The sequence below is a fragment of the Ensifer sp. B1-9 genome, assembly GCF_050474445.1.
GTDB lineage: Bacteria > Pseudomonadota > Alphaproteobacteria > Rhizobiales > Rhizobiaceae > Ensifer.
Window position 1 is genome coordinate 1 of sequence record NZ_JBCHVG010000009.1, and the last position, 223,703, is coordinate 223,703.

The window sequence follows — 223,703 nt, forward strand, 5'->3', positions numbered from 1 at the left end:
ATGACCGTGAAAGCACCAACTATACCCGCAATGCGCTGGAATCGCTGTTCCAATATCTGGCTGCGGATAAGCAGGTGAAAGACGTCTCAATCCTTGCGCATTCCATGGGGAACTGGCTGACATTGGAGGCGCTTCGCCAAATGGCCATCCGTAATGGACGCCTACCGGCAAAGTTCAAAAACGTGATGCTCGCGGCGCCTGACGTCGACGTCGATGTGTTCCGCTCACAGATCGAAGACATGGGCAATCAGCACCCGCGGTTCACCCTCTTCGTATCGCAGGACGACCGGGCGCTCGCTTTCTCGCGCAGGGTTTGGGGGGACATCCCCCGGCTGGGATCGATCGATCCGGAGCAGGCCCCTTATAAGCAAGAGTTGGCGGACCATGACATCACCGTCATTGATCTGACCAAGGTGAAGGCCGGGGATAGCATGCACCATGGCAAGTTCGCAGAATCGCCGCAGGTGGTCCAGCTAATCGGCGCCCGGATATCAGAGGGCCAGACGTTGACCGACAGCAAGATGGGTCTTGGGGATCATCTTATCGCTGGAACGACCGGGGTGGCGGCAGCAGCGGGCAGCGCTGCGGGCCTGATCCTCGCTGCACCGGTTGCCGCTGTCGATCAAGCGACACGCGAAAACTACGCTCACCATGTGAACGAGTTAGCCGGCCCGTCGGGCAGCAAGCCAGCGAACGCCGCCAAGGAGTGTGTTTCAAATCAGAGCTTGGAGCGCGCTCCCACATGTCGCTCGCACGAAAAATGAGGATCAGCCTATGAACTGCTATATCAATCTCGGCCTGGCGGCAGCAATCGTGACAATGGTTGGCGGGAACGCGCTTGCCGCCGACGTTTCCCCTCTTCTCACGAAAGGTCAGCAAACGGTCGAAGGCCCGAGCGGATGGTCGTTTTCCGTTGCACCGTATTTTTGGATGGCAGGGCTGTCCGGTGAAACGAAGCAGTTCGGGCTGCCGACGGTGGAAATGGATGCAGACTTCGGGGACATTCTCAGCAATCTCGATTTCGCCTTTATGGCTGCAGGCGAGGCTCGCAACGGTCCCTTTAGCGTTATCGGCGACATTATGTACACGAAGCTTGGAGCCGACGGCGACACGCCCGACGGGATCCTGGCAACCGGCGTCGATGTGACTTCGCAGACATTCTCCGGCCTATTGGGCGTTGGATACGCAGTCATCGATGCGCCGCAGGGGCATTTGGACCTCGTTGGCGGGGTTCGGATCTGGTCGGTTGAAACCACGATCCGCTTCAACGGTGGCATTCTGGGCGGCATTGAACGGAACGATGATGCCACCTGGCTTGATGGCATAGTCGGATTGCGCGGCAAATATTCCCTGACCCCGCAAGTATATCTGACGGGATGGGGACTGGTGGGTGGAGGCGGCGCCGACATCGATTGGGATGTCGCGCTGGGCATCGGCTATGAGTTCAACGATCGAATATCGGCGATCGCCGGCTATCGTGCACTGGGTGTCGACTACGATGACGATGGCTTCCTGTTTGATACGGTCCAGCAGGGCCCAATCCTCGGGCTCACCGTAAAATTCTAGGCTTATCGCTTTTAATCTTATATCCGACCGCCTCGGCATCGACACGGGATCAGGTTGCCATTGGCATTCCGCATAGCATCTAGCGGCAGTGGCGTCGGTGTCGGCGGCCCTGCATGTCCGTGCAATCCTTAGGCCGATAAATGTGGAGCGTCGGAGGATTAGCGCGGAAATTGCTTATGGAATGAGAATGAAGCGGGACGCGCTATGTTCCGTATCCCGCTTCATCGGCATGGGACGCTTAGCGAACGTAGATCGTCAGTCCGCCGTCGGTGGCCTGTTCGGCGCCGCCGATATTTTCTATCTCGACATTTTGCGCCTTCAACTGTTCCGCAAGCGGCTTGTTGGCTTCGATCGCCGTGACCAGGGCTTTACGTTGTTCCGGCGTCGCGTTTTCCACCCACAAGCGGGTCTGATTCTGTTCTGCCAGCGTGCTGATCTGAACGACGTTGACTTTATCGCCCTTGAATTCACTCACCGACTTTTCGATATTGGCCGGCCAGTTCATTTCGGCCTGAGCATAAGCTATTCCGCCAAAGCTCAAGGCGGACAGGGCGGCGATCACGGAAAACATTGCAATGCGTTTCATTGTCATGCTCCTCTCTTGGGTTGCGCTCGTGGCCCAAGCGGCAACGAAACGCGGGGTTACCGGCCTGTCCCGTCACGACCGCACGGGCCGGAACGGCGCCGGATGGCTATATTTTGTTGAGGCGGTGCAAATACGGCCCCGGGGTGGTGGTCGAAAGATGACCGCCCTCGCGAACCATGCCTTTGCGTCGGAAGTCGCGTGTGCCCCTATGCCGGAAGGCTGCTCATGCGCGCCTCTCGTGTCCTCTCATGGATCGAGCCTCGCAGCCTTTCTTCGTCGCAGGTTCTAATACCGGCGCGTCAGGCAAGAATGGCCCTGCCAAGGCATGCAAAGGCGCGGATCTCGCGAAGCCATTCCCTTGTATACGATTGGTGTTGGCTCATGCCGCAACGCGCGCTCCTAGTAGCAGGGCGGCTGGGGATAGTAGCCACAGGCCGCAGGAGCGTAGTAGCGACGCTCGGCAGCCGCCGCGCCGATCGCAGCCCCGGCCACTACGCCTGCACCGTAATAGGCTCCCGGGTGCGCATACCACCCCCCGCGCCAGACCGGGGCACGACCACCAACCGCTACCCCGCCATACGGGCCTCGAGCAGCAAACCAGTCGATAAACAGCGATGCCGGGCCGTCCGCCCCAGCCAGATCACCTTCCAGGATGGCAACGTCGAAAGTCAGATTGTCGCCCTCGAGCTTGGGCGTCTTCAAGACGACCACGGCATCGGCGACCGAATCGCCTTTGCTACTCAGGACTGAAATTGTTGCATTAGGAGGGTCCTTGGCGAAGCTGTCCGTTCCCTCACCCCATTGCTTGATGAACTCGGAGGTCAGGACGTGACCTGCAGATCGCACCGGCCGATCGGCGAAGACGATCGAATTGGCGGTGACGCCGGACATAGTGAGCTTGCCGTTTTCGAGTTTTGCTCCCGCAGAATTGAGAACGGCAAGAGACGGTACCATTTGCGATTTTGTCGCGCCGATCGTCTTCTGCGCCGGCGCTGACATGGCGTCCTGTGCGAACGTTGGCGCCGTGGATAGCAGGCCCGCCGCCAGAGCGACGAGGCATATTCCGGATAATTTGTTCATCTGTATCACTCCCGTCTTGTCCCGGTTGGCCCTATTGCAGGAGCCCCAGATTGATTATCAGTGCGCACCTATTGTCAGCTGACACGAAATGGCCGGAATCGGTCGACCACTCTGCGCGTTCATCATCCAACTGCCTCCTGTCGCGTGATCTGAAAGATGGTTTCTCGGATTAGTATGGCTTTGCGAAAGGCCCCTTGCCGAACCTTTCCAGTTCCCGCTCGATGTCGATAAGGATGCTGTCTATGAGTTCCTGATACTCGGCGATCCGCTGTTGCCGACCGGAAGATGTGGAGCGCCGCCATCGTTCCTTCTCCTCGTTGGCTAAGGCGAAATCGTCACAGAGGTCGCGGAAGGCCTCACATTGGGCGGCGAGTTCCTCAATCGCCTGGGCGCTCGTGTTGAAGTAGCTCGTTACGAATTCAACACCCTTTCCCATTTGGTCTATCCGTTTGTGAGAGGCCTGATCCTCAGGGAAGGACGCCGCCAAATCCCGCTGCTTTTCCATCATCGTGAGCGCTGGCAGAGAAGGCGCAAGGTACGTAACTGTAACCTACGGGAGCACGACACGTTTTACTCGCGCAAGGTGTGGTTTGTGATTGGTGCGGCAATCGGGCAATGCAGGCTCGAGTCCTGTCCGGGCCCACCAAACAGAACTGTTCGATGTTGATTGACCGACGGGTTAGCCAGCAACTTCGCGTCGGACATGCAAGGGTTCAATCCCAGACGATTTTCTGCTGGCGGGAGCCGTATAAACTCTCGCTGTCGGTGTTCGGGCAAAATCTTGCTTGTGCGCGTTACCTTCACGAGGTGGGCTTCGAAGAGTGACGGCAGCTTACGACCATCATTCAGCACCTTGATGCAGCTGAAACGCGGCTGTGCAGAACGTAACTGTTACGTACTTCAGTAACTCCGTATATCCGGCATTATGCCGACGAGGAGCAGCTTTGGGGAAATCCTGCGGCAGTTAAGCTGCTCATGAAATGGGCCAATCGAGTACTTGAATTTAACGAGAGGAGTCGGACATGAGCAAAATGACCCCCCTGTTTAGCCCCTTGTTGGTTGGAATGTTCCCGTCAAGTCTGCCTAATATCTCGTGGGCGACGGACCAGGCACAACAACGTCGTGCCGGACGTGACGTCAAGCAAGAGACGCGACAGGGTGCGCGCGAGACAAAGCAGGATTGTCGCGCGGCGAATGAAACGAGCAACGCAGCGTGCCGCCAGGATAAGCGACAGACCAAACAAACCGGCCGACAGACAGCGCGGGACATCAAGTATTGAGCGGTCCTGGGGCAAACACGCAAAAGAGTGGCTGGAGCCGCTGGTCCCTGGCCGTTCTAACCCTTCCACCGGCAATTCTACTCGTCTTGGCCGCTGCATGGGCTTCGCTTGCATTGTGGTACCGCCTTCCCGTTTCGGAGGTCACAAGAGGCTTTGTCGCCGGGCTATTTGCGCTTGTCGGGCTTTTGACGGTCGCCGCGCTGTTTGGCCGCTGGCGTTTCAAAGCCCTCCTGGCATTCGCAGTTGCGTTCGCGGTTGTCTTGATGTGGTGGCGGACGATCAAACCCGCCGAAAACGCATCCTGGGCACCCGATGTCGCACGACAGGTCACAGGCAAATTTGACGGCGACCTGCTGACACTGACCAATGTTCGGAACTTCGAATGGCACAGCAGCACGGAATTCGTCGAGCAGTGGACCACGCGGACCTACGACACGAGGAAGCTCAAAACGGTCGATCTGTTCATGTCCTACTGGGCGGGGCCAGAGATCGCCCACGTCATCTTCAGTTTCGGATTTGAGGACGGCGAGCAACTCCCGTGGTCGATCGAAGTCCGTCGGCGGGCCGGCGGCGCGTTCTCGCCGCTTGCAGATTTGTTCAAGAGCAATCCTCTGGTCATCATCGCAGCTGACGAACGGGACGTGGTGGGCGTCCGTTCAAACTTCCGCGGCGAGGATGTTCAAATCTATCGCCTGAAAGCGTCGCCTGACCAAGCACGTGCGCTTCTGCGCGAGTATGTTGCAGACGCCAATGCGCTTGCTAGAACGCCCCAATTCTACAACTCTCTTACGACCAACTGCACGACCACGGTCGTCAAGATGATGCGCGTTGTAGGAGACACGGTCCCGTTCGACTGGCGTCTCATCGTCAACGGGTATCTTCCCAACTACGCTTATGATCGGGGGGCGGTGGATACGTCAGTGTCACTCGCAGAACTCAGAAATGCCAGTCATATCGACCAGCGTGCGCGGGAGGACGGATTGTCGCCGAACTTCTCGAAGGCGATACGACTTGGCGTGCCTTCGCCAGTGCCGCAGGACTCGCCCTGAAGAGGGCGGACGAACGATCAAGCCGCATCAACTATCCGTGGAAAGGGCCGATTCCGGGAGTTAACGGCTGTTGGAGCAGCGCCTTCGCACGGCATGGCACGGTCTGCCCTGAACGAAGGGCGTGGACGCTTGCAGCCGCTTCAATCCGGCAGCAGTGCCAGTTCGAGCCGTGCGACGCTCTCCGGATCTGCGATCGCCCAAATCCCAGTGATCCTTTCATTGTTGCACGAGAGACGGAGGACGATGCGCTGGCGTTCGTTGGGAGCTATGACGAGGCCAAAACCCCCATCCACAAACACCGGCAATGCACTACGCGCGCGACCTTTAAAAGCCTCTGCCACCGCCACTGCGCCGCGGATCTCAGGAACTGAACCTTGGCGCATAGCTTCATTGTCAGCCCGGAAAGCGACGTCCGGATCAAGCACCGCAACAAGTGCATCGAAGTCGCCGTTTTGCGCAGCGGCGAGAAAGGCTTCGACAAGACGCCGTTGCTTGGCGCGATTGGCGTTGGACGCTATGGGTGAACCCCGTACGCAACGACGGGCCCGGCTTGCGAGCTGGCGAGTTGCTTCCGTGGAACGGCCGACAATGGGAGCAATCTCACCGTACGGTACGGCAAATACATCGTGCAGCACAAACGCGACCCGCTCAGCCGGGGCGAGCTTCTCGAGAACCACAAACAGAGCTAGGCCAACAGAATCCGCTGCGGATATCTGATCCTCCGGACTTCTGCCAGCTTCGCGTGTGCCGATAGGATCAGCATCGATTTTGTCGAGTGGTTCCTCACGCCGCGCCTTGCGTGATCGCAGAATATCGAGGCAGATTCGAGCTGTGACCGTGGTTAGCCAACCGCCCGGGTTCGAGATGTCCCCTGCCTCCGTCTGGGATAGGCGCAGCCACGTTTCTTGCACCGCGTCCTCTGCCTCGTTCAACGAACCGAGCATGCGGCAGGCAACCGCGCGCAGTCGGGGGCGATTGGTCTCGAACTGTTCGAGCGAGATCTTTTTTGCTTCCATCGGTCACATTTCCTTCGTTGGCTCCGTCATGAGCATGACGAACGAAACCTGGCGGATGTGACAGCGGTCGTTTCCGGCGGTGGCGTCGTCTCATTCAAACGCCGGTGCTCGCACGGAGCAGAGAGGTATGACTATGTTCAGCAAAATCATGTTCGCCGCCTTGTTTGTAACAGATCAAGAAAAGTCGCTCGACTTCTACACGAGCAACTTCGGGTTCGAGAAGGTGGCGGATAACCCCGGGCCGGAGGGCCGTTTCCTGGTGATAAGCTATAGAGGTCAGGGATGGCCGATCCTGCTTTGGCCCGGCACGGGAGGCCGCGCAGCTTCCGAGGAGGACAAAATGGGCACGATCTTTGTTGAAACAGACGACCTTCGGAAAGACTTCGCCGAGCTCAAGGCGCGCGGCATCAGGTTCGTCGAGCCTGAGCCCGAGGACTACGCCTATGGCGTGCGGGTGACGGCCCTGGATCCTGATGACAACCGGATTGCTCTGCGGCAACAGAGAAGCCCACGATCGCTCGGGAAATAGCGAGCCGAACGAGCCGGCGCGGCATCGGCAAGGAAACTCTTGTCAGCCGCGCCTGCGACTATGCGATAGAGCTTGGCGAATCGCTCCTATTGATGGGTGTTAAGCAGCACCGAAAGTGCTCAATTGAAGAGACGCAAATCAAGCCGCTCCGCTTGGGTGAGGGGTGCCAACAGTCGCGATCAGACACCCTCCTCCCCTCACCTGCCCGGCCGTGCCAGCGACCGGGCAATGTCGATGATGTCGTCGCGAGACGCTGTCGGATCTTCCTTGCTCCGGGCAACACCCAGCCCGATCTTGAGATCGACGCCACGGACGGGCCTGAGCTCGAAACCACGGTTCGGCAGATCCTTCGTCCATTCCGGCGCAAAGCCAATGCCGAGGCCGGCCGAGACCAGCGACACCAGCGAGAAGGTGTCGTCACAACTGTAGGCGTGAAAAAGAGAGCCGCCGAAAGCATTGATCAGTCTCGAAGGCACTTGAAATTTCTCAGATTTTTTAACTACATCGATGATGCCTGATATCGCCTCGATCTCGTTGCTAGGACGTCGCGGGGACGGGCCTTTTCGCCCGGAATTCACGCGGCCCCCAGCCCGTGGCCTTTCGAAAGGCGCGGGTGAACCCCGCCGGGGAGGAATAACCCAGATCCTCGGAAATGCTGGTAATCGACAGACGGCTGTATTCAAGAAGTTCGATTGCGCGCTGGGCCCTCACTGCGTTTGTCAGGCTCCGAAAATCGGTATTGGTTGCATTGAGCTCTCGTTGAAGCGTTCTCACGCTCGTGGCCATAGACCGGGCGATCTCGTCGATCATGATGTTGCCGGCGAGAAGATGGGCACGGATTTGCTCGAACGTGACATCGAGTATGCTTTGCGGGGCGCCGCCCGCCCGATCACGTGCGACATCCGCTATCGTTACGATGGAAGAAAATGTGCGCTTCGTTGCAGTCATTAGACGATGACGTTCGGCGACCACAGTCACCGTTGGAGCATTGAAAATCACCGGGCATTGAAAGACATCTTCAAAAACAGAGGTTCCCGAAGGCTTCGGAATGTCGAGCTCCACTCGAACCGGTCGCCAATTCGACGGCAGAAATGCCTTAAAAACGCTCAATAATTCCCCGGCTGCAGCGGCGGCGACGGCCGCATAGCTTGGAGCACCTGCCAAAGCAAAGCCATAGCTATATCGAACCTCGTCGCCGCACGTGGAAACGAAAAGGCGATCCTGGGTGCTATGATAGTGGAGAGCGGCAATGCTGCGTTTGATGGCCTTGTCCAGAGTTTCCGCCTCAAAAATGTAGCGCCCGAAACTGCCGTATGTGGCGACACTCATCGTAGGAGCAAGCAGAAGACCAAGATTGGGTTCGCCCGCCGCCTTTACGATCGCATCGACAAAACTCACCACCGCGTGGTGCGGAATGAAAAAATTTCGCCCCTCGATCAACTCGGCGTCGAAACCAGCCGCTCGATTGGCGCGGGCCAGGGCTTTCTCGCCGATCTCGTCGCGTACGAAGGCGGGCAGGCCATGGAGGACATGGCTAGAAATGACAGGAACCGCGACTATGTGCTCCCCCAAGCATTTAGCGTCGTGAGTACCCGTAATACATGTTCATCTAGCGCGACACAACCAGCACCAACGCATGGGCGGATAATTTCATATAATTGATAAAAACTGTGGCAATCCGATTGTTCGCGTAGACATTTAGTATGCTTCACATTGATCGATGCGGTTTCATCTTTCGGGAGATCGTCACTTCATTTCGGGAAGAGAAGCGTGAGGCCCGCTCTGACCCCCCAGCCTTCAGGGCCGCCCTCGGGGCTCTGCGCCCAATAGCGTACGCCTGCCGTAAGACTGACCGGAGCCTTATCGATTTTGACGATTTTTGAAACGGTGAAGTTGATCGGAACCGACCATTCGTCGGCTTCCCAGTTAAAGCTACTTTCGGTGTTCAGAGTAAACGTCCAGGCGTCGTGCGTAGTGTAGGACACAAAAGGCTGCATGAAGGTCGAGCTTACATCCGCTCTGTCGCTCTCGCCGGCGAACGACCAAATGTGGTTTGCGAGCATGCCCACGGTCCACCCGTCGAACTGCTTGAGGGCGACGCCGGTTGGACCGGCGCCCCACTTGCCCGTACCGAGCATCGGATCGGTCGCCGTCGGGATAAGGAAAGCCGGTCCGACACCCCAAACGATGCCACCGGCCCCGGGTTCCTTGGGGGAGAAGAACAGGCTTTGCGTAATATCGCCCAGGCCGAACTGGTCACCGGTCGGACCTGTGATATCCGTCTGCGACGCAACCGGTAGGATGGTGCGCGATATCAGGTTCCAATCCTCGTTAAGGGAAAAGGGGATGACCGGCTGAATATTGACGTAGGCCTTATGACCATCCGAAGGACCATATCCGGAGTCATAGTTGAATTGAAACGGAACGCTGATCAATGAAGCGATCGGGTTCGACAGTTTCTTTGCAAGATCCTGTGCATCGTCATCGCCGCGAACGTTCGAGACGCAGATTACGCTCGAGACGATTGAGAGAGAAGCGATGCGGATTGCGGATTTCATTTCGTCTACCCTCTATGTCATAAGCTGTGGTTCGCCGCCGCCTGAAACGAGGTGCCGGTAAACAAGCACTTCTAAAAAATCTACCCGAAAGCTGTCGGTTCGGCGTCCGGTTCGAGGCACAGGTCCGGAACCGCCATTCAGCCCCACGCGCGTAAACGGCGACACTTGCTTACTGAGGCAGGCGGCCAATCCTGAAGCGCAACGGCATTTTTCCGGCCCGAAGCTCACGATCGGCGTAATCCTGCAACAGCGCCACCCAAGCGTCTTACCCTTTTGCGCCAATGCACCGTTGTTATGCCCCCGAAAACCTCGACCTCGAAGTTCTCCTGCTGGGGCGCTCCGTGGCGTTGGAGATTTCCGGCGCTTTAAGCGGATTTGGCGCCAAAGGGTAAGTTTCGGCGCGTGCGTCGCAATATTGATTTGGCTCAACTGCCAGCGTGTGATTGGACTCACCTGCAGTGAGGATGAGGTTGCTCGCGATCCCGTCGGAATATGATTGTGCGAACGTGCGCATACCGCGTCCTCGTTCGATTGATAGCGGATCGTGTCGCTTTGATCTTCGAGAGCTGGGTTTCCCCTGAGCGCGTGGACAATCGGTTTGATGACAACTCTTCGGACGGAAGGACCGGCATCCATGCGATTGATGTGCGCTCGGTTTTTGATGGCAGCCCTCGGAGGCTTCTATGGTTCCGTCGGTGCGGGACAAGCTCAGGATGCTATTTCCGCCCCCGGCGCGAAGCAGATCGGCGTCGCAAAGACCCAGATGGAGCCCTCCCTGATTGTGCTGAATTCGCACGGCGCCACGCTCGTCGGCGGACGGCTCGTTCTTTCCGGTGTTTCTCCGAATTCCATCGTTTTCGCCGATCGGCCGGTCCGGGCTGCCGGGCATGTGCTCACGGCGCATCTCTTGGCGGAATGGGCAACCGGCACAGATAGCTTTGCAAAGGATTCCCCGAACGCGACGGTCTCGGTCCTTGGCAAGGACGGCACATCCGTCGTTGATGCCGTGGTTACGCTGAAAACTCCGAAGCTCGACGGCGAGAAGCTGACATTCGACGTCGATGTCCTCGAGGGAAGTCTTGACGGTGGCGATGGCTCCGCTTCGGTCTTCATCGACATCATCGGAATGCCTTTCACTCCTCTGTCCTATGCAGGCGTTGCCCGACGTACGGCCTATCGCGGGGCTTGGTATGCAAGTGCGGCAGCCGGAGCGGCTGCGGCCTACGATCGCGCGCGCTGCGGTTTCTACCCCTATCCGCCTTGTTACTGATCGAAACCGCGCAGGCGCGAAACGGAGCATTCAATGAAAGCATTCTTAAGGCCATCTGCATTGCTGCGGCCCTCTTCTCCAGCCAGGCAATGGCAGCTGACTTGTCCGGACCGTCATCGCATGTCGGGGCTGCAGTCGAGGACGGGTGGTCCTACAGGGTCACGCCTTATTTCTGGGCCGCAGCTCTCTCCGGCAAGACGGCCCAGTTCGGTCTTCCAACGGTCGATATCGACGCGAGCTTCAGCGACATTTTCGATAATCTCGATTTCGACGGAATGCTGATGGGTGAAGCTCGCAATGGGTCAATTCTTCGGTTCGCTTGACACGAGCCGCTTCGCATACAGCGATAGGCCCGATCCCATCATGCCAAAGGGCCTTTATCAGTCGGCCGCTGCGACCGCGAAAGACGAAGACGTCACCCTTAAACGGATCGCGGCCGAGGCCCTCCTGCACCAGCAGTGCCAGACCCTGCATGCCCTTGCGCATGTCGCAGTGACCGCTCGCGATCCACACCCGCACCCCGGAACTGATCGGGATCATTTGAGTGCTCGCATGACCGCGGCTGCCAGCTCGCATGGCGCTGCTGCGCCAATCCTCACCTTCACGCCACTCGGGAAGTCCACGCACACGGCCGGCTCACCCGCGTCACCATTGTTCGGAACGTCAACGAGCTTGGCCGGGACGAACGCCGGACCGGCTTTCTGCGCCAAAGCTTGCCATCGCCAAGTATAGATCAGCCCAGTCGCAACATCGAAGCGGCGTGCGACTTCGCAAACCACCGCACTCGGCGCGAAAGCCTCGGCCAGTATCTGGGCGCGATCTTCCAACGACCATCGCCGACGCCGCTCCGGCCCCGTCAGCAAAACTGCATGTCCCATGCTCAATGCACTCTTAAGTCCACTCTTAAGAGCGCAGACTCACAGGAGGCGCTGAACTTCGCAAGGCGGTTCACACCGGAGGGATACCGAGTCCCCACAGATCGTCCAGTTGATCGGCACGCGCCTATCGACCGGCCTGACGCTGACCGACAGCCGGTCGGACTGAGCGACACGATCCGGCGATGGGCGTTAGCGACGCCTTGCAAAGAGTGCCGGCAATCTTCGGCAAGCGCCCGACGCCTAGTCAGAGCATTGTTCGATGCCGTGGCGCTCGACGGCACGGCCGTGATGCGCATCCTGGCATTCCGAACTGCGAGCCGCAGTCATGCGAACCTGGAAGCATACCGCCCGCCTTCAGGCCGCCTGAAGGCAATGATGGTGACCCAAAGCGTCAGGTTTACAGTGTCCTCTGGCGTGCCAGCCGTGGGCGTTTCAAACCTCGGCGTGGCCTAATACCGCGCCATAAACATTGGTCATGGCTGCGAGTCCTGCTGTTCAACTCGCTCCCGTCGTGCCCTGGACAAATCGAATTTGCTGAAATCCGTCATAATGCTGACCAGAACGCTCCCGGTCCAACCGAAGGTGAACAAACCAGACATCGCAATAATCGGCCCAACCAGACGCCACCGATCCGGGAGAGAAACGAAAGCGTGACAACCGCGGGATAGCTGGTGCCCGGGCCGGCGCGCATGTTTACCCCGGTGACCGTGACGGCCGATGTAGCCGCGGCCGCGCCGGTGGCGCTCATCGCCGCGAGCAAGATTGCCAGGCTGGCAACGATGGCCGCCGCTAGTGGTTTGATGCATTTCATGAGATTTATCCTGATTGGGAGTGCGGTGTATTAGACCAGTCATCTTGTCATCGCCGAAGACGCTGGCCCATTCGTTGAAGCGCAGGTTCGTGGTGATGATGACAGGGGTCCGCTCGCAGAGCCTGCTAAGCAGATGGAAGAGGCGTCCCCCGGCGGATATGATGGCAGCGCTGTGCGGACAGCCCCAAAACTGCAAGGCGTCAGGCGGGAGCGCTGTCGATGCACTGTCGCCTGACGGCATCCCAGTCAGACCCGTCAACCTGGCGTTTGTTCGGCGAGGCACTTGCGGCCCGCTGCCATTGCCTTGTAGGTCCCCCTCAGATCGACGACAAAGGCACCCGCGGTTTGCGGAAACACTGTCATCGTATATTTTTTCGCCACGTCGCGCTTAAAGTCCGGGTTGTCTGTCAAAATGTAACCGCCGGAATATCCACCTTTTAGTTGGCCATTCGTGGTGGTTACGACGCCGTTGTAGAGATGGCCGTCGATATCGACGAAGATTTCCTTAAGTCCATTCTGGACACCGATATCTACCTGTGTGAACACGCCGAGATACCCGACCGACTGGTCTGCGGCTACGCCCATTTGCACCGAACCCGGGCCGAATGAGCTTACAATCAAGCAGTCTCCCCGTGTCTTGTTTGCGTAGACGGTCCAGCCCTCGATGTCGTCCCCATATCTGATAAGCGTGTCGCTAGCCAGCGGAAGCGGACTTTGTTGCGCGCAAACTGCTGTCGCGAACGAAACCGCCACTGCGGTTGCTGCGATAAGCGTCATAAAATTCCGCATTTATATGCCTCCGGATTGTAGGTTGAGTTGTGCAGTAGATGCTGTGGTGTGGTGACGGGGACGGACCCATCACCGTGCGCTGCCGCCAGCCATCAGGGCTTGGCGGGTCTAGGTGCTGGCAACATCCCGAATCTCAGATATCGCAGAAGCACCTCTTCAATGGCTGCGAAGGATCAGCTGCCCGACTTCGCCAAGATATCGATGGCCTTTGCAGTCGGATTGTCGAGGCAGGAATCGATGAAACCATCGGTCCGCTTGAGGAGCGTTTCGATGTTGAACGTCACCGAGTTCGACTTGCCGAGAAGATAGCCATGCATGAAAGCGATCGTCGCTTCACGCATCGCCGCCGGCTCGGCCATGACCTGCTTGCAGGTAAATTGATCGACTGAGCGATCGAGCGTCGCGTCGGCGAAAGCCGCGCCCGGGGCGAGCAGTGCGAGGACCGACGTAACTGCCAGGCAGGAGCGGGTCGTGCTGAGATTCATGTTGTGAACTCCGTTTGTGGATCGTTTTAAATGTGATTTCAGTGCTGCTGGCCAGACATGCAGTCCGTGTACGCGGCGTTGTAGATTTCTTGCTCGCGCTTCTGCCTGACGGCGCCGCCGCCAATGAGCCCGGCCGCAGCGCCGATGGCGGCCCCCGCGCCGGTAGCGGCAAAGACGGCGCCGATACCAAGCCCAACCAGGGATCCGGCGGCCGCGCCGCCGAGCAACTGGCCTTGGCGGCTGGCATGCTGTGCATAGTTATTCGCGTAGTTGTCGCACGCGATCGCGGAAACCTGAGCGGCAGAGGCTCCACTCGTGGTGATGAGCACAAGGCTCAGGGCTATTGGCAGTGCGGATCGGAGCACGTGCTCCCCTTTAGATCGCTTCGTCATCTTCGACTTCAGCTCCCAAGCATTGATGTTGGCTCTGGATCGCCAGCTGCCCGCGCCGAAGACCCCCCCGGAAAGCGGCTCGCCAAGGCGCTCCGAAGATGTCCGGACCAGCCGAACGAGCCCCCGCGCGTTTCGAGCCGAATCGACGGAAGCCATTGATCGATGTCACGAAGAGGCGCCAGCTTCTTCTCATTTCGCGCCAACAGCGTTTGCCGCACCGGCCGTTGATGACGGCGCGAGGAGGAGGAGCCTAGCTGCGCAATGATGAGCGGGGTTCAGGTATCAATAAAATCAGGCCGTTGCGATATCCTGTGGCTGGCCGGAAATACGCTGCTTCGTGGCTTTCTGGAGCCGCGCGGGCGGCGCTTGCAGCGCGCCTCCGCCAAACAGCAATAAAGGCGAAGTCCGTAATTCTCCTTGCCGTAGACGAAGCGGCAGACCGTCATTTTGCAGATCCGAACAAGGCTGAGACCATCCGCCAGCAGACAGCCGGCGATCTGCTCTCGCGACCAGTAGGCCTGCAGTTTCTCAATGACCATACGACGCAGATGCGGATGGCGCCTGAGTTTCCTCAAGCGTCGTCGCCGTTCCTTGGCGATGTCGTCGGACGGCGGAGGACATCGAACCGAAGTTTCACGCGCTCACCCACTTTCCCGACTGGCGAGCAAGGTCAGAGCTTGCCGACTTGGCCGAGCGGCTGAATCAGTTCAACGCCTATGTCGTGGAGCTTTGGAACAAGGCTTGCGAGCCGATTCCGGGGGCTGAAATCGAAGCCTTCGCGCGGCGGCATGTCGATTTGACGCGCCGCTATTGGGCGGCGGAAGGCCGTTGCATGAACTGGTTTATCACCGGCCCTGCCCTGCGTGCCGGCGTCTGCGCAGTGGCAGTACGAGGGGAATGAAGGCGCGTTCCGCGAGCAGACGCCGCATATGGCCAGCGCTATTTCGGGCAATAGAGCCTGGGCATTGTGGTGCCGAGGCGAAAACATCGAGACGATGTACTTGATCGTCAATGAATTCTACAAAGCAGAGAGGGCCGAGGCCATCAATACAGCGAAGCCGAAGATGCGCATTCGTGTGGACGAAGGGCCGGACATCGAGATCGGCGTGACCCTGAAGATGAATGCCGATTGGATAACGGTGTCAGCCGGTATCGAAATGAGCGTACTCGACGTGGTCCGTAATGCCAAGAACCGGGTTTAGCTCGGTGATTACGTCTTCCGCGGCCAGCGCTACGGAAAGCAAGTGCGTATCGTGGTGTGGCAAAGAGGAAAGCAGCAGGCCGACCGGCATACCCGCCTCTCCGGTGCCACACGGCAGCGACACACCGCACCAATCCAGGAAATTGCCGATCGACGTGTTGCGCAGCGTCCTGGCATTCGTCTCCACGAACAGCGCGTCATCCGCTTCGAGTGGTCCGGTCACGGGCGCCACGTGGGCGACCGTCGGATAGGCGACGATCTCGTTCGGGCCGATCGACGCGGAGACCTCGGCGATCAGTCGGTCGCGGGCCTCCAAGATCGCGATATAGTCGGAGAGCGCGATCTTCTCCCCAAGCCGCGCACGTGCAACGACACGCCTGTCCATCGACGTAGCGTCCGTGCCTTCGAGCCTGGAGCGATGCAGGGCGAATGCCTCGGCCGTCACCAGGGGACCGCGAGCAGCCATGAGCTCGAAGATGCGCATGAAAGCCGGGAAGGCCTGGCGGCGGATCCGGGCGCCTGCTCGTTCGAGCCGTTTAAGCGCGTCTTCGAAGGCCGACACTACACCGTCTTCCGCGCCATCGAACACGACACTGGTCGGCACGACGATCGACAGCCCCTCAAGACTGCCCCTGCGCACTTCCGATGCGGAAAGTCCGCGCATCGCGGCGTCGGTCCAGACGGCATCCTGCACCGTACGGCAGAGCGGCCCAAGGGAATCGAGGCTCTTGGCCAAGGGAAAGACGCCTTGCATCGAATAGCGGCCGCGCGTCGCCTTGTAACCGACGATGCCATTCAGCGCCGCAGGGATGCGGATCGAGCCACCCGTGTCGGTGCCGATCGAAACCGACACCAGGCCCGCGGCAACCGCCACGCCGGAGCCGGAAGACGAGCCGCCAGGTACGCGCGCGACGTCCTGCGAACGCGGGTTGCGCGGTGTGCCGTAGTGCGGATTAAGGCCGAGGCCAGAGAAGGCGAATTCGCTCATGTTGACGCGCCCGACACTGACCATGCCGGCCCTGGCAAGAGCAGCGACGACGGCCGCGTCCTCGGTCGCGGTCGGGTCGTTCTTCAGCACCGTCGAGCCGGCGGTGGTCGGCAGTCCCTTGATCGCAAAAAGATCCTTCCAGGCGACGGGGATCCCGTCGAGAAGGCCAAGCGAACGGCCAGAGGCAAGTCGTATGTGCGATGCCTCGGCCTCGCGCATGGCCCGCTCCGGCGTGACGGTCGTGAAGATCGCCTGATCCGCTTGATCCCGGATCCGTCCGAGCGTCCACTCGGCGAGATCGCGCGGGTCGAGCGTGCCGGATTGCAACAACACCGAGAACTGCGCGATCGAGCGCCCGCCAAGATCCTGCATCATCGAGACTTCCTTTAGCGTTCCACGAGCTGCATCCAGCGGCGGACCAGATAATTGTGCTCGTCCATTGTGGTGTTCCAGACGGCGATGCAGTTGGCGCGCTGCCAATAGGAGCCGCCGCTGCGCACCGAGCCCGCCTTGATGCGGATCGTACCGTCGGGCCCCGGCAAATCTTCCGCTGCCGGCAGCCCCCCATACCAATAGTCCCACTCCGCCGCAGACATGAATGCGCGGGACCGTTCGGGGGTCGAAATGTAATAGCCCTGCCGGGCAACAACCGCGCCCGGCCATCCGGAGATCCACCAGTTGAGATATTCATAGGCGACGTCGAGCATGCGACCGGAGAGATGACGCGCGAGGCACAGTCCCCCATGCCAGGCGCGGTAGCCTTCGGCCGGCACGGCCTGCTCGACGGGCACACCCTGGCCGTTGAGAATGTTGATGCCCGTCGACCACATGCTCTGTATGTCCGTCTCGCCTCTGAGCATAAGGCGAGCTGCATCTTCGGCCGTTCGCCAGAAGGCGCGGAAATAGCCGTCCTTCTTGCGCTCCTCCAGGAGGCCGATCAGGCGATCGATCTCATCGACGCTCATGCTGCCGATATTTTCGAAGCTCATGAGGCCAGCCGCCTGGGCGGCGAGCGCCGCGTCGAAGATGCCGATCGCCGGCTCATCGACCAGCGCGGCGCGACCGGCCCAACGTTCGTCCAGCAACGCCGCCCAACTGTTCATCGCGACAGAGTTCGGCGCCACATCGGTCCGGTAAGCGAAACTGTCGAAATTGTGGGTCGTCGGCAGCATGGAGATCAACGTAGACGGGGTATCGCCAAGTTCGAGATTTGGCTGGACGAAGAGCTTCTTGACCGGCGCATCCCCCTGCCCCAGCCGGGCATTAGGCCCTATATGCCCGGTCTTCGTCAGATCGTTGATTTCGTCCCAAAGCGCGATGCGGCCGATACTGATTGGCTGGATCGCCCGCCAGTACCAGACGATGTCGAGATTATGAAAGCACTGGTCGTAGATGTCGTAGCTGTCCGGCTCCTGCGCCGCCTTGTGCTGGGTCGTCAGGAAGTCGTTATTGTCGAACACCACCTCGATTCCGAGGTCCTCTTCGGCACGCAGCCGCAATTCCTCGAGCAAGGAAATCGCCGTGCCGAGCACCCTGAGCTTCGGCCGTCCGACCAGATGCAGGGCGGGGTTGGCAACTGTCGTTTGATCAGGCTTGTGCTTGCTCATGGGGACGAAAGGCGTTCCTGTAAAACGGGTTCTTCGGCAACACCCGAAGCGAATGCGGGCGTCCGATCGAGCGCGAATGCCTCGAACGACCGTTTGAGCAGTCCGACATCGAGATCGTCAACGATAAAGACGATGCGGGAGCGGCGATCGTCGTCCGGCCAGCGCTCCATGTGGACAGGCGTATGCACCAGATGCTGAACGCCGTGGATGGCGACAGGGCGCTCCTCCCCGGCGATATTGAGGATGCCCTTGACCCGGAGAACCCGTTCGCCGTGGCGATTGAGGAGCATCGTCAGCCAGAGGCCGAAAGCGGTCCAATCCACCGCCCTTTCGACCGTCATCACGAATGAGGTCACGGCGGAGGTATGCGCGGTACCGTCAGCCGTCGTCAGAACCGTCGGCGCATCGCAATAAAAACCGCTCGCCGACTGCAGGCCGTTCGCGCGCAACGTCGGCCGTTCGTCGATGAGAGCGGCAAGGTCGATGTCCGGTTCGCCAGCCAGCACCAGTGGCGCATCCGGATTGATGATCCGCAGTTTGTCCGACAGTGCCGCGACGGTGCCGGCATCGGTCAGATCCGACTTGGTGACGACCAGGCGATCGGCGACCGCAGCTTGGCGGTTGGATTCGACGTAGGTTTCGAGCTGCGTCAGGCCGTTGACGGCGTCGACCGTGGTAATGACGTTTCCCGGCCGGAAGTGATGGCGCAATACCGGATCCGCCTTGATCGTCGACAGCACCGGAAATGGATCGGCGAGCCCGGTGCTTTCGACGACCACGCGCCGGAACGGCGGCACGAGCCCGCGCTCACGCTTGGAATGCAGGTCCTTGATGGCGTCGGCGAGTTCACCGCGGACGGTGCAGCAGAGGCACCCGGACTGCAGCAGCGCCATGGTGTCGTCGATACGCTCGACCAGATGGTGGTCGAGACCGACTTCGCCGAACTCGTTGATGAGCACCGCGGCGTCGCTGAGCGCCGGGTCGGCAAGCAGCCGCGACAGCAGCGTCGTCTTGCCCGATCCGAGGAAGCCGGTCAAAAGGTTGATGGGCGTGAGCAGCGGTATCTCCTCGGCCATCACATTTCCTCCGCCACGGCAATGAAGGCAGGATCGAGCGGATCGCAGATCCGGCCGCAGAGCCGTTCGGCCGCCGGCCACAAATGGCCGAGATCCTCGATGATCTCGCTCTTGCCCGTCCTCGTCGACAGCACGAAGGATGCGCCTTGCCAATCGGCAAGTGTCAGGCCGAAGCGGGCAAGCATCGTGTTGGCGATGCGCACACGGTTCGCCCGTTCACGCCGGCGATCGATCCGCTCGACATTGCGGGTGAAGACACCGGGTCGCGCCACGGCGTCCGCCCAATGTTCGTTGCCGCCGAGGATGCCGCAAAGGGAACACATGATGCTGTCCGTTCAAAAAGGTCTAAAGGGGCGGCAAACCGCCCCCTTGGGCTGGCTATTTCTTGCGCGGGAAGCGCTTGGCGAAATCGTCGGCGATCTCGTTCATCGTCACGAACTTCACGCCCGGATGCTTGATCATGTGGGCATAGAGCCGCTCGAGCATCATCAGAACCTGCGGGCGTCCGGCGACGTCCGGGTGAATGGTAATCGGAAACACCGCATAGTCCATCTCGCGATAGACCCAGTCGAACTGGTCGCGCCACATCTGCTCGATGTCGTGCGGATTGACGAAGCCATGGCTGTTCGGCGACTTCTTGATGAACATCATCGGCGGCAGATCATCGAGATACCAGGAGGCCGGGATTTCGATCAGATCGGTTTCCTTGCCGCGCGTGAGCGGCACCATCCAGTCCGATGGCTTCTTCGAATAGTCGATCTTGGTCCACTTGTCGCCGACACGCACATAATAGGGCGTGAAGTCGTTGTGCATTAGCGAGTGGTCGTACTTGATGCCGCGTTCGAGAAGCAGCTCGTTGGTGACGTTGGAGAATTCCCACCAGGGGGCGACATAGCCGGTCGGCCGCTTGCCCGACAGTTTGGAGACGAGCTCGATGCACTTGTCGAGCACTTCGATTTCCTGCTCGCGGGTCATGGCGATCGGGTTTTCGTGGGTGTAGCCGTGAATACCGATCTCGTGTCCGGCATCGGCGACCGCCTGCATCTGTTCCGGGAAGGTCTCGATCGAGTGCCCGGGGATGAACCAGGTGGTCTTGATGCCGAAACGTTCGAACAGCTTCAGCAACCGCGGACTGCCGACCTCGCCGGCAAAAAGACCGCGCGAGATATCATCCGGCGAATCCTCGCCCCCGTAGGATCCGAGCCAGCCGGCAACCGCATCGACGTCGATGCCGAAGCTGCAGAGGATTTCCTTGGCCATGGTATGTCTCCTTCGTGTTTTTCGTTCAAAAAGTCAGGCTGGGATGACGGTTGCTTCACCCGGCTGCCAGCTCAGAAGAATGTCGGCACCGACGGGGAAGGCGTCGGGCTGGTACTTGTCGACATGGGCCTCCAGCGAGACGGTGCGTCCGTCCGGAAGTGCCGCCGTCAGATGCGAAACATGACCGACGACGTCGAAGCGCCGCACGTTGGCGCCGACGACGTTGCCGCCGTAGTTCGCGGCAATACGGTCGCGGTCGACACGTGCGGCTGCGTGAACCTCGATCGCCTCCGCAGGAATGACGATGTTGACGCATGACCGGCCGGCGAAGGCGCCATTGACGCGTCCGGACAATTGGCCGACGGCAGTCGACACCAGAGCCCGGTCGCCGGAGGCACCATCGACCTCACCGTGGAAGATGGTGTTGTTGCCGATGAACTGGGCGACGAAGGCCGTATTCGGCCGTGTATAGAGCTGATGCGGCGGGCTGATCTGCTCGACCCGCCCCTGGTTCATGACGACGATACGATCCGACAGGGCAAGCGCTTCGGATTGGGCGTGCGTGACAAAGATGAAGGTCACGCCGAGCGTCTTCTGCAGCAGCTTGAGCTCGTTCTGGATCGCCTTGCGCAAATTGGCGTCGAGCGCGCCGAGCGGTTCGTCGAGCAGCAGAATATCGGGCTCGACCACCAGGCCGCGCGCCAGAGCGATGCGTTGCCGCTGGCCGCCGGAGAGCCGGTCGGGCTTCTTATCGGCAATGTCTTCCAAGCCAAGTGTCGCCAGGATGCGGTCGACCTTCGCGTCACGTTCCGCCTTGGCCATGCCTTTCACCTCCAGACCGTAGCCGACGTTGCGGCGCACCGTCATGTGCGGAAAGAGCGCGTAGCTCTGGAAGATCATCGAGGTCGGCCGATGCTCAGGCCGCACGTCGTTCATCCGCTTGCCCTTGATCAGCATGTCGCCGGAGGAGATCGCCTCGAAACCGGCGATCATCCTGAGCGTCGTCGTCTTGCCGCAGCCGGAAGGGCCGAGGAACGCGATGAACTCGCCCTTGGCGACGGACAGGTTGAAGTCGATCACGGCAGGCGTGCCGTTGTCATAGACCTTGCCGACATTGTTGAGTTCGAGGTCGAAGATCATCGTGGCTCTCCCGAGCTTGTCTGAAATCGCAGCTATCCGGCACATGGCCCCGACCGCTCGGCGGTTCGTATGTGAGACGACCGGATGGTCGCTCGGGGCCATGCGCCATATTTCAAAAGCCAGGCGGCGCACCGCCCGGCGTGTTCGATCAGGCGTTCAGGAACTCGTCCCACTTCTGGATCAGGTGGTCGTATTCATCCGGCCACTGGTGCCAGTAGGCGACGTTCTTGGCGCGCTCTTCGAGCGAGCCGCCGTCACGCAGGTCGCCTTCCTTGATGCCGCGCTCCGCAGCACCGACCCAGGGCTTGCCTTCGTACCAGAAGGCATATTTTTCCGGCGCCATGACGTTCTTGATGTTGGTCGAGGGCGAGTAGTAGCCCTGCTCCGAAACGGTGATGCCCGGTTCGCCCGAGAGCCAGTAGTCGGCATAGGCGATGACGGCTTCCTTGTTCGTCGTGCCGGCGATCATCGCAGGTCCGATCGCCCAGCCGCGATACCCTTCCTTCGGCACGGCATAGCGGCACGGCTTGCCCTGCGCCTTGACCGCCATGACGGCCGGCTGCCAGGCGTCGCAGACCACCATTTCGCCCGATGCCATGAGGTTGACGAGCTCGCCGAAATCACCCCAGAGAGCGCGGAACTGACCTTCCTTCTTCTTGGAAATCAGGAAGGCGGCGGCCTCGTCGATCTCGGCCGCGGTCGGGTTGCCGGGATTCTTGACGTCGGAAAGGCCGAGCGAGTTCATCGCCATGATCGCCTGACCGATCGCGATCAGCGGATCGGTGTTGATGCCCGACTTGCCCCTCCACTTCGGATCGAAGATCGCCGCCCAGCTATTGGCCTCCTCGGCCGAAAGGACGTCGGGATTATAGCCGATGGAGTCATAGTTGTAGACGGCCGGCACCATGTTGAGCGAGGCCTGGCTGTCGTCGGTCCAGATCTGCCCGACGATCTGCGCGCCGCGATCCCACTTGTCGCTGGCTGTGGTGAAGGTATCGCGGATGTTCGCCCAGTTCTTCAGCGCCGAAGCCGGGATCGGCTCGACATTGTTGGTCATGACGATCGAAGGCAGACGTTCAGCGATGATTTCCCAGCAATCATAGTCCTTGGAGCCGGAGAGGATCTTCGTCTGCGCATCCGGGAAAGTGGCGGCCGTTCCCGAGGTGCCGCCGACACCGGCAGCTGCCTTGAACTGCTCGAGGATGCGTTCCTGCACGGTGACCGAGAGGCCGATGGTGCGCAGCTGCTGACTGGCGAGATCGCTCGCCTGCGCGAAGGCTGCACGCGAGGAGAGGAACGGCGTTCCGCCTCCGATCGCGAGCGCCATCATCCCGGCGGAGCGTTTGAGGAGCGAGCGGCGATTGAGTTCCATACTAGGCATTGTCTCTTCTCCAGTTTTCGTTGTTCCCCGAAGGCCGTTTAGCGGCCTCCTTTCATCATTCGCCGCCATCGCGGCACTCAGTCCGGCGGCATGGAGCTCAGTCGCTCCCTACGCGGCCGCCGCACGATCTCAGAAACGTCAGTAGCGCCCGACCAGCAGGCCGCCGTCGACGACCAGGACCTGCCCGGTCATGTAGCGGGCGGCGTCGGACGCCAGGAACGCGATTACGTCGGCAATGTCCTCCGGCGTCCCGAGCCGCTTCATCGGAATGAAGGCGGCGGCCGCTTCAGCGCCGACCGGACCTAGCGAATTTTCTTCAGACAGCAGCTGCGCCGTGCGGATGTAGCCGGGCGCAACGCCATTAACGCGCACACCATCAGCCGCAAGCTCGACCGCCAGTCCGCGCACGAGGCCAACGACGCCGGACTTGGCGGCGGAATAATGGACGTGTTCGTCCCAGCCATAGGCGACGCCCATGATCGACGAGAGCGCGACGATGCTTCCCTTGCCGCGGCGGCGCATGCCGGGGGCTGCCGCCCGCGCAAGCCGGAAGATGCCCTTCAAGTCGATGTCGAAGGTCAGGTCCCACTTGTCGTCGGTCAGTTGGCCAAGCGGCGTGCGGTGGGCAATGCCGGCATTGGCGACGATAACGTCAATATGGCCGTGGCGGCTTTCGATATCGGCTACCAGCGCATCCGTCGCCGACGTCGAGCGCACGTCGTAATAGGCAAACTCGGCCGAGCCGCCGGCTGCACGGATCGCCTCGACGGTGGCCGCGCCCTCGCGTTCGAGAATATCGGTCACAATCACATGGTCGCCGACGGCTGCGAAGGCCTTGGCGGTTGCCTGGCCGATACCGATGCCGGCGCCGGTTACGATGACAATGCGGGAGGTCTTGGGAGGATTTGTCATTGCATCTTTCCTGTCAAAGCATCACGTCGCCGGAGTTCGGCCCTAGCGTCTGGCCGACGAAGAGGCTTGCTGCCGGCGATGCCAGAAAGGACACCGTGGCTGCGACTTCTTCCGGCTCACCGAAGCGGCCGAGCGGCAATTGCTGTTTCTTGGCTGCGCGCCAGTCGTCCGAGAGTTCCATGACGAGCGGCGTATTGATCGGCCCGGGCGCAACGGCATTGACGCGAACGCCGCGGCTCGACACCTCGCGGGCCAGTGCCTTGGTCATGCCGATGATCGCAGCCTTAGCCCCGGAATAGTGGACGAGTTCGACGCCACCGATCTGACCGAGCTGCGAGGCGATATTGACGACCACGCCCACGCCGCGCTCAAGCATCGGGCGCAGCACCGCCCGGGTCATCAGAAACGTTCCGCGCACGTGAACCGCGAACATGCGGTCGAAGTCGCCGACCTCGAGGTTCTCGAACAGCGCCTGATGGGCGATGCCGGCATTGTTGACGAGCAGCGTTGTCGTGCCATGGGCCCGCTGGCCAACCTCCACGATCCCGCGAACATCGGCCTCGCTGGAAACATCGCCGGCCGCCGCGGTCGCCCGGCCGCCTGCCGCGATGATCTCGGCGGCGACGGCCTGGCTGCGCTCGGCAGAGAGATCGTTGACCAGCACGGCATATCCGTCAGTGGCGAGCCTCAAGGCGATGGCACGACCTATGCCGGAGCCGGCGCCGGTGACGATCGCGGCCGGAGAAGAAGCCTCTGCCATTACGCCTCCTCCTGGATCGCAACGCGCTTGGCGCGGCGCACCGACAGCGTCATCAAGGCGGCATAGGTACCGAGCAGCGCGAAAGAGAAGAGCGTCGTCAGCACGCCGAAGGCGAAGACGTTCGGATGCACTTCGACCGAGAAGGTGCCGTAGATCGCGAGCGGCAGCGTCAGATCACGGCCCGAGGCAAAGAGCGTCCGCGAGAACTCGTCATAGGAGAGCGTGAAGGCAAAGAGCATCGCCGAGAGCACGCCGGGGAAGATCAGCGGGAACGTCACCTTGCGGAAGGTGCGCGTCGGGGTGACCCCAAGCGACCAGGATGCCTCTTCCATGCTGGGGTCGAAGCGGTTGAAGATCGCAAGCATCACTAGGAAGGCGAAGGGGAACGTATAGACCACATGCAGCACGAAGGCGGTGCCCCACCAGTGGCGATCGATGCCGAGCGTATTGGCAACGAGCGCCATGCCGAGACCGACGAGCACGCCGGGCACCATCATGCCGAGCACGATGAGATAGAAGACCACGCCCGAACCGCGGAACTTGCGGCGGAAGGCCTGCGCTGCGGTGACGCCCAGAACGGTCGAGACAATCATGGTCATCAAGGCAAGACCGAGCGAGCGCACCAGCGCCTGTTCGATCGGCAACGGCGCAATGCGCGACGGCGGCGTCAGGCCGAAGAGATGCTGATACCAATAGGTCGACCACTCGATGATCGGGAACTGCGGTCCGCCTTCCGGTCCGGTCTGGAACGAGAGGATCGCGAGCACCGCAAGCGGTCCGTAGAGGAAGACCAGGAAGAGCGCGGTGTAGGCGCCGAGGCCGAGTTTCATGCCGCGGGCGTTCATGATCAGAGTTCCTTCCTGAGGTCGACGACCCTGAGGAGCGCGGCGATGACCGCGCCTATCAGGATGGTGAGGACGACGCCGGCAACCGCGGCAAATGCCCATTTCAACGAGCCGACCTGGGTGACGATGATGTTGCCGAGCAGGTTGACCTTGCGGCCGGAGAGCGCGGCGGAGGTGGCGAATTCGCCAAGTACCATGACGGAGACGAAGATCGCGCCGACGACCACGCCCGGCATGGAAAGAGGCAGGATGATCGCGCGGAAGATCCGCCAGAAGCCGGCGCCCAGATCCTGCGCCGCCTCGATGACGGAATGATCGATACGGCCGAGCATGAAGGCGATCGGCCCGACCATGAAGACGCAATAGATCTGCGTCATGCCGATGATCACCGAGAGCTCGGAAAACAAGAGGACCTCGATCGGCGCATCGGTGATGCCAAGATTCATGAGGATCATGTTGATCGCCCCCTCCTTGCCGAGCATGGGGCGCCATGCGAGAACGCGGATGAGGAACGAGGTCCAGAAGGGAATGACGCAAAGGACGAGCAGAACCGTCTGCAGCGCCTTGTTCTTGACGAAGAGCCCGACGTAGAGCGCGGCCGGATAACCGACGAGAACGGTCGCGACGAGTACGATCAGCCAGATGCGCACCGTCGTCCACAGCGCGCCGAGATAGGTATCGCTGGTGAAAAAGGTGACCCAGCTTTTCAGCGTCAGCGTCGGCTCGATCTTGAAGGTGGTCTGCGTCCAGAAGGAGACATAGACCATCATCAGCATCGGCAGGACGAGGAACAGGACCATCCAGAGGATGCCAGGGGCGAGCAGCCATAGCGCCTTTCCTGTTGGCTTCCTCTCAGTGACCGTTTCCGCTTCCGTCTGTTCCGCAACGGCCATCATGCTCATCTCTCAATCTCCGGGGACCAGCGCAGCACCGAAGCACCGGCTTTGGCAGTTTCAGTTTCGGGCGCTTCAGACATTGTTGTTTCAAGCGTAGACAAGGGCGTCCTCCCGCTTCCAGACGAGCGCGTAGCGGCCTTGATCCTCATAGGTTTCGGGGGCGGCATGGCTGAGATGGGTCTCGACTTCGAAGACCCGCCCGTCATCCAGGGTGAAGAAGGAATTGACCGCAGCGCCGGAATACTCGCTGGCGACGAAATTGCCTTCGACGCGGACCTCATCATCCCCGATCGCCGCTTCGCGCGGGCGTACGGCAACGCGGTCGTAACGGATCGCATAGGCCGGTTGCGTCGCGCGGGTTGCCGGGCGGTTGCCCAGCGAAAAGCGCCCGGCGCTGCCGACGAAGGCGCCGCCCTCGAGGCGTCCGGGAAAGAGGTTGTAGCAATTGAGGAAGCGGGCGACCGCCGGTGACGCCGGGCGGTTGTAGATCGTGTCGGCATCGGCCGACTGCGCGATGCGGCCGCCATCGAGCACCAGCACCGTGTCGCCCATTGCCAAGGCTTCGGTCTCACTTCCGGTCACGTGCAGGAAGGTCACGCCACAGCGTTCCCGGATCGCGCGAAGTTCGGTGCGCATGCGGGCGCGCAGATTGGCATCGAGTGCACCGAGCGGCTCGTCGAGCAGGACCATGCGCGGCTCGGTGACGAGCGTTCGCGCCAGCGCGACACGCTGCCGTTGACCGCCTGAGATCTGCGTGACGGCGCGGCCTTCCAGTCCGCTTAGGCCAACCAGAGCGATGATGTCCTTAATCCGGCCCTCGATCACGCGACGGTCCGTCACTGCATCAACCTCGCGGTTTTCCAGACCGAAGGCGATGTTCTGGGCGACAGAGAGATGCGGGAACAGCGCGAAGTTCTGGAACACGAAGCCGATGCCACGCTGATGCGGTGCTACCGTGTCGATGCGTTTGCCGTTAAAGAGAATGCTGCCGCCGTCCGGGTCCTCGAAACCGGCGATCACGCGCAACAAGGTCGTCTTGCCGGAGCCGCTCGGTCCGAGAAGCGAGATATAGGCGTCGCCCGGCAATGCGAGATCGATGCCAACGAGCGCACGCATCTCGCCAAAGGCCTTGGTGACGTTCTTGAGCTGTAGGACTGTCGACATCGCTTTCCTGCCCGTTGTCGCCGACCGCCCACGAGCCAATGCTTCGCCCTCGCCGGCACCGATCAGGCGTCCGAACGCACATGCGATAGCGATCACGCATGGGTCACATGCGCGGCTGAGATGACGGTCCTCTGCGATTCAAAAATAAGTTCCACTTGCGCGCTTCTTCTGAGCGCTTGCATGTCACGAACCATGACATGAATGATTTTTGTATGCAATAGACTTTTATCGGTTTTTGCCGGGTGTGAATGAATGACATTCTGACGGCGCGGATACGACATCACACCGCCCGCCCTGCACCCGAGCCGCCGGCGCTCCACAGATGAAGAAACCGCGCAATTGCGGTGCTTCTCAGGGCGAAACCGCAGGAGATCTCCAATCAGACTACAGCTTCACCATCGCCGCCGCCCGGTAGATCATTCTCGCGCACCCCACCTTTCGGCGACAATGCAATGGACAAGCGCAGAGAAAAATTGCACATTTGTATGCAATATGCATTTATTTTGCACTGTCACGGTCGCCGGCAAGTGGCGTAAAGAAAGGGGACGACATTGCCAGCCAAACGGAAGATGCCAGACCGCATGAGCGAGCCACGCCTCGGCCAGAATCCGCAACGCCGATACGAGATTGCCGAGGATGTGCTGCGCACGAACATTGCCGAAGGCACCCTGCCGCCCGGTCTTGTTCTGCTCGAAGGGCCGATCGCCGATATCTTGCAAATCTCCCGCGCGCCGGTGCAGCGCGCCCTGCTGCAGCTCGAAAGCGACGGGCTCGTACACCGTTTCAAGGGACGCGGCTATCTTGTCGGCCCTCCCGGTCGGGCGATCGAGCCAAACCGCACCGACATCAAGACGCTCGGCCTCATCGTGCCGCAACACGCCGACGAGGCACTGCAAAGCCGTTCGTCCTGGGAGCGCATCTACGACGAGATCGAGAACGACGTCGCCGGCTGCGTGATCTTCGGCCAATACCGCATCATCGAAAACGAGCTCGCCAACCACTTCAACGTCAGCCGGACGGTCGTGCGCGATGTGCTGACCCGATTGCGCGAGCGTGGACTCGTGCGCAAGAACCAGAGCTCGCATTGGGTCGCAGGTCCGCTCACGGCCCAGACGGTAAAGGATCACTTCATGTTGCGCCGGCTGCTGGAGCCGCAGGCGCTGGCCCTTGGCGCGCCGCATATCGACCGCGACCGGCTTGCGGCACTTTTCAACCGTCTCGTCGAGTTCGGCCAGACACAAGACGGTGACGGCTGGCTGGGCCTTGAAGATATCCTCGTGGAGTTCACCGAGGCTTGCGTCCTTGCCATGCCGAATGAACGCCTGCGTGAACTGATCCGCAACAATCTCCTGCCGGTCACCGCCACCGAAAGGCTGCTTCGGCAACTGGGGCTGCCGGGCGATCCGGCTGTCATCGCCGAACTGAAACTCATCGTCGAGCTTATGGCGCGCGGCGCCAATTCGGCCGCCGCGTCGATGCTCGAAAATCATATCGACGCTTCGCTGAACCGCACGATCGCGCAGATGAAGATCGTGGCGATCATCCCCGGTCCCAGCGTCACCGCCGCTTATCTGACGCGTGTTGTCGAGTAGGGAGTTCGCTGGCTCGAAACGGGCGCGGCAAAGCCGTGCGGACGCAGCCGCCGGTCGCAAAATCAGGTCCGCCCTCCTCACCGTTTTTCCTCCTGTCTTCACAACGCCTATTCGGTTGCAGTGATCGTGCTACTTGCGGCCGAGGGCCACCGGATGCTCTCGCGTCCGATCGCCAGCTGCGTCACACGCTTGTAGCGATGGCGGTCCGCAGCGCTTCGAGCCGCTTGCTTTCTACGGCGCGGGCCGCCAGCGCTTCCTCCATCGTCACCTCGACAAAGCGCGTCGGCGTGTGCGGCTGCAATTGGCCGATCAGGTCCATATCCGCCGAGATCACTGTTCCGACCATGAAGTAGCCGCCGCCCGATACGGCATCGCGATGCAGGATGATCGGCTCCGTACCTCCCGGCACCTGGATCGAGCCGTAGGGATAGCAACTATCGACGATGTTGGAGGGATCGGAGCCCGCGCCGAAAGGCTGGTCGCGATCGACGAAGCTCAGCTTGCGGCCGCCGCGGAAGCGATAGCCCATGCGGTCGGCTTCCGGTGCGACCTTCCACTCGTCGGCGAAGAAGCTCTGCTTCGCTTCGTCCGTCAGGCGATCCCAGTAGAGACCGGGCAGCACCCGCAGGGCTGCAGGTGCCGCCGGCTTGCGGCGCAAGCTTTCGTCAACCGTTAGTCCCTCTCGGGCGGCGCGAGCCTGCCCTACCGGCAGCACGTCGCCGGCGGCAAGTGCGCGGCCCTTGTATCCACCAAGCGCGCCGATCGGATAGGTCGAGCGACTGCCGAGTGCTTCCGGCACGTCGATGCCGCCGGAGACGGCGATATAGATGCGCGCGCCGGACTTGAGGAAGTCGAAACTTAAGGTCTGGCCGGCCTTGACCTTAAAAGCCGTCCATCCTGGCTGGAGGACGTCGTCGACCTTGACCGGCATGTCGGCGCCAGTGACGGCGACGACCGCATCTTCGGTGAATTCGAGCTTCGGCCCGAGGAAGACAGCCTCCAACCCGGCGGCCCCCTCTTCGTTGCCGACGAGCAGATTGGCGGCCCGCATTGCATAGCGATCCATTGCCCCGCCGAGTGGAATTCCGAGATGGAAGTAACCGGGGCGGCCGAGGTCCTGGATGGTGGTCGCCAGACCATGATGCAGCACGTTAATGGCCATTGAGCACGCCCTCAAGCTTGGTGTTATAGCCGGCAATGTCCTTCTGGAACTCGCGCAGATCGAAACTGACGTCGCGGATCGGCGGTGCGAAGCGTCCCTTGTCGACGTCCTCCACCGCCTGATCGTAGGCATCGCGGTCGATCGGCTTGAACTTGACGATGTCGCCGGGGCGGAAGAAGACCATGAAATCGCGCAAATAGCTGGTCGTCTGCGTCGGATCGAAGATCGGCATCGGCGTGATGCCGAACATCTGGTAGCCGCCGGCGCCTCGCACCGAGTAGATGCAGCCGAAGCAACCGCCATGGCCAACCGTCAGCTTCGGGGTATCGGTCCGCGGCCGCAGATATTTCGGCACCTCGATCTGCCGTTGGCGCTCGACCATCTGGTACATGAAAGGTAGGCCCGCGACGAAGCCGACCATCGAGACGAACCAGGGCGATCCGGAATGGGCCGCCACGAAATCGCCAACCGCATCGTAGCCGTTGATGCGTGCCGCATAGTCGAGGTCGGTACCGCCCGGGTCCTGATGCCGCTCGCGGAAGCGCATCAGCGTCTCGTGCGTCCACGGATCGTTATAGAAGACCGGGATCTCGACGATGCGGGTGCGGATGACCGGTTCGGCCCGCTCCGCAGCGCCTTCGATCGCCCGAACTTCGTTCAGCACATCGTCCGGCTTGATCACGTCAGGATTAAACTTGATCTGGAAGGAAGCGTTCGCCGGGCAGATCTCCGTGACACCGCGGATGCGGCTTTCCCGCACGCCTCTTGCCATGGACAGGCTCTTGAAGAACGCTTCGAGCGACATCTCGTCACTGCATTCGACGAACAGATGCTCGTCACCCCCGAATGTATAACGTGTCGGCATCACGCGACCTCCGCGGTGTGGCCGCCTGGCGCGGCGAACTCAGTTTCCAGCCATGTCTCGAGAAAGCGGGTGTGGAAGGCACCGGCAGCAACGTCCGCATCAGCGGCCAGTGCCTGATGCAGCGCAATCGTTGTCGGCACGCCTTCGATCTTCAGATCTGCAAGCGCCCGAGACAGTCCGGCGAGGCACGCCGGCCTGTCCTCACCCCAGACGATCAGTTTGCCGAGCAGAGAGTCATAGAAGGGCGGTATGGTGTAGCCCTCATAAAGCATCGTGTCGAAACGAACGCCCTCGCTTTCAGGCACGGCCAAGCGCGTGATCCTGCCCGGCGCCGGCATGAATCCGCGCGCCGGGTCTTCGGCATTGATCCGGCACTCTATCGCGTGGCCGTGAACCGAAATATCCGATTGGCGCACTGAAAGCGGCGCGCCGCCAGCCACGCGAAACATCTCCTGGACGAGATCGATGCCGGTGATCATTTCGGTAACGGGGTGCTCGACCTGGATGCGGGTGTTGACCTCGATAAAATAGAAGTCTCGCGTTTCGTCGTCATAGAGGTATTCGACCGTGCCGGCGCCGCGATAGCCGACGGTCCGGGCGAGCGCCACCGCGCTGTCGCACAGCTTCCGCCGCACATCGGCGGGCAGGAGAAAGGAAGGCGCCTCCTCCCAGACCTTCTGGCGGCGGCGCTGCAGCGAGCACTCCCGCTCGAAGCAATGCACGAAGTTCTCGCCGTCACCGAGGATCTGCACTTCGACATGGCGTGCGCGGGTGATGACCTTCTCGAGGTAGAGGCCGCCGTCGCCGAAAGAGGCGAGCGCCTCGGCCGACGCCTGGGGGAATTGCGTGTCGAGTTCCGTCGGATCGTTGACGATGCGGATGCCACGCCCGCCGCCGCCCGCGGCTGCCTTGATCATGACCGGGAACCCGGTCTTCGCCGTTACCGCATGCGCCTCTTCCACGCTCGAAATCCGGCCGTTGCTGCCGGGCACTGTCGGCACGCCCGCCTTCTCGGCGACGGCGCGCGCCTGCACCTTGTCGCCAAGCAGCCGGATAGCATCGCCGAAGGGGCCGACGAAGATCATGCCGGCAGCCACCACCGCATCGGCGAAATCGCCGTTCTCCGACAGGAAGCCGTAGCCCGGATGCACGGCGTCGACGCCGGCGCGTCTTGCAGCGGCGATAACGGCGGCAATGTCGAGATAGGATTTCTTCGGCGCCGGCGGGCCGATTTCGATGGCTTCGTCCGCGAGCTTCACCGCCAGTGTATCCGCATCCGCAGCGCTGTAGACCTGGACCGTGCGGATGCCGAGCGCCTTTGCTGCGCGAATGATACGCACCGCGATCTCGCCGCGATTGGCAATCAGGACCGAGCGGATCGTCATTGTTCCACCTCGGCGATCACCTGACCGGCCATGACTGGCTCCTCATTGTCGACGAGGAAGCGGATGCTGCCTCCGGCAACTCCGGCCTGGATTTCCTGGAAGGTCTTCATCACTTCGATCAGCCCGATCGCCTCGTTCGAGGCCACGGCATCGCCGTCCGATTTGAAGGGCGGGACATCCGGAGCAGACGACCGATAGAAGGTTCCTGGAAGGGGCGATCGGATTTCGTGCTTGCTCATGGTTGCCTCCGCTTTGTCATTTGGTCTTGAGCTGTGAAACAGGAGCGATGCGGATACCCTCCGCCGCAAGCGCTTCCCGCATGAGGCGCACGATATCGAGTGCGCCGAGCGTGTCGGAATGGAAACAGATGGATTCGAAAGCGATGTCGACGTCGCTACCGGTTACTGTGCGCACGCGACCTTCCTTGCAGGCGCGCACCACCTTTCGTCCGATCGCTGCTGCATCGGGACGACCGGCGTCGCGGGTGAAGACGATCGAGCCGCTATCGTCGTAGTCGCGATCTGCATAGAATTCGCGAATGACCGGCTGCCCGACTTCGCGCGCAGCGATTTCCGTCTCCGAGCCCGCCATACAGAAAACGAACGCCGTCGGAGCGACCGTGCGCATATACTGCAGGAAGATCTGTGAAAGCTCGCGGTTGACGGCCATCTCCATGTAGAGGGCGCCGTGCGGCTTGACATGCTGCAGGCTGGCGCCATGGCGTCTCGCGAACTCCCGGATAGCGCCGACCTGGTAGACGATATCGTTGACCAGCTCGCGTGCCGTGCCGCCGATCTTGCGGCGACCGAAGCCCTGCAGATCACGATAGCCCGGATGCGCCCCGATGCCGACGCCATGCTCGGCAGCGAGCCGTACGGTTTCGTCCATCAGATTGGGGTCTCCGGCGTGGAAGCCGGCGGCAATATTGGCGGAGCTGATCAGCGTCATCAGGGTCGCATCGTCCGTGTCGCCGATGTGCCAGCGACCGAAGGCCTCTCCCATGTCACAGTTGATGTCGACGACCTCGAGCAAAATCATTCCCTTCGATCAAGGCCACCTCGAAAGGCGACCGAACTTTCAATGAAGGGAACGCTAGGCGCACTTCGTGCATTTGAAAAATTCTATTTTTATATGCCGCATATCTGATTTTCAGAATTCGCAGTTGCAACATCGCCTGTGAGAAAATACTGTTGGAATCTGCACTTAAGCCAGTCTGCCTGTGTTTCGATCAATTGTCTGCATAAGAAGACAGCAGACTTTCTGATTCACTGGCACGCATTATCGAAAAATCAGAAGAGAAATCGATGTCGATCAGCCTTCGCCAGCTTCGCTATTTCGTCGCGACCGCCGAACTCGGGCAGATCTCGCAGGCCGCTATCGATCTCTCCATTTCGCAATCGGCCATTACCACCGCGATCAAGGAGTTGGAACGCATCGTCGGGGCCAGTCTGTTCCTGCGGACGCCGAGCGGCATGGACCTGACCATGGCAGGCCGTCAGTTTCTTTCGCATGCCTATGAAATTCTGAAGAAGGTCGACGAGGCGACACATCTCAATGTCGTCAGCAGCTCAGTCGAGGGCACCCTTGCCATCGCCGCTACCTACACGGTGATCGGCTACTTTCTGCCGCAACACATCGAGCGGCTGCGGCGGCTGTTCCCGAAACTCGACGTTCAGCTCTTCGAGCTCAATCGCGAATCGATCGAGGAGGGCCTGCTGACCAATCGCTACGACATGGCCGTGCTGTTGACCTCCAACATCCTCAATCCGGCGCTCACGACCGAGAAGCTCATGAGCTCGACGCGACGGCTCTGGGTTCCGGCCCAGCATCCGCTGCTCGCGCGCGACACTGTCGGCTTTCGCGAGATCGCCCAGGAACCCTATATCATGCTAACGGTCGACGAGGCCGCGCACACCTCGCTCAAATATTGGAGCGCATCGACCTATCAGCCGCGGGTCATCCTTCGGACGTCGTCGGTCGAGGCGGTTCGTTCTCTGGTCGCCAACGGCCAGGGCGTGGCGATCCTCTCCGACATGGTCCACCGACCCTGGTCGCTGGAAGGGCGCCGTATCGAAACGATCGACGTGCGCGACGCGGTTCCGGCGATGGATGTCGGCCTCGCCTGGCGCAGAGGCACCGAGTTCACGCCGGCAATGACGGCGCTTCGCTCCTATTTCCAGCAGGCTTTCCATAGTCCGGGCAGTAGGGCAGGCTCCTACGGAGCGGATTGAGACCGGGAGACCGGGTCCCCGCACGGTAGTGCCTCGTGACGAAGTCACATGTCATTTTGCATTTAATTGGGTTCATCCTCAATTTCTGTGATTCAGCGGTAGGTCATGCGCCCCACGATCAGGGCATTCCCCATTGTCAGATCCCTGAAAACGCCGGAGATGTGCCATGGAATATCGTTGCCTCTGCCGATAGCACGGCCCGCATCCATAGCTGCGATCAGAACGATAGGTTTCATGGCCGCCCTCTGCTGACTGTTTGGTGAGACTATTCGGCTGATCCCGCAATCGCAATCTCCGCGAGTGGCGTGATGCAAGTCGGAAAAAAACGCGCAATTGGGGCAGTGGGGTTGAGCCCACGGTGTCATTTCGCCAGCAGGGTTCTACCCTCAGACATCAACGAGACACTGAGATAGAGAAGCAGAATATAACGGTTTCGGACTGGAAGCTGATCCGTCTGACGGTCGACGAGCTGGGCCCGTTCCGTAACGGTAAGCGCGAACTTGATTTCTTCGGGATTGAGTCCGGATCACAGGATCCCTATGCCGCAGGCCCGGCGAACATCTACATGGTGCTGGCGAAGAACGCCTATGGCAAGACGACAGTGCTGGAGGCCATCTTCGGTCTGTTGGGACTGCTAAACGAGACGCCGTCCGGCAGGTTCGCGCAATTCCCCGCCAACGAGCAGGCGCAGGTTGATATCCGCTCCACCTGGACGATCGACGGCGTGTCACAGGACGTACTGCTGTCGCTCTGGACCGGATCGGACGGCCCCGTAAGGAGCTGGGACCACGAAGAGCTGGACAGACACGGAACTGGGCGCGGCTCGGTGTATCAATGACCCCTCAAGGCTTGAGCCTGACATCGCAGACTAACGAGCTGGGCGAGCTGTTTTTCTCCGCAACGCGGATGTGCCTCGGTCAGGCGCCCACGGAGCTCTTCGGACTGTCCCAGGACCTGCCGACCGTATTGTATTTCCCCGCGGACCGACGCGTCGTCGCGCCGGCTGTATTTCTTCTATACGCCGCACCTCACAGACAAAAGTATTCACTGATCCACAACTGCAAAAGGCGATGTTATACTTTTCATACCTAATTTATGCTTCCAAAAAGCGCCCCAGTTACCACAGGATCCGTGCCGAAGCTCTGAAACGCGAACATCCCCGGTGATTAGACGGGGGATGGCGATGGATTTAAGCTGAAATTGGTTGCGGGGCCGTCGTCAGCCCTCGCGGCCGGATGCAAAGGCGGCATGATGCTTAGCGAGCAGCTCAGCCACCTCGTCGATGAAAGACGGATCGACATCCGCCGCAAATTCGATTCGGGCGTTCTTGCCATCGCGCTTGAGCTTGGCGAAGGCCCGTCCGCCGGCGTCGACCAGCGTCTCCGGTTTCACCGTCTCCGACTTCGGCTTGCGCGACAGCCGGGTGAAGAGAATCTGGAAGCGATGATCGCTTTCGGCTTCAAGGAAGCGGCGTGAACGGCTTTCCTCCTGCGCGACCTGCACCGCAGCATCGTCTTCGAGCAGCGCGCCAAACGCCATCCAGCGCTCGCGGCCGATCTTGGGCGCCGGGCCGATGGCGCGCGCGATCACCGGAGGCACGCCTTCGGCCACCTGGATCAGACGCGACAGCTCGCTCTTCTGTACGGCAAGCGCCTCACCGATCACCTTGCGGTCGAAGCCGCGGTCGGCAAGCGCGGAAGCAAACATCGCCCGCTCGATAAAGGAGAGGTTGCGACGCTCGGCGTTCTCCTTGCCCTGGGCGAGCACCAGTTCGTCGTCGGTCAGCGGCCGAACAATCGCCTTGACCTTGATGCCAAGGCTACGGACGGCGTTGAGGCGCCGGTGGCCATAGGCCGTCTGGTAGCGGCCCTGCTTCTCCGGATGCGGCCGCACCAGGATCGGCGATTGCTGGCCGCTGTCGCGAATGCTGTCGGCGAGCGCCAGGAAGTCCGGGTCATCAGTCTCGCCGTCGGTCAGCCGGTCCTCGATGAAGGAGGCATCGATCAGGTCCGGATCGAGTTCGACCACGCGCTCGCCCTGGTGCAAGGCTTCGCGCAGCACGCGCGCCTCTTCCGCTTCGCGGGTGATGGTGCCGAGCGAAAGGCCCATGGCCTTGATCGCGCCAGAGGCTGCCCGCGGCACTTCGGCGAGCGGCGCCTTGGCCGCCAATGGCTTGGCGGGTTGTGCGTTCGTTACGGCGGCAGGCTGCGTTTGGTCAGCCGGCGCGGCCGGGGCCGATGCCGGCACGTTGCCGGAGAAAAGAGCGCGCAGTTCGTTCTTGCGGTTACCAGCCATGTCGATCAGCGCCCCCATGCCGCATGAATGAGTGCTTCTATTTCGCCGTTGACGGCGTTCAGCGATTCGACCGCGCGGTCATAGGTGGCGCGCGTGAAATTCTCGCGCCCGACCTCGTAGAGTGTCTGCTTCGTCAGGCCGGCATCCGAAACCGCCGTCGATTTCACCATGGCCGATGTCAAGACACGATCGCCGAAGAGGGAGCGCATGAAGCCGACGATCTGCGCCTGCGGTCCGTCATTCGGTTCGAAGCGGGTGACGAGGTAGCGCAGGAAATCGAAATTCAGCTCGCCGCCGGCCTCGCGCACGACGCTGAGGAGATCCGACGTCATATAGAGGAACTGGTTCATCGAGGCGACGTCGAGCATCTGCGGGTGCACCGTGACGATGACGGATGTCGAAGCGCAGAGCGCCGAGAGCGTCAGGTAGCCGAGCTGCGGCGGGCAGTCAATGATGACGACATCATAGTCGTCCGCGACGCTGGCGAGTGCGGTCTGCACGCGGGCGAAAAACAGTGGGCCGGCATCGCTGCCATTGTGGCGGGCGCTGAGTGCCTGCGGCGTCGTGTGTTCGAATTCCTGAAGTTCGAGATTACCGGGCACGAGATCGAGACCGTCGAAATAGGTCTTGCGGATGATGTCCTTGAGCGGGCGGGCTTCGGCGTCGTAACGGATCGCGCCGTAGAGCGTGTCGTTGCCGGTGAGGTCGAGTTCCGGCTGATAGCCGAAGAGCGCCGAGAGCGAAGCCTGCGGGTCGAGGTCGACGGCCAGCACCCGGTGGCCGGTCATGGCAAGATACTGGGCGATGTGTACCGACGAGGTGGTCTTGCCGGAGCCGCCCTTGAAGTTGGTGACCGAGATGACCTGAAGATGCTCGCCCGCCTCTGCGTCGCGCCATTTCAGATAGCTGCGAGCCTTGGCGGCATTGCCCTTGGCCAGCGCCTGTTCGGCTAGATGACGGCGCAGCGCGTTGATGTCGGTGAGCGTATAGGAACGGCGACCTCCGAGCCCGGTGTCCGGCTGCGGCCCTTCTCCGGCAAGCGAGAGCTGGCGCAGATAGCCGTCGGAGACGCCGATCAGTTTGGCCGCCTCGCCGGAGGTGAAGCTTCGTAGCGTCTTCATCGCGGTCGGCGGGAACAGCCGCTCACGCATCGCCTTCAATTGTTCGGAAAGAGCGCGCGCATCCGCGGCGATCGCTTCGTCGGCCGGACGGCGAGCCTGGGAGTGATCCGCGTCCTGCCTTGCCTGGGTTGCCGTCATATTCATTCCGCCATACTCCTTGCATGCACCTGACCACCCGACGCGGCCGGAGAGCATTAACAGAGATTCCATTCAAATACGGCCAATCAGCACTTATTCGAAAAAGTCCGTAACAGAGATGCCTGAGCTTATGATTCGCGTCAAGACTTGGACCACGATCGGAGGCCATAGCGAACGGCGGGCTGAAGGTGCCATCTCGCAAAGAAAAACGCCCGCGAATGGCGGCGCGGACGTTCGATAGAGCCGTCAAATCGGCGATCAGAGCTTGGGGCCGATGTGAGGCGGGATCGGGCACTGATAGGGTTTATCCTCCGTTTTTTCGCGCCACTCCGCCTTTGCACGCGCCAGCAGATTGGTATCGAGGATCAGATCGAGACCCGTTGCCGCCAATGATTTCGCCGCATGGGCGAAGGCCTTGTGCGCGGCCGCGCTCTTGCCCTGTGCGACGACCTGCCAGGTATGCGGCGCGGTGCCGATCGCCCAGGCGGGCGCCCAGCACTGTGCGGTCGGGGTGATCCAGCTCACATCGCCGACATCGGTCGAGCCGGCGCGGAAATGCGACTGCCCCTCGAAATCCCGGAGACCGACATGCAAGCCCGTCGAACCGTCGAGACGACTGTTGGCGAAGACGTCACCCTTGATCTGGTAAAGCCGGATGCTGCTTGAGATCGCCTCCGGCGTCAGCGTCTTCTGGATTTCCTTGGCAAAGGCGATGTCGGCCTCGTCGAAGGGAACCGGGCCGAGCGCCACCATGTTCTGGTGGATCGCCGTTTCCAAGGCAAGGTTGGGCAGGAGATTCGTCGCCGCCCGGTCGAAGACGATCTCGACCTCGGTCTCGGTCATCATGGCGGCGCCCTTGGCAATTTTGTCGATGCGAGCGGCAAGCGCCAGCGCTTCCGGCATCTGCGGCGCGCGAACGAGATAGAGCGCCTCGGCACGCGCCTGGACGACGTTTGCCGCCTTGCCGCCGGCATCGGTGATCGCATAGTGGACGCGGCAATCCTGCGGCATGTGCTCGCGCAGGAAATTGACGCCGACATTCATCAGTTCCAGCGCGTCGAGCGCGCTGCGGCCGAGATGCGCGCCGTTCGACGCGTGCGCCGAGACGCCCTTGAAGCGGTAATAGATTTCGAGAACGGCGAGATTGTTGGTCGAACGGACACCGTTGAAGGGCGCCGGGTGCCAAGTCAGCGCCGTATCGACATCGGCAAAGACGCCGGCGCGCGCCATGAAGGTCTTGCCGGAACCACCCTCCTCGCCGGGGCAGCCGTAATAGCGTATCGTGCCCGGAAGCCTGTTCTCTTTGAGGTAGCGGGCAAGCGCGACGGCGGCGAGCATCGAGCCGGTGCCGAGCAGATTGTGGCCGCAGCCATGGCCCGTACCACCCTCGACCGCCGCCTGCGGTTCGGCGACGCCGGCCACCTGGCTCAAGCCGGCCAGCGCATCGAACTCGCCAAGGAAGGCGATCACCGGGCTACCCTCGCCGATCTCGCCGACAAAGGCGGTGGCTATCTCAGCGAGCCCGCGCGTCACGCGGAACCCGTACTTTTCCAGCATGGCGATCTGGGCGGCAGCCGACTTCTCTTCGTGAAAGCTCAGTTCCGCATGGCCCCAGATCGCATCGCTCATCGCGGCGAATTCGGGCTTCAACGCTTCGACGGTTTCGGCAAGGGCGGTCAGTACGGCTGGCTTTGGCATAAATCTTCCTCTTGCGACGACACGGGCTGCGGTCGCATCGGTATGTCTGTCGATGGGTCAAAGATGGCGGCAGGGCCGCCGCCATCCCTATGGTCAGATCAGGCTACGGCCGATCAGTCGTCGAGGGTCACTTCCCAGAGGCGGGTGTTGGACTGCCAGACCGGCTGGCCATGCAGCTTCTTCGTAGCGCCCCAGATGTCGACCATGTCGTACATGAAGATGCCCGGGACCTCGTCGAGCATCAGCTTGTGGAATTCGTCGAAGATCGCCTGGCGCTTGGCCTGGTCGGCCTCGACATACGCCGCCTTCATCAGTTCGACCGCCTTCGGGTTGTCCCACATCAGCGAGGCGTTCTTGTCCTTGTTGCCGACATAGAAACTGTACATCAGTGCCGGATCGAGGCGCGGCGCGACCGATTGCGAGATGACCTGGTAGTTGCCGGAGCGGCGGCGATCGACCTGGGTGGCGTAGTCGAGCACTTCGATCTGCACGTTGAGACCGACCTGTTGCATCATGGCCTGGGCGATGACGGCCGCGGGGAAGCTCGGCACGTTGCCGCGCTTGTTGGCGATGATGGTGATCTGTTCACCCTTGTAGCCGGCATCAGCCAGGTTCTTCTTCGCCTTTTCGAGATCCATCGGGATCTTCGTCTTCTGGACGTCGGAGTAGAAGATCGAGTCCGCCGAGACCATCGACGCGTTGGCTTCGCCGGTGCCGTTGGAGACGGCGGCGACGAGCTGGTCGAGATCCAACGCCTCGGCCATGGCGCGGCGGACGGCCACGTTGCTCAGCACCTTGTCGCGGGTCTGGAAGTAGAGCAGGTTCTTGCCGTTGTTGCGCTGAACGATGAGCTGCATCGTGTCGCTGTCCTTGAATTCGGCGATGAGATCGGCCGAGACCTCGGCGGTATCGAGCGCACCGGAGAGCAGGCCCGTCTTCACCGTCGAGGCGTCCGGGATCACCATGAACTTGATGCCGTCGACGAGCGGTCGCTTCGAGCCGACCATACCATCCGGCTTGCCGTCATTGGCGGGCGAGACGTAGTCGGCGTACTTTTCGAGCCGGACATATTCGCCCTTCTTCCACTCGGCCCATTTGAACGGGCCTGTGCCGATGGGGGCAACGTATGCGCCGTCGGCGCCAACGGAGTCCTTCGAGACGATGCCGGTGTAACCGCATTCCGGCCGTGCCATCAGGCCGAGGAAGACGGCGGACGGCTTCTCGATACTCATGGTGACGGTGGAGGCATCTGCGGCAGCAACGTTCGTCACCTTGATCGACTTGCTGCCATCGAAGTCGGCCGCACAGGTCCACTTGGTCTCCGGCTTCATGTAGCGGTTCCAGTTCCAGACCACGTCTTCGGCTGTCAGTGCCTTGCCATTGTGGAACTTGACGTCGTCGCGCAGCTTGAACGTATAGGTCAGGCCATCGGCAGAAACCTCGAAGCTCTTGGCGAGCAGCGGCTTCACTTCGCCGTTCTCCGCATAGCCTACGAGACCTTCGACGATGTGGAAGATCACCGAGTCCGTATTGCCGTCACGGTTGACGCCGGGCTCGTTGCTGCGGATGTCGGAGCTTTGGGCGACTGTGAGGTCGCGTGCATGGCCGAGCGCGAAGGCGCTCATCAGCATGGTCCCAGCAAGAAGTATGGTCTTCATGGTTCCTCTCTCTTTTCTGCTTGTTGGTTGTCGGTTCAAAAGGCGCGCCAGCAGGCCTGTGACAGCTTGCCGATCGTTTCGAGGGCGATGGTGTAGCCGGGCGTGCCGCCCGACATCAGGGTGGGCACACCATCGGTGAAGGCGGCGATGGCATAGAGCGGCTTGCCGTCTCGATAGACGACGCCGGTATCCATACGGCCGCGTTTTCCTCGACCGCCCTTGCTCGCCACCACCGTGTCGAACGGCAGCCTCGAGCGGATGCCGTAGCGCAGCACCTGGTTCTTGAGTGTCTGCACGGCAAAGCCGGCCAGTTCGACAGTGATGCCGAGCCTGGCCGCGGCCCCAGCGTCCTGCTCAGCCGCCAGGATCAGTTCCAGGAGCATCACCTGGTCGGCTGCGGTCGTCGTGGTAACGTCAGCGAGCGAGTGGTCGGGTTGCAGCGCCAGCGGCGGGATAAGGAAGCGGTGGTGCGTGCCCAGCATGCCGAGCGCCTTGCAGTAGCGATCGACCTCTTCGAGCGTCAGGCGTTCAAACACCATCTTGGTGCAGACATTGTCGCTCAATACCATCATGCCGACGATCGCGTCACGGAGCGAAATGACGATGCCGGGCGTCAGGTAGCGGAACATACCGCTCGCCACGTCCTGGGCGAGGCGCGCCTCGTAGGTGATGCGCTCGTCGAGATGAAGCCGCCCCTCGGCCACCGCCTTCAGCGCCGCCATCATGATCGAGGTCTTGCGGGTGCTGGCGGACGGCGTCTCTTCGCGCTCGCCGCGGCCGATGGTTACGCCGGTCAGAAGATTGCGTACCAGGAAGCGCGTAACGAAGGGCTCGGCGTCAGCGATCGCGTTGAGTTCGACGGCGATCGCGCTCGCCTTGAGTTCGGTATTCATCTCAGGCCTCCAGACGCCATTTGAGGGTGACGCCGCCGGTCTGGTTGAGATCGAGCGCCGGGATCGCCGACAACAGCTTGCGGGTATAGGCTTCCTTAGGCGCATCGAAGATCCGATCGCGATCGCCTTCTTCGATGATGCGTCCGTCCTGCATGACGATGACGCGGTCGGCCACCTGTTCAACGACGCCGAGATCGTGGCTGATGAACAGACACGAGAAGCCGTAGCGTTTCTGTAGGCTGGAGAAGAGCTCCAGCACCTGTGCGCGGACTGTGACGTCGAGCGCGGAGACCGGCTCGTCGGCGATCAGGAACTTCGGTCGCCGGGCGATCGCCCGGGCGATTGCGACGCGCTGGCGCTGCCCGCCGGAAAGTTCGTGCGGATAGCGGTTGGCGAAATCGGCGCTGAGCCCGACTTCCTCAAGCGTTTCAAGCGCACGGCGGCGCTTGGCTGGCGTGTCAAGATCCGGCACAAGCCGCAGCGCCTCCTCGACAAGTCCCTGGATGGTCATGCGCGGATCGAGCGAGGAATAGGGATCCTGAAACACCATCTGGCAGTTCAGACGGTAGTCGCGCCAGTCGGCGCTGCGCTCCCGCCCCTGGAATAGGATCTCGCCTTCCGTCTGCTGGACCAGACCGGCAATGGTCCGGCCGAGCGTCGTCTTGCCGGAGCCGGAGCCACCGACAAGCGCCACAACCTCGCCGACATGGATATCGACGCTGACGCCATGCAGAGCGCGCTTTGACTCGTGCTTGCGGAACAGCCCCTTGCGGCCCGGATATTCCACCACGATGTTGCGCGCCGAAACCATCGGCGTGCGGGTCGTGTCGAGTTCACGCACCGCGCCGCGGTAGGGCAGCGATGAGAGCAGCTTGCGGGTGTAGGGATGCTGCGGCGCCTGCAGGATCTCGTCGGTCAGGCCCTGCTCGACGACGACGCCCTTTTCCATCACGACGAAACGGTTCGTGTAGCGGGCGACCATCGGCAGGTCATGGCTGATCAAGAGCACTGCCGTGCCTTCGGCCTGGGTAAGCTCGACCATCAACTCCATGACGTCGCGCTGGACGACGGCGTCGAGCGCCGTCGTGGGCTCGTCGGCAATCAAGAGGGCCGGCTTCAACAGCATCACCGAGGCGAGCATGATGCGTTGGCGCATGCCGCCGGAGAACTCGTGCGGATAGGCGGTCAATGCCCGTTCGGGTTCGCGGATGCCGACCCGGTTCAGCATCGAGAGGATCGCGGTGCGGCGCTCCTCCACCGACTTTCTGGTGTGCAGGATCAGTCCTTCTTCGAGCTGGCGGCCGATGGTCATCGACGGGTTCAGAGACGTCATCGGTTCCTGGAAGACGACGCCGACCTCGCCGCCGCGAAGCTGGCGGAGATCCCGGTCCTTCATGCCGAGTACGTCGCTGCCCCGGTAGCGGATCGTGCCGCCGACATGACGGACGGCCGGCGGGATGAGACCGATGATCGCCCTTGTGGCGAGCGTCTTGCCCGAGCCGCTTTCGCCAACAATGCCGACGATCTCGCCGGGAGCGACGTCGAAGCTGACGTTCCTGACCACTTGGTTGCCGGAGTGGGCGACGGCAAGCGAGAGGCCCTGAACACTCAGAAGAGGGACGCTGAGAGAAGTCTTGCCGATCATTTCAGGCCTCGCATGCGGGGGTCGAGCTTGTCGCGCAGTGCATCGCCCAGGAGGTTGATGCCGAGCAGGGTGAGAGCGATGCAGAGACCGGGGAAGAAACCGAGCCAGACGGCCTGTTCGATGAACGGGCGGCCGGCGGCGAGCATGTTGCCCCAGGTCGGCGCCGGTGGCGGTACACCGAGACCGAGGAAGGAGAGCGCGCTTTCCGAGAGGATCGCCCAGCCGAACATCGAGGTCGCCAGCACCGTGATCGGCGCCACGCAGTTCGGCAGGATATGGCGCAGCATCGTATAGATCTCGCCATTGCCCATGACGCGCGACGCTTCGATGAATTCGCGTTCGCGCAGCGACAGAACCGCGCCGCGCACCACGCGCGCCATCGACGGCGTGTAGGCGATGCCGAGTGCGAAGATGATGCCGTACTGGTTGGCGCCGAAGACCGCGAGCAGGCCGAGCGCCAAGAGGATGCCGGGGAAGGCCAAAAGCGCATTGTTGATGGCCATGATCACGCCATCGACCCAGCCGCGAGCATAGCCGCTGACGAGGCCGATGAAGGTGCCGCAGACGACGGCAAAGGCGACGGTTAGGCAACCGATCCAGACGCTGGCGCGGGCGCCGACCATCAGCCGGCTTGCGACGTCGCGACCGAACTCGTCGGTGCCGAGCCAATGGGCCGCACCGGGTGCGGCAAGCCGCGAAGTGAAGCCGAGCGCCATCGGATCGTAAGGCGTCCAGATCAGGCCGACGAGCGCGGTGAAAACCAGCAGCCCAATCAGGCCACCACCGATGACGCCGTTGAAAGTGAGCTTTCTCATTCTGCCACCACCCGCGGATCGAAGAGAGGATAGAGAAGGTCGACCACGAGGTTGACGACGACATAGGAGAAGGCGACGAGCAGCAGGCAGCCCTGGATGACCGGGTAGTCGCGCTGGAAAATGCCGTCGACCATCAGGCGCCCGAGCCCCGGAATGGTGAAGACCGTCTCGATCACGGCGATGCCGCCAAGCAGGTTGCCGAGGATCAGGCCGATCATCGTCCAGGTCGGACCGAAGGCATTCTTGAAGGCGTGGCGCCAGAGGACGGCGCTTTCGGAGAGGCCCTTGGCGCGGGCATGGGTGATGTAGTCGAGCCTGAGCACTTCGAGCGTCGATGCACGCGCCATGCGGATAATCACGCCCATCTCGTGAATGACGAGGGTCATGACCGGCAGCACCAGATAGAGCAGGCCGGCCTTCCAGTTCTCCGAAATCGGCACGTAGCCCAGCACCGGCAGCCAGCCGAGCTTGAGGCCGAAGGCGAGCAGCAACAGAAGGCCGAGCCAGAAGGTCGGGATCGACAGAAGCACTGTTGCCGTGCCGACAAGCGCGAGGTCGGTCAGGCTGTTCTGTCGCCAGGCGGCAATGACGCCGGCTGGCACCGCGATCAAGCTCGCCAGGAACACGGCGATGACGACGATTTCGGCGCTCACCAGGAAGCGGCTGACGACGAGATGCAGCACCGGCTCGCTGGTTACGATCGAAGTACCGAAGTCACCGGAAAGAATGTTGCCAGCCCAGATGACGAATTGCTCCGGGATACTGCGGTCGAGGCCGAGCTCCATGCGCATCGCGGCAATCTGCTGCGGCTCGGCCATGTCGCCGAGCATCAGCGCCGCCGGATCACCGGGGATGAGACGGATGAGCGTGAAGACGGCCACCGAGACGATAACGATCGTCGGTATCGCCATCACGAGGCGATTGAGAATGAACTTGATCATGGGTTCCCCGTACTGAGGCTGGCCACCCGCGTTACCGCGATTCTCCAGCCCGCCCGGCTTTTGTTACGGAAACTATGATCGAATGAAAAAAATGGCGCAATATTATGAGTAAACGTCATACATCTATGACAACGGCATGGCACGCCGCCGTGTAGAAATTCGCGTGAAATGTCGAAAGTAAAAAAAGCCCCGAATGCCAAATAGGCATTTATTCCTATTTATTCAAACATGAGCCGCCGAGAAAACGCCTCCTCGCAGGACTGGCGCATCGACGGAGAACATGTCTTCTCCGTGCCGTGCAGCCACGATGAGTTCTACGGGGACGCGGCGGCAATCGAGTTTCCAGATATCCCACGCCCTGTTTCCTATGTTGAATTCGAAGGCGCCCTTGCGCTGTCGCTGGCGTCTACCGGCGCCCGGATCGAGGGATGCTACATGCGTGAGATCGTGTGCGGGGGAAGTTTGCCGTGGAACTCACTTTCGTCTGCGACGAGCGGATGGAAAACGATGGGTAGTTGCACCTACTCAGACGCCATGGCGGTCGGCGCGCGCACTTGCTTCGGTATCGTTCCCTTGGGCGAAGAGACCACTGTCGCGTCGATCATCCAGGCGTTCGAAGGCGATCCGGAATTGACCCGCTCCCCCGCCTTCCAACATGCGATGACCGCCGTGGCTGCTTTCTCTGCGTCAGCGAGCTGGAGAAGCAGACCACGAGCTGTCAAAGAGGCACAAGCTGGCCCGCGCTAAACGATCCCATTATGCAAGTGCCTCCGCTCGCCAGGTGAAGCGGCCACCCTGAGCGCGATGGTCCCTCGGCCGAGACGGCGACAGGATGGCTTGACCTACTCCTGCCAGGCGCCTTCGCTCGCGTTGTTGAAGAATGCAGTGCGAGCCAACCGGGCCGAAGGTTCCTGGTTTCAGCGTCACCTCGGGCAGGCCTTTCATGCGCGGAAGCTGAGCTTCACGAAAACGCTCATCGCCATCTGGTTCTTGGCGAACCCGACGAACGGCAAGGCAGCGCTCCAGTTCTCTCGCGAGATCGGCGGCATTCGATCCCGCGAAACATGTGAATCTCGGCCAACAATGTTTTATGGAATATATGCAGATCTATTAATCGGCCTGACGTCGCCGGCCTGCAGCCTGCCGGGCACGACTTAAACGCGCGCGTCGGGCTCGACTATTGCTGATCCAACCGTCTCGAGGCCGCATAGCGGTGCAGTTCTCCGCATCTCCCAGCGGGATAGATCAGGTGTTTTTGGGCGGTCACTTATGTACCGGCTTGCAGTCTCCCGCGCAGATAAGCAAGATCAGCCACACTCCCCGCGTGCACACTTTTGAGTCAAATTTCGCATGTCGAAACACCCCGAAGTACCCGGCGTCGACCTCACGATAATCCGCGAGATCTTTGCAAAGCATGAGCAAACCAAGAACCGGTATCTGCTCGCAACAACGCTCGAGGTTTTACCTCGCCCCCCTGAGGAGGCCGACGCGCTGTTGCGACAGTTGGCGGGCGCTGGATATATCGAGTGGGCTGGAACGAGCAGCAAGGACTGGGACCTTACCGCGTACGGTCTCCGGCTCGTTGCCGACGACCTGACACCCAGACTGACGCGTCAAGCTGTCGACGACGTTGTTACCACTGTCCTTAGGAGGGCTCGCGCGATCAACCGGGACGAAAGACGCATCGTGCGCATAACCGAGATGCGTCTGTTTGGAAGCGCACTGGACGAGGCCCGTGAAAGTTATGGAGACGTCGACCTAGAGGTCCGGATCAACGCGCGCAAGTACCCTGAGGCGGAAGTAGCCCGCGCCCACGATCAGATTGCTGCCAAAATCCCACAGTCCTGGCGCAACAGTTTCTTTCGGAATTTGAACGCCGAAGAAAACTACGATCGGCGGGAGGTAACCAAGGAGCTTGCGCGGGGCCTAAAGGGCTTGTCACTTTCGAGCAGGGCGACGGAATCCCTCGGCTGCGAGTACCGATGCATTTACAGGTTTGACATCGACACGTCTGAGGAATTAGCTCCTGCCGCGGAAATCGTCGCCCGCACGACGCCAGCACTGAAGCCCGCAGACGAGATATCACCCGAGCCGCTTCCTGCCCGCACAATCATCGAACCGTTGGGGCTTGCCAAGCCGGAAGAGACGGTACCGTCCCGCTGTCTTTCGATCCGGATGGAGGACCTGGCATTCGATGAAGCCGTGACGTGGCTGGGGCAATCAGGACCCGATGGTGCTTACACCGCAGTCGACACCGCCTCAAACGCGGCACGCAGGTTTGCCGGAGCGCGCTTCCTCTTCGACGAGTGGCGCGACCCCCGGCTTAATGGACTTGAACTCTTCCAGCGCACTCTGGATTGGGCATCACTCTATGATCTGCCGATTTCGAAGGTGGACCGGGCGTTCACCCTTCGCACGTTTCGCAAGACCCGAATTGCAAATTTCCACGCGCTTATGGTGGAGCGTGTAGCTGACCGGATAGAGGCAGACCTAGTCCTCCGGCCGTTGGACCACGATCCGTCACGTCCGCAACGCCCTGGAACGTCCTTTCATATTTCTCCACGGATGGTCGCTGCACATCACTCGCTTGCCGTCGCTCTTGCTAGGATGCTTGATGAGACACGGTTGACCGGACAGGTCGATTTTCGTGCTGAATTCGACCTCACGGAACAACGACGAAATACATACGCGGCGTTGCCGGATCTATCTGATATGTCGCGTGTCATGCGGCGATTGCTCCCAAGGGTCAACTTTCCCGATGAGGTGCTGTCAGAGGCGAGGAAGCGGAAGGAGGAGTACGAGACGTTTCTCCCGATCAACCGGGAGTTCGCAATCCGAGCATATCGATACGGTGAAAACCAACAAGCCACGGCACTGGCAACAGCGAGCTTCGGTGCGGAATGGTGGGAAGAGCCAGTAGGAACTGACGACGAAGGCAACGAAATGCTCGGTTTTTTGCAAGGGGAAGAGCAGCTCTGGGAGGCTTGTGGTCCATTTGAAGACCGCCTGCGGGAGGCTTTGGCGGACCTCCCTGGCTGCAACCTTCTCTCGATCAGTCACCGAGCTCCAATCCTCGCCAAGTAGGAAAGATCTCTTCCTAGTCAGCCCTGTCACATCGAGGTGCCAGTCACCCTCGGCCAATCGCCCAAGCGCCGGCGAGCGGCACTTCCACGTTGGCTTCAGAGACGTATAGACGCTGCGACCGCGGCAAAAGTGACGTATTTCGGGTGCTTGGAAGCCGAAAGTTTATCCTAGAGGCAGGCCCGATCTACCACCAAGGCAATCTTGGATTAAAGGACGGAAGGCGCCTGTTATCCGGCAGGATAAAGTAAAAGCCGTCCTGTCGAGTGTCTTTCTGACGAAAGCGGAAGTGTAACCGCTCACAGCTCGTGAACGGTGGCGACCTGTCGCTTGAGGCAGTCGATGAGCGCCTGAGCCGCGAGCGACAAGGGAACACCGGACGCAGTCGCAACGCCGAAATCCTGGGTCAGGTGCGGCGAGAATGGCCGGATCTCGATCGGCAGATGGCGATGCAGGTTGGCGAAGAAGCTGCTGATGATGGCAACGCCGAGGCCATAGGCCGCATAGGCGCATGCCGAACTGTTGCTGTGGGTCTCGATCTTGACCTTCTGCGGCACGCCCGCCTTGCGGAAGATCTCGTCGAGCATGACCCGTGTCGGCCGGCGGCGGCCGATCAGGATCAATGGCACGCCGCGCAGTTCCTTGGGCGTGAGGGTATCGAGTGCCGATAGGGCATGTCCCTTTTCCATCACGCAGACGCTGACCCCGGTTGCGACCGGCTGCATCTCGATGCCGGCGCTCAGTTGCCCCTCATAGCGCAGGAAGCCGAAGTCGATGATGCGCTGTTCAACCAGACGGGTGATGGCCACGGTCGTATCGAAGAAGGTCTCGATCCGTACGCCGGGAAAATCCTTGGCGTAGTCGGCAAGCATGGCCGGAGCAAAGGTCTCGGACATGCTGTTCGGCAGACCGATGCGCACGACTTCGGGACCGACTGCACCGCTGCGCAGATCTTGCGCCAGGTTGGTGAAGCGGTCGATACCCAAGAGGATGTGCTCGGCATCCTCGGCGAGTTTCATCGCCTCGGGTGTCGGTATCAACCGGCCCTTGTCGCGAGCAAACAGCGTCAGAGACAGGTCTTCCTCGAGCTGCTGCAGGAGGCGGCTGACGCCGGATTGGCTGAGCCCCATGGTCTTGGCGGCCGCGATCGTCGATCCGGTCGCCAGGAGCGTGCGCAACACTTCCAACTGTCGAAAATTCACGCCGCTTCGCCCCTCGAGCTACAACCTTCTCCCGTGTTTACGGGAAGGCGCTCCGTCAAGGAAGAGGTTGGGTTGAATGCGGTAAGATCGAATGGACGCTTCAACGTGAGGAGCGCGCGAACGCGCTCCTCGAAAAGCGGTTTCGTCAGGCGTTGGCACGCACCGGATGATTGAAGCGCTCGGCAAAGACCTCGATCGATCCGCTGCCGAAGTTGCGCAACTGGCGCCTGGTCAAGACAGACATGACCCTCGCCGCAGTCGACACCGTCATTTCATCGAGCGGACCTTCACCGCTCCAGGGTTTGTTCAGCCGATCCGTGACAATGCCGATGAGGTTCGCCGGCATGATGTCGGTGCAAGGTTTCATCCATTCGAAGACCTCGCTGATCGGAAGCAGCTTACCTTCGAACGCAACGAGCGGCTCGGGCATACCTGCGCCCCAGTCGTCATAGGCCTCCAGAGCATCGCGAAACAGGTTCTGCAGCGTGATGGGGGCGTGCCCTTCGTGTAGAGCAGGCAGGAAATTCGTCATTTGTGTCTCCTTCAGTGTTCAAGGCCGGGAAACGCGAATGGCCAATTCTGTCAGCATGTATTTGTGTTCGTGTCGGGTGGCCGATACTCTGTGGCCACGCGACTGGTCAAACTGCGGGCGATGAGGCAATGCGCAAATCGGGCGATGGTTCCCTGTGCCGCAGACATTTTTGGCGGAAAGCCGGCACGCATGAACGCCGCGTGCCTCGACCTAGGTATCGTCTCATGGTCTCCCCCCGCCTCGATATTAACGATCCAGCCCCGAAGGTAAACACCGGTCGCCATCGCGGCAGAAACGAAAATCTCAAATCGATAATTTCTATAGAATATACTATCTTACTCGGTCTTGCCAGATAATTCACTGATATGCACCTCAATCGATAGGGAGCAGTCACATGGGAACGATCTCGCGGCTTTCAGAGAAAACACGAGCCCCGGCGCACCGGATCGAGAGCGAGGAGGAAGCTCTGTCGGTCGCCCGGGACTTGGCTGCGGAATTCGCCAAGAGCGCCAATGAGCGGGATACGGATCGCATCCTGCCCTTCGACGAACTCGATGCGCTGGCTCAATCCGGCCTGCTGGCGATCACCGTGCCGCCGGAATATGACGGCATCGACGTTTCCAATGCGGTTCTGGCGGAGATCACCGCGATCCTCTCGGAAGCCGATTCCTCGATCGGTCAGATCCCGCAGAACCATTTCTACATTCTGGAAGCGCTGCGCAACGACGGCACGGAGGAGCAAAAGGCGTTCTTCTTCGGCCGGGCGCTTGCCGGCGACCGCTTCGGCAACGCCCTTTCCGAGCGCGGCACGAAAACCGTCGGCGACTATGCGACGCGGCTGACGCCCGATGGTCTCGGTTTCCGTCTGAACGGCCGCAAGTATTATTCAACCGGCGTGCTGTTTGCCGAATGGATCGTCGTCTTCGCACTCGATCCGAATGAAAAGCTGACCATGGCCTTCGTGCCGCGCGGGGCGGAAGGCTTGCAGATCATCGACGACTGGGATGGCTTCGGACAACGCACGACCGGCAGCGGCACGACCGTGCTACAAAATGTCCATGTCACCGCCGATGCGGTGGTGCGCCACCACCGCGGCTTCGAGCGACCGACGACGATCGGCTCCGTCGGCCAGATCATCCACGCCGGCATCGACCTTGGCATCGCGCGGGCAGCCTTTGCCGAAACGCTCGAGTTCGTACGCAATCATGCACGCCCCTGGATGGACAGCGGCGTCGAGCGCGCAGCCGATGATCCCCTCACGATCGCCCGCATCGGCCAACTCGCCATCCGCCTGGAGGCGGCGACAGCCACCGTCGAACGGGCGGGCAAGAAGGTCGATGTCGCGCAGATCAACGGCACCGAGGAAAGCGTCGTCGAGGCAACGCTTGCCGTTGCCGCAGCGAAGGTTCTGACCACCGAGATCGCTTTGGAAGCGAGCAACACGCTCTTCGAACTGTCGGGAACCGCCTCGACGAAGATCGGGCTCAACCTCGACCGGCATTGGCGCAACGCCCGCACCCACACGCTGCACGACCCGGTGCGCTGGAAGCATCACGTCGTCGGCAACTACCACCTGAACGGCGTCAAGCCGCCGAAGAACGGCGCGCTTTGATCCCACCCGTAGCACATAGGCGGCCGGAGGCGTGATCGGCGCTTCGGGTAATGCCCAACCTTGCCCGAAGGAGGGCTCCATGAGTCGCGAAATCCGGCTGAATGCCTTTGACATGAACTGCGTCGGCCATCAGTCGCCGGGGTTGTGGACCCATCCGCAAGACCAGTCCTGGCGCTACAAGGATCTCGACTATTGGGTCCATCTGGCGAAGACACTCGAGCGCGGCAAATTCGACGGGCTGTTCATCGCCGACGTGCTCGGCGTCTATGATGTGCTGAACGATAATGCCGAGGCGGCGCTTCGGCATTCGGCTCAGATCCCGGTCAACGACCCCTTACAGCTCGTACCGACGATGGCCTATGAAACGGAACATCTCGGCTTCGGCCTGACGGCGTCGCTTTCCTTCGAACACCCCTACACCTTCGCCCGCCGCATCTCGACGCTCGACCATCTGACCAAAGGGCGCATCGGCTGGAACATCGTCACCTCCTACCTGAACAGCGGCGCACTCAACATTGGCCAGGCGCAGCAGACGCGCCATGACGACCGGTATGATCTGGCCGAGGAATATCTTGAAGTCTGCTACAAGCTCTGGGAGGGGAGCTGGGAAGACGGAGCGGTGGTGCGCGACCGCGCGACCGGCATCTTCACCCATCCAGACAAGGTGCATCCGATCAACCATCGCGGCCGCCATTTCACGGTTCCAGGCATCCATTTGAGCGAGCCATCGCCGCAGCGCACGCCGGTGCTCTACCAGGCGGGCTCTTCAAGCAGAGGCAAGGACTTCGCCGGGGCGCACGCCGAATGCATCTTCGTCGCGGCACCGTCGAAGGCGGTGCTGAAACGCTATGTCGCCAATGTTCGGGAGGCGGCATTGCGGGCCGGCCGAAACCCGCGCGAAATCCTTGCCTTCAATCTGCAGACGGTGATCCTCGGCGAAACCGATGCCGAGGCGAAGAAGAAGTTCGACGAGTACCGCAAGCACGTTTCCTACGAAGGTGCTTTGGCGCTGATCTCCGGCTGGACGGGCATCGATTTCGGCCAGTTCGCGCCGGACGAACCCTTGCGCCATCGCTACACCAATGCGGTGCAATCCGCCGTCGAGACCTTCACGACCATCGATCCGGACCGGGTCTGGACCGTTCGTGAAATGGCCGATTGGGTGGGCATCGGCGGCTTCGGGCCCGTCTTCGTCGGCTCACCCTCGACTGTCGCCGACCTCTTGCAGGAATGGGTCGAGGACACCGATGTCGACGGCTTCAACCTTGCCTATGCGGTGACGCCGGAAACCTTCGAAGACGCCGTCGATTTGCTGGTACCGGAACTGCAGAAGCGTGGCGTCTACAAGACCGATTATCGCCAGGGCACATTCAGGGAAAAGCTCTTCGGCGCCGGGCCAAGGCTGGCGGCACCCCATCCGGGCGCCGGCTATCGGGATCTTGGGGCAACGAGAACAGCGATCGCAGCTTCCGCGTGAGTCGGCCTATCAAAGAAACGCCGCCTGGACCTGGTCCGGGCGGCTTTTTTCTTGCAGGGAGAACCAATCATGCGCGTGGGTAGGTTCAGCTATAGAGACTGACCGGCGGTATCCGCCCGTTCAGGACGAAGTCGCCAACCTCGCGGGCCTTGTAGGCGACCGGGTCATGCAGCGTGTGGGTGCGGACATTGCGCCAGTAGCGATCGAAGCGATAATGCCCCGCCGTTGCCCGCGCGCCCATCAACTCGAAGACCTTCGTCGTCACGTCGAGCGCAACGTGGGTCGAGTGAACCTTGGCCGCGTAGGCCTCGATCGCAGCCTGGCCACGCGCCTCGGCCGTCACGGACCGGCCCTGCGACAGGGCCGCCTCGACGGTCGCGGCTGCCGCATCGGCCAAGGCGACCGACGCCTTCAGGCTCGCCTGGAGCTCGCCGATCCGTTCGAGGATATAGGGATCATCGCTGGCGCGTTCGACGCCAGATGTGATCCAGGGGCGCGTCGTGCTACGCACATAGTTAAGGGCTGCGGCAAGCGCGCCTTCGGCCGTGCCGAGGTAGAAATTCACGAAGACGAGCTGGATCAGCGGCGTGTTGAAAGTCGCCTGCACCGGGGGCGGATCGGAGGGATCGGCCAGCGGCAAGATGAAATCGCGCTCGTAGACGGGAAAATCGCGGAACTCGACACTGCCGCTGTCCGACAGGCGTTGGCCGATGTTGTCCCAGTCGTCGTTGACGACATAGCCGGGACGATCGGTGGGCACGACGAAATTGGCGATCTTGCCGTCGATCGCAGCGTTGACGTTGATGCGGTCGGAGACATGGGCGCCGGTCGAAAAGGTCTTGCGGCCGTTCAGCACATAATGGCCACCACGCCGCTCCAATGTCAGGCCAGGATCGCGCGGGTTGACCGCGGCTCCCCAATAAAGCTGGCGCTCGACGGTCTCCGCTCCAAGCACCCAGGCCTGTTTGGGATCGGCAGCGGCCCAGTAGACGTACTGGCTGTTGACGTAGTGATAGCCAAGCAATTGGCCGATCGAGCTTTCGCCACGGGCGATGATGCGCACCAGCCGGAGCCCGTCTACCCAGCTCAAGCCCGCACCGCCAACCTCCGGCGAATGCAGCGCGGTCAAAAGGCCGGCCTGGCGGAGTGCCTCGATCTCTTCCCGCGGCGGTGCGCCGACGCGATCGAGCTCGGCGCCTCTGCGGGTGAGGTCCTGTGATAGTGCCTCGGCGCGGACAAACAGCTCCCGCCGCGTTTCATCTTGTTCGGCGCTGCTGCTGGCCGGTGTTTGTTCCCTGAGGAAATGTACGTTGCTCATCCGCCTCTCCTTGGTTGAGGCAAAATAATGCACTTATTCTATAGATAATAACAGCAACGTGTTTCCACATGGAGGCGGCCCTTGGAAATGTCCTACCGGCCGTTGACCGCCTCAACCGGCCTCCGCATCGCGCAGCGCCACGATCTCAGAAGCATTGTCGTTGGCTGCAAACTGCTCCAGCGTCATGTTGTCGAGGATCGAGGCGATCGCGTCGCGGACATCGCTCATCGACTTGCGCACATGACAGTTCACCGGATCGGCGCAATCGTCGCAGGCCTCGAAGGCGGTGCGGCTGGCGCAGCGGATCGGCGCCAGCGGCCCATCCAGCGTGCGGATCACCTGGCCGATGCGAATGTCGGAGGCAGGCCGGGAGAGCGAGTACCCCCCGCCTGGGCCCTTCTTCGAACGAAGGATGCCGGCATTGCGCAACTCGAGCAGGATCGCGTCCAAAAACTTCTTCGGAATATTGTTCCGCGTTGCGATCTCGGTGATGAAGGCGGTCTCTCCGGGCTCCAGTTGAGCCAGGTCGACTAGGGCCTTGAGCCCGTATTTTCCTTTTTTGGTCAACATGTCACTTCGCTTTCGTGAACAAGAAGGCCGCCACAAGTCCGCTCCTCGGGCATCCGCCAGAAGCAACGGGTTGTGACGGCCGCACTCTTTCGCTTAGGATGTCCTACACCCAAACCGCACCATTCTCAAGAAATTACGTAAGTTACTGCATAGATTTAGTGCGCTTTGTTGGCGCTTTCATGGCAAAATGAGAATTTCACCGAGAAGATCGCTGGCGGCAGCTTGTTCCGAGGCAAACAATCCCCAGAAGGCGAAATCAGCAGCCTCTGTCGGAGCGAAAAGGGGAACGGGTGGCGCCGCACTTGAACCACACGGCGTCGAGCCGCCGTCACCGGTGCCCGCGAAAGTGATTACACGGTGAGATGACGCCGCGCCTCTGCCGTATCCAACGTCTCGGGCGGCCCCTCGTGAACCACGGCGCCGCGGTCCATGATATAGACGTGGTCGGCAAGTTCCCGGCAAAAATCGAGATATTGTTCGACAAGCAGGATTGCCATGCCGGTCGAATCCCGGAGGTAGCGGATTGCCCGGCCGATATCCTTGATGATCGAAGGCTGGATGCCCTCGGTCGGCTCATCGAGCACCAATATCTTCGGGCGCGTCACCAGCGCCCGGCCGATCGCCAGTTGTTGTTGCTGGCCACCGGAGAGATCCCCGCCGCGACGCCCGAGCATCGAGCGAAGAACTGGGAAGAGATTGAAGACATCCTCCGGTATGGAGCGATCTGCGCGCTTCAACGGCGCGAAACCTGTTTCGAGGTTTTCCTTGACCGTCAGCAGTGGAAAGATCTCACGGCCCTGCGGCACGTAGCCGATGCCTTCCTTGGCGCGACGGTAAGGTGCCATGCCCGCGAGTGCCACGCCGTTGAAGCCGATCGCACCGGCGCTGACCGGATGCTGGCCGGTGACGGCCCGAAGCAGGCTCGACTTGCCGACGCCGTTGCGCCCGAGCACACAGGTGATCCTGCCCATCTCGGCGGTGATCGACACATTGCGCAGCGCCTGCGCGGCACCGTAGTGAAGATTGATGTTTTCGACACTCAGCATGACGCGCCCTCCTCAAACAATTCCGGCATCGAAATCAGCGCCCGAGATAGTTCTCGATCACCTTCGGATCGCTGCTGACGAAGTCGATCGAGCCTTCCGCCAACACCATACCTTCGGCAAGGCAGGTAACCTTGACCCCCAATTCGCGGATAAAACCCATGTCATGCTCGACGACGACGACGGATCGGGTCTTGGCGATCTCCTTGAGCAGAACGGCCGTCTCGGCCGTTTCCGCGTCCGTCATGCCAGCGACCGGTTCGTCGACCAGTAGCAGTTCCGGTTCCTGAGCGAGCAGCATGCCGATCTCCAGCCATTGCTTCTGGCCGTGCGAAAGGTTGGCGGCGAGATCGTCGCGGCGAGCCGTGAGCCGGATGGTCGCAAGGATATCCTCAATGCGGATCTTGTCCTCGGCCGTCAGACGATAGAAGAGCGTTGGAAACACCCCCCGTTTCCGGTTGAGAGCAAGTTCGAGATTGTCCCACACCGTATGGCTTTCGAAGACGGTCGGCTTCTGGAACTTGCGGCCGATGCCGAGCGATGCAATCTCCGCCTCGTCCTTCTTCGTCAGGTCGATCTCGCCCTTGAAGAAGACCTGCCCCTCATCAGGCCGGGTCTTGCCGGTGATGATGTCCATCATCGTCGTCTTGCCGGCACCGTTCGGGCCAATGATCGCCCGGAGTTCGCCGGGCTCGATGACGAAGGAGAGCGCGTTCAGCGCCTTGAAGCCGTCGAAGGAGACGGAAACGCCGTCAAGATAGAGAATGCTCGTGGGCTTGCTCTGGCCGATGGTCTGGTTCATGTCGCTTACTCCGCCGCCATGGGTTCAACCGCCAGATTGTCCGGCGCTTCGTTCGCGCGCGCCTTTCGTTCAGCGCGACGGCGGGTGAAATAGGTGCCGGCCGTTCCGACGATGCCCTTCGGCAGGAACAAGGTGACGAGCACGAAGAGACCGCCGAGCGCAAAGAGCCAGAATTCTGGAAACGCCGCCGTGAAGATGCTTTTTCCACCATTGACGAAAATGGCGCCGACAATCGGCCCGATCAGCGTGCCGCGGCCGCCAACCGCCGTCCAGATTACCACCTCGATCGAATTGCCGGGTTCGAACTCGCCGGGATTGATAATGCCGACCTGCGGCACATAAAGCGCACCGGCGATGCCCGCCATCATCGCCGAGACGGTGAAGGCGAAGAGCTTGATGTGTTCCACCCGATAGCCGAGGAAGCGGGTTCGGCTCTCGGCGTCGCGCACCGCCACGAGCACCTTGCCGTATTTGGAGCGCACGATCGCAGCAGTGAGAACAAGGCAGCTCGCCAGCATCAGTGCAGAGGCGGCAAAGAGTACGGCGCGCGTGCCATCCGCCTGGATGTTGAAGCCGAGAATCTCCTTGAAGTCGGTCAGCCCGTTGTTGCCGCCGAAGCCCATGTCGTTGCGGAAGAAGGCGAGCAGCAGCGCATAGGTCATCGCTTGAGTGATGATCGAGAGATAGACGCCGTTGACGCGCGAGCGGAAGGCGAACCAGCCGAAGACGAAAGCAAGCACACCCGGCACCAGTACGACCATCAATGCGGCGAACCAGAACATGTCGAAGCCGTACCAGAACCAGGGCAGTTCCTTCCAGTTGAGGAACACCATGAAATCCGGCAGCAGCGGATTGCCGTAGGAGCCGCGCGCACCGATCTGGCGCATGAGATACATACCCATGGCATAGCCGCCGAGCGCGAAGAAGGCAGCATGGCCCAGCGAAAGGATACCGCAGAAACCCCAGACGAGATCGAGCGCCAGCGCCAGCAACGCATAGGTGAGATACTTGCCGAACAGCGACACCAGGTAGGTCGGCACATGCAACGGATGGTTGGGCGCGGTCAAAAGGTTGAGCGCTGGAACGAGGAGCGCGAGGCCAACGAGGATCGCCACGACAATGAGGATGCTGCGATCGAGCGATTTCATCAGAAACGAGGTGATCATGCTTCAACCGCCCTTCCCTTGAGCGCGAAGAGGCCGCGCGGTTTCTTCTGGATGAAGAGGATGATCAGGACCAGGACGAGGATCTTCCCAAGCACGGCGCCGGCATAGGGTTCCAGGAACTTGTTGAGGATGCCGAGCGAGAAGGCGCCGACGAGCGTGCCCCAGAGATTGCCGACACCGCCGAAGACGACGACCATGAAGCTGTCGATGATGTAGCCCTGACCGAGATTGGGCGAGACATTGTCGATCTGCGAAAGCGCCACTCCCGCCATGCCGGCGATGCCGGAACCAAGCGCGAAGGTGAGTGCATCGACGAAGGGCGTGCGGATGCCCATGGAGGACGCCATGCGTCGGTTCTGTGTGACGGCCCGCATACGCAGGCCCATCGGCGTTTTCTTGAGCAGGAACAGAAGTGCCGCGAAAACCGTCAGCGCGAAGACGATGATCCACAGCCGGTTCCAGGTGATCGTCAACCCGCCGAGCTCGAAGGCACCAGCCATCCAGGAGGGGTTGCCGACCTCGCGGTTCGTCGGCCCGAAGATCGATCGCACCGCCTGCTGCAGGATCAGCGAAATGCCCCAGGTGGCAAGCAGCGTCTCCAGCGGGCGCCCATAAAGGAAGCGGATGACGCCGCGTTCGATCGCAAGGCCGACGGCGCCGGTCACCAGAAAGGCGAGCGGCAGCGCGATCGCCAGCGACCAGTCGAAAAGGCCGGGATAAGAGTTGCGTATGACCTCCTGCACGAGGAAGGTCGTATAGGCGCCAAGCATCACCATCTCGCCATGGGCCATGTTGATGATGCCCATGACGCCAAAAGTGATGGCAAGCCCAATCGCCGCCAGCAAAAGGACCGAGCCGAGCGACAGGCCGTACCAGACGTTCTGGCCGGCGCTCCAGAGCGCCTGGGTCTGTTCGATGCGGGCAATCGCCGCTTCGATATCGGGTTTGAGCGCAGCATCGGCATTTGCGAGTGCGGATGTCAGAACGGCAAGCCCGGTGCGCCCATTGCCCTCGGCGAGGAGTGTCATCGCCTGGCGCTTTTCCTCGTCGCTTCGCTCTGACAGGAGGAGCGTCACGGCGCGTGCCTCGTCGAGAACCTTACGAACAGTTGCATCCTTTTCGGTCGCAATCGCGGCCTCGATCGCCTCGAGCGCATCGGCGTTCGGCGCCTGCAGCATGGATTGCGCCGCCTTCAGCCGCGCGCTCGCGTCATCGCTGAAAAGGGTCAGGCCGCCGAGCGCGCTGCGCACGGCGCGACGCACGGCATTGTTGACCTTGACCTTCTGCATGGCCGCCTTCGGCGCTTGCCCAGCTTCCATTCCCGTCACGGGATCAATCAGCAGCAGGTCCGCGCCTTGCGCTTTGACCAGGAAGACCTTGCCGTCGGACTTGCGCTGGTAGAGTTCGCCTTCGCCCAGAGCCTCAAGCACGGGAATGGCCTTGGCATCACCGGTCTTGGCGAGCGCCGAGATGCGCTCGTCCATATCAGAGAGTTTCGCGACGCCGAGTTGATCGACCAACGCGCCAAGGTCGTCCGCCGCACGGGATCCGACCACATGGGTCGAAATCAACAGGCAGAGCGCAACAAACAGGATCTGCAGAATTCGGTACATTGCCCTCTCGCTCGGGTCTTGCGCATCGCGCTGGCGACCGGCGCTTCGGTCGAGGTTTTGGCGTTAAGATCCCTCCGCCCGGCCGCATCACCGGACGGAGGGATGCTCGCCCCCGGATTTCGTCATGCAAGGATTGCCCGGGCGGACTGCCCGCCCGGTCTATGACTACGTGATGAAATCAGGAGCCTTTGCCGCCGCATTTGCCGGTGGCGACGTTGAAATTGCCGCAGGACATCGGCGCGCGCCAATCGGAGATCAGGTCCTTCGAGTCGGGCAGATAGTCGGACCATTCGTCGCCGACGACGAGGCCGGGGGTTTCCCAGACGGTCTCGAACTGGCCATCGCCCTGGATCTCGCCGATCAGCACCGGCTTGGTGATGTGGTGGTTCGGCATCATCGTCGAATAGCCACCGGAAAGGTTCGGCACCGAGATGCCGATCATCGCGTCGAGAACGGCATCCGTATCGGTCGTGCCGGCCTTCTCGACGGCCTTCAGCCACATATTGAAGCCGATATAGTGCGCTTCCATCGGGTCGTTGGTCACGCGCTTGTCGTTCTTGGTATAGGCCTTCCAGGTCTTGATGAACTCGGCATTGGCCGGTGTGTCGACCGACTGGAAGTAGTTCCACGCCGCGAGATGCCCGACAAGTGGGCCTGTATCGAGGCCGGCGAGTTCCTCTTCGCCGACCGAGAAGGCGACGACGGGGATATCCTCGGCCTTGACGCCCTGGTTCGCTAGTTCCTTGTAGAAGGGCACGTTGGCGTCGCCGTTGATGGTCGAGACGACCGCCGTCTTCTTGCCGGCCGAGCCGAACTTCTTGATGTCGGAAACGATCGTCTGCCAGTCGGAATGGCCGAAAGGCGTGTAGTTGATCATGATGTCTTCAGGCTTCACGCCCTTGGAAATCAGATAGGCCTCGAGGATCTTGTTGGTCGTGCGCGGATAAACGTAGTCGGTACCGGCGAGCACCCAGCGCTCGACGCTTTCGTTCTCCATCAGGTAGTCGACGGCCGGGATTGCCTGCTGGTTCGGCGCGGCCCCCGTGTAGAAAACGTTTCGCTGGCTTTCCTCGCCTTCGTACTGGACGGGATAGAAGAGGATCGAGTTGAGCTCCTCGAAGACCGGCAGAACCGACTTGCGCGACACCGAGGTCCAGCAACCGAAGACTGCCGAAACCTTGTCGACCGAGATCAGTTCGCGCGCCTTTTCGGCAAAGAGCGGCCAGTCGGACGCCGGGTCGACGACGACGGCTTCGAGCTTCTTGCCGAGCAGGCCGCCTTTCTTGTTCTGCTCGTCGATCAGCATCAGCATGGCATCTTTCAGAGTCGTCTCGGAGATCGCCATGGTACCGGAGAGCGAATGCAGGATGCCGACCTTGATCGTGTCATCGGCGGCAAAGGCGCCGTTGAATGCCGTCGTCGACAGGACGGCTGCGAGGAATGCGCCGGTGACGCTTGCCCTGATAGTCATCTGATGGAACCCCTCTCGTTCTAAGCAGCGCGGCTTTCGAGTTTTTTAGCCGTTGCTTGAGGGATCATCGGACAGTCACGCTGCACTGCACATACGTCATTCTACGTAGATGCGGGGGGCAAAGAGGAAGTACCTGGCGATGCGCGCCGCAGACGAGGCCACCCGTTCGTTTCCTTCGATCGCCAACGCTTGACCTTGCCATCGTTGGAAGCCCTACAACAGACCGACCCACCCTCAGTGGACCGTTTGGCCTCGCCACATATTCGACGCGAATCGAACAGTAGCAAAGCTGATAGTTGGCAACTTTTTGGTGACAACTTTTAGCCCGTGGTCGTCCGCAGGCATGGGCAAGACATTCAAATCTCAGGGCCGACAAACATGACGTCCTCACTACACCCCCAATGGGATTTTGCCCGCGAGATACGCTCGATCCTTCTTCGCTTCGTCGCCTTTGCTATCCTTTTGGCAAACCTCCTGCTTGGTGGCAACGAGGGTGCCGAACGAATGCACTCGATCGTGGTCGTCAGCTATCTGGTCATCAGCGTCGCTTCCGTGGCAATGGCGCGCTACCTGTCCGGGCGCGCGTGGCTGAAGACGGCCTTTGTCGTCCTTGACGCCCTGTTGGTCGCGCTGCTCCTTTACGCACACATCCTCGCCGGGCCGGTCAACGAAAACCACAACCTGACGACGACGAGCTTGGTCGTGGCGTTCATCCTGCTCGTCCATGTCGGCCTCAAGCTGGAAAGACGACTCGTCCTTATTTTCTCCGGCATCGTGCTCACGTCCTGGGTGACGATGCTGGCAATTACGGCCGCAAGACATCCCACCGCGGGGGTGCTCTCGCTGCTCGGCTCGTTCTTCAATCAGGATCTCGGCCTGACCGTCAGTTTCGGTTTCACCGCCTTCGCCATCTATCTTCTCGCGCGCGATCACGACCGGACGCGCAAGGAGGCCCTCAAGGCTGACCAGCGGCGCCTCAACCTCTCCCGGTTTTTCTCGCCGCTGGTGGTCTCGGAACTTGAGGAGCGTGGAGGGGCTCTTGGTCTGGATCGCCGGAATGCGGCAATCATGTTCGTTGATCTGCGCGATTTCACTCGTTTCGCCGAGACCGCACCTGCTCCGGAACTCGCCTTCGTGCTGGCTGAGTATCGCCAGCTCGTCTCGCAGACGATTTTCGAACATGGCGGCACCGTCGACAAATTCATTGGTGACGGCGTGATGGCGGTCTTCGGTCAACCGAGGCCCATGGACGACGATGCGGATCGGGCGATGGCCTGCGCCCTCGATCTCGTCGACGCCCTGAACGACTGGAAGAACCACAACGCCCTCAACGGCCACCCCGCCCTCGATGCCGGCATCGGCCTGCACTACGGCAAGGTGGTAGGCGGCGTGCTGGACAGCGGTTGCCATAGCGAATTCACCGTCATAGGCGACGCGGTCAATGTCGCCCAGCGCCTGGAAAGCCTGACCAAATCGCTTGATGCGCCGCTGGCGGTATCGGCTGCGCTGATGGCGCGCCTCATGACGCCCGTCCCGCCCGCCAACTGGATGGCGCAGAAGGACGTCACGCTTCCCGGACGCAGACTGCCTGTCGATGTCTGGTATCTGCCCCGCCACGCCGGCGGCATGACCGCCGTGACTTCGCCTTACGAGACCGGCACCATACAAACAGCCCTCCAGAGATCGGCTTTCCAATCAACCGGCGCCGACGCCAGCACCGGATAGTCGACGCCCCGGACGGAAACTTTCGCCGGATCGCTGCACTTCACCAGCGCACGGTGCTTTCCGGGATCATTGTACACGCTCCCATCGACAACCCGTCGGGAGGAGATCGAGATCAGCACATCGTAGCGTAGTCGGGCAGCAGTGCCGCGCGATTGCCGGCAAGTGCAAGGCTGACGACCGTGTCGTCGCTGAAATGTTCCGCATGGAAGACCGCCGGCTCTCCCGCGATCGCGCTTGTGATGGATAGCCCTCCGGCGACGAGGGAGATGACAGGGCGACACATTCCGACCTCCCATGGTTCGGACGCCGCGCCATCCTATCATCGATGGCACAGCCCCCGCACTCGGAATGCGCGCAATCTCGAACCTTGCGCTCAATAGCCGTCGACGAAACTGAGCTTGAAGCGTGTGGTGAAATCGCCGCCCCACCACATGGGGAAGTTGGTGCCCCACTTGTTGTTGTGGATGTTGAAGCGGACGCCGGCGGAGTAGTCGGGCAGGTCCTTGCAAAAGGCCATGAACGGCCATGCCTGAGGCGCGACCAACGGCGTGTCGAGGTTCTCGACCATCAACTCTGCGCCCGATTCCGGCCGCCCCCGCACGGCCGTGACCGCCTGCAACTGGGCGCCGCCGGCACGGGCGAAATTGTCGGTGTCGTGCCAGAGGCCCATTTTGCGCACGGTCCAGGCAGAGCGCCCCTCGGGTGTGAAAGACAGGAAGCTCGCCTCCGGCATTCGGTTGGCTTTCTTGCCGTAAAGTGTCAGCCGGACGTCGAGGCCGGTTGAGGTCGCGGAAAATTCCAGCGCAATATCAGCCGGGGCACCGCATTGCTCCACCGCCTCGGCCGGCATCGCTGCGACGATCGATGTGGCGGTCGTGCCTCGAAGCTCCGGTCGATAGGCTTGCGAGCGGGCCTCGGCGACGTGAGCAAGTCCGGGCTTGTCATGATCGAGCACGGCCCAGTCCATCCAATGAGTCAGATAGCTATCCATGTGTCGGCGGACATCGCCGGCATCATAACTTTCATAGCGGTAGGCCATCAGCGATCCATTGGCGCCGCGAATCTTTCGGCCGTCGGGTGCAGTCAGCGCGGCGACGTCGCCCGTCCCCGGATCGAGATCGATGCTCCATCCGCCGACTTCAAGCCGCGTTGCGGCACCGGCGGGCACGGGTCGCGGCGCAACCGTAAGATCGGCAAGAGCTGCCTCGGCGCGGGCCGCATCCTCGACTTCCAGTTCCGCCACCGCCTGGTCGAGATAGGCGCGCTGCTCCCGCCACGAAGCCTCCGTGTACTGAAAGCGCGGATCGGTCCCTCGTGCCGCCTCGAAGGCAGGGCGCGCCCAGGCCTTTTCGTCGCGCAGGAAGGATTTGATATCGACGCCGCAGGTGTGTTCGGCGACCAACGTCAGCTTGCGCCCGAAAGCCTGACGGCTCGCCGTCATCTGCTCTTCCGTGAAGCGACCATAGAGCCGCTGCAACGCGAGATAACGGGCGATCTTTTCCGGGTCCGTGCCGCTGCCATGGATCCAGCTATCGCCGAGTTCTTTCTCCACGACCGGAAAACGCGCGCGCGCATCCCACATAAGCGCACCGTAATCCTCAAGCGTCGCGGCACGCACGGTGGCGCCCGGCTCGTGCTTCAGAATATCGCGGTACGCCTCGGCCGTCTGCGACACGCTCTGCGGGCCGATATTGTCGCTCGTATGGGCAAAGCTCAGGCCATCGGAAAGGCCTTGCGGGAAATAGGTCTCGCCATAGGAGCGCTGGTACATGACAACGATTTCCTCGCCGCCCGGCGCCCGCCAGCGGAAGACATCGGGAATTTCCGGTGGCGGCGAAGCCGAGTTCACGCCGATATGCAGGAAGCGCACGCCCGCTTCCGCAAGCAGCGGCACCATGCCGAGCGTATGGCCGGGCACGTCGGTCATCTTGGCGGCGGTCGTCGTCAAACCGAAGCGACGGTCGAGCTCCTGGGCATGGGAGAGCCCGGCGCGGAAAAGCTCCGGCGACATCAGCTCCGTATGGGTCGTGAAGGGCAGCGCATGCCAGCGGATCAGGCCGCGCTCGATCGCCTGTTCCAGTCGCGCGACCTCGTTCTTCGAACGCGAATGCAGGTGGTCCCAGATCAGCCAGGCGCCGGTCGTCCAGATGAATTGCGGTTCGTGTGGATTCTCGTTGTAGAAATGCGCCCCGGTTTCGATCGCCTGCGGAATGAAGCGCTCGTGATACTGCTGACGAATCTTTTCGGCGTGATCGGTAAAGCCGATGTCGAGATGAGTCTTGAAGACGACGTGGATGCGCTTTTCGGTCATGTTCATTACCTTCAGCCGACGGTGCCCCGCACGATCAGGCGGGTGTTGAGTGTCTCGGTGAGCGGCTCGGCATCGGGTGCCCGAAGTCGCATGAGGATCAGGCGAACGAGCGCGCGCACCCGCTCTTCGAGGTCGATGCGCACGGTGGTGAGGTTGTAGCTCTTCCAGTGCGACTGCGGGATGTCGTCGAAGCCGACGACCTTGACGTCATCGGGCACGGAAAGGCCAAGTTCGTGGCGGAGCGCATCGATGGCACCGAAGGCGCCGACGTCGTTGGCCGCGAAGATCGCGTCGGCCCCCTCACCGATCCGAAAGAGGTCGAGCGTCGCCTGATAGGCGGTTTCGTAGGTATAGTCGCCGGGAAGCACGATCGGCGCATCCATGCCGCGCTCGGCAAGCGTCTCCTTCAGCGTGCGCTCGCGCTCGGCATTGGCGAGCGATTGCGCTTTGCCGCCGAGATAGGCGATGCGGCGCGCGCCATAGCCCTGAAGCAGGGCCACGGCCTGCTCGATGCCGTTCTTCTGCCGGACAAGCAGCCGGTCGTAGAGGGTGCCGGATGCCGCCCCCGCAAACTGCGCGACGTCGTCGTAGATCACATAGATCGGCACGGCGCGATCGAGAAAACCGCAGAGCACGTCCGGCAGGATGTTCTCGGTGAAGGCGATTACCGAATCCGGATTGAAGCCGCGCATATAGGTAAGCAAGCGCGGGTCCATGCTGAAATCGGCCTTCACCTTGAAGAGAAGGGTTGCGAAACCCTCCGCCTGCAATGCCGTCGTCAGCGCGTCGATCTCCTGGCTTTCCCAAGGGCTGCAGACGTCGGGCACGATCATGCCGACAAGGTGCGAACGGCCGGTGACGAGCGAACGCGCCGCCATGTCGGGCGTGTAGTTCAGTTCGCGCGCCACCTTGAGGATACGGTCGCGCTTCTCCGGCTTCAGCGAGGCGTTCGGGTTGAAGGCCCGGGATACGGCAACGCGGGAAACATTGGCTTCGCGCGCCACCTGGTCAGCGGTGGCTCGGGCGGCTTTCTTGTCGGCGCGATCGGTCATCTATCCGTCACAAAATGAAAACGTGTTCACCAACAAAAGAGAACAACCTATCGATTTCGTCAAGCGGAATAACAATTCCCGTCGTAATCGTAGAAAGAACAGATGGTCTATGTTGACAAAAATGAAAGCGTGTTCATTCTTGATCGTCGTCGGGACAGCGGACCTGGAGGAGGGCCGGACTGTCACAGCCAGACATTTTGGTCCGGAGTGGACCGCCGGGAGGAGAAAACATGCGTACCAGGTTTCATTCCCTATTGCTCAGCGCCGCCGCAGCCATTGCCTTTGCGGCGCCGGCGAGCGCCACCGAACTCAACATCACCTGCCGCTGCGTCGTCGGTGGCGTCAACAGCGGCATGGCCGAGTGGATCGAACAAAAGGTCATTCCAGCCTTCACCGAGAAGATGAAGGCCGAAGGCAAGGACGTCACCGTCAAGCTGACGCAGTTCGGTGGCGAAGACGAGCAGCTGACGCAGCAGCTCGCACTCGACTTCTCCACCGGCGCCGGCCCCGACGTCTCGGGCTTCGACGGCTTTCTCATCCCGAGCTTCGTTCAGGGCAACCTTCTCAAATCACTCGAGGAAGTGGCCGGTCCCGACGTTGCGAAATGGGACGGCTGGCAGCACATTTCCGACGGCACCAAAGCTCTGATGAGCTACCAGGGCAGGCCCTACGGCATCGCGCTTGGTACCGACGCGCGCATGATCTTCGTACGCAAGGACCTCTTCAAGTCCGCCGGGCTCGACGCCGACAACTGGCAGCCGAAATCCTGGGAGGAGTTGCTCGACGCCGCCCGCAAGATCAAGGCGGCGGCACCCGAGAGCTTCCCGCTGCAGCTCAATGCGGGCGTCTCGATGGGCGAGGCAACGACGATGCAGGGCTATTGGATGGCACTGCTCGGTACCGGCGAGCAAGTCACCGACGAGAGCGGAAAATACATCGTTTCGAGCCAGGGCATTCTCGACACGCTGAAGCTCTACAAGACGATCTATGTCGATGAGAAGCTCGGTGATCAACGCGCGCAGTTGCTTGCTGACGGCCGCAACCGCACCTTCGCCAATTTCCGTGACGGCAAGACCGCGATGCTCGTCGAAGGCGACTGGTTCTACCGCTCCGTCACGGCACCCGGCGCCGAGTTTGCGGTGGCCGATCGCGACAATGTCATGACCTGGAAGAAGATGCCGGCCACAGCACCCGGCAAGGGGCTTCGCGGCCAGGATTTCGTCACCGTCTCGGGCGGCACCGGCTTCGTCATCAATCCGCATACCGATGCGCCCCAGGAATCCTGGGCGCTGCTTTCCTTCATGAACAGCAAGGAGCAACTCACGGCCTTCCAGGAGATCCAGCCGGCGATCCGCATCCGCGACGACGTGGCAATCCCCAATTCGCCGTTCCTGACGGAAACGGCGACGACACTGCTGCCAATCACTACGGCCCGGCCGAACGACGCCAACTACAACAAAGTCTCGACCGAGATCCAACGCATGACCGAAAGCGTCGTTTCCGGCGAGCTGTCGCCCGAGGATGCGATGGCCCAATACAAGGCGGCGGTCATTGCCATCGTCGGCGAAGAAAACACCGTCAGCACGCTCTAAAAGCCGCGAGGGGTGAAAACGGGAACCCATACGGCCCCCTCACCCCCAATCCAGTGACCAGCGCGCCCGGCCCTCCAGTGGCCGGGCGACCGATCCGGAAAAAAAGGGCATGAAGAAATTCTCACTGCTTTCGACGCGCGCCGGCGCACTCTTCCTTGCGCCCGCGACGGCTCTCGTCGGGGTCTTCGTCATCATTCCTTTTTTCTGGGTGATCTTCGTCTCCTTCACCAATCGCACGCTGCTCGGGCGCACGGCGGTCGACCCTGATTTCGTCGGGCTGCAGAATTATTTCGCCCTCTTCAACCCCGCGACCTTCTTCACCCGCGGCCAGTTCGGCTTCTCACTGATCCTGACGATCCAGTTCGTGCTGCTCTCGGCGCTGATCGGCCAGGCGCTTCTCGGTCTGCTGCTCGCCTGGCTTAGCCAGTCGGTCACACCGACGCTCAAATCCTTCCTGCAGACGGCCGTCATCGCCGCCTGGATCCTGCCGGAAGTGGTGATCGGCTTCGCCTGGTTCGCCTTTCTCGACTACGACAACGGCACCCTCAACATGATCCTGCGCGGCCTAGGCCTGCCGCCCGGCGACTGGCTGCTGCAGCAGCCCTTCTGGGTCATCGTCTTCTTCAACACCTGGCGGGGTGCCGCCTTCTCGATGATGCTGTTCAACTCGGCCTTCCAGTCGATCCCGCCGAGCTACTTTCAAGCTGCCGACGTTGCCGGCGCCACCTCCTGGCAGAAGCTGCGCGACATCGCGCTGCCGCTGATCCGCGGTCATGTCGTGACGGACCTGATCCTCATCACCATGTGGACCTTCAACGTCTTCACGCCGTTCCTGCTCACCCATGGCGGGCCGTCCTATCGCACCGAGATCCTCTCGATCTACACCTATCGCATCGCTTTCAAGGATTTCGAATTCGGCAAGGGCGCTGCCGTCGGCGTCGTCATCATGCTGATCAACCTAGCCTTCGCGCTCATCTATCTTCGCATAGCCCATAAGAAGCCGGTGGAGGCGGAATGATGCAGAAGAGGACGCAGAACATCTTCGTAAGGCGTACGGTCTTTGCGGCTGCCGCCACCGTCCTCGGCACGGTCTTCGCACTGCCGCTCGTCTGGTTCATCTTCGCGCCGTTCAATGCCCGCGCCGAACTCGGGCTTGCCATCCCCTCGCCCTTCACGCTGTCGAATTTCGTGACCGTCTTTGAGAACACCTTCGCCATGCAGGCGCTCTTGAACAGTCTCATCCAAGCGGCAGGCGGCGTAGTGCTGGTCGGCGCGGCGGCGACGCTTGCGGCCTATGCGCTCTCGCGCTCGCCGATCCCGGGCAAAGGCGCCGTCACCTATATCCTGCTGCTCTTTTCGTCCGTGGTTTCAGGCTCGGCGGCGATGGTGCCGATTTTCCTGATCATCTCGGCGGCCGGGCTGATCGACACCCATCTCGCCGTCATCCTCGTCTTCGCCGGCGGGCTGTTGCCGACGGCGATGTTCATCCTTCGCGACTTCATCGACGCAATCCCCCGCTCCTATGAGGAAAGCGCGATGGTCGCCGGCGCCTCGCCGCTGCAGGCTTTCCTCGATGTCGCGCTGCCGGTCATCCGGCCCGGCATCGTCGTGGTCGTCGTCTGGGCCTTCGTCAACATCTGGGGCAGCTTCCTCATCCCCTTCATCCTGCTGCGCAGCGACAAACTGATGCCGGCGTCCGTTGCGATCTATTCCTTCTATTCGGAAGCCGGCACGCCGATCGTCACGCTGCTTGCCGCCTATTCGCTGATCTATTCGCTGCCGGTCATCGCCCTCTACCTCTTCGTGAACTGGAAATTCGGTTTCCGGTTCTTCGGTGGCATCAAGTCTTAATCGGAAATCCGCCATGGCCTCTGTCGAATTCCAAAACGTCTCCAAGAGCTTCGGCGCCTTCGTCGCCGTTCCCGACATCAGCTTCCAAATCGCCGATGGTGAGTTCATCTGCCTGCTCGGCCCTTCCGGCTGCGGCAAGACGACGAGCCTTCGCATGATCGCCGGCCTCGAAACGCCAACGTCGGGCCGGGTGATGATCGGCGGCCGCGACGTCACCTATCTGCATCCGAAGGACCGCGGCATTTCCATGGTCTTCCAGGATTATGCGCTCTATCCGCACATGAACATCGCCGACAACATCGCCTATCCCTTGAAGGTGCGCGGCGAGCAGGAAACCAAGCGCCACGCCCGGGCCAAGGAGGTGGCCGACGTGCTGAAGATCGGTGATCTCCTGAAGCGCCTGCCGAGCCAGATTTCCGGCGGCCAGCAGCAGCGCACCTCGCTCGCCCGCGCGCTCGTCTATCCGAGCGAGGTCTACCTTTTCGACGAGCCGCTCTCGAACCTCGACGCGAAATTGCGCCTCGAAGCCCGCGGTTTCTTGAACCATCTGCAGCGCGACATGGGCATGACAGCGGTCTATGTCACCCACGACCAGGCCGAGGCCATGGCGCTCGCCACCCGCATCGCGGTCATGGACAAGGGCCGGATCGTGCAGTTTGCGCCGCCGATCGAGATCTATCGCCGGCCGGCGACCACCTTCGTCGCCAATTTCGTCGGCAACCCGCCAATGAACCTTGTTGCCGTCGAAGCATCCATCGGCGAAGGAGCGCTGCATCTCAACGCTGACGGTCTTCAGGTCGCGCCGATCGTACTTAACGACGCCATCGCCAACGCGGCAAAGGCCGGAAAGATGACGCTCGGCGTCCGACCGGAGCATTTGCGCGTCGCCGGCCCCACCGACCACAACATTCTTTCCGGCGCACTCTTCGCCAATGAGAACATGGGGCCGGAAAGCCTCGTCACCCTCGAGCGCGGCGACAATGGCCGCGTCACCGCGCGCATCTTTACCGACGACGAGATCAAAGTCGGTACCTCGGTGCACCTCGCCTTCGATACCAGGCACGTCACCCTCTTCGACGACAACGGCGCACGCATTCCCGCGGCCGGCGAGCGCTGAGGCGGCCATGCAGCAATTCGCCGTGCGGATCACCCGCAAGCACCAGGCCGCCGATCCCTATTTCTATGTGCCCTTCGATGTGCCGGACGGCGTGACACGGATCGACGTGACGCTCAGCTATCCGAAGTCCGAAGAATGCATCATCGATCTCGGTGCGCTCGATCCGCGCGCGACCGATTATCGGACCAGCCAAGGTTTTCGCGGCTGGAGCGGCGGGGCGCGCGACCGCTTCTTCATCGCCACCGACGACGCCACGCCCGGCTATGTCCATGGCGCGATACCACCCGGACGATGGAAGGTCATGCTGGGTCTCTACAAGATCCCTGACGACGGCGTCGAGGCACTGGTGACCATCGACTATGATGGCAGTCCGCGCGCGATCGCACCGCATCCGGTGCGACAGTTCCCGATACGCAAGAGACCCGGCTGGTATCGCGGCGACCTGCACTGCCACACCTTCCATTCGGATGCGGCAGGCTCGCCGGAACTGTTGCACACCGCAGCGCGCCAGGCAGGGCTCGACTTCCTCGCGGTTGCCGACCACAACACGATCACCCAGCGACGTTATTTTCATCCGCACTCTTCTCCAAACCTCGTCTTCGTGCGTGCCATGGAAGTCACCACTGCGGTCGGCCACGCCAATGTCTTTGGCGTCGACGACTGGATTGATTTCCGCATGACGAGACCCGAGCACGCCCACACGCTCGCGCGCCTGGTGCATGAGCGCGGCGGACTGCTTTCGATCAACCACGACAAGCCGACGATCCCCTGGGACTACGAGTTGCCGAAGATCGATTGCATGGAGGTCTGGCAATCCCACTGGCTTGCCTGGAACTGGGTGTCCTTGGAGCGCTACCAGCAGCGCCTCGCCTCAGGCATGAAGATCTCCGCCATCGGCGGGAGCGACTTTCACCAGCCGGCCCGCCTGATGCCGGAAGGCCCCCTGGTCCTCGCCCGTCCGACGACCGTGCTTCATCTCGAGGAACTATCCGAAGAGGCCGTGCTCGGCGCCATGAAATGCGGCCGCGGCTATGTCACGGAGAGCCCAACGGGACCGCATCTGGAACTCACTGCCAATGGTGAGCCGATGGGATCGACCGTTGCCGGCCCCGTGGCAGCGGATGCGCAGGTTCGCGGCGCCAAAGGCGACAAGCTGATGTGGCTCGATGCCTCGGGCGTCATCGGTGAACAGGTGATCGAAGCCGACGACTGGACCGGCCAGTATGTCGGCGCGCCCGATCGCTTCCTGCGCACCGAGATCGTTTCAACCGCAAGCCGCGGCGGGATCGTCGAGGCATTCCGGGAGGCCCTTCGCGGCAAGGGCTTGCCCTGGCAGCTTTCCGAGGACGATCTTGCGAACCGTACGATCCGCCGCGCCATCAGCAACCCGATCTATTGCCGGCCCAGCTAACGGCGTACTGCATTCAAGAACTTCCGGGCCGTTCTGGGCAGCCATCCGGTTCGGCACTTACAGCCCGAAACCGGAGGGTCCGGTTTTTTCCGTGTGGACCATCACATTTTCCCCGTTGCAGCAATTTTAAGCAGAAATATTCCGTGCTAAGAAAAAGTGCAGAAACTCCCTCGACGGCACGTTAGGACCCCCATGGCGGCACGCCAGCGCATCATTCCCATAAGGCGGGAATACAATCGTTGGGTCGCCAACCAGACGCTTGAAGACTATGCGCTGCGCTTCACCGCCAAGAGCGCGCGGCGCTTCTCCTCGGAGCGCATCTCGCAGACCGCCATCGGTGCCATCTCCTTCCTGGCACTGGAAGCCATCGGCGGCGCGATCACCATGTCCTACGGCACCACCAATGCGATCGTCGCGATCCTGGTCGCAAGCCTGATGATCCTGACCGTAGGACTGCCGATCAGCCGCTATGCCATCCGCCACGGGGTCGACATCGATCTGCTCACCCGCGGCGCCAGCTTCGGCTATATCGGCTCGACGCTGACCTCGCTGATCTATGCGAGCTTCACCTTCATCCTCTTCGCGATCGAGGCCTCGATCATGTCGGGGGCGCTCGAACTGGCGCTCGGCATCCCCTTGTGGGTCGGCTACATCGTCAGCGCTGCCGTCGTCATCCCGCTCGTCACCCACGGTGTGCGGCTGATCAGCAAGTTCCAGCTTTTGACCCAGCCCTTCTGGATCGTGCTCAACATCCTGCCCTTCGTCTTCATCGCGTTCGCCGATTGGGAGAAGGTCGGCGCCTGGCTTGCCTATTCCGGCATTCATCACGCCTCGGGCCCTCCCGGCACGCTTGCGCCCTTCGGTCTCGTCGAATTCGGTGCAGCGTCGGCCGTGATCTTCGCGCTGATGGCGCAGATCGGCGAGCAGGTCGACTTCCTGCGCTTCCTGCCGCCGGACGGGCAGCGCAAGCTGCATCATCGCATCGCCGTCTTCCTCGCCGGCTCCGGCTGGGTAATCGTCGGCGCGCCGAAGCTGCTTGCCGGGTCCTTTCTCGTCGTGCTGGCGCTATCGAGCGGCGTGCCCTCGACCAGGGCCGCTGATCCGGCGCAGATGTACTACACCGCCTTCGGCTACATGATTCCGTCCGAAACGGCTGCGCTGCTCTTGATGGTCGCCTTCGTCGTCGTGTCGCAGCTGAAAATCAACGTCATGAACGCCTATGCCGGCTCGCTTGCCTGGTCGAACTTCTTCTCGCGCCTGACCCACAGTCACCCGGGCCGCGTCGTCTGGCTGGTCTTCAATGTCGCCATCGCGCTTCTCCTGATGGAACTCGGTATTTATCGGCTGCTCGAAGAAACGCTCGGCGTCTTCTCGATCATCGCCATGGCTTGGCTCTGCACGATTTCGGCCGACCTCTTCGTCAACAAGCCGCTCGGCCTTTCTCCGCCGGGCATCGAGTTCAAGCGCGCCCATCTCTACGATATCAACCCGGTGGGACTCGGCGCCATGGCGATCTCGGCGACGGTCGCCCTGACGGCGCATTTCGGCGCCTTCGGCGAGATCGCCGCTTCGCTTGCGCCCTATATCGCGCTCGTCGCCGCCTTCATCGCCTCTCCGCTGATTGCCTGGTTGACAGACGGCAAATTCTACCTCGCCCGCAAACCACGCAGAAGCTGGGCAAACCAGAGCGAAATCGCCTGCTCGATCTGCGAGCATCCGTTCGAGCCGGAGGACATGGCCTGGTGCCCGGCCTATGCCGCACCGATCTGTTCGCTTTGCTGTTCGCTCGACAGCCGTTGCCATGACATGTGCAAGCCGAAGGCGCGCTTCAACGCTCAGGTCGCAGCCGTCGCCAACATCCTGCTTCCGCGCACCGTCACGGAAAAGCTGGCAACACGCCTCGGCCGCTACGCGATCTGCGCGATCCTCTCGATTGCCGGCATCGGCTTGATCCTGGCGATGATCGCGCACCAGACCGCCGGCGCTACTCCGGAGACCGCCGCCGTCGTCGAACGCACCATCGCCGTCGTCTTCTTCGTCTTCGCCGTGCTCGCGGGCATTGTCTCCTGGTTCTATGTGCTCGCCCATGACAGCCGCGTCGTTGCGGAAGAAGAATCCTCGCGCCAGAACACCCTCCTTCTGAAAGAAATCGCCGCTCACAAGAAGACGGACGCGGCGCTGCAGCAGGCGAAGGAAACGGCGGAGGCGGCCAATCGTGCCAAGAGCCGCTATGTCGTCGGTCTCAGCCACGAACTCAGGACGCCGCTCAACGCCGTACTCGGCTATGCCCAGGTGCTGGAGCGCGACGAGACCATTCCGCCGGCCCGACAGGGCGCGATCAAGGTGATCAAGCGCAGTGCCGATCATCTCTCCGGCCTGATCGACGGGTTGCTGGATATTTCCAAGATCGAGGCCGGCAAGCTGCAGATCTATTCCAACGAGATCAACATTCACGACTTCCTCGACCAGATCGTCGAGATGTTCCGACCGCAGGCGCAGGCCAAGGGCATCACCTTCGAACACGAGCGCGCCGCGAGCCTACCGCGCTATGTGAAGACCGACGAGAAGCGTCTGCGCCAAATCCTCGTCAACCTTCTCTCCAACGCGCTGAAGTTCACCGAGCGCGGCGGCATCCGCCTGGACGTCGCCTATCGAAGCCAGGTTGCGACCTTCACGATTGCCGACAGCGGCCGCGGCATTGCGGACAAGGACCTGCCGCGCATTTTCGACCCCTTCCAGCGCGGCGAGGCCGAGCATCAAGGCAACATGCCGGGCCTCGGCCTGGGGCTGACGATTACCCGACTTCTGACGCAGACGCTCGGCGGCGAAATCGCCGTGACCAGTAAGCTCGGCGAAGGCACCAGCTTCCGCGTCCGGCTGATGCTTTCGGCAATCGACCGTCCGGCGCTTGCAGCGCCCGTCCGGCGCATCACCTCCTATCTCGGCCCGCGGCGCACGATCGTTGTCGTCGACGACAATGCCGATCATCGCGCCCTGATGCGTGAAATCCTCCTGCCCATGGATTTCACGGTCTTCGCCGTTCCATCCGGAGGCGACTGCCTCTCTCTCCTTGAAGACGTCAGCCCGGACCTCTTCTTGATCGACATTTCGATGCCGGGCATGAACGGCTGGGAACTCGCCGGACGACTGCGCGAAATCGGACAAATGGCGCCGATCATCATGCTGTCGGCCAACATCGGCGACGGATCGACCATCGGCTCTTTCACCGGCCACGACGACACGCTCGCCAAGCCCTTCGTCGTCGGGCAACTCGTCGACAAGCTTGCGGTCCATCTCGGTCTGACCTGGATCCACGAAGGCGAAGAAAAACTGCATACCGCCCCAATTGCCCGGCCGATGACGCGCCCGCATCTCCACCATGTCCAGGAACTGATCCGCCTCGGCGAGATCGGCTACATCCGGGGCATCGAGGCCAAACTGACGGAGATCGCGATGAAGCCCGAACATCAATCCTTTGTCGAAGAAGCCCGTTCCTATGTGCAGGCCTTCGATCTCTCGGGCTACGACGCCTTCCTCAAAAATGGCACCCAAGAAGGAGGCGACGCTCGTGGCTGAGACCTACGACCGCCGGGACATCGTTCTGCTCGTCGACGATTCACCGGAAGCCCTCGGTTTCCTCACCGAGGCCCTGGAGCAATCGGGCTTTTCCGCGCTGATCGCCACGTCGGGCAATGCCGCGCTGTCGATTGCGGAGCGCATAACCCCCGACGTCATTCTGCTGGACGCCGTCATGCCTGGCATGGACGGCTTCGAGACGTGCCGGCGCCTCAAGGCCAATGCCGCCGTCGGCCAGACACCGGTACTGTTCATGACCGGATTGACGGAGACCGAGCATGTTGTTCGCGCCCTTGAGGCTGGCGGCGTCGACTATTTGACCAAGCCGATCAACATCGACGAACTGAGGGCGCGCATCCGCGTTCATTTGTCCAATGCGCGCTCGGCCCAGAGCGCGCGGGTCGCGCTCGATGCCGCCGGGCGCCACCTGCTGGCGGTTCGCGCCGATGGCGGTATCTGCTGGTCGACGCCTCAGGCGACCCGCCTCGTCAATGCCGCAACCGGCCGCGACGATGGATTGGGTACGGTTACGAAACGCATCGCGCGCTGGATGGAAAGCCGCACCCGAGGAGCGTCATCGCACGAGGAGAGCTTCACGCTCGACCAGCCGGGCCAATCGGGCCTGCAGATATCCTACCTCGGTGGTATCGGCCCGAACGAGTATCTCTTTCGCCTGACGGCCGAGAACCGGCTGACGGACGATGAAATGCTGCGCCAGCATTTCGCGCTGACGCAGCGGGAATCCGAAGTGCTGCTCTGGATCGCCAAGGGCAAGGCGAACCGCGACATCGGCGAGATCCTGGGCCTGAGCGCGCGTACCGTAACCAAGCATCTAGAACAGATCTATGTGAAGCTCGGCGTCGAGAACCGGGCGTCGGCCGCCGTCAAGGCCACGCAGGTTCTGCACGGGATCTGAGGCGAAGAACGGAACATCCGCCACACTGACGCGTTCGGCTGGTGATCACGACGCCCACTGATGTACTATCGACGCCGCTGAACGGAGGGTTGCATCCATGCCCCGTTGGTTGTTGCTTGTCGTCATGACCGCGCTCGCCCCTGGCGTTGGGCGCGCGGATGAGGGTGCATTCCTCAAGTCATTGGGTGGTAGCTGGGCGGGCGTTGGCGTCGTTCGTATCCGGACCAACATGTCTCCAATCACCGTTTCCTGCAGCTTCAACTCCGAGGCAACCGGCCTCGCGCTGTCGATGGCCGGCGTCTGCCGGGGGATGCTGCTGATCTCGCGCGCCATCGACGCGAAGCTGCGCTACACAGGTTCGACCTACAGCGGCTCTTATCTCGGCCCCCGTGGCGGGCGCGCCGGGCTCAACGGCAGTCGCCGTGGCGACGCGATCAATCTCACCATCCGCTGGGCCAAGGACGTCAACGGCGATCGTCGCGCCGATCTGACCGTACGCAAGATCGGCGCGAATGGAATGCAGTTGACGACGATTGATGTCGATCCCGCTTCGGGCAAGCAAGTGGTAACGAGCGAGATAAACCTCAAACGAAAATAGCGGAGGAATGCTGCCCTCTGCGCGAGCGGCCACTCAGTGCAGTCAGGCCGCGGCCGCGGCGCGAGTATCGTAGTCGGCGGTCCATTGCAGCGACGGACGCGCGCCACAACGCTCGACCCATGTCTTGACGGCATTGCTGTCCGGTGTCGCTGCAGGATACCAGGCAAAAGGTGAATGCAGCAGCAGGTCTACAGCCGTGTAGTGGTCGCCCATCAGATAGGGGCTATCCTTCAGCGCGCTTTCAAGGCGCTCGGCCATCTGCTTCGGACCGCGGAAGGTGAAATCCAGGTAGGGATGGGAAAGCCCCGCCGCCTGCATGATCAGCACGGGCTCGACCACGCCCGCATACCAGGCGAGCCAGCTCAGATACCGGCCGCGCTCCCGGTCGCCGGCAAGCGGCGCCAGCTTCTTTTCCGGGAAAAGGTCGGTCAGATACTGAATGATCGCAATGCTTTCCCATAGCACCACGCCATCATGCACAAGCAGCGGTACCTTGCCCTCCGGATGCGGGTTCTTCGGGTCCCTCCGACCACTGCCATCGCCGCGGGTGATGTCGACGATCTCGATCTCTACCTTGTCGATGGCGTCAAGTTCGCGAAGCAGCGTGATGATGCGCGACGAGCGCGAACGCGGGGCGTGAAACAGCGTCAGCATGATAAGGTTCCTCGGTTGCCTTTGCGGATGCGGGTCTTATACAGTCGCCCAACTGCCAGTTTTCGTCAGTAGGCTTCGTCCATCTTCCAAAGCCATGGCCCGTAGTGATCGTCTGTTCCGCCTGCTCCAGGCGCTTCGCACATTGCCCTCTCCGGTGACAGCCGCGCGCCTTGCCGAGGAAACCGGTGTGTCGTTGCGCTCGCTCTATCGTGACATCGACAGCCTGCGTGCTGCCGGCGCCGTTATCGACGGCGAACGCGGCTTTGGCTACCGGCTGACGGAGGACATCGCCTTGCCGCCGCAAACCTTCACGCGACTGGAGATCGAGGCGCTCGTGCTCGGCCTCGCAGAAGTGCAGCACATGGGCGAACCGGACCTCGCGGCGGCAGCAGGCGCGGTGCTTTCCAAGATAACGGCGACGTTGCCCGACCGGCTGCAGCGCCAGGCACTGCATGCCGCCTCGCAGGTCTATCGCTTCGAGCGCAGGGATCCGCCGGTGGCTGATGTCAGCCTTTTGCGCGAGGCCTGCTGGCAGGAGCGCGCCGTCGTCATCGGTTATGTGGACGCCGGGCAGAAACGGACTGACAGAAAGGTATTACCGCTCGCGATCGTCTATCTGGAGCAGATGCTGGTGCTGCTCGCATGGTGTTGCCTGCGCCAGGATTTCCGCAAGTTCCGCGTCGACCGCATCGCCGACATCAGGATGACGGACGAGAGTTTCCGTCCGCGCCGGGTGCCTATGCTCCGGGATTTCATCGCCTATCTCAACGCCGGCGCGCCTGAGAAGTCGAAGATGACGTTGAGCGATCAATAGGTCCAAGCGACGACGCGGCCCGTGTCGCCACGAGCCGCGTCTGGACTGCGCTTAGGCAGTCATGCCTTGGGAGGCAAGCTTATTCGGCTGGCTGCAGCGCCGGCTGCGGAACGGCGACAGGCGCGCGACCGCCGAGCGTCGCGGCCATCTGCGCTTCGTCCAACTCACCTTCCCACTTCGCGACGACGATCGTGGCGACCGCATTGCCGACGAAATTGGTGAGTGCGCGGCATTCCGACATGAAGCGGTCTATGCCGAGGATCAGCGCCATGCCGGCGACCGGCACGGCCGGTACGACCGAGAGCGTTGCGGCCAACGTGATGAAGCCGGCGCCGGTGATGCCGGCGGCACCCTTGGAGCTCAGCATGGCGACGAGCAGCAGCAGTACCTGGTCGCCGAGCGACAGCGGGATATCCATCGCCTGGGCGATGAAGAGAGCCGCCAGCGTCATGTAGATGTTAGTGCCGTCGAGGTTGAAGGAGTAGCCGGTCGGGATGACGAGACCGACGACCGAGCGCTTGCAACCGGCCTTTTCCATCTTGCTCATCAGCCCCGGCAGTGCAGCTTCCGACGAGGAGGTGCCGAGCACCAGCAGCAATTCTTCCTTGATGTAGCGGATGAGCGCGATGATCGAGAAGCCGTTGTAGCGGGCGACGGCGCCGAGAACCAGGAATACGAAGAGGAAGGACGTGAGATAGAACGTGCCGATCAGCATCGCCAGGTTGGCGATCGAGCCGACGCCGTATTTGCCGATGGTAAACGCCATGGCGCCGAAGGCACCGATCGGGGCGGCCTTCATCAGGATGCCGACGAGCTTGAAGACCGGCAGCGTCAGCGCGTGCAGGAAGTCGACGACCGGCTCGGCCTTCTTGCCGACCATCGCCAGCGCGAGACCAAAGAGAACGGAGACGAATAGCACCTGCAGGATGTCGCCTTCGGCAAAAGCACCGACCAGCGTCGTCGGGATGATGTTCGTCAGGAAGCCGGTGATCGTCTGCTCATGCGCCTTCTCGGCATAGGTCGTCACGGCCTTGACGTCGAGCGAGGCGGGATCGATGTGCATGCCGGAGCCGGGCTGGACGACATTGGCGACGATCAGGCCGATAACCAGCGCCAGCGTCGAGAAGGTCAGGAAGTAGATCATTGCCTTGCCGGCGACGCGGCCGACCTTGGCGAGATCGGTCATGCCGGCAATGCCAGTCGCAACCGTCAGGAAGATGACCGGCGCGATGATCATCTTGACGAGGCGGATGAAGGCGTCGCCGAGTGGCTTCAGCTCAGTGCCGAGCGACGGGTAGAAATGGCCGAGCAGAATGCCGGCCGCGATCGCCGCCAGGACCTGGACGTAGAGATGCCGATAGAAAGGTGTCTTGCCGCGCGGTTCCGCGGATTGGTCGATAATCATGAGATCCTCCACTGGACCCAGTCCGGCGTCATGCCGGGCCTCCCGGGTCAATTTCCGATGCGCGACAGCTCGGGCTGTCATGAGGATGCCATTTGCAACAGGCGTGCCAGTTCTCTGCGGTCAGAGCCAAACCATTGAATCGATGAGGACCTTTTGTGCATGCGGGTCGACGCGCACGAAGAGTTGAGCGGATTTCCGCACAAGTCATCTGGAAGTCTGAGCGGAAAAATGCACAATCAGGCGATGTTCAATGCCCCGTCCGCCCCCCTGAACCTGGCAGATCTCGACCGGTCCATGCGCCGCATCTGGCTGGTGTTTGCCGGCCTCGCTTTGGCGCTGCTCGTCGCCGGGCTTCTGTTCGCCGGCGAATATGGTCGCAGCCAGGCACTCGAGACGGTCGATGCCCAAAGCCGGATCGACGCCAATCTGAAGGCTTCGCTGCTGCGCGCCGTGCTCGAGCGCCAACGCTCGACGCCGCTGGTGCTGGCGGACGACGTCGAGGTGAAGGCGGCACTTTCGACACGTGATGGCCAGGCGCTGCAGCGGCTGAACGAAAAGCTGCAAGCGCTCGCCGCCAATACGGACGCGGCCGTCATCTATGTGATCGGCACTGACGGCGTTGCGGTTGCCGCCAGCAACTGGGACGAACCGACGAGCTTCGTCGGCAACGACTACGCCTTCCGCGAATATTTCCGCGTGGCGATGCGCGACGGCAAGGCTGAGCACTTCGCCATGGGCACCGTCAGCAAGCGGCCGGGCCTTTACATCTCGCGTCGGGTCCAGGGCACTGACGGCCCGATCGGCGTCGTCGTCGCCAAGCTCGAGTTCGATGACGTCGAGGCGGAGTGGCTTGCGTCCGGCAAACCCGTCTATGTCACCGACCGGCGCGGCATCGTGCTGATCACCAGTTTTCCATCCTGGCGCTTCATGGCGACCAGAACCATTCCCCGCGATCGCCTCGCCGCTATCCGTGACAGCCTGCAATTTGGTGACGCTTCCCTGTTGCCGCTGCCGTTTCGCGATATCGAGCCCACCAGTAACGGTTCCAGCGAGTTGCGCGCGCTGCTGCCGGGCGATAGGGAGCGACGGTTCCTGCGGGTCGAAACCATGGTCCCGACCACCAACTGGCGTCTCGAACAGCTCGCCCCGCTGGACGGCGCCCTGGCCGCAGCAACCCGGGAGGCCCGGCTGATCGCGCTGGCCGTGATCGTGCCGCTGCTGGCGCTGGTCGCCTTCCTCCTGCGTCGCCGCCAGGCGCTGACGCTGGCGGCGGCGAGGGAACGTGCCGCCCGTGACGAACTGGAGCGCCGCGTGGCGGAGCGTACCCGTGACTTGAGCCTTGCCCGCGATCATCTGGAAACGGAGATCGCCGACCACAGGCGCACCGGCGAGAAACTCCAGGCGGTTCAGCAAGAGCTGGTCCAGGCGAACCGGCTGGCGATCCTCGGCCAGGTGGCCGCCGGCGTCGCCCACGAGATCAACCAACCGGTCGCCACCATCCGCGCCTATGCCGACAATGCCCGCACCTTCCTCGAACGCGGCCAGCAGGAAACGGCAGTGGAGAACCTCGCCAGCATCGCAGACCTTACCGAACGGGTCGGCACCATCACCGATGAACTCCGGAGCTTTGCCCGCAAGGGCCGCTTCGTCGCCGAGCCGACACCGATGCGCGATGTGGTCGAAGGCGCGCTGATGCTCCTTCGCAGCCGCTTTGCCGGCCGCATGGATGCGATCGTCGTCGACCTGCCGGAAAACGGCCTCAGCGTGTTCGGCAACCGTATCCGTCTTGAACAGGTCCTGATCAATCTCCTGCAGAACGCGCTCGAAGCACTCGGCAATCGGACCGACGCCGAAATCCGCGTGCGTTGCGAGGACGGCCCCTCCGGCACCGTTTCGCTTGTCGTTGCCGACAATGGCCCGGGTATCCCGCAGCATATCCGCGACGATCTGTTCACGCCATTCAACACCTCCAAGGACGAAGGACTCGGCCTCGGTCTTGCCATCTCCAAGGAGATCGTCGCCGACTATGGCGGCGAGATATCAGTCGAAACCAGCGACAGGGGCACCGTCTTCACGGTCCGCCTGAAAAGGGCCTGAGCGATGCAGCCGTCCGTTTACCTCATCGACGACGACAACGATCTGCGCAGGGCGATGAAGCAGACGCTGGAGCTTGCCGGCCTTGCCGTCACCTCGCTTGCAAGTGCCGCTGAAGCGCTGGAGACGCTCGATGCCGATTTCGACGGCATCGTCGTCAGCGATATCCGCATGCCGGGCATCGATGGCCTGGCGTTCCATCGCCGCATCGCCGCCTTCGATGCCGACCTGCCGGTGATCCTGGTGACCGGCCACGGCGATATCCCGATGGCGGTGCAGGCGTTGCAGGATGGCGTCTATGACTTCATTCCCAAGCCCTTTGCCGCCGATCGGCTGGTGCAGAGCGTGCGGCGCGCGCTCGAAAAGCGCCGGCTGGTCATGGAGAACCGCGCGTTGAAACAGGCGGCGGAGACGGCCGGCGACAGCCTGCCGCTGATCGGCCAAACACCGGTCATGGAGCGGCTGCGGCAGACGATCCGGCACATCGCCGACACGGATGTCGACGTCCTCGTCGCCGGCGAAACCGGCAGCGGCAAGGAGGTGGTCGCCACCCTGCTCCACAATTGGAGCCGGCGCCGCAACGGCAACTTCGTCGCGCTGAACTGCGGCGCGTTGCCGGAAACGGTGATCGAAAGCGAACTCTTCGGCCACGAGCCGGGCGCCTTCACCGGCGCCTTGAAGAAGCGGGTCGGTCGCATCGAACACGCCAGCGGCGGCACGCTGTTCCTCGACGAGATCGAGGCGATGCCGCCGGCAACCCAGGTCAAGATGCTGCGTGTTCTTGAAGCCCGCGAGATTACGCCACTCGGCACCAATCAGGTCCGTCCCGTCGATATCCGCGTCATCGCCGCCGCAAAAATCGATCTCGGCGACCCGGCGCAGCGCGGTGACTTTCGCGAAGATCTCTACTTTCGATTGAACGTCGTGACGTTGTCGATCCCGCCGCTGCGCGAACGCCGTGACGACATCCCGCTGCTCTTCTCGCATTTCCTGACCCGGGCAGTCGAGCGCTTCAAGCGTGACGTGCCCGTCATCTCACCGACCGTGCAGCAGCACCTGATGACGCACAACTGGCCTGGCAATGTGCGCGAACTTTCGCATTTTGCCGAACGCGTCGCGCTCGGCGTCGAAGGCCCGTTGGCGCAGCCCGTTGCCTCGACCGAACAGTCCGGTTTCGCGCTGCCGGAGCGGCTCGAACGCTACGAGGCGGAGATCCTGAAGGAGGCGCTCCGAGCCCAGCGCGGCGACGTCAAGGCGACCATCGAAGCGCTCGGCATTCCGCGCAAGACCTTTTACGACAAGCTCCAGCGCCACGGCATCAACCGCGCCGACTATGCGGAGCGCGGCGTTCCGGAAAAACCTGGCCACTAGTGTCGAGTCCATATCCGGGAATACACGTTTAACCTGCATATTGAGCAACGGGCGAATTCGCGCTTGACGACCCGTGCCGTTCGATGGCTATCTTCTAGGCATTCACCAGGGGGGTCCCGCGAGGGGCTGAGATTCTGCTGGATGGCCGGCTCGCCGGCTGTGGCGCAGTGACCCGTTGAACCTGATCCAGTTCATACTGGCGTAGGGACGGTGCAGATATCGAAGCCAGGATTCTGTGCGTTCAGCACCTGGCGGCGCGTCTTTCATCCTTCCGGCATCAGAACTGGGTCTCCAATCGCAAACTTGGAGCCTCGTCATGAATATTGCCACAAAGCCCACCCCCCTCTCGGTCACCCAAGGTCCGCTTCCGGCATCCCGAAAAGTCCACAAGGCCGGCATCCTGCATCCGGATATCCGCGTGCCGATGCGTGAGATCGCACTGCACCCGACCTCGGGCGAACCGCCGGTCACGGTCTATGATTCCTCGGGCGCCTATACCGCCGACGATGCCGAAATCCGCATCGAGGAGGGGTTGCCGCGGCTCCGCCGCAACTGGATCGTCGCCCGCGGCGATGTGGAAACCTACGAGGGGCGCACCGTCCGGCCGGAGGACAACGGCTTTGCCAGCGGCGACCGGCTGACGCCGACCTTCCCGTTCCAGCATGCGCCGCTGAAGGCAGTGGCCGGCAAGGCGGTAACCCAGCTTGCCTATGCCCGCGCCGGCATCATCACGCCGGAAATGGAGTTCGTGGCGATCCGCGAAAACCTCGGCCGCGATGCGCGCGCGAAAGTTCGCGATGGCGAGAGCTTCGGCGCCCATATCCCCGATCATGTCACCCCGGAATTCGTGCGCCAGGAAATCGCCAGCGGCCGAGCGATCCTGCCCGCCAACATCAACCATCCGGAATCCGAGCCGATGATCATTGGTCGGAATTTTCTGGTGAAGATCAACGCCAATATCGGCAACTCCGCCGTCACCTCGTCGATGGCCGAAGAGGTCGAAAAGATGGTCTGGGCGACCCGCTGGGGCGCCGACACGGTCATGGACCTTTCGACCGGCCGCAACATCCACAACATCCGCGAATGGATCATCCGCAACTCGCCGGTTCCGATCGGCACCGTGCCACTCTACCAGGCGCTGGAAAAGGTCAACGGCATTGCCGAGGACCTCACATGGGAAGTCTATCGCGACACGCTGATCGAGCAGGCCGAACAGGGCGTCGACTATTTCACCATCCATGCCGGGGTGCGGCTGCATTACATCCCGCTCACCGTCGACCGTGTCACCGGGATCGTCTCGCGCGGCGGCTCGATCATGGCCAAGTGGTGTCTGCATCATCACAAGGAAAGCTTCCTCTACGAGCATTTCGAGGAGATCTGCGATATCTGCCGCGCCTATGACGTCTCCTTCTCGCTCGGTGATGGCTTGCGCCCCGGCTCGATCGCTGATGCCAACGACGCGGCGCAATTCGCCGAACTGGAGACGCTCGGCGAGCTCACGAAGATCGCCTGGGCCAAGGATTGTCAGGTGATGATCGAAGGCCCCGGTCACGTGCCGATGCACAAGATCAAGGAAAACATGGACAAGCAGCTCGCCGTCTGCGGCGAGGCGCCGTTCTACACGCTCGGACCGCTGACGACGGATATCGCTCCCGGCTACGACCACATCACCTCCGGCATCGGCGCCGCGATGATCGGCTGGTTCGGCACTGCGATGCTCTGCTACGTCACGCCGAAGGAGCATCTGGGCCTGCCGGACCGCAATGACGTCAAGGTGGGCGTCATCACCTACAAGATCGCCGCCCACGCCGCCGATCTCGCCAAGGGCCATCCCGCCGCGCAGGTGCGCGACGACGCGCTGTCACGCGCCCGCTTCGAGTTCCGCTGGGAGGATCAGTTCAACCTGTCGCTCGACCCGGAGACAGCCCGCAACTTCCACGACGAGACGCTGCCGAAGGAAGCGCACAAGGTGGCGCATTTCTGCTCCATGTGCGGCCCGAAGTTCTGCTCGATGCGGATCTCGCACGACATCCGCGCCGAAGCGCAGAAGGAAGGGCTGGAGGCGATGGCCGCGAAGTACCGCGAAGGCGGCGACCTCTATATGCCGGTCGGCGAAATCGAAGCCGAGGGGTAAAACGAAACGCGTCGGGAGGGAGCGCCGTTGCATTCCCTTCCGACGGCAAGGCAAATGCTTTGTCTATTTCGAGCCGGCGAGCGCCTCCCTTCTATCTCGGCGCCCAGCCGTCGCCCGGCGCCGATCGAGGTCAAATAGGTATCGCCCGGTCTCCAGTGACGCCGGACTGGCCGGGCTGCGCCAGTTCGTTTTCGCGGCAGAGCTGGCCGGAGCCGAGTTCGAGAGCCAAAATCAGCGAAGCGTCCCCAGATCTTCGCCGACCGCGATTTCCTCTCGCGAAGCGGCTTGGTCGAGGATGGCGAACAAGCGCGGATCGACAGGGCCGGCGACCTGCATCGCATCAGTGTCCGCCAGCCCATCGCCACCGGCTGCGCCGACCAAGACCAGCAGCAAGAAAGTCTGGTCCGTCAATGGGCGTTCCTTCCGGCGTTCCACCGCGCCGCTCGTGGAATAGCTTGTCCCCTCATCGGTTGAACGATATGTAGGGCTCGCGCAAAAGTCGCCGCCGGCGAACCTTCATTCGCGCTCAGCCGCCGTCCTCTGCCGCACAGAAGGTCTTGCAAGACGACGCCGGTTACACAAGGAGAAAGACTTGAGGACAAGCCTGCTGAGACTGACGGCCCTGTCGATAGGCGGCTTTCTGGCACTCGCTGGAGATTTGCCGCGCTTCGACGACAGCGGGAGTTTTGCCGCGGGCTTTTCCTGGATTCCCGCCGCCCATGCGGACGACGCCGATGACGGCGGCGGCAACGGTGAAAATGGCGCGGGCGGCAGCGACCAAGGTGGCGAAAACGGCGAGAGCGGTGCAAGCATCTCTGGCGATCGACGTCTCGCAGGCAGCGGTGGACGCGGAAGCGCCACATTCAGGGGCCCTGGTGGCGGAAGCGTCCAAAGCAACGGCGCAGAGGGCGGCGGCGATGCGGGCACCGGCGACGGTAGCGGCACAAACGGCGAGCCCGGCGGGACCGGCGCAGGCGGCGGAGGCGGCGCCGTCGGTTTGGATAGCGAGCGTCCCTCATTGTCGCGCGACTCACGAGATTACGGACCGACCGGCAGCGTCTGGCACGGCGGCAGCAGTTTCCTCAACCTTTTCCGCCGGACACCGGAAGAGCCTGCCGAGGGGAGCGGGCCAGAGTCCTCCACCCGGCAGAAGAGCGATGCAGGATCCCGCAGAAGCGCCGTTCACACGAAAACATTGCCTTGAAGAGGCGTCTGCTTCGTCGCGCCGAAGGGTGACCTGCGCTGGTCATCGCGGACAAAGGAGCGCCTGTGTCTGGATGTTCGAGCCAAGCCCGAGCATGACGGAGCGGAGGGAGGCGCGATATCGATCCTGTTTAATCAACGGACGCGCAATGCCCCTACCCCTCTAGCGACTACCCACCATCCGCTCGACCACGTCGAGCAGCACATCGGCGCCAGCGATAAGGTCATCCGGGTCGGTGTGTTCGCGCGGATTGTGGCTGATGCCGTCGCGGCTCGGAACGAAGATCATCGCCGTCGGCGCGATGCGGGCGATCATCTGGGCATCGTGACCGGCGCCGGAGGTCATCCGCCGGCTCTTCAGCCCGCGCGCATGCGCCGAGGCCTCGATGGCCGCGACGATGCCCTGATCGAACGCGACCGGCTGGAAGCGTGCCAGGCGCTCGACCGAGATCTCGACACCCTCTTCCTCGCCGATGCGGACAAGGAAATCTGCAAGCACCGTCTCCAGCGCCTGCAGCCGATCCTCGTCCGGATCGCGCAGATCGACGGTGAAGACCGCACGCGACGGGATGACGTTGATCGCGTCAGGCTCGAAGCACATGGTGCCGATTGTGGCCACGCTCAGCGCGTTCGAGCGGGCGATGTGCTCGCGCAGGAACAGACCAACGCGGGCGGCCGCAAGCCCGGCGTCGCAGCGCATCGCCATCGGCGTCGTGCCGGCATGGTTGGCGACGCCATCGATGGTGACGCGTTGCCAGGAGATGCCCTGCAAGTTTTCAACCGCACCTATCGCCGTCCCTTCACGCTCCAGCACCGGTCCCTGCTCGATATGGAGCTCGATATAGGCATGGGGCTTGAGAAACCCCGGCTCGACAGTGCCGGCATAGCCGATCCGCGCGAGTTCCTCGCCCAGCACCGCGCCATCCGTGCCGACGGTCGCGAGCGCGGTCTCGACAGATAGGCCCCCGGCGTAGACGAGTGAGCCGAGCATATCGGGTGCAAAACGCACGCCCTCCTCATTCGTGAAGGCGGCTACGACGATCGGCCGGGCCGGCGTCACGCCACGCTCCTTCAACGTCTCGATCACTTCCAGCGCGGCAATCACGCCGTAGCATCCGTCATAGATGCCGGCATTGATGACCGTGTCGATATGCGAGCCAAGCATGATCGGCGCTTCGCCGCTATTGCCCGTGTCGCGCCAGATGCCGAAGACATTGCCGATCCGATCGACCGCGACGTCGAGCCCGGCCATCTTTATCCAGGCGACGAGACGGTCGCGCCCCGCTCTGTCGTTGTCGGACCCGGCCAGTCGCGTCAATTGCCCCTGAGGATCGCGGCCGATTTCGCCAAGCTCGCGGATGCGCCCGGTCAGGCGCGCGGCGTCGATGGAATGCAATGGCATCTTTGTCCTGCTTTCATGCGGTTTCTGATCAGGGCCGGGTGTTGGCCGGCGCCAGTCGCTGCCGGACGATCTCGGCGTGGTAGCGCGCGCCGAAGATCAGGGCATCGTCGTTGAAGTCGTAGCGCGGATTGTGCAGCGGCGCAGACGCCTCACCGTTACCGATGAAGACGAAGCAGCCTGGCACATGCTCGAGAAAGCGCGCGAAATCTTCCGAACCGGTCATCGGCTCGGCGGCCGTTGCGACGTTCTCGGGGCCGAACACGGATTCCGCCGCGGCAAAGGCATGGCCGGTCAGCACCGGATCGTTGATGAGCGGCACGAACTCGCGTGTGTAGTTGACCTCGACTTCGCAGCCATAGGCGTCCGCCGTGCCCTTGGCGATCACGCGCATCTCCTCCTCGATCTTCGCGCTGACCTCCGGCCGGAAGCTGCGGGCATCGCCGAGGATGCGGGCAAGTCCCGGCAAGGCATTACGCGTGCCGTCGGTCAAAAGCTCGGTCACCGAAACGACGCCGATATCCGTCGGCGACAGGCGGCGCGAGACAATCGTCTGCAGGTTGACGACGGTGGCACAGGCGGCCACTAGCGTCTCGTTGCCCCAATGCGGCCGCGCCGCATGCCCGCCGACGCCTCTGAGCACGATCTCGAAATTGTCCTCTGCCGACATGATCGCGCCCACGCGGGTTTCGAAGCGGCCGACCGGCAGCCCCGGCATGTTGTGCAGGCCGTAGATCTCGTCGAAGGGGAAGCGCTCCATCAGGCCGTCGTTCAGCATGGCGAGCGCGCCTTTGCCCCACTCCTCCGCCGGCTGGAAGACGAAGCACACGCTTCCGTCGAAGCCGCCGTCTTCGGCGAGCATCTTGGCAGCGCCCAGCAGCATCGCCGTGTGGCCATCATGGCCGCAGGCGTGCATGGTGCCCGGCCGGGTCGAGCGATAGGATCGCTCTCCCTGCTCCGCAATGCGGAGCGCATCCATGTCGGCGCGAAGCGCGATTGCGCGATTGCCGCTGCCGCGTTTCAGCCGGCCCACGACACCGGTACCGCCGACACCCTCCACCACTTCGTCGATCCCGAATTCCCTCAACTTCGCCGCGACGAAGGACGAGGTGCGCTGCTCCTCGAAGCCGAATTCCGGGTGCGCGTGCAGATAGCGCCGCCAGGCCGTCATTTCCTCGACAAGCTGATCAAAATCCAGTTCCGCCATGGGTCACCCTCTTTCGTTCGAGCTGTTTGCAACCGCCTCGGGCGGCAATCCGACCAGGGCGGCATAACGCTCAGGGTCCGTCGCCCCCTCGGTATTGATGACGAAGACACGCGACTGGGCCGTCAATCCGAGCGCTTCGCGCAGTGCCGGATCCCGGGCTACCGCCAGCAGCCCGGCCAGACCGACGCCACCGCTTTCACCAGAGACGATCGCCGGGTCGGCGCCGGCGGGACGCGCCAGCCTGTTCATGACCGAAACGGCATCCTCTTCGGCGACGGTCATGAAGGCATCGGCCGCGCGCGACAGGATACGCCAGGCAACGAGCGACGGCTCGTAACATTCGAGCATCGCCATGATCGTCGGTTCGCCATGCGCCACCTTCACCGGATGTCCGGCCTTGGCGCTTTCGTAAAGGCAAGCAGCCCGCGCCGGATCGACGACGACGAAACGCGGACGCTTCGCGCCATAGCGCAGCGCCAGATGTCCCGCGGTGGCGGCGGCAATACCACCGACGCCCGCCTGTACGAAGACGTGGGTCGGCGGCCGATCCATTTGCCGAAGTGCTTCGCTGAGGAGCGCCGTGTAACCCTGCATCACCAGACCAGGGATATATTCGTAGCCCGGCCAGGACGTGTCGGAGACCACGGTCCAGCTGTGCGCCTCGCAAACCCGCGCGGCCTCCTCGACGGAATCGTCGTAGGTCCCCGCCACCCGAACGATCTCGGCGCCATAGTGAGCGATCGCGTCTATGCGCTTCTCGCTGACACCGGAATGCACGAAGATCACCGACTTCGCCCCGACGAGCCTGGCGCCCATGGCGACGGAGCGGCCGTGATTGCCGTCCGTGGCGCAGCCGAAGGTCATGCCGGCGGCAATCGCCTGGACCTCAGGCTGTTCGAGATCGTCGAGATCGAGGCTACGCCCGAGGCGCCGTTCCGCCTCCTCGATCACCAGGCCGATCACCGCGTAGGAGCCGCCAAGCGCCTTGAAGCTTCCAAGACCCAGGCGATGGCCCTCATCCTTGACGAAGACACCGGCGACGCCGAGCTCACTCGCCAAGGCGGGCAAAGCATGAAGCGGTGTTGGCCGATGATCCGCGCGCCGGGCAAGCTGCTGCTCGACCTTTTCGGCGGCCGAGAGCGACAGCATATCGGCATCTTCAGGCGCAAGATGATGGCCAAAATCGGCATGGGTATTGGCAAGGAACATGGTGCAATCTCCGTAGACCTTGCGAAAATCTATTTCGTTTTGGACGAGAAATGCGCTCTAAATGGCCAAAGCAAATGCAAGTTTGTAAATTTGGACCGGCCAAAGGGACCGATGTCCCGCTCACGGCTCACTCCGAACTCAGCAACCGACAGGCACCAGATGGCCCCCTCGAAAAAGCCCCAGATCGAACTCGACCGCTTCGATCTTGCGATCCTCGCCATCCTGCAGAAGGACAATTCGACACCCCAGCGCCAGATCGGCGAGGCGGTCAATCTGTCCGCTCCAGCCGTCCAGCGGCGGATCAAGCGCATGGAGGAAACCGGCGTCATCCGCGCCAATGTCGCGCTGGTCGATCCCGCGAGCGTCAACCAGGCGCTGACGATCCTGGTGGAGGTGGAGGTCGAGAGTGAGCAGATCGCCCTGCTCGACGCGGCAAAGGCGGCGTTCACCGGCGCGCCCGAGGTGCAGCAATGCTACTATGTCACCGGCGACGTCGATTTCATGCTCGTCGTGATCGTGCCGACAATGGCCGATTATGAAGCCTTCACGCGGCGGATGTTTTTCGGCAATCCGAACATCAAGCGCTTTCGCACTTTCGTGACGATGGACCCGGTCAAGGTCAGCCTGTCCGTGCCGATCGAAACGTCACGCTGAGCCACGCGGCTACTTCTCCCCGAGCGCCTTTTTCGTCGCTGCCGCCTCGAGCGGTTGACCGGCGCCGACCGATGTCGGGAAGGCGTCGACGGTTCCGAGCGACGAGGCGGGTACGTATCCGTCTCCGCCTTCGGGCTGGCGGAGACCAATCGTGTCTGCCGTCAGAGATTTTCGGGTCTTCCTCGGACACGCTCCGGAAAACGGCGACGCCCCTGAGGCGGATCGAACTTGAGCGAGATCAATGCCTCGATGCCCGATCGGCGGAGACTGACAGTTTGACGATCTCTTTCAAAAAGGAGAGCCTCATGTTGATCAGAGAAATGACGCGGCAGGAATGTCTCGACCTTGTCGCTCAGAACCACATCGCCCGCCTGGGCTGTGCCCGAAATAGCCAGCCCTATGTCGTTCCCATCCAGTATGCCTTGGCCGCCAACCGGCTCTACAGCTTTTCCATGCCGGGGCAGAAGATCGACTGGATGCGCGCCAATCCGCGTGTCTGCGTACTGATCGACACGGCAACGGACCAGCAGGATTGGCGAAGCGTCGTCATCCACGGGCGCTATCAGGAACTGCCGGACACGAAGCAATGGCATCACGAGCGCATGAACGCCTGGTCGTTGCTCGAACAGCGCGTCAACTGGTGGGAACCGGGCGGACTGAAGCTCGGGAAACAGCCCATTGCCGGCACATCCCCGCATCTCTTCTTCGAAATCGAGATCGACGACGTAAGCGGACGAGCGGCCTCTGCCGGCTGATCGCCGTAGGCGCGCAGGCAAATGGCTGCGCGCCCGGCCCTGCCAGTTGACGCCAGAGGCATGAAGATCAATGCGCCATGAGTACGGGGATCACGGCGTTTTCGAGCATCGAGCGGGTGACCCCGCCAAAGACCCGCTCGCGCATTCTGGAATGTCCGTAGGCACCCATGACGATCAGATCGGCCGCCACATCCGACGCAAACCGGTTGATCACGTCGTCAACCGGATGTCCGCCGCTCGGCAGTCTCTCGACGGAGACCGAAACGCCGTGCCGAGCAAGGTAGCCGGCGATATCGGCGCCGGGTTCCTCGCCGTTCTTGCCATAGGCGGCACGAGGATCGACCATCGTGACGTAAACGGTCTCGGCTCCGGTCAGCATGTCGAGCGCTTCACGTGCTGCGCGGGCAGCTTCCAGTCTGGAATTCCAGGCGAGTACCACGGTCTTCGGATCAAGCCGTGCGGGCTTGCCCCTGGGCATGATGAGGACCGGGCGAGCGGAGCTGAACAACGTCCCGTCGATGGTGCGTGAACGCAACTCCGGATCCAGCGTCAGACCATCACCGACCAGCGTCAGGTCGGCGTAGCGGGCGCGCTCGCCGATCTCATCGTCGGCCCAGGCGGCCTCGGTGTATTTCGTCTCGACGCTGAACGAGATGCTCTCCTTGGTCAGAACATCGGTCGCTCTTGCCGCGCAGGACTCGAGCTTGTCGACATCGCGCTGTCGCTCGTTCAGCCAATCGACGGAGATGGCGGCGGCATAATCCCCGATCGGTGGAGATGCGGCGAGCTTGACGATCAACAGGGAGAGGTGGGCGTTTGCGGATGCACAGACTTGTGCTGCCGCACGCAGATGCTCTGCGGAATGATCGACGCCGACGACGGCGAGAATGGTCTTGTATGTCATCGCGTTTTCTCCTCGTGACCAGATCTTGGGTCTGGATCAGCGTAGTAGAACGCCGAGCGACGGCATTGATCCCCGTCAACAGAAATCGCGGACATGGGCGTACAATCCTGGGAGAGGCTCCATGTTGCAGCTTGCTTTGCGCCACCACTCTCTGACCGCGAACGGGCGTGGGCGACGGAGTCCGCGACGGCCTCTGCCGCGAGAATACGTGACATCGAAGAATTGGACCTCGCCGTTTGATAGCGCATGAGGCCGGAAATGCAGCCATCAGAGCCTTCGGCGCGCGACGACCGGCACGTAATGTTCGAGTTCCGGCGCCGGGAAGTTGAGCGTCGCGTTGATCTCCGCCGAGCGGTAGAGGCCCATGAGCATCTCGACGACGGCTAGTCCGTCCTCGAAGGTTTCGAGCGGCTTCTCGCCCTTGCGAAAGCACTCGACCATGTGGCGGTTCTCATCCGTATAGCCGTAGACGCCGGCTTCGTCCTCAAGCACCGGCATCAGCCCCTGTTCGGCATTCTGCTTCTCGACGAGATCCTCGCCTTCGGAACCCTTGACCTCGCGCGACATGAAGATCTTGAGGCCAGTGCTCAGCGAGTTGTATTCCAGCGCATATTCCGGCCCGAGCAGTTCCAGTTGGATGCGCAGCCCGGCGCCGACATAGGCCCAGGAGGTGGTGGCCTCGATCATCAGCTCGTTGCCATCCTGGTCTTCGAGCGTCACCGTGGCACGGGCGAAATCCTCCGACGGCCGGTTGCGGTAGTCGACCTCGCTGCCGAAGCGCTTACGCAGTTGCTCGGCGTAGTTCGGGCGCGTCCATTTCAGGTTGGCGACCGTGCCGTTCACCGCCTTGATCTTCAGCGAATTGCGCGGCGCTCCGGGCGCCGTCAGCAGGTAGCGCGCCACTTCGACGCTGTGGCACATCATGTCCGAGAGCACGCCACCGCCCTGCTTGTCGCCCTGCCAGAACCAGGGCTCGTGCGGACCGGAATGTTCCTCAGCCGCCCGCGCCAGATAGGGCCGACCGGTGGTGGAAGCGGCACGCCGCCAGATGATCTCCTTGCCGCGCAGCACCGGCGTGCAAAAGACCTGGTTTTCGAGATAGCCATGGTTGAGGCCGGCATCCTCGGCAAGCGACAGCATCTCGCGCGCTTCGGCAACGGTGCGGGCCAGCGGCTTTTCGCAGGCAACGGCGAAGACCTTGCTGCGGCCCTCCTTGATTGCCTTGTGCAAAGAACGCATCACATCGAGGCGGGTATAGTTGGGCGAAAGGATCCAGATCGCGTCGACGTCATCCGTCAGAAGCGCCTCCAGGCTTTCATGGGTGCGGCAGGTGCCGAGACCGAGCGCGGCGACCTCCTTCGCAAACTTCTCCCGGTTTTCCGGCTTGCGGCTGAAGACGCCGGTCACCTCGACGTTGCGCACGCCGATCATCGATTTCAGATGGAAATGGGCGATGAAACCCGATCCGACGAAACCCACGCGCAGCGTCTGCTTCGGTAGCTGTGTCATTCTCTTCTCCCGGGCTGTTTCAACGCAATTCCAGGAAAAGTGTGAACGGGCTCCCTCCGGAATTGCGTCATTTCAAAGAGTCAGATCATTTCCGCGGCGGCGCAGTGCTGCCACGAACATTGAGAGCGGTCGGCAGGACGATTGCCGGCGCGGCGACATCGTCGCCGGACATAATGTTGAGAAGCAGCGACATGGCGGTGCGGCCGATATCCGCGCGCGGCTGGCTGACCGTCGTCAGCGGCGGATAAAAGGCCTTGCTCAAGTAGAGGTCGTCGAAGCCGACGACGGACACATCGCCGGGCACGTCGCAGCCGAGACGTCGCAGCGCATGAATGGCGCCATAGGCCATCTCGTCGTTGGCGACAAAGATCGCCGTCGGCGGTTCCGGCAGATTGAGGAGCTCGGCCGCGCGCGCCTCGCCACTCTCCAGCAGGTAATCGCCACGGACCTCATAGCCAACAGGGATCGGCAGACCGGCCGCCTGCATCGCCGCCCGGTAGCCATCGCGACGATGGGTCGCCATCACCTCCGGCAATGGCCCTGCAATGTGGGCGATGCGGCGGTGACCGAGCCCGATCAAATGCTCCACGGCGCTACGCGCCGCCGCGGCGTTGTCGATCTGCACATGCGGAAAACCTGAGGTTTCGATCAGTTCCAGTGCGACCACGACTGGCAGATGTGAAAGACCGGCACTTTCGCCCGGTCGCGGCGCCGGCAGCTTGCCGGTCATCAAGATCATGCCGTCGGCATGGCCGTCGCGCAGCATGTTGAAATATTCAACCTCGCGATCCGGGTCGTTCTCGGTGTTGCCCATGAGAACAGCGTAGCCCGCCTCGCGCGCCGTCGCCTCAACGCCCTTGAGGATCTCGAGATAGAAAGGGTTGCCGACGTCGCGGACGACGAGCAGCACCGACATCGACCGGCGGGTTCGCAAATTGCGGGCACTGACATTCGGCCGATAGTTGAGCTCGCGGGCAAGTTCGTGGATGCGTTTGCGCGTCTCGTCGGTCACCAGCGAAGAGCCGCTGAGCGCGCGCGAAACGGTGGCGACCGAGACGCCGGCGCGCTCTGCGATATCCTTGATCTTCGGTCGCTCGCTCATGCCCGCATCGCCCGCCCGCGGCCGTAGAACAGCATGAGAAGCAACAGCGTCGCACCGAACACCATCTGGCGGCCGGATTCGTCGATGTTGACCGTGGTCAGGATGCCCTGGAGGATGACGAGCAGCAACGCGCCCGCCATGGTGCCGGTGTAACCACCCTTGCCGCCGGCAAGCGAGGTGCCGCCGAAGACCACCGCTATGATCGAGGAAAGCATATATTGCTCGCCAACATTGGCGAAAGACGAGCCGGAATAACCGAGCAAGCAGAGCCCGGCGATCGCGGCAAACATGCCCGAGATCATGAAGAGGCCGATGCGCATGAGGCGGACCGGAACGCCGGCCATGTAGGCGGCATGTTCATTCGAGCCGATCGCATAGATGCGGTGGCCGAATACGGTCCGGTTCAGCATGAGGGCCATGAACAGGCCGATCGCGATCCAGAGCCAGATGATGCCGGGAGTGCCAAGCATAAGCGGCTGGGTGACGAAGGCGGAGAGGCCGGGTGCCGCCCGACCCGAAGGAATGCCCTGGCGGATGACGACGAGCAGGCCCTGTAAAACGCCGAGCATGCCGAGCGTCATCACCAGCGGCGGGATGCGCAGAAGCGTGACGCCGAGGCCATTCAGCAAGCCGAAAAAAGCACCCGCCGCAAGGCAGGCAAGCACTGCCGGCAGGATCCCGCCGTCGGCGCCATTCATGACGTTGCCGGCGATGATGGCGGAGAGCGAGACGACACCGCCTACGGAGAGATCGATGCCCTCGCGGCCGCCGAGAATGACGACGTTCTGGCCGGCCGCGACGATGCCGAGCAGCGCGGCGACGATCAGCAGGCGCAGGATCTGATCGGCCGAAGCGAAACCGGGAGACAGGCTTTCGCCGAGGACAAGCAGCATGACGATGAGGATGAGCGCCACGACCAACGGCTGTTTGAAAAAGGTGGTGATCGCTGTCATGCGCGTGCCCTCCGTCCGGCGAGCACGCCCGCCATCAGCACCAGGAGGATGGCGAGGCCCTGGACGAAGTTCTGCCATTCCGACGGCGTGCCCATGAAGAAGACCAGCGAATTAACGAGGCCGATCGTCAGCGCACCCAGGATCGAGCCGACCACCGTTGTCCAGCCGCCGGCAAGCGCGCTGCCGCCAAGCACCACGGCGGCGACGCTATAGAGCGTGATCTTGCCGCCGACGAGCGGATCGCCGCTTGCGGTGTCGCCGGTCAGGCAGAAGGCTGCGAGCGCCGAGAACAGCCCGCAGAGCAGGTAACCCTTGATACGTACGGCAACGACGGGAAGTCCCGTCTGATAGGCCGCCTGCTGGTCGTCGCCGACCGCCAGGAGTTCGGTGACGATGCGCGTGCGCGATATCAGAAAGAGCAGAACGGCGAGTGCCGTGAGCGCGTAGAACACGAAGGGGACGCCGAGAAGCCGCCCGCCATAGGTGCGCCAGAAGAGCGCCGGCGCCGGCGTGCCGGCGACCGGCATCATATAGAGCGCCAGGCCGGTGAAGAAGATGCTGGTCGCAAAGGTAGCGACGATCGCCTGCAGCCGCAGCGCGGCAACGACGATCCCGTTGACCAGGCCACAGGCAAGCCCGATCAGGACACCGAGCGCCAGCGCGAGCAGCACGGCGCCGGCGCCACCACCCCAGCGCTCCATCAGCACGACGATGGCGACGTTGACCAGCGACAGCGTCGCGCCCGCGGAAAGATCGATGTCGCCGGCGGAGACGACATAGGTCTGCGCAATCGCCAGCATGACCAGCGCCAGATAGGTGCTGAGAAGACCCGTCAGCGAGCGGAAGCTCAGGCTGTTCGGCGAAAAGAAACCGTTGAGCGCCAGCAAGGCGACAATGATGACAAGCGCCGGAAGGAAGGGGTAGCGCTCCAGCCAGGAACGGAGGCCGCCTGCCCCGAAAGATCGAATGTCTGTCACGGTCGATGTCATCACGCGGCCTCGTATGCAGCCTGGTAGAGATTGTAACGGGTGCGATCGTCGCCGGTCAGTTCGCGCGTCACCGAGCCGCCATTGAAGACAAGGATACGGTTGGCATTGCCGAGCAGTTCGGCATCCTCGGACGAATAGAGCAGAATACTGAGCCCCTCGGCCGCGAGTTGCCGGATCAGAGCGAAGAGATCGGCCTTGGCCGAAAGGTCAATGCCCTTGGTCGGATCGTCGAGCAGGAGCAGGTCGGGTCGGTCGATCAGCCAGCGGGCGATGATCACCTTCTGTTGGTTGCCGCCGGAAAGCGAATTGATCGGATGGAAGAGGCTCGCAAGTTTCGTGTGCATCGCCTCCAGCGCCGGCATTGCCTTGTTCCTGAGGCGAGAAGGCCGCGCGATCATCAGCCGGTCGCGCAGATAATGGATCGGCGTGACATTCTCGATGATCGGACGGCCGCTGATCACTCCGTCACGTCCGCGGTCACCCGAGACATAGGCGCAGCCGCGCCGGATGGCATCGCGCGGGCTTTTGGCGTCATAGCGCTCGCCGCCGATCGTCACCGCGCCCGACGTCACGGGGTTGGCGCCGAAAATCGCCCGCAGCAGCGCCGATTGACCCTGACCGTGCAGGCCGCCGAGGCCGAGGATCTCGCCGCGCGCGACCTCGAAGCTGACATCGCGAAAACCCTTACCTGAGAGGTTCCGCACAGAAATTGCCGCCTTCGCCTCAGTTTCCACCACCGCAGGCGCGGAGGAGCGCGCCGCTGGCATATCGCTGGCGCCGCCGACCATCAGTCGGATGACCGTTGCCGGGTTGGTCTCGGAAAGCTTCAGTGTCTCGATGGTCTCGCCGTCGCGGATGATCGTCACGCGATCGCCGATCGCGGTGATTTCGTCCATGCGGTGCGAGATGAAAACGATGCCACGTCCTTGCGACTTCAGGCCACGCAGGATTTCGAAGAAGCGATCGACCTGGGCGCGGTCGAGCGCCGAGGTCGGTTCGTCGAAGATCAGAATCGGCGCTTCGCTCGCGAGCGCCTTCATGATTTCGACCAGTTGCCGCTGGTCGGCCCGAAGATTGCCGACGAGCGTCTGCGCATGGAAACCTTCGCCGGCCACCTCCGAAAACAGAGCGATGTAGCGCGCCGCCCGCGCCTTCAACGCCTGGCGGTCGATGAAGAGGCCGGCCTTCACCGGCAGCGCGGAAAGGCAGATGTTCTCCTCGACCGAACGATGGCTGGCCAGACTGAGCTCCTGATAGAAGATGCCGATGCCGGCAACGCGCGCGGCTTGCGGCCCGGAAATCGCCACCGGCTTGTCATTGATCAGAATCTGGCCGGCGTCAGGGCGAACGCTGCCCGCGATGATCTTGCAGAGCGTGCTCTTGCCGGAGCCGTTGGAGCCCATCAGCACATGCACTTCGCCGGCGGCGATCTCGAGGTCGCCGCGGCGTAGCGCCAGCGTTGCGCCGTAAGCCTTGCTCACGCCGTTCAATCTCAGTTTCGACATCGGCTGTCGTCCGTCGTTTGGTTGCTTGCCGCATCACCTTTCAAGCCGGCCTCGGCCCGGGCTTAGCTGCAACTGATTTCATGCCCGTCACGGCTCCGCCCTAGGCAGTCGTCGGCGACGGTCGCCGGACAACTCCAATGACGTTGCCCGGCGGAACCAAGGCTTACTTGAACAACGCCGTCGCGTCGTCGATCGAAAGCGCACTGGTGTAGGAGTAGTAACCGGGCTTGCCGTCGAGCTGCTTGGCGGCCTCCGCAAGGTTCTTGGAATCGATGAACGGGATCGGCAGATACATGGCGTTCTTGTATTGCCCCGCCGTTGCCGGTTCCTTCAACTCCTTGCCCTGCAGCATGAGCACCGCGACGTTCAGCGCGCTTGCCATGACACCCGGCGGGTTGACGGTCGCGCCGGAGTTCAGCTTGTCCTTCACCCAGAGATCGATGAAGTCCTTGCGGATTTCGCCGGTCGCGGCGATCTGGCTGGTCTTGCCGGCATCCATGATCGACTTCCATGCACCGGCCGCCATGCCGTCCTGCACGACGACGCCGTTGATGTCAGGATAGGTCGCAAGAATGTTCTGCATGGCCTGCTGGCCCTGCGCCTGATCCCAGTTCGCATTGACCTCGTTGACGATCTGGATATCCGGATAGTCCTTGAAGACGCTCTTGTAGCCGGCGACGCGCATCTCGTTTGCCGGATGGCCGGCGACGCCGTTGATCGCAACCACCTTGCCCTTGCCGCCGAGCGTTTCGGCGAGCCACTTGGCACCGGCCGCACCCCAGGCCGTCTGGTCGATGCCGACATAAGTCGCATCCGGCGAGGAAACTTCGGCGTCCGTTGCGATCACCAGAATGCCGGCTTCCTTCGCCTGGGCGAAGATCGGATCGAAGGCCGTCGGGCTGTTGGGGTTGATGATGATGGCGTTAACGCCCTCGGCGATGAAGTTGCGCACATGCGCAATCTGCCCGGGCACGTCGACATTGGCGCTCTGGACGGAGACTTCGACGTCGACGCCCTTTTCCTTCCATTTCGCCGCGGCCTCCTTGGCCTCGTCGATCATCTGCGTGCGCCATTCGCTGCCCACCCAACCGTTGGACAGGCCGATCTTGAAGGTCTCGGCGTTGGCGAAAGAAGCGGAAATAGCAATGGTTGCGACAGCGCCAAGCGCTGCGGCGATAAATTTCTTCATAAGATCCTCCCAAATCTTGCGAAATCCATGAAGCCAGAAAATGTAATCGATTTCAATGGGAGCTTTCAGCGATTTTGTGAGGTTTCCTTCCCGTCACAAGCCGTGCCCAGCATTTCAGCACGCGCCGGCGACAATCAATGGAATGCCATCGGAACAACGGCGGTGGGAGATGCAATGCTCCTTGGCTCCCCCTCTTCCCCGACAAGGTAAAGCCCGACGCGCCGATCGCTTGCAAGGAGGTCTTCGACCATTCCTCGCCGTCGTCTTCGGCTATTCACCGGAAGCCTGATCGATATCGACCTGCTGAAAACGATAACGGGCCGGCAAGGGCCGGCCCGTTCGCATTCTTACCCCGACCCTCGATCAGGCAGCACGGCTCCAGCTCTCGCGGCCCGTCTGCGCGTCGAGCTTGAACTTCGCCAGCATGGCGCGAAGCTGCCGGCTTTCCTCGGCCAGCGTACCACTGGCCGCCGTGGTTTCCTCGACCATCGCCGCATTCTGCTGGGTCATCTGATCCATGTGATTGACCGAGGTGTTGATCTCCTGGAGCGCGGTCGCCTGTTCGCGGGCGGCGGTAGCGATCGTATTGACGTGGCCGCTGACATTGTTGACCAGCGTCTCGATTTCAAGCAGCGCCTCGCCGGTGGAACGCACCAGCGCCACGCCGTTCTCGACCTCCGATGCCGAGCTGTGGATCAGCGTCTTGATCTCCTTGGCGGCGTTGGCCGAGCGCTGGGCCAGTTCCCGGACCTCCTGGGCGACGACCGCAAAGCCACGACCCGCCTCGCCGGCGCGCGCCGCCTCGACGCCGGCGTTCAGCGCCAGAAGGTTGGTCTGGAAGGCGATCTCGTCGATCACCGAGATGATCTGGTTGATGCGGTTGGAGGAATCCTCGATCCGGCCCATGGCATCGACTGCGCTGCGCACGATCGCTCCGGAACGGCCCGCACTTTCCTTGGTAGCACGCACCATCTCGTGCGCCTCGTTCGCCCGCTCGGACGCGGTCCGCACGGTCGAGGTGATCTCGTCGAGCGCCGCGGCGGTCTCTTCGAGAGCTGCCGCCTGCTGTTCCGTCCGCTTCGAGAGATCGTTGGCGGCGGAGCTTAGCTCGGCGGAATTATCGTTGATGGTGCTTGCGGCCGTGCGCACGTTCTGCATGGTCGAGCGCAAGGTCACCATGGTCTGGTTGACGTTCTTCTGCAGTTCGGCAAAGGCGCCGTGAAACTCGCCGCGCATGTTCTGCGTCAGGTCGGCGTCAGCGAGTGCGGCGATGACGCGACGGACTTCATTGACCGTCTGGTCGACGCTTGAGACCAGCTCGTTGACGCTCGCCGCAAAGCGGTTGAGGTCGTCGTTTTCATAATCCTTGGTGATGCGGCCGGTGAAATCGCCGGCAACGGCCGAGGCGACGACAACGCTGATGTTCGATTGCAGGTCGCTGCTGCGGGCATGGAGTGCGGCTTCCTGCGCCTTCATCGCGCGCATGGCGATACCGTTCTTGCGGAAGACTTCGACGGCGCGGGCCATTTCGCCGATCTCGTCCTGGCGCGAGACATCCGTGCTGTTGCCCTCGAGCTTGCCATCGGCAAGTTCGCTCATGGTCGCGGTGAGTTCGCGTACCGGCATGACGATGCCGCGGCGGGCAACGACGAGGCTGACGCCAACGCCGAAGAGAACGCAGGCCGCAGCGGCGGCAGCAAGAATGCTCATCGCCACGGACGATGAGTTGAGCGCTTCGGCGCGGGCAGCGGCCAGTTCATCGCCGGAGTAGGTGCTGTAGGACTTGACTGTCGCCGTCACAGTCTTCTGGGCTTCGAGCGCCTTGTCGAGTGCAGCCTTGACGGCCGCCTCGTCTGTGCCCTTCTCGGCGGCAACGGCAACCATCGCCCGGATCTCGTCGAAATAGCCGTTGAGGGTAATGCGGACATCATTGAGCAGCTTGTCTTCGGCGTCGTCCGCGACCGCCTCGATCTTCGTCAGACGACCGAGCATTTCCTCGGCGCGCTTCTCGGTTTCCTGGCCGAAATCGGCGGCTTTCTCGGGGGCTGCGGCGAGCTGGTAGGTCATGCGGCTAATGGCAATGATGTCGACGCGCAGGTCCATCGCCTCGCGCGCCGCCTCTTCGCGCGCGCCGACATCGATGATCGTTGCGCCGAGGGAGGAAAGTCCGCGCGCCCCGGCAAGCGCGATCAGAATAGAAGATATGCCCATGACCACGACCACAAGGCCGACCTTGGTCAATATCGAGAGGTTCTTGAAGGTCACTGCCGTGACTCCTGTGATGTCGCGATCGCGTTGTTGGGAGGACATGATCAGCCATACCGGCGGGAGGAGGACCGGCTGTTTGCTGCGCCCGAAAGGGAGGAACCGGGGCGCGCACTGACCAATGAGTACTTAGTAATTTCGAATTTAAATTAGGGTTAAGGAAGCGACCGCGGCTTTTCGCAGGTGCAGCAAAACTGGCAGTGGGCCGGAACCAAACAAAAGCGGGCGGACGATTTCTCGTCCGCCCGCAGACCGCCGCAGCAGTCTTGGGAGATCGTTATTCTCGAGACTTACGGCCGGCCGTAGCCACCGCCGGTCGGCGTCACCACGGTGAAGGCTTCGCCAGCCTTAAGAATCGTGTGGGCGCAACCGGGCAATTCCTCCATCCGGCCGTCATTGCGGCGCACGAGGTTGCGGCCAAGCTCGCCCGGGCTGCCGCCCTTGATGCCGAAGGGCGCTATACGGCGATGGCCGGAGAGGATGGCGAAATCCAGCGTCTCGCGGGCACGAATCGTGCGCTTCGTGCCATTGCCGGCATTCCATTGGCCCCGACCGCCCGAACCGACGCGGATGTGGAAGTCTTCGAGTACCACCGGGAAGCGGGTTTCGAGGATCTCCGGATCGGTGAGGCGCGAGTTGGTCATGTGGGTATGGACCGCGTCGGCGCCGCCATAGCCGGGGCCGGCGGGCGCGCCGGAGCAGATGGTCTCGTAATATTGGTAGTTCTGGTTGCCGAAGGTGAGATTGTTCATCGTACCTTGGGCGGCCGCCTGGCTCTGGACCGCACCGAACAGGCAGTTGGTCACTGCCTGGCTGACCTCGACGTTACCGGCGACGACGGCGGCCGGATAGCGCGGCGTCAGCATCGTACCCTCGGGGATGACGATGTGGATGGGACGCAGGCAGCCTGCGTTCATCGGGATATCGGCCTCGACGAGCACGCGGAAGACATAGAGCACCGCCGCGCGGGTCACCGGCGCCGGCGCGTTGAAATTGTCACCGCGCTGCTCGGACGTGCCAGTGAAATCGACCGTTGCCTCGCGCTTGTCGCGGTCGACGGTGATCCTGACCACGATGCTGCAGCCCTGGTCCATCTCGTAGGAGAACTCGCCATCCGGCAATTGGTCGAGCACACGACGGACGCTCTCGGCGGCATTGTCCTGGACGTGGCCCATATAGGCCTCGACCACGTCTTCGCCGAACTGGGCGATCATCTTCTTGAGTTCGGCGACGCCTTTCTCGTTGGCAGCCACCTGCGCCTTCAGATCGTTGACGTTCTGCAGGATGTTGCGCACCGGGTAGCGCGCGCCATTGAGGAGCGCTTCGAGCTCCTCCTCACAAAAGCGACCAGCATCGATGAGCTTGAAGTTGTCGATGTAGACGCCCTCTTCCTCAATGTTGGTGGCAAGCGGCGACATCGAGCCCGGCGATATGCCGCCGATGTCGGCATGATGGCCACGGCTTGCGACCCAGAAACGGATCTCCTTGCCGGCGTCGTCGAAGACGGGCGTGCAGACGGTGAGATCAGGCAGATGCGTGCCGCCGTTATAGGGTGCGTTGATGAGGAATACGTCGCCTGGCCGGATCACTGGGTTCTCCCGGATCGCAGTCGCGACCGAAGCATCCATGGAGCCGAGATGCACCGGCATGTGCGGCGCGTTGGCGACGAGGTTGCCCCGGTTGTCGAAGACGGCGCAGGAGAAATCGAGCCGCTCCTTGATATTCACGGAATAGGCGGTGTTCTGCAGCGTCACGCCCATCTGCTCGGCGATCGACATGAAAAGGTTGTTGAAGATCTCCAGCATGACCGGATCGGCATGGGTGCCGATCGCACTCTGCTGCTTGAGAGCCTTCACGCGGGTGAGCACGATATGGTCCTTGGCCGTCAGCTCCGCCTGCCAGCCATCCTCGACGACGATGGTCTGGTTCGGCTCGATAATGATCGCCGGACCATCGAGCCGCTGGCCGGGGGCGATCTCCGCGCGCAATAGGACCGGCGCATCATGGAACTGGCCCTGCGAATAAAAGCGGGTACGCCGCGCGATAGCCGGCGTTCCCTCGGTGACCGAGCCGGCTTCGCGTTCCATCTGGGCGGCACCGCCGCCGACCGTCTCGACTTCGACGGCATCGATGACCAGCGCCTTGTTCTCGGCGACAAAGCCGAAGCGGCGCTTGTGCAGGATCTCGAACTCGGCGCGCAGGCGGGTGATGTCATCATGATCAGGGAATGTCGCCTCGACGGCGAGCACCGTATCCGTGCCGGCATAGCGGATATGGGCGCGCAGGTGCGTACGGATCGCGTCGCGGGGAATACCTTGCGCTTCGAGTTCGCCGAGGCATTCGACTTCCAGTTCGGCACCAAGGGCGCCAAGCGCCGCCGGCGCCTTGTCATCGAGCGGGACGCCGAGCGCCTTCTGGCGCGTGGCGCGGATATCCGCAAGCCCCATGCCATAGGCCGAAAGCAGGCCTGACATCGGGTGTACGAGAATGCTCTTCATGCCGAGCTGATCGGCAACCAGGCAGGCGTGCTGCCCACCGGCGCCACCGAAGCAGCTCAGCGCATAGCGCGTCACGTCATAGCCGCGCTGTACGGAAATCTTCTTGATCGCCTCGACCATATTTGCAACCGCGATGCGGATGAAACCATCGGCGACATCCTCGGGGCTTCGACCATCGCCGATCTCGGCTGCCATCGCAGCGAAACGGTCGCGCACGGTCTCGACGTCAAGGCGTTCGTCCTGGTTCGGGCCGAAAAGCGCCGGGAAGAACTCCGGCAGCAGCTTGCCGAGCATGACATTGGCATCGGTGACCGCGAGCGGGCCGCCGTTGCGGTAGCAGGCGGGACCGGGATTGGCACCGGCTGAATCGGGACCGACGCGAAAACGCTCGCCGTCGAAATGCAGGATCGAGCCGCCGCCGGCCGCTACCGTGTGGATCAACATCATCGGCGCACGCACCCGCACACCGGCCACTTCGGTCTCAAACGCGCGTTCATATTCACCGTCGAAATGGGCAACGTCGGTCGAGGTCCCGCCCATATCGAAGCCGATGACACGATCGAAGCCTGCGGCTTCACCGGTCTTGGCAAGGCCGACCACGCCGCCGGCCGGGCCGGACAGGATCGCATCCTTGCCCTGGAACATATCGGCCGCAGTCAGGCCGCCCGACGACATCATGAACATGACGCGCGCACCGGTGCGCGCGACGTCGAGTTCGCTCGAAACCTGAGCGACGTAGCGGCGAAGGACCGGGGAGAGATAGGCGTCGATCACAGTGGTGTCGCCGCGCCCGACATACTTGATCAGCGGCGAGACTTCGTGGCTGACGGAGACCTGTTCGAAGCCAAGCTCGCGCGCAATCCGTGCGACGGTCGCCTCATGCTCGGGATATTTATAGGCATGCATGAAGACGATGGCGACGGCCTTGTAGCCCTTGCCCTTGAGGTCTTCGAGTGCCGCGCGCGCCCTTGCTTCATCAAGAGGCTGCTCGACAACGCCGTCGGCCAGAACACGTTCGTCCAGCTCGACAATGTCCTGATAGAGCGCTTCCGGCTTGACGATTTCGGTGGCGAAGATCTTCTTGCGCTCCTGATAGCCGATTTTCAGGGCATCGCGGAAACCCTTGGTGGTCACCAGCGCCAGCGGTTCACCCTTTCGCTCGAGCAGGGCGTTGGTGGCGACCGTCGTTCCCATGCGCACTTCGCCGATGAGGCCGGTCGGGATCGCAGCACCGGCCGCAAGGCCGAGATGCAGACGGATGCCCTGGACGGCGGCGTCGCGATAGGCTTCCGGATTTTCCGAAAGCACCTTGCGCGCATGCAGCATCCCTTCAGGATCGCGACCGATGACATCGGTGAAAGTGCCGCCGCGGTCGATCCAGAAGTCCCAACTGCCGGTTTCGCGTGCGCTCATTGTCCATCCCTCTCGTTCGCGAGCCGCATCATTATCGCTGCGCAAGCCCGGAAATTCATCAAAGCAGTTCGTTGACAAAATGTCGATAAAATGATGACATAAAATCGTCAAGATGAGGAAGAGCTGAATGACGAAGAAGTCGGAGGAGAGCTTCGAAGGTCGGGAATGGGCCGAAAATGCCCTGCCCGAACACCTAAAGCCGGTCGCGGCCATCGGCCCAATTGTCTCTTCCGCGCACCTTGCCGAAGGCGGCTCCCCCGGGCTCTCCGAAGTGGAGTACGGGCTGATCCTCGCATCGCATGCCTTTCACCGCTGGATGATACGCTGCATGGCAGCCGCCGGCGTACCCGGTCTTTCCGCGATTGAAATCCTGATCCTGCACACGATCCGCCATCGCGATCGCGGCAAGAAACTCGCTGACATCTGCCTGGTGCTCGATATCGAAGACACCCATGTCGCGACCTATGCCATCCGCAAGCTCGAAGCCGCCGGCCTGGTGACGACGGGCAAGGAAGGCAAGGAAAAGACCATCCGCATCACCGACAAGGGGGCAGAGGCCTGTACGCGCTACGCCCAGATCCGCGAGCGCCTGCTGGTTTCCTCTACCGCCAAAGCGCGCCCTTCCGAGGAGACGCTTTCCGAGATCGCCGCCGTCCTGCGTTTCATGTCGGGCGCCTATGAACAGTCCGCGCGCGCCGCGACCACATTGTAACGAGGAAGACCGCGTGACCGTCGATACGCCCGCGCCACTGCTTGCCGTTGAAAAGCTTTCCGTCGCCTTCAACGGCAATCCGGTCGTGGAAGACCTGAGCTTCGCCGTGACGCCGGGACGCACGCTCGCGATCGTCGGCGAGTCCGGCTCCGGCAAATCGGTGACCTCGCTCTCCATCATGCGGCTTGCCGACATGATGGGCGGCCAGTTCCCGACGGGACGCATCCTGTTTCGCGGCAAGGACGGCGAGATCGACCTGACCGCCGCGCCGCAGAAGACCATGCGCGCCATCCGCGGCAAAGAGATCGCAATGATCTTTCAGGAGCCGATGACGTCGCTGAACCCGGTCTTCACCATCGGCGACCAGGTCGCCGAAGTGCTGATGCTGCACGAGAAGATGACGAAGGCAGAAGCACTCGCCGAGACGCGCCGTCTGCTCGACATGGTGCGGCTTCCCGATTCCGCCGAGCTGATCGGCCGCTATCCGCACCAGCTTTCCGGTGGCATGCGCCAGCGCGTTATGATCGCCATGGCGCTCGCCTGCCGGCCGAAGCTGCTGATCGCTGACGAGCCGACCACGGCACTCGACGTTACCATCCAGGCGCAAATCCTGACGATCATCCGAGACCTGCAGAAGGAACTCGGCATGGCGGTGATCTTCATCACCCACGACATGGGCGTGGTCGCCGAGATGGCCGACGACGTCGTTGTCATGTGGAAGGGCCGCAAGGTCGAGGAAGGTCCCATCGGGGAGATCTTCGCCGCGCCCAAGCACCCCTATACCCAGACGCTGCTTTCCGCCGTGCCGAAACTCGGCAGCATGGCGGGCGAGGAATTCCCGAAGCGCCTGCCGTTGACCGTCATGGTGGACGGCGAGCCGAAGCGCGTCGGCGACGTCCATATCCAGCGCACCGCCCGCTACGAAACCGCACCGATCCTCTCGGTGCGCGATCTCGTGACCCGCTTCGACGTGCGCAAGAACCTCTTCGGCAAGGCGACGCACCGCGTGCATGCCATCGAAAACGTCAGCTTCGAAATCTTCCCGGGCGAGACCCTGGCGCTCGTCGGTGAATCCGGCTCGGGGAAATCGACGATCGGCCGCACGATCCAGCAGCTCCAGGCCGCGACATCGGGCGAGATCCTCTTCGGCGGCCGCCCGGTCTCGGCCATGAGCTATGCTGAGCGGCAGCGGCTGAAGCAGGAAATCCAGTACATCTTCCAGGATCCCTTCGCCTCGCTCGATCCGCGCAAGACCGTGGGCTTCTCGATCGCCGAGCCGATCCGTACCCATGGCCTGATCCTTGGCGAGAAGGACATCGAAAAGCGCGTTCACGAACTCTTGGAGCGCGTCGGCCTGACGGTGGCGCACGCCAAGCGCTATCCGCACGAATTTTCCGGCGGCCAGCGTCAGCGCGTGTGCATCGCCCGCGCGCTTGCCTCTCGCCCCAAGCTGATCATCGCCGACGAGGCGCTTTCGGCGCTTGATGTCTCCATCCAGGCGCAGATCATCAACCTGTTCATGGAACTGCAGGAACAGGAAGGCCTCGCCTATCTCTTCATCAGCCATGACATGGCGGTGGTCGAACGCATGAGCCACCGCGTCGCCGTGCTCTATCTCGGCCAAGTGATGGAGTTCGGCAGCCGCAGCCAAGTGTTTGAAACGCCATCCCATCCCTATACGCGCCGGCTGCTTTCGGCCGTCCCCGTCGCCGAGCCCGGCAAGGGCCGCGAGCGCGCGATTCTGGAGGGCGAAATCCCGAGCCCTATCCGCCGTGTCGGCAACGAACCCGTGGTCCTGCCGCGCAAAGAAATCGCCCCTGGCCACTTCGTGGCCATGGACGCGTAAGCCGCTTTCTTTCCTAGAGAAGGCTGTCGAAACAGGAGTGAGTAAATGATCAACAAAAAGGGGATCCACGCCGCTTTCATCGCGCTTGCGATGACCGGCAGTTTCATGACCGCAGCCCCAGCCTCTGCCGCTGGCACGCTGACGGTATCGTCGCCGCAGGATCCGGGAAGCTGGGACCCGGTCGACACCTTCCTCGTCAACTGGGCATCCGTTGCCACCAACATCTACGATGGCCTCACCTATCGCGGTCCGGATCTCAAGCTCGTGCCCGGCCTTGCCACGTCGTGGGAAGAGCTCGACGGCGGCAAGCGCCTGCGCTTCAAGCTGCGCGAAGGCGTCAAGTTCCACAATGGTGAGCCCTTCAACGCTGAAGCGGTGAAATTCACCTTTGACCGCCTGCTCGGCGAGGAAGGCTCGAAGGGCCCGCAGAAGTCCAACTATGCCGTGATCGAGAAGGTCGAGATCGTCGACGAGAAGACCGTGGATCTTGTTCTCAAGACTCCAGACCCGGTGCTGCTCACCAAGCTTGCCGGCTATGGCGCGATGATCGTGCCGCCGAACTACATAAAGGAAAAGGGCGAGGACTATTTCAACGCCCATCCGGTCGGTACCGGCCCGTTCAAGTTCGTCTCCTATGAGCCGAAGGTCGGGATCAAGCTCGAAGCCTTTGCCGACCATTGGGGCGGCGCGCCGAAGCTCTCGAACCTCAACTACCGCTTCATCTCGGAGCCGGCGACCGCCGTCGCCGAACTGCAGGCCGGCCGCGTCGATCTCGTCATCCCGCCGACCATTCCGATCGGTATGATCCCGACCATCCAGGACGACAGCAACCTCGAAATCGTCACCAGTCCGGGACCGACGGTCTACGCGCTGCGCTTCAACACGCGCGACGGCATCACCAAGGATCCGAAGGTCCGAAAGGCGCTGATCCTCGGCGTCGACCGCGACACGATCATCCAGTCGATCCTCGGCGGCCAGGCGGACCCAATCGCCAGCTTCCAGGGTAAGCTCTCCTTCGGCTTCGACCAGGCTATGAAGCCGCTGCCTTATGATCCGGAACAGGCCAAGGCGCTGCTGAAGGAAGCCGGCGTAGCACCCGGTGCCCCGGTGCAGATCGACGTTCGCGGTAACGACGCGACCTTCAACGAAGTGGTGCAGGCAATCGCGAGCTACCTGCAGCTCATCGGCATCAACGCGACGATCAAGCCTTACGAAACCAACGTTCTCCTGAACGACATCATCCCGGCCGGCAAGACCGGCGCGATGTTCCAGCAGTCCTGGGGCGGCTGGACGCTCGACTACGACAACACCGCCTATTCGATGTACCACTCCGGCGAAAAGTGGAACCCCTACGACAAGGACGCGGATCTCGACAAGCTGCTCGAATCCCAGCGTTCGATCACCGATCGTGCCAAGCGCGAGGAGATCCTCAAGCAGATTGCCAATTACGCCGCCGACCGCGCGCTCGAAATGCCGCTCTATAACCTCAACGCCATCTTCGGCGTGAGCAAGCGGGTCAAGAACTTCGCGCCAGTACCGGACAGCCGCCTGCGGCTGACGGACGTGACGGTCGAGTAAACAATCCGGTCCGCCGCTTTACCCCGTGAGGCGGCGGACCACTTTTCAAAAAAGGGCGGGTCACTTGGCCGGATTTCTGATCAAACGTTTTCTGCAGGCGGTCTTCGTCGTGTTCGTCGTGACGCTGACCGTCTCCTATGCCATTCGGTTCACCGGTGACCCCGCACTGATGCTGGCGCAGGGCGCCGGCAGCGTCACCGAGGAAGACCTCGTGCGCATCCGCGAAGGGCTCGGCCTCAACCAGCCGTTCCTGGCGCAGTATTTTGATTTCATCAAAGGCCTGTTCACGCTCGATTTCGGCCGCTCTTTCCTCGGCGGCACGCCCGTTTCGCAACTGATCGCCTCGGCCTTGCCAGCGACCATGCTGCTTGCCTTTGCCTCGCTGATCGTCTCGATCGCCATCTCCATTCCGCTCGGCATCCGTGCCGCCGTCGCCCGCGGCAAATGGGCCGACCAGACGATCCGTATCCTGTCGCTGATCGGGCTTTCCTTCCCGAACTTCTGGCTGGCGATCATGCTGGTGCTGCTCTTCTCGATCGTGCTCAAATGGCTACCGCCGAGCGGCATGGACGGCTTCGCGAGCTTCATCATGCCGGCGCTGACCATGGGCATCATCCTGACGGCGACGAACGTGCGACTGGTGCGCACCGCCATGCTGGAAACGCTGCAGTCGCAATACATCATGGTCGCCCGCGCCAAGGGCCTCAGTGAGAGCAAGGTGCTCTACAAACATGCATTGCGTAACTGCGCGATCCCGCTGATCACCTATTTCGGCCTGCAATTCGGCGGCCTGCTTGGCGGCATCGTCGTCGTTGAGCTCGTCTTCAACTGGCCGGGCATGGGCACGCTCGCCTTCGACGCGGTCGCTTCGCGCGACTACCCCGTGCTTCAAGCCGTCATTACCGTGCTTTCGCTGATGATCGTGTTCGTCAACCTCTTGGTCGACATCGCCTACGGCCTCGTCGATCCACGCATCCGGACGGAGTGAGCCGATGACCACCAAGGCCGCCAGCGCCCGTTTCGCCCGTTTCCGCAACCTCGAATTCATCCTCGGCGCTTTCCTGACCGGCAGCATCTGCCTCGCCGTCATCTTCTCCGGCGTGCTTTTTCCGGGAGGTGTCGACAAGATCGACCTGATGGCGCGCCTCACCCCGCCCTTCGTCAACTGGGCGCATCCGCTCGGCACCGACCCGCTGGGGCGTGACGTGCTCGCCCGCGTGGTCGCCGGCGGCAAGATCTCGCTGCTCGTCGGTCTGACCTCGGTTGCCGGCGCCGTCGTCGTCGGCGTGATCATGGGGCTCGTCTCCGGCTACTATCGTGGCTTCTGGGACATGCTCGTCATGCGTTTCGCCGACGTGCAGCTCGCGCTGCCGTTCATCCTGCTTGCGATCACCTTCATCGCCATCGTCGGCGGCGGGCTTACCAATACCATCATCCTCCTGATCGTATCGCAGTGGGTGCAATATGCCCGGCTCGTTCGCGGATCGGTGCTGTCGCTGCGCGAGCGCGAGTTCATCCAGTCGGCTCGGGCCATCGGCGTGCGCGACTACAAGATTCTCTTCCAGCATCTGCTGCCCAATCTGATCGGGCCGGTCATCGTGTTGATGACGCTCAACGTCGCCAACAACATCCTGCTCGAAAGCAGCCTTACATTCCTCGGCCTCGGCGTCGACCCGCTGATCCCGAGCTGGGGCGGCATGCTTGCCGACGGCCGCACCTATCTGCAGAACGCCTGGTGGGTCAGCGTCTTCCCGGGCCTTGCGATCCTGCTCACCGTTCTCGGCCTCAATCTTCTCGGCGACTGGCTGCGCGACAGTCTCGACCCAACCGGCAGAACTTCACGATGACGACGATTTTCGAAGGCGCCTTCGAGCGCACGCTCGACACCCTTCTTACCACCTACGGCAAGGAAGCCGCCCGCGGCACCAAGCTCGAAGCCTGGCTTTTCGACGATGCCGCCAGCCGCAAGGCAGCCGAACAGAAGCTCGCGAGCTTCGGCGTCAAGGCAAAGCTCCGCAGCGCCTACAAGCCGCTGCTGCATTTCTTCCTCGAGGAAGTCGACCGCACGACGCTCGCCCGTGTCGTCGTCAGCTATCCCCAACATGAAGGCGCGCTGCAGAACCGATTCCTGCTGGAAGCTTATCCGCTCGCGGCACTCGTTGGCGACGCGGAGATCCGCTTCGAGGCCGGTAGCAAGGCCGCCTTTACCTATGACGTCGCGCTGACCTTCCGCGATGGGCGTCAGGAAAACCATACAGTCTTTGCGCCCAACCGCATTCACTCCGATTTCGTCGGCGAAACGCTATTGTCGCCGACAGGTTGGGTCCGGCTCGACGAGGGCTGCGACAAATGCCGCGAATGCCCTCTCGAGACCGACTATGAGCGTCTCTTTTCCGGAACCATGCGGGCGATCGCCGATCATGCCTGGGGCGAAAGCGAGCCCTATTTCGAAGAGCTCAACATCCGCGTGACCCTGCCAATCACCGACTTCCGCCTGCCCGTCGGCGAAGAGGTGGTGAGCCTTCGCGAGGCCCTGCACGAGGATTTCTACTTCTCGCTGCTCGAAGTCTTCCAAAAGAAGTCCGGCCGGCCGCTCGGCGACCGCGGGCTGAAACCTGGGCAGATCATTCCGGAGATCGTCTTCGGTGTCGGCAGGCCCACCGTCATCGTCAAAGCACGGCCCCTGCAGGTAGGTGATGCCGAGGGCGAAGCCCAGCCGATCGAAACCGCTGAAATGCCGCTCACGGTCGCCCAGATCCATGCCGAGTTGGCCGCGATCGCCGGGCAGCCGTTCGAAGCGCAATCGCGTGCCGGCCGGTCCGTCAAGGCCCGCTATCACAAGGGAAGTGATGCTGCTGTGATGATCAGCGGCGGTCAGCATCCAAACGAGACGACCGGCATCGTCGGCGCACTTCGCGCCGCTCAAGTGCTCGCCGCCCGACCGGGCACGCATTTCACCATCTCGCCGCTCGAAAACCCCGACGGCTACGCCGTGCACCAGCGGCTGCGCGCGGACAACCCGCTGCACATGCACCATGCCGCCCGCTATACGGCGCTCGGCGACGACCTCGAATATCGCACCGGCACCGCGCTCAACGAGCGCGAAATCCGTAAAGAGGCCGAGCGCCTTACCGGTGCGCAGCTCCACGTCAATCTTCACGGCTATCCGTCGCATGAGTGGACCCGGCCGCTGTCGGGTTACGTGCCCCGCGGCTTTGCCATGTGGACCCTGCCCAAGGGCTTCTTCCTGATCATGCGGCACCATGGCGAATGGGCGGCACGTGCCGAGCAGTTGATCGCGGAAGTCACCGTGAGGCTCGCCGCCGTCCCGGGCCTGCTCGCCTATAACGACGCCCAGATCGCGCTTTACGAGACCCATGCCGGCGAAACCGGCTTCCGCATCATCAATGGCTTCCCCTGCATGATCTCTGTCGACGAGCGCCATACGGCGCCGCTGACGCTGATCACCGAATATCCGGATGAAACCATCTACGGCGATGCCTTCATCGCCGGCCACGACGCCCAGAAGGAAACGGTTCTCGCGGCCTACGAGGCGTTCCAGCGGATAATGGCCGTCGCCTAAACCCCACGGAGCGACGGTATCCAATGCCGCCGCGCCACAGCGGCCCTTGAATTGTCGCTGCCAGCGGCAAGCCGCCGCTGGCGACCTTAGCGATCCGACACGACCGCGACCGGATACGGTAAAGCCGGGCGTGGCTGCATTGCCGTGCCATTGCGTGTCCCGCTAGAACCGGCACACGCTGCGCACGCATGCGCCGCAACGTTGCTGCAATCCTCGTCGACCAGACGTGAGGCGACATCAATCGTGTTCGGAGAATTCAATGCGCCTGCTCCTTGTCGAGGACGAGCTGGAAATGGCGACGGCGCTCGGCGCCGCGCTCGGTCGCTACGACATGATCCTGGATCATGCGCCAACGCTCGACCATGCATTGGCTGCCCTGACCAGTCGGGTGCATGACGGCATCATTCTTGATCGGCAATTGCCCGACGGCGACGGGCTCTCGCTCATCCCACGCGTCCGAGCGCTGAAGTCCGGAATTCCCGTGATCGTTCTGACCGCGCGCGGCGCGGTCGATGAGCGTGTCCGTGGCCTCGACATGGGCGCCGACGATTATCTCGCTAAGCCCTTTGCCGTCGAAGAATTGTTGGCGCGCATTCGCGCCCTGATGCGCCGTTCGCCGGATATCGCCCCCATGACGGCGCGCATCGGCAAACTCGTCTTCGATTTCGAGGGCAGGCAGGCGCAGGTGAACGGCCAGTTGCTCGACCTGCCGCGCCGAGAACTGCTGGTGCTGGAAACGCTGGCGCGGCGGCAAGGCCGCACCGTGCAGCGCTCGACGTTGGAGGAGTCCGTCTACGGCTACGATGACGAGATCCAATCCAACTCACTCGACGCGCATGTCTCGCGGCTGCGGCGGAAGCTTGCTGATTCCGCTGCCGGCGTGGAGATCCACAGCATCCGCGGCGTCGGCTATTTGCTGAGACCCTCGCCATGAGCACGTCATCCGTCAACTCGTTGAAGAAGCGCCTGATCTGGCAGATCCTCACCTTTCAGGTGCTCTTGTTGATGGCGGTCATCGCCGGCTTCATGGCGTTGTTGACCCGTGCCGATCTTGGGGGAAAATTCCTCGATGCCGATGCAGCTTCGGTCGCAGCCGGGGCCATCCGGTCGAAACCGGGCGGCGGACTGACGCTGGTCGAGACGGCGCAGTTGCTCGCCATGCGGGCCGAGTCCCCCGATTTCTGGTTCATCGCGAGAAACGAACGCGGCGACATAATCCGCAGCGGGCCCGTGCCCGACGCTTACCGCAACATCGGCGAGCACCTGGATCGGATCGCCTTTGGCGACATACGAGACAGCGTCGAACCCTACGCCCTCTCATCGATCGTGCGCTCGGTCAGCACCGAAAGCGGCACCTACACGGTGCTTGCGGGCGGCGGTCGCCTGTGGAGCGCGTCCTTCGCCGTGTTCCTGCTGGCAAATCTGCTGCTGCTGCCGATCGTGTTGATCGTCGTGCTGATCCCGGCCTTCGCCATCCCGATCATCGTCAGGCGCGCCTTTGCCGGTCTCTCCGATATGGTCGACCAGGCCAGGAAGATCGATGTCGATCGCCGTGGCGCCCGCCTGTCGGATCACCGCGTTCCGGCCGAGGTGCGACCGCTGGTCGAGGCTTTCAACGGCGCGCTGCAGCGGCTCGATGAGGGATACGAGCGGCGACAGCGTTTCATCCTGGATGCGGCGCATGAACTGCGGACCCCGGTGGCGATCCTGCAGACGCGGCTGGAAAGCATGGATGCCGGGCCGCTCAGGAACCGGCTGCTGATCGATTCCAATCGCATCGCCGGGCTTGCCGAACAGCTCCTCGATCTCGAACGGATCGAGCGCGATGACGCGGACTTCATCTCGCTTGACCTGGTATCGCTCTGCCGCGACGTGGCCGCGGATCTCGCTCCGCTGGCGCTTTCGGCCGGCTGCGACCTTTCCTTCGCGCCTGGCGTCGACCAGGTCCTCGTGCGCGGCGACGCGGGCGCCATCGGGCGCGCCGTCACCAACCTCGTGCGCAATGCCATCGAACATGCCGGCGGCCTCATCACCATTCGCGTCGAACGCGGCGGCGTGATCGAAGTCACCGACGAGGGCCCCGGCATTCCCGAACGCGAGCGCGAACGAATCTTCGAGCCGTTCCATCGCCTGCAGCCGCGCGATCACGGCGCTGGTCTCGGCTTGCATCTGGTGAGCGAGATCATTGGCCGCCACAAGGGGCATATCTCCGTCGTCGACGAGCCCTCCGGCGGCGCCTGCTTCCGCATCAATCTGCCTGCCGTGTAAACCAGGGTCGGCGCGGGGAACGTAGTTAACATATAATTAATAGTAAAATCAGCAGCTTAGTAGATTTGTGCAATGTTGGCGCAATCCGTGGGGCCGACAAAGGATGCGCATCTTCCAAGCTTCGCGACCGCGCTACCCGGCACGAGACGCGAAACGGAAGACCGAAGGCGTCGCGAAGGGCGCCCCATCCAATCCACGGAGCAATATCATGCGGCATTCCAGCAAGTTTTCGATCTGGTCCAGTCTGACCCTGTTAACCGTCCTCGGTGTCCAGCAGGCCCAGGCGGCCGACTTCACCGCGAACGATTATCAAGATCCGCCAGCCTTTAGTTGGAGCGGTGCCTATCTCGGTGCGCATGGCGGCCTCGGCTTCACCGGCAGCCCTAACCCCTTCGCCGATCGCAACGGCGTCGCGCTCGGTGTCCAGGCCGGTTACAACATGCAGGCCGGTCCCGGCATCGTCGGCGCCGAAATCGAGGGCTCCTATCTCGGCGACACCGAGCACAAGGTCAATGGCGGCAAGCTCAAGGAAAAATGGCGCGGTGCGATCAAGGCGAAGGCCGGTCTCACCTTCGACCAGACACTCGTCTACGGTACCGCCGGCTATGCGATGACCAATTACAAGAAAGGCGGCGACGTTCGCAACGATGTGGGCTTCAAGGGCGGCTATCTGCTCGGCGCCGGCATCGAACAAGCGTTTGCCGGCGGTCTTTCGGCCAAGATCGAATACAACTACATCACCACGCCGGATGTCCGCACCAGCACCATTTCGGGCTCCAGCGAAAAGGACCTCAACAGCCACGTCATCAAGGCCGGCATCAACATGCGGTTCTGACGAGGCGGTGGGTGCGCGGCGGTGCCCCCGCTAAGCCGACGCTCCCTCCCGAAAGCGGATCTGCCTCCTGCAGGCCCGGCAAACGGCAGCGCGCCACCCCGAAAGCCGGATCACTCCGCCGCCTCCCTCACCAATGGCGCGGGTGTGGCCAGCCGGCGCCAAATCGGCGCCATGGCGGCGGCGATCTCGCCGTAGAGCGTGAAACGCCGGTCATAGTGTGCACTGAGCGCAGTATTCGGCCGGTAGTAGCGCTCGGTTTGGACCATTGCGGCAGCACCGGCGGCGATGTCTGCGAAGAGGCCGATCCCGGCACCAGCCGCGATTGCGGCACCCAACGCGCCGGTCTCTCGCGAGCGGGCAACCGTGACCGGCACACCAAGCACGTCGGCAAAGATCTGTGGCCAGATGAGACTACGCGATCCGCCGCCCGAGAGCACCGCCTCGTCGAAGAGCGCGCCGGCGGCACGCAGTGTCGCGATATGCTGTCGGTGGCCGAAGGCGACGCCTTCGAGCACGGCACGGACGAGATGGCCCTTCGTGTGCCAACCGGCGATACCGTAGAAGCCGGCACGCGCATTGCCATCCTGCTGTGCGCCATAGAGAAATGGATGGTAGAGCGGATCGTTTGCCGCCGGCTCGACCTCCGCCGCCAGCTGGCAGCAGAGGTCGAAGGGCGATCGGCCGTCGCTGGCATCGTGCGGAAAGAATTCGCGCACCAGCCATTCGAGATTGGCAGCCGATGTCGCGCTTGCCTCGATCGCCATATAGCGCTTGCGATCGAAGGTCGCCGACATGAAAAGCGGGCTCGATAGATCGGGCTGATCGATGATCACCTGGTTGATGCTCCAGGTGCCCGCGATGATGGAGGCCGCGCCAGTGCGGGTAACGCCGGAGCCGATCGCCGAGGCGACGACGTCGAAGAGACCGCCAACAACCGGCGTACCCTTGGCGAGCCCGGTTTGCGCCGCGGCATCCTCGCTCACCCTGCCGACGATGTCGGCGCTCTCGGCGAGATCGGGCAGCAGGCCCAGGCATTCGCCGAGCCCGTATGCCTTCATCAGCGCGGCATCGTAGCGTCGGGCGGCAACGTCGATCAGGCCCGCACCGCTCATATCGGAGACTTCGCTGACGCGGGCTCCGGTCAAACGATTGACGACGAAATCCTTGCAGAGAAACACCGTGCCGATCCTCGCAAAGAGATCCGGCCGATGGCGTTTCAGCCAGGCAAGCAGCGTCGGCGTCTGTGATGGCCAGGGCCTCTGCCCGGCAACCGGGTAGGTGCGTTCGCCGACGCCTTCGGCCTGCCATTCCTCGACGAGGCCGGCGGCGCGGGTGTCGAGCGACTGGATGCCAAGCAACGGTTCGCCGCCGCGATCGAGGGCATAGAGGCCATTGCCATGGCCGGCGCAGCCGATGGCCACAATCTCACTCGCCGGGATACCGGCGCGCTCGATGCAGGCGCGGATCACCACCTTTGCATGCCTCCAGAGCTCGCCGAGCCCTCGCTCCACGTGACCGGGTTTCGGCACATGACTATGCCCCTCCTCCGCCGCCATCGCGATCTCGTTGCCGCGACGATCGAAGATCACAGCCTTGATCACGGTGTTCCCGGCGTCGATCCCGAGCAGATACTCTCCCATCAGCGAACCCCTCCCAAGGTTCTGAACTCATTTGCATGCAGCGCCGCCGCCGTATTCACAGCAGCAGCGCTTCCTCCGTCAACGGAAGACTCGCGCTTCCAGAGCAATGTCCCATCGCGAAGCCTCAACCGCGCTGGTAGAGCGCGTAGGCCTCCTCGCCGCTTGCGTCCTCATGCACAATCGCCATCAGGCCGCGCACGACGGCGCTCGGATTGGCGTGCTGGTAGATGTTTCGGCCATAGACCATGCCCATTGCGCCCTGGCGCATCAAGGCCGAAGACTTGACGAAGACGCTGCGCAAATCCTCCTTGCCGCCGCCGCGCACCAGAACCGGGCAGCGCGCTGCCTCAACGACCCGGTGGAAATCTTCGGCATTGGTGGTCGGGTCTGCCTTGACGATATCCGCGCCCATTTCGCGCGCGAGCCGGGTCAGCGTCACGATCTTCTCGGCATCGCCATCGACCATGTACCCGCCATGTTCAGTGACCGGCTGCATCACCAGCGGCTCGATCATCAGCGGCATCCCGTATTTCTCGCAATCGGCCCTGACCCGCGAGATGTTGACGACACATTGCCGGAAGAGTTCCGGCTCATCCGGCAGCATGAAGAGATTGACGACGACGCAGGCCGCGTCCATCGCCAGCGCGCCGATCAGCGGCTCCGCCTCGTTCTGCAACACCGCCCACATGTGCCGGTGGCGGATGCGGTTATAGGGGTTGCCCATGTCGAGACGCATGACGAGCGCCGGCTTGTCCTTGCCGGGCACATCCTGCAGCAGGTCCGCCTGGCCGTAATTCATCTGGATCGCGTCCGGCGCGGCGGCGACCAGCGCCTTCACCACGGCGGACATATCCTCGAGGCCGTTGAGGAAGGACGGTTCGTTGCAGACGCCATGATCGATCGCCACATCGAGACAACGCCCCCCGCCAAAGAGACGGTTCATCCGGACCTTGCGGTTGTTTCGCATAATGCACTCCTTTGTTCATTCCGTGCGGAAAGGGTTTCCTCGCCGACGCCATGGCGCTCGGTGAGAATGGTAAGAAATCGCTTACGCTCTGCGGCAACGAGCACCGGCGGCCAGTGTTTTTCGGTCGCGAGCAAGGCGAGAACGGCGTCGGTCATATCAAGCGAGAGCTCACCTGATATCGCCAGCGTTGTGCGGCGCAGCAGCAGGTCGTCGAGATGCTCGACCCCCTCGTTGCGGATCAGAAACTGCATCTCGCGTGTCGAATAGTCAGGATGCGGCAGGGCGTGATCGGCACCGCCGGCGATGAAATCGGCGACCAGCGTCGAGTCCGTTCCGTAGCGCTTAAACAGGACGTCGATCCGCGCCTCGGAAAGGCCGGTCGCCAAGGCGACATCGTGGATCCATGCATCTCGATCTGACGGGAAGTGCCGGCCGCCGCCGATCGCGCGCTCGCCAGTCGACACGCGGCGCTGGCGCCCCAGGCGCTCCAGCGCGAGGTCGGCCGCCAACTCGCCGAAGGAGCGGAACGTCGTCCACTTGCCGCCGATCATGCAGAGCACCGGCGCACCGTCCTCGGCTCCGCCCACGAACGTACAGAAATGGTCACGCGGGATGCGGCCGGTGAAACTGTCCTGGCTCGCCGGTAGCGGGCGCACGCCGGAGAACTGGAAGACCACCTCTTCCGGATGGATCCGGATCGATGGAAGCACAAAGGCAAGCGATTGCAGGATGTAGTCGCGCTCGTCGCGCTCGCAGCGCACCGTCGAGGGATCATCGACACGGATGTCCGTCGAGCCCACCAGCACCTTGCCGAGGTACGGGAAAAGGATGCAGATGCGCCCATCCTCGTTCTCGTAGTAGATCATGTGGCCATCGAGCGCGTCCATGAGCTTGGGGTTGTCGATGATGAGGTGCGATCCCTTGGTGCCGCCCATCAACGGCGCCGGCTTTGACGTCGCGGGAAACAGAGCGCCGTTGGCGATATCGATCCAGCCGCCGGTGGCATTGATGATGAGGCTGGGCTCGATCGGAGCAACGGCGCCGGTAATGCCGTCCTCCAGTTCGTATTGCCCGGGAGCTGAAAGTCTCAGCTCCGCATAATTGATCGCACGAGCATGAGAACCGGCGGCGAGACCGTCCTTCAAGAGCTCGATGCCGAGACGTTCCGGCTGGCTGACCCAGGCGTCGTAATAGGTGGCGGAGCTCTTGACCTGGGGATTGAGCGCCGGCCAATGGGCGAGCGTCGCGCGCCGCCCGCGAAAGGCATGCCGCGGCATGAGCGCCCGCCTGCGCGTCAGGAAATCATAGATGCCGAGGCCAACTTTGACTGCGATCGCACCGCGACGGCTCGGGCGGCGCGTCAGCCCGAGGAACCGCACGGCGCCATTCGCAAGCCCAGAAAAGATATCGAAGATTGGCACCGTCGTCGGTAACGGTGCCACATAGTGAGGCGCATTTTTGAGCAACCGGTCACGCTCGACGAGTGATTCCCGCACCAGGCTGAATTCACCGTTTTCGAGATAGCGAAGCCCGCCATGCACCATGCGCGACAAAGCCGCGCTTGCGCCCGAGCAGTAGTCGTGCTTCTCGATGAGCAGCACGTTCACCCCTTGCAACGCCAGCTCGCGAAAGACGCTGAGGCCGTTGATGCCGCCGCCGAGGACGCACACGTCCACCTTCGGGCTCTTGGCGAGCCCGCTGAAAATCTCTTCACGGTTCATGATGGCAGTCCGTTAGCTGTCCATGTTTACGAGCGTCGCCGCTATGGCCGCGTCGATCCCTGCAAGATCGTCAGGATCGAACCGGATCGTTCCGGCCCGGGCATTGTCGAGTGCCTGCGCCGGATTGCGCGCGCCGCAAAGCGCGAAGGTCACGCCCTGCTGCGCAAGCGTCCAGGCGATGACGAGCTGGGCGACCGTCGCGCCATGCTTCTCGGCGATCGGCCGGATCGACCTGGCAAAGGCCGCGACCTTCTCACGATTGCCGACCGAGAAGCGTGGATTGTCCCGCCGCTGGTCGTCGCCCGAGAAGACACGCTCCGGCCCGATGCCGCCGGAGAGAAGCCCGAGCGCCAGCGAGGAATAGCTAAGCGTCGCGACATCGCTGCGCCTGGTCAGCGGCAGCAGCTCCGTCTCGATCTGGCGGTCGATCATGCTGAAGCGCTCCTGGATCGCATCGAGCCCGCCGACGGCGATGTATTGCTCCAATTCGCCGCGGCCGACATTGCTGGCGCCGATCGCCTTGATTTTGCCGGCCTTGCGCAGCTCTTCGAGCGCACTCATGGTTTCGTCGATCGGCGTCGTCGGGTCCTGCCAATGGGTGATGTAGAGGTCGATATAGTCGGTGCCGAGCCGCTTCAGGCTCTGTTCCACCTCATGGAGGATTGCGTCGCGGCCGAGATAGCGATGCACCGGCCTGCCGTCCTGGTCGAAGAAGTGCCGACCCTTGTCCGTGTGCCAGACGAGCCCGCATTTGGTGGCGATCACCGCCTTGTCACGGCGGCCGGCCAATGCCTTGCCGACAATCTCTTCCGAGCGCCCGAGGCCATAGGCCGGCGCCGTGTCGATCAGCGTCACGCCGGCATCGAGCGAGGCCTGGATCGCGGCAATCGATTCCCGTTCGTCGGTGCCGCCCCACATCCAACCACCGATCGCCCAGGTGCCGAGCCCAACGGCAGAAGCCTTCACGCCCGATCGGCCGATCTCGCGTATCAATTGGTCCCCGCTCATGCCAGAAGTCCCTTTTCGCCTGCCATGGCGAGAACGCGCTCGCCGGTCGCCTCGTCTGTCACCAACGTGTCGAGGTGGTGCCCTCGCATGACGCTCAAGATCGGCCCCGCCTTGTTCGGTCCGCACGCCACGCCGATCTTCGTCGGGATCGAAGCAAACTCCTCGAGCGTCAGCGACACCAGCGACCGGTTGAGGCTGTAATCGCAGACTTGGCCCTCATCGTTGAGCAGGTGCGCGAGCAGCTCACAGCTTGCACCTGAACGCTCGATTGCCGCCCGGTCGGTGCTGGATGACGGATGGAGGTCGTAGTAGCTCGAATCGTCGGAGAGGATCGAACCGATACCGACGACCGCGACCTTCGCTTCGCGCGCTCGTTTAAAGACGTCCGCCACTGAGCGCATGTTGATCAGCATCGCCCGTTCTGCCGCACTGTCGGCAAAGAGCGGCGCATGGATCTGGTAGGATCGCCCACCGAGCCGGTCGGCCATCAGCGTCGAGACGTGGTTCACGTCGGTATAGTGCTTGCCCTGGACACAGCCGGTCGCGGGGATGACCTCGACATCGAAGCGGCGTGGTGCCTGCAGCCCGGCGACGACGGCGCTGACGCCCTTGCCGCCGGTGATGCAGATGGTATCGCCGTCGCCGATCTCTTCGAGCAGCAATCGCGCCGCGGCCTCGCCGACCGCCTGGAGCCCGGTCTGCGGGTTGTCGGAAACGGTCGGCACGACGATCGCCCGACGGATGCCGCCGATCGCCAGCAATTGCTCCTCCATGTCGACCAGCGGCTCGATCGGCGACTTGATCTTGATCTCGACCAGGCCGAGCTGCCGGCCGCGCTTGATCAACCGATTGACGGTTGGCTGGGAGATGCCGAGCCGCTCGGCAATCTGCGACTGGGTCAGCCCCTCCAGGAAATGCAGGACGAGCGCCTGGTGCATCTGCCTTGCGACGACAAGTTCCTCGCGCGCGTTTGAAACCGGGGTCAAATTGGGTTTGGCAATCGGCATGTCAGGCGGCCTTCCGCTTGTGAAGCACGTGGTCGATGGAAACGGCGGCCAGCAGGATGCAGCCTTTGATCATGTCTTGCCAATAGACGGAGACGTCGAGCAGGATCAACGAGCTGGTGACGACCGAAAGCAACGCAATCCCGAGAATGGCGCCGAGGATGGTGCCCGAGCCGCCGTTGAGCGAGGCGCCGCCAATGACCGCGGCGGCGATGATGTTGAGCTCCATGCCGACGCCGAAGGTCGGCGTCGCAGCACCGAAGCGCGACATGTAGATCACGCCCGCGACACCCGCCAGCGTCGAGCATAGAACCGTCACCCAGAACTTCACCTGCTTCGTCTTGATGCCCGAGTACAACGCCGCCTTCTCGTTGCTGCCGGTATAGAACACCTTGCGAAAGGCGGTCGCCCGGCGCAGCAGGAAGTCGAAGAGCACGACGACGGTGACGAAAATCAGGATGACATAGGGGATGCCGTGGAAGGTGCCCTGCCCCACGGCCTTGAAGGAGGCCGGCAGCGTGAAGAGCGACAGCGGCGTGCCCTTGGTGATGACGAGGCAGAGACCACGCACGATCACCATGCCGGCGAGCGACGTGATGAAGTGGTTAAGCCCCACGACGGTGACGAAGAAGCCCATGATCATGCCGATCAGGCTGCTGGCGAGAATGCCGATCAGCGAGGCCGTCCAGGGATCGACGCCAGCAAGGAACAGCGAGCCTGCCAGCACCATGGCGAAGCAGACGACCGAGCCGACGGCGAGATCGATGCCCCCGACGATCAGGAGAATTGTCATGCCGACGACGACGATGCCTTCGACCGAAAAGCTCATCAGCATGGCGCGCAGGTTGCCGAAGGTGAGAAAATGCGGCGAGGCGAAGCTCATGACGATGCCGAGCGCCAGGATGATGGCGATCAGCCCGGCCTCGCGCATCGCGCCTATGCGTTTCCAGGCAGGCGCCTGCCTCTCACTTACAATCATCGTGTCAACAGCCATTTCCGCCTCCCCGGCCCTTTCCCTTCTTTCAGGCGACATTTGCCGTCCTGCCCATCGCGGTGTGATCCGTCTGCGTCACTCCGGACGCCAGGCGGATCACCGCCTCCTCGCTCATGTCCGTCTCATCGAGCTCACCGGCGATCGCGCCTTCGCGCACGACCAGTACCCGGTCACAGAGCCCGAGCAGTTCCGGCAGTTCCGACGAGATCACGATGATGCCGATGCCGTCTTCGGCGAGCTCGCGCAGCAGCCGGTGGATTTCCGACTTCGCGCCGACATCGATGCCGCGCGTCGGCTCGTCCATCAGAATGACCTGAGGCCGCACCGCAAGCTGCTTGGCGATCGCCACCTTCTGCTGATTGCCGCCTGACAGCGATGACACCGGCATCTCGATGCCACCCATGCGAACGCCGAGACGCCGCACGAAGTCGCGGGCAAGGTCGGCCTCCGCCCTGGTATTCAGCAATCCGAGCCGCCCGGTCAGCGTCTTCAGATCCAGAACGGAAATATTCTGCGCGATCGAGAGATCGACGAACACGCCGGAACCTTTCCGGTCCTCCGAGAGGTAGACGATGCCGGCATCGACGGCATCGCGGTAATTGCCGATGCGCTGCGGCGTTCCGCGCAGAGCGATCTCACCCTTCGACTTGGCCCTGAGACCGCAGATCGCCTCGGCGATCTCCGTGCGGCCCGAACCGATCAGGCCGCCAAGCCCAAGGATTTCGCCGCGGCGAAGAGCGAAGGAGACAGTGTCGATGCGGTCACCGTCGCTGAGCTCCCGAACCGAAAGGATGGTCTCATCCGAGCGTGTTTCCGGCGCCTGTTTCGGCGGATAGAGCTGGCTGATCTCGCGGCCGACCATGCGGCGCACGATATCGTCAGGCGTCACGTCGGCAATCTTCTCGGTAACGACATGCCGGCCGTCGCGGAACACGGTGACCCGATCGCAGAGCGAAAAAATCTCTGCCATGCGGTGGCTGATATAGATAATGGAAATGCCCGCCGCCTTGAGGTCGCGGATGATGCCGAAGAGCGCCTGCGCTTCCGCCTCCGTCAGCGCCGCGGTCGGCTCGTCGAGGATCAGCACACGGCAATCGAGCGTCAGTGCCTTGGCGATCTCGACCAACTGCTGGCTGGAGATGGCAAGATCGGCGACCTTGCGCCGGACGTCGATCGGTGCAAGCCGGTTCATCACGACCTGAGCCTCGCGTTCCAGCGCGCCATAGTTCATCAGCGGCGAGCGTCGGCGGTTGGTGGCGGCCATGAACATGTTTTCTGCCACCGTCGCATCGGGGCACAGCGCGATTTCCTGGTGGACGAGGCCAATGCCGAGCGCCTGGGCGGTTGCCGGTGAGGTGATCTTCACAGGCGCTCCATCGACCAGCACCTCGCCGTCGTTCGGCTGCAGCACGCCGGCGATGATGTTCATCAACGTGGATTTGCCGGCGCCGTTTTCGCCGCAGAGTGCGTGGATCTCTCCTCGCTCCAACAGGAAATCCACTTCCGTCAACGCCTTCACCGCACCGAAATGCTTGGTGACGCGCCGGACCTCCAGAACCGGTTGTGCTGCCATGCCGTCCTCCACTCCGCTTTCTTGGCTGCCCGGAACAGGCCGGGCAGCCAATTCATATCCCTACTCGTCAATGCCCTTGGTGCCACGACGCTTCAGGTATTTGTCCCAGTAGAAGTCGTCGGCATTGTCAGCAGTGACGATGGAAAGGCCATTGTCGACGAAGGGGATGCTCATCGGATTGAAGCCCGAGCGCTTGGCGTCGTTCATCGGATCGATCAGATCCGGATGCTTGGCGAGCCAGAGCAGCATGAAACCCATATATCCCTGCATACCCTGGTTCGGGTTGATCGAACCGAAGACTTCGCCAGCCTTGATCATGTCGAGGATGTTGGCGTTGACGTCGGCGCACATGACGAGCACCTTGCCGCCGCTTTCCTTGCTGGCCTGGGCCGCACCGATGGCGGAGTTGGCTTCCGGCATGAACACGGCGCCGAGGTTCGGATTGGCCTGGATGATGCTCATCAGACCCTGATAGGCCTTGTTCGGATCCTGGTTCGAGGCGGCGCGACCGACAAGCTTCATCTCCGGCCACTTCTCGGCCATGCGGCCGACAAAGGCGGCGATGCGCTTGTCGTGGTTGTCCTGGCCAGGGTTTTCCAGAACCGCATATTCGCCTTTGCCGCCCATCTTCTCGGCGATCGCATCGGCCGCATAGATGCCTTCGCGGGTATTGTCCGAGGTGATGAAGGAGACGCGCTTCGACAGCGGCGAATCCGCAGCGAATGTAACGACCGCCGTGCCCTGATCGATCGCCCGGTTGATCGGCTCGATGAACGGATCCGAGTTCATCGGATGCACCAGGATGCCGGCCGGGTTCTGGGCAAGCGCCTGGTCGAAGGTAGCGATCTGCTTGTTGACGTCGTATTCCGGCGTGCCGGTATATTCGGTCTCACAGCCGAACTGCTGCCCGGCCTGCTTGAACATCTCATAGACCGGGAACCAGTATTCGACGCCCGATACCATGACGTTCATGACGTATTTTTCGCCGGGCTGGCAGCGAAACGGGTTGGCCGTTTCGGCGCTCGCCGGACCGGCCCAATATGACGTTGCAATGACCGCTAGAGCGGTCGTGCTGAAAAATTTGCGCACGCGTCCTCCTCGAGGCCGAAGCCCCTCCCAAAAACCGATGGGCCGCCTGCTTGCGGCCACTGAATGATGAGTTCGCCGGAACTCCTCCTCGACTTCCGACAATGGCGATTAAACCCGTGGATTCAGCGCCTGTCAATAAAATTCACTGCATGAATAATAATTCATATACCATGCCTCGGATCGCTTTCGGAAGACTTCAATCTGCTGTCATGGAGCGCAGCTAGACAACGCCGATGGCAACCCTGCAACAGATCGCTTTCCACGCCGGCTGCTCGCTGGCCACCGTTTCGCGCGTGCTGAACGGCGAAGGCCCGGTCAGCGACGAGATGGTGCGGCGCGTGCGCCGCGCGGCAGCCGAACTCGGCTATCGGCCGGTGCAGGCCGGACGCACCGCGGCGCGAAACCAGCCTGTCGTCGGCGTCCTGGTGCCGAGCGTCACCAATCCTGTCTTTGCCGCCTCGCTCGGCGGCATCCAGCATCGCATGCAGACGGCAAACCACGGAGTGCTGATCGCGCAATCCAACTACGACCCGGCGCTCGAGGCACGCGCAGTACGCTCGCTGCTTGAGCAGCGTCCAACCGGCCTGATCCTGACGCTTTGCGATGCCCGCAACAGCGAGGCGCTTTCGGCGGCGCTGCCGCCGACGGTACTTCTCAACAACCTGCCGGTCGCCCGCTTCGCCGCTGCCGTCACCGTCGACAATTACCGGGCCGGTTTCGAGCTCACCCGTCACATTCTGGACCACGGCCATCGACGCATCCTCGTCGTCTCAGGCCACTTCCGCTCGTCCGACCGGGCACGCCTGCGCTACGATGGCTATGCTGCCGCCATGCGGGAGGCAGGCGTTCCACCAATCGAGGCGGTCGAGATCCCTTTCGTCGATGGCTACGAGAACCTCGACCTCGGGACGGTCCTGACGCACCACCGCCCGACCGCGATCATCGCCTCCAACGATCTCCTGGCCCTGGGCGTGATTGCGGCGCTCCGGCGCGAGCGCCTTTCCGTTCCCGATGACGTCTCTGTCGCGGGCTTCGACGGCATTGCGCTTGGACGACTGATGAGCCCGACGCTCACCACGGTCGCCATGCCCGACGGCGCCATGGGACTGGCCGCTGCGGCGTTGCTGCTCGACATGGCCGAAAATGCCTCCGACTGCCGTCATCTCACGCTTGAGTGCCGGCTCCATGCCGGCGGGACGGTTCAACGCCTCGGCTGATCGACATGAGAACGCCGCCCGCAGAGTTTCCTCCGGGGCGGCGACAATCATCGTGCCAATCGAATTTAGCTGCGCGGCAGCAAGCTTTCGACTTCGGCCGCAGCCTCGTCCAGTGCTTCCTTCGGCGCCACCGACTGCTCGACGATGCGCGACAGGTTCTCGACGATCGTCTGGGTGACCTTTACGCCGTTGCTGCCGGGGAAGGCATACCAGGGGCGCATCAGCGGCATCTGCTCGAGGCCGGCGCGGAACAGCGGGTTTTCCTTGTAGAAGTTGGCGAGATACTCAGGCGACTTGGCAGCAAGTTCGTTGTTCGGCACATAGCCGGTGCCCGGAACGACAACCGCGGCGCCATAGGGGCCGGCGGCGAACTTCGCGAACTTCCAGGCGGCTTCCTGCTTCTCGGCATCTCGCGTCAGAATGACGACGGCATTGCCGCCGGTCGGCAGCTTGCCCTTTGCCGGATCGATAAGCGGAATATGGGCGGTGCGCAGATCGAACTTGCCGCCGACATTCTTGATCGTGTTGCGCAGCGCCCCGGTGGTCTGGAAGGCAAAGCCGACCTTGCCGGCAACGAAGGCCTGCTCGCCGGCCTGCTTGGTCAGAACCGGCAGACCGCCTTCCTTCACCATGCGGTCGAGCACTTCGGCGGCCTTCTCACCCTCCGGACCGTTGAAGGCAACCTTGCTTTCGTCCGCGCTCAGCATCTCGCCGCCGGCACCGAAGAGCAGTGCCGAGAACATCCAGTCGTCGCCCTGCCAACGGAAGTCGATACCCTCGTTGCCGTCGCCGAGCGCCTTGATCTTGCCGCCGAGCGCGATGACCTCGTCCCAGGTCTTCGGCGGGTTTTCCGGATCTCCGCCAGCTTTGCGCACCAGATCGGCGTTGTAATACATGATCGGGTTGGATGTGGCGAAGGCGAGGCCCACCTGCTTGCCGCCGACCTGGGCGAGTTTCAGGATGTTTTCGGAAAAGCCCTGCTCGGCCATGTTGCCGTCCTTGGCGATGAACGGGCCGAGATCGACGGGAATGTCGCGCTCGTTGACCATGCGCAGGCGGTTGAGACCGATGAAGGTGAGATCGGGCATCTCAGCCGTACCGGCCTGCCGCATGATCGTCTGGATGCCTTCCTCATAGGTCGCCGAAGGATTGGCGAAGGTGATCTTGATGTCTGGGTTTTCTTCCATGAACTTCTTCGAGATCGTGTCCATCACGTCCTTGAAGAAGCCTGGCATCGGATAATGGACCGTCAGCACGGTCTCTGCATGGGCCGGTGCGGCGAGCATCAGCGATGCGGCAGCCGCGGTGAAAAGCTGTCTCAGATGTTTCATGGATGCGCTCCTGGTTGGACCGTTCAGCCTTTGAGTCCGGTCATGGTGATGCCCTCGACGAAGCGTTTCTGCGCCAGCAGGAAAGCAGTCACGAGGGGAAGGGTGATGATGAGAGTGGCGGCCATCAGCGCGCCGTAGTCGTCGCCGGCTTCGGCGGCGCGGAAATAGAGCAGGCCGAGCGGCGGGGTAGCGTAATCCTGGTTGGTGACGACGATCAGTGGCCAAAAGAGATCGTTCCAGTGGGCGACCACCGAGAAGATCGCGAAGGCGGTGACCGCCGGCCAGGCATTCGGCACGATGACGCGCGCGACGATGCCCGCTTCCGACATGCCGTCGAGCCGGGCTGCATGGATCAGGTCGTCGGGCATGGCGCGGAAGAACTGCAGGAACAGGAAGATCGCGAAGACCGAGATCGAGAAGGGTGCCACCAGCGCGGTGTAGCTGTTCAGCACCGAGAGCCTGTCGAAGGCGACATAGATCGGCAGCGCGGTCGCATGGATCGGCACGAGCAGTCCGAGCATGACCAGCACCATCATCGTCCGCGCAGCGCGGAACTTCAGCTTCGCCATGGCATAGGCGCAGGGGATGGCGACGACGATCTGGATGACGAAGATCAGCGCGCAGACGATGACGCCGTTGAAAAGCAGGGTCGTCATCGAGACGCGCGACAGCGCCTTCGTGAAGTTCTCGACATAGGACCATTGCTGCGGGATGAGCGAGAGCGCGGAGGAGAAGATCTCGCTCTGTGGCTTGCCGGCGGTCGAGACCATGAAGATGTAGGGCGCAAGGAAGAGCAAAGCGCCAAGCGACAGGACCGTCAGGCGGGCGATGCGGGCGACGGAGAAAGCGGTGCTGATCATGCGTAATGCACCTTCCGGTCGAGCACGCGGTACTGCAGGAACATCAGGACGACGAGGATTGCGAGAAAGACGACGGTCATCGCCGAGGCATAACCGACGCGCAGATAGACGAAGCCTTCCTGGTAGATGGTGAAGAGCAGCACTTCCGACGCCTTGTTCGGACCGCCTTCGGTTAGCGTCTTCACGGTCTCGAACACCTTCACCGAATTGATGATGCTGATGGTGGTCACGAATAGCGTCGTCGGCCCGAGCATCGGCCAGGTCACCAGCCGGAAGCGATCGAACCAGGTCTTGGCGCCGTCCACTTCTGCGGCGGCATAGAGCTCGCGCGGGATTGCGGTGAGGCCGGCGAGAAACAGCACCATATTGAAGCCGACCGACTGCCAGGTGCCGATGATCGACAGGCCGTAGAGGACCGTGCCGGAGGCGCCGAGCCAGTTGGGACCGGCGATGCCGAAGAGCGCAAGGAAGGTGTTGATCGGGCCGATGGTCGGATGGAAGAGGAACTGCCAGACGGTCGCCATGGCGACCAGCAGCGAGGCGACCGGCAGGAAATAGACCGTGCGGAACAAGGCCCTGCCCTTGGTCTCGGCCTCGATCAGCATGGCGATTACCAGCGCCAGCACGATCGAAACCGGCGTGACGATCGCCGTATAGACTGCGGTGTTCCAGAGCGAGCGGCGGAAGGTGCGATCACTGAAGAGTTCGACATAGTTCTCGAAGCCGACGAAGCGCCAGTTGCTGTAGCCGAGTTCGAAATCGGTGAAGCCGAGCACGATCACCGCCGCCGTCGGCAGCAGAATGAAGAGGAAGAGCAGCACGATCGCAGGCAAGGCGAGCAGCCAGGCGATGCGGGCTTCGCGTACCTCGGGCGCCGCGATCCCCGTCTCCAATGTCGAAGCGCTAACCATCAATCTTCTCCAGCGCGGCAGCGGAAGCGACCGGTTCGGCCAGCAGCCGGACACCTTGCTGATCGAAGAGCATCGTCCGCTCGGGCATGATCTCGACGTCAACCGGCTGGCCGACGGTCCAAGCTGCAGCTTCGGCAGGTGTCGCCTTCGACGCCATCACCTCGCCGATCGCATCGAGGCGGGCGTGGACGATGACTTCCGAGCCGAGAAACTCCATGCGCTCGACCCGTGCGCTCAACCGACGGGCAGTTGCCGGATGGAAGCGAACGAATTCCGGACGGATAGCGAGCTTCACCGATGCATCCGACACCTGTCCCCGGTTCGCCAGCAGCACCAGGTCGCCGAAGCGCACGAGACCAGCGGCATCGGTGCGGGTTTCCAGCACGTTGATCTTCGGCTGACCGAGGAAACGGGCGACCTCGATATGCGAGGGATTGTCGTAGATCTCCTTGGGGGTCGCCAGTTGCAGCAAGTTGCCGCCGATCATCACCGCGACCCGGTCGGCCATCGACAGGGCTTCCGACTGGTCGTGGGTGACATAGAGCGTCGGCACGCCGGCGCGCCGATGCAAGTCGACGATCTCGCCGCGGGCATGCACACGCAGGTTGGCATCGAGATTGGAAAGTGGTTCGTCCATGAGGAAGACGGCCGGACGGCGCACCATGGCGCGGGCGAGTGCCACGCGCTGGCGCTGGCCGCCGGACATCTGGCCGGGCTTGCGATCGAGCAGATGGTCGATCTTCAGCGCCAAGGCCATTTCCTGGACCTGGCGCTGGATGTCGGTGCGGATTTGCCTTTGTCCCGGCAGGAAATTGCCGATTCCAGGCAGGCGCTGCATTGCCGTCAGGCGTCGCATGGCGAGCGGTACGGCGATGTTCTGGCCGGCTGTCAGATGCGGATAGAGGGCGTAGGACTGAAAGACCATCGCAATGTTGCGATCGGCCGCCGCCATGCGGGCAACGTCCCGGCCGCCGATGACGATCTCGCCGGTGTCGCCATGGTCGAGGCCGGCGACGATGCGCAAAAGCGTACTCTTGCCGCAACCGGACGGGCCGACGAGGGCGATGAACTCGCCCGCTTCCGCCTCCAGGCCGACGCCCTTCAATATGGCATTGCCGCCATAGGACTTGGTGATGCCGCGAAGCGAAAGAACGCTCATTGCGCCGCCTCCACGTGAGGCTTCGTCTTCACCGCTTGCGGATAGACCTCCTCAACGATCGGATCGAGCACGTGGCTCGTCAGCCCCGGAACCGCAACGATTTCGCTGGAAACGCTGGCATCGGTGAACGTGTGGACGACGGCGCCGACCAGCCGCTCGCCCGGCATCGGCCGTTCCAAAGTATCGATGATGAAAGAGGTCGGCGGCGCCCAGACGAGCGCCGCTCCGGCATGTTCACCCGTCCACGCCCAGTGCAGATGCCCGCTCGCATGCAGCGCCACGTCGGAACCTGCGATCAGGTCATAAAGACGCTGGCGCTGGCGGGGACGAACGCTCCAATAGCCGGTGTCGCCTTCCTGCGGCGCGTCGACGAAAAGCGGCTTGTGGGCGAAGATCGCCACCCTGCGTCCGTCGCGGCTCTGCAACTGTTCCTCGAACCAGGCGAACTGCTTTTCCTCTTCCTCGTCCTCGAAGCCGAGCAGCAAGCTGTTAAGCCCGATCAGCCGCCAGCCTTCGTAATCGGAGACCCAATAATCCGGCCCGGCGAGCCCGCGCCAGCGGGCAAGCCGCTGCGCATCCACCGGCTGATGCGAACCCGGCAGGTGACCGACGTCATGATTGCCGGGCACGATCAGCACCGGCATCGAGAGCTGGCCGATCAGCTCGAGCGAAAAGGTGATGTCGTCCTCGTGATCGGCGCCGTCGATCGTCACGTCGCCGGTATGGATGACGAGATCGGGCGCCGTCGCCTCGATCCAGGCGCGAAGCGGCTCCCAATTGTCGTTGAAATGGCTCTTCACCGGGCTGAGATGGGTGTCGCTGATCTGGACGATCTTCATGGAAATGGCCTCCGACGATGGCTTCAAGGCGTGCGCGTCGGAGAGCTTTGATCTCCCCCTCCGGCTGCGGTTGGCCGCAGTCTTTAGGGAGCTGCCATGTCAGTTTGGTAACAGTCGTCCTCAGTTGATTTTCAGTTTTTCCATGAAAGCTTCACGTTTCGGAAAAACAGGCGGTCGCGAAATCCGCCGAAGCCCTTCCCCGCAGGCTTTGCGGCGCCCGTGCCCAAAAATTCATACTATTGTATACAATAATTTGCGCATATTGGCGACGAAAAGCTCAATTCATGAGCAGTCGCTTCAAAACAGGGATTTTCACCGGCGATGACGGGAAAGGGCAATACCCCATGAAAACACAGCCTTAGACGCGCCGATCGAAACTGGCACGATTGATGCTTCTCCTCTGTTGCAAGGAGAAAGCGTCATGTCGAAAGCCGCAGAGATCGATATCGTGTCCGTTTCCAAGATTTACGGCTCGACGACAGCCGTACATTCGATCAGCCTGAAAATCCCCGCCGGCAGCTATTGTTGCTTTCTTGGCCCATCGGGCTGCGGCAAGACCTCGACGCTGCGCATGATCGCGGGGCATGAGAGTATCTCGTCGGGCGACCTCAGGCTCGGCAATGTCGTCGTCACCGATTTTCCGCCGGCCAAGCGCAATACGGCGATGATGTTCCAGTCCTACGCGCTGTTCCCCCATCTCGACCTCGTCGACAATGTTGCCTTCAGCCTCAAGATGAAGGGGGTCGACCGCGACGCCCGTCGCGCCAAGGCGCTCGACATGTTGAAGCTGATGCAGATGGAGGCCTATGGTTCCAGGCGTCCGGCCCAGCTTTCCGGTGGCCAGCAGCAGCGCGTGGCGCTTGCCCGTGCACTCATCACCGAGCCGGAGGCGCTGCTTCTCGACGAGCCGCTGTCGGCGCTCGACCCGTTCCTGAAAATCCGCATGCGGGCAGAGCTGAAAAAACTGCAGAAGACGCTTGGCATCACCTTCGTGCACGTCACCCACAGCCAGGAAGAGGCGATGGCGCTCGCCGATCTGATCGTGGTGATGAACAATGGCCGGATCGAGCAGGCAGCGGCACCGCGCATGGTGTTCGAGCGGCCGGCAACCGCCTTCGTTGCACGCTTCATGGGCGACCACAACGTGCTCTCGGGAAAGGTCCGGGCGATCACCGACAGCATCGTCGAAATGGAGACGGCGGAGGGTCTGGTCTTTGCGGTGCGCGACATCGCCCAGGAGGTCGGCCGGCCGATCGACATTGGCATCCGCACCGATCGCGTGCGGCTCGATCCGCCGAGTGAGAAGGGCCTAGGCTTCCAGGCCGTGGTCTCCAACATCGAATATCGCGGCGCGTCGGTGAAGCTGACTGCCATCGGCGCCGGCAGCGACGACTTCACGCTGATCGTCAGCGACAGCGACTATTTCAGGAAACCCGTGTCGGTCGGCGACGCGGTATCCCTGAGCTGGACCCTGGAGGACGTCGTCCCCCTCGGCCGCCTTTCCGCATGAGCTACCAACCATCACAAAAGGGGAACTGCGCATGACGACTGAAAACAAGACCGAAAAGCCTGGTGCCAGCCTGACACGCCGGTCACTGCTAAAGACCGGCGCTGCCGCCGTCGGCGCGATCGCCGGGTCGGGCGCCATCACCGGCTTCCCGACGATCTGGGCCCAGAACCCGATCACGCTGCGCCAGTTCGGCACCGGCGTTTCCAACATCAACGCCATTGCCGAGAAGTGCAAGCAAGACCTCGGCATCACGCTGGAGATGACGGCGACGGATTCCGACGCCGCTGCCCAGCGGGCGGTGACCCAGCCAGACTCCTACGACATCGCCGACATCGAATACTGGATCGCCAAGAAGGTCTTCCCGGCAGGCGTAATGCAGCCGATGGACGTCAAGAAGATCAAGTACTTCGACAAGATCGTGCCACTGTTCATCGACGGCAAGCTGAAGCCCGAAAGCGTGGTCGCGCAAGGCACGGCGCCGCATACCGTCGGCTTCGTCGAGGCGCAGGATTCCAAGACCTTTGCCAAGTCGCCAACCGACTGGATGACGCTGATCCCGACGATCTACAATGCCGACACGCTCGGCATTCGCCCTGATCTCGTCGGCCGCGAGATCTCGACCTGGGCCGACATCATGGACCCCGCCTTCAAGGGCAAGACGGCGATCCTGAACATCCCCTCTATCGGCATCATGGATGCAGCGATGATCATGGAGGCCATGGGCAACATCAAATATGCCGACAAGGGCAACATGACCACGGACGAGATCGACAAGACGATCGACTTCCTGATCAAGGCCAAGCAGGACGGCCAGTTCCGCGCTTTCTGGAAATCCTTCGACGAAAGCGTCAACCTGATGGCTTCGGGCGAAGTCGTCATCCAGTCCATGTGGTCGCCGGCGGTCGCCGCCGTCCGTTCCAAGGGTATCGCCTGCAAGTACCAGCCGCTCAAGGAAGGCTACCGCGCCTGGGGCGGCGGCCTCGGCCTTGCCGCCCATCTTCAGGGCGCCCAGCTCGACGCGGCCTATGAATACATCAACTGGTACCTGTCCGGCTGGGTTGGCGCCTATCTCAACCGCCAGGGCTACTATTCCGCCGCCATGGAAACCGCCAAAGGCTTCATGTCCGAGGACGAGTGGGGCTTCTGGGTGGAAGGCAAGCCCGCCAAGGGCGACATCCTGTCGCCGGAAGGCAAGGTGATGGAGAAGGCCGGTGCCGTGCGCGATGGCGGCTCGTTCGAGGAACGCATGGGCAAGGTCGCCTGCTGGAACTCGGTGATGGACGAGGATCGCTACATGATCAAGCGCTGGAATGAGTTCATCGCTGCGTAATGGGCTTCCGTCGGGGCTGGAACGACCGTTCCGGCTAAGGTTTTGCCCCTCACCCTAGCCCTCTCCCCCACATGCGGGGAGAGGGGACATGCCACATGGGGTAAGCGCAAAACGGCATCCATTCTCCCCGCGCGCGGGGAGAATGTGGCGGCAAGCGGATGAGGGATAGCCCCCATCCGAGGAAATCCAGAGGGGAACGAAGATGGCAACACTTGCGACTTCGCAGTCAGGGGAAATCAGTGCGGACAAGCCAATCCGCCGCTGGGTCGTTCCACGTGCGCTGGCCTCTCACCTTCAGGCCACGCCCCTCCTCTTGATCCTCGGCTTCTTCTTCGTACTGCCGATTCTCACCATCGTCGTCGTCAGCTTCTGGGATTATGACTTCGCGGGACTTTATCCGGATTTCCTGACGATGAACTACGCCGATACGCTCGGCTCCTGGGTCACATGGAAGATCTATCTCAACACCCTGAAGTTCACCGTCCTCGTCTGGGCGCTGACACTCTCAATCGGCTTCTGGGTTGCCTATTTCCTCGCCTTCCATGTCCGCACCACCACCATGCAAATGGTGCTGTTCCTCGTCTGCACCGTACCGTTCCTGACCTCCAACATCATCCGCATGATCTCCTGGATCCCGGTGCTCGGCCGCAATGGCCTCGTCAATTCGACGCTGATCGAACTCGGGCTGATCCCGCAGCCGATCGAATGGCTGCTCTATTCCGATTTCGCCGTCCTCCTGGCCATGGTTCATCTCAACACGCTGTTCATGGTAACGCCGATCTTCAACACGCTGGTGCGCATCGACCGCTCGCTGATCGAGGCGGCACGCGATTGCGGCGCTACCGGCGGACAGATCCTCTGGAACGTCATCCTACCGCTCGCCAAGCCGGGCATCGCGATCGGCTCGATCTTCGTCGTCACGCTCGTCATGGCGGATTTCTCGACCGTGCAGGTCATGTCCGGCGGCCAGAGCGCGTCCGTGGCGCTGATGATGAAGAACCAGATGTCGCTGCTGCAATATCCGGCAGCCGCCGCCAATGCGGTGGTGCTGTTGATCGTGGTGCTATCGATGGTCGCCGCGATCCTGCGCGTCGTCGACATTCGTAAGGAGCTTTGACATGAGCAACGAAAGACGCGGCAAGGAATTCTACCTGCTTGCAACCTTCTTTACCCTGTTCGTGTTGTTCCTCTACGGACCGCTTTCGGCAGTGCTGATCCTGTCATTCCAGGGACCGGACGGCGGTCTGACCTTTCCGTTGAACGGCGTTTCATTGCACTGGTTCTACAATCTCTTCGAAAAACAGGCGGTCGGCGATTTCGGCGCCTCGTTCCGCCGTTCCTTCACGCTCGGCCTGATGGTGATGGCGGTCAACGTCGTGGTCGCGCTGCTCGCCGGCCTTGCCTTCCGCCGGCGCTTCCGCGGCGCCAGCGTGCTCTTTTATCTGACCGTCGCAAGCCTCGTCGTGCCGTCGATCATCATCTCGCTCGGTATCGGTGTCGTCTTCCAGCAGTTCGGCCTGAAGCCCGCCTGGTATTCCTCCGGCTTCGGCGCCCACCTCACCTGGACCCTGCCTTTCGGCGTGGTCATCATGTTTGCCGTCTTCAACCGGTTCTCACCGTCTTATGAGGAGGCGGCGCGCGATCTTGGAGCGACCTCGTGGCAGACCTTTCGCCACGTGCTCCTGCCGATGATCGCCCCGAGCCTCATCGGTGTCGGTCTCTTCGGCTTTACACTTTCCTATGACGAGTTCGCTCGCACGCTGATGACCTCCGGCAGCTACAACACCCTGCCGCTCGAGATCTATGGCATGACCACAAATGTGACGACGCCGGTGCTCTATGCACTCGGCACGGTCACCACGCTTTTCTCCTTCACCATCATCCTCGTTGCGCTTGCGGTCATTGTGGTCTTGCGGCGCCGCCAGGCAGAGCTGAGCTAGGCCAGATGCGCATCCTGATCGTCAATCCCAATACCACCTCGTCGATGACGGCCAAGGCCGCCGCGGCGGCGCGGGCCGTCGCCGGCCCCGCCACGGAAATTCTCGCCCGCACATCGAAGTCCGGACCGGCCTCGATCGAGGGGCATTATGACGGCGCGGTCGCACTTCCGGGCCTGCTTACAGAAATTCGCGACGGGGAAAGGGCCGGCGCCGATGCTGCGGTCATTGCCTGCTTCGACGACACAGGCCTTGAAGCCGCCCGCGCGCTTGCCCGCATTCCAGTGGTCGGGCTCTGCGAGTCCGCCGTGGCGACCGCTGCCATGTTGGCGCAACGCTTCACCGTGGTCACGACGCTCGAACGTTCCCGCGTCCTGATCGAGAATCTCGTCCGGCACTACGGCATGGGCAGCAGGGCCAAGGTGCGCGCCGCCGATATTCCGGTGCTCGAACTGGAAGACAAGGCGTCTAACGCCCTTGCCAAGCTGCGACGCGAGATCGAACTGGCACTTACTCAGGACGGCGCCGAGGCGATCGTGCTCGGCTGCGCCGGCATGGCAGACCTTGCCCGGGACCTGCAAGCCGATTACGGCGTTCCGGTAATCGATGGAGTCTCCGCCGCCGTCAAGCAGGCGGAGGCGTTGGTGTCGCAAGGACTTATGACCAGCAAGCGCGGTTCGTATGCATCACCGCTCAGCAAGACCTATTCAGGCTTCATGAGCGCACTTGCGCCGACCACGGCCTGAGGAGATACCGACCTCGCATCATCCATCGCAATCGCGAGCAGCGCGTTCGACGCGTCCGCCTCGGCAATGATCCAGTCGCGAAAGGCCTGGATCTTCTTCTGCCGCCGGCTGCCTTGCGGATAGACCAGCCAATAGGCGCGACCGTCCCTGACCACATGTTCGAACGGCCGAATGAGCCTGCCGCTCTTCAGTTCTTCCATCAGGAAGGTCGATACGGCAATGGCGATGCCATGTTCCGCCAGGGTGGTCGCGACATCCATCGCCTGGACGTCGAAGATCAGCTCCGTGCCGTTGCTTTCCGGCGGCTCTACGCCGGTCTCGATCATCCACCGCCGCCACCAGCTGGCGTTGCCGAATCGGCGCACCCGCAGAACATCCGACGGATGCTTCAGCTGGTGCTTTTCCAGGAATGACGGGGTGCAGACCGGCATGTAATCGATCGGGAACAGCGGGAACACGTCGTTGCCCGGCCAGTCGCCGTTGCCACTGCGCACTGAAAGATCGATGGCGTCGCGCTTGAAGTCGACCAGATCGGTCGACATGTGCACCCTTATGCTGATGTTCGGCTGGGCGGTCTGGAACGAGGCGAGCCTGGGGCCGAGCCAGCTCGAAACGACGGTTGGAAGCACGGAAATGTGCAGGTGATGTTCGGTCTTGTCGGCAATCTCGGAGAAGGCCGCGCCCAGCAGATCGATCGCCTCCGTCACCTTCGGCGCCAACTGCCGCCCGGCGGCCGTCAACCGCACCTCGCGCGCAAGCCGCACGAAGAGCGGCGTGCCGATGCGCTCCTCCAGCAGCCGGATCTGGTAGCTGACGGCAGCCTGAGTCATCCCGAGTTCCTTGGCCGCGCGGGTGAAACTCAGGTGCCTGGCGGCGGCTTCGAAGGCGCGCACCGCACTCATGGGAGGTATCTTGCTCATGGCGCTGAGATAAGCATTCTTTATGCCAGCATGCGAGAAATCGCTTTGCGCGAAGCAGCAAAATTCCTCACTTTTTTGGCGAACACAACAGCGAAAACAAAGAGGATAGCAATGCTTAGCGCAGTGCGATCAACGATCCTTCATGTCCTGAAGCAGGCCGGGAGCGCCCTCAACTCGACCATCGCCATCGATACGTTCAGCGAATTCCAGCTCCGGGATATCGGCCTGACGCGGGATCACGAGACCATCCGCGCGCGCGTCGGCGACGTTGCCGATCCATGGCACTGGTCGAAGGAAGACACGTCATTCGCGCCGAAACCCTCACCAAAGAGGGACCGCACCAACACGCTGCCAGCCGTGACGATCTCGCCGCGCGCGCAGCCCGGCGAAAACAGGGACGTCAGCATCTCGCTTTGCGACTGATGGATTGCCGAGACAGAACCTGTCCGGATCTTCTGGTGCAGCATCCCGCGATCGAGCGGACCACACCGCAGAGACCTTCGGCCAGAAACCTCGCAATCGCCGCGGCGGCGCCACGACGCACATTGGCGGAGCGCGCCAGATTGAAGCCAACAAGCCTCCCCCAGTAGGTTCCGCTGCAGTCTGCCGTTTACTTCCCGTTATCCATACCGAGAAAGAAACGACCCTCCGCACCGGGTCTTTGACATCGCGCACCTATTGACGCAAATTTGCGATCAGATACTATATCTAGTGTTCGAGGTTCTTCCGATTCGCAAGGATTGGGAGCTAAGACGGGAATACGGTGCGCCGGCGGCTTTCCGCCCGGCTATGCCGTAGCTGCCCCCGCAACTGTAGACGGCGAGCAACTGTCCGGAATTGGACCACTGAGGCATGAGGCCTCGGGAAGGTCGGGATGGAAGCGTCGACCCGTGAGCCAGGAGACCTGCCTCGAGCAACAAACGTCCACGGGCGGGGTGTCCGGAGGGGTTGAGTACGGCAGGATGAGCCTGCCTGATCGTCTCGACGTCTCCCCGGCAGCCTGTCGAAAGCTTCGGGGTGAAGTCATGTCTGCGTCATCGAAATCCTATCACTCGCCAGTCAAGAGGCGCGGTTTCCCGCGCAGCTGAAGAAGAGGCGTGCCCGGGCTCCATATCCGAGCAAGCCACAGCCATGACAGCCCTGCATTTCGCCGGATCGCGGTCGCGTGTCCACGCGCCTTCTCTTGCCCCTATCCAGCCGACCAAACGAGGAAGAAATGAACGTCACCGTCTACAGCAAGCCCGCCTGTGTCCAATGCACCGCGACCTATCGGGCGCTCGATCGCCAGGGCGTCAGCTACGAGGTCATCGATATCTCCGTTGACCAGGACGCGCTCGAGACGGTCAAGGGCCTCGGCTACATGCAGCTCCCCGTCGTCGTCGCCGGCCCCGAACACTGGGCGGGTTTCCGCCCCGACAAGATCAGCACGCTTGCTTAGAGGAGACAGGCGGTGGGGCTTATCGTCTATTTTTCCAGCCGCTCGGAAAACACCCGTCGCTTCGTCGAAAAACTCGGCCTTCGCGCGAAGCGCATACCACTCGCGGAAGGTAAGGATACACTTACCGTCACCGAACCCTATGTGCTGGTCGTGCCCACCTATTGCGGCGACGACGGCCGGGGTGCCGTGCCGAAACAGGTAATCCGCTTCTTGAACGACGCGGGCAACCGCTCTCACATCCGCGGCGTAATTGCCGCGGGCAACAGCAATTTCGGCGCGACCTACGGGGTCGCCGGCGACGTCATCTCGGCCAAGTGCTGCGTGCCTTATCTTTATCGTTTCGAGCTAATCGGAACGGACGAAGACGTCGCTAATGTCAAAAACGGGATGGAACGATTTTGGACGTCACAACACGCGAACACCCCCTGAAGGCGACGGAAGCGGCGCTGGACTATCACGCACTGAACGCGATGCTTAACCTCTATGACCAAGAGGGCCGGATCCAGCTCGACAAGGACCGGCTGGCGGCGAAACAGTACTTCCTCCAGCACGTCAACCAGAACACGGTCTTCTTCCATAACCTCAGGGAAAAGCTCGATTATCTGGTGACCGAGGGCTATTACGAACAGGAGGTGCTGGACCAGTACTCCTTCAACTTCGTGCGCGACCTCTATGACCACGCCTACGCCAAGAAGTTCCGTTTTCCGACCTTCCTCGGCGCGTTCAAATATTACACCTCCTATACGCTGAAAACCTTCGACGGAAAGCGCTACCTGGAGCGCTACGAGGATCGCGTCTGCATGGTGGCGATGACGCTGGCGCGCGGCAACGAGCAGCTTGCCCGCGATCTCGTCGACGAGATCATTTCCGGCCGTTTCCAGCCAGCGACACCGACTTTCCTCAATGCCGGCAAGAAGAGCCGCGGCGAGCTCGTCTCCTGCTTCCTGCTGCGGATCGAGGACAACATGGAGAGTATCGGGCGCGCGATCAATTCGGCGCTGCAGCTTTCCAAGCGCGGCGGCGGCGTGGCGCTGTCGCTCACCAATATCAGAGAGATGGGCGCACCGATCAAGCAGATCGAGAACCAGTCGTCCGGCATCATCCCGATCATGAAGCTGCTCGAAGACTCCTTCTCCTACGCCAATCAGCTTGGCGCCCGCCAAGGCGCAGGCGCCGTCTATCTGCATGCCCACCACCCCGACATCATGCGTTTCCTCGATACCAAACGCGAGAATGCCGACGAGAAGATCCGCATCAAGACGCTATCCCTCGGCGTCGTGATCCCGGACATCACCTTTGAGCTCGCTCGCAACAACGAGGACATGTATCTGTTCTCGCCCTATGATGTTGAGCGCGTCTACGGCATGCCGCTGACCGAGATTTCGGTAACGGAGAAGTATCGCGAGATGGTCGAGGATGCGCGCATCCGCAAGAAGAAGGTCAAGGCGCGCGAGTTCTTCCAGGTCATCGCCGAGATCCAGTTCGAAAGTGGTTATCCCTACATCATGTTCGAGGACACGGTGAACCGGGCAAACCCGATCGCCGGCCGCATCACCATGAGTAATCTCTGCTCGGAAATCCTGCAGGTGAGCGAGGCCAGCGAATTCAACGAGGACCTCTCCTACGCCCGCATGGGCAAGGACATTTCCTGCAACCTCGGCTCACTGAACATTGCCGCGGCGATGGACTCACCAAACTTCGGCCACACGATCGAAACCTCGATCCGCGCCTTGACCGCCGTCTCCGAAATGAGCCACATCTCCTCGGTGCCCTCGATTGAGAAGGGCAACGACGACAGCCACGCGATCGGCCTCGGCCAGATGAACCTGCACGGCTATCTCGCCCGCGAGCACATCTTCTACGGCTCCGAGGAAGGCATCGATTTCACCAATATCTATTTCTACACGGTGACCTATCACGCCATCAAAGCCTCGAACCGGTTGGCGGTCGAGAAAGGCCAGAGCTTCAAAGGGTTCGAGAACTCGAAATATGCGTCGGGCGAATATTTCGACAAATACACCGAGGCTGAATGGCTGCCGGCGACAGAAAAGGTGAAAGGCCTCTTCGACGGAGCCGGCATCCCGATCCCGACGCGGGAAGATTGGTTCGAGCTGAAACGGGCGGTGATGGAGAGCGGTCTCTACAACCAGAACCTTCAGGCCGTGCCGCCAACCGGCTCGATCTCCTACATCAACCATTCGACCTCCTCGATCCACCCGATCGTCTCGAAGATCGAGATCCGCAAGGAAGGCAAGATCGGCCGCGTCTATTATCCGGCTGCCTTCATGACCAACGACAACCTGGAATACTACCAGGACGCCTACGAGATCGGGCCCGAGAAGATCATTGAAACCTATGCAGCGGCGACCCAGCACGTCGACCAGGGCCTGTCGCTGACCCTCTTCTTCCGTGACACAGCAACGACGCGCGACATCAACCGCGCCCAGATCCACGCGTGGAAGAAGGGCATCAAGACCATCTACTACGTCCGCCTTCGGCAGATGGCGCTCGAAGGCACACAGGTCCAGGGCTGCGTCTCCTGCACGCTGTAGACCGCATTTCCGGAAAAGTGCCCTTTACCGCGCGGATGAGGGGCAACAACACACTCCAGAGGACAACGACATGAACATGCACACCAAACCCGCAAGCCGCATCCGCGCGATCAACTGGAACCGCATCGAGGACGACAAGGACCTGGAAGTCTGGACCCGACTCACCGGCAATTTCTGGCTGCCGGAGAAGGTGCCGCTCTCCAATGACATCCCCTCCTGGGCGACGCTGAAGCCGGAGGAGCAGAAACTCACCATCCGCGTCTTCACCGGCCTCACGCTGCTCGATACGATCCAGAACGGCATTGGCGCAGTCCGGTTGATGGAGGATGCCGTCACCCCGCACGAAGAAGCAGTGCTTTCCAACATCTCCTTCATGGAGGCGGTGCACGCCCGCTCCTACTCCTCGATCTTTTCCACGCTCTGCCTTACCCCCGATGTCGACGATGCCTATCGCTGGTCGGAGGAGAACGAGTTTTTGCAGAGGAAGTCGGCGCTGATCATGGCAGAGTACGCCTCGGGCGATCCACTGAAAAAGAAGGCCGCGAGCGTCTTCCTCGAAAGCTTCCTGTTCTATTCCGGCTTCTATCTGCCGATGTACTGGTCGAGCCGGGCCAAGCTTACCAATACCGCCGACATGATCCGGCTGATCATCCGCGACGAAGCCGTGCACGGCTATTACATCGGCTACAAGTTCCAGCGCGGCCTGGAGCGGCTGAGCGACGAACGCCGGCAGGAGATCAAGGACTTCGCCTTCGGCCTGCTTCTTGAACTCTACGACAACGAGGCGAAGTACACCGAGGCGCTTTATGACGGCGTCGGCCTTACCGAGGATGTGAAGAAGTTCCTGCACTACAACGCCAACAAGGCGCTGATGAACCTCGGCTACGAGGCATTGTTCCCGGCCGAGGCCTGCAAGGTGAACCCCGCCATTCTCTCGGCGCTGTCGCCGAATGCCGACGAGAACCACGACTTCTTCTCAGGCTCCGGCTCCTCCTATGTCATCGGCAAGGCGGTGGCGACCGAAGACGAGGACTGGGATTTCTGAGCGCGCGTCCAGGGACACCGGCTGACACACGAAGAGCCACCCGAGGACATGCTGTCTTCGGGTGGCTCTGCATATCAACGAAGTGCGGTTATTCCGCCGCAACCACGCGGCTGCGGCCGATCGTTGCCTGCGTCAGCAGGAAGGCGGCGAGCGCGCAGGCGGCGATGGCGCCGGCCATCGGCAGCGCAGTTCCATCGAAGAAGAGGCTGGCAATGACCATCGCTAGGGCGGCGGTGACGAAGTGCAGCGTGCCCATCAGCGCCGAGGCCGTTCCGGCGATCTCGCCGTGGTCTTCCAGCGCCAGCACCGCCGAGGTCGGGATCACCAGGCCGAGCACGCCATAGCCGACGAACAGGAAGGCAGCCATGACAGGCAGTTGGTTGAAGCCGAGGCTCATGACGACGAACATCGTGACCATGGTGAGCGCAAAGGCGCCGACGGCAAGGCGCATCACCCGCACCAGGCCGAAGCGCTCGCCGAGCCAGCCGGTCGCCTGTGACACCGCGAAGAACGATACAGCGTTCATCGAGAAGGCGATGCTGTATTGCGTTGGCGTCAACCCGTAGTGGTCGATCAGCACGAAGGGCGAGTTGGCGAGATAGACGAGGAAACCGGAGATCCCGAGCCCGCCGATGAAGGTGAGCGTCAGGAAGTTGCGGTCGGAAAGCAGCAGGCGGTAGGCGGCAAGCGCACTTGCCACGCTGCTGTCGGCTCGGTCCTTTTTCGGGCGAGTCTCCTGCAATTGTGTCGACAGGAGGATCAGGCCGATGAAGGCGGCGATCATCACGGCATAGAAGACACCGCGCCAGCCGTAAAACTGGATCACGGCGCTGCCGGCGAGCGGCGCCAGGATCGGCGAAATGCTGAAGACCAGCATCAGCAACGACATCAGCCGCGCGGCTTGCACGCCCGTGTGCATGTCACGGACGACCGCACGCGGAATGACCATGCCGGCGGCGCCGCCGATCCCTTGCAGGAAGCGGAAGACGATCAGCGTTTCGATATCGCTTGCAAGCGCGCAGCCGATGCTGGCGACGGTGAAGAGGCCTATGCCGAGGTAGAGAGGCGCCTTGCGGCCCCAGATATCGGAAAGAGGCCCATAGATGAGCTGCGAGACCGCAAAGGAAATGAAGAACGAGAGCAGGCTGAGCTGCACCACGCCGTTCTCCGCTGCCAGGTCTTTGCCGATCGACGGCAAGGCAGGCAGATACATGTCGATTGCGAAGGGACCGATCGCCGAAATCAAACCGAGAACGATGGCCGTGCGAAGGAAGGACGCTGTCATGGCAATGATCTTTCAGAAATCGTGGCAACGCACCGGCACGAGGCCGGCATCGCTGCCACCTGGATTGAAACTCGAAAGATGACGGTCGTGCCAGGATCGGACGTTTGGGAAACGCATCCTGCGCTGACTACTTAGTCCAATAATTTGGACAGTTGTGTAAAATTAGACACCATTGTCTAAATCGTCAATGGGCTCTATCTTCAGTCGATGAAAAAACATGACCTCGCCTCGACCGACGCCCACGTGCACAAGGGACAGCTCGCGAAGCGCGTCTCGATCCTGGAGGCGGCTGCGGACGTTTTCTGCCGCGAGGGCTTTTCCGGTGCCAGCATCGACGAGATAGCCGCCGAAGCCGGCGTGTCGCGGCAGACGGTCTACAACCACTATCGCGAAAAAGAGACGCTGTTCATGGCAGTGATCCAGGACATCATGGATCGCACCAATGGCGTCCTCTTTTCGATCCTGGCGACCTTTCCGGAACGGGCCGACAATCTCGAAGAAGACCTTGCCGCTTTCGCGGTGCGTCTCAACAAGAACTGCATCTGCAACCAGGACGCCAAGTTCATCCAGAAGCTGATCGCGACGGAAGGCAACCGCTATCCGCATCTCTTCCAGTTCTGGCGGGAACAGGGCCCGGGCAAGACGGATCGGGCGCTTGCGGCACTCTTTGCGCGGCTCGCCCACCTGGCGCCGCTCGAAATCGATGACTTCGACCTCGCGGCGCGGCAATTCATCGCGCTGATAAAGGCAGACCTGCAGATGGGCGGGCTTTTCGGCGAAGCCCCAAGCGACACGGAACTCGAAGATAGCGCCCGCAAGGCGGTCCGAACCTTCCTGCGCGCCTATGGCCGCGGGCAGAAAAAGGGCAGTCTCGAAGCTCAACATTGATTGGCGAGCGGGTGGTCGCCGCCGGATCAGGCCGCGCTCTTCGGCAGTCGCCAGCTCATGGACGACGCCAACGGTCCGTTCCTGCTGCGCCGACTGCTCCAGCACCCGCTTACAACAAGCTCGTCTCTGATCTGATCGATCTTGCTGATGACCGACGGTCCGATTCCGAGCACTTCCCAGTCCGGCACATAAGTGACCGACGCTTGCGCGGACGCTGATCCTATCTGGTGATGCGAAAACCGCTGACGCCCTCCGGCGCCTCGACGAATTCGGTAACGACCTTCGAGACCCATGCTGCCGGCGGTCCTTCATGCAGACGCTCGAGCATGCGGGTAACCGCTTCCTCCGGACCGCTGATCAGAGCGGCGACCGAGCCATCGGCTTCGTTACGGACCCACCCGACGAGACCGAGCTTCTGCGCCTCGTCACGCGCCCAAACCCTGAAGCTAACGCCTTGCACCCGCCCGAGGACTCGGACCAACGCCGTCTTGCTGGTCTCATTCATGGTCTCGTCTCCGTCACCGTCTCCCACGCTATCTGGCGCGAGGTTGGGCAAAGGCAAGTCATCCGCGCAACGAAGCTGGAGGGAGCTCTTCCGAGAGCCTGGCAGGTTGGCGATGAATCGCAGAACGTGCACGAAATTTCCTCGTTATGTCTTTTATTTTTTGTTCGCGTATTTTTAAAAGTTGACGCGCGAAAAGTTTTATGGCTTTTACATCGCTGCCAAGACGGCGGTGGGAGGGCCTCGCCAGCTTGGATCGAGACACCGAAGGCCCACGCCGTTTCCAGGGAGGAAACCATGAACATGTCCCGCATTCTGAAATCGCTCGTCGCCGGCACGGCGCTGTCGCTCTTCGCCTCCGCGGCTTTCGCCGATGGCATCGGCGCTTCGCTCTTGACCCAGCAGCATCCGTTCTACATCGAGCTCGCCGACGCGATGAAAGCCGAAGCCAAGGCCAAGAACGTTGCGCTCGAAGTCTCGATCGCCAACCAGGACCTCAACAAGCAGCTCGCCGACGTCGAGGATTTCATCGTCAAGGGCGTCGACGTCATCGTCATCTCGCCGGTCGACAGCCAGGGCGTGCGCGCCGCGATCGAGAAGGCTGAAAAGGCCGGCATCAAGGTGATCACCGTCGACGTTCCGGCGAACGGCACGACCGTCACCTCGCATATCGGCACCGACAACTTTACCGGCGGCGTCAAGGCCGGCGAACTCATGGCCAAGGTCCTCGACAACAAGGGCAAGATCGCGGTGATCGACTATCCGACGGTCCAGTCGGTCGTGAACCGCGTCAATGGCTTCAAGGAAGCGATCGCCAAGCATCCCGACATGGAGATCGTCGCGATCCAGACCGGTATTACTCGCGCCGAAGCGCTGGCAGCCGCCCAGAACATGCTGCAGGCCAATCCGGATATCACCGGCATCTTCGGCTTTGGCGACGATGCCGCACTTGCCGCCGCCGTTGCCGTCAAGGCCGCGGGTCTCGAATCCCAGGTCAAGGTCATCGGCTTCGACGGCATGAAGGAAGCCCGTGACGCCGTCGACACCAACCCGGTCATGGTCGGCGTCATCCAGCAGTTCCCGGACCAGATGGGCAAGCAGGCGGTCGACACCGCCGTCAAGGTTGCCGCCGGCGAGACGGTTCCGGCAGAACAGCCGATCGTGCCCGGCGTCTACACCGCCAAGTAAGTCCTCCCAGGACCGCCGCCGCCTTCGCGCGAATGAGCAAAAATGTGTGCGGTTTTCCGCCCGCATCCTGCTCTGATCTGAAGGCGGCGGCACCCCATTGGGGTGCACGCTTCCGGCCTATGGTCGAAGGCGCTCCCCTCGGCTGACCCGAAGGAGGCCGCCATGCATGGTTCGACCACGGATATCATTCTCGAAATCGACAACGTCACGAAATCCTTCGGCCAGGTCGCGGCGCTGAAGGGCATGCGCCTTCGCGTTCGGCGCGGTCGGGTGCACACTCTGCTGGGCGAAAACGGTGCCGGCAAATCGACGTTGATGAAAATCCTTGCGGGGGTACACGAGGCGACCTCGGGAGAGATCGCTCTCGACGGCCGCCCCTACCGGCCGCGCAATCCACAGGATGCCGCCGCCCTCGGCCTTGCCATCGTCTTCCAGGAGTTGAGCCTCTGCAGCAATCTGACGGTGGCCGAAAACATTCTCGCCACCCGTGAGCCGCGTCGCTTCGGCTTCATCAACGACAAGGCGCTGGTCGCCAGGGCCCGCGCGATCGTCGCCGATCTCGGCCTGCCGATCGATGTCAGCGAGAAGGTCGGCAATCTCTCGATCGCCCAGCGCCAGCTGGTCGAAATCGCCAAGGGCCTGAGCCACGACGCCAAGGTGGTCATCCTCGACGAACCGACTTCGTCGCTCAGCGACAGCGAAGCCGAAATCCTGTTCGCCATCATCGCCCGGCTGAAGCAGCGTGGCGTCGCCGTCATCTACATCTCGCACCGCATGGAAGAGATCATGCGGCTCAGCGACGACATTACCGTCATCCGCGATGGCGAGTATGTGTCGACCCACGACCGCGACAGTGTCACCATCGAGGCGCTGATCGCGCTGATGGTCGGCCGCCGTATGGACGAGATCTATCCGCCAGCGGCGCACGAGCGCAAGGCGGACGCGGCTCCGGTTCTCTCGGTCGAAGATCTTACCCGCGACGGCGATTTCGAGAACATCTCCTTCAACGTCCGTCCTGGCGAGATCCTCGGCTTCTTCGGGCTGGTCGGCTCCGGCCGATCGGAAGTGATGAACGCGCTCTTCGGCATGAAGACCGCCAGCGGCACCGTCCGCTTCGATGGCGAGACAGTTCGCTTTCGCTCGCCGGCCGAGGCGATCGCGCGCGGCATAGGCTTCGTCACCGAGAACCGCAAGGAAGAGGGCCTCGTTCTTGGCCACAGCGTCAGCTGGAACATCTCTATGGCAGCACTCGGCGAATTCACCGGGCCGCTCGGCTTCACCCGCAGCCGCGCCGAGCGCGCAGCTGCCGTCCAGGAAGTCGGAAGGCTCGCGATCAAGACCCATTCGCTCGACACGCCGTCGGGGTCGCTCAGCGGCGGCAATCAGCAGAAGATCGTGCTCGCCAAGTGGCTGCTCACCCAGCCCAAGGTGCTGATCCTCGACGAGCCGACCCGCGGCGTCGACGTCGGCGCCAAGTTCGAGATCTACAAGATCATCCGTCAGCTGGCGGCCGAGGGAACGGCGATCCTGCTGATCTCCTCCGAGTTGCCGGAAGTTCTGGGAATGAGCGACCGCGTCGTCGTCATGCACGAGGGCGTCATTGGCGCAACCCTCTCCGGCACCGAGCTCACGCCCGAAACGATCATGGCGCACGCAACAGGATTTAAATCATGACACAGCAATCCGAAGCCAAGGCTGCCCTCCTGCGGGCGTTGAAACAATATGGCGGCATCCTGCTGTCGCTGGTGATGCTCTGCGTCGTCTTCTCTTTCCTCAACCCGCGCTTCATGTCGGTCGTCAACTTCATGAACATCCTGCAGCAGGTGGCCGTGGTGGCGATCGCCGCCTTCGGCATGACCTGGGTGATCCTGCTTGGCGAAATCGACCTTTCGGTTGGCTCGATCATCGCGGTTGCCGGCATGGTCGGTGCGCAGTGTTTTGCCTTCGGCCTCGGCTTCGCGCCGGCGATCGTGCTCACGCTTCTCGCCGGCGCGCTGATGGGCATGCTGAACGGCGTGCTGACGGCGAAGCTGTTGCTCCCTTCCTTTATCGTCACTGTCGCGACCATGGGCATCTACCGTGGCATGGTCAGCCTGCCGACCAACGGCGCCCCGGCGATGATCGAAAATCCGACCTGGACGGCGATCGGCACGGAAAGCTTGCTCGGCCTGCCCATCATCATCTGGGTCGTCGCCATCCTCTTCCTCGTCAACCATATCCTCTTGAGCAAGACGAGCTTCGGCCGGCGTGCCTATCTAACCGGCGGCAACCGCGAAGCGGCCGTCTATTCCGGCATTAAAGTCGACAGGCTGAAGATCACCATCTTCATGATCTCCGGCGTGATGGCGGCGATCAGCGGCGTGCTCTTGTCCTCCCGCCTGTTCTCGGCCCAGACCAATGCCGGCATGAGCTACGAACTTGACGCGATCGCGGCGGCCGTGCTCGGCGGCACCTCGCTCGCCGGCGGCGTCGGCACCATGGTCGGCACGCTGATCGGCGCGCTCATCATCGGCGTCATGAACAACGGCATGAACATGCTGTCGGTCCCGTACTTCTACCAGCTCATCGTCAAGGGCCTGGTGATCCTGATCGCCGTTTGGCTCGACGTGCGCGCCAAGCAGGCAAAACGCTGATCCCTTAAGAGCGGATGAGGAAAAGCGTGTGCGGCTTTCCGCCCGCATCCGCTCTGACCATCGTGATCCAACGAGTGACACACCCATGCATAAGATACTGACGATCGGCGAAATTCTCGTGGAGATCATCGCCACCGAAAAGGGCGACGGCTTTCGCCAGGCCACCCCTTTGATCGGCCCCTACCCCTCGGGTGCGCCTGCAATCTTCATCGGCCAGGTCGGCAAGCTCGGCCAGGCCGCCGCCATCATTTCGCGGGTTGGCGAAGACGACTTCGGCCACGTCAACCTCGACCGGCTGAAAGCCGACGGCGTCGATATCTCGGGGATATCCGTCGATCCGCTCGGCACCACCGGCAGCGCCTTCGTGCGCTATCGCGCTGACGGAAGTCGCGCCTTCGTCTTCAACATCCGCCACAGCGCCTGCGGCACGATCCAACTCGACGACGCGGCACGCGCGCTGGTCAGAACCTGCAGCCACCTGCACGTGATGGGTTCGTCGCTCTACGCCCCGAGCGTGGTCGAAAGCATTACCGCGGCGATCGAGATCATCAAGTCAGCTGGCGGCACGGTCTCCTTCGACCCGAACCTTCGCCCCGAAATTCTCGACAGCCCCGGCATGCGCGAGGCGCTGCAGACGGTGCTCGCGAAGACCGACGTGTTCCTGCCGAGTGGGCAAGAGCTCTTCCTGTTCACGCAGGCAAAGACAGAAGCCGAGGCCGTTGCCGAACTGCTCGCCACCGGCATCAAGGTCGTCGTCGTCAAGCGTGGCGCGGAAGGCGCCAGCTACTTCGACCGTGACACGACGCTGTCGCATCCGGGCTTTCCGGTCGACGAAATCGACCCCACGGGTGCGGGCGACTGCTTCGGCGCGACCTTCGTCACCTTCTGGCTGAACGGCGCGAAACCCGCTGAAGCACTGGAGTTCGCCAATGCCTCGGGCGCCCGTGCCGTCATGATTTCTGGCCCGATGGAAGGCGCCTCGACGCGAGCCAATCTCGAAACCTTCATCAGTACACGAAAGGGCTGACCGCCATGCAGCAGAACCTTCTGATCGACATTGCCCGCTGGTCCGAACGTCCCGGCCCGCGCGGCATACCCTCGGTCTGCTCCGCCCACCCGCTGGTGATCGAAGCCGCCATGCTTCGCGCGCTGAAGGAAGATGCCGCCCTGCTGATCGAGGCGACCTGCAACCAGGTCAACCAGGATGGCGGCTACACCGGCATGACGCCCGCCGATTTCACACGTTTCGTCGCTGGCATTGCCGATCGCGTCTCTTTTCCCAAGGACAAGATTATTCTCGGCGGCGACCATTTGGGCCCGAACCCGTGGAAACATCTGCCGGCGGACGAGGCGATGGCCAAGGCAGAGATGATGATCGAAGCCTATGCCAAGGCCGGCTTCACCAAGCTGCATCTCGACACCAGCATGGGCTGCGCCGGCGAGCCTGTGGCCCTGCCCGACGCTATCACGGCGGAGCGTGCCGCGCGGCTGGCGGCGGCGGCCGAAGCCGCCATCCGCGGGGAAGACGGCATTGCCCCTGTCTACGTTATCGGCACGGAGGTGCCGGTTCCGGGCGGCGCGCTGGAGGAGCTCGACACGCTGGAAGTCACCGCACCGGACGCAGCGATCGAGACCGTAGCCGTTCATCGCGACGCCTTCGAACAGGTTGGTGCTGCAGACGCCTTCAGGCGTGTCGTCGGCGCAGTCGTCCAGCCGGGCGTCGAGTTCGGCAACGAGAATGTCATCGCCTATGACAGGCAGAAGGCAGCAAGGCTCAGCGCCAGCCTGAGACAGCTCGACGGCATCGTCTTCGAGGCGCATTCGACCGACTACCAGACGCCGGAAGCACTGAGAGACCTTGTCGCCGACGGCTTTGCCATTCTCAAGGTCGGCCCCGGCCTCACCTTTGCGTTGCGCGAAGCCCTCTACGGCCTCGACCAGATCGCCGCCTTTCTCTTCCCGCAAGCGCGCAAGCAGACGCTGGCTGCGGTGACTGAAACGGTGATGCGCGAAGAGCCGGCGAACTGGGGCAAGTATTACCACGGCTCGCCGGAAGCCCAGCGGCTGCAACGGCATTTCTCCTATAGTGACCGCATCCGTTATTACTGGCCGCACCCGAAGGTGGCCGCGGCCGTCGAAGAACTGCTCTCGCTCCTCGATGGCGTAAGCATCCCCGAGACACTGATCAGCCAGTATCTCCCGGGCAGCTACGAGCGCGTACGCGACGGCAAAGTCGCTGCCAAAGCAAAGCCGCTGGCGATTGCTGCCGTCGACAGGGTTCTCGAGGATTACTTCATGGCCTGTCGCTAATAGCGCTAGGCCATATGTTCGGTGAATATTTCCGAGCCGGTACTGCCTATCCCCTCGAAATGAACCTATAAATGAAATCAAAACAATATGGGGTATTGCGGCCGTGGACAGACAGATCAAGACGATGGAGGATTTTTCAGAGTTCGTCGGCTTGTCGCGCCCCACGGTCTCCAAATACTTCAATGATCCGGGCTCTGTTCGGAAGAAGACCCGCGATGCTATCGAGGCGGCGATCAAGCAGTCGGGCTTTCGCCCCAACATCTTCGCAGTCAATCTCAACCGCCGCCGCACCAATATCCTTGGCGTCATCGTTCCGAACTCGACCGACCCGTTCTACATGGCCCTGACGCGCCGGATCGAGCACATTGCCAACCAGGCGGGTTTCCTTGCCTTCGTGCTGTCCTCCGACGGCCGGCCGGAGATGGAAGAGCGGGCGATCGAGACCTTCAAGTCGATGAACGTCGCCGGGGCCATCATTGCGCCGCTCGGCGTGCAATCGCATCACAAGACGCTGACGGCGCTCGGCGAGAGCATTCCACTGATCTATGTGGACTCGCCCCTCGACGACAGTTCCTCCTTCGTTGGTACCGACAACCGCCAGAGCTTCCGGTTGATGGTCGATTATCTCTGTCGCTCCGGCAGCCCGCCCTGCTACCTCGGCATGCCGCCGGTCAACAACAATGCAATCGCCCGGCGCGACGCCTATCTCGAGGCGATGCAGCAGTTGAAGATGGAGCCGGCGCTGGTCGAGACCACGCCGAACGCCTCCTGGGACTTCGAGAAATTCGGCTTCGATGAAACGCTGCGCATCCTGGGTGCCGGTGGTTTTCCGACGCAGACGGTGCTTTGTGCCAACGACCGCGTCGCCTTCGGCGTCATCGCCGCCGCCTTCCAGTCGGGCCTCAAGGTCGGGCGCGATGCAGATTCCGACCTGCGCGTCGCCGGCCACGACGACCATCCGCTGTCGCGCTACACCTGTCCGCCGCTGACGACGGTTGCTCAGAACTACAACGAGATCGGCCGGCTGGCGATCGAGCTGCTTCTGTTCAAGCTCGGGGAAACCTCCGACGACGGCGGTGCCTTCCCCGAGAATGAGCGCATTCTCTTGAGCGCCGAGATCATGCTGCGCGGTTCGGCCTAGGCCGATCCAGCAACAGCCGGAAGCAGTTTTCCGCCTGGGTTTCGGCCGTCTCGGAGGGACGGAGCCGAAGCGGGACGATATCGCCGCCGCGGTGTCCAGATAGCCATGTGCTCACGGTGGACGCGCAAAGGACACACTCTCTCATGTTGCTCTGCGCAAAATACCATCCTTTCATCGATGACGGAGCGCTTTAGTCCATCGTCTCGAAGTGCTGAATTTTTGCTTCATGGTCACCGCCCGCACAAACTGAGGGCTTTCTCAAGTCTGCGAAAGGCGATACAAATCCTCGGATAATAGTTCCTGTGCGCCGAGTTTTCGTATCAATGTCTCGCTCCACTCAACGTCAAATCGCCCGGACCGTGCTCATCGAGCGCGGAATAGCACGCTTGGCGGAGCTTCGGAACGCTGGTGTGACAGCGGCAACCATGAGCCGGATGGAACGGGATGGCGAGGTGCTGCGGCTTGCTCGCGGTCTCTATCAACTTCCCGATGCCGAGCTCGATGCCAACCATAGTCTGGCAGAGATCGCCAAGCGTGTTCCCAAAGCCGTTGTGTGCCTTGTTTCAGCTCTCGCATTCCACGGCCTGACCGATCAGCTGCCGAGACACGTGTGGCTTGCCATAGGCCGCAAAGACTGGGCGCCGAAACCAGATGGCACATCAATTCGCATCGTGCGTTTCACGGGAAGCCTACTCAACGAAAGCGTCGAAACCCATGTCATTGAAGGCGTTCCTGTGAAGGTCTTCGGGATTGCCAAAACAATTGCCGATTGCTTCCGCTATCGCAGCAAGATAGGCCTTTCTGTGGCGATCGAGGGGCTTCAGGAAGCGCTGCGGCAGCGCAAGGCCACGCCCGGCGACATTGCCAACCAGGCCGAACGTGGTGGTGTCGGCACCGTGATCCGTCCCTATCTCGAGGCACTGACCGCCAATGGCTAAGGAGATCAGAAATGTTGGCGCCTCGGTGCGGGCCCGCCTCCTGCAACTCTCCAAGGCAAGCGGACAAAGCTTTGACCTGGTTCTGACACGTTTTGCCCTCGAGCGGTTGCTGTTCCGGCTCAGCCAGTCACCCCATGCGGATCGCTTCGTGCTGAAGGGCGCCATGCTGATGATGAGCTGGTTCGAGGATCCGCACCGCGGCACGCGCGACCTCGACCTTCTGGGCTTTGGCAGTCCCGAACCGGACCTGATGCTGGAGACATTTCGGGAAATCCTGGCGCAAGAGGTTGACGATGGCGTCATGTTCGATGCCGACACCCCGTGGGTGGATTGCCTCCGCGAGAGCGGTCGCTTCGATCAGCGGCGCCCGGATCAACCTGACGATCGACATCGGCTTTGGCGATACGCTTGAGCCCGGGGCGGAGATGCTAGACTATCCTTCCATGCTGGATTTCCCGGCGCCGCGGCTGCGGGCCTATGCGCGGGAGACGGTCATCGCCGAAAAGTTCCAGGCGATGGTCATGCTCGGGCGTGTCAACAGCCGGCTCGCTTCGTCAGCATTTCACCCGCGCCTTCTCGATTTCACCGGCGAGCTATCGCCGGCAGTTCCGAAACCGGCCGGTGCTTGATATGGTCGCTTAGATCCGCGCCCATTCACGTGACCGACGACATGACCCACGATCCACGACTACACTACGACCGCAAAGATCTTGAACTGGTTCAAGAAACCAGCCCTGAAGACTTTCGGGAGTGGGTTATTCAGAAGATTGGTGGACTTGGCGGCCTTCCACGAGATCTGGTTGACCGCCTCCCCGACCCACGTGTGGAGCTAGCGCCATTGCTTGATGCAATGATCGCGGGGGATTCCTTATGGCTGTGTCGCACTAAGAAAATGGCGCCCCTCTACGGCAACGAGGGCATCGCCCTGGTTCGCGACGGCCGGCCAATCATCTACTTGCGTGCCTATAACTATTAAGCACTCTGTTGAAAGCGCAGACATCCCACGCTGAGGCAATGGCTCCCAAACGCCGACAGATTAAACAAGCCTCACGGAGTGCGCTCGTAGAAGAAAAGGCAGCAGCAGCACCGCAATCGTCGAAACTCCCGCCGCGCAGATGAAGAACGCCGAGTAGCCGAAACGCTCGGCGATCCAGCTCGCACCGAGGCCGCCGGCCGTGCTGATCAGGCTGTCCATGCACTGGAACAACGTGAAATCGACGCCCGCCTGGCGTGGATCGGCCCAGCCCATGAACTGCGCATAGAGCGCGACAAAGCCAATCGCCATGACGCCGGAGGAACTGGCGACGGCAAGCGTCATCACGAGCGACCGCGAGAGGTCGCCGGACGCGCCGACATAGGCGAAGGCGATGAGCATCGCCACCTGCAGGAGCAGCGCACCGACGAGCACTGCACCCGCACCGCAGAGCCGGACGAGCAGACCGCCGAAGAGCGCTCCGCCGAAACCGACGAGCATGCTGCCGGCGCCATTGAGCATGCCAACGGAGGCGAGGTCGAAGCCGTAGTCGATGAGGAAAGGGCCGAGCATGGCGAGCCCCCATTTCTGCGCGGAGACATAAATCGCCGCGAGCAGCAGACCTTTGCGCACCTCTGGCCGTCGCAACGCCGCTTTCAGCGACGGCACATGGCTGCGGGTTGCGCTCGTCAGCCGCGAACCCGGACCGAGCAGGAAGGGAAGGCCGAGCATCAGCACGACAGCTGCCATCGCCCAGACAGCGGGCGCCCAGCCGAGTCGGTCGACGAGAACGAGAAACAAGCCCGCGCCGATCGCCGAGCCGACATAGGAGCCGCCGACCTGGGCGGCATTGCCCCAGCCGTGATGTTCTTCCGCGAGCGTCTCGACCGCGTAACCATCGCAGGCGATGTCGACCGTGGAGGTGAAAAGCGCAATGAACACCAGGCAGACGAGCACCGGACCGAGCCGCTCCGGACCCAGCAGACCGACGAGCGCCAGCATGACGGCGCAGAGCGCGCCGCCGGTGACGACGATGACGGCCGAGCGGTTGCGGCCGGCCGCCGGCAGGCGAAAACGCTCAACCAGCGGCGACCACAGAAACTTCAATGCCCAGGGCAACACGGTCAGATAGACGAGGCCGATCTCGTCGAGCGGCATACCTTGCGTCCTCAAGACCGCCGGCAGGCCGAGCATCGTCAGCCCGCCAATCACGCTCTGCGCCACATAGAGCCCGCCGACTGCGAAGAAGATCGCAGCCGGTGACGGCCTTGTTGACGGCTTGGCCTCAAACACCATCAGAAGCGATAGCGCACACTGGCGACGACCTTGCGGCCCTCGTCGAAGTAGCAGAAGCCGGTGGTGCAAAGCTGTTCGACCTCGTTGAAGAGATTGGTCGCATTGAGCTGCAGACGCACACCCTCGAAGTTCGGATTTGCGGCACCGAGGTCATAACGCACCGACGCGTCGACGAAGGTGCGTGCTTCGTTGTTGAGGACGGGCGTGTGCACGTTGTCGCCGAAGCTCGATCCGACATAACGAACACCAGCGCCGACGCCGAGCCCTTCGAGGGGGCCTGACTGCACCTCGTAGTCGGCCCAGAGCGAGAACATGTGGTAGGGCGAGGAATTCAACTGATTGCCGAGCGTTTCGGCGGTCAGTTTGGTGATCTCCACGTCGTTGTAGGAATAGGAGGCGATGAAGTTCCAGCCATTGTCGAGCGACGCCGTGGCTTCGAGCTCGAAGCCGCGCGACCGGAGGTCGAGTTGGCGCAGAAGATTCAGGCCGGAAGAGGTCTCGTAGACGGTGGCGTTTTCCTGGTCGATGTTGAAGACGGCGGTAGTGATCGTCGCGTTCTGGCCGGGGATCTCATACTTGACGCCCGCCTCCCACTGCTTGCCGAGCGTCGGCATGGCTGCCGTGTCGGTGCCGCCGAGATTGATGATCACACCCGGATTGGAAACGAAAGCCGTACCGTAGCTGACATAGGGCATCATGCCATTCGGCAGGACATAGCCAAGCGCCGCACGCGCGGTCGTTTCGCTGTCGTCGCGGTTGAAACGGCTTCCGTCGACCGAATATTTGTTGTCCACCCAGTCGTGGCGCAGGCCTGCGGTCAGGCGCCAGGCGTCATATTCGATCTGGTCCTGGAGATAGATGCCGATACCGCTCTGCGACTGCTTCTGGGTGGAGGTCAGCTTCGGCACATAGGTGAAATCGTCCGTGAAGAGATCCGGCCCGCTGCCCTGCTTCGACGTATATTTCATGTAGCTGTAGTCGATGCCGGCGATGAACTGGTGCGCGGCGGCACCGGTGTCGAAGTCGAACTTCAGATAGGTGTCGCTGGCAACGCCGGTATTGTCCTCGACGGTCAGGCCTGGATACTTGGCGAACACCCATTCCTGCCGCGTCGAAATGTCGGAATAACGCAGCTTGTGAAAGAGCGTGACGCCGTCGCTGAGTTCGTGCTCCAGCTCGTAGCCGATGCGCCCCTGCTTCTGGGTGAAATCGTTGAAACGGGCGTCGCCGCCATAGGTCGGGATCGCGCCGATCGACTTGCCGTCCGGCCCGTAACGGTTGAGGTAGCCCCAGGTGCCTCCGGTCGTCGAATCCATATATTCGCCGAGCAGGGTGAACTTGGTGCCCTCGTCCGGCTGCCAGGTGAAGGCGGGCGCGATGAACAGGCGATCGTCCTTGACCGCCTCGATCTCGGTGCGCCCGTCGCGCGCAAGTCCCGTCATGCGGTAGAGCATCGTGCCTTCGTCGTCGAGCGGCCCGGAAACGTCGAAGGCACCCTGAACCCGTCCATAGGAACCGTACTGCACCTCGACCTCGCGCAACGGGTCGCTGGTCGGGCGCTTGGAAACGATATCGACGATACCGCCGGAGCTGCTCGCCCCATAGATCGACGCCGCCGGACCGCGCAATGTGGCAATCGCCTCGACGCCATAGGGCTCCAGCCGGAAGAGGCCGTTGGGGCTGGCGATCTGCCTGAGGCCGTCGCGGAAGATGCCGGTGAGCGTCAGGTCGATGCCGCGCACCTTGAAGGCGTCGAAGCGCGGTTCGGCTCCGTACTGGCCGACGCGGGCGCCGGGCGTGTAGTTCAGCGCCTCTTTCAGGTTCTGCGGTTTGAGATCCTGCAACTGCTTCTGGCTGATCACCGACATCGACTGCGGCGTCTGCATAACCGGCGTATCGGTCTTTGTGGCGATACGCGCCGATTTCGCGACATAGCCGTCGGTCTCGACGATGCCCTCGGCACCGGTCCGCTCACCCGTGGCGGTGATCTTTTCGAGCTCAGTGGTGCCGTCCTTGACGACGGCACCAGTGGTGATGGTCGCGTCCGACGGATCGAAGATCTGAACGGTCTTTTCGCCGACGATGCGATAGCGAAGCCCTGTCCCATCCAGAAGCGATGCAACCGCTGCTTCGGTCGCGATCGTGCCGCTGACGCCTCTGGTTTGCTTGCCATTGGTGAGCGTACTCGGATAGAGCAGGCGCAGGTCCGCTTGCTGGCAGAGTTTCAGAATGCCCGCTTCGAGGGATCCGGCGGGGACGGAGAACGCTCTTTGGGCCGTTTTCGTCACCGGCGCCTGTGCCTGCACTGCGTCCGTGCAAGCAATCAAAGAGACGCCGGCAAGTGCCAAGCGTGCGAAAGTACGGCGCCGTGAACCACGACCCTCAAAAAAGCTCATCCGAAATCCCCTACTCAACTCCTGGAGCGCCGACCGTTCCTTTGGGGCGGCACTGCCACTGTTGACTAAGAGCGTCGGGAGCTCGATCTCCTGACGTCGTTTGGAAGATTTTCTGCCTAACGCGACTGCACGACGACCATGAGCCCGGACCACCTCATCACACGCAGCGGCAGGCTCGTCTCCAGCACCCGCAGCGCGTCATCGGTGTCATGCAGATCGAAGATGCCGGAAACCTCCAACGCGCCCGCCGTCTCGTCGAGTAGCATGATGCGGCCGCGACGGTAGCGCTCGAGCGTGGCCAGCACTTCACGCAGCGGCCGGCGCGAGAAGACAAGCTTGCCATCGCGCCAGGCGGTTCCGGCAGCAACGTCCGCCTTCGACAGGGAAAGCCGCCCCTGCCTGTCGATCGTTGCCGTCTCGCCGGCGCCGAGAATCGCTTTGTTGCCGGATGCCTCGACCGCGACGCGGCCTTCCTCCACCTGCACGTCGGCTGCCCGATCGGCGCCCGCGGTGCCGACGGAATAGCGGGTTCCGAGCGCCGTCGCGCTGATGGAGCCGTCTTCGACCACGAACGGCCTGAACGGATTCTTCGCGACGGCGAAGAAGGCCTCGCCTCTAAGGAGCCGTACCGTTCTGCGGTTCTGCTCGTACCGGACCACAAGGGCCGTGTCGGTGTTCAGATCGACCTCGGTCCCGTCTTCCAGTGTAATACGCCTGACGTCGCCGACACCCGTATAGTAGTCGGCGCGCCAACGGTCGCCATAGGGCGTCGTCAGCGACAGGATCGCGACGCCGGCCACCAGACAGAGCCCGACGAAACCGCCGACCCGCCGCCGGCGCTGCGCGCGCAATTCGCTTAGCCTCCCTGCGGGAATAGGCACATCGCCCAAGTCGCCCCACAAGGCATACAATTCGTCGTAGGCCGCCTGATGATCGGGGTGCTCAGCCACCCAGCGGTCGAAGGCTTCGCGGTCAGCAACCGTCGCATCCTCGGACTGCAGCTTCGCGACCCATATTGCTGCCGCTTCCAGGATGCCGTCATCGATTGTCTGGCGATTGCCGCTCATTCATGCCTTCCGGTCGAACTGAAATGCCGCTCGGCGATCCGCTCCTGGAATCGCTCCCATCATCTTAGAGTTGAAAGCGCGGTTCTTCCTGACGTCCGCTCAGAAAATAATCTCGGCGCGCATTTTCCGGCATTCGAGAAGCGCGCGGATGATGTGTTTTTCCACCATGTTCCTGGAGATGCCAAGCTCGCTGGCGATCGCGCCGTTGCTCAATCCGTGCAGGCGGCTGAGGATGAAGACCTGCTGGCAGCGATTGGGAAGCCCTTCGATGGTGCGGGCCATGATCAGGAGGCACTGGCGCGCATTGACGATCCTGTCCTGGATCGGCCGGTCTTCGGCGTATTCCAGTCCTTCGCTGTCTTCCACGAACATCGCTCGTTCGCGCGCGGCTCGCTCAGACGCTACGCGCGCGACAGAACGGGCAACCTGAAACAGATAGGCTTGAGGATTCTCGATCAGGGTGGAGCGTGACGCCTCCAGCATGCGCATGAAGGTTTCCTGCGTGGCATCGACGGCGTCTTCGCGATTCCTGAGGCGGCGGCTGAAGAAGCGACGAATCCGGCTCTCTTCGCGCTCGTGGAGCCCCTGCACCATCGCATCGGTCATCAATCTGTCTTTCCAGCGCACGGCGTTGGCACCACAAGCGCGCAAGGCCCGGCGCTATCATTTATCTTGAATGCGTTACTCATGTTTTATAGGCGAAGCGGAGGCGCGCTGCAATGTGCGGACCTGCGGCACGAAGAACCGAAACCGCAACGGGGCCGGTGAAGCCCTATATTGGAAAAGAACTGTTGCACGGAGGCCACGGCAGCCGCGATGGCGTGAGTGCGACCGCCGGTGTCAGGTGCGTCCCGTGCTCGCCAGCACATTCCCGATGGAAGTCAGTTCCGAGGCGATGCGATCGATCAACAACCGCACGCGCCGCGGCTGAACGCTTGCCGGCGGGTAGACGATCTGCAGTCCTGTTTCTCCGGACGCGAAGTCCGCAAGCAACTCGACGAGTGCGCCGGAGGCAAGGTCCTCCGCGATATCCCAGACGGATTTCAGCGCGATGCCGTGGCCGGCACGGCACCATTCGGCTACCAACCCGCCGTCATTGGCAACGCGTCTGCCGCGCACCATGATCTTGTGTGGCTTGCCATCGACCTGAAAGGCCCATTCACGATCGAGATTGGCACCGAAGCGCATGACGATGCAGTCGTGACGGGAGAGATCGTCCGGATGTTGCGGCCTGCCCATGGCTTCAAGATAGGCAGGCGCCGCACAGACGGCGCGGCGGTTCTCGCCGAGGATGCGCGACCGAAGCGTGCTATCGGCCAGAACACCGTGGCGGATGGCGAAGTCCATGCCCTGTCCGACGAGATCGACGTAGCCATCGGTGAGGTTGAGATCCACGGTCACATCAGGGTGTTCGGCAAGAAAGCGATCGAGGATCGGCACGATGTAGCGCCGACCCATATCCTCGGGCGCACTCAGGCGGATCGGTCCGGAGATGGTACGGGTTCCCGATCGGATGCCGGCCTCCAGTTCTCCGGCCTCCGCCAGCAGGCGGCGGGCACCGTCCACTAGAAGGCGCCCCTCTTCCGTCAGGCTGATCGCCCGCGTCGTTCGCTTCAGCAGGGCTGCGCCATAGTGCGCTTCGAGTGCGGCCAACCGCTCGGAAACGGAGGCCGGCGACAACCCCTTCTCGCGCCCGGCGGCGGAAAGCCCACCCTTTTCGACGATCAGGAGAAACAGGGCGAGGTTGTCGAGCAGCATCTTTCGCTTTCTCCGAAATATAATTTTGGAACTAAGCCAATTATCCGGATGCGTCGCAATAGCTAAATTCCCAATCGAAAAGGAGGCGCGAGATGCAGCTCGACCACGTCACAATCCGCACAGGCGACATCGACGCAACGCGCGCGTTCTTCGAAACGGTCTTCGATCTCACCATCGGCGAGCGTCCGTCGGCCATCCGGCGCATCCCCGGCTTCTGGCTCTACGCCGAGGGTAGGCCGATCGTTCATATCATCGGCAGCTACGGCAACGGTTATGACCGTGCGGCCGAAGCGATCGACCATGTCGGCTTCCGGCTCGACAACTACGCGGCCTTTCGCGCCCGGCTAGACCGGCTTGCGATTCCCTATTCGACGATGGATCTCGCCGAGATCGGCGAACGCCGACTTTTCCTGCGCGCGCCCGGTGGTCCGCTGCTCGAAGCCGTCTTTTGCGAACCCATTCCCGTGGAGAATGACCATGACATTCAATAACAACACCGTCTCCGTCGTCATCGGTGGCACCAGCGGCATCGGCGCCGCCGTCGCCAGGGCGCTGATGCAGCGCCCCGGCCGGGTCGAGATCGCCAGCCGCGCCACCGGCCTCAACATTGCCGACAGCACAGCGGTCGCCGCGTACTTCCGCAAGCTCGGTCCGATCGACCACTTGATCGTCACCGCCGGTTCCGCCGCTCCGGGCGGCAAGATCAGCGATATCGATCTGGGCACCGCCAAGGCTACCTTCGACGTCAAGTTCTGGGGTTCGGTCGTGCTCGCCCGCGAAGCGGCCCGCTACATGCCTGCCGGCGGCACCATCACCTTCACCTCCGGGTTTCTCGCCCGTCGGACAGTACCCGGCACCTTCGTCAAGACGGCGATGAATGCCGCCCTCGAAGCCACGGCGAAGGTGCTGGCCAAGGAACTTGCACCGCTGCGCGTCAACGTCGTCAGCCCCGGGCTGACGCAGACGGAAGCCTATGCCGGCATGACCGGCGAGGCGCGCGACGCAATGTTCGACCGCGCCGCCGCAACCTTGCCCGCCGGCCGCTTCGGGCAGCCCGAAGATATCGCCAGCGGCTATCTCTTCGCCATCGATAATCCTTTCGTCACCGGATCAGTGATCGACATCGAAGGCGGCGCCCTCGTCAACTAACGTCGGCTGAAGGAAGGACGGCCGCGGGCAAGCTTCGACGGCAGCAAACTTTTCGGCGGTGGCATCGAGGTCTATTCTATCTATCCAGCATTGGAGACGCCGGATGAGCGCGCGATTGACGGAACGGAAGCGGACAATAGCCGCAGTCGACGATCGCGTCAGTCCTGATCCGATGCTTGACGTGGAGGAGCTGCGTGTCCGGCACCAGCGGCTGAAACCGGGCGCGACATCCGCATCCCGTCGAGACGACCGACCTTATCTGTGGACAGTGCTGACCGGTGGTTCCGCGCTCGCGCCTTCGGGCGACGGCAGGAGCACCGATACGGTCAATGGTGCCCGCGAGGCCCGTCATTTCAGCAATCTGTCGCGGGCCGCTGCCTTGGTGGACGACCCGGACCAATATCTGTGGCGCCGAGCCCGTCTTCGTCACCGCCGAATTCACTCATCGATTACAAGGAGCAACTGATGAAAGCCGTCGCCCTCACCCGTTATCTTCCGGTTTCCGACCCGGAGAGCTTCCTCGACGTCACCCTGCCGAAGCCGGTACCCGCGGGGCGCGATGTGCTGGTCGCTGTCAGCGCCGTCGCCGTCAATCCGGTTGACGTCAAGATGCGCGCGCCGAAGGACAAGATCGAGGAGACGCCGCGCGTCCTTGGCTGGGATGCGAGCGGCGTGGTCGAGGCGGTCGGGCCCGCCGTGACGCTGTTCAAGCCCGGTGACGAGGTCTACTACGCTGGCGACCTGACGCGGCCCGGCACCAACCAGCAATACCACCTCGTCGACGAGCGCATCGTCGGACGCAAGCCGAAGAGCCTCTCCTTTGCCGAAGCGGCCGCCCTGCCGCTGACGACGATCACCGCTTACGAAGCCTTCTTTGATCGCCTGGGGATCGACCGGGACGGTGCCGACCGCGGCCAGTCGATCCTGATCGTCGGCGGTGCCGGTGGCGTCGGCTCGATCGGCATCCAGCTTGCCAAACGCGCGGGCCTCACCGTTGTCGCCACGGCGTCGCGGTCGGAAACCATCGCCTGGGTGAAAGAGCTTGGCGCCGACCATGTCGTCAGCCATCGCGAGCCGATGGTCGAACAGGTCCGTGCGCTTGGTTTCAACCATGTCGACCACATCGCCATTTTCAACGACATGCGCCACTGGGACGCCGCCGTCGAACTGATCCGCCCTCAAGGCGGCATCGTCTCGATCGACAATACCGATGTGCCGATGCCGATGGCCGGCATGAAGACCAAGGCGGCCAGCCTCCACTGGGAGTTCATGTTCGCCCGGCCGATGCATCAGACGCCCGACATGATCGAGCAACACCGTCTCTTGTCCTTCGTCGCCGACGAGATCGATGCAGGCCGGCTGAAGACGACGCTTGCCGAGGTTCTGTCGCCGATCAATGCCGCAAATCTGCGCGAAGCGCATCGGCGCATCGAGACAGGCGCTGCCAAGGGCAAGATCGTTATCGAAGGCTTTGGCGACTGATGCCCGAGCAGGCGGCAGCAGTCACCGCCGAACGGCGCTGTCGGCCTGATTAAGCGAAATCGCTCGCCGCGACATAGATTGCTGCGAGCGCCTCGAACCCGACCTGATCTTCGGCATCAAACCGGCCAGGGCTCGGGCTGTCGAGATCGAGCACACCAAGCATCTTCCCGTCCTTGACCAGCGGCACGACGAGCTCCGAGCGTGACGCGGCATCGCAAGCAATATGCCCGGGAAAGGCATGGACGTCCGGGACCAGCATCGTCCGCTGTTGCGCGGCGGCGGCGCCGCAGACGCCTTTGCCAACCGGTATCCGCACGCAGGCGACCTTGCCCTGGAACGGCCCGAGCACGAGTTCGTCGTTCGAGCGCAGAAAATAAAAGCCAGCCCAGTTCAGATTCGGTACCAGATCGAAAACAAGCGCCGAGAGATTGGCGGCATTGGCGATGAAGTCGCGCTCGTCGTGCAGCAGGCCACCGAGCTGGCCGGCGAGTTCACGATAGAATTCGGGCTTGTCGGCGGTTTCGATTGTCTTCGAGGCAAACACGGTCCTACCTTTCAAATCTCGGCATCACGTCGCTTGGCCGCTCAACGATCATAGCGGCTCGCCAATGGCTGATCGCGGCATTTGCGACCATTGGCGCAGCAATATCACCATCCTCGGAGACAGCAAAATTGCGATCAGGCGATATTTCTAAATGCGATATATCGATACAGCCCGCCCCAGGTTCTCAGCCATCCGTTTCCGGATCGTCCTTCACCGTCGTGATGATTTCACCGAGCACCAGATGCAGCGCATCGCGGTAGCCGTTACGGGCCGAAGGTCCGCTCTCGGCCGATGTCATGACGACGGTCAGATCGAGGCTCGGCACGATGTAGAGCATCTGGCCGCCATAACCCCAGGCGAAATGCACGTCTTCACCGGCAATTCGGCGCTCAAACCAACCATAGCCGTAGGAGTCTCCGGAAAACCGTGAATTGGTGCGATGCTGCCAGGACGCTTCGATCCATGCCGGAGGCACGAGCTGCGCGCCTGACGCCGTGCGGCCGCCATTGCGGTAGAGTTCGCCGAAGGCAAGAAGCGAGCGGGCACTCATCGCCATCTGGTTGCCGCCGAGATAGATCCCCTGCGGGTCGCGATCCCAGGCTCCGATGCGGAAGCCTTCGAGCGGCCCGAGCCAGTCGTGCGCCAGGGTGAGGGTCGACTTGCCGCTCACTTTCGTCAGGATCGCGGAAAGAAGATGTGTGGAGGCGGTCGAATAGAGCATCTGGCCGCCCGGATCGTCATCGAATGGCTGCGCGAGCGCCGTGCGCACCCAGTTGCGGCTGGCGACCCAACGGCCGTAATTCGGTCCTGAAAGACGCCCGAGCCCGGCCTGCATTGATAGGAGGTTGCCGATGGTGATGTCATTGACGCGTGGGTCCGGCGAAGCGGGAAGGTCCGCCTTGAGGATCGGCGCGATCTTCTGGTCCGGACCTTCGAGCATCCCCTTATCGATGGCGATGCCGACAAGCGCCGAGATGATCGATTTCGACGCCGATTTGATGTTCGTCGCGTCCGTCACCCGGTTGCCGCGATAGCCGCGTTCCGCCAGGATCTCGCCGTCGCGGGCGACGATCACGGTCTTCAGCGGTTCGAGTTCTGTGCGCGATGCCAGTTCCTTGAGGAGAGCCGAAACCGGCGCCTGCACCTCGGCGGCAGCCGGCAGGACGAAGAGCGTCCAGAAGACGAACGTCGGGGCCAGGAGTGCCCGGGCGAAGACGGCGGTGGCAAATCTGATCATGGATCAGCATCTAAGACCGCCCGGCCCCTGCGTCATCCGCCGCGCCGCCATTTCACGGTGATTTGAAATCCGGGTGACCGCCGGGCCGCGACGCCGACCTCAGTCCGCCGGCTGCCTTGCAAAGGCCTCCACGAAGCGCCGCAGGCTTTGTTCGACGGATTCCGTGACTGGTGCTTGCGGATCGAAACTCCACCAGAGCAGCGCCCCCTGCCATTGCGCCGCCATCAGCAACCCTAGTCCTGGAGCCGCTGCGGGCAATCCCGACAGACACTCGTCAAGCACACCCGAAAGTACGTCGCGCCATTTGGCGCCCCGCGCGCGGAGCTTCGGATCACGTAGGTCTTCGCGAAGAATCCGGAGATCGTCGGCATAGGATTCGATGGCGCCATAGTCGCCGGAAAGGCCGATGAGCAGCGTAATGGCGCCCTCCGGTGTGCGAGGGACGGTCGCCACCAGTTCCGCCGTCTGCCGGTCGAGACCGTCCCAGGCCTGCGTCAGCGCACTCTGGATCAGTCGCGCCTTGTTTTCGAAACGCTGCACCAGCGTCGCGCCGGAGAGCCCGGTCCTGGCAGCGAGCGCGGCAAAGGTCAGTCCATCCGGGCCTTCGGCCCGCATCAACGCGAATGCGGCGGCCAGCACCTCCTCGTCGGGCATCGTTTTCGGGCGGGGCATCTTGACTCTCATTTATAACCGAACAATCATTTATATATCATGGTCGAAAGAGAACACCAGACGGCAACCAGCCTAAAAGAAGAGGAAAACATGTCTCTCGAAGGAAAAATCGCGCTCGTCGCCGGCGCGACGCGAGGCGGCGGGCGGGGCATCGCCGCCGAACTCGGCGCCGCCGGTGCCACCGTCTACGTGACAGGGCGAACCACGCGGCAGCAACAATCCGACTACGGACGGCCCGAGACGATTGAAGAGACGGCTGAGATCGTGACTGGTCTGGGCGGCAAGGGGATTTCCGTTCAGGTCGATCATTTGCAGCCAGCACAGGTAAAAGCACTCATCGATCGCATCCGCGAGGAACAGGGACGGCTGGACATCCTGGTCAACGATGTCTGGGGCGGTGAATTGCTGTTCGAATGGAACAAGCCGGTTTGGGAGCACAATCTGGAAAATGGCCTGAAGCTGCTGCGCCTCGGGGTCGACACCCACCTGATCACCGCCCACTACGCCCTGCCGCTGATGATCGAAAGGCCGGGCGGCCTGCTGGTCGAGGTGACCGACGGCACCGCCGAGTACAATGCCGAGAACTATCGATTGTCGCCCTTCTACGACCTTGCCAAAGTTTCGGCCAACCGCATGGCCTGGGCACACGCCAAGGATCTTGCCCCGCACGGCGCGACGTCGGTTTCGATCACGCCTGGTTGGATGCGCTCGGAGATGATGCTGGAGCATTTTCAGGCAACCGAAGAAAACTGGCTGGATGGGGCGAAGGTGCAGCCGCACTTCGTCATTTCCGAAACACCACGCTTCGTCGGCCGCGCCGTCGCGGCCCTCGCGGCAGATCCGGAGAAGGCCCGCTGGAACGGCCAGTCGCTTTCGAGTGGCGGGCTGGCTCAGGTGTACGGCTTTACCGATCTCGACGGCTCGCAACCCGATTGCTGGCGCTACATGCGCGAGGTGATGGAGGCCAACAGGCCAGCCGATGCCACTGGATATCGCTGAAGCAAGCCAGGCACTGCCGCTCGCGAAGAAACGCAATCCATCGCGATGGCCGTGCAGCAAACTTGAAACGGCGCGCCGCCTCCTATAGTCGGAGTTCCAGGCAAACCCAGCGCGCCGCCGCTCCTTATGCGAAGGCGGCGCTATCGAGTGTTATTGAAGATGGCATCGCGGGATCGTTATTCGAGAAAGCTGGAATGCGCGAAATGCGGAGCCTCCGGCTTCGCCGAAGCGTCTGAGAACGACAATGCCAAGAGCGGCAATCGCGGCTTTCTCATCGACGTCATGCCGAAAGGCTTTTCGACCGAACGCACCTCTCCCGATCCCGCCAAGCACATGGTCCGTTGCCGCTGCGGCAACGTCTTCGCCTTCAAACAGAAGACCGTCTATGCCCCCGGCAGCGAGCCGCGGGACTGACGCGCCATCGCAATCCGGCCGTCGGCGTTGAGAAAAAATTCACCATCTTGTCTCAACATCGACCCAATCAGCGGGCAGCTAAGGCGGCGCGCGTTCAAGTTTTGTTGATCGCGGACCCCTGCGGCAAAGGCTTGCAGCCAGAGCTGCCACCGCTTAATCGCTGACGTTGAAGCCGAGCCGACACGCGTTGTTTTGCGAATGACCGGCACCCGTACCGCCGGAAAGACGCTTGCGGCGAGAGTATTTCCAGGAGCCCGCATGCGGCGCGAGACAACAAAGAGCCTTTCTTCCGAAACACCCCAGACGGCCAAGTTTTTCGCGCAACTGCACCGCATGCGGTATGCGCTGGCGATCGGAGCAATGGCGCTTGTACTGTCAGGCTGCACGGCGCTCGATGCAGACGACGTGCGCGAACCGCCGCCGATCCCCGCCAAGCTCATTGCCGCCATGGCGAAGAACGGCAGCAAGCCGGAAAGCCCGGTACTGGTTCGCATCTTCAAGCAGGAAAGCGAACTGGAGGTCTGGAAACAGAACAAGCAGGGCCAATATGCGCTTCTGAAGACCTACCCTATGTGCCGCTGGTCGGGAAAACTCGGGCCGAAGACGAAGATCGGCGACCGCCAGGCGCCGGAAGGTTTTTACCATGTCTCCGCCGGCATGCTGAATCCGAAGTCGCAATACTTCCTGTCCTTCAATCTCGGCTATCCGAACCGGCTGGAGTCGGCGCTCGGCTATACCGGTGAAGCGCTGATGGTGCACGGCGCCTGCTCGTCGTCGGGCTGCTACGCCCTGACAGATCAGGGCGTCGGCGAGATCTACTCCGTGGTCCAGCGTGCCCTTGCCGGTGGCCAGGGCACCTTCCAGGTGCAGGCCTATCCCTTCCGCATGACGGCTGAAAACATGGCCAAGCACCGCGGCGATCCGAATTTCGATTTCTGGAAGAACATCAAGCAGGGCTACGACATCTTCGAGACGACGAAGCGCCAGCCGAAGGTTTCCGCCTGTGGTCGCCGTTATGTCTTCAACACCGAGTTCGCCGACGGCGAGCCTTCCGATCCGCTGGCCGCCTGCCCGCCCGCGGTATCGACACCTGACTCCGGGCTCGTTGCGAAGCTGCAATCGGAAGACGCGAAGCTCGCAAGCCTGATGGCAAGCGAGACGCCGGCCCCGCTCAACGCCTATGTCGACGGTGGCATGCATCCGAGCTTCCGGGCGCTTCTCGAGAAAAACGGTGCTGAAAAGCTGGCCGCGAAGATCTCGGGAACTAAGTATCCTATCAGCCGACCCGAAGCGGCGCTGGCGGATCCCTACGCCGGCCTGTAATCGTTCGTCGGCTGGCGACGCACAATTGACTTGAAAGGTCGGTTGCATCGCCAGAAGCGAACACAGGACCATCGAGGGTTCCATGCCTGAAAGAGAGATTTGCCGCCGCACCTTCCTGCAACTCTCCGCGGGGATCGCGGCTGCCGGTCTAGCGGGTTGCGCTTCGACCCGGCCGACCGTGACGCGCTCCTATGCGCCGGAGCCCGTCCCCGAGGCGAACGCCTTCCTTGCGGACATGTACGGCGAAAAGCCGAACGAACTTTATCCGCTGCCGGCCATTCCCTACGAGAAGATCGATCCCCGCTTTTACCGCCAGATGGTTGCCGATCCGACCGGCGAAAAGCCGGGCACGCTGGTCGTCGACGTCGGCAGCCACTTTCTCTACCGGGTCTACGAGAACGGCCAGGCGATGCGCTACGGCGTCGGCCTCGGGCGCGCCGGCTTTGCCTGGGCCGGCCGCGGCGTCATCCAGTACAAACGCGAATGGCCACGCTGGAAGCCGCCGAACGAAATGGTGGCCCGCCAGCCCGAGTTGCAGCAGTTCAGCATCGAGGCCGGCGGCATGGATCCGGGCCTCAAGAACCCGCTCGGTGCCCGCGCCATGTACATCTTCCAGAACGGCGAAGACACGCTCTACCGCATCCATGGCTCGCCGGAATGGTGGACCATCGGCAAGTCCGTGTCGTCGGGCTGCGTGCGCATGATCAACCAGGACGTGGTCGACCTTTACAATCGCGTGCCGAACGGCACGCCGATCGTCGTCACCGACCTGACCGGCGGCGGCATGGTACAATCGCAGCCGATGCCGGAGTCACAGCCACTTCCAGACCAGCAGCCGTTGCCTGAGCCGTCGGACTACATGCAGATGGGCCCGGACGGACTGCCGCCTCCGCAGCCCCTGTAAGGCGCCCCGTCCGGTTCAAGGCGTTACACCAGGCTGCAGCCTTACAGAACGAGAAGCGGCGTCTTGCCCCTCACCCGATCGTAGAGATCGATCGCGTCCTGCTGCAGCATGCGTACGCATCCGGCGGATGCGTTCTTGCCGATCGAGCGCCACTGCGGCGAGCCATGAATGCGGTAGAGTGTGTCCTGACCGTTCTGGAAGATGTACATGGCGCGGGCGCCGAGCGGATTGTCGAGGCCCGGATCCATACCGCCGGCTTCGATGCCGTATTTCTTGAGGTGCGGTTGGCGCGCGATCATGTCGTCAGGCACAGTCCAGCGCGGCCATTTCCGCTTCCAGTGGACCACGGCGCGCCCCTTCCAGGCGCGGCCCGCCGCGCCGAGACCGACGCCGTAGCGGATCGCGCGACCGCCCGGCAGCACCCAGTACAGGAACATCTTCTGGGTATCGACGACGATGGAATAGGGCGGCTCGCTGGTCACGTAAGCTACCTCCTGGCGCAGAAATTCCGGCTTGATCTCACCGTACTGGATGCCGGGAACGTCGTAGCCCTCGTCCTTTACCGGTGCATAGGCCTTTGCATAATCGAAGGTCTTCGCCGGTTCGACCGCTGCACCCGCCGCCTCGCCCGGCGGATTGCCGTTTCCGGCGATCGGTTCGATCAGCTTCGGCTTCGGTTCGGGTTTCGGGATCTGCGTGCAGGCGCTCAAGACGGAGCTGGCGATCACCGCGAGCAGCGACCGGCGGGACAAATTCATCGACACTTTATTCTATTCCAGGTTGGGATTTCAGGTGGAAATTTTTCCGAGGAGAGGCCCCAGGCTCTTGGGCCGAACCGTGACCGAAATGTGGTGAAAATCATTCTTTGGCGTGGATCGTCACCCACGGAAGGCACTCGCATTCGGAGTGTTGCAGAATTCCCGCGCCGCCACGGTTGCCCGTTCTATCCGATCGCCAGGTCACCCATTGTCGGATCTGGAATGACGACGATGGTGCTGCCGTCCCGCACCTGGTCGTAGAGATAGACGACGTCCTGATTGAGCAGGCGAATGCAGCCGGACGAGACCGCCTTGCCGATCGAATGCGCCTCGGGGGTACCGTGGATGCGGTAGAGCGTATCCTTGCCGTCCTTGTGGATGTAGAGGGCACGCGCACCCAGCGGGTTCTTCAGGCCCGGGGGCATGCCGCCATTGGCGATGCTGTAGGGAGCGAGCTTCGGCTGGCGCGCCACCATCTCGTCGGGCGGTGTCCAGCGCGGCCATTTGCGCTTGTAGGCGACGACCGCGCGCCCCGACCAGGCGAACCCTTCACGGCCGACGCCGATGCCGTAGCGCATCGCCCGTCGGCGGGGCAGCACGTGATAGAGATACTTCGCCGGCGTATCGACGATCAGCGTGCCGGGCCGCTCATCGGACGGATAGTCCACCTCCTGCCGCCAGAACTTCGGATCGACCTCGGCGACCTTGACTTCGGGGACCGGGAACTCTTCGTCCGGCATCGCAGAGTACATCGGCGGCACGGCCGATCCCGTCGTTGCCCGTACCGGTGCCGCTGCCGGGATCACCACAGGCGTCGTGCGTGCAGTCGCACAGCCGGTGACAAACAGAGAGGCCGTGCCGACGAAAAGGCTGCGGCGGGTGAGCGTGATGCCGGTCTTGTGATCGACAGTGGATGAAGAGAGCTCGTTTGATTCGGTCATATCGGGCATTCAACGACTCGGTTGTTGCAATGCCGCTTCACAGGGGAGTCCTACCTTAAGGCTGCCTTAAGGGAGCGCCTTAAGAGTTCGGCTCTCAAAAATGTGAGGAACAGCAATGCGAATCCTGATCGTCGAAGACGACGATATCCTCAGAGACGGCTTGAAGGTGGGCTTGGCGCTGGCCGGCTTCACCACCGATGCCGTTGGCACCTGCGACGCGGCAGCAACCGCGCTCGCCGCTAACAGCTTCGACGCGATCGTGCTCGACCTGATGCTGCCAGACGGCTCTGGCATGGATATCCTTAAGGACTTGCGTTCCGGTCAGAATGACACTCCAGTGCTGCTGCTGACCGCCCGTGACACGGTTCGCGATCGGGTGGCCGGCCTCGACACCGGGGCCGATGACTACCTGGGAAAACCGTTCGACCTCGACGAGGTGGCAGCACGGCTGCGGGCGTTGTCCCGGCGGTCTACGGGGCGCGCAACGGCTGCGCTCGAATGGGCGAGCTTGCGGCTCGATCCCGCTCGACAGTCGGTCGAACAGGCGGGCAAGCCGGTGCAGCTTTCCCGGCGCGAATACTCCATCCTGCATACGCTGATGGCACACCCCGGCGTCATCTTCTCGAAGACCAGGCTGGAAGACAGGCTCTACGGCTGGCAGGAGGAAATCGAAAGCAACGCCGTCGAGGTTCATATCCATCATTTGCGCAGCAAGCTCGGGCCTGGCCTGATCGAAACCGTCAGGGGCATCGGCTATCGGTTGGGCGGGGCAGGCTGATGCGATCGTTGCGCACGCGCCTCTTCGCCATTCTGCTGATCACGACGGGTCTTCTCTGGCTTTCGGCCACGGTCTGGATCTTTCTCAGCACCCGCGCAGAAGTCGAGCGGGTGCTCGACGCGCGGCTGATGGAGGCCGCGCGCATGGTGAATTCGCTGATCGTCAGCCCCGACATGTTGAAGGAAGAAGGCGACGCAGGCGCCAACCGCGTGACACAAAGCGTGACCAAGATCCCGCTGCTCGAGCATCCGCACTACGATCGCCAACTCTCCTGTCAAATCTGGTCGCTTGACGGCACGCTGATCGGCAAATCCGACAGCGCTCCCGACACGACCCTTGCGCCACACGCGATGGGCTTCTCGGAAACCGTCATCAACGGTGAGACCTGGCGGGTCTTCGCGGTTGAGAACGCCAGCCTCGGCGTGCGCGTCCTCGTCGGCGACAACCTGCGTATCCGCGACCGGCTGGTCAACGATCTGGTCAAGGGATTGCTGCTGCCGGCCCTGCTGATCATCCCGTTGCTCGCCGTCTTGATCTGGCTTAGCGTCGGGCGCGGGTTGGCACCGCTCAGGAAACTCGCCGGCGACCTCGCAATGCGCGAGGCCTCCGATCTGCACGCGATCGAAGACCTCGGCACAACCCGCGAAATCAGCCCGGTTCTGAAATCCCTGAATGGTCTCTTCGCCCGTGTCGCCGGCGCCCGTGCGCGCGAACAGAACTTCATCGCCTTTGCCGCGCACGAGTTACGCACCCCCCTGGCAGGCCTGAAGACGCAAGCCCAGGTCGCGCTCGCGAGCGACGATGGCGAAATCCGCGAAAAGGCGCTCGGCCAGATCGTCGCCGGGGTCGACCGTACCGGAAAGCTGGTGCGACAATTGCTGGACATCGCTTCGGTCGAGGCCTCAGAGAGCGCCAAACCAGCAGCCGGCTGCAATGTCGGTGAAATGCTGGCGGCCCTTCGGACTGAACTCGCCGGCCAAGCCTACCGGGTCGACGTCGCCATCGACGCGCAGCTGTTCGGTCTCAGGATCGGCATGGATCCGGACCTCTTCCGGCTGGCGGCACGCAACCTCCTGGAAAACGCCCTCAACCATTCGCCGCCGGGCGCAACGGTCTCCTGCAGCTGCGAGATAGAGGTGGACCACCTCGTCATCGCGATCGAAGACATGGGACCCGGCATCCCCGACGAGGAGATGCCGCATGTTACCGAGCGCTTCTTCCGCGGACGCTTCAAGACGGCGGTCGGCAGCGGCCTCGGCTTGAGCATCGTCGAACGGGCGCTGGACCGCACCGGCGCGGAACTCGAACTGCGCAATCGCCAAGCCGGCGGCCTGTCAGCGCGCATCGTGCTGCCGCCGGGCCTCGTGCGGTGAGCTCGCGCCAGAGCCGGACGTGCGGCTTTGCCCAACTGAGTGCCGTTCCGAAATTCCCGCGGAAAACCGTTTCACCCTTCGCGGCGCGGCCAGGACTCCCGGCAACTCAAACTAGCTCGAAAGGAGGCGTTGACCTCACGCTCAGGCATGACACGCTCAGGCGTGGGTCACATCGGTCATCCGCGAGGAGCAAACTCCGGGTGGCGCGAGCCGAGAGGAGACGAGTCATGGCAGGGAACGGTAGCTACAACGGAAAGTGCTTCTGTGGCGCAGTCGAGATCGAAGTGAGCGGCGACCCGGCCGCCATGGGCTTTTGTCACTGCAGCTCGTGCCGGACGTGGTCGGCGGGGCCAGTGAATGCCTTCACGCTCTGGCCGCCAGAGAAGGTCCGGATCGTCAAGGGCGCGGATAATTTCGTCGGCTATCAGAAGACCCCGACAAGCGTGCGCAAATGGTGCAAGGTCTGCGGCGGGCACCTGATGACCGAGCATCCGCTCTGGGGCGTGACGGACGTCTTTGCCGCCGTCATCCCGGCATTGCCGTTCAAGCCCGCGCTCCACGTCAACTATCAGGAGACCGTGCTGCCAATGAAGGACGGCTTGCCCAAATATCGCGATTTCCCACCCGCTTTCGGCGGCACCGGGGAATTGATCGGGGAATGAGTCAGGCCGCCGCCGAAGCGGCGTTCGCCAGGTAGTGCTGGAGGGCGGTGCGGGTGTTGACGAACAGGCGGTCGGGGCCGAGCTGATCGGCAAAACCGGAGGCCCGCACATAGGTGAGCACGTCCGGGTTCAGTTCGGCCAGCCACACGGTGACCCCGTGTTCGCTGATGCGACGCTCGCCTTCCATCATCATCTGCAGCGCGGAATACTCGATGTCGAAGACGCGGCTCATGTCGAGCACGAGAACGCGGGGCCTGTGTTTGGCGACCAGCATCTGCGCCTGGTCTGCCACCTGCTGGGCATTGGCAAAGAACAGGCGTCCCTCCGGCCGAAGAATCAGCAAGCCTTCAAATGTCTCGTCGTCAGGATGATCCCGTGTCAGCGGCCGGAGCCGATCGGTGCCAGGCTTGCGACCGACGACATGCACCTTCGGTGCCGAAGCCTGGCGGGCCAGCCCGATGAACGACAGGATGATCGCGATGATGATGCCTTGGAGCGTGCCGAAGAACAAAACGCCGAGGAAGGCCGCAAGCGCCCATTGAAACTCCATCCGCCTGACCTTGCGAACCGACCAGAAATCGGCCGGTTTGATGAGGCCAACCGAGTAAACGATGACGATCGCCGCGAGGACGGCCTGCGGCAGCAGGCCGAGCAAAGGCGCCAGGACGAGCATGGTCGCCGCCGCGGCCGCAGCAGTGACCAGTGACGCCACTTGCGAATGCCCGCCGACGGCACGCACGACGGCGGTTTGCGATGTGCCGCCACCGGCGCTCATCGCGCCGAACAAGGCACCGGCGAGATTTGCGGCGCCCGTCGCCAGCAACTCGCGGTTCGCCCTGATCGGCGGGTCGGAGGGAGCGGCAAATGCACGCCCGGCGGCGATGGTCTCGGTGAAGCTCATCAGCGCAATCCCCAGAGCACCGGGCAGCAGTTCTCGGGCAAGACCGAGGCTAGGCAGGGTGATCGAGGGCAGCGACTGCGGAATGAAGCCGACGATGGAGACGCCGAGCGCCTGGAGACCGGCAAACCAGGAAAGCGCAATGCCCGCCGCCACCGCCAGAAGCGGCGCCGGCGAATGCGGCCAGAGCCGTTCCATCGCCAGAAGCGCCACCAGGGCCGCAGCCGCGATCGCCAAGGTGAGCGTTGAGGTTTCAGGCAGGTGGCCGACGATGCTGAGGATATCCCGGAAGAAGCCTTCCTTGGTGATGTGAAGGCCAAGCAGCTTCGGCACCTGATCGAGCACGATGACCAGGCCGATGCCGGCCTTGAAGCCGATCAGGACCGGCGAGGAGATGAAATTGGCGACGAAGCCGAAGCGGAGAACCGAAGCGAGGATAAGAAGCCCGCCGGTCATCGCCGTCAGCGTCGCGGTTGCCGTTATCAGCTTGCCGGGATCGCCATCCGGGACGGCAAGGCCGAGCTGTGTTCCGGCGAGGATCGCAAGGGTGGTCGTCGACGAGACGCTCAGGACCCGGGAGGTGCCGAGAAGCGCGTAGACAATCATCGGCACGAAGGCGGTGTAGAGACCGACACTGACAGGCAGACCGGCGACCGTGGCATAGGCCATCGCCTTCGGCAGAACCACGGCAGCGGCTGTGAGACCTGCAATCACATCGAGCCGTAAACCCGTGGTGAAACCGCGACCGTCGCCGACAGGCGAGTGCTCGTTCGATGCCATCCGGACTGCCCTCTGACAGAAGCTTTCATGAAGCAATTCTAAAGCGATAACACTGGGCCAAATCGGTTGCAAGGAGCGCCCGAGCGGCAGATCGAATGTCGCTTCCGCTCTCCCAAAGCAGGCGCTGGCAGGTTGCGCGACTTGCGGCTATCTTGACGATGGCGATGGAGAGCCGAGAGAGGATCTCGGCGACAGACGCGAAGCGGGATCGTTGGCAGCACGGGCTTCCTGCCCGGCGAGATGGAGGATTGCGTGGCGGAATCTCATCGCAGGAGCCATTCGAAGAGAATGCGGCGCCTGTTCTTCTCCAATCTTTACCAGCAGCTTCAGGTGCTGTGGCCGATCTTCTCCGCGGTCTTGATCGTGATGACCGGGTCCGGTGTCGTCATCGGCCGCATCGAGGACTGGCGGCTCGATGAGGCTCTCTATTTTACCTTCGTCACCGGGCTGACGATCGGCTACGGCGACATCACGCCGAAACACTTGAGCGCACGGTTGCTGGCTCTGGTGATCGGTTTTTCCGGCATCGTCCTGACAGGCCTCGTCGCGGCCATCAGCGTGCAGGCGCTGAATGCAACCAGCAGGAATGAAATGGACGAACGCTGAGGAGAGCGAAGCGGCCATGCATGCCCGCTCTCCGGCGCAAGCCTACAGCGCTCAACCGGCGACGAAGCGTCCCTCGGATACGATCTCGGAGAGGGCCTTGCGCGGGCTCGGCTGTTCACGCTGCTTCAGGGCCTCAGGCAGCAGTGCCTTGTCGCCCTGACGGCCGATCGCGACCGCTGCCTCGATCCGGAAGTTTTCCGGCACTTCGAGTTCGGCGCGCGCGCGATCATAGTCGATGCCGGCCATGCCATGCGCCTGCCAGCCGGAATGGGCCGCCTGCAGGGCGAGAGCACCCCAGGCCGCGCCCGCATCGAAGGAATGGGTGTAGGAGGGCACCTCTTCGCTGGCGCCTGGCGGCAAGAGCGACGTTTTCGACAACACGAAGATGAGGGCCGAGGCTTCTTTTGCCCAACTGCGGTTGAACTCGTTTAGAAGGCCGAGCAGCTTCTCCCAGTCGCGCCCGCCACGGCGGGCATAGACGAAGTGCCAGGGCTGGGCATTGTAGGCGGATGGCGCCCAGCGGGCGGCCTCCAGGATTTCGAACAGGGCGGCCTCGGAAATCTCTTCGCCGGAATAGGCCCGCGGCGACCAGCGTTCGAGGAAGAGCGGATTGATCGCGTGGTCCGCGACGCGTGAGTTCACATGCAATGTCATCGGGGAGGATCCATTCATCGGCGACGCACGGCCGCCATTCGGGTTGGTCACTGGCGGCCGAAGCTTTCGTATCGGTCGCAACGACTTCTCAAGGTTGAGATCTCATCGGAGAGTTCGGCGATACGGTCCCTGAGCTCATTGGCCGTTCCGTCCTCGATATCGTCGAAACCGAAACAGTCCCGCGCCTCGTGCAGTTCCAGCCGCCCCTGCAAGACCTCGCGGATTGCGCTCAAGCGCTCATATTGCCGCAGCATACTCATCTCAGACCTCCTTTCAGCCGGTCGCCGCAATCCGCGCCGACCGGAGGGTGTTTCTGCCCGGCCCGGTTCCTGACCGAGCTTCTCCGAGATTATCCACGCAAATGGTAGATTAAAGGAATTCTGACCCAAAGAGCGTGCGAGGCGTGAAAAAACTGCACCGCCTTTGGTTCATGCCGCAAGTGCAAGCGGCGGGGAGATGAGTTGGGGTTGCCGACAACCCTGTCAGCCCGGTGGGATGGGGTGGACCTGGGCGATGGGAGGCCCGCCCAGGTCGGGAGACGTCAAGCGGTCGGCAGGTCCTTCGCGTCGGGGCGGTTGCCATCAAGGAAACCCATATCCCGCTTCAGATGATCCGACAGGTCTCTGACGTCGACGACATCAGGCGCCGGGCGCTTCCGGGCGAACAGAAACGCCAGCCAGGAGCCCGCGGAAAAATCGTTTGTCGACGAAAAACTACGTACTTGAATGGTTGTCATAGCCATCATCCTCTTCATCAGTCCGTCTAATGGACGGACCTTGAAAATGGTTATGAACCACATCACCTTCCAATCGAATTTCGCTCACCATACATAAGGCCATTTAATGCATAAGACACTTCCGCTCCCGCCATTGACGGCGATACGCGTCTTCGAGGCGGTTGCCCGGCATGGAAGCTTCACCAAGGCCGCAACCGAGCTCGGTATGACCCAGGCGGCGGTGAGCTATCAGATCAAGGTTCTCGAGGATCGTGTCGGCGCACCCCTGTTTTTGCGCCGACCGCGCCAGATCGCTCTGACCGAGGTGGGGCAACGGCTCGCGCCCGCCGTGACGCAGGCCTTCGAGCAGCTCAGCGAAGCCTACGTGACAGCGCGCGGCGGTGCCCAGGGAACGCTGGTGATCAGCACGATCGCCACCTTCGCCTCCAACTGGCTGGCGCGGCGCCTTGGCTCCTTCCAGATCGCTCACCCCTCGCTTGCCGTCCGCCTTCAAACCGAGCCCCACCTGGTCGACTTCAGCCGCGAAGAGGTCGATATCGGCATTCGCTCAGGCGGCGGCGGCTGGCCGGGGCTTGCGGCACACCGGCTCATCAACGCTGATTTCACGCCGATGCTCAGCCCGAGCCTCGCCGCAACCATCGGCGGGGTGAAGGAGCCGGCCGATCTCCTGCGTCTGCCGTTGCTCGATCCGGGCGACCCCTGGTGGGCCAAGTGGTTCATGGCCGCGAATGTGCCGGCCGAGGGCCTTTCGAGCCGTCCCGGCGCAAGCATGGGCGCACAGGTCTATGAGGGCAATGCCGCGACGGCCGGCCAGGGCGTCGCAATCCTGACGCCCGCCTTCTTTGCCGCGGAATTGGCCGATGGGCGGCTCGTCCAGCCCTTCGATCTCCTCTGCAACGACGACCAGGCCTACTGGCTGGTCTACCCGGAAACGCGGCGCAATTCGTCGAAGATCAGCGCCTTCCGTCAATGGATCCTGGGCGAGCTCGCAGCGACCTGAGCCAACATTTTTGCCTCGTCCCGGAACTCTCGGGCATCCCCAGGAGTTGCATTCCCGAAGCGCCCATAACGAGGGTAACGGGAGCGAACATGCAACGCGCGCCGACGGAACAGTTCCGTTCAGCCACTGAGAATGCCTGGTGGACTGTCCATCGCGGCGATGGACCGATCGTCGGCACCGCGATCCACAACGGGCATGCCATGCGCCGTGACGCCCGGGCGCTAGCGGCCCTGACGGACGAGCAAAGGCTACGCGAGGAGGATCCGTTCACCGAGTTCATCATCCGGGATCTCGCCAACCGCATCGTCGTCCATCGATCCCGCTTCGAAGTCGACATCAATCGTGCTCGTCCCGGCGCGGTCTACCTCCAGCCGGCTCAGGCTTGGGGCCTTTCCGTCTGGCGGGAGCCGCCATCGGCGGAGCTGATCGAGGCCTCCCTTGCCCTCCATGACGAATACTATGCCATGCTGCGGTCGATGCTGACGGCAATCGAGCGCCGCCACCGACATTTCATCGTTCTTGACGTGCACAGCTACAACCATCGACGTCAGGGGCCAGAGGCCGAACCGGCCGACAGCGCCGAAGCGCCCGAGGTCAATATCGGAACCTCGTCCATGGACCGGGACAAATGGGCCGACGTCATCGACACGCTGATATCGGCCGTTAGCGCCACCACCATCGCCGGCCAGCCGATGGATGTGCGCGAGAACATCGCCTTCCAGGGACGCGGGGAACAGACGCGCTTCATCCACGAGCACTTTCCTGATACGGGCTGCGCGATCGCGATCGAGTTCAAGAAAACATTCATGGACGAGTGGACTGGCAAGCCGGACCTCGAAGCGCTGCGGTCGCTGCGCACACTGGTCGGATCACTCGTTCCGGTCCTGACCGAGGCGCTCGCGAGGCAACGATGACGGACCAGAGACCCATGCAGACGGGCCCCAGCATGGAGTGGCTCGATGAGGCCATTATCCGACTGACGGATGGTCGCGCCGTGCGACGGGACTTCGGCGAGGGTGGACGGCTGCACATCGACCGCCTGCTTCCCTTCCTGTGCGTTCATATCGCCGCCGAGCAACCGCAGCCAGTCGCGCGCGACATCGCCCAGGCGAATGCCGCCTATCTGCTGGCGCCGAGCGTCGATATCGCCGCCGCAGTCATCGAACGGGTCGGCCGCGTGATCGAAGAACGACTGGGCATATTCATCGTTCTCGAATTTGCGGAACTCGAAAGCGACGATCCGCCCGCCAAGGACGCGCCTTTCCTGCCGCCGTTCCTGTTCGAGGTTGTCGCCGGGACGACCGGTGCCGAGCAGGTTGCTGCGAAAGCACTGATCGAGACAGCCGCAACGATCGAAGGAAAGTTCCGAACGCCCCATGTGACGCTCGTCGAGCGAAGGCCGGATGCGATCGCACGGCGGAAATCCCTGTCGATCGACTATCCACATCTCACCGTACGCTTCGCGCCGATCTATTGCGAGCCCGGCACCCGCCGCATCTATCCGCAATTGCGCGAGCGGCTGGTCGCAAGCGTCTTCGATGCCGGCCTTCGAGCCATCACAGCCTTCGCCCGCGCCAGGTCTGACGACTTCCGGATACCGACGCACCGTGCCCTTGGCCGGAAGGCCTTCGTCGACGCGGTCGTGCGCGCCGACCGCGGCATGGACGACATCGCATCAAGCTTCGATTTCCTGCTCGCGGTAACGCCGATCAACGCCGAGACCGCCTGGGCCGAGTTCGCGTCGAGCGGCTTTTCGCGAAGCCCTCGCCTGTACTATCGCCCGCTGACGCTGCAGATCGAAACGGCCAAGCGCAAACTCTTCACCCTCAATTTCGAGCATCTCGAAGATCCGCTGCTCTACGCCCTCTATCGCGAAAAGCAGCAGGAGGTCGACCTCCAACTCTCGATGATTTCCGCCCGCGAGACCCGCAAGTTCGTCGAACTCGGTCGCGCTCTCTACGGCCCGGTCGAAGACGAGCTTCTCGACGCCGCTTCCGACGTCCTTGCGAAAACCGCCGCCGATGGCGACACGTCGCCGACATCCGGCAACAAGCGCGGCTGCGACTACATAAGGGAGCGTGCGCAGGCGATGATATCAGCCTATCGGCGCCAATCGCCCGATTTCACCGCATCCGCCGAAATTCGCGACGATCTGCCGGCCGGCCTGCTCGTCTCACGTGGCCAATTGCTGATCGCCCGAAGCTCGGCACTCGACGCCGACCGCGTCGAGGCGCTGCTCAACCATGAGGTGGGCGTGCACCTGCTGACCTACTTCAACGGCTCGGCACAGGGCCTCAGGATTCTGCGCTCCGGCCTTGCAGGCTACGAGGGCATGCAGGAAGGGCTCGCCGTTTTCGCCGAATACTTGAGCGCCGGCATGACCGCGGATCGGCTGCGGGTGCTTGCGGCGAGAGTGGTCGGCTGCGCCGCCCTGCTCGACGGCGCCGAGTTTCCGGACACCTACCGGCTGCTCGTCGACGACCACGGTTTCGGCACCGCCGAGGCCTTCAACATTACGCTGCGCATCTATCGCGGCGGCGGACTGGTCAAGGACGCGATCTACATGCGCGGCCTGCTGCAGCTTCTCGACCACCTCGCCGACGGCGGCAATCTCGAGCCTTTCTGGATGGGCAAGATCGCCGCATCGCATTTCGGCGCAATCCAGGAACTCAATTTGCGCGGCCTCCTTGGTGCCGCAACCATTCGCCCTATTTTTCTCGATGACGTCAAAGCGCGCGACCGGCTTCAGCGAGCCGAGAGGGGAATGACCCCGCTCGACATGGTCGCAGACTAAAGCGCCGTGCGTTCAGATGAACGCACTGAGATCGCAGGATATGTTGGAGTCGGACCGCTAGGAAACCGGATGCGCATCGCCTTTCTCGTCAACTCGATCGAGGGTGAAGAGACGTTTTACGCGACGACGTCGCTGGCGCTTGCAGCGCTCGCCCGCGGTCATGAGATTGCCTACGTCACGCCTGGCGACTTCACCCTGAGACCCGACGGTCGGCTGACGATCCACGCCCTGAGCCTCGGCTCGGCGAAGCCGAACAAGGCCGAGGCCTTCATCGCCGCATTGCGAAGCGGCGCCACGCGGCGCGACATCCTGGACATTGCCGAAATCCAGGTTCTGTTTCTCAGAAGCGATCCGTCGGAAGACACCGGCCCTCGCTCCTGGGCCGCCCACGCCGGCGTGATCTTCGGACGGCTTGCAGCCGAACGCGGGACAATAGTCGTCAACGACCCCGACGGCCTGGCACGGGCGCAGAACAAGCTCTATCTCCAGGACTTCCCCGAAATCGTTCGGCCGACCACGCTGATCTCGAAGCATATCGAGGAGATAAAGTCTTTTGTCGACGAGCACCCCGGGGGCGTCATCCTCAAGCCGCTGCAAGGTTCCGGTGGCAAGAACGTCTTCAAGGTCAGTTCCAGCCACGAGACGAACCTCAACCAGATATTCGAGGTGGTTTCCGAGATGGGCTATGTGATCGCGCAGGAATATCTGCCGGCAGCGACTGAAGGGGATGTCAGGCTGTTCCTGATGAACGGGCGGCCGCTCAAACGTGGCGATACCTATGCCGCGGTTCGGCGCGTGCCTGCGGACGGCGAGTTGCGGTCCAACATGCATGTCAACGGCAGGCCAACCACCGCGGTGATAACGCCCGAAATGCTCGTCGTCGCCGAACAGATGCGTCCCAAGCTGGTGCGCGACGGCATGTTCCTTGTCGGGCTCGACGTGGTCGGCGACAAGCTCGTTGAGGTGAATGTCTTTACCCCCGGGGCCCTGCCCGAGATCGCCGAACTCACCTCGATCGAGTTCAGTGAGGATATCGTGGCGGCGCTTGAACAGAAGCTCGACATCAAGCGGGCCAACGGCGGCACCCTTTCAAATCGCGAGATTGCTACCCTCTGACCTGCACTCAGTGCCTGCGGCAGACCAACCTGCCCGGAGACCGGGGAAATTCTGCCCTTCGCACTGTCAAAGCCCCGCTCGCGCGGTATAAGCGCCACGCAGCCCGGGGATCTTGGTGCTCCCAAGCGAAGATCACTGGCTGCCGCCGGCGCGTCCAATTGGACGTCCTCCCAAGGCCCAAGATCCGGCGCCAACGACATCATGAGGTTAAACCATTGGCAGGTATCATCACCAAGGGCTCTGAGCCCGCGCGCGCGGTCTCATCCGCGTCATCGGACGCCACGGGCTATCGATTTGCCCTCTTCGCGCTCACCTCACTGTTCTTCATGTGGGGCTTCATCACGTGCCTGAACGACATTCTGATCCCGCATCTGAAGAACGTCTTTTCGCTCAACTACACGCAGTCGATGCTGATCCAGTTCTGCTTCTTCGGCGCTTATTTCATTGTCTCACTTCCTGCCGGCGCGCTGGTCAAGCGCATCAGCTACAAATGGGGGATCGTGCTCGGCCTCGTCATCGCCGCAGTCGGCTGCGCGCTCTTCGTGCCGGCGGCAAGCTATCGCATCTATGCGCTGTTTCTCGGCGCTCTCTTCGTGCTGGCAAGCGGCATCACGCTGCTGCAGGTCTCGGCCAACCCCTATGTGACCGTGCTTGGTCCGCCGGACACGGCCGCGAGCCGCCTGACGCTGACCCAGGCCTTCAACTCCCTCGGCACCACCCTCGCCCCGATGTTCGGCGCGACGCTGATCCTGTCGGCTGCGGTCGTCGCGACCGCCGACGCGACGCCGGAGCAGCTCGATGCTCTAAGGTTCGCGGAAGCGAGCGCGGTCAAGATGCCCTACCTGCTCCTTGCCGCCACCTTCCTGCTGCTTGCGGCGCTTTTCGCCGCCCTGAAGCTGCCGACCGTCGAAGTGCATGACGAGATCGAGCCGATCACCGACGGCAAGTCGGCTTGGCACTATCGGCACCTGATTCTCGGTGCGATCGGCATCTTCGTCTATGTCGGGGCGGAGGTCAGCATCGGCAGCTTCCTCGTCAACTTCCTGAACCAGCCCGACATTGCCGGCCTCTCCGAAGCCGATGCCGCGCACTATGTCATGTATTTCTGGGGCGGAGCGATGGTCGGCCGGTTCGTCGGCGCGGTTGCGATGCGTTTCGTCGACGACGGCAAGGCGCTCGCCTTCAACGCGGTCGCAGCGATCGTGCTGCTGCTCCTCACCGTCTTTGCCGGCGGCAGCGTTGCCATGTGGTCGGTCCTGGCGATCGGGTTCTTCAACTCGATCATGTTCCCGACGATCTTCAGCCTGGCGCTCTACGGTCTCGGGAAATACACGAGCCAGGGCTCCGGCGTCCTGTGCCTGGCGATCGTCGGCGGCGCGCTCCTGCCGCTGATCCAGGGCGGGCTCGCCGACACGGTCGGCATCCATCTCGCCTTCCTGATGCCCGTCGCCTGCTATGCCTATATCGCCTTCTACGGCTTGAAGGGACACAGGCCGACCTGATTATGAGAGTCCGCACTTCGCCGCCGCGGCGGCGAAGTGCCTTTTGCCGGAATAACGCCTACAGCGACTCGTCGACGATGACGACAGGACGCCCCATCGAGCAAGCCTCGACACGCGCCTCGACGCGGTAGACGGAGCGCAGCATGTCCGCGGTGATGACCTCATGGGTCGGACCGCTCGCCAGCACCGAACCGCCGCTGATGACGATCGTGTCGTCGCAATAGCGCAGCGCATGGTTCAGGTCGTGAAGCGCGATCAGCACCGCCATTCCCGATTGCGCCGACAGGCGTTTCATGAAGCCGAGCACCTCGATCTGGCGGAAGAGATCGAGCGCCGAGGTCGGCTCGTCCATCAACAGCACTTCGGGCTTACGCACCAGGGCCTGGGCAATGGAGACGAGCTGGCGCTGGCCGCCGGAGAGCTCACCGAGGCCGCGAAAAGCGAGATCGGCGATCCGCAGTTCTGAAAGCACCCGATCGATCTCCGAGAGTTCGCTGTCCTTCACCTTCCAGCCGGAGCCCTGCTTGGCCGACAGCAGCACCGATTCATAGACCGTGAGAACGGCATTGGCGCCGGTATCCTGCGGCATGTAGCAGATGCCCTCGGCTCCCTTGGCGGTGTCGGACAGATGGACGGTTCCGGGCCCGGACGTCAGGCTTGCGATGCGCTTGAACAGCGTCGACTTGCCGGCTGCATTCGGACCGATCACCGCCGTCAGGCCGCCGCCTCTGAGCACACCGGTATTGACGTCGGACAGCACTGTTCGCCGGCCATAGGTCGCGCCGACTTTTTCCAGCGTCAGGCTTACCATGCGCGCCTCCTGTTGGTGAAAATCAGCACGAAGAAGAAGGGCACGCCGACCAACGCGGTGATGACGCCGATCGGCAGCACGGCGCCCGGGATGAGCATCTTGCTGACGACGGAGGTGACCGAGAGCAAGAGCGCGCCGCAGAGCACCGAGGCGGGAAGGAAGAAGCGCTGATCTTCGCCGACCAGCATCCGGGCGATGTGCGGCGCGACGAGGCCGACGAAGCCGATCGTGCCGACGAAGGAAACCGGAATCGCCGCAAGCAGGCTCACCGTCATCATCGCTTCGAGCCTTAGCCGGCGAACATTGATGCCTAAGCTCGCCGCCTTGTCGTCACCGAGCCGAAGCGCCGTTAGTGCCCAGGCGTGCCGTGCAAAGAGCGGCACGGCGAAAACCAGCACGGCGCCGGTGATCCAGACCTTCGGCCAGGTTGCCTTGGTGAGGCTGCCCATCGTCCAGAACACGACTGCGGCCAGTGCCTGTTCGGAGGCGAGATATTCGAGCAGCGACAGCGCGGCATTGAAGGTGAAGACGAGCGCGATGCCGAGCAGCACGATCGTTTCCACCGTGACGCCGCGCATGGTAGAGGCGAAATGGATGAAGAGTGCCGCCAGCATCGCCATCAGGAAGGCGTTGATCGGCACCATGTATTGGACTGCGACCGGAAAGACCGCGACGCCGGCAACGAGGCCGAGGGCTGCGCCAAAACCGGCAGCGGCGGAAATCCCGAGCGTGAACGGGCTTGCGAGCGGATTGGCGAGGATCGTCTGCATCTGTGCACCCGCGACTGATAGCGAGGCGCCCACCGTCACCGCCATCAGCGCGATCGGCATGCGGATGTCCCAGATGACCACCCGAAGCTGGTCGCTCACCGTCTCAGGCCGAAACAGCGCCGTCAGCACGTCGGCAAGCGGATAGTTTGCTGGCCCGAGCGCCATGTCGACTGCAACCGACGCAAAGAGCGCGCCGATGAGGCAGAAGATCAAGACCAGACGGCGCAGAACAAGGGCGCGGTAGCGCCCTTGTCCCTGAATGCCGGAAATATGGTCGGTCATGGCAACCATCATTCACCCCCCTTCGCAAGCGAGACGAAGTAACCCGGGCGATAGGTCACCGGCAGGAACTTCTCATGAAACTCGCGGAAGGTCCGATCCGGATCGATGTCGGCGAAAAGTTCGGGGTGGAACCATTTGGCGAATTGCTGGATCGGCACGAACTCGTAGGGCGCACCGTAAAACTGGTGCCAGACCGCATGCACGTTGCCCTCCTTCACCGCCTTCAGGCCGGGGAAGCCCGGGCGCTGCATCAGGCCGCGCAGCCGCTCCTCGGCCACCGCGGCATCGGCGCCGCGGCCGACGCTGACGAACTGGTTGAGATCGGATTCCGCCGACCAGTTGCTGCCGGTGATGATGACATGGTCCGGATCGCTGACGATGAGTTGCTCGGGATTGAGGTCACCGAAGGTGCCCTTGATGACGTCCGAACCGATATTGTGGCCGCCGGCCTTTTCCACCATCTCGCCGAAATTGGCCGGGCCGAAGGTTCGGCAGCAGGCGAATTCGCCGGTGATGCCGGGCGAGCGTTCGATGAACACCTTCGGACGCGCAATCGTCCCGGCCTTGGTCAGGCGGTCGGTCACCAGCCCGATCTGGGCGTTGCGGTATTCGATGAATTCGCGCGCCCTTGCTTCGGCGCCAAAGAGCTGGCCGAGGATTGCGACGGATTTTTCGCTGTTGGCCGCCGGATCGACGCGGAAATCGACATAGACGACGGCAATCCCGGCAGCCGCGGCCTTTTCGATGAAACCCGATTCCTCGACCGCATCTCGCGCTTCGAGGTTCAGCGTCAACACGTCAGGCTTCAGGGCAATGGCCGCTTCGAGGCTGAAATCCCCCGTCGGGATATAGCCGAAGCGCGGCAGTTTCTCGATCTCGGGGAACCGCTCGACATAGGCGGCGTAGGAATCCGGATCCTTCTTGATGAGATCGTCACGCCAGCCGACGATCGTATCGAAGACGTGCTCCCCCTTCAGCGCCGCGGCGATGTGAATCTGTCGCGCCTCGCCAAGCAGTATCCGTTTGGCGGGAAGCACGACTTCGACCCGACGGCCGGTGACGTCGACGATTTCCGCGGCGCCGGCCGGCAGAGCCGCCAACACGACCGCCGCAAGCATCGCGGACGCGATTTTCCTGAAGATCGACATTCTCATACCTTTCGATCGCAGCGCCGGCGGCCTCCTGTTCAGCCAACCGCCGATGCACTTACTTGCTGGTCGTCAGCGAAACGAAGTAGCCGCCCTTGTAGGGAAGCGGCAGGAAACGCTCGTGCAACTCCCTGAACGTCGCCTCCGGGTCGAGATCGGCGAAGAGGTCGGGATGCAGCCACTTGGCGATCTGCTGGATCGCGACGAACTGGTAGGGGTTGTTGTAGAACTGGTGCCAGATGGCATGGACCTGCCCGTCCTTGACCGCCTGCACGCCGGTAAAGGCCGGGCGCCTGGTGAGGTTTTCGAGCTTGCGGGCGGCTTCTTTTTCATCGGCACCGTAGCCGACGCCGACCCAGGCACCGCCCGGCACATAACCCTGCCAGTTGCCGCCGGTGATGATGATCTGCTCCGGGTTTGCGGCGATGATCTGTTCCGGATTGACCGTGCCGAAGGTGCCGGGAATGATGTCCTTCGCCATGTTCACGCCGCCGGCGAATTCGACCATCTTGCCGAAATTCTCGTTGCCGAAGGACATGCAGCAATCGTCGGAGTAGCCGCCGGCCCGCTCAACGAAGACGAGCGGCTTCTTCGGATTGGCCTTCGCCAGCACGTCGGTCACCTTGGCGATGTTCTCGGCGCGGAACGTGATGAACTTTTCGGCCTTTTCTTCCTTGCCGAGAAGCTTGCCCATCACACGCATGCTCGGCTCGGTGTTTTCCATCGGCTTTTCGCGGAAGTCGACATAGACGAGCGGGATGCCAACCTTGGCGAGCTTTTCGATGTAGCCGGCCTCCTCCGTCGCCGTCTTGGCATCGACGTTCATCAGGACGACATCGGGCTTCAGCGCCACCGCCTGCTCGATGTCGAAGGTCCCGTCCTTCATGCCGCCGAAGGTCGGCAGCTTGGCGATATCAGGGTATTTCGCGAGATAGGCGGCGTAGGTTTCAGGATCCGCCTTTGCCAGGTCGTCGCGCCAGCCGACGACGCGCTTAAACGGGTCATCGCGGTCGAGGGCGCCGAGGAAATAGATCTGGCGCCCTTCACCGAGGATGAGGTGCTCGACCGGCACATTGACCTCAACGTCGCGACCCGTGACATCTTTCAACGTCACGACATCAGCGAAGGCTGCCGTTGAAAAAAGCACGCAAAAGCCCGTGGCGGCCGCGGCCACCCTGTTGAAAAGCTGCATTGTTTTCTGCTCCGCTGGGAAAATCGACGCGATCTAATGTTTCATGACTTTATTAGTCAACATTTATCTTTTAGAACGCCTCCAAACAGGGCGAGCGGTATCGATATGAGCGATGTAACGGATCGGCAGAACTACAACCTGCGGGATGAAATCAAGACCTATTGGTCGGAGCGCGCCGCGACCTTCGATCTGTCGCCAGGACACGAGATCTTCTCGGAGGACGAGCGCGCGGCCTGGCACAGGCTGCTTCTACGCCATCTCGGACCGGGCTCCGGCCGCAGCGCGTTGGATCTTGCGAGCGGCACCGGCGTCATCTCCCACCTGCTCGACGATCTCGGCTTCAAGGTACAGGGCCTGGACTGGGCCGAGCCAATGCTCGAACGCGCCCGTGAAAAGGCCCGCAAGCGGGGTCGTTCCATTCGCTTCGGTCTGGGTGATGCCGAAAATACCATGGAGCCCGATGACCACTACGATGTCGTCGTCAACCGGCATCTCGTCTGGACGCTCGTCAATCCGGCCGCAGCCTTCGCGGAGTGGCTTCGCGTTCTCAAGCCGGGCGGAACGCTGCTGATCGTCGATGGCGACTTTGTGAATACCAGCGCGCTCGAGCGGTTGTTCTCGAAGCTCAGCGCCTGGGGACAACGCCTCGGCGTGTTCAAATCGGAACCGCCGAGCGGCTCATCACAGATGCTGGCGACGCATCGCAGCATTCTCTCGCGCGTTCACTTCTCCGAGGGCGCGCGCGCCGAGGCCGTGGTCGATCTTCTGCAGAGGGCCGGATTTGTCGATATCGAGATCGATACCGATCTTGGTGAGATCCATCGCGCCCAGGCGAGGAACTGGAATGTGTTCAAAGGTCTGGCGCGGCAGTCACAGCACCGCTACGCCATTCGCGCCGCAAAACCGTAGCTGTTCCGTCAATCCGCCGGAGCATCCGAAATCTAGCCGCCGACGCGTTCGGCGAGACGCCGCAGACCTGGAATGTCCTTGAGCGTCAGCTTCTGCCGACCGCCCTGGACGAGGCCCTGGCCTTCCCAGGCGCTGAGGATGCGCGAGACCGTATGCAGCGTCGTTCCCGTCATCTCAGCGATATCCTGGCGCGAGATCGGGAAATCGATGCGGATACCGCCGCCATCGGGCTTGCCGGCCTGCTCGGCCAGCCGCAGCACCGTATGGGCGACGCGGCGCTCGACTTCCTCCGTCGACATTTCGCGGATACGGGTATGCGCCTCGTCGAGACGCTGGCCGATCGTATGCATGGCATTGACGGCGAGGTGGGGGTTCTTCTCAACGAAGACGTTCCAGAGCTCCGTCGGCCAGGCGAGAACGAGGCTCTCGGTCGCCGCCGTCGCGGTTCCCGGGTAGTCGCTGCGCTGGAGCGCACGGGCAAAGCCGAAGAGATCGCCGGGATTGACGACCCGGACGATGATCTGCTGCCCGTCCTTGGTGACCTGGGTCACCTTCAGCCGGCCATGCAGCAACAGGAAGAAGAAATCGGCCGTCGCGCCCTGTTCGAACACGGCTTCGTTCTGCGGAACGCGCCGCACCGTGGCGCGCGTCAGCAGCGAATCCAGTTCCGGGTCGCTCATCTTCTGGAACAAAGGGAGCGATTTGACGAGTGTGCGATCGAGTGCAGCCACTTTGGCCCTACATCCTGCCGTTTGAGTTGCCCTGATCTAGCACGGCCCAGGACCCTACAAAAGGACCAGAGCGCCGCACGACCGGTCAGACGCACAAGGGTCGCGGCAGCACCTCGATTGTCACATGTGTTTTGCCCCTGGACCGGCGACGACCCAAGGGCAAAAGCATGTATCGGAACCTATGCCCGCTAAGGCGTGAGAGCCTTGGCGGCTCTACCGGCCGCGCCATCTCACCCAGCGCCCAGGAGCCGGCGTTCGAAGGCATAGAGGAAACCCGAATACCAACGACCGTCGCGCACCAGCCGAAAGCCGAGATTATCCGGCGGTACGCCCACGGCGCAGCCGCCGCTTTTCGGGTCACGGATGAAGAAGCTCATCGACGCCCGGTGCTTGCCGTTGACGACGAAGATGCCACAGGCCGGAGACTCTTTCAGTACCTCGCCGTCTTCGCCTATGGTGACGCGGCGGTGGCAGGTCTCGGTCCATTCCCAGACATTGCCGTCCAGGTCCGCAACCCCATACTCGTTTTCGCCGAAAGCGCCCGATGGCTGCGGCATCGGGTTCTCTGCGCGCTGCCGGCTCGCTTCGCGCTCGTAGTCCGCCAGCCAGCGCAGCGCCGGATTGTCCTTGGTGCCGTCGATCCCGAGCGCATCGTCCGGAAATTTGGAACCGGCGGCAAAGGCCCATTGCTGGTCGGTCGGAAGGCGCCAGACCACGCCGGTCTTCTTCGTCAGCCACGCAGCATATGCAGTCGCGTCGGTATAGTTGACCCCGGTCATCGGCACACCCGGCAGGCCCGCACCATGCCCGCCTTCCGGCTGCTGGCAGGCGCTGTCGGCAACGCAACGTTCATAGTCCTGACGCGTCACCTGGTATTTCATGATCTCGAGCGGTTCTTTAAGCGCTGCGACGACGATGGGCGCATCAACGGCAAAACCGTTCTTCAGGAAGTGTCCCTCTGCCCGATAGCTCATTTCACGCGGCGCGATCGTCACGGTTACCGGCGCCTTGACCGACAGGTCGACGCCGTCCTTGAGATCGTCGAACAGCCCCACCTTCGCCGAAAGCACGCCGCCGATTGCGGCCAGAAGGACGGCCGGCGCTGCGAGCGACAGGAGCGAAATCGCAGATTTCTTTTTGCTGGGCATGGGAGGTCTCCGGGGGAAACGGCACGCGCTGGCAGGCGCGTGCCCTCGTTCGCGTGTGGGGTCGCTGAGACCGCGGCCCCACGGTTACCTTGCTTCAGGCTACATCGACGCCGGCTTGACGATCGAGGTCATGAGGTCGTCGTTCCATTCGCCGGTGACCTTGAAGTGGCCGGCAGCACCCAGCTCGAACGCCTCGATCAGGTTGTGGTTGACATAGGCGTACACACCCGGCTGGCGGAAGGTGTAGAAGGCAGCGCCCGCGGTTCCGCCAGGAATGAGCCAGGTTTCCTGGTCGAGGTCCGGCGGATTGCGGAACTTGCCGGTTGCCCAGACATAGTCACCATGTCCGCCGATCAGGTGCGGCCGCGTATCGCGGTTGGCCTGCGAATGGACGACGAGCACGCGCTCGCCCACGGCCGCGGTCAGGGCATTGTCGCCGGTCAGCGCACCGACCGCGCCGTTGAAGACGATGTGGGTCGGGGTTAATGTGCGCATCGCCTTTACCGCATCTTCATAGGCTTCGCCGGGGGTCTCGTATTTCTTGTAGTGCCCGGCCTCGTCCTTCGGCACGTAGAAATCCTGCTCGCCGACATAGTAGATCTTGTCATAGGTCAGCGGCTGGCCCTTTTCGTCCTTCAGGCCTTCACGCGGTAGCACCATGATGGCGCCGTTCATGCCCGAGGTGACGTGCCAGGGCACCATTCCTTCAGGCGCGCAATGGTAGACGAAGACGCCGGGCTTGGTGGCCTTGAAGCGAAGCGTCGTCTCCTCGCCCGGGTTGACCTGGGTCAGCGCGCCACCGCCCAGAGCGCCGGTCGCGGCGTGAAAGTCGATGTTGTGCAGCAGCGTGTTGGTCGCCGGGTTGATCAGCCGCAGCTCGACATAGTCGTTCTCATGCACGATCATCAGCGGGCCAGGCACCGAGCCGTTGAAGGTCATCGCGTGGATCTCGGTGCCCTCACGGTCGATCACCAGCTTCTTTTCCTCGATCGTCATGGTGAATTCGACGACGCGTGGTCCGGTCTTGGCGACCTGCTCGTGGGCATGTACGAAAGGCGGCTTGACGAGATCGACCTTCACGCGCGGCAGGGCCGAGACATCGACGGGGGCAGCACCCGCTGCCGTGGCGGCGCCGGCCGCCTTAGCCTGCGCGGTATGGAGAAGCGGCGCAACCGCGCCCGCCAGGGCAGCACCGGCAAGCATCGTCCGGCGGGTCATCTGAAGTTGTTCAGTCATCTTGCTCTCCTTCGGCGCACTCCAGCGGCCGGGATTGGCCTTCTGCGAAACGCGCCTGTATTCAACGAGTTAGGGTGGGCGACGCCGACTTGGGCGGCCTCACCTCCGGTCTCGACCACCGGTCCCCCAGCAGTCACAAGAGAAGTAGAACCAGAGACGAATCGCGTCTTTGTCTTGGAACAAATCCTTTCGCGGAGAGCGCATTTCTTTGCCGCCGCATGAACACACATGGCGAAGCGGGGTAACGGTACTTGCGTTTTCGCAAAGAGCGCCTCCGAAGCCATTGATAGATCAAGCCTCATCCGCAATCCCGCAAGCACGCACGACGAGGACGGTGATCATGTTGGACAGACTCATAAGACCGAAACCGAGCGGCGGCATTCCGCGCGGGCTCTCGACCACCGGCCCGGTGCTCTTCTCCTACGGTTTCCGGCCGTTCTTTCTGGGCGCCACCCTTTGGGCGATCGGCGCCATGGCACTCTGGATCTCCGCATTGATTCTCGGGATCAACCTTGCCGGCAACTACGGCGCCGCTCATTGGCACGCTCACGAAATGCTGTTCGGCTTCTCCTCCGCTGTGCTCGGCGGCTTCCTGCTGACGGCGATCCCGAACTGGACCGGCAGGCTGCCGGTTTCCGGTCGCCCGCTCGCCACCCTCTTCGGGCTCTGGGTCGTCGGTCGGGTCGCGCTGCTGTCGAGCGGTGTCATCGGCCTGCCCGTGGCCGCGGGTATCGAAGCGCTGTTCCTGCCGGTGCTCCTGCTGATCTGCGCGCGCGAGGTGATTGTCGGCCGGAAGTGGAAGGACCTAAAGGTCATCGGCGGGCTGGTGCTTCTGTCCGCCGCCAACATCTGGTTCCATCTCTCGGTTCTCAGCGAGCTCGACGTCGATGCCGCAGCGCGGCTGGCGATTGGCGCCTACACCATGCTGATCATGATCGTCGGCGGGCGCATCGTGCCAAGCTTCACGCGCAACTGGCTGAACAAGGTCGAGCGCACCAATTTCCCGGTGCCCTATAACCGCTTCGACACGGCGGCGATCCTGATCGGCGTCGCGGCGCTTGCCGCCTGGACCTTCGCACCTGTTCACATCGTCACCGCGGCGATCGCGCTCGTCGCTTGCGCTTTCCATACGGTGCGGCTGTTCCGCTGGCACGGATTGGCGACCTGGCCGGAAAAGCTGCTCTTCGTGCTGCACGCGGCCTATGCCTTCGTGCCGCTCGGCTTCCTCGCGATAGCAGCCGGTGCGATCGAACTTCTGAGCGAATACCCGGTCATGCATGTGCTGACCGTCGGCGTCATAGCGTCCATGATGCTCGCCGTCATGACCCGCGCCAGCCGCGGCCACACCGGCAGGCCGCTGGTCGGCTCGGCGCTCACCAATGCCTCCTATGTCGCGATCATGACCGCAGCACTGATCCGTCCGCTGGCAGAGGTGCTGCCTGCGCACTATCACTACCTGATCGCGCTTTCGGGTGCGTTGTGGATCGCCGCTTTCGCGCTGTTCACAGTCGAATATGGGCCGATGCTGGTGTGCGAACGCCGGTCGCTTCGTGCGTCATCCTGACGGCCCGTTCGAACCCAAAGCAAAAGGCGCCGGATCAGCCGCGCCTTTTTTCCTGCAAGACCACTCTCAGAAGATGCTGCCCTGCGCGAATTCGACCGCACTGTCAGCCATCATCTCAGGGGTCCAGGGCGGCTCGTAGGTCAGGCGCACTTCGGCGTACTCGACACCCGGCACATACCAGACGCAGTTCTGCACCGCTTCCTTGAGGAAGGCCGTCGCCGGGCACCCCTTGATCGTCGTCGTCATCGTGACGCGGGCAATACCGCCTTCCTGAACGTCGATGTCATAGATCAGGCCGAGATCGACGACGTTCTTGCCCATTTCGGGATCGATGATGATGCGCAGCGCATCGCGGATCTTCTCTTCGAGATCCAGGGTTTCAGGCGCCGGCATGCGTACGTCCTCCGCCGATGCGAATGAGGATCCGGTAGGTCTCGCCGGTCGCATCGAAATTGCCGGCCCATTTATGCCCGCGCTTGGCGAGCTCCGGATAGAGGAACAGCGGTTCGCGCGCGAGCAAGGCGAAGAGCACTTCGCCCTCTGTCATCTTCTCGGCGGTCGCCAGAATGCGCACCATCGGCTCGGGCGGATCGAGATCGGTCAGGTCGAGCTGGCGGCTTGGATCCGGCCAGGTGTCCAGATCCGTTTCGCCGGCCGAAAGCCGGATCCCGTCGACCTCTCCTTCGGGCGTGAACAGAACCTCCCAGTCGCCGTTGTCGAGCGGGCGGTCCTGATGCGTGAAACCGCGTCCGGCCATGACGCTGAAGAGCGGAACGGGCCTGAAGGTGGCAATCAGCCTCAGCGCCTGGCCTGGCGCCAGGCTATCGACAGCATTCATGATGGCCTGAAACGGATCGCTGCCGCCGCGTAAAAGCGGTCGAACGTCGAGTTCAAAGGGATCTTGGCTCATGGGAACCTCCGTGAGGAATGGATGGCAGAAACAGGCCTGGTCGAACAAGTCCGCCAGGCAGTCGAAGTTCGGCCGGAACATTGATCAGCCGCCGTGTTCGCACGAACTCCAGGATGAGCGCATTGACGGCAATCAACTGGCCGAGGCTCGCAAAGCGAAACAGGATCGCGCTACCGATCAGCAGGGCCAGCGTCGCGACCGCAACCGTCAGATAATAGAGCCGAAACCAGCGAAGGGCTGCGGCCTCGACGACGAGGTCCTGGACCCGCGGCGTCGGCATACGCCCGAGTGCCGGCCCATAACATTCGAGCCAGGTCATGAACGGCACGATCTTGTAGAGCTGGGCGAGCCCCATGCCCGTCAGCCAGCCGAAGGCAACGAGATAGGTGACGGCTCCGGTGCCCGCATCGAGACACCCGAGCGCCAGCAGCGCCACGAAGAGCAGGCTCGCGGCGATCAGGGACGCGAAGGCGCCGATGCTGGCGCGGCTGTTGAGCTCGATCGCCTTGCGTCGGCGCTGCCGATAGATGCGCAGGATATCGCCGACATAGATCGCCACCACCGCAGCGCCGGAAGCGACGGCAAAGATGAGAAGCGGCACACGGCCGAATGTGCCCACGAGAATGACAGGGACCGCTGCGGCCAGAAGGCCGAGACAAAGCGTACCGAGCACGAAGACGAGCCGACTGCTTGCGCGTTCCTTGTCCGGCGACAGCATGAACATGCTCAAAAGCCGGTAGCTGACGCCCATGGTGGTGAAGCTCAACCAGCCGCAAAGGCCCAGGGAAGCATGAAGTGACAGTCCGTCGATCGTCAGGTCGATCGCGCCTTCCGCATCGATCAAGCCCGAAAGTACACAGGCATAGACGCCGCCGAGCAGCATCGTGGCGAAGAGCGCAGCGAGACCGACCGCGACAAAGCGGGCCGGGAGCGGCAGCGGGCGCGCATGCCAGAGTGTCGCCGCGAAGTCGAAGCCATGCACTGAGAACCCGACAATCGAGAACGCCGCTCCGAGAGGAAGCAGCGTCACCGGAAGATAGATCGTGCCCGAGAGGCTGACGAAGCCGAGCGTCAGGCTGGCGATGCCGCCGATGAGCAACAGAAGTGCCGGTAGAGCGACGCTAGGGAAGGACAGCGGCCGGCCGACGAGAACCGGCACGAATTGCAGCAACGCACCGGTCATCAGCAAGCTCAACCAGCCCAGGACAACGATATGGACGAGCGCCAGCGTTTCCGGCGCCTCAAGGGCCGAGACCGGGTAGCCGTAGCCGAGAACCATCATGATCTCGCCAAGGACGAGAAAGATCAGCGCGGCCGCGAGATAGGACATCGTCCAGCGGGATAGCGTGGCTGCGAACATGGCGGTTCATCCCCTAGATCACGATGGGTTTTGGCCGAGCCGATCAAAAACCAATAAACGTGATCGATTCTCGTAAGTTAGAGCGGGATGTGAGCGGAAGACCGCCCAGATTTTTCTTCGTCCCGCTCTTGAGGCGCACCGACGGGGCTCAGTGCCCGCCGCAGCAGCAATCGCAGCCGGAGGATTGTTGCCGGCCGATTTCGACACGCCAGACATCAGGTCCCTGCTCAAGATATTCCCAGGTGAATTCGCCCGGATAACGCGTTTCCAACTGGTAGTGCAGCGGACGCGGGTCATGATCGTTGATGATGATGAAGGCGCCGCCCTCGGCAAGCGCGTTCAACATGCCGAAGATTTTGGGATGGCGCTCCACCGGCGGGATCGTCCGCACGTCGATGAAGGGCTTGTCGGTCTCTGCAATGCTCATGGTCATCCGCTCTAGTCGCCGTCGTTGCTTGATGATCCGGGAAACGCCGGCGCACACGCCCCGGATTTCCGCAACCTAACGACGACCGCACCGCGACATTTTGTCGAAGCGCAAACAAATCCCGGTTTGCCCGAGACCACCCCCCGTCCTTGACTTTTCGCAAAGAGTTACCGGGCCACGCAGCCTAGAAGGATGCATCCATCGCCACCCAGATGAGGACGAAATGTTAGCTTCCGCGCTCCTGAAATACGGTGAAATGCGCCTGCCGCGCTACACGAGTTACCCGACCGCGCCACGCTTTGCCGCAGCGGTCGACGAGCAAACCTACGGCGCCTGGCTGAAGGCGATACCAAAGGGGCAGGATGTGTCGCTCTATCTGCACATCCCTTTCTGTCGATCGATGTGCTGGTATTGCGGCTGCCACACTACGATCACCAAGAAGGATGATCCGATCCTCGATTATCTCGACGTGCTGAGAGACGAAATCCGCATGGTCGCCGATACCGTCGGACGCCCCTTGCCGGTGGCGGAAGTGCACTTCGGCGGCGGTACGCCGACAATCATCGAGCCGCGCGAATTCCTGGCGCTGATGACATTGATGCGCGAACGCTTCGCTCTCACTCCGTCGACCAACGTCGCCGTCGAGATCGATCCGCGCCGGTTGACGCTCGCCATGGCCGAGGCGCTCGGCGAAGGTGGCGTGCGGCGCGCAAGCCTCGGCGTGCAGAGCTTCGATCCCGTCGTGCAGAAGGCGATCAATCGCATTCAGAGCGAGAAGCAGACGGCCGAGGCCGTCGGCCATCTGCGCAGGGCCGGCATTGGCGGGATCAATTTCGACCTGATCTACGGCCTGCCGCATCAGACGGTTCGCTCCTGCGTCGAGACGGTCGAAGCGGCCGTGGCGATGTATCCGGAACGGTTCGCCGTTTTCGGCTACGCCCATGTGCCAAGCTTCAAGAAGCACCAGCGCATGATCGATGAGAAGGCACTGCCCGACAGTAGCGCCCGCGCCGAACAGGCGACGGCGATCAGCGAGGCGCTCGTCAAGGCCGGCTACCGGCAGATCGGCCTCGATCATTTTGCCTTGCCTGATGACGATCTCGTCACCGCCCAGGCAGCCGGACGGCTTCGCCGCAACTTCCAGGGCTACACGACCGACAATTGCGAGACGCTGATCGGTTTTGGCGCCTCGGCGATCGGCCGCTCGCGCGACGGTTATGTCCAGAACGAGGTACCGCCGGGTGTTTACGCAAGCCGCATCGCCTCGGGCCGGCTCGCAACCACGAAGGGTTACCGGCTGACCGACGAGGACAGGCTGCGTGCCGTGATCATTGAACGATTGATGTGCGATTTCAGCGCGGATATTTCCTCAATCGCCGCGGCGCACGGCCGGGACTGGCAGTCGCTCATCGAAGGCAACGGCAAATTGGCCGAACTGCAACAGGACGGTGTGATCGATATCGCTAATGGCGTCATCACGGTCAGGCCCCAGCACCGCTTCGTCATCCGCGCGGTGGCGGCGGCCTTCGATGCTTATATCGATGAAACTCAGCGAGTGCACAGCAAGGCTGCTTGAGGGCTCTTTCGCCAGGAAGGCTCGGCCATTGCCGAGTCTTCTGTCACAATAATCAACGCAGGCCGGAGCGCCGCCGTACTGCTCCGGCTCACCCCTCTTTATCTCCTCACATACGTCCGGGCATCGCGTCTTGGGTCCTCGCCTCAGGGGCGAGGGTGATTGCGTTTGGGCTGCCTCGCATTAAAAGCCGATCGCTTCACGGTTTTCAGCGACCACCAACACTGGCGAATGCGGGAGCCTTCGCGCCGATACAAAGTCAACCGAGCGCCCATTCTCTCCGTCATTATCGGGCTTGCCCCGAGCATCCCGATGCAGCCCCTGCTCACAGGGGCGCCGCGAACGCGAAGTTTGGGGATCCGCGGCTCGAACCCGCGGGAGACGATGGGCGCCCGCATACCCTGACCTTGAACCCAAAAGGCCCGACGATTGCCGGGCCTTTGTTTCCTGACTGGCTGACCGCCTCACCCGACCAGGTTGCGGTAGATCGCCGGCAGCGCCGCGGGTAGCCGCGAGATGTTGCCCACGACCGCGTAGCCGTTCTGGCCGAACATGGCGGGCACGTAGGACTTCGCCTCGCGATCGACCGTGACGGCAAAGGTGTTGATGCCGCTCCGTCGCGCCTCCGTGACCGCCCGGCGGCTGTCTTCAAGCGCGAAGCGTCCCTCATAATGGTCGATGTCGTTGGGCTTGCCGTCGGTCAGTACCAGGAGAAGCTTCTTGCGGTTCGGTTGCCGGCGAAGCTCGGCCGAGGCATGGCGGATGGCCGCACCGATGCGGGTGTAATAGCCGGGCTTCAGCGCGGCAATACGCGCCTCGACCAGCGGTCCCATCGCCTCGTTGAAGGCTTTGACCGTTTCGACCCGCACCCAGTCGCGCCGTCGCGACGTGAAGGTCAGGATCGAGTGGTTGTCGCCGCAAGCGGAAAGCCCGTGCGCAAGGATGAGCAGAGCCTCTTTCTCCACGTCGAGCACCCGCCGGTTGTCGGACCAGGAGTCGGTCGACAGCGACACGTCGACGAGGATCGTCACCGCTAAATCGTGCACCTGCGGCCGACTCATCAAATGGATGCGATCGCTACCTTGGCCGCCGGCGGCGAGGTCGGTGCGGGCACGCACGACCGCGTCGAGATCGAGATCGGCGCCGTCGAGTTGGGCGCGTAGCATCTCATGCCGCGGGCGCAGCACTTCGAACTGGCGTCGCACGCGGCGGATCAGGCTCTTGCTTTCATCCGTGAGTTCAGGGCGCTCTTCGTGGCCGGAGGCGGGCATCGCCAGCACGCGGCAATGGTCTTTGAGATATTGGCCTGTCCGGTAATTCCATTCGGGATAGGTGAGCTCGGCCGTCAGCGGCGTCGGATCGACCGCTTCCGGCGGCAAGTCGAGATCGAAGCGGAAGCGCGCCGAGGGCCGCCCCTTGCGCTCGCCGAGCGTCATGTCGTCGAGTTCCTCGGCAGCCTTGCTGTCGTGGTCGTCGCTGTCATCGCCGGGGCGGTCGACATTGACCATCTCGGCCATGGCCAGGATCTTCTCGAAGCGGTTGAGAATGAAGGGGCTGCGCTCGCCCTTGCGGTTTTCTGGGTTTTCGCGAACGGCGATATGGCGTTCGACTTCGGTAACCGCGGCCTGAGTGCCCGGCGTCGCGGCAATATCCTCGTCGCGGGTGGTCGTGGTTTCCGTACGCAACAGCGTGTCAGGCCAGAGCGGCATCGGCAGCATCGGCAGGTAGCCGGGTGGTGCGCGATGCGGGAAGATCACCGGCAGCGTCGCATCCGCCTGACCTGCAGCCTTGCGCAGGAGGCGCAGGATATGGTTTTCGAGATGTTGCTCGATCGTCGGCAACGCGCCCCGCTGCCGCTCGGCAAGCGTCGCTTCCGCCAGGCGCCGATAGCGCCGCCGAAGTCCCGGAAACCGCTGGAACACCTCCTCGACCGTTTCCTGGGCGCGCGACACGAGCGCCAGGTCGCGGCGGAGCGGATCGGTTTCACTGACGGGGTCGACCGGCATCGTTGCCATGTATGCAACCAGCCAGTGATAGAGATCCCGGTTGAGGTCCTTCGTCGGAAAGATATCGATCTCGCCGGGCAGCATCAGCGATGCGTGGTCGCGCGCGGGCTGCACGAGCTTCTCTTCGCCGAGCCCCATGCGCTGCCGCCACCGCAATCGATGGGTCGAGGTTCGACCACGGGCCGGCACGATCTGCACAGCCGCCTCGCCGCCGTGTCCGCGAAAGGAGACGCCGAGCACCGGCATCATGTCGGTGAGCTTCACCGCTTCGTCCGGATAGCGCCGCCAGGTTCTGGTGTTGCCGACGAAACGGTGCCACGCCCGTCCGACGGTCTCTTCGAGCTCGAGGAAATCAAGCATGGCTCACCTCAGGCGATCAGCGAGCCGGCCACTTCGAGAAGTGCTGCGCGTACATCCGGTTCGTCGGTGAGCGGTTCGATCATCGCAGCCCGCACCGCGTCCTTGACCGGCATGCCGGCATCGATCAGCGAAGCGCAATAGACGAGCAGCCGGGTCGACACGCCTTCTTCCAGGTCATGCCCCTTGAGGGCGCGCAGCCGTTGCGCGAGATTGACGAGCGGCGCCACCTGGCTTTCCAGCAATCCACTTTCCTGGGAAACGACGGCGATCTCCTGGTTCTTCGGCAGGAAATCGAATTCGATCGCCACGAAGCGCTGCCTGGTGCTGGGCTTCAGGCTCTTCAGCAGGTTCTGGTAGCCGGGATTGTAGGAGACGATCAGCATGAAGCTCGAGGGGGCTTCGAGCAGTTCGCCGGTGCGTTCGAGCGGCAACATGCGGCGATCGTCGGTTAGCGGATGCAGGACGACGGCGACATCCTTGCGAGCCTCGACGATCTCGTCGAGATAGCACACGCCGCCGTCGCGCACGGCGCGGGTCAGGGGGCCGTCGACCCAGACGGTGTCGCCACCCTTCAGGAGATAGCGACCGGTGAGGTCAGCGGCGGCAAGATCGTCATGGCAGGAAACGGTCGAAAGCGGCAGGCCGAGCTTCGCTGCCATGTGGCTGACGAAACGGGTCTTGCCGCAACCGGTCGGTCCCTTGAGGAGCAGCGGCAGCTGCCGCACCCAGGCGCTTTCGAACAGCGCGCATTCATTGCCGGAGGGACTATAGGCGGGGATATCGAGTGCCGCGCGACTGACGGCAGTTTGGACTGGGCTCATGGCAAGTCTCCATGCTGAAAATTCTTGGGGGTCCCGGCGCGGGGAACCGCGCCGGCTGATTGGTCATTCGGCGGGCTGGACCACGCCACTGAGCTTCTCGCTGCGCTCCCGGCCGGGCACGAGAACCGCCCAGATGAACATCAGCGCCGAGATCAGGACGACGGCACCGGAGCCGAGGCGGATCCAGTAGAACAGCGCAAGCTGATCCTGAACGTCCATGTAGCTTTCGCCGAGCACGCGCTGCAGGTGCGCCTGGAGAACACCGGCGAAGGTCAGCGCGAAGGTCATGACCGACATGGCGGTGCACATGATCCAGAAGCTCGTGATCGACAGCCACTGGTTATAGGGGGCGCGGCCGCGGATCTCCGGGATTGCATAGGCCATGACTGCGAGGTTCAGCATCACATAGGCGCCGAAGAACGCGAGGTGTCCGTGGGCCGCGGTCACCTGGGTACCGTGAGTGTAGTAGTTCACCGAAGACAGCGTGTGCAGGAAGCCCCAGACGCCGGCACCGAAGAAGGCCATGACCGAGCAGCCGATCGACCAGAGGAGGGCTGCGCGGTTCGGATGCTTGCGGCCGGCCTTCCAGGTCATCACGAAGGTGAAGATCACCATGGTGAAGAAGGGTGCGACTTCCAGCGTCGAGAACAGCGAACCGATCCACTGCCAGTAACCCGGCGCACCGATCCAGTAGTAGTGATGGCCCGTGCCGAGAATGCCGGAGAAGAGCGCCAGGCCGACGATGACATAGAGCCACTTCTCGACGACTTCGCGGTCGATGCCGTTGAGCTTGATCATCAGGAAGGCGAGCACCGATGCCATGATCAGTTCCCAGACGCCTTCGACCCAGAGGTGGACGACGTACCACCAGTACATCTTGTCGAGCGCCAGGTTGATCGGGTTGTAGAAGGCGAAGAGGAAGAAGATCGCCACACCCCAGAGCCCGAAGATCAGGATGTTGGTAACGGTGGTCTTGCGGCCTTTCAGCACCGTCAGCGTGATGTTGTAGAGGAACATCAGCGCGACGATGACGATGCCGACCTTGATCGCGAAGGGCTGTTCGAGGAATTCGCGGCCCTCGTGGATATGCATGAGATAGCCGACGACGGCGACGGCCGCGGCGATCAGGAAGATCCAGAACTGCGCGATGGCGATCTTCGTGCTGTAGAGTTCGGTTTCCGCTTCTTCGGGCAGCAGATAATAAGTTGCACCCATGAAGCCCATGAGCAGCCAGACGATCAGTGCGTTGGTATGGACCATGCGCACGATGTTGAAAGGCAGGAGCTCGGAGAGCGTGTTGGGCAGGACGTAAATGGTACCGGCAAGCACGCCGAACAGCACCTGGGCGAGGAACAGGCCGAGCGCTCCGTAAAAATAGAGCATCGCGACCTTTTGGGTTTGGTATTTCATGGTGTCACACTCCGATCGCTTCACAGAGCATCCCGCCGATTGGCGGATAAGATGCTCTGAATTCAAAGAAGGGCGTCCTTAGTGCGTTCTTTGAACGCACGGCGCCCTAGCCTGCCTCGTTCGGCGGCCAATCCTGGGTCTTGATGCGGCTCGTCCATTCCAGGAAGTCGGCGAGGTCGTTGAGTTCCTGTTCAGTGAGATTGAACTGTGGCATCTGCCGCCGTCCTTCGATGCCGGTCGGCTGGGCGGCCATCCAGGCCTTCAGCGTTTCGCGGGCGCCATCCGGATCGGCCTCGCCGCCGAAGCGCTTCCAGACGTTGCCCAGCTCGGGTGCGAAATAGGCGCCCTCGCCCAGCAATGTGTGGCAGTTGATACAGGAGTTCTTTTCCCAGACGTGTTTGCCGCGCGCGACCGAGTCGGTCAGCGTCGTTTCGTCCGTCGAGGTCGTCCGCATATAGTAGTGGCTGTGGGCGGTCAGCCCGACGAAGATTGCGAAGAAAAAGAAGGACCCGCCGTAAAAGACGTTACGGGCCCCGGTTTTGGTGAGGCGTTCTGCCATCACGTGGTCCTTTCGATTTCAGATGGCCGCAACGAGCGCGGCTGGCTGATCTGATCCCCTCCCCGTGTGGCGTCGGCAACAATCGGGGCCACCCCATGTCTAGGGAAATCGGCAGCGGCTTCTTTGCGTTTCGGCAAACAAGTCGGCGGGTGACCTCAGATGAGGAGAACGGCGCCCAGCACCAGTTTCGCGGCAGCGAGCAGGACGAGTGCTGCGGGCCAAATCAAAAGACCCAGGCGGAGAGCAGATGGCGCATGGCTGAGCCCCATGAAATTGAGCGCGACGAACCGGCTCTTGACGATGGCGAGCCCGAGCAGGACGGCGATGACGACCACCGTCGGCCCGGCGACCGCCATCAGCGCCATGCTCGAGATCACGATCGCGGCGAGCACGAGCCAGGTGTTGAACAATTGTCTGGGATTGCGGTCGGTCATAGCACTTACACGAGATAGACGAGCGGAAACATCACGATCCAGACGAGATCGATCACGTGCCAGAGCGTGGTGATGAGCGCGACGTTGCCGGGAGCCGGCCGCCAGGCGACGATGAACAGCACGAGGGCGCCGAAGACCACGTGCAGCAGGTGAAAGCCGGTAACGAGGAAGTAGAGCTCGAAGAAGGAGCCGAATGCGGGATCTCCGGCGACACCTGCTTCCGCGCTGTATTCAAAGAGCTTGATCGCGACGAAGGCAAAGCCGAAGAGCGCGGCATTCACCAGCGCCCGCCGACGCTGCCCGAGCGAGGCCCGAGGCCTTGTCGCCAGGGCTGCCTGCCAGCCGCTGGTCAGGAGAACGAGCGTGTTGATGCCGGCAAGCAGCGGATCGAGATGCGAACGAGCGACAGCAAACGCATCCGGCTGGAGGAGGCCGACAACGAGAAAGCCGACGAGCAGGATGCCGAAGGCAGCAAGTTCGCTCCAGACGAGTACCCATAGCAGCAGGGTGTCCGTGGTGTCCTCTTCCGCCGCTCCGGCAATCGGATAACTGCGGGCATCCATGTCAGCGCCTCCGTCAGGTCTCATGGGTTGGAGCGGGAAGCGGCCGGAAAACAGCACGCGTTTTTCATCCCGCGTCAAAAACTCGAGGCTTGAGCTAGGCGCGAGCGCACACCGTGTCTTTGCGATTGAGCAAAGAAGGCGGCAGGGGGCCGCGCTATTGGCGGTGACAAAGGAGCCCTCCGATGACAGACGCACAGATCGGCCTTTCCGTTGCCACCCCCATCATCATCGTCTTCGCCCTCGTGCTCTATCGCATGGGCGTGCTGCAGCGCGGCGCGACGCTGTCGGCGATCCTCTCCTCCGTCGCGATCGCCATCGTTCTCTTCCTCGACCGCTGAGCCCGCAGCGTCGCCGACGCGATCGGATGCCGGAGACCCCGTGGAGTTCGCCCCTTCGTGCCGGGCGGTGCCGATTGAAGCGACCTTTCGACACTGCTAAAATTCGTTTCTTCCGCATCCAAACAGGAGCGGTCCCGTGACCGAAGTAGGCGCGGGGCGATACTACCATTCGCACCGCAGACAAAGTCGGTCAGGGTATGCCTCCTTGAGAGGACGATCACGGCATCGAGGCGCTGAGCGGAAGAAATGCCCTCTCACAAATGCGACCGCTCAAGAGGAGGATTGGAGGGATGGTCGACCAATGGCTGTTCAAGAGCGAGACCTACGACAACTGCAATTGCGCCATGAATTGCGGCTGCCAGTTCAACCTGCCGAGCACACGCGGCTACTGTCAGTCGGCCTTCGTCGGCAACCTGGTTGAGGGCTACTACGGTGATACGCCGATCGCGGGCCTCAACTGGGCAGCGATCTACAAGTGGCCCGGCGAAATCAAGGACGGAAACGGCCGACGCCAGATCGTTATCGACGAGCGCGCAAACCAAGCTCAACGGATCGCGCTTGAAGCGATCATCTCCGGCGAGGCCGGCGAGCCCTTGAGCAATCTCTTCTCCATATTCGCGTCCACATGCTCCGAATTTTGCAAGACATTGTTCCTGCCGATTCAGCTTGAAGCGGACTTGGAGCTCAGAACCGCCAGGGTGGAGATACCCGGCGTCATGGTGAGCCGCGGCAGGCCGATGATCAACGAGTTTACCGGTCAGCCGTTCCACATTGCGCTGGCGCGTCCGAGTGGCAGCTTCGAGTTCACCTATGCAGAGATCGGACTCGGTACGACCTCGATCACCGGGGATATGGAGATGGCGTTCGACGATTCATGGGCACATTTTTGCGTTCACCACTTCAACCAGCATGGTCTGGTCCGGGAGAGATCGAGGCTCACCGCATGGCTCGAGCGCATGAGCCCGCGTCCGTGATCCACAACAAATCCGGCAATCGTCATGCGCTCACGAGCTTTCGTCCATGATGGTCACTTTCTCAGAAAACCGATATGGCAAAAGTTGTAATAGCGTAGCGTGAAGAGTCTCAATAGAAATCTGGTGAAAGTGTCAATAGCATGCTGGTGAAACCATCAATAGCGTCCTGGTGGAACTGTCACTACGCGTTGGACTTCTCGGTCCAGACCTGGTCCTCGATGCGCTCTGCCGCGCCCTGCCAGTAGCCGCAGAGGTTCTCCGAAGCGGCGAGGGGTCGCGCCGCAGACTTTGAGAAATGTCAAAGATGGCCGCCTTCAGCGGGTGTAGTTGAGGCATCAACGCCCAATGGAGCAGGTTCTATGCAGCAGCGATTTTCTGAACACCACGAGCTGGGACAGGCTTACCGCGACCTTCTTTCTCTGTGTGATCGCCTCGAGACGCTTGCCGATTCCATTCCGCGCCGCATCGACGCCGCGAGTTGCCGCGTGATCATGGCGGAACTGCCGGAAAAGCTCAGGCGGGTCCATGCGCTGGAGGAAATGATCCTGTTTCCTGCAGTCGAAGACCAGCGGACTGGCGAAGATCGCGGCGCCTTGATCGCGCGGCTGCGCGCCGAGCATGACCAGGACGATCGGGCCGCTATCGAACTGGTGCGCGTGCTGAGAGCAGTTCTCGACAACAGGGCATCGCTCAATTGGGACGCGATCGGCTATATGTTACGGGGCTTTTTCGAAACCGTTCGCCGCCATGTGGCAACGGAGCGCCTGCTTCTATGGCGCCACGGGTGAGGCGACCGACATGACCTACTTTCTCCTCGCCTTCGTCGTCTTCCTCCTGCTCCATCTCGTGCCGGCCTGGCCGGCGCTTCGCCAGGGCCTGATCGACCAGCTCGGCCGCTCGACCTATTTCGCGGTCTATTCGCTGCTCTCCGTGCTCGCCCTCGGCTTCGTCTTTCACGCGGCGCTGCAGCTCGATTTCATCCCGCTCTGGGACCCGGCCGCCTGGCAGGCCTGGGTGACCTTCGTTCTGGCGCCGCTAGGGATCTTTCTCGTGCTGGCCGGCCTCTTCAGCGAGAACGCGCTGTCGATCTCGATCTACCAGGGAAACGAACGGCCCGGCGCCATCGTGACGATCACCCGCCATCCGGTGCTCTGGGGCTTCCTGCTCTGGGCCGCCGGCCATATCGTACCGAATGGCGACCTGCGCTCGCTCGTGCTTTTCGGCGGCTTCGCGCTCTTTTCCGTCGGCGGTTTCTTCATGCTCGAAAAGCGCGCCCGCCGGCGTCTCGGTGAGGGCTGGCGGGCAGCCTCGAAGGGAACATCGGTCTGGCCCTTTGCAGCGGTAATCCGGGGCGAAACCCGTTTGCGCGCCGACCCCGTCATGATCGTCGCCGCCTTTGCGACCGTCGCGATTGCCGTCTGGCTGCTGCTCGGCGGGCACGAGGTCCTCTTCGGAGCCGACCCCCTGCTCCAGGCTACCGTGCTCGACTAGAGTATTTTTGCAGTCAGGTGGAATTACCTGACGTCGTGCTAATTCAGCAAAAACAATGGGTTACGGCGGCGGCACGAACGCATGTGGGCGCATCCCGCTCTAGACCATCGGCGTTCAAAAAGGGGACCTCTGAATGTGACGTGAGCCGTGGTGGCCAAGACCGCGGTCACGGGAACTGGTATGTTGCCTTCTGCTGTCGGCGCTTTGCCCGGATTCCCTGTTGGAGGTACCGATGTCGCTTGTTTACCGACCCGCGCAGGCGGACGACTTGGCTGCGACCGATGCTCTGGTGGTTGCCAGCATCAACGATCTTACCGTTCGGCATGGCTTCGGCCCGATGGCAACCGCCAGCCCTCCCAGCTTTCAACTGTTTTCGCTCAAGGACGATCCGGACGGCCTTTGGATTGCAGAGGACGGTGGGGATATTCTGGGCTTTGCGTGGAGTTGGGTTTGTGGGGATGTCTGGTTCCTCGCCCAGCTATTCGTCGATCCCGCCCGGCAGGGCCATGGCATCGGAAATCAGCTATTGGAACGCACCCTGGAGCACGCGCGGAAATCTGGAGCAGCGCACAAGGCACTCATCACTTTCACTTTCAATCGTGTCTCGCAGGGGCTTTACATGCGACACGGCCTCTTTCCCAGGATGCCGATCTACTTTTTCAACGTCTCGCGCGAACGGGTGGCGTTGGCATCGCCGGAGCCGCCGCTGCGTGCAGTCGCAATCGACGGCGACGCTGCGACCATGACAAAGCTTGCCGAGATCGACGCCCGCGCCATAGGCGTCTCGCGGGAGAAACATCATCGCTACCTGCTCGGCGACCCGGCAACGGAAGGGGTCTTGCTCTATGCTGGCGACGTTCCTGTCGGCTACGGCTATATCGGTGCCAACGGGCACATCGGTCCTCTCGCTGTCACGCGACGTGACGTTCTTCGAGATGCGTTTGCGACGGCGTTGAAGCTGGCGGCAAATGGCTCCGCTGCGACGATATCGGCGTTCCTGCCAGGTACATGCGACGGCGTCTTAAGCCTCGCAGTTAGCCAAGGCATGCGGATCACCTTTCCAATGCTATTGATGGCGTCGCCCGGCTATGGCGACTGGACGCAGTATTTGCCGCGAAATCCCGGGTTCATGTGATCAGTTTTCTGCTGACAGAGTTTTCGCGGAGCGGCTCCGCCTTTCCCGGAAAATCTTAGCCTTCGCCTTGCCAGGCCTTTGCCAATGGGGCGATCGGCAACGCCAGGAGATCGATCGCACGGGCCGCCAGATGATCGACAATGGCCTCGATGGTTTCAGGCCGATGGTAGAAGGCCGGCACCGGCGGCATGACGATCGCCCCCATTTCGGTGACGGCGCACATGTTGCGCAAATGGCCGAGATGCAGCGGCGTCTCGCGCGCCATCAGTATCAGCCTGTGCCGCTCCTTCAGATGCACGTCGGCGGCACGAACCACGAGATTGTCGGCCATGCCACTGGCGATCGCCGCAAGCGTGCGCATGGAGCATGGCGCGACGATCATGCCTGCCGTCGAGAACGACCCGCTCGCAATTGCCGCGCCTATGTCTGCGTGGTCATAGGTTCGCGCGGCCTTACGCAACAAGGACGGAAGCGCTTCCGCACCAACTTCGTGTGCGAGTGTGCGGTTCGCCGCAGGCGACAGGACGAGATGCAGCTCGACGCCTTCGATGTCGCTGAGCCGCTCAGCAATACGCACGGCGATCGCGGCGCCGGAAGCGCCGGTGACGCCGAGTACGACCTTCATCCTGTTCATCGCGTCAGGTCTCCAAGCCCGAGATCAGTCCAGATCGCGTCGACCCGACCGATGACCTCCGGCGACATCGCCAGAACACGCCCCCATTCACGATCGGTTTCGCTACCGATCTTGTTGGTGGCGTCGAGCCCAAGCTTGCCGCCGAGGCCAGGGCGCGGCGAAGCGAAGTCGAGATAATCGATCGGCGTGCCCTCGATCACGGTCACGTCGCGGCTGGCATCAAAGCGAGTGGCAAGCGCCCACATCACGTCGGACCAATTGCGCGCGTCGATGTCCGGGTCGACGGCGATGATCAGCTTGGTGTAGCTGAATTGCGGCAGCATCGACCAAAGCCCCATCATCACGCGCTTGGCCTGTCCCGGATAGCGCTTGTCGATCGAAACGACCATCGCCCGGTAGGAGCAGGCTTCGAGCGGCAGCCAGAGATCGGATATCTCCGGAAACTGTTTGCGGACCAGCGGTACGAACAGCCTGTTCATCGCTTCACCGAGCCGCGAGGGCTCGTCCGGTGGCCGGCCGGTGTAGGTCGAGAGATAGAGCGGGATCCGGCGCATGGTGATTGCCGACAGGCGCATGACCGGGAACGGCTCGATCGAATTGTAATAGCCGGTGTGGTCGCCATAGGGGCCCTCTTGCGCCGTTTCGGCTGCCGAAACGGTGCCCTCCAGCACGATCTCGGCATTGGCCGGCACCAAAAGAGGCACGGTCTTCGCCGTGACGAGCGGCGTCCTGCCCCTCCTGAGCAATCCCGAGAAATTCAGTTCGCTCAATCCGTCCGGCAGCGGCATGACGGCGGCAAGGATGGTCGCCGGGTCCGCGCCGATGACGACCGCGATCGGCATGTCCTGACCCAAGCGTTGCCACAGGCGATGGTGGCGGGCGCCGCCGCGGTGGGCGAGCCAGCGCATGATCACGCGATCAGGGCCTAGCACCTGCATGCGGTAGATGCCGACATTGACATCCAGTGGATCATCCGGCGCACGCGTGATCACCAGCGGCCAGGTGATGAGCGGCGCCGGCTCGCCGGGCCAGCACCATTGAACCGGCAGGCGGCCGAGGTCGATTTCCTGACCGCGCCACACGATTTCCTGGCAAAGCGCACGCGCCACCTTTCGCGGCCGCATGTACATCGCCGATCTCAACAGCGGCAGCCTGTCCCAGGCATCGCGCAGGGATTGCGGCGCTCGTGGATCGCGCAGTTCCGCCAAGGCGCCGGCAAGCGCATCGAGTCCTCCCTGCATCAGGCCGAAACCACGTTCGATCCGGCGTTCCGACCCAAAAAGATTAGCAAGAAGCGGGATGGGCTGCACGGCACCAGAGGCATCGACCGGTTGCTCGAAAAGAAGCGCGGGCCCGTCGGCCGCGAGCACGCGGCGGTGGATCTCGGTCACCTCGTGCACCAGCGAAACGGGTCGCGAGATGCGCTTCAGGTCGCCTTCACGTTCAAGCGTATCGACAAAATCCCGAAGCGTTGCGAAGCCCTGAGATGGGCGAAAGGTCCTGTTCATGGAGCCTGTTTTGTGGCGGCGAATGGCCCTTGTCTTTGATGTGGCGCAAACAACCGCCGGCGGCGGGCGTCTAGCATGCGCCGCATCGTCCGATTCCGTCGCTCCGCAGCCCGCCCCACAGGTAGTAAATGACCCTTCCGCTCGCGATCACCGCACCCCTCAGCTTCGTTCCCATCGTCGCCATCGAAAGCGTGGTGCAACGGGTCTTTGCCCGCGTGATCGCGGCCCATCCCGGCCTCTTCGATCGCCTCGCCGACCATGCCGCCAAGCGCTACGCCTTCCTGCCGTCCGATCTGCCGATCAGCTTTCTGGTCGAGCCGTCGGTGCGGCGTATCTCCGTCCATCGCAAGGAGCGCGCGCCCGCGTCAGACGCCCGCATGGAAGGCGAATTCGTCCTGCTGCTGGCGTTGCTCGAAGGGCGCATCGATGGCGACGCCGTCTTCTTCTCCCGTGATCTCACGGTCAGCGGCGACATGGAGGCGATGCTGGCGCTGCGCAATGCCCTCGACGATTGCGAAATCGATCTACCAATCGATCTCGCGCGCATGAGCGGGCCGCTCGCGCCACTCATACGCCGCGCCGGGGAGGAGATCCGAGAACGCGCACTTGGCCGCGTTCTCAAGGAGGAGGCTTCCCAATGGAACTGATCTGCCCCGCCGGCACGCCGGCCGCCTTCCGCGAAGCCGTCGATGCCGGCGCCGACGCCGTCTATTGCGGCTTTCGCGACGAGACCAACGCCCGGAATTTCCCCGGGTTGAACTTTTCGCGAGAGGAACTGCGAACGGCCATTGCCTATGCCAAGCAGCGCAAGGTGATGACCTTCGTCGCGATCAATACCTTTATGCGCGCCGGCCAGGAGAAGCTTTGGCACCAGGCGGTGGACGACGCCGTGGCACTCGGTGCCGATGCCGTCATCCTCGCCGACTTCGGCCTGATGGCCTACACTGTAGAGCGCCATCCGCAGCAGCGGCTGCACGTCTCGGTGCAGGCCTCCGCCTCCAATGCCGATGCCGTGCGGTTCCTTGTCGAGGCTTTCGCGGCAAAACGCATCGTGTTGCCGCGCACGCTGACGATTGCCGACATCGCCCGCCTTGCCAAGCAGATCGATTGCGAGATCGAGGTTTTCGCCTTTGGCGGGCTCTGCGTGATGGCCGAGGGGCGCTGTTCGCTGTCCTCTTATGCCACAGGCAAGTCGCCCAACATGAACGGCGTCTGCTCGCCCGCCAGCCACGTGCGCTACCGCCAGGACGGGCGCGAACTCGTCTCCGAGCTCGGCAACTACACGATCAACCGCTTCCCGGCCGGCGAGGCCGCGGGCTATCCGACGCTCTGCAAGGGGCGCTTCGACATTGCCGAGGAACGCGGCTACGCCTTCGAGGATCCGGTCTCGCTTGACGTCATGGATCATATCGATGCGCTGCGCAGCGCCGGCGTCAGCGCACTGAAGATCGAGGGACGACAACGCGGCAAGGCTTATGTTGCCGAAGTCGTCTCGGTCATGCGGCGGGCGCTGACCGCCGGCGCCGCCGAACGGCCCGCGCTTGTATCGCGGCTGAAAGCTCTGAGCGAAGGCCAAAAGACGACAACAGGCGCCTATGAGAAGCGCTGGAGATAACCGGCCCATGACCACGTCCATCAGCCCATCCAAACCGGCCTTGAGCCTCGGCCCGGTCTATTATCTCTGGGACGGCCCCAAGTGGCGCGACTTCTACTTCCGCATCGCCGACGAAGCGCCGATCGCCCACGTAACGATCGGCGAGGCCGTCTGCTCGAAGCGACTGCATTTCATCGAACCGCATATCGGCGATGTCATCGAACGGCTGGAAAGCGCCGGCAAAAAGGTGAGCCTCGCCTCGCTGGCGCTCGTGACACTGGAGCGAGAGAGCCAACTTGTACGCGGACTGGTACGTGACAGCGCCCATCCGATCGAGGCCAACGACCTATCCGCCCTGCACCTGCTTGCCGGCAAGCCGCATTCGATCGGACCGCTGGTCAACATCTACAACGGCGCCACGGCAAGACTGCTGGCATCACGAGGGGCGGCGAGCATCTGTTTACCGCCGGAGCTGCCGATGGCATCGGTGCGGGACATCATTCAGGACAATCCCGGCGTCGCTTTCGAGGTCTTCGCCTTCGGCCGCGTGCCCTTGGCGATCTCGGCGCGCTGCACCCATGCCCGTTCCAAGGGCCTGATCAAGGACAACTGCCAGTTCATCTGCGGCGAGGACACGGATGGCCTGACCGTCGAGACGCTCGACCGCCAGCCCTTCCTTGCTCTCAACGGCGTGCAGACCATGTCGCACACTTGCCAGGCGCTGATGCAGGAACTCCCTGAACTGGCCGCCGCCGGGGTCTCCCGGATCCGGCTGTCGCCACAGGATTGCGACATGGTCGCAGTCGCCGAAATCTACGACGACGCGATTGCCGGCCGGCGCACCATCGGGGAAAGCCTGGTACGGCTCGAATCCGTCTATCCGGGCATCCCGTTTTCCAACGGCTTCCACCACGGCCAGACGGGAGCGGCGTGGGTCAAGGTACCGATTGCCGGCGAAGCCCCGACTGCATGAAAGCGTCCGTGCTCTCAGCCAGTTAGAAACCAAGCACCACCGCGCCTCCGGTGAGCCCGGCGCCGGCCGCCGTCAGCAGCAGTTTCTCGCCGCGCTCAAACGGCCGCTCTTCTCGCTCCAACGATAGCGAGAACGGGATCGTCGCGGCGGAAGAGTTGCCATAGTTCGCGATCGTGCGCACGGTTCTTGCTGGCGCGATGGCAAGACGATCGCAGACGGCGTCGAAGATCCGGGCATTGGCCTGATGCGGCACGAAGCGGCTGATCTCCGACGCAGTACAGCCTGCGACGTTCATGGCGCGGACGGCACACGTCGTCATCATCTCCACCGCCCGGGCAAACATTTCCCGCCCGTCGCGCATCGTCATCAGGAAATCCTCGGGCGGCATGCCCGGCGAGAATGGTTGGCTGCTGCCGCCGGCGGCGATCGAGATCAGATCGTAGCCGCTGCCGTCGGCGGCAAGATCAACACCAAGCAAGCCGGTCCGCGGATCATCGGAAGGCATAACGACAACGGCGCCGGCCGCGTCGGCAAAGAGAACGGCGCTTGCCCTTTCCGCCGGATTGATGCGCCGGCTCAAAATGTTGGCCGCCACCACCAGCACAGGCTTTCCCTGCGAACGGACGAAGCCATCGGCGAGTGTCAAGGCGTAGAGGAAGCCCGAGCATGCCCCGGCCAGATCGATCGCGCCCGAACGGCCTAGCCTGAGCCGATGGGCAAGAAGCGGCGCCGAAGGTGGCAGGAGATGATCGGGCGTCGAGGTCGCGAGCAAAGTCAGGGCGATATCGTCCCGCGGGATGCCGGCATCATCGAGTGCCGCCGCACCGGCTCTCGATGCAAGTCCCGTCAATGTCTCGCCAGCCTCGACCCAACGCCGCTCGCGAATGCCGGTACGGCGCTCGATCCAACCGGGATCGAGACCGAGCTGCGTTTCGATCTCAGCATTTTCAACACGCCGCGCCGGCACCGCATGGCCGAAACCGACAAGGCGGGATGAGCGCGCGACGCTCACAGCCGTCCTGCCACGAATAGCGACGCCGCCTCGTCGATCGCGTCATAGGCCCGGTCGAGATCGGCATCCGTGACGCAATAGGGCGGCATAAGATAGATGACGTTGCCCAGCGGGCGGATCAGCAATCGGCGCTCGCGGAAGAACGCCTTGAGTCGCGGGCCGGCCTCGGAGAGATAACCGGCGGCTGGAACCTTGAGATCCAGGGCGGCAATCGTACCAAGCTGGCGAGTATCGCTGAAGCGAGGATCCTCGGCAAAGCGCGCCACGTGCCGACGCTGCCTCTCGGTCAACGCGTCGATGCGTTCCCGCACAGGCTCCTTTTTCCAGACGGCGAGATTGGCGACGGCTGCAGCGCAGGCGATAGGATTGGCCGTATAGGAACTCGAATGGAAGAAGGTCTTGCGTCGATCCGTCGAAAGATGTGCCTCGAAGATCTCGGCCGTCGAGAGCGTCGCCGCCAGCGGCAGCGCGCCACCGGTCAGCCCTTTCGAGGTGCAAAGGATATCGGGCGTGATGCCAGCCTGCTCGCAGGCGAACAGGCTGCCCGTCCTTCCCCATCCCGTCATCACCTCGTCGGCGATCAGCAGGGCGCCATGCCGTTCGGCGATCCGTCTCAACTCGGAAAGGACCGAAGCCGGGTAGGTCCTCATGCCGCCCGCACCGAGAAGCAGCGGTTCGATCAACAGGGCCGCGACCTCGCCGAAGGCGCAGGCCGCCTCGAAGGCATCCAGCGTCATCTGCTCTTTACCCGGCTCCGGAAACGGCAGCCGATCGACGGCGAAGAGCAGCGGCGCGTAAGGCGCATTGAAGACGCCCCTTTCTCCCGCCGACATCGTGCCAATCGTGTCGCCGTGATAGCCATGTTCGAGAACGCAGATGCGGTTGCGCGGCCGGCCGAGATTGTGGAAGAAACCAAGTGCCATCTTCAGTGCGACTTCGACCGCCGTCGAGCCGCTGTCGGAATAGAACACATGGGCGAGGCCGGGTGGCGCGATCTCGATCAGCCCGCTCGCCAACTCCTCCGCCGGCGCATGGGTATATTCAGCGAAGATGAGCTGGTCGTAGGTTTGCGCGGCAGCACGGATCGCTTCCATGATGGCAGGATGCCGGTGGCGGTGGGTGATGACCCACCAGGACGAGATCGCATCGAGGATCGCCGACCCGTCGTCGTCGATGAGATAGGCGCCCTCGGTCCGGACGACGCGTCGCATCGGCGGCTCCAGGGCATGCTGGGTGAAGGGGTGCCAGACCGGGGATCGTCTCATGCCGTCACCCCATGGAAGCAGTCGATGTCGAAGTTTTCGCGAAAGGCCTGTTGCAGGCGATCCGGTGTCAACGGATCGAGCCGCGGCAGCCGGCCAAGACGCCGAACCTCCCCCAGTTCTGCAATGATCGCCTCGCTGTCCGCCTGCTCGTCGCCGATGAAGGCGACGCCCAGGACCGGGATAACACGGCGGCGCAGCGCCTCGAGCGACAACAAGGTGTGATTGATCGTACCGAGCCCGGTGCGGGCACAGAGGACCACCGGGATTTGCCAGCGCGCAAACACGTCGGCGAAGACCACCCGCTCGGTGAGCGGCACCAGGAGCCCACCCGCCCCTTCGATGACCAGCGGTCGATTCGCTGCCGGCGGAGAGAGCCCTTCAGGCAAGATCGTCACGCCATCGATCCGCGCCGACAGGTGGGGCGAGGCCGGCGTCATGAGTCGATAGACCTCGGGCAATACCCGTTCGGGTGGGACCCTGCCGAGCCGCGCTACGACTTCGCTGTCGGTTTCGCCGTCTAGCCCCGACTGCACTGGCTTCCAGTAGCTGCCGGAAAGCGCATCGGTCAGCGCCGCAGAGAATATCGTCTTGCCGATGCCGGTGTCCGTGCCGGTGACGACGAAACTGGGCATCATGGCCGCTCCTCCGCCATTGCGAGCGCCAAGCGCTCCAGCATATTCGCGATCGTCGGACGGTCGACATTCAGCGTAATCGCGATCCGGAGCCGCGCGGTCCCCTCTGGGACGGTCGGCGGACGGATGGCCCTGATATCGAAGCCTTCTTTGCGCATGCGCGCGGCAATCCGTACGGCGCAACCGTTGTCGCCGATCGGCACCGGAAGGATCTGCGAGCCACTGCCTTCGATGCCGAGGGTGTCGGTGAACGCGCGATTGGCGAAGGCCCGGAGATCATCGAACGCTGCTCGACGCCGAGGCTCATCTACGAGCGTCACGAGAGCCTCCCGGACGGCGGCGGCAATCAGCGGCGAAGGCGCCGTCGAATAGATGAAGTTGCGGGCACGGTTGACGAGATAGTCGCACAGGACCGCATTTGCGCTGATCAGCGCACCGGAGACGCCGAGCGCCTTGCCGCAGGTGTGGAGCACGACGAGATTTTGTCGGCCTTCCAATTCTGCGGCCAAACCGCGGCCGTCCGGTCCAAAAACCCCGGTCGCATGCGCTTCGTCGACGACCAGAAATCCATCATGCCGCGCGGCAAGTGCCGCAAGATCCGCAAGCGGCGCCCGGTCGCCGTCCATCGAATAGAGGCTTTCGACGGCGATCCAGGGATGCCCCGTGCCGCCGCGCTTGCGCCATGTGCCGATCGCATCGGCGAAGGCGTCGACGTCGTTGTGCTTGACCGCGACCGCGCCGGCCCTGCTTGCGGCGATACCCTCATGGGCACTCGCATGGATCAAGGCGTCGTGGACGATGATGTCGTCGCGCTGCGGGAGCGTCGAAAACAAGGCGGCATTGGCCGCATAGCCGCTGCCAAAGAAGAGTGCCCTCTCCGCGCCAAAGAAGGCGGCCGCCTCCGCCTCCAGCGCCGCGTGTTCCGCATGGTTGCCGCGCAGGAGCCGCGAACCGCCGGACCCGACCGGCACGCCGCGCTCGATCGCAGCGGCAATCGCGGCCTTCAACCGCGGTGACCCGGCAAGCGCCAGATAGTCGTTGGAGGTGAGGTCGATGCCGCCCCCGGCGACAAGTCCGCGGCGGCGCCCCTTGCGTTCGAGGCCGTGTAGCGTCTTCTCGTGGCGAGTAATGAGGCTCGCGGTCATTCGGCGTCCTGCTTTGCGGCAAGCGCCATCGGCTCCAACCCGAGGCGGCGGAAGAGGCCCGCATCATGGTCCTCGCCCGGGTTGTCGGCGGTCAGCAGCGTCTCGCCGACGAAAATCGAATTGGCGCCGGCGAAGAAACAGAGCGCCTGCATCTCGTCGCTCATGTCGGTGCGGCCGGCCGAGAGGCGGACGTGGGACTTGGGCATCAGGATGCGCGCAAGCGCGATCGTACGGACGAAGTCGATCGGATCCACCGGTGCCGCGTCGGCGAGCTTCGAGCCCGGGATCGGGATCAGCATATTGATCGGCACGCTTTCGGGCGGCACAGGCAGATTGGCGAGCGTCACCAGCATCGATACCCGGTCTTCAACGGTTTCGCCCATGCCGAGGATGCCACCGGCGCAGACCTTGATGCCGGCGTCGCGGACATTGGCAAGCGTTTCCAACCGGTCGGCAAAGCTGCGGGTGGTGATGATCTCGCCGTAGAAACGCTCCGACGTATCGACATTGTGGTTGTAGTAATCGAGCCCGGCGTCTGCGAGCCGCTCGGATTGTTGCGGCGTCAACATGCCGAGCGTCATGCAGGTCTCCATGCCCAGCGCCCGCACGCCGCTAATCATGGCGACAATCGCCTCCATGTCGCGATCCTTGGGGCTGCGCCAGGCGGCACCCATGCAGTAGCGGGTCGCACCGCCCGCTTTTGCCTTCCGTGCCTCGGCAAGGACCCGTTCGACCTCCATGAGTTTCGATGCCTTGAGTCCGGTCGGGTAGTGCGCCGACTGGCTGCAATAGCCGCAGTCCTCAGCGCAGCCGCCGGTCTTGATCGAGAGCAGCCTGCTCATCTGGATCGCGTTCGGATCGAAATGGACGCGGTGAACGGAATGCGCTCGAAACAGCAGATCGTTGAAGGGCGAATGATAGATTTCTTGTGCTTTGGCCAATTCCCACGCGGTTTCGGCGGGCTTGGCGGCAACCGAAGTCGGCTCGATCGTACTTGCATCCAGCATGCGCGTTCATTTCCCTATTCGCAGCAAGGCATAATAGATAGAATCTAATATTATCTATAATTTCTTTCGAAGTGAACCCGGGCAACCATTCAAAAGGAGAGACTCGACAAAAGCGCAACCATAGAGCGAATAGACAAAAGCCGAGCTCGACGTCGTACGGGTGATAACTCAAATAATTTCCATGATTTAGAACCACAGCGCCTACAGCAGAAGGCAGGACGATAAAAAGTGAAGGCCCGCTATCCTGCCTCCGTGAAGCATTCGAAACCCGCTGTCCGTCCACTAATCAGCAGTGAATCGGCAACACCGAAATGTGCGGCCACCTCAATTTTATAGATAATTTTGGTCCGAACCCGATTCGAACGGCCATACGCGATGTGCGCGACGGCGGCTCTTGACAAAATCTGGTCCAGCCCGTCAGTCTTGAAACATTCACCAGGGGTGTCCCGGCAAGGGGCTGAGATTCTGCTAGGCGGTTTGCGCGGCGCAGTGACCCGTTGAACCTGATCCAGTTCATACTGGCGTAGGGACGGTGCAGACATCGCTGCCGTAATCGTCGCGTTCGCGCGGACTGACTTCGGCAAGGCGTCCTTCCTTCCCTTCCGGTTCGAACTGGGTCTCCAATCATGGAGCCTCGGCAATGCGTATCTTCACCGCGACTTTTCCCACAACACGTCCCGCTGGCCGCGACTGGGCGCATTGACCATGCGCGCCCTCATCAAAGGCGCCGGCGTCGTGGGGCTGGCCTGCGCCCATGAATTGACCGCCCGAGGCGTCGAAGTGACGGTTGCGGAACGGCAGCCAGACTTCTCGGGGGCCGCGTCCTGGTTTGCCGGCGGCATGCTTGCGCCCTGGTGCGAGCGCGAGAGCGCCGAGGAACCGGTGCTGACACGCGGCATCGCCGCCATCGATTGGTGGGATCGGGTGCTTCCCGGAGAGGTATCGCGCAACGGCACCCTCGTCGTCGCCCCGCCACGCGACGCCGGCGAACTCAAACGCTTCGCTTCGCGCACCTCCGGCTTCGAGTGGCTCGATGCCGAGGCGCTCGCAGTGCTGGAGCCGGCGCTTGCCGGGCGCTTCCGGGAGGCGCTGTTCTTTCCGGGCGAGGCGCATCTTAACCCGCGCCGAGCGCTTTGCCTGCTGAGGCAAAAGCTCGTCGAACGCGGTGTCGCGCTCATCGGCGAGACGGATCGCGACGGCGCCTACGATCTAATCGCCGACTGCCGCGGCGCAGCAAGAATCAACAGCACCGCCGGATTGCGTGGGGTGCGTGGCGAGATGCTCTACCTGCAGAGCGATGAAGTGGAATTGTCGCGGCCGGTTCGTCTCATCCACCCGCGCATCCCACTCTACATCGTGCCGCGCGGCAATGGCCTCTTCATGTGCGGGGCCACCATGATCGAAACCGATGACGGCGGTCCGATCACCGCCCGCTCCCTGATGGAATTGCTGAATGCCGCCTATGCGCTGCACCCTGCCTTTGGCGAGGCGCGCCTTCTCGAAACCGGCACCGGCGTCCGACCGGCCTTTGCAGACAACCTGCCGCGCATCAACCGCGCCGGAAACACCATCGCGCTCAACGGGCTCTACCGCCACGGCTTCCTGCTTTCGCCGGCTTTGGCCGAGGAAGCGGCGGACCTTGCGCTTGCCTGGAACCTGAAGGGAGACGCCGCATGAAATTGATTGTCAACGGCGAGGATCACGACCTCGCAGTCACGACCCTTGCCGAGCTTCTGGCGACACTCGACTTCGAAGGGGATTGGCTTGCTACCGCCGTCAATGGCGAGCTGGTGCACCGGGCCGACCGTTCGGCCCATTCCCTCAACGATTGCGACCGGATCGAAATTCTCTCGCCGATGAAAGGAGGCTGAGACATGCTGACGCTTTACGGACAGGAACTGCATTCCCGCCTGCTTCTGGGCACCGCCCGCTACCCCTCGCCTGCCTCCCTCGAAGACGCGGTTCGTTCGTCGGCAACCGAGGTCGTCACAGTCTCGCTTCGTCGCGAAACCGCCGGCGGGAAACAAGGCGGCGCCTTCTTCGAACTGATCCGCGCGCTCGGCGTGCGCGTGCTGCCGAACACCGCCGGCTGCCACTCGGTGTCGGAGGCGGTGCTGACCGCCAGGATGGCCCGCGAGGTGTTCGGCACGAACTGGATCAAGCTCGAAGTCATCGGCCATCAGGATACGCTGCAACCGGATGTCTTCGGGCTGGTCGAGGCGGCACGCATCCTCTCGACCGAAGGCTTCGA

210 protein-coding genes, 5 pseudogenes and 3 riboswitches (1 of these 218 running past the window's edge) are annotated in these 223,703 nt (G+C 62.4%); of the genes and pseudogenes, 93 read left to right on the forward strand and 122 right to left on the reverse strand.

The window, feature by feature from the left end; genetic code table 11:
* Both ACQ5BM_RS17480 and ACQ5BM_RS17485 read left to right on the forward strand, forming a co-directional pair.
* Positions 1-764 (forward strand): alpha/beta hydrolase (locus ACQ5BM_RS17480; protein WP_429813689.1); only part of this gene is annotated, 764 nt, incomplete at its 5' end.
* Positions 765-819: 55 nt separating this feature from the next.
* Positions 820-1,566: a hypothetical protein gene (locus ACQ5BM_RS17485; protein ID WP_429814442.1), complete on the forward strand. Its 747-nt coding sequence runs from the start codon at positions 820-822 to the stop codon at positions 1,564-1,566.
* A 238-nt stretch (positions 1,567-1,804) separates the two neighbouring features.
* On the opposite strand, the gene ACQ5BM_RS17490 is transcribed toward ACQ5BM_RS17485, so the two are convergent.
* The 3 genes from ACQ5BM_RS17490 to ACQ5BM_RS17500 form a co-directional block, all read right to left on the reverse strand.
* Positions 1,805-2,152 carry a hypothetical protein gene (locus ACQ5BM_RS17490; RefSeq protein WP_429813692.1) on the reverse strand — a complete coding sequence of 116 codons (348 nt, stop codon included), beginning with the start codon at positions 2,150-2,152 and terminating at the stop codon, positions 1,805-1,807.
* A gap of 399 nt (positions 2,153-2,551) precedes the next feature.
* A complete protein-coding gene (locus tag ACQ5BM_RS17495; RefSeq protein WP_429813695.1) occupies positions 2,552-3,232 on the reverse strand; it encodes a hypothetical protein in 681 nt (226 codons plus the stop codon).
* A 169-nt stretch (positions 3,233-3,401) separates the two neighbouring features.
* Positions 3,402-3,740, reverse strand: coding sequence for a hypothetical protein (locus ACQ5BM_RS17500; protein WP_429813698.1), 339 nt, complete (start codon positions 3,738-3,740; stop codon positions 3,402-3,404).
* Positions 3,741-4,254: 514 nt separating this feature from the next.
* Between ACQ5BM_RS17500 and ACQ5BM_RS17505 the strand changes: the two genes are divergently transcribed.
* Complete coding sequence (locus ACQ5BM_RS17505) at positions 4,255-4,512, forward strand: hypothetical protein (RefSeq protein WP_429813701.1); 258 nt, start codon at positions 4,255-4,257, stop codon at positions 4,510-4,512.
* 47 nt (positions 4,513-4,559) lie between these two features.
* Positions 4,560-5,561, forward strand: a complete 1,002-nt coding sequence (locus ACQ5BM_RS17510) for a DUF4105 domain-containing protein (protein WP_429814445.1) — start codon at positions 4,560-4,562, stop codon at positions 5,559-5,561.
* 140 nt (positions 5,562-5,701) lie between these two features.
* Here ACQ5BM_RS17510 and ACQ5BM_RS17515 read toward each other — a convergent pair whose 3' ends face one another.
* Entirely contained in the window at positions 5,702-6,577 is an 876-nt protein-coding gene (locus ACQ5BM_RS17515) for a sigma-70 family RNA polymerase sigma factor (RefSeq protein WP_429813704.1), read from the reverse strand.
* 127 nt (positions 6,578-6,704) lie between these two features.
* Here ACQ5BM_RS17515 and ACQ5BM_RS17520 point away from each other — a divergent pair, with 127 nt between their 5' ends.
* Positions 6,705-7,106, forward strand: coding sequence for a VOC family protein (locus ACQ5BM_RS17520; protein WP_429813707.1), 402 nt, complete (start codon positions 6,705-6,707; stop codon positions 7,104-7,106).
* A gap of 197 nt (positions 7,107-7,303) precedes the next feature.
* On the opposite strand, the pseudogene ACQ5BM_RS17525 reads toward ACQ5BM_RS17520, so the two are convergent.
* The 3 genes and pseudogenes from ACQ5BM_RS17525 to ACQ5BM_RS17535 form a co-directional block, all read right to left on the reverse strand.
* Positions 7,304-7,537: pseudogene (locus ACQ5BM_RS17525) on the reverse strand (LysR substrate-binding domain-containing protein); the annotation flags it as partial.
* 106 nt (positions 7,538-7,643) lie between these two features.
* Positions 7,644-8,678: an AraC family transcriptional regulator ligand-binding domain-containing protein gene (locus tag ACQ5BM_RS17530; RefSeq protein WP_429813710.1), complete on the reverse strand. Its 1,035-nt coding sequence runs from the start codon at positions 8,676-8,678 to the stop codon at positions 7,644-7,646.
* Positions 8,679-8,857: 179 nt separating this feature from the next.
* Positions 8,858-9,664, reverse strand: a complete 807-nt coding sequence (locus ACQ5BM_RS17535) for a transporter (RefSeq protein WP_429813712.1) — start codon at positions 9,662-9,664, stop codon at positions 8,858-8,860.
* A 661-nt stretch (positions 9,665-10,325) separates the two neighbouring features.
* Here ACQ5BM_RS17535 and ACQ5BM_RS17540 point away from each other — a divergent pair.
* Both ACQ5BM_RS17540 and ACQ5BM_RS17545 read left to right on the forward strand, forming a co-directional pair.
* Positions 10,326-10,934 (forward strand): hypothetical protein, encoded by a 609-nt coding sequence (locus tag ACQ5BM_RS17540; RefSeq protein ID WP_429813715.1) that lies wholly within the window; start codon positions 10,326-10,328, stop codon positions 10,932-10,934.
* The gene (locus tag ACQ5BM_RS17545) at positions 10,925-11,257 is read left to right on the forward strand and encodes a hypothetical protein (RefSeq protein ID WP_429814481.1); all 333 of its coding nucleotides are present in this window, start codon (positions 10,925-10,927) and stop codon (positions 11,255-11,257) included. The genes ACQ5BM_RS17540 and ACQ5BM_RS17545 overlap by 10 nt, the downstream gene beginning before the upstream one ends.
* Here the strand turns inward: ACQ5BM_RS17545 and tnpB are convergent.
* The 8 genes and pseudogenes from tnpB to ACQ5BM_RS17585 form a co-directional block, all read right to left on the reverse strand.
* Positions 11,175-11,510, reverse strand: a complete 336-nt coding sequence (tnpB, locus tag ACQ5BM_RS17550; RefSeq protein WP_429813718.1) for an IS66 family insertion sequence element accessory protein TnpB — start codon at positions 11,508-11,510, stop codon at positions 11,175-11,177. The genes ACQ5BM_RS17545 and tnpB overlap by 83 nt on opposite strands.
* Positions 11,471-11,812 (reverse strand): IS66-like element accessory protein TnpA, encoded by a 342-nt coding sequence (tnpA, locus tag ACQ5BM_RS17555; RefSeq protein WP_429813721.1) that lies wholly within the window; start codon positions 11,810-11,812, stop codon positions 11,471-11,473. Before tnpA ends, tnpB begins: the two co-directional genes overlap by 40 nt.
* A gap of 473 nt (positions 11,813-12,285) precedes the next feature.
* Positions 12,286-12,456: pseudogene (locus tag ACQ5BM_RS17560) on the reverse strand (two pore domain potassium channel family protein); the annotation flags it as partial.
* Between the two features lie 213 nt (positions 12,457-12,669).
* Positions 12,670-12,864, reverse strand: a pseudogene (locus ACQ5BM_RS17565) (ATP-binding protein); the annotation flags it as partial.
* Positions 12,865-12,878: 14 nt separating this feature from the next.
* Entirely contained in the window at positions 12,879-13,412 is a 534-nt protein-coding gene (locus tag ACQ5BM_RS17570; protein ID WP_429813723.1) for a hypothetical protein, read from the reverse strand.
* A gap of 173 nt (positions 13,413-13,585) precedes the next feature.
* Entirely contained in the window at positions 13,586-13,897 is a 312-nt protein-coding gene (locus tag ACQ5BM_RS17575; protein WP_429813725.1) for an HdeA/HdeB family chaperone, read from the reverse strand.
* A 38-nt stretch (positions 13,898-13,935) separates the two neighbouring features.
* Positions 13,936-14,445 carry a hypothetical protein gene (locus ACQ5BM_RS17580; protein WP_429813727.1) on the reverse strand — a complete coding sequence of 170 codons (510 nt, stop codon included), beginning with the start codon at positions 14,443-14,445 and terminating at the stop codon, positions 13,936-13,938.
* Between the two features lie 128 nt (positions 14,446-14,573).
* A pseudogene (locus tag ACQ5BM_RS17585) lies at positions 14,574-14,897 on the reverse strand (IS30 family transposase); the annotation flags it as partial.
* 77 nt (positions 14,898-14,974) lie between these two features.
* On the opposite strand from ACQ5BM_RS17585, the gene ACQ5BM_RS17590 reads away from it, so the two are divergent.
* Entirely contained in the window at positions 14,975-15,190 is a 216-nt protein-coding gene (locus ACQ5BM_RS17590) for a hypothetical protein (protein WP_429813729.1), read from the forward strand.
* A gap of 28 nt (positions 15,191-15,218) precedes the next feature.
* Complete coding sequence (locus tag ACQ5BM_RS17595; RefSeq protein ID WP_429813732.1) at positions 15,219-15,491, forward strand: hypothetical protein; 273 nt, start codon at positions 15,219-15,221, stop codon at positions 15,489-15,491.
* Here the strand turns inward: ACQ5BM_RS17595 and ACQ5BM_RS17600 are convergent.
* The 12 genes from ACQ5BM_RS17600 to ACQ5BM_RS17655 form a co-directional block, all read right to left on the reverse strand.
* A complete protein-coding gene (locus ACQ5BM_RS17600; protein WP_429813734.1) occupies positions 15,432-16,853 on the reverse strand; it encodes an amidase in 1,422 nt (473 codons plus the stop codon). The two genes, ACQ5BM_RS17595 and ACQ5BM_RS17600, sit on opposite strands and share 60 nt — an antisense overlap.
* An 11-nt stretch (positions 16,854-16,864) precedes the next feature.
* Entirely contained in the window at positions 16,865-18,085 is a 1,221-nt protein-coding gene (locus ACQ5BM_RS17605) for an ABC transporter substrate-binding protein (RefSeq protein ID WP_429813736.1), read from the reverse strand.
* Entirely contained in the window at positions 18,082-19,161 is a 1,080-nt protein-coding gene (locus tag ACQ5BM_RS17610; protein ID WP_429813739.1) for a CobW family GTP-binding protein, read from the reverse strand. Before ACQ5BM_RS17610 ends, ACQ5BM_RS17605 begins: the two co-directional genes overlap by 4 nt.
* Positions 19,161-19,484 carry a hypothetical protein gene (locus ACQ5BM_RS17615; protein WP_429813740.1) on the reverse strand — a complete coding sequence of 108 codons (324 nt, stop codon included), beginning with the start codon at positions 19,482-19,484 and terminating at the stop codon, positions 19,161-19,163. The genes ACQ5BM_RS17610 and ACQ5BM_RS17615 overlap by 1 nt, the downstream gene beginning before the upstream one ends.
* A gap of 55 nt (positions 19,485-19,539) precedes the next feature.
* Positions 19,540-20,421, reverse strand: a complete 882-nt coding sequence (locus ACQ5BM_RS17620; RefSeq protein WP_429813743.1) for a polysaccharide deacetylase family protein — start codon at positions 20,419-20,421, stop codon at positions 19,540-19,542.
* Positions 20,422-20,454: 33 nt separating this feature from the next.
* Complete coding sequence (locus ACQ5BM_RS17625; protein ID WP_429813745.1) at positions 20,455-21,561, reverse strand: ABC transporter ATP-binding protein; 1,107 nt, start codon at positions 21,559-21,561, stop codon at positions 20,455-20,457.
* Positions 21,562-21,709: 148 nt separating this feature from the next.
* Positions 21,710-22,942, reverse strand: coding sequence for an ABC transporter substrate-binding protein (locus ACQ5BM_RS17630; protein ID WP_429813748.1), 1,233 nt, complete (start codon positions 22,940-22,942; stop codon positions 21,710-21,712).
* A 138-nt stretch (positions 22,943-23,080) separates the two neighbouring features.
* Entirely contained in the window at positions 23,081-23,854 is a 774-nt protein-coding gene (locus tag ACQ5BM_RS17635) for an SDR family NAD(P)-dependent oxidoreductase (RefSeq protein ID WP_429813751.1), read from the reverse strand.
* 13 nt (positions 23,855-23,867) lie between these two features.
* Positions 23,868-24,614: an SDR family NAD(P)-dependent oxidoreductase gene (locus tag ACQ5BM_RS17640; protein ID WP_429813754.1), complete on the reverse strand. Its 747-nt coding sequence runs from the start codon at positions 24,612-24,614 to the stop codon at positions 23,868-23,870.
* Positions 24,614-25,459: an ABC transporter permease gene (locus ACQ5BM_RS17645; protein WP_429813756.1), complete on the reverse strand. Its 846-nt coding sequence runs from the start codon at positions 25,457-25,459 to the stop codon at positions 24,614-24,616. Before ACQ5BM_RS17645 ends, ACQ5BM_RS17640 begins: the two co-directional genes overlap by 1 nt.
* A gap of 2 nt (positions 25,460-25,461) precedes the next feature.
* Positions 25,462-26,352, reverse strand: a complete 891-nt coding sequence (locus ACQ5BM_RS17650) for an ABC transporter permease (protein ID WP_429814448.1) — start codon at positions 26,350-26,352, stop codon at positions 25,462-25,464.
* A 90-nt stretch (positions 26,353-26,442) separates the two neighbouring features.
* Complete coding sequence (locus ACQ5BM_RS17655; RefSeq protein WP_429813759.1) at positions 26,443-27,519, reverse strand: ABC transporter ATP-binding protein; 1,077 nt, start codon at positions 27,517-27,519, stop codon at positions 26,443-26,445.
* Between the two features lie 581 nt (positions 27,520-28,100).
* Here ACQ5BM_RS17655 and ACQ5BM_RS17660 point away from each other — a divergent pair.
* Positions 28,101-29,111: a GntR family transcriptional regulator gene (locus tag ACQ5BM_RS17660; RefSeq protein ID WP_429813761.1), complete on the forward strand. Its 1,011-nt coding sequence runs from the start codon at positions 28,101-28,103 to the stop codon at positions 29,109-29,111.
* 181 nt (positions 29,112-29,292) lie between these two features.
* Here the strand turns inward: ACQ5BM_RS17660 and ACQ5BM_RS17665 are convergent, their stop codons facing one another.
* From ACQ5BM_RS17665 to ACQ5BM_RS17685, 5 genes are read right to left on the reverse strand one after another with little or no spacing between them, the layout of a single operon-like run.
* Positions 29,293-30,273: a biotin-dependent carboxyltransferase family protein gene (locus ACQ5BM_RS17665; protein WP_429813763.1), complete on the reverse strand. Its 981-nt coding sequence runs from the start codon at positions 30,271-30,273 to the stop codon at positions 29,293-29,295.
* The gene (locus ACQ5BM_RS17670) at positions 30,263-31,138 is read right to left on the reverse strand and encodes a 5-oxoprolinase subunit B family protein (protein ID WP_429813765.1); all 876 of its coding nucleotides are present in this window, start codon (positions 31,136-31,138) and stop codon (positions 30,263-30,265) included. Before ACQ5BM_RS17670 ends, ACQ5BM_RS17665 begins: the two co-directional genes overlap by 11 nt.
* Positions 31,138-32,523 (reverse strand): acetyl-CoA carboxylase biotin carboxylase subunit, encoded by a 1,386-nt coding sequence (locus tag ACQ5BM_RS17675; RefSeq protein WP_429813767.1) that lies wholly within the window; start codon positions 32,521-32,523, stop codon positions 31,138-31,140. The genes ACQ5BM_RS17670 and ACQ5BM_RS17675 overlap by 1 nt, the downstream gene beginning before the upstream one ends.
* On the reverse strand, positions 32,520-32,762 hold the full coding sequence (locus tag ACQ5BM_RS17680) for an acetyl-CoA carboxylase (RefSeq protein ID WP_429813770.1): 243 nt from the start codon (positions 32,760-32,762) through the stop codon (positions 32,520-32,522). The genes ACQ5BM_RS17675 and ACQ5BM_RS17680 overlap by 4 nt, the downstream gene beginning before the upstream one ends.
* A gap of 16 nt (positions 32,763-32,778) precedes the next feature.
* Complete coding sequence (locus ACQ5BM_RS17685; protein ID WP_429814452.1) at positions 32,779-33,555, reverse strand: 5-oxoprolinase subunit PxpA; 777 nt, start codon at positions 33,553-33,555, stop codon at positions 32,779-32,781.
* A 272-nt stretch (positions 33,556-33,827) separates the two neighbouring features.
* On the opposite strand from ACQ5BM_RS17685, the gene ACQ5BM_RS17690 reads away from it, so the two are divergent.
* Complete coding sequence (locus ACQ5BM_RS17690; protein ID WP_429813773.1) at positions 33,828-34,754, forward strand: LysR family transcriptional regulator; 927 nt, start codon at positions 33,828-33,830, stop codon at positions 34,752-34,754.
* Positions 34,755-34,846: 92 nt separating this feature from the next.
* Here ACQ5BM_RS17690 and ACQ5BM_RS17695 read toward each other — a convergent pair whose 3' ends face one another.
* Positions 34,847-34,990, reverse strand: a complete 144-nt coding sequence (locus ACQ5BM_RS17695) for a dihydrofolate reductase (protein ID WP_429813776.1) — start codon at positions 34,988-34,990, stop codon at positions 34,847-34,849.
* Between the two features lie 122 nt (positions 34,991-35,112).
* Here ACQ5BM_RS17695 and ACQ5BM_RS17700 point away from each other — a divergent pair, with 122 nt between their 5' ends.
* Complete coding sequence (locus tag ACQ5BM_RS17700) at positions 35,113-35,592, forward strand: hypothetical protein (RefSeq protein ID WP_429813779.1); 480 nt, start codon at positions 35,113-35,115, stop codon at positions 35,590-35,592.
* 380 nt (positions 35,593-35,972) lie between these two features.
* Here the strand turns inward: ACQ5BM_RS17700 and repB are convergent, their stop codons facing one another.
* The 8 genes from repB to ACQ5BM_RS17740 all read right to left on the reverse strand — a co-directional run bounded on the left by repB (position 35,973) and on the right by ACQ5BM_RS17740 (position 45,958).
* Positions 35,973-37,049, reverse strand: coding sequence for a plasmid partitioning protein RepB (repB, locus tag ACQ5BM_RS17705; protein ID WP_429813782.1), 1,077 nt, complete (start codon positions 37,047-37,049; stop codon positions 35,973-35,975).
* Positions 37,050-37,054: 5 nt separating this feature from the next.
* Entirely contained in the window at positions 37,055-38,308 is a 1,254-nt protein-coding gene (gene repA / locus ACQ5BM_RS17710; protein WP_334198690.1) for a plasmid partitioning protein RepA, read from the reverse strand.
* 258 nt (positions 38,309-38,566) lie between these two features.
* Positions 38,567-40,006: a M20 family metallopeptidase gene (locus tag ACQ5BM_RS17715; protein ID WP_429813784.1), complete on the reverse strand. Its 1,440-nt coding sequence runs from the start codon at positions 40,004-40,006 to the stop codon at positions 38,567-38,569.
* 113 nt (positions 40,007-40,119) lie between these two features.
* Entirely contained in the window at positions 40,120-41,664 is a 1,545-nt protein-coding gene (locus ACQ5BM_RS17720) for an ABC transporter substrate-binding protein (RefSeq protein ID WP_429813786.1), read from the reverse strand.
* A gap of 35 nt (positions 41,665-41,699) precedes the next feature.
* On the reverse strand, positions 41,700-42,557 hold the full coding sequence (locus tag ACQ5BM_RS17725; protein WP_429813789.1) for a serine hydrolase: 858 nt from the start codon (positions 42,555-42,557) through the stop codon (positions 41,700-41,702).
* A 1-nt stretch (position 42,558) separates the two neighbouring features.
* Positions 42,559-44,202: an ABC transporter ATP-binding protein gene (locus tag ACQ5BM_RS17730; protein ID WP_429813791.1), complete on the reverse strand. Its 1,644-nt coding sequence runs from the start codon at positions 44,200-44,202 to the stop codon at positions 42,559-42,561.
* Positions 44,199-45,017: an ABC transporter permease gene (locus ACQ5BM_RS17735; protein ID WP_429813794.1), complete on the reverse strand. Its 819-nt coding sequence runs from the start codon at positions 45,015-45,017 to the stop codon at positions 44,199-44,201. Before ACQ5BM_RS17735 ends, ACQ5BM_RS17730 begins: the two co-directional genes overlap by 4 nt.
* Positions 45,014-45,958, reverse strand: coding sequence for an ABC transporter permease (locus ACQ5BM_RS17740; protein WP_429813796.1), 945 nt, complete (start codon positions 45,956-45,958; stop codon positions 45,014-45,016). The genes ACQ5BM_RS17735 and ACQ5BM_RS17740 overlap by 4 nt, the downstream gene beginning before the upstream one ends.
* A 228-nt stretch (positions 45,959-46,186) precedes the next feature.
* Between ACQ5BM_RS17740 and ACQ5BM_RS17745 the strand changes: the two genes are divergently transcribed.
* Entirely contained in the window at positions 46,187-46,705 is a 519-nt protein-coding gene (locus tag ACQ5BM_RS17745; protein WP_429813798.1) for a hypothetical protein, read from the forward strand.
* A gap of 603 nt (positions 46,706-47,308) precedes the next feature.
* Positions 47,309-49,042, forward strand: coding sequence for a hypothetical protein (locus tag ACQ5BM_RS17750; RefSeq protein ID WP_429813801.1), 1,734 nt, complete (start codon positions 47,309-47,311; stop codon positions 49,040-49,042).
* A gap of 296 nt (positions 49,043-49,338) precedes the next feature.
* Here ACQ5BM_RS17750 and ACQ5BM_RS17755 read toward each other — a convergent pair whose 3' ends face one another.
* Positions 49,339-50,241, reverse strand: a complete 903-nt coding sequence (locus tag ACQ5BM_RS17755; protein ID WP_429813804.1) for a LysR family transcriptional regulator — start codon at positions 50,239-50,241, stop codon at positions 49,339-49,341.
* 145 nt (positions 50,242-50,386) lie between these two features.
* The gene (locus ACQ5BM_RS17760; protein WP_173519712.1) at positions 50,387-50,773 is read right to left on the reverse strand and encodes a hypothetical protein; all 387 of its coding nucleotides are present in this window, start codon (positions 50,771-50,773) and stop codon (positions 50,387-50,389) included.
* 394 nt (positions 50,774-51,167) lie between these two features.
* Here ACQ5BM_RS17760 and ACQ5BM_RS17765 point away from each other — a divergent pair, with 394 nt between their 5' ends.
* Entirely contained in the window at positions 51,168-52,385 is a 1,218-nt protein-coding gene (locus ACQ5BM_RS17765; RefSeq protein WP_429813807.1) for an SfnB family sulfur acquisition oxidoreductase, read from the forward strand.
* Between the two features lie 79 nt (positions 52,386-52,464).
* Positions 52,465-53,862, forward strand: a complete 1,398-nt coding sequence (locus tag ACQ5BM_RS17770) for an LLM class flavin-dependent oxidoreductase (RefSeq protein ID WP_429813809.1) — start codon at positions 52,465-52,467, stop codon at positions 53,860-53,862.
* Positions 53,863-53,947: 85 nt separating this feature from the next.
* Here the strand turns inward: ACQ5BM_RS17770 and ACQ5BM_RS17775 are convergent, their stop codons facing one another.
* The 7 genes from ACQ5BM_RS17775 to urtA form a co-directional block, all read right to left on the reverse strand.
* Positions 53,948-55,180, reverse strand: a complete 1,233-nt coding sequence (locus ACQ5BM_RS17775; protein WP_429813811.1) for an acyl-CoA dehydrogenase family protein — start codon at positions 55,178-55,180, stop codon at positions 53,948-53,950.
* 111 nt (positions 55,181-55,291) lie between these two features.
* The gene (locus ACQ5BM_RS17780; RefSeq protein WP_429813813.1) at positions 55,292-55,750 is read right to left on the reverse strand and encodes an RrF2 family transcriptional regulator; all 459 of its coding nucleotides are present in this window, start codon (positions 55,748-55,750) and stop codon (positions 55,292-55,294) included.
* Between the two features lie 350 nt (positions 55,751-56,100).
* Positions 56,101-56,796 carry an urea ABC transporter ATP-binding subunit UrtE gene (gene urtE / locus ACQ5BM_RS17785; protein WP_429813815.1) on the reverse strand — a complete coding sequence of 232 codons (696 nt, stop codon included), beginning with the start codon at positions 56,794-56,796 and terminating at the stop codon, positions 56,101-56,103.
* 34 nt (positions 56,797-56,830) lie between these two features.
* The gene (gene urtD / locus ACQ5BM_RS17790) at positions 56,831-57,595 is read right to left on the reverse strand and encodes an urea ABC transporter ATP-binding protein UrtD (RefSeq protein WP_429813817.1); all 765 of its coding nucleotides are present in this window, start codon (positions 57,593-57,595) and stop codon (positions 56,831-56,833) included.
* Positions 57,596-57,600: 5 nt separating this feature from the next.
* Positions 57,601-58,761, reverse strand: a complete 1,161-nt coding sequence (gene urtC / locus ACQ5BM_RS17795) for an urea ABC transporter permease subunit UrtC (RefSeq protein WP_429813820.1) — start codon at positions 58,759-58,761, stop codon at positions 57,601-57,603.
* The gene (gene urtB, locus ACQ5BM_RS17800; protein WP_429813822.1) at positions 58,758-60,374 is read right to left on the reverse strand and encodes an urea ABC transporter permease subunit UrtB; all 1,617 of its coding nucleotides are present in this window, start codon (positions 60,372-60,374) and stop codon (positions 58,758-58,760) included. Before urtB ends, urtC begins: the two co-directional genes overlap by 4 nt.
* A gap of 178 nt (positions 60,375-60,552) precedes the next feature.
* On the reverse strand, positions 60,553-61,845 hold the full coding sequence (gene urtA / locus ACQ5BM_RS17805; protein ID WP_334197069.1) for an urea ABC transporter substrate-binding protein: 1,293 nt from the start codon (positions 61,843-61,845) through the stop codon (positions 60,553-60,555).
* A 378-nt stretch (positions 61,846-62,223) separates the two neighbouring features.
* Between urtA and ACQ5BM_RS17810 the strand changes: the two genes are divergently transcribed.
* On the forward strand, positions 62,224-63,570 hold the full coding sequence (locus ACQ5BM_RS17810; RefSeq protein WP_429813825.1) for an adenylate/guanylate cyclase domain-containing protein: 1,347 nt from the start codon (positions 62,224-62,226) through the stop codon (positions 63,568-63,570).
* A gap of 112 nt (positions 63,571-63,682) precedes the next feature.
* On the opposite strand, the gene ACQ5BM_RS17815 is transcribed toward ACQ5BM_RS17810, so the two are convergent.
* The 3 genes from ACQ5BM_RS17815 to ACQ5BM_RS17825 form a co-directional block, all read right to left on the reverse strand.
* Positions 63,683-63,853, reverse strand: coding sequence for a hypothetical protein (locus tag ACQ5BM_RS17815; RefSeq protein WP_429813828.1), 171 nt, complete (start codon positions 63,851-63,853; stop codon positions 63,683-63,685).
* A gap of 90 nt (positions 63,854-63,943) precedes the next feature.
* The gene (locus tag ACQ5BM_RS17820; protein WP_429813831.1) at positions 63,944-65,881 is read right to left on the reverse strand and encodes a DUF5054 domain-containing protein; all 1,938 of its coding nucleotides are present in this window, start codon (positions 65,879-65,881) and stop codon (positions 63,944-63,946) included.
* Positions 65,882-65,892: 11 nt separating this feature from the next.
* Positions 65,893-66,933 carry a LacI family DNA-binding transcriptional regulator gene (locus ACQ5BM_RS17825; RefSeq protein ID WP_429813834.1) on the reverse strand — a complete coding sequence of 347 codons (1,041 nt, stop codon included), beginning with the start codon at positions 66,931-66,933 and terminating at the stop codon, positions 65,893-65,895.
* Between the two features lie 230 nt (positions 66,934-67,163).
* Here ACQ5BM_RS17825 and ACQ5BM_RS17830 point away from each other — a divergent pair, with 230 nt between their 5' ends.
* The 8 genes from ACQ5BM_RS17830 to ACQ5BM_RS17865 all read left to right on the forward strand — a co-directional run bounded on the left by ACQ5BM_RS17830 (position 67,164) and on the right by ACQ5BM_RS17865 (position 77,994).
* Positions 67,164-68,525 carry an extracellular solute-binding protein gene (locus tag ACQ5BM_RS17830; RefSeq protein WP_429813837.1) on the forward strand — a complete coding sequence of 454 codons (1,362 nt, stop codon included), beginning with the start codon at positions 67,164-67,166 and terminating at the stop codon, positions 68,523-68,525.
* A 109-nt stretch (positions 68,526-68,634) separates the two neighbouring features.
* The gene (locus ACQ5BM_RS17835) at positions 68,635-69,543 is read left to right on the forward strand and encodes a carbohydrate ABC transporter permease (RefSeq protein ID WP_429813840.1); all 909 of its coding nucleotides are present in this window, start codon (positions 68,635-68,637) and stop codon (positions 69,541-69,543) included.
* A complete protein-coding gene (locus ACQ5BM_RS17840) occupies positions 69,543-70,376 on the forward strand; it encodes a carbohydrate ABC transporter permease (protein WP_429813842.1) in 834 nt (277 codons plus the stop codon). Before ACQ5BM_RS17835 ends, ACQ5BM_RS17840 begins: the two co-directional genes overlap by 1 nt.
* 13 nt (positions 70,377-70,389) lie before the next feature.
* Positions 70,390-71,493: an ABC transporter ATP-binding protein gene (locus ACQ5BM_RS17845; protein ID WP_429813845.1), complete on the forward strand. Its 1,104-nt coding sequence runs from the start codon at positions 70,390-70,392 to the stop codon at positions 71,491-71,493.
* Between the two features lie 7 nt (positions 71,494-71,500).
* Positions 71,501-72,904, forward strand: coding sequence for a CehA/McbA family metallohydrolase (locus ACQ5BM_RS17850; RefSeq protein WP_429813848.1), 1,404 nt, complete (start codon positions 71,501-71,503; stop codon positions 72,902-72,904).
* A gap of 192 nt (positions 72,905-73,096) precedes the next feature.
* A complete protein-coding gene (locus tag ACQ5BM_RS17855; protein WP_429813850.1) occupies positions 73,097-76,480 on the forward strand; it encodes a hybrid sensor histidine kinase/response regulator in 3,384 nt (1,127 codons plus the stop codon).
* A complete protein-coding gene (locus tag ACQ5BM_RS17860) occupies positions 76,473-77,396 on the forward strand; it encodes a response regulator (RefSeq protein ID WP_429813853.1) in 924 nt (307 codons plus the stop codon). Before ACQ5BM_RS17855 ends, ACQ5BM_RS17860 begins: the two co-directional genes overlap by 8 nt.
* A 97-nt stretch (positions 77,397-77,493) precedes the next feature.
* Positions 77,494-77,994, forward strand: coding sequence for a hypothetical protein (locus ACQ5BM_RS17865; protein ID WP_429813856.1), 501 nt, complete (start codon positions 77,494-77,496; stop codon positions 77,992-77,994).
* A gap of 42 nt (positions 77,995-78,036) precedes the next feature.
* On the opposite strand, the gene ACQ5BM_RS17870 is transcribed toward ACQ5BM_RS17865, so the two are convergent.
* The gene (locus ACQ5BM_RS17870) at positions 78,037-78,648 is read right to left on the reverse strand and encodes a glutathione S-transferase family protein (protein ID WP_429813858.1); all 612 of its coding nucleotides are present in this window, start codon (positions 78,646-78,648) and stop codon (positions 78,037-78,039) included.
* A 94-nt stretch (positions 78,649-78,742) separates the two neighbouring features.
* Between ACQ5BM_RS17870 and ACQ5BM_RS17875 the strand changes: the two genes are divergently transcribed.
* The gene (locus ACQ5BM_RS17875) at positions 78,743-79,462 is read left to right on the forward strand and encodes a helix-turn-helix transcriptional regulator (RefSeq protein ID WP_429813861.1); all 720 of its coding nucleotides are present in this window, start codon (positions 78,743-78,745) and stop codon (positions 79,460-79,462) included.
* A 79-nt stretch (positions 79,463-79,541) separates the two neighbouring features.
* Here ACQ5BM_RS17875 and ACQ5BM_RS17880 read toward each other — a convergent pair whose 3' ends face one another.
* Complete coding sequence (locus ACQ5BM_RS17880; protein ID WP_334197084.1) at positions 79,542-80,867, reverse strand: dicarboxylate/amino acid:cation symporter; 1,326 nt, start codon at positions 80,865-80,867, stop codon at positions 79,542-79,544.
* 228 nt (positions 80,868-81,095) lie between these two features.
* On the opposite strand from ACQ5BM_RS17880, the gene ACQ5BM_RS17885 reads away from it, so the two are divergent.
* The 3 genes from ACQ5BM_RS17885 (at position 81,096) to thiC (ending at position 86,466) form a co-directional block, all read left to right on the forward strand.
* A complete protein-coding gene (locus ACQ5BM_RS17885; RefSeq protein WP_429813864.1) occupies positions 81,096-82,964 on the forward strand; it encodes a sensor histidine kinase in 1,869 nt (622 codons plus the stop codon).
* 3 nt (positions 82,965-82,967) lie between these two features.
* Positions 82,968-84,332, forward strand: coding sequence for a sigma-54-dependent transcriptional regulator (locus ACQ5BM_RS17890; RefSeq protein WP_429813866.1), 1,365 nt, complete (start codon positions 82,968-82,970; stop codon positions 84,330-84,332).
* Between the two features lie 97 nt (positions 84,333-84,429).
* A riboswitch (TPP riboswitch) is annotated at positions 84,430-84,558 on the forward strand.
* A 90-nt stretch (positions 84,559-84,648) separates the two neighbouring features.
* Positions 84,649-86,466, forward strand: coding sequence for a phosphomethylpyrimidine synthase ThiC (gene thiC / locus ACQ5BM_RS17895; protein ID WP_429813869.1), 1,818 nt, complete (start codon positions 84,649-84,651; stop codon positions 86,464-86,466).
* A 231-nt stretch (positions 86,467-86,697) separates the two neighbouring features.
* Here the strand turns inward: thiC and ACQ5BM_RS17900 are convergent, their stop codons facing one another.
* A complete protein-coding gene (locus ACQ5BM_RS17900) occupies positions 86,698-86,877 on the reverse strand; it encodes a hypothetical protein (RefSeq protein WP_429813871.1) in 180 nt (59 codons plus the stop codon).
* A 181-nt stretch (positions 86,878-87,058) separates the two neighbouring features.
* Between ACQ5BM_RS17900 and ACQ5BM_RS17905 the strand changes: the two genes are divergently transcribed.
* On the forward strand, positions 87,059-87,670 hold the full coding sequence (locus ACQ5BM_RS17905; RefSeq protein ID WP_429813873.1) for a hypothetical protein: 612 nt from the start codon (positions 87,059-87,061) through the stop codon (positions 87,668-87,670).
* Positions 87,671-87,832: 162 nt separating this feature from the next.
* On the opposite strand, the gene ACQ5BM_RS17910 is transcribed toward ACQ5BM_RS17905, so the two are convergent.
* Genes ACQ5BM_RS17910 through ACQ5BM_RS17920 form a run of 3 tightly spaced genes read right to left on the reverse strand, consistent with a single transcriptional unit; the run spans position 87,833 to position 91,484 of the window.
* Entirely contained in the window at positions 87,833-89,071 is a 1,239-nt protein-coding gene (locus ACQ5BM_RS17910) for a Zn-dependent hydrolase (RefSeq protein WP_429813874.1), read from the reverse strand.
* Positions 89,072-89,099: 28 nt separating this feature from the next.
* A complete protein-coding gene (locus ACQ5BM_RS17915; protein ID WP_429813876.1) occupies positions 89,100-90,275 on the reverse strand; it encodes a M20 aminoacylase family protein in 1,176 nt (391 codons plus the stop codon).
* A gap of 3 nt (positions 90,276-90,278) precedes the next feature.
* Entirely contained in the window at positions 90,279-91,484 is a 1,206-nt protein-coding gene (locus ACQ5BM_RS17920) for a diaminopropionate ammonia-lyase (RefSeq protein ID WP_429813878.1), read from the reverse strand.
* 159 nt (positions 91,485-91,643) lie between these two features.
* Between ACQ5BM_RS17920 and ACQ5BM_RS17925 the strand changes: the two genes are divergently transcribed.
* Both ACQ5BM_RS17925 and ACQ5BM_RS17930 read left to right on the forward strand, forming a co-directional pair.
* The gene (locus ACQ5BM_RS17925) at positions 91,644-92,138 is read left to right on the forward strand and encodes an Lrp/AsnC family transcriptional regulator (protein ID WP_429813881.1); all 495 of its coding nucleotides are present in this window, start codon (positions 91,644-91,646) and stop codon (positions 92,136-92,138) included.
* 305 nt (positions 92,139-92,443) lie between these two features.
* On the forward strand, positions 92,444-92,893 hold the full coding sequence (locus ACQ5BM_RS17930) for a pyridoxamine 5'-phosphate oxidase family protein (RefSeq protein WP_429813883.1): 450 nt from the start codon (positions 92,444-92,446) through the stop codon (positions 92,891-92,893).
* Positions 92,894-92,960: 67 nt separating this feature from the next.
* Here the strand turns inward: ACQ5BM_RS17930 and ACQ5BM_RS17935 are convergent, their stop codons facing one another.
* From ACQ5BM_RS17935 to ACQ5BM_RS17975, 9 genes are all read right to left on the reverse strand, one after another.
* The gene (locus ACQ5BM_RS17935) at positions 92,961-93,797 is read right to left on the reverse strand and encodes a universal stress protein (RefSeq protein WP_429813886.1); all 837 of its coding nucleotides are present in this window, start codon (positions 93,795-93,797) and stop codon (positions 92,961-92,963) included.
* Between the two features lie 267 nt (positions 93,798-94,064).
* Positions 94,065-95,306 (reverse strand): Gfo/Idh/MocA family protein, encoded by a 1,242-nt coding sequence (locus ACQ5BM_RS17940; protein WP_429813888.1) that lies wholly within the window; start codon positions 95,304-95,306, stop codon positions 94,065-94,067.
* A gap of 85 nt (positions 95,307-95,391) precedes the next feature.
* The gene (locus tag ACQ5BM_RS17945) at positions 95,392-96,408 is read right to left on the reverse strand and encodes a LacI family DNA-binding transcriptional regulator (RefSeq protein ID WP_429813891.1); all 1,017 of its coding nucleotides are present in this window, start codon (positions 96,406-96,408) and stop codon (positions 95,392-95,394) included.
* On the reverse strand, positions 96,405-97,361 hold the full coding sequence (locus ACQ5BM_RS17950; protein WP_429813893.1) for an ABC transporter permease: 957 nt from the start codon (positions 97,359-97,361) through the stop codon (positions 96,405-96,407). The genes ACQ5BM_RS17945 and ACQ5BM_RS17950 overlap by 4 nt, the downstream gene beginning before the upstream one ends.
* Positions 97,358-98,350, reverse strand: a complete 993-nt coding sequence (locus ACQ5BM_RS17955; RefSeq protein WP_429813896.1) for an ABC transporter permease — start codon at positions 98,348-98,350, stop codon at positions 97,358-97,360. Before ACQ5BM_RS17955 ends, ACQ5BM_RS17950 begins: the two co-directional genes overlap by 4 nt.
* Complete coding sequence (locus tag ACQ5BM_RS17960; RefSeq protein ID WP_429813899.1) at positions 98,350-99,855, reverse strand: sugar ABC transporter ATP-binding protein; 1,506 nt, start codon at positions 99,853-99,855, stop codon at positions 98,350-98,352. Before ACQ5BM_RS17960 ends, ACQ5BM_RS17955 begins: the two co-directional genes overlap by 1 nt.
* A 163-nt stretch (positions 99,856-100,018) precedes the next feature.
* Positions 100,019-101,044 (reverse strand): ABC transporter substrate-binding protein, encoded by a 1,026-nt coding sequence (locus ACQ5BM_RS17965; RefSeq protein WP_429813902.1) that lies wholly within the window; start codon positions 101,042-101,044, stop codon positions 100,019-100,021.
* A 363-nt stretch (positions 101,045-101,407) separates the two neighbouring features.
* Positions 101,408-103,309 carry a methyl-accepting chemotaxis protein gene (locus ACQ5BM_RS17970; RefSeq protein ID WP_429813904.1) on the reverse strand — a complete coding sequence of 634 codons (1,902 nt, stop codon included), beginning with the start codon at positions 103,307-103,309 and terminating at the stop codon, positions 101,408-101,410.
* A gap of 290 nt (positions 103,310-103,599) precedes the next feature.
* Positions 103,600-107,220, reverse strand: a complete 3,621-nt coding sequence (locus ACQ5BM_RS17975; RefSeq protein ID WP_429813906.1) for a hydantoinase B/oxoprolinase family protein — start codon at positions 107,218-107,220, stop codon at positions 103,600-103,602.
* Positions 107,221-107,347: 127 nt separating this feature from the next.
* Between ACQ5BM_RS17975 and ACQ5BM_RS17980 the strand changes: the two genes are divergently transcribed.
* The 9 genes from ACQ5BM_RS17980 (at position 107,348) to ACQ5BM_RS18020 (ending at position 118,042) form a co-directional block, all read left to right on the forward strand.
* A complete protein-coding gene (locus tag ACQ5BM_RS17980) occupies positions 107,348-107,932 on the forward strand; it encodes a winged helix DNA-binding protein (protein ID WP_173519665.1) in 585 nt (194 codons plus the stop codon).
* A 13-nt stretch (positions 107,933-107,945) separates the two neighbouring features.
* A complete protein-coding gene (locus ACQ5BM_RS17985; RefSeq protein WP_429813909.1) occupies positions 107,946-109,778 on the forward strand; it encodes a dipeptide ABC transporter ATP-binding protein in 1,833 nt (610 codons plus the stop codon).
* A gap of 90 nt (positions 109,779-109,868) precedes the next feature.
* Positions 109,869-111,356: an ABC transporter substrate-binding protein gene (locus ACQ5BM_RS17990; protein ID WP_429814456.1), complete on the forward strand. Its 1,488-nt coding sequence runs from the start codon at positions 109,869-109,871 to the stop codon at positions 111,354-111,356.
* A gap of 64 nt (positions 111,357-111,420) precedes the next feature.
* Entirely contained in the window at positions 111,421-112,344 is a 924-nt protein-coding gene (locus ACQ5BM_RS17995; protein WP_173519662.1) for an ABC transporter permease, read from the forward strand.
* 4 nt (positions 112,345-112,348) lie between these two features.
* Positions 112,349-113,203 (forward strand): ABC transporter permease, encoded by an 855-nt coding sequence (locus tag ACQ5BM_RS18000; RefSeq protein ID WP_429813913.1) that lies wholly within the window; start codon positions 112,349-112,351, stop codon positions 113,201-113,203.
* Positions 113,200-114,939, forward strand: a complete 1,740-nt coding sequence (locus ACQ5BM_RS18005; RefSeq protein ID WP_429813915.1) for a M14 family metallopeptidase — start codon at positions 113,200-113,202, stop codon at positions 114,937-114,939. The genes ACQ5BM_RS18000 and ACQ5BM_RS18005 overlap by 4 nt, the downstream gene beginning before the upstream one ends.
* A 259-nt stretch (positions 114,940-115,198) precedes the next feature.
* The gene (locus tag ACQ5BM_RS18010) at positions 115,199-115,873 is read left to right on the forward strand and encodes a response regulator transcription factor (RefSeq protein WP_429813918.1); all 675 of its coding nucleotides are present in this window, start codon (positions 115,199-115,201) and stop codon (positions 115,871-115,873) included.
* A complete protein-coding gene (locus tag ACQ5BM_RS18015) occupies positions 115,870-117,207 on the forward strand; it encodes a sensor histidine kinase (RefSeq protein WP_429813921.1) in 1,338 nt (445 codons plus the stop codon). The genes ACQ5BM_RS18010 and ACQ5BM_RS18015 overlap by 4 nt, the downstream gene beginning before the upstream one ends.
* Before the next feature lie 208 nt (positions 117,208-117,415).
* Positions 117,416-118,042 carry an outer membrane protein gene (locus ACQ5BM_RS18020; RefSeq protein ID WP_429813924.1) on the forward strand — a complete coding sequence of 209 codons (627 nt, stop codon included), beginning with the start codon at positions 117,416-117,418 and terminating at the stop codon, positions 118,040-118,042.
* A 110-nt stretch (positions 118,043-118,152) separates the two neighbouring features.
* Here the strand turns inward: ACQ5BM_RS18020 and ACQ5BM_RS18025 are convergent, their stop codons facing one another.
* From ACQ5BM_RS18025 to ACQ5BM_RS18060, 8 genes are all read right to left on the reverse strand, one after another.
* Positions 118,153-119,682 carry an FGGY-family carbohydrate kinase gene (locus tag ACQ5BM_RS18025; protein WP_429813925.1) on the reverse strand — a complete coding sequence of 510 codons (1,530 nt, stop codon included), beginning with the start codon at positions 119,680-119,682 and terminating at the stop codon, positions 118,153-118,155.
* A 124-nt stretch (positions 119,683-119,806) separates the two neighbouring features.
* Positions 119,807-120,649, reverse strand: coding sequence for a class I fructose-bisphosphate aldolase (locus ACQ5BM_RS18030; RefSeq protein ID WP_429813928.1), 843 nt, complete (start codon positions 120,647-120,649; stop codon positions 119,807-119,809).
* The gene (locus tag ACQ5BM_RS18035; RefSeq protein WP_429813931.1) at positions 120,622-122,370 is read right to left on the reverse strand and encodes an FAD-dependent oxidoreductase; all 1,749 of its coding nucleotides are present in this window, start codon (positions 122,368-122,370) and stop codon (positions 120,622-120,624) included. Before ACQ5BM_RS18035 ends, ACQ5BM_RS18030 begins: the two co-directional genes overlap by 28 nt.
* 12 nt (positions 122,371-122,382) lie before the next feature.
* Positions 122,383-123,378: an aldo/keto reductase gene (locus tag ACQ5BM_RS18040; RefSeq protein WP_429813933.1), complete on the reverse strand. Its 996-nt coding sequence runs from the start codon at positions 123,376-123,378 to the stop codon at positions 122,383-122,385.
* Positions 123,375-124,385: a sugar-binding transcriptional regulator gene (locus ACQ5BM_RS18045; protein ID WP_429813934.1), complete on the reverse strand. Its 1,011-nt coding sequence runs from the start codon at positions 124,383-124,385 to the stop codon at positions 123,375-123,377. The genes ACQ5BM_RS18040 and ACQ5BM_RS18045 overlap by 4 nt, the downstream gene beginning before the upstream one ends.
* 1 nt (position 124,386) lies before the next feature.
* Positions 124,387-125,376 carry an ABC transporter permease gene (locus tag ACQ5BM_RS18050; RefSeq protein ID WP_429813936.1) on the reverse strand — a complete coding sequence of 330 codons (990 nt, stop codon included), beginning with the start codon at positions 125,374-125,376 and terminating at the stop codon, positions 124,387-124,389.
* 28 nt (positions 125,377-125,404) lie between these two features.
* A complete protein-coding gene (locus ACQ5BM_RS18055; RefSeq protein ID WP_429813939.1) occupies positions 125,405-126,949 on the reverse strand; it encodes a sugar ABC transporter ATP-binding protein in 1,545 nt (514 codons plus the stop codon).
* A 60-nt stretch (positions 126,950-127,009) separates the two neighbouring features.
* The gene (locus tag ACQ5BM_RS18060; RefSeq protein WP_429813942.1) at positions 127,010-128,038 is read right to left on the reverse strand and encodes a substrate-binding domain-containing protein; all 1,029 of its coding nucleotides are present in this window, start codon (positions 128,036-128,038) and stop codon (positions 127,010-127,012) included.
* A gap of 233 nt (positions 128,039-128,271) precedes the next feature.
* On the opposite strand from ACQ5BM_RS18060, the gene ACQ5BM_RS18065 reads away from it, so the two are divergent.
* Positions 128,272-129,255 carry a LacI family DNA-binding transcriptional regulator gene (locus ACQ5BM_RS18065; protein ID WP_429813945.1) on the forward strand — a complete coding sequence of 328 codons (984 nt, stop codon included), beginning with the start codon at positions 128,272-128,274 and terminating at the stop codon, positions 129,253-129,255.
* Between the two features lie 65 nt (positions 129,256-129,320).
* Here ACQ5BM_RS18065 and ACQ5BM_RS18070 read toward each other — a convergent pair whose 3' ends face one another.
* From ACQ5BM_RS18070 to ACQ5BM_RS18090, 5 genes are read right to left on the reverse strand one after another with little or no spacing between them, the layout of a single operon-like run.
* A complete protein-coding gene (locus ACQ5BM_RS18070) occupies positions 129,321-130,586 on the reverse strand; it encodes an ABC transporter substrate-binding protein (RefSeq protein ID WP_429813948.1) in 1,266 nt (421 codons plus the stop codon).
* A gap of 23 nt (positions 130,587-130,609) precedes the next feature.
* Positions 130,610-131,446: a carbohydrate ABC transporter permease gene (locus ACQ5BM_RS18075; RefSeq protein ID WP_429813952.1), complete on the reverse strand. Its 837-nt coding sequence runs from the start codon at positions 131,444-131,446 to the stop codon at positions 130,610-130,612.
* Positions 131,443-132,357 (reverse strand): carbohydrate ABC transporter permease, encoded by a 915-nt coding sequence (locus ACQ5BM_RS18080; protein ID WP_429813955.1) that lies wholly within the window; start codon positions 132,355-132,357, stop codon positions 131,443-131,445. Before ACQ5BM_RS18080 ends, ACQ5BM_RS18075 begins: the two co-directional genes overlap by 4 nt.
* Positions 132,350-133,516, reverse strand: a complete 1,167-nt coding sequence (locus ACQ5BM_RS18085; protein ID WP_429813958.1) for an ABC transporter ATP-binding protein — start codon at positions 133,514-133,516, stop codon at positions 132,350-132,352. Before ACQ5BM_RS18085 ends, ACQ5BM_RS18080 begins: the two co-directional genes overlap by 8 nt.
* Complete coding sequence (locus tag ACQ5BM_RS18090) at positions 133,513-134,355, reverse strand: metallophosphoesterase family protein (protein ID WP_429813961.1); 843 nt, start codon at positions 134,353-134,355, stop codon at positions 133,513-133,515. Before ACQ5BM_RS18090 ends, ACQ5BM_RS18085 begins: the two co-directional genes overlap by 4 nt.
* Positions 134,356-134,776: 421 nt before the next feature.
* On the opposite strand from ACQ5BM_RS18090, the gene ACQ5BM_RS18095 reads away from it, so the two are divergent.
* The 5 genes from ACQ5BM_RS18095 (at position 134,777) to ACQ5BM_RS18115 (ending at position 139,878) form a co-directional block, all read left to right on the forward strand.
* Positions 134,777-135,865, forward strand: a complete 1,089-nt coding sequence (locus ACQ5BM_RS18095) for an ABC transporter ATP-binding protein (RefSeq protein ID WP_429813964.1) — start codon at positions 134,777-134,779, stop codon at positions 135,863-135,865.
* A gap of 31 nt (positions 135,866-135,896) precedes the next feature.
* Positions 135,897-137,195, forward strand: coding sequence for an ABC transporter substrate-binding protein (locus ACQ5BM_RS18100; protein ID WP_429813966.1), 1,299 nt, complete (start codon positions 135,897-135,899; stop codon positions 137,193-137,195).
* 202 nt (positions 137,196-137,397) lie between these two features.
* Positions 137,398-138,312 carry an ABC transporter permease gene (locus ACQ5BM_RS18105; RefSeq protein WP_429813969.1) on the forward strand — a complete coding sequence of 305 codons (915 nt, stop codon included), beginning with the start codon at positions 137,398-137,400 and terminating at the stop codon, positions 138,310-138,312.
* 1 nt (position 138,313) lies between these two features.
* The gene (locus ACQ5BM_RS18110) at positions 138,314-139,135 is read left to right on the forward strand and encodes an ABC transporter permease (protein WP_429813972.1); all 822 of its coding nucleotides are present in this window, start codon (positions 138,314-138,316) and stop codon (positions 139,133-139,135) included.
* 5 nt (positions 139,136-139,140) lie between these two features.
* The gene (locus tag ACQ5BM_RS18115; RefSeq protein WP_429813975.1) at positions 139,141-139,878 is read left to right on the forward strand and encodes an aspartate/glutamate racemase family protein; all 738 of its coding nucleotides are present in this window, start codon (positions 139,141-139,143) and stop codon (positions 139,876-139,878) included.
* Here ACQ5BM_RS18115 and ACQ5BM_RS18120 read toward each other — a convergent pair.
* Positions 139,836-140,780: a LysR substrate-binding domain-containing protein gene (locus ACQ5BM_RS18120; RefSeq protein ID WP_429813978.1), complete on the reverse strand. Its 945-nt coding sequence runs from the start codon at positions 140,778-140,780 to the stop codon at positions 139,836-139,838. The genes ACQ5BM_RS18115 and ACQ5BM_RS18120 overlap by 43 nt on opposite strands.
* Positions 140,781-140,909: 129 nt before the next feature.
* On the opposite strand from ACQ5BM_RS18120, the gene ACQ5BM_RS18125 reads away from it, so the two are divergent.
* The 5 genes from ACQ5BM_RS18125 (at position 140,910) to nrdF (ending at position 145,833) form a co-directional block, all read left to right on the forward strand.
* A complete protein-coding gene (locus ACQ5BM_RS18125) occupies positions 140,910-141,221 on the forward strand; it encodes a hypothetical protein (protein WP_429813981.1) in 312 nt (103 codons plus the stop codon).
* A 278-nt stretch (positions 141,222-141,499) separates the two neighbouring features.
* A riboswitch (cobalamin riboswitch) is annotated at positions 141,500-141,724 on the forward strand.
* 290 nt (positions 141,725-142,014) lie between these two features.
* Positions 142,015-142,236 carry a glutaredoxin-like protein NrdH gene (gene nrdH / locus ACQ5BM_RS18130; RefSeq protein WP_429813984.1) on the forward strand — a complete coding sequence of 74 codons (222 nt, stop codon included), beginning with the start codon at positions 142,015-142,017 and terminating at the stop codon, positions 142,234-142,236.
* 12 nt (positions 142,237-142,248) lie between these two features.
* Positions 142,249-142,665 carry a class Ib ribonucleoside-diphosphate reductase assembly flavoprotein NrdI gene (gene nrdI, locus ACQ5BM_RS18135; protein WP_429813987.1) on the forward strand — a complete coding sequence of 139 codons (417 nt, stop codon included), beginning with the start codon at positions 142,249-142,251 and terminating at the stop codon, positions 142,663-142,665.
* Positions 142,635-144,788 (forward strand): class 1b ribonucleoside-diphosphate reductase subunit alpha, encoded by a 2,154-nt coding sequence (gene nrdE / locus ACQ5BM_RS18140; protein WP_429813990.1) that lies wholly within the window; start codon positions 142,635-142,637, stop codon positions 144,786-144,788. Before nrdI ends, nrdE begins: the two co-directional genes overlap by 31 nt.
* Positions 144,789-144,858: 70 nt before the next feature.
* Positions 144,859-145,833 carry a class 1b ribonucleoside-diphosphate reductase subunit beta gene (nrdF, locus tag ACQ5BM_RS18145; protein ID WP_429813993.1) on the forward strand — a complete coding sequence of 325 codons (975 nt, stop codon included), beginning with the start codon at positions 144,859-144,861 and terminating at the stop codon, positions 145,831-145,833.
* Positions 145,834-145,921: 88 nt separating this feature from the next.
* Here the strand turns inward: nrdF and ACQ5BM_RS18150 are convergent, their stop codons facing one another.
* Positions 145,922-147,118, reverse strand: a complete 1,197-nt coding sequence (locus ACQ5BM_RS18150; RefSeq protein ID WP_429813996.1) for a multidrug effflux MFS transporter — start codon at positions 147,116-147,118, stop codon at positions 145,922-145,924.
* A 207-nt stretch (positions 147,119-147,325) separates the two neighbouring features.
* Here ACQ5BM_RS18150 and ACQ5BM_RS18155 point away from each other — a divergent pair, with 207 nt between their 5' ends.
* Entirely contained in the window at positions 147,326-148,006 is a 681-nt protein-coding gene (locus ACQ5BM_RS18155) for a TetR/AcrR family transcriptional regulator C-terminal domain-containing protein (protein ID WP_429813999.1), read from the forward strand.
* Between the two features lie 220 nt (positions 148,007-148,226).
* Here ACQ5BM_RS18155 and ACQ5BM_RS18160 read toward each other — a convergent pair whose 3' ends face one another.
* On the reverse strand, positions 148,227-148,511 hold the full coding sequence (locus tag ACQ5BM_RS18160) for an acylphosphatase (protein ID WP_429814002.1): 285 nt from the start codon (positions 148,509-148,511) through the stop codon (positions 148,227-148,229).
* A 294-nt stretch (positions 148,512-148,805) separates the two neighbouring features.
* Between ACQ5BM_RS18160 and ACQ5BM_RS18165 the strand changes: the two genes are divergently transcribed.
* The 9 genes and pseudogenes from ACQ5BM_RS18165 (at position 148,806) to ACQ5BM_RS18205 (ending at position 157,694) form a co-directional block, all read left to right on the forward strand.
* Positions 148,806-149,696 carry a substrate-binding domain-containing protein gene (locus ACQ5BM_RS18165; protein WP_429814005.1) on the forward strand — a complete coding sequence of 297 codons (891 nt, stop codon included), beginning with the start codon at positions 148,806-148,808 and terminating at the stop codon, positions 149,694-149,696.
* A gap of 162 nt (positions 149,697-149,858) precedes the next feature.
* The gene (locus tag ACQ5BM_RS18170) at positions 149,859-151,370 is read left to right on the forward strand and encodes a sugar ABC transporter ATP-binding protein (protein WP_429814008.1); all 1,512 of its coding nucleotides are present in this window, start codon (positions 149,859-149,861) and stop codon (positions 151,368-151,370) included.
* The gene (locus tag ACQ5BM_RS18175; protein WP_429814010.1) at positions 151,367-152,329 is read left to right on the forward strand and encodes an ABC transporter permease; all 963 of its coding nucleotides are present in this window, start codon (positions 151,367-151,369) and stop codon (positions 152,327-152,329) included. Before ACQ5BM_RS18170 ends, ACQ5BM_RS18175 begins: the two co-directional genes overlap by 4 nt.
* An 85-nt stretch (positions 152,330-152,414) precedes the next feature.
* Positions 152,415-153,356 carry a tagatose kinase gene (locus ACQ5BM_RS18180; RefSeq protein WP_429814012.1) on the forward strand — a complete coding sequence of 314 codons (942 nt, stop codon included), beginning with the start codon at positions 152,415-152,417 and terminating at the stop codon, positions 153,354-153,356.
* 5 nt (positions 153,357-153,361) lie between these two features.
* Positions 153,362-154,639: a D-tagatose-bisphosphate aldolase, class II, non-catalytic subunit gene (locus ACQ5BM_RS18185; protein WP_429814014.1), complete on the forward strand. Its 1,278-nt coding sequence runs from the start codon at positions 153,362-153,364 to the stop codon at positions 154,637-154,639.
* Between the two features lie 124 nt (positions 154,640-154,763).
* On the forward strand, positions 154,764-155,780 hold the full coding sequence (locus tag ACQ5BM_RS18190; RefSeq protein WP_429814459.1) for a LacI family DNA-binding transcriptional regulator: 1,017 nt from the start codon (positions 154,764-154,766) through the stop codon (positions 155,778-155,780).
* Positions 155,781-156,103: 323 nt separating this feature from the next.
* Positions 156,104-156,718 carry a type IV toxin-antitoxin system AbiEi family antitoxin domain-containing protein gene (locus tag ACQ5BM_RS18195; RefSeq protein WP_429814016.1) on the forward strand — a complete coding sequence of 205 codons (615 nt, stop codon included), beginning with the start codon at positions 156,104-156,106 and terminating at the stop codon, positions 156,716-156,718.
* Positions 156,711-157,266: pseudogene (locus ACQ5BM_RS18200) on the forward strand (nucleotidyl transferase AbiEii/AbiGii toxin family protein); the annotation flags it as partial. The gene ACQ5BM_RS18195 and the pseudogene ACQ5BM_RS18200, both read left to right, overlap by 8 nt.
* A gap of 122 nt (positions 157,267-157,388) precedes the next feature.
* The gene (locus ACQ5BM_RS18205) at positions 157,389-157,694 is read left to right on the forward strand and encodes a hypothetical protein (RefSeq protein WP_429814019.1); all 306 of its coding nucleotides are present in this window, start codon (positions 157,389-157,391) and stop codon (positions 157,692-157,694) included.
* A 60-nt stretch (positions 157,695-157,754) separates the two neighbouring features.
* On the opposite strand, the gene ACQ5BM_RS18210 is transcribed toward ACQ5BM_RS18205, so the two are convergent.
* The 5 genes from ACQ5BM_RS18210 to ACQ5BM_RS18230 all read right to left on the reverse strand — a co-directional run bounded on the left by ACQ5BM_RS18210 (position 157,755) and on the right by ACQ5BM_RS18230 (position 164,208).
* Positions 157,755-158,987, reverse strand: a complete 1,233-nt coding sequence (locus ACQ5BM_RS18210) for an MFS transporter (protein ID WP_429814021.1) — start codon at positions 158,985-158,987, stop codon at positions 157,755-157,757.
* Positions 158,987-161,383: a TonB-dependent siderophore receptor gene (locus tag ACQ5BM_RS18215; RefSeq protein ID WP_429814023.1), complete on the reverse strand. Its 2,397-nt coding sequence runs from the start codon at positions 161,381-161,383 to the stop codon at positions 158,987-158,989. The genes ACQ5BM_RS18210 and ACQ5BM_RS18215 overlap by 1 nt, the downstream gene beginning before the upstream one ends.
* A gap of 116 nt (positions 161,384-161,499) precedes the next feature.
* The gene (locus tag ACQ5BM_RS18220; protein WP_429814026.1) at positions 161,500-162,450 is read right to left on the reverse strand and encodes a FecR family protein; all 951 of its coding nucleotides are present in this window, start codon (positions 162,448-162,450) and stop codon (positions 161,500-161,502) included.
* Between the two features lie 99 nt (positions 162,451-162,549).
* On the reverse strand, positions 162,550-163,056 hold the full coding sequence (locus ACQ5BM_RS18225) for a sigma-70 family RNA polymerase sigma factor (RefSeq protein WP_429814028.1): 507 nt from the start codon (positions 163,054-163,056) through the stop codon (positions 162,550-162,552).
* Between the two features lie 234 nt (positions 163,057-163,290).
* Positions 163,291-164,208 (reverse strand): LysR substrate-binding domain-containing protein, encoded by a 918-nt coding sequence (locus ACQ5BM_RS18230; protein WP_429814030.1) that lies wholly within the window; start codon positions 164,206-164,208, stop codon positions 163,291-163,293.
* 92 nt (positions 164,209-164,300) lie between these two features.
* Here ACQ5BM_RS18230 and ACQ5BM_RS18235 point away from each other — a divergent pair, with 92 nt between their 5' ends.
* The 4 genes from ACQ5BM_RS18235 (at position 164,301) to ACQ5BM_RS18250 (ending at position 166,839) form a co-directional block, all read left to right on the forward strand.
* Complete coding sequence (locus tag ACQ5BM_RS18235) at positions 164,301-164,699, forward strand: VOC family protein (RefSeq protein WP_429814032.1); 399 nt, start codon at positions 164,301-164,303, stop codon at positions 164,697-164,699.
* The gene (locus ACQ5BM_RS18240) at positions 164,686-165,357 is read left to right on the forward strand and encodes an SDR family oxidoreductase (RefSeq protein ID WP_429814034.1); all 672 of its coding nucleotides are present in this window, start codon (positions 164,686-164,688) and stop codon (positions 165,355-165,357) included. Before ACQ5BM_RS18235 ends, ACQ5BM_RS18240 begins: the two co-directional genes overlap by 14 nt.
* 103 nt (positions 165,358-165,460) lie before the next feature.
* A complete protein-coding gene (locus tag ACQ5BM_RS18245; RefSeq protein ID WP_429814036.1) occupies positions 165,461-165,823 on the forward strand; it encodes a hypothetical protein in 363 nt (120 codons plus the stop codon).
* Complete coding sequence (locus ACQ5BM_RS18250) at positions 165,823-166,839, forward strand: zinc-binding alcohol dehydrogenase family protein (RefSeq protein ID WP_429814038.1); 1,017 nt, start codon at positions 165,823-165,825, stop codon at positions 166,837-166,839. The genes ACQ5BM_RS18245 and ACQ5BM_RS18250 overlap by 1 nt, the downstream gene beginning before the upstream one ends.
* A gap of 49 nt (positions 166,840-166,888) precedes the next feature.
* Here ACQ5BM_RS18250 and ACQ5BM_RS18255 read toward each other — a convergent pair whose 3' ends face one another.
* The 3 genes from ACQ5BM_RS18255 to ACQ5BM_RS18265 form a co-directional block, all read right to left on the reverse strand.
* On the reverse strand, positions 166,889-167,383 hold the full coding sequence (locus ACQ5BM_RS18255) for a GAF domain-containing protein (protein ID WP_429814040.1): 495 nt from the start codon (positions 167,381-167,383) through the stop codon (positions 166,889-166,891).
* A gap of 184 nt (positions 167,384-167,567) precedes the next feature.
* On the reverse strand, positions 167,568-168,620 hold the full coding sequence (locus ACQ5BM_RS18260; protein WP_429814042.1) for a serine hydrolase domain-containing protein: 1,053 nt from the start codon (positions 168,618-168,620) through the stop codon (positions 167,568-167,570).
* Positions 168,621-168,719: 99 nt separating this feature from the next.
* Positions 168,720-169,292: a TetR/AcrR family transcriptional regulator gene (locus tag ACQ5BM_RS18265; RefSeq protein ID WP_429814044.1), complete on the reverse strand. Its 573-nt coding sequence runs from the start codon at positions 169,290-169,292 to the stop codon at positions 168,720-168,722.
* A gap of 90 nt (positions 169,293-169,382) precedes the next feature.
* Between ACQ5BM_RS18265 and ACQ5BM_RS18270 the strand changes: the two genes are divergently transcribed.
* The 4 genes from ACQ5BM_RS18270 (at position 169,383) to ACQ5BM_RS18285 (ending at position 172,932) form a co-directional block, all read left to right on the forward strand.
* Positions 169,383-170,291 (forward strand): SDR family oxidoreductase, encoded by a 909-nt coding sequence (locus ACQ5BM_RS18270; protein WP_429814046.1) that lies wholly within the window; start codon positions 169,383-169,385, stop codon positions 170,289-170,291.
* A 159-nt stretch (positions 170,292-170,450) separates the two neighbouring features.
* On the forward strand, positions 170,451-170,705 hold the full coding sequence (locus ACQ5BM_RS18275; RefSeq protein ID WP_429814048.1) for a hypothetical protein: 255 nt from the start codon (positions 170,451-170,453) through the stop codon (positions 170,703-170,705).
* Positions 170,706-171,038: 333 nt separating this feature from the next.
* Positions 171,039-172,028, forward strand: coding sequence for a hypothetical protein (locus ACQ5BM_RS18280; protein ID WP_429814462.1), 990 nt, complete (start codon positions 171,039-171,041; stop codon positions 172,026-172,028).
* Between the two features lie 82 nt (positions 172,029-172,110).
* On the forward strand, positions 172,111-172,932 hold the full coding sequence (locus tag ACQ5BM_RS18285; protein ID WP_429814050.1) for a L,D-transpeptidase: 822 nt from the start codon (positions 172,111-172,113) through the stop codon (positions 172,930-172,932).
* A 41-nt stretch (positions 172,933-172,973) separates the two neighbouring features.
* On the opposite strand, the gene ACQ5BM_RS18290 is transcribed toward ACQ5BM_RS18285, so the two are convergent.
* Positions 172,974-173,690, reverse strand: a complete 717-nt coding sequence (locus ACQ5BM_RS18290) for a L,D-transpeptidase (RefSeq protein WP_429814052.1) — start codon at positions 173,688-173,690, stop codon at positions 172,974-172,976.
* A 185-nt stretch (positions 173,691-173,875) separates the two neighbouring features.
* Complete coding sequence (locus ACQ5BM_RS18295) at positions 173,876-174,631, reverse strand: L,D-transpeptidase (RefSeq protein ID WP_429814054.1); 756 nt, start codon at positions 174,629-174,631, stop codon at positions 173,876-173,878.
* A 115-nt stretch (positions 174,632-174,746) separates the two neighbouring features.
* Between ACQ5BM_RS18295 and ACQ5BM_RS18300 the strand changes: the two genes are divergently transcribed.
* The 3 genes from ACQ5BM_RS18300 (at position 174,747) to ACQ5BM_RS18310 (ending at position 177,444) form a co-directional block, all read left to right on the forward strand.
* Positions 174,747-175,409, forward strand: a complete 663-nt coding sequence (locus ACQ5BM_RS18300; protein ID WP_429814057.1) for a response regulator — start codon at positions 174,747-174,749, stop codon at positions 175,407-175,409.
* Positions 175,409-176,782, forward strand: a complete 1,374-nt coding sequence (locus ACQ5BM_RS18305; RefSeq protein WP_429814060.1) for an ATP-binding protein — start codon at positions 175,409-175,411, stop codon at positions 176,780-176,782. The genes ACQ5BM_RS18300 and ACQ5BM_RS18305 overlap by 1 nt, the downstream gene beginning before the upstream one ends.
* A 227-nt stretch (positions 176,783-177,009) precedes the next feature.
* Positions 177,010-177,444 (forward strand): GFA family protein, encoded by a 435-nt coding sequence (locus ACQ5BM_RS18310; protein WP_429814063.1) that lies wholly within the window; start codon positions 177,010-177,012, stop codon positions 177,442-177,444.
* A gap of 1 nt (position 177,445) precedes the next feature.
* Here the strand turns inward: ACQ5BM_RS18310 and ACQ5BM_RS18315 are convergent, their stop codons facing one another.
* Entirely contained in the window at positions 177,446-179,122 is a 1,677-nt protein-coding gene (locus ACQ5BM_RS18315; RefSeq protein WP_429814066.1) for a SulP family inorganic anion transporter, read from the reverse strand.
* A gap of 288 nt (positions 179,123-179,410) precedes the next feature.
* Between ACQ5BM_RS18315 and ACQ5BM_RS18320 the strand changes: the two genes are divergently transcribed.
* Positions 179,411-179,728, forward strand: coding sequence for a potassium channel family protein (locus ACQ5BM_RS18320; RefSeq protein ID WP_429814069.1), 318 nt, complete (start codon positions 179,411-179,413; stop codon positions 179,726-179,728).
* 51 nt (positions 179,729-179,779) lie between these two features.
* On the opposite strand, the gene ACQ5BM_RS18325 is transcribed toward ACQ5BM_RS18320, so the two are convergent.
* From ACQ5BM_RS18325 to ACQ5BM_RS18335, 3 genes are all read right to left on the reverse strand, one after another.
* Positions 179,780-180,382: a nitroreductase family protein gene (locus ACQ5BM_RS18325; RefSeq protein ID WP_429814072.1), complete on the reverse strand. Its 603-nt coding sequence runs from the start codon at positions 180,380-180,382 to the stop codon at positions 179,780-179,782.
* A 47-nt stretch (positions 180,383-180,429) separates the two neighbouring features.
* Complete coding sequence (locus ACQ5BM_RS18330; protein ID WP_429814075.1) at positions 180,430-180,642, reverse strand: hypothetical protein; 213 nt, start codon at positions 180,640-180,642, stop codon at positions 180,430-180,432.
* 281 nt (positions 180,643-180,923) lie between these two features.
* Complete coding sequence (locus ACQ5BM_RS18335) at positions 180,924-181,124, reverse strand: hypothetical protein (protein WP_429814078.1); 201 nt, start codon at positions 181,122-181,124, stop codon at positions 180,924-180,926.
* Positions 181,125-181,224: 100 nt separating this feature from the next.
* Between ACQ5BM_RS18335 and ACQ5BM_RS18340 the strand changes: the two genes are divergently transcribed.
* From ACQ5BM_RS18340 to ACQ5BM_RS18360, 5 genes are all read left to right on the forward strand, one after another.
* Positions 181,225-182,118 (forward strand): LysR substrate-binding domain-containing protein, encoded by an 894-nt coding sequence (locus ACQ5BM_RS18340; protein ID WP_429814081.1) that lies wholly within the window; start codon positions 181,225-181,227, stop codon positions 182,116-182,118.
* 89 nt (positions 182,119-182,207) lie between these two features.
* On the forward strand, positions 182,208-183,032 hold the full coding sequence (locus tag ACQ5BM_RS18345; protein WP_429814084.1) for an N-formylglutamate amidohydrolase: 825 nt from the start codon (positions 182,208-182,210) through the stop codon (positions 183,030-183,032).
* The gene (locus ACQ5BM_RS18350) at positions 183,029-184,912 is read left to right on the forward strand and encodes a flavohemoglobin expression-modulating QEGLA motif protein (protein ID WP_429814087.1); all 1,884 of its coding nucleotides are present in this window, start codon (positions 183,029-183,031) and stop codon (positions 184,910-184,912) included. Before ACQ5BM_RS18345 ends, ACQ5BM_RS18350 begins: the two co-directional genes overlap by 4 nt.
* Positions 184,913-184,981: 69 nt before the next feature.
* Positions 184,982-186,028, forward strand: coding sequence for a glutathione synthetase (locus tag ACQ5BM_RS18355; RefSeq protein ID WP_429814090.1), 1,047 nt, complete (start codon positions 184,982-184,984; stop codon positions 186,026-186,028).
* 215 nt (positions 186,029-186,243) lie between these two features.
* Positions 186,244-187,530 carry a sugar MFS transporter gene (locus tag ACQ5BM_RS18360; RefSeq protein WP_429814093.1) on the forward strand — a complete coding sequence of 429 codons (1,287 nt, stop codon included), beginning with the start codon at positions 186,244-186,246 and terminating at the stop codon, positions 187,528-187,530.
* 58 nt (positions 187,531-187,588) lie between these two features.
* On the opposite strand, the gene ACQ5BM_RS18365 is transcribed toward ACQ5BM_RS18360, so the two are convergent.
* From ACQ5BM_RS18365 to ACQ5BM_RS18380, 4 genes are read right to left on the reverse strand one after another with little or no spacing between them, the layout of a single operon-like run.
* Positions 187,589-188,341: an ABC transporter ATP-binding protein gene (locus tag ACQ5BM_RS18365; RefSeq protein ID WP_429814096.1), complete on the reverse strand. Its 753-nt coding sequence runs from the start codon at positions 188,339-188,341 to the stop codon at positions 187,589-187,591.
* Entirely contained in the window at positions 188,335-189,405 is a 1,071-nt protein-coding gene (locus ACQ5BM_RS18370; protein WP_429814099.1) for a FecCD family ABC transporter permease, read from the reverse strand. Before ACQ5BM_RS18370 ends, ACQ5BM_RS18365 begins: the two co-directional genes overlap by 7 nt.
* Positions 189,402-190,541 (reverse strand): ABC transporter substrate-binding protein, encoded by a 1,140-nt coding sequence (locus tag ACQ5BM_RS18375; protein ID WP_429814101.1) that lies wholly within the window; start codon positions 190,539-190,541, stop codon positions 189,402-189,404. The genes ACQ5BM_RS18370 and ACQ5BM_RS18375 overlap by 4 nt, the downstream gene beginning before the upstream one ends.
* 58 nt (positions 190,542-190,599) lie before the next feature.
* On the reverse strand, positions 190,600-191,733 hold the full coding sequence (locus ACQ5BM_RS18380; protein ID WP_429814103.1) for an ABC transporter substrate-binding protein: 1,134 nt from the start codon (positions 191,731-191,733) through the stop codon (positions 190,600-190,602).
* A 105-nt stretch (positions 191,734-191,838) separates the two neighbouring features.
* On the opposite strand from ACQ5BM_RS18380, the gene ACQ5BM_RS18385 reads away from it, so the two are divergent.
* Entirely contained in the window at positions 191,839-192,642 is an 804-nt protein-coding gene (locus ACQ5BM_RS18385; protein WP_429814106.1) for a class I SAM-dependent methyltransferase, read from the forward strand.
* A 32-nt stretch (positions 192,643-192,674) separates the two neighbouring features.
* Here ACQ5BM_RS18385 and ACQ5BM_RS18390 read toward each other — a convergent pair whose 3' ends face one another.
* The 3 genes from ACQ5BM_RS18390 to nirK all read right to left on the reverse strand — a co-directional run bounded on the left by ACQ5BM_RS18390 (position 192,675) and on the right by nirK (position 195,757).
* Positions 192,675-193,373 (reverse strand): Crp/Fnr family transcriptional regulator, encoded by a 699-nt coding sequence (locus tag ACQ5BM_RS18390; protein WP_334197174.1) that lies wholly within the window; start codon positions 193,371-193,373, stop codon positions 192,675-192,677.
* 230 nt (positions 193,374-193,603) lie between these two features.
* Positions 193,604-194,521, reverse strand: a complete 918-nt coding sequence (locus ACQ5BM_RS18395; protein WP_429814111.1) for an SUMF1/EgtB/PvdO family nonheme iron enzyme — start codon at positions 194,519-194,521, stop codon at positions 193,604-193,606.
* Positions 194,522-194,620: 99 nt separating this feature from the next.
* Positions 194,621-195,757: a copper-containing nitrite reductase gene (gene nirK, locus ACQ5BM_RS18400; RefSeq protein WP_429814114.1), complete on the reverse strand. Its 1,137-nt coding sequence runs from the start codon at positions 195,755-195,757 to the stop codon at positions 194,621-194,623.
* Positions 195,758-196,097: 340 nt separating this feature from the next.
* On the opposite strand from nirK, the gene ACQ5BM_RS18405 reads away from it, so the two are divergent.
* A complete protein-coding gene (locus ACQ5BM_RS18405; protein ID WP_429814116.1) occupies positions 196,098-197,321 on the forward strand; it encodes an NnrS family protein in 1,224 nt (407 codons plus the stop codon).
* 66 nt (positions 197,322-197,387) lie between these two features.
* On the opposite strand, the gene ACQ5BM_RS18410 is transcribed toward ACQ5BM_RS18405, so the two are convergent.
* From ACQ5BM_RS18410 to ACQ5BM_RS18425, 4 genes are all read right to left on the reverse strand, one after another.
* The gene (locus tag ACQ5BM_RS18410) at positions 197,388-197,714 is read right to left on the reverse strand and encodes a metal-sulfur cluster assembly factor (protein ID WP_429814119.1); all 327 of its coding nucleotides are present in this window, start codon (positions 197,712-197,714) and stop codon (positions 197,388-197,390) included.
* Positions 197,701-198,231, reverse strand: coding sequence for a DUF2249 domain-containing protein (locus tag ACQ5BM_RS18415; protein ID WP_429814121.1), 531 nt, complete (start codon positions 198,229-198,231; stop codon positions 197,701-197,703). The genes ACQ5BM_RS18410 and ACQ5BM_RS18415 overlap by 14 nt, the downstream gene beginning before the upstream one ends.
* Entirely contained in the window at positions 198,212-199,591 is a 1,380-nt protein-coding gene (locus ACQ5BM_RS18420) for a hypothetical protein (protein WP_429814124.1), read from the reverse strand. Before ACQ5BM_RS18420 ends, ACQ5BM_RS18415 begins: the two co-directional genes overlap by 20 nt.
* Before the next feature lie 148 nt (positions 199,592-199,739).
* Positions 199,740-200,018 (reverse strand): DUF2249 domain-containing protein, encoded by a 279-nt coding sequence (locus ACQ5BM_RS18425; RefSeq protein ID WP_376741699.1) that lies wholly within the window; start codon positions 200,016-200,018, stop codon positions 199,740-199,742.
* Positions 200,019-200,241: 223 nt separating this feature from the next.
* Here ACQ5BM_RS18425 and hemN point away from each other — a divergent pair, with 223 nt between their 5' ends.
* Positions 200,242-201,594, forward strand: coding sequence for an oxygen-independent coproporphyrinogen III oxidase (gene hemN, locus ACQ5BM_RS18430; protein ID WP_429814127.1), 1,353 nt, complete (start codon positions 200,242-200,244; stop codon positions 201,592-201,594).
* A 461-nt stretch (positions 201,595-202,055) separates the two neighbouring features.
* Here the strand turns inward: hemN and ACQ5BM_RS18435 are convergent, their stop codons facing one another.
* The 6 genes from ACQ5BM_RS18435 to ACQ5BM_RS18460 all read right to left on the reverse strand — a co-directional run bounded on the left by ACQ5BM_RS18435 (position 202,056) and on the right by ACQ5BM_RS18460 (position 207,744).
* Positions 202,056-203,957: a nitric oxide reductase activation protein NorD gene (locus tag ACQ5BM_RS18435; protein ID WP_429814129.1), complete on the reverse strand. Its 1,902-nt coding sequence runs from the start codon at positions 203,955-203,957 to the stop codon at positions 202,056-202,058.
* 8 nt (positions 203,958-203,965) lie between these two features.
* The gene (locus ACQ5BM_RS18440) at positions 203,966-204,778 is read right to left on the reverse strand and encodes a CbbQ/NirQ/NorQ/GpvN family protein (RefSeq protein ID WP_334197184.1); all 813 of its coding nucleotides are present in this window, start codon (positions 204,776-204,778) and stop codon (positions 203,966-203,968) included.
* Between the two features lie 63 nt (positions 204,779-204,841).
* Entirely contained in the window at positions 204,842-206,188 is a 1,347-nt protein-coding gene (locus tag ACQ5BM_RS18445; RefSeq protein WP_173519587.1) for a nitric-oxide reductase large subunit, read from the reverse strand.
* A 106-nt stretch (positions 206,189-206,294) separates the two neighbouring features.
* A complete protein-coding gene (locus tag ACQ5BM_RS18450) occupies positions 206,295-206,747 on the reverse strand; it encodes a c-type cytochrome (protein WP_334197185.1) in 453 nt (150 codons plus the stop codon).
* A gap of 155 nt (positions 206,748-206,902) precedes the next feature.
* Positions 206,903-207,181 carry a cytochrome C oxidase subunit IV family protein gene (locus ACQ5BM_RS18455; RefSeq protein ID WP_429814133.1) on the reverse strand — a complete coding sequence of 93 codons (279 nt, stop codon included), beginning with the start codon at positions 207,179-207,181 and terminating at the stop codon, positions 206,903-206,905.
* A 5-nt stretch (positions 207,182-207,186) separates the two neighbouring features.
* A complete protein-coding gene (locus tag ACQ5BM_RS18460) occupies positions 207,187-207,744 on the reverse strand; it encodes a cytochrome c oxidase subunit 3 (RefSeq protein WP_429814135.1) in 558 nt (185 codons plus the stop codon).
* Positions 207,745-207,926: 182 nt separating this feature from the next.
* Between ACQ5BM_RS18460 and ACQ5BM_RS18465 the strand changes: the two genes are divergently transcribed.
* The 5 genes from ACQ5BM_RS18465 (at position 207,927) to ACQ5BM_RS18485 (ending at position 211,682) form a co-directional block, all read left to right on the forward strand.
* Positions 207,927-208,082, forward strand: a complete 156-nt coding sequence (locus ACQ5BM_RS18465; RefSeq protein WP_089044838.1) for a hypothetical protein — start codon at positions 207,927-207,929, stop codon at positions 208,080-208,082.
* A gap of 290 nt (positions 208,083-208,372) precedes the next feature.
* The gene (locus ACQ5BM_RS18470) at positions 208,373-209,056 is read left to right on the forward strand and encodes a DUF1326 domain-containing protein (RefSeq protein ID WP_429814137.1); all 684 of its coding nucleotides are present in this window, start codon (positions 208,373-208,375) and stop codon (positions 209,054-209,056) included.
* Positions 209,057-209,415: 359 nt separating this feature from the next.
* Positions 209,416-209,844, forward strand: a complete 429-nt coding sequence (locus ACQ5BM_RS18475; protein ID WP_429814140.1) for a hemerythrin domain-containing protein — start codon at positions 209,416-209,418, stop codon at positions 209,842-209,844.
* 10 nt (positions 209,845-209,854) lie between these two features.
* The gene (locus ACQ5BM_RS18480; protein ID WP_429814143.1) at positions 209,855-210,547 is read left to right on the forward strand and encodes an NnrU family protein; all 693 of its coding nucleotides are present in this window, start codon (positions 209,855-209,857) and stop codon (positions 210,545-210,547) included.
* A gap of 232 nt (positions 210,548-210,779) precedes the next feature.
* Positions 210,780-211,682, forward strand: coding sequence for a GNAT family N-acetyltransferase (locus ACQ5BM_RS18485; protein WP_429814146.1), 903 nt, complete (start codon positions 210,780-210,782; stop codon positions 211,680-211,682).
* 55 nt (positions 211,683-211,737) lie between these two features.
* Here ACQ5BM_RS18485 and ACQ5BM_RS18490 read toward each other — a convergent pair whose 3' ends face one another.
* Together ACQ5BM_RS18490 and ACQ5BM_RS18495 are read right to left on the reverse strand one after the other, a co-directional pair.
* On the reverse strand, positions 211,738-212,316 hold the full coding sequence (locus tag ACQ5BM_RS18490) for a UbiX family flavin prenyltransferase (protein ID WP_429814149.1): 579 nt from the start codon (positions 212,314-212,316) through the stop codon (positions 211,738-211,740).
* On the reverse strand, positions 212,313-213,824 hold the full coding sequence (locus ACQ5BM_RS18495) for a UbiD family decarboxylase (RefSeq protein ID WP_429814152.1): 1,512 nt from the start codon (positions 213,822-213,824) through the stop codon (positions 212,313-212,315). Before ACQ5BM_RS18495 ends, ACQ5BM_RS18490 begins: the two co-directional genes overlap by 4 nt.
* Positions 213,825-213,952: 128 nt before the next feature.
* Between ACQ5BM_RS18495 and ubiT the strand changes: the two genes are divergently transcribed.
* From ubiT to ubiV, 3 genes are read left to right on the forward strand one after another with little or no spacing between them, the layout of a single operon-like run.
* Positions 213,953-214,471, forward strand: coding sequence for a ubiquinone anaerobic biosynthesis accessory factor UbiT (gene ubiT, locus ACQ5BM_RS18500; RefSeq protein WP_429814155.1), 519 nt, complete (start codon positions 213,953-213,955; stop codon positions 214,469-214,471).
* Positions 214,462-215,439, forward strand: a complete 978-nt coding sequence (ubiU, locus tag ACQ5BM_RS18505) for a ubiquinone anaerobic biosynthesis protein UbiU (protein WP_429814158.1) — start codon at positions 214,462-214,464, stop codon at positions 215,437-215,439. The genes ubiT and ubiU overlap by 10 nt, the downstream gene beginning before the upstream one ends.
* A 7-nt stretch (positions 215,440-215,446) precedes the next feature.
* Positions 215,447-216,391, forward strand: a complete 945-nt coding sequence (ubiV, locus tag ACQ5BM_RS18510) for a ubiquinone anaerobic biosynthesis protein UbiV (RefSeq protein WP_429814161.1) — start codon at positions 215,447-215,449, stop codon at positions 216,389-216,391.
* Between the two features lie 22 nt (positions 216,392-216,413).
* On the opposite strand, the gene ACQ5BM_RS18515 is transcribed toward ubiV, so the two are convergent.
* Genes ACQ5BM_RS18515 through bioB form a run of 5 tightly spaced genes read right to left on the reverse strand, consistent with a single transcriptional unit; the run spans position 216,414 to position 221,452 of the window.
* A complete protein-coding gene (locus tag ACQ5BM_RS18515; RefSeq protein WP_429814163.1) occupies positions 216,414-217,403 on the reverse strand; it encodes a beta-ketoacyl-ACP synthase III in 990 nt (329 codons plus the stop codon).
* Positions 217,400-218,668, reverse strand: a complete 1,269-nt coding sequence (locus tag ACQ5BM_RS18520) for an adenosylmethionine--8-amino-7-oxononanoate transaminase (RefSeq protein WP_429814165.1) — start codon at positions 218,666-218,668, stop codon at positions 217,400-217,402. The genes ACQ5BM_RS18515 and ACQ5BM_RS18520 overlap by 4 nt, the downstream gene beginning before the upstream one ends.
* Positions 218,665-219,303, reverse strand: coding sequence for a dethiobiotin synthase (gene bioD / locus ACQ5BM_RS18525; RefSeq protein ID WP_429814168.1), 639 nt, complete (start codon positions 219,301-219,303; stop codon positions 218,665-218,667). The genes ACQ5BM_RS18520 and bioD overlap by 4 nt, the downstream gene beginning before the upstream one ends.
* Complete coding sequence (locus ACQ5BM_RS18530) at positions 219,300-220,445, reverse strand: 8-amino-7-oxononanoate synthase (protein ID WP_429814171.1); 1,146 nt, start codon at positions 220,443-220,445, stop codon at positions 219,300-219,302. Before ACQ5BM_RS18530 ends, bioD begins: the two co-directional genes overlap by 4 nt.
* Positions 220,442-221,452: a biotin synthase BioB gene (gene bioB, locus ACQ5BM_RS18535; protein WP_429814173.1), complete on the reverse strand. Its 1,011-nt coding sequence runs from the start codon at positions 221,450-221,452 to the stop codon at positions 220,442-220,444. Before bioB ends, ACQ5BM_RS18530 begins: the two co-directional genes overlap by 4 nt.
* Positions 221,453-221,879: 427 nt before the next feature.
* Positions 221,880-222,000, forward strand: a riboswitch (TPP riboswitch).
* Positions 222,001-222,157: 157 nt separating this feature from the next.
* Here bioB and thiO point away from each other — a divergent pair.
* The 3 genes in view from thiO to ACQ5BM_RS18550 are tightly spaced (at most 3 nt apart) and all read left to right on the forward strand, a layout consistent with a single transcriptional unit that may run on beyond the window.
* Positions 222,158-223,129, forward strand: a complete 972-nt coding sequence (gene thiO, locus ACQ5BM_RS18540; RefSeq protein ID WP_429814176.1) for a glycine oxidase ThiO — start codon at positions 222,158-222,160, stop codon at positions 223,127-223,129.
* On the forward strand, positions 223,126-223,323 hold the full coding sequence (gene thiS, locus ACQ5BM_RS18545; protein ID WP_429814178.1) for a sulfur carrier protein ThiS: 198 nt from the start codon (positions 223,126-223,128) through the stop codon (positions 223,321-223,323). Before thiO ends, thiS begins: the two co-directional genes overlap by 4 nt.
* A 3-nt stretch (positions 223,324-223,326) precedes the next feature.
* On the forward strand, positions 223,327-223,703 hold the start of the coding sequence (locus tag ACQ5BM_RS18550; protein ID WP_429814181.1) for a thiazole synthase. The gene runs 397 nt beyond the window's last position; only the first 377 of its 774 coding nucleotides appear in the window; its start codon is at positions 223,327-223,329; its stop codon lies off the right edge, out of view.

Bases quoted from the DNA above. Each gene is read 5' to 3' on its own strand.
- ACQ5BM_RS17655 (WP_429813759.1), bottom strand. From the start codon at position 27,519: ATGTCGACAGTCCTACAGCTCAAGAACGTCACCAAGGCCTTTGGCGAG.
- ACQ5BM_RS18520 (WP_429814165.1), bottom strand. From the start codon at position 218,668: ATGAGACGATCCCCGGTCTGGCACCCCTTCACCCAGCATGCCCTGGAG.
- ACQ5BM_RS17620 (WP_429813743.1), bottom strand. From the start codon at position 20,421: ATGGCCAAGGAAATCCTCTGCAGCTTCGGCATCGACGTCGATGCGGTT.
- thiS (WP_429814178.1), top strand. From the start codon at position 223,126: ATGAAATTGATTGTCAACGGCGAGGATCACGACCTCGCAGTCACGACC.
- ACQ5BM_RS18290 (WP_429814052.1), bottom strand. From the start codon at position 173,690: ATGAATTTGTCCCGCCGGTCGCTGCTCGCGGTGATCGCCAGCTCCGTC.
- ACQ5BM_RS17680 (WP_429813770.1), bottom strand. From the start codon at position 32,762: ATGAGCAAGCACGAAATCCGATCGCCCCTTCCAGGAACCTTCTATCGG.
- thiC (WP_429813869.1), top strand. From the start codon at position 84,649: ATGAATATTGCCACAAAGCCCACCCCCCTCTCGGTCACCCAAGGTCCG.
- ACQ5BM_RS18085 (WP_429813958.1), bottom strand. From the start codon at position 133,516: ATGAGCGTTCTTTCGCTTCGCGGCATCACCAAGTCCTATGGCGGCAAT.
- ACQ5BM_RS18285 (WP_429814050.1), top strand. From the start codon at position 172,111: ATGCCTGAAAGAGAGATTTGCCGCCGCACCTTCCTGCAACTCTCCGCG.
- ACQ5BM_RS18235 (WP_429814032.1), top strand. From the start codon at position 164,301: ATGCAGCTCGACCACGTCACAATCCGCACAGGCGACATCGACGCAACG.
- ACQ5BM_RS17840 (WP_429813842.1), top strand. From the start codon at position 69,543: ATGCAGAAGAGGACGCAGAACATCTTCGTAAGGCGTACGGTCTTTGCG.
- ACQ5BM_RS17835 (WP_429813840.1), top strand. From the start codon at position 68,635: ATGAAGAAATTCTCACTGCTTTCGACGCGCGCCGGCGCACTCTTCCTT.
- ACQ5BM_RS18455 (WP_429814133.1), bottom strand. From the start codon at position 207,181: ATGACCGACCGCAATCCCAGACAATTGTTCAACACCTGGCTCGTGCTC.
- ACQ5BM_RS17855 (WP_429813850.1), top strand. From the start codon at position 73,097: ATGGCGGCACGCCAGCGCATCATTCCCATAAGGCGGGAATACAATCGT.
- ACQ5BM_RS17695 (WP_429813776.1), bottom strand. From the start codon at position 34,990: ATGAAACCTATCGTTCTGATCGCAGCTATGGATGCGGGCCGTGCTATC.
- ACQ5BM_RS17850 (WP_429813848.1), top strand. From the start codon at position 71,501: ATGCAGCAATTCGCCGTGCGGATCACCCGCAAGCACCAGGCCGCCGAT.
- ACQ5BM_RS17675 (WP_429813767.1), bottom strand. From the start codon at position 32,523: ATGACGATCCGCTCGGTCCTGATTGCCAATCGCGGCGAGATCGCGGTG.
- ACQ5BM_RS18205 (WP_429814019.1), top strand. From the start codon at position 157,389: ATGACCCACGATCCACGACTACACTACGACCGCAAAGATCTTGAACTG.
- ACQ5BM_RS18155 (WP_429813999.1), top strand. From the start codon at position 147,326: ATGAAAAAACATGACCTCGCCTCGACCGACGCCCACGTGCACAAGGGA.
- ACQ5BM_RS18040 (WP_429813933.1), bottom strand. From the start codon at position 123,378: ATGAGCGGGGACCAATTGATACGCGAGATCGGCCGATCGGGCGTGAAG.
- ACQ5BM_RS18240 (WP_429814034.1), top strand. From the start codon at position 164,686: ATGACATTCAATAACAACACCGTCTCCGTCGTCATCGGTGGCACCAGC.
- nrdF (WP_429813993.1), top strand. From the start codon at position 144,859: ATGAACATGCACACCAAACCCGCAAGCCGCATCCGCGCGATCAACTGG.
- ACQ5BM_RS17690 (WP_429813773.1), top strand. From the start codon at position 33,828: ATGTCGATCAGCCTTCGCCAGCTTCGCTATTTCGTCGCGACCGCCGAA.
- ACQ5BM_RS17735 (WP_429813794.1), bottom strand. From the start codon at position 45,017: ATGAGAAAGCTCACTTTCAACGGCGTCATCGGTGGTGGCCTGATTGGG.
- ACQ5BM_RS17875 (WP_429813861.1), top strand. From the start codon at position 78,743: ATGGCCCGTAGTGATCGTCTGTTCCGCCTGCTCCAGGCGCTTCGCACA.
- ACQ5BM_RS18470 (WP_429814137.1), top strand. From the start codon at position 208,373: ATGGTCGACCAATGGCTGTTCAAGAGCGAGACCTACGACAACTGCAAT.
- ACQ5BM_RS18385 (WP_429814106.1), top strand. From the start codon at position 191,839: ATGAGCGATGTAACGGATCGGCAGAACTACAACCTGCGGGATGAAATC.
- ACQ5BM_RS18020 (WP_429813924.1), top strand. From the start codon at position 117,416: ATGCGGCATTCCAGCAAGTTTTCGATCTGGTCCAGTCTGACCCTGTTA.
- ACQ5BM_RS18170 (WP_429814008.1), top strand. From the start codon at position 149,859: ATGCATGGTTCGACCACGGATATCATTCTCGAAATCGACAACGTCACG.
- ACQ5BM_RS17955 (WP_429813896.1), bottom strand. From the start codon at position 98,350: ATGACATCGACCGTGACAGACATTCGATCTTTCGGGGCAGGCGGCCTC.
- ACQ5BM_RS17625 (WP_429813745.1), bottom strand. From the start codon at position 21,561: ATGATCTTCGACCTCGAACTCAACAATGTCGGCAAGGTCTATGACAAC.
- ACQ5BM_RS18440 (WP_334197184.1), bottom strand. From the start codon at position 204,778: ATGAGCCCAGTCCAAACTGCCGTCAGTCGCGCGGCACTCGATATCCCC.
- ACQ5BM_RS18380 (WP_429814103.1), bottom strand. From the start codon at position 191,733: ATGCAGCTTTTCAACAGGGTGGCCGCGGCCGCCACGGGCTTTTGCGTG.
- ACQ5BM_RS18320 (WP_429814069.1), top strand. From the start codon at position 179,411: ATGCGGCGCCTGTTCTTCTCCAATCTTTACCAGCAGCTTCAGGTGCTG.
- ACQ5BM_RS18045 (WP_429813934.1), bottom strand. From the start codon at position 124,385: ATGCCGATTGCCAAACCCAATTTGACCCCGGTTTCAAACGCGCGCGAG.
- ACQ5BM_RS18065 (WP_429813945.1), top strand. From the start codon at position 128,272: ATGGCAACCCTGCAACAGATCGCTTTCCACGCCGGCTGCTCGCTGGCC.
- urtA (WP_334197069.1), bottom strand. From the start codon at position 61,845: ATGACTATCAGGGCAAGCGTCACCGGCGCATTCCTCGCAGCCGTCCTG.
- ACQ5BM_RS18220 (WP_429814026.1), bottom strand. From the start codon at position 162,450: ATGAGCGGCAATCGCCAGACAATCGATGACGGCATCCTGGAAGCGGCA.
- ACQ5BM_RS18180 (WP_429814012.1), top strand. From the start codon at position 152,415: ATGCATAAGATACTGACGATCGGCGAAATTCTCGTGGAGATCATCGCC.
- ACQ5BM_RS17505 (WP_429813701.1), top strand. From the start codon at position 4,255: ATGAGCAAAATGACCCCCCTGTTTAGCCCCTTGTTGGTTGGAATGTTC.
- hemN (WP_429814127.1), top strand. From the start codon at position 200,242: ATGTTAGCTTCCGCGCTCCTGAAATACGGTGAAATGCGCCTGCCGCGC.
- ACQ5BM_RS17920 (WP_429813878.1), bottom strand. From the start codon at position 91,484: ATGTTCCTTGCCAATACCCATGCCGATTTTGGCCATCATCTTGCGCCT.
- ACQ5BM_RS17810 (WP_429813825.1), top strand. From the start codon at position 62,224: ATGACGTCCTCACTACACCCCCAATGGGATTTTGCCCGCGAGATACGC.
- ACQ5BM_RS17615 (WP_429813740.1), bottom strand. From the start codon at position 19,484: ATGTGTTCCCTTTGCGGCATCCTCGGCGGCAACGAACATTGGGCGGAC.
- ubiU (WP_429814158.1), top strand. From the start codon at position 214,462: ATGGAACTGATCTGCCCCGCCGGCACGCCGGCCGCCTTCCGCGAAGCC.
- ACQ5BM_RS18310 (WP_429814063.1), top strand. From the start codon at position 177,010: ATGGCAGGGAACGGTAGCTACAACGGAAAGTGCTTCTGTGGCGCAGTC.
- ACQ5BM_RS18340 (WP_429814081.1), top strand. From the start codon at position 181,225: ATGCATAAGACACTTCCGCTCCCGCCATTGACGGCGATACGCGTCTTC.
- ACQ5BM_RS17925 (WP_429813881.1), top strand. From the start codon at position 91,644: ATGGCCCCCTCGAAAAAGCCCCAGATCGAACTCGACCGCTTCGATCTT.
- ACQ5BM_RS18435 (WP_429814129.1), bottom strand. From the start codon at position 203,957: ATGCTTGATTTCCTCGAGCTCGAAGAGACCGTCGGACGGGCGTGGCAC.
- urtC (WP_429813820.1), bottom strand. From the start codon at position 58,761: ATGATCACCTCGTTTCTGATGAAATCGCTCGATCGCAGCATCCTCATT.
- ACQ5BM_RS18055 (WP_429813939.1), bottom strand. From the start codon at position 126,949: ATGGCAGCACAACCGGTTCTGGAGGTCCGGCGCGTCACCAAGCATTTC.
- ACQ5BM_RS18275 (WP_429814048.1), top strand. From the start codon at position 170,451: ATGGCATCGCGGGATCGTTATTCGAGAAAGCTGGAATGCGCGAAATGC.
- ACQ5BM_RS17950 (WP_429813893.1), bottom strand. From the start codon at position 97,361: ATGACAGCGATCACCACCTTTTTCAAACAGCCGTTGGTCGTGGCGCTC.
- ACQ5BM_RS18370 (WP_429814099.1), bottom strand. From the start codon at position 189,405: ATGATGGTTGCCATGACCGACCATATTTCCGGCATTCAGGGACAAGGG.
- ACQ5BM_RS18210 (WP_429814021.1), bottom strand. From the start codon at position 158,987: ATGGTGTTTGAGGCCAAGCCGTCAACAAGGCCGTCACCGGCTGCGATC.
- ACQ5BM_RS17965 (WP_429813902.1), bottom strand. From the start codon at position 101,044: ATGAAGAAATTTATCGCCGCAGCGCTTGGCGCTGTCGCAACCATTGCT.
- ACQ5BM_RS18075 (WP_429813952.1), bottom strand. From the start codon at position 131,446: ATGATCAGCACCGCTTTCTCCGTCGCCCGCATCGCCCGCCTGACGGTC.
- ACQ5BM_RS17815 (WP_429813828.1), bottom strand. From the start codon at position 63,853: ATGTGTCGCCCTGTCATCTCCCTCGTCGCCGGAGGGCTATCCATCACA.
- nrdH (WP_429813984.1), top strand. From the start codon at position 142,015: ATGAACGTCACCGTCTACAGCAAGCCCGCCTGTGTCCAATGCACCGCG.
- ACQ5BM_RS17725 (WP_429813789.1), bottom strand. From the start codon at position 42,557: ATGAATACCGAACTCAAGGCGAGCGCGATCGCCGTCGAACTCAACGCG.
- ACQ5BM_RS18230 (WP_429814030.1), bottom strand. From the start codon at position 164,208: ATGCTGCTCGACAACCTCGCCCTGTTTCTCCTGATCGTCGAAAAGGGT.
- ACQ5BM_RS17715 (WP_429813784.1), bottom strand. From the start codon at position 40,006: ATGCCAAAGCCAGCCGTACTGACCGCCCTTGCCGAAACCGTCGAAGCG.
- ACQ5BM_RS18425 (WP_376741699.1), bottom strand. From the start codon at position 200,018: ATGAGCATTGCAGAGACCGACAAGCCCTTCATCGACGTGCGGACGATC.
- ACQ5BM_RS18410 (WP_429814119.1), bottom strand. From the start codon at position 197,714: ATGCCGGCGCCTGAAACCCTGGATCTCGAAGAGAAGATCCGCGATGCG.
- ACQ5BM_RS18115 (WP_429813975.1), top strand. From the start codon at position 139,141: ATGCGCATCCTGATCGTCAATCCCAATACCACCTCGTCGATGACGGCC.
- ACQ5BM_RS17640 (WP_429813754.1), bottom strand. From the start codon at position 24,614: ATGGCAGAGGCTTCTTCTCCGGCCGCGATCGTCACCGGCGCCGGCTCC.
- ACQ5BM_RS17595 (WP_429813732.1), top strand. From the start codon at position 15,219: ATGGCCAGCGCTATTTCGGGCAATAGAGCCTGGGCATTGTGGTGCCGA.
- ACQ5BM_RS18025 (WP_429813925.1), bottom strand. From the start codon at position 119,682: ATGGGAGAGTATCTGCTCGGGATCGACGCCGGGAACACCGTGATCAAG.
- ACQ5BM_RS18405 (WP_429814116.1), top strand. From the start codon at position 196,098: ATGTTGGACAGACTCATAAGACCGAAACCGAGCGGCGGCATTCCGCGC.
- ACQ5BM_RS18195 (WP_429814016.1), top strand. From the start codon at position 156,104: ATGTCTCGCTCCACTCAACGTCAAATCGCCCGGACCGTGCTCATCGAG.
- ACQ5BM_RS18300 (WP_429814057.1), top strand. From the start codon at position 174,747: ATGCGAATCCTGATCGTCGAAGACGACGATATCCTCAGAGACGGCTTG.
- ACQ5BM_RS18445 (WP_173519587.1), bottom strand. From the start codon at position 206,188: ATGAAATACCAAACCCAAAAGGTCGCGATGCTCTATTTTTACGGAGCG.
- ACQ5BM_RS17890 (WP_429813866.1), top strand. From the start codon at position 82,968: ATGCAGCCGTCCGTTTACCTCATCGACGACGACAACGATCTGCGCAGG.
- ACQ5BM_RS18280 (WP_429814462.1), top strand. From the start codon at position 171,039: ATGCGGTATGCGCTGGCGATCGGAGCAATGGCGCTTGTACTGTCAGGC.
- urtB (WP_429813822.1), bottom strand. From the start codon at position 60,374: ATGTACCGAATTCTGCAGATCCTGTTTGTTGCGCTCTGCCTGTTGATT.
- ACQ5BM_RS17490 (WP_429813692.1), bottom strand. From the start codon at position 2,152: ATGAAACGCATTGCAATGTTTTCCGTGATCGCCGCCCTGTCCGCCTTG.
- ACQ5BM_RS17745 (WP_429813798.1), top strand. From the start codon at position 46,187: ATGAGCCGCCGAGAAAACGCCTCCTCGCAGGACTGGCGCATCGACGGA.
- ACQ5BM_RS17540 (WP_429813715.1), top strand. From the start codon at position 10,326: ATGGCAGCCCTCGGAGGCTTCTATGGTTCCGTCGGTGCGGGACAAGCT.
- thiO (WP_429814176.1), top strand. From the start codon at position 222,158: ATGCGCGCCCTCATCAAAGGCGCCGGCGTCGTGGGGCTGGCCTGCGCC.
- ACQ5BM_RS18355 (WP_429814090.1), top strand. From the start codon at position 184,982: ATGCGCATCGCCTTTCTCGTCAACTCGATCGAGGGTGAAGAGACGTTT.
- ACQ5BM_RS18105 (WP_429813969.1), top strand. From the start codon at position 137,398: ATGGCAACACTTGCGACTTCGCAGTCAGGGGAAATCAGTGCGGACAAG.
- nirK (WP_429814114.1), bottom strand. From the start codon at position 195,757: ATGACTGAACAACTTCAGATGACCCGCCGGACGATGCTTGCCGGTGCT.
- ACQ5BM_RS17845 (WP_429813845.1), top strand. From the start codon at position 70,390: ATGGCCTCTGTCGAATTCCAAAACGTCTCCAAGAGCTTCGGCGCCTTC.
- ACQ5BM_RS18000 (WP_429813913.1), top strand. From the start codon at position 112,349: ATGACCACCAAGGCCGCCAGCGCCCGTTTCGCCCGTTTCCGCAACCTC.
- ACQ5BM_RS17495 (WP_429813695.1), bottom strand. From the start codon at position 3,232: ATGAACAAATTATCCGGAATATGCCTCGTCGCTCTGGCGGCGGGCCTG.
- ACQ5BM_RS18315 (WP_429814066.1), bottom strand. From the start codon at position 179,122: ATGGCATCGAACGAGCACTCGCCTGTCGGCGACGGTCGCGGTTTCACC.
- ACQ5BM_RS17880 (WP_334197084.1), bottom strand. From the start codon at position 80,867: ATGATTATCGACCAATCCGCGGAACCGCGCGGCAAGACACCTTTCTAT.
- ACQ5BM_RS17650 (WP_429814448.1), bottom strand. From the start codon at position 26,352: ATGGCCGTTGCGGAACAGACGGAAGCGGAAACGGTCACTGAGAGGAAG.
- ACQ5BM_RS18165 (WP_429814005.1), top strand. From the start codon at position 148,806: ATGAACATGTCCCGCATTCTGAAATCGCTCGTCGCCGGCACGGCGCTG.
- ACQ5BM_RS18185 (WP_429814014.1), top strand. From the start codon at position 153,362: ATGCAGCAGAACCTTCTGATCGACATTGCCCGCTGGTCCGAACGTCCC.
- ACQ5BM_RS18110 (WP_429813972.1), top strand. From the start codon at position 138,314: ATGAGCAACGAAAGACGCGGCAAGGAATTCTACCTGCTTGCAACCTTC.
- ACQ5BM_RS18050 (WP_429813936.1), bottom strand. From the start codon at position 125,376: ATGGCTGTTGACACGATGATTGTAAGTGAGAGGCAGGCGCCTGCCTGG.
- ACQ5BM_RS18100 (WP_429813966.1), top strand. From the start codon at position 135,897: ATGACGACTGAAAACAAGACCGAAAAGCCTGGTGCCAGCCTGACACGC.
- bioB (WP_429814173.1), bottom strand. From the start codon at position 221,452: ATGCTGGATGCAAGTACGATCGAGCCGACTTCGGTTGCCGCCAAGCCC.
- urtE (WP_429813815.1), bottom strand. From the start codon at position 56,796: ATGCTGAGTGTCGAAAACATCAATCTTCACTACGGTGCCGCGCAGGCG.
- ACQ5BM_RS18465 (WP_089044838.1), top strand. From the start codon at position 207,927: ATGACAGACGCACAGATCGGCCTTTCCGTTGCCACCCCCATCATCATC.
- ACQ5BM_RS18190 (WP_429814459.1), top strand. From the start codon at position 154,764: ATGGAGGATTTTTCAGAGTTCGTCGGCTTGTCGCGCCCCACGGTCTCC.
- ACQ5BM_RS18005 (WP_429813915.1), top strand. From the start codon at position 113,200: ATGACGACGATTTTCGAAGGCGCCTTCGAGCGCACGCTCGACACCCTT.
- ubiV (WP_429814161.1), top strand. From the start codon at position 215,447: ATGACCACGTCCATCAGCCCATCCAAACCGGCCTTGAGCCTCGGCCCG.
- ACQ5BM_RS18250 (WP_429814038.1), top strand. From the start codon at position 165,823: ATGAAAGCCGTCGCCCTCACCCGTTATCTTCCGGTTTCCGACCCGGAG.
- ACQ5BM_RS17820 (WP_429813831.1), bottom strand. From the start codon at position 65,881: ATGACCGAAAAGCGCATCCACGTCGTCTTCAAGACTCATCTCGACATC.
- ACQ5BM_RS18175 (WP_429814010.1), top strand. From the start codon at position 151,367: ATGACACAGCAATCCGAAGCCAAGGCTGCCCTCCTGCGGGCGTTGAAA.
- ACQ5BM_RS17915 (WP_429813876.1), bottom strand. From the start codon at position 90,275: ATGGCGGAACTGGATTTTGATCAGCTTGTCGAGGAAATGACGGCCTGG.
- ACQ5BM_RS17825 (WP_429813834.1), bottom strand. From the start codon at position 66,933: ATGACCGATCGCGCCGACAAGAAAGCCGCCCGAGCCACCGCTGACCAG.
- ACQ5BM_RS17945 (WP_429813891.1), bottom strand. From the start codon at position 96,408: ATGAGCGAGCGACCGAAGATCAAGGATATCGCAGAGCGCGCCGGCGTC.
- ACQ5BM_RS17600 (WP_429813734.1), bottom strand. From the start codon at position 16,853: ATGATGCAGGATCTTGGCGGGCGCTCGATCGCGCAGTTCTCGGTGTTG.
- tnpB (WP_429813718.1), bottom strand. From the start codon at position 11,510: ATGCGAGCTGGCAGCCGCGGTCATGCGAGCACTCAAATGATCCCGATC.
- ACQ5BM_RS17770 (WP_429813809.1), top strand. From the start codon at position 52,465: ATGAGTCGCGAAATCCGGCTGAATGCCTTTGACATGAACTGCGTCGGC.
- ACQ5BM_RS18460 (WP_429814135.1), bottom strand. From the start codon at position 207,744: ATGGATGCCCGCAGTTATCCGATTGCCGGAGCGGCGGAAGAGGACACC.
- ACQ5BM_RS17765 (WP_429813807.1), top strand. From the start codon at position 51,168: ATGGGAACGATCTCGCGGCTTTCAGAGAAAACACGAGCCCCGGCGCAC.
- ACQ5BM_RS18265 (WP_429814044.1), bottom strand. From the start codon at position 169,292: ATGCCCCGCCCGAAAACGATGCCCGACGAGGAGGTGCTGGCCGCCGCA.
- ACQ5BM_RS17990 (WP_429814456.1), top strand. From the start codon at position 109,869: ATGACCGGCAGTTTCATGACCGCAGCCCCAGCCTCTGCCGCTGGCACG.
- ACQ5BM_RS17605 (WP_429813736.1), bottom strand. From the start codon at position 18,085: ATGAGCAAGCACAAGCCTGATCAAACGACAGTTGCCAACCCCGCCCTG.
- ACQ5BM_RS18010 (WP_429813918.1), top strand. From the start codon at position 115,199: ATGCGCCTGCTCCTTGTCGAGGACGAGCTGGAAATGGCGACGGCGCTC.
- ACQ5BM_RS18335 (WP_429814078.1), bottom strand. From the start codon at position 181,124: ATGGCTATGACAACCATTCAAGTACGTAGTTTTTCGTCGACAAACGAT.
- ACQ5BM_RS17940 (WP_429813888.1), bottom strand. From the start codon at position 95,306: ATGACACAGCTACCGAAGCAGACGCTGCGCGTGGGTTTCGTCGGATCG.
- ACQ5BM_RS17645 (WP_429813756.1), bottom strand. From the start codon at position 25,459: ATGAACGCCCGCGGCATGAAACTCGGCCTCGGCGCCTACACCGCGCTC.
- ACQ5BM_RS17670 (WP_429813765.1), bottom strand. From the start codon at position 31,138: ATGCCGACACGTTATACATTCGGGGGTGACGAGCATCTGTTCGTCGAA.
- ACQ5BM_RS18080 (WP_429813955.1), bottom strand. From the start codon at position 132,357: ATGGTTAGCGCTTCGACATTGGAGACGGGGATCGCGGCGCCCGAGGTA.
- ACQ5BM_RS18305 (WP_429814060.1), top strand. From the start codon at position 175,409: ATGCGATCGTTGCGCACGCGCCTCTTCGCCATTCTGCTGATCACGACG.
- ACQ5BM_RS17750 (WP_429813801.1), top strand. From the start codon at position 47,309: ATGTCGAAACACCCCGAAGTACCCGGCGTCGACCTCACGATAATCCGC.
- ACQ5BM_RS18160 (WP_429814002.1), bottom strand. From the start codon at position 148,511: ATGAATGAGACCAGCAAGACGGCGTTGGTCCGAGTCCTCGGGCGGGTG.
- ACQ5BM_RS18090 (WP_429813961.1), bottom strand. From the start codon at position 134,355: ATGAAGATCGTCCAGATCAGCGACACCCATCTCAGCCCGGTGAAGAGC.
- ACQ5BM_RS18120 (WP_429813978.1), bottom strand. From the start codon at position 140,780: ATGAGTGCGGTGCGCGCCTTCGAAGCCGCCGCCAGGCACCTGAGTTTC.
- ACQ5BM_RS18260 (WP_429814042.1), bottom strand. From the start codon at position 168,620: ATGATCAGATTTGCCACCGCCGTCTTCGCCCGGGCACTCCTGGCCCCG.
- repB (WP_429813782.1), bottom strand. From the start codon at position 37,049: ATGGCTGGTAACCGCAAGAACGAACTGCGCGCTCTTTTCTCCGGCAAC.
- ACQ5BM_RS17980 (WP_173519665.1), top strand. From the start codon at position 107,348: ATGACGAAGAAGTCGGAGGAGAGCTTCGAAGGTCGGGAATGGGCCGAA.
- ACQ5BM_RS18150 (WP_429813996.1), bottom strand. From the start codon at position 147,118: ATGACAGCGTCCTTCCTTCGCACGGCCATCGTTCTCGGTTTGATTTCG.
- ACQ5BM_RS18485 (WP_429814146.1), top strand. From the start codon at position 210,780: ATGTCGCTTGTTTACCGACCCGCGCAGGCGGACGACTTGGCTGCGACC.
- ACQ5BM_RS18365 (WP_429814096.1), bottom strand. From the start codon at position 188,341: ATGGTAAGCCTGACGCTGGAAAAAGTCGGCGCGACCTATGGCCGGCGA.
- ACQ5BM_RS18015 (WP_429813921.1), top strand. From the start codon at position 115,870: ATGAGCACGTCATCCGTCAACTCGTTGAAGAAGCGCCTGATCTGGCAG.
- ACQ5BM_RS17960 (WP_429813899.1), bottom strand. From the start codon at position 99,855: ATGTCGAAACTGAGATTGAACGGCGTGAGCAAGGCTTACGGCGCAACG.
- ACQ5BM_RS17570 (WP_429813723.1), bottom strand. From the start codon at position 13,412: ATGCGGAATTTTATGACGCTTATCGCAGCAACCGCAGTGGCGGTTTCG.
- ACQ5BM_RS17730 (WP_429813791.1), bottom strand. From the start codon at position 44,202: ATGATCGGCAAGACTTCTCTCAGCGTCCCTCTTCTGAGTGTTCAGGGC.
- ACQ5BM_RS17740 (WP_429813796.1), bottom strand. From the start codon at position 45,958: ATGATCAAGTTCATTCTCAATCGCCTCGTGATGGCGATACCGACGATC.
- ACQ5BM_RS17610 (WP_429813739.1), bottom strand. From the start codon at position 19,161: ATGGCCGAGGAGATACCGCTGCTCACGCCCATCAACCTTTTGACCGGC.
- ACQ5BM_RS18215 (WP_429814023.1), bottom strand. From the start codon at position 161,383: ATGAGCTTTTTTGAGGGTCGTGGTTCACGGCGCCGTACTTTCGCACGC.
- ACQ5BM_RS18225 (WP_429814028.1), bottom strand. From the start codon at position 163,056: ATGACCGATGCGATGGTGCAGGGGCTCCACGAGCGCGAAGAGAGCCGG.
- ACQ5BM_RS18490 (WP_429814149.1), bottom strand. From the start codon at position 212,316: ATGAACAGGATGAAGGTCGTACTCGGCGTCACCGGCGCTTCCGGCGCC.
- ACQ5BM_RS17665 (WP_429813763.1), bottom strand. From the start codon at position 30,273: ATGGCCATTAACGTGCTGCATCATGGTCTGGCGACCACCATCCAGGAC.
- tnpA (WP_429813721.1), bottom strand. From the start codon at position 11,812: ATGGGACATGCAGTTTTGCTGACGGGGCCGGAGCGGCGTCGGCGATGG.
- ACQ5BM_RS17635 (WP_429813751.1), bottom strand. From the start codon at position 23,854: ATGACAAATCCTCCCAAGACCTCCCGCATTGTCATCGTAACCGGCGCC.
- ACQ5BM_RS17760 (WP_173519712.1), bottom strand. From the start codon at position 50,773: ATGACGAATTTCCTGCCTGCTCTACACGAAGGGCACGCCCCCATCACG.
- ACQ5BM_RS18415 (WP_429814121.1), bottom strand. From the start codon at position 198,231: ATGAGCCAAGATCCCTTTGAACTCGACGTTCGACCGCTTTTACGCGGC.
- ACQ5BM_RS18480 (WP_429814143.1), top strand. From the start codon at position 209,855: ATGACCTACTTTCTCCTCGCCTTCGTCGTCTTCCTCCTGCTCCATCTC.
- ACQ5BM_RS17885 (WP_429813864.1), top strand. From the start codon at position 81,096: ATGCACAATCAGGCGATGTTCAATGCCCCGTCCGCCCCCCTGAACCTG.
- ACQ5BM_RS17575 (WP_429813725.1), bottom strand. From the start codon at position 13,897: ATGAATCTCAGCACGACCCGCTCCTGCCTGGCAGTTACGTCGGTCCTC.
- ACQ5BM_RS18270 (WP_429814046.1), top strand. From the start codon at position 169,383: ATGTCTCTCGAAGGAAAAATCGCGCTCGTCGCCGGCGCGACGCGAGGC.
- ACQ5BM_RS17580 (WP_429813727.1), bottom strand. From the start codon at position 14,445: ATGGCTTCCGTCGATTCGGCTCGAAACGCGCGGGGGCTCGTTCGGCTG.
- ACQ5BM_RS17930 (WP_429813883.1), top strand. From the start codon at position 92,444: ATGTTGATCAGAGAAATGACGCGGCAGGAATGTCTCGACCTTGTCGCT.
- ubiT (WP_429814155.1), top strand. From the start codon at position 213,953: ATGACCCTTCCGCTCGCGATCACCGCACCCCTCAGCTTCGTTCCCATC.
- ACQ5BM_RS18245 (WP_429814036.1), top strand. From the start codon at position 165,461: ATGAGCGCGCGATTGACGGAACGGAAGCGGACAATAGCCGCAGTCGAC.
- ACQ5BM_RS17830 (WP_429813837.1), top strand. From the start codon at position 67,164: ATGCGTACCAGGTTTCATTCCCTATTGCTCAGCGCCGCCGCAGCCATT.
- ACQ5BM_RS18530 (WP_429814171.1), bottom strand. From the start codon at position 220,445: ATGACCGCGAGCCTCATTACTCGCCACGAGAAGACGCTACACGGCCTC.
- urtD (WP_429813817.1), bottom strand. From the start codon at position 57,595: ATGAACCAGACCATCGGCCAGAGCAAGCCCACGAGCATTCTCTATCTT.
- ACQ5BM_RS17500 (WP_429813698.1), bottom strand. From the start codon at position 3,740: ATGATGGAAAAGCAGCGGGATTTGGCGGCGTCCTTCCCTGAGGATCAG.
- ACQ5BM_RS18095 (WP_429813964.1), top strand. From the start codon at position 134,777: ATGTCGAAAGCCGCAGAGATCGATATCGTGTCCGTTTCCAAGATTTAC.
- ACQ5BM_RS17535 (WP_429813712.1), bottom strand. From the start codon at position 9,664: ATGAAATCCGCAATCCGCATCGCTTCTCTCTCAATCGTCTCGAGCGTA.
- ACQ5BM_RS18345 (WP_429814084.1), top strand. From the start codon at position 182,208: ATGCAACGCGCGCCGACGGAACAGTTCCGTTCAGCCACTGAGAATGCC.
- ACQ5BM_RS17520 (WP_429813707.1), top strand. From the start codon at position 6,705: ATGACTATGTTCAGCAAAATCATGTTCGCCGCCTTGTTTGTAACAGAT.
- ACQ5BM_RS18070 (WP_429813948.1), bottom strand. From the start codon at position 130,586: ATGAAACATCTGAGACAGCTTTTCACCGCGGCTGCCGCATCGCTGATG.
- ACQ5BM_RS18395 (WP_429814111.1), bottom strand. From the start codon at position 194,521: ATGCCCAGCAAAAAGAAATCTGCGATTTCGCTCCTGTCGCTCGCAGCG.
- ACQ5BM_RS17870 (WP_429813858.1), bottom strand. From the start codon at position 78,648: ATGCTGACGCTGTTTCACGCCCCGCGTTCGCGCTCGTCGCGCATCATC.
- ACQ5BM_RS18330 (WP_429814075.1), bottom strand. From the start codon at position 180,642: ATGAGTATGCTGCGGCAATATGAGCGCTTGAGCGCAATCCGCGAGGTC.
- ACQ5BM_RS18420 (WP_429814124.1), bottom strand. From the start codon at position 199,591: ATGTTCGCAGCCACGCTATCCCGCTGGACGATGTCCTATCTCGCGGCC.
- ACQ5BM_RS18030 (WP_429813928.1), bottom strand. From the start codon at position 120,649: ATGCGAAACAACCGCAAGGTCCGGATGAACCGTCTCTTTGGCGGGGGG.
- ACQ5BM_RS18450 (WP_334197185.1), bottom strand. From the start codon at position 206,747: ATGGCAGAACGCCTCACCAAAACCGGGGCCCGTAACGTCTTTTACGGC.
- ACQ5BM_RS18475 (WP_429814140.1), top strand. From the start codon at position 209,416: ATGCAGCAGCGATTTTCTGAACACCACGAGCTGGGACAGGCTTACCGC.
- ACQ5BM_RS18325 (WP_429814072.1), bottom strand. From the start codon at position 180,382: ATGACATTGCATGTGAACTCACGCGTCGCGGACCACGCGATCAATCCG.
- ACQ5BM_RS18295 (WP_429814054.1), bottom strand. From the start codon at position 174,631: ATGACCGAATCAAACGAGCTCTCTTCATCCACTGTCGATCACAAGACC.
- ACQ5BM_RS18375 (WP_429814101.1), bottom strand. From the start codon at position 190,541: ATGTCGATCTTCAGGAAAATCGCGTCCGCGATGCTTGCGGCGGTCGTG.
- ACQ5BM_RS18035 (WP_429813931.1), bottom strand. From the start codon at position 122,370: ATGAACCGTGAAGAGATTTTCAGCGGGCTCGCCAAGAGCCCGAAGGTG.
- ACQ5BM_RS17780 (WP_429813813.1), bottom strand. From the start codon at position 55,750: ATGTTGACCAAAAAAGGAAAATACGGGCTCAAGGCCCTAGTCGACCTG.
- ACQ5BM_RS17630 (WP_429813748.1), bottom strand. From the start codon at position 22,942: ATGCCTAGTATGGAACTCAATCGCCGCTCGCTCCTCAAACGCTCCGCC.
- ACQ5BM_RS17485 (WP_429814442.1), top strand. From the start codon at position 820: ATGGTTGGCGGGAACGCGCTTGCCGCCGACGTTTCCCCTCTTCTCACG.
- ACQ5BM_RS18350 (WP_429814087.1), top strand. From the start codon at position 183,029: ATGACGGACCAGAGACCCATGCAGACGGGCCCCAGCATGGAGTGGCTC.
- ACQ5BM_RS17660 (WP_429813761.1), top strand. From the start codon at position 28,101: ATGAGCGAGCCACGCCTCGGCCAGAATCCGCAACGCCGATACGAGATT.
- ACQ5BM_RS17775 (WP_429813811.1), bottom strand. From the start codon at position 55,180: ATGAGCAACGTACATTTCCTCAGGGAACAAACACCGGCCAGCAGCAGC.
- ACQ5BM_RS17935 (WP_429813886.1), bottom strand. From the start codon at position 93,797: ATGACATACAAGACCATTCTCGCCGTCGTCGGCGTCGATCATTCCGCA.
- ACQ5BM_RS17910 (WP_429813874.1), bottom strand. From the start codon at position 89,071: ATGCCATTGCATTCCATCGACGCCGCGCGCCTGACCGGGCGCATCCGC.
- repA (WP_334198690.1), bottom strand. From the start codon at position 38,308: ATGACGGCAACCCAGGCAAGGCAGGACGCGGATCACTCCCAGGCTCGC.
- ACQ5BM_RS18125 (WP_429813981.1), top strand. From the start codon at position 140,910: ATGCTTAGCGCAGTGCGATCAACGATCCTTCATGTCCTGAAGCAGGCC.
- ACQ5BM_RS17515 (WP_429813704.1), bottom strand. From the start codon at position 6,577: ATGGAAGCAAAAAAGATCTCGCTCGAACAGTTCGAGACCAATCGCCCC.
- bioD (WP_429814168.1), bottom strand. From the start codon at position 219,303: ATGATGCCCAGTTTCGTCGTCACCGGCACGGACACCGGCATCGGCAAG.
- ACQ5BM_RS18495 (WP_429814152.1), bottom strand. From the start codon at position 213,824: ATGAACAGGACCTTTCGCCCATCTCAGGGCTTCGCAACGCTTCGGGAT.
- ACQ5BM_RS17720 (WP_429813786.1), bottom strand. From the start codon at position 41,664: ATGAAGACCATACTTCTTGCTGGGACCATGCTGATGAGCGCCTTCGCG.
- ACQ5BM_RS17865 (WP_429813856.1), top strand. From the start codon at position 77,494: ATGCCCCGTTGGTTGTTGCTTGTCGTCATGACCGCGCTCGCCCCTGGC.
- ACQ5BM_RS17975 (WP_429813906.1), bottom strand. From the start codon at position 107,220: ATGAGCGCACGCGAAACCGGCAGTTGGGACTTCTGGATCGACCGCGGC.